At 66.7% G+C, this 230,686-nt stretch carries 194 protein-coding genes, 4 tRNA genes, 1 other RNA gene and 2 pseudogenes (2 of these 201 running past the window's edge); 71 read left to right on the top strand and 130 right to left on the bottom strand.

Going from position 1 to position 230,686, the window contains the following annotated elements; all coding sequences use genetic code 11:
• The 5 genes from LRK53_RS09605 to LRK53_RS09585 all read right to left on the bottom strand — a co-directional run.
• Positions 1–333: the 5' portion of a hypothetical protein gene (locus LRK53_RS09605; RefSeq protein ID WP_235642022.1), read on the bottom strand. Its footprint begins 69 nt before the window's first position; the window shows 333 of its 402 coding nt (coding positions 1–333); it begins with the start codon at positions 331–333; the stop codon falls past the left edge of the window.
• A gap of 32 nt (positions 334–365) precedes the next feature.
• Positions 366–1,304: a sensor domain-containing diguanylate cyclase gene (locus LRK53_RS09600; protein WP_027492662.1), complete on the bottom strand. Its 939-nt coding sequence runs from the start codon at positions 1,302–1,304 to the stop codon at positions 366–368.
• Positions 1,305–1,461: 157 nt separating this feature from the next.
• Positions 1,462–1,734 (bottom strand): hypothetical protein, encoded by a 273-nt coding sequence (locus tag LRK53_RS09595; RefSeq protein WP_027492663.1) that lies wholly within the window; start codon positions 1,732–1,734, stop codon positions 1,462–1,464.
• Positions 1,735–1,913: 179 nt separating this feature from the next.
• Positions 1,914–2,672: an anti-sigma factor family protein gene (locus LRK53_RS09590; RefSeq protein WP_027492664.1), complete on the bottom strand. Its 759-nt coding sequence runs from the start codon at positions 2,670–2,672 to the stop codon at positions 1,914–1,916.
• A complete protein-coding gene (locus LRK53_RS09585; RefSeq protein WP_027492665.1) occupies positions 2,669–3,160 on the bottom strand; it encodes an RNA polymerase sigma factor in 492 nt (163 codons plus the stop codon). The genes LRK53_RS09590 and LRK53_RS09585 overlap by 4 nt, the downstream gene beginning before the upstream one ends.
• A gap of 121 nt (positions 3,161–3,281) precedes the next feature.
• On the opposite strand from LRK53_RS09585, the gene LRK53_RS09580 reads away from it, so the two are divergent.
• On the top strand, positions 3,282–4,529 hold the full coding sequence (locus tag LRK53_RS09580; RefSeq protein WP_027492666.1) for a S8 family serine peptidase: 1,248 nt from the start codon (positions 3,282–3,284) through the stop codon (positions 4,527–4,529).
• A gap of 106 nt (positions 4,530–4,635) precedes the next feature.
• Entirely contained in the window at positions 4,636–5,685 is a 1,050-nt protein-coding gene (locus LRK53_RS09575; RefSeq protein ID WP_027492667.1) for a hypothetical protein, read from the top strand.
• Between the two features lie 87 nt (positions 5,686–5,772).
• Here the strand turns inward: LRK53_RS09575 and LRK53_RS09570 are convergent, their stop codons facing one another.
• From LRK53_RS09570 to LRK53_RS09560, 3 genes are all read right to left on the bottom strand, one after another.
• Entirely contained in the window at positions 5,773–6,414 is a 642-nt protein-coding gene (locus LRK53_RS09570; RefSeq protein WP_027492668.1) for an HD domain-containing protein, read from the bottom strand.
• Between the two features lie 158 nt (positions 6,415–6,572).
• On the bottom strand, positions 6,573–7,646 hold the full coding sequence (alr, locus tag LRK53_RS09565; RefSeq protein WP_027492669.1) for an alanine racemase: 1,074 nt from the start codon (positions 7,644–7,646) through the stop codon (positions 6,573–6,575).
• Positions 7,646–8,926, bottom strand: a complete 1,281-nt coding sequence (locus LRK53_RS09560; protein ID WP_027492670.1) for a D-amino acid dehydrogenase — start codon at positions 8,924–8,926, stop codon at positions 7,646–7,648. Before LRK53_RS09560 ends, alr begins: the two co-directional genes overlap by 1 nt.
• Positions 8,927–9,071: 145 nt before the next feature.
• On the opposite strand from LRK53_RS09560, the gene LRK53_RS09555 reads away from it, so the two are divergent.
• On the top strand, positions 9,072–9,584 hold the full coding sequence (locus LRK53_RS09555; protein ID WP_027492671.1) for a winged helix-turn-helix transcriptional regulator: 513 nt from the start codon (positions 9,072–9,074) through the stop codon (positions 9,582–9,584).
• Between the two features lie 73 nt (positions 9,585–9,657).
• Here the strand turns inward: LRK53_RS09555 and LRK53_RS09550 are convergent, their stop codons facing one another.
• The 10 genes from LRK53_RS09550 to LRK53_RS09505 all read right to left on the bottom strand — a co-directional run bounded on the left by LRK53_RS09550 (position 9,658) and on the right by LRK53_RS09505 (position 22,877).
• The gene (locus LRK53_RS09550) at positions 9,658–10,950 is read right to left on the bottom strand and encodes an adenylosuccinate synthase (RefSeq protein ID WP_027492672.1); all 1,293 of its coding nucleotides are present in this window, start codon (positions 10,948–10,950) and stop codon (positions 9,658–9,660) included.
• Positions 10,951–10,997: 47 nt separating this feature from the next.
• Positions 10,998–11,180 (bottom strand): DUF2065 domain-containing protein, encoded by a 183-nt coding sequence (locus tag LRK53_RS09545; RefSeq protein ID WP_027492673.1) that lies wholly within the window; start codon positions 11,178–11,180, stop codon positions 10,998–11,000.
• Between the two features lie 10 nt (positions 11,181–11,190).
• Positions 11,191–12,057: a protease modulator HflC gene (gene hflC, locus LRK53_RS09540; RefSeq protein ID WP_037089651.1), complete on the bottom strand. Its 867-nt coding sequence runs from the start codon at positions 12,055–12,057 to the stop codon at positions 11,191–11,193.
• Complete coding sequence (gene hflK / locus LRK53_RS09535) at positions 12,057–13,127, bottom strand: FtsH protease activity modulator HflK (RefSeq protein WP_027492675.1); 1,071 nt, start codon at positions 13,125–13,127, stop codon at positions 12,057–12,059. The genes hflC and hflK overlap by 1 nt, the downstream gene beginning before the upstream one ends.
• A gap of 168 nt (positions 13,128–13,295) precedes the next feature.
• Entirely contained in the window at positions 13,296–14,597 is a 1,302-nt protein-coding gene (gene hflX, locus LRK53_RS09530) for a ribosome rescue GTPase HflX (RefSeq protein ID WP_027492676.1), read from the bottom strand.
• Between the two features lie 57 nt (positions 14,598–14,654).
• On the bottom strand, positions 14,655–14,951 hold the full coding sequence (gene hfq, locus LRK53_RS09525) for an RNA chaperone Hfq (protein ID WP_027492677.1): 297 nt from the start codon (positions 14,949–14,951) through the stop codon (positions 14,655–14,657).
• 132 nt (positions 14,952–15,083) lie between these two features.
• Entirely contained in the window at positions 15,084–16,052 is a 969-nt protein-coding gene (miaA, locus tag LRK53_RS09520) for a tRNA (adenosine(37)-N6)-dimethylallyltransferase MiaA (RefSeq protein ID WP_027492678.1), read from the bottom strand.
• A 167-nt stretch (positions 16,053–16,219) separates the two neighbouring features.
• A complete protein-coding gene (locus LRK53_RS09515; RefSeq protein WP_235642021.1) occupies positions 16,220–18,382 on the bottom strand; it encodes a S46 family peptidase in 2,163 nt (720 codons plus the stop codon).
• A gap of 115 nt (positions 18,383–18,497) precedes the next feature.
• Positions 18,498–20,651, bottom strand: coding sequence for a S46 family peptidase (locus tag LRK53_RS09510; protein ID WP_235642020.1), 2,154 nt, complete (start codon positions 20,649–20,651; stop codon positions 18,498–18,500).
• Positions 20,652–20,759: 108 nt separating this feature from the next.
• The gene (locus LRK53_RS09505; RefSeq protein WP_235642019.1) at positions 20,760–22,877 is read right to left on the bottom strand and encodes a hypothetical protein; all 2,118 of its coding nucleotides are present in this window, start codon (positions 22,875–22,877) and stop codon (positions 20,760–20,762) included.
• Between the two features lie 139 nt (positions 22,878–23,016).
• Between LRK53_RS09505 and tdh the strand changes: the two genes are divergently transcribed.
• The 3 genes from tdh (at position 23,017) to kbl (ending at position 29,138) form a co-directional block, all read left to right on the top strand.
• Positions 23,017–24,051 carry an L-threonine 3-dehydrogenase gene (tdh, locus tag LRK53_RS09500; RefSeq protein WP_027492680.1) on the top strand — a complete coding sequence of 345 codons (1,035 nt, stop codon included), beginning with the start codon at positions 23,017–23,019 and terminating at the stop codon, positions 24,049–24,051.
• Positions 24,052–24,187: 136 nt separating this feature from the next.
• Positions 24,188–27,853 carry a DUF748 domain-containing protein gene (locus tag LRK53_RS09495; protein WP_235642018.1) on the top strand — a complete coding sequence of 1,222 codons (3,666 nt, stop codon included), beginning with the start codon at positions 24,188–24,190 and terminating at the stop codon, positions 27,851–27,853.
• Between the two features lie 85 nt (positions 27,854–27,938).
• Entirely contained in the window at positions 27,939–29,138 is a 1,200-nt protein-coding gene (kbl, locus tag LRK53_RS09490) for a glycine C-acetyltransferase (RefSeq protein ID WP_235642017.1), read from the top strand.
• 6 nt (positions 29,139–29,144) lie between these two features.
• On the opposite strand, the gene LRK53_RS09485 is transcribed toward kbl, so the two are convergent.
• The 3 genes from LRK53_RS09485 to LRK53_RS09475 form a co-directional block, all read right to left on the bottom strand.
• Complete coding sequence (locus LRK53_RS09485) at positions 29,145–29,918, bottom strand: pseudouridine synthase (RefSeq protein WP_051257566.1); 774 nt, start codon at positions 29,916–29,918, stop codon at positions 29,145–29,147.
• 117 nt (positions 29,919–30,035) lie between these two features.
• Positions 30,036–31,154: an OmpA family protein gene (locus LRK53_RS09480; protein ID WP_027492684.1), complete on the bottom strand. Its 1,119-nt coding sequence runs from the start codon at positions 31,152–31,154 to the stop codon at positions 30,036–30,038.
• Between the two features lie 246 nt (positions 31,155–31,400).
• Entirely contained in the window at positions 31,401–32,852 is a 1,452-nt protein-coding gene (locus tag LRK53_RS09475; RefSeq protein WP_027492685.1) for a bifunctional 2-methylcitrate dehydratase/aconitate hydratase, read from the bottom strand.
• 284 nt (positions 32,853–33,136) lie between these two features.
• Between LRK53_RS09475 and LRK53_RS09470 the strand changes: the two genes are divergently transcribed.
• On the top strand, positions 33,137–33,826 hold the full coding sequence (locus tag LRK53_RS09470) for a TerC family protein (protein ID WP_235642016.1): 690 nt from the start codon (positions 33,137–33,139) through the stop codon (positions 33,824–33,826).
• 141 nt (positions 33,827–33,967) lie between these two features.
• On the opposite strand, the gene prpC is transcribed toward LRK53_RS09470, so the two are convergent.
• Together prpC and prpB are read right to left on the bottom strand one after the other, a co-directional pair.
• Positions 33,968–35,113 carry a bifunctional 2-methylcitrate synthase/citrate synthase gene (gene prpC, locus LRK53_RS09465; RefSeq protein ID WP_027492687.1) on the bottom strand — a complete coding sequence of 382 codons (1,146 nt, stop codon included), beginning with the start codon at positions 35,111–35,113 and terminating at the stop codon, positions 33,968–33,970.
• 162 nt (positions 35,114–35,275) lie between these two features.
• A complete protein-coding gene (prpB, locus tag LRK53_RS09460; RefSeq protein ID WP_235642015.1) occupies positions 35,276–36,160 on the bottom strand; it encodes a methylisocitrate lyase in 885 nt (294 codons plus the stop codon).
• A 163-nt stretch (positions 36,161–36,323) separates the two neighbouring features.
• Here prpB and LRK53_RS09455 point away from each other — a divergent pair, with 163 nt between their 5' ends.
• The 3 genes from LRK53_RS09455 to ahpF all read left to right on the top strand — a co-directional run bounded on the left by LRK53_RS09455 (position 36,324) and on the right by ahpF (position 40,103).
• Positions 36,324–37,640, top strand: coding sequence for a dicarboxylate/amino acid:cation symporter (locus tag LRK53_RS09455; protein ID WP_027492688.1), 1,317 nt, complete (start codon positions 36,324–36,326; stop codon positions 37,638–37,640).
• Positions 37,641–37,822: 182 nt separating this feature from the next.
• Positions 37,823–38,386 carry an alkyl hydroperoxide reductase subunit C gene (gene ahpC / locus LRK53_RS09450; RefSeq protein ID WP_027492689.1) on the top strand — a complete coding sequence of 188 codons (564 nt, stop codon included), beginning with the start codon at positions 37,823–37,825 and terminating at the stop codon, positions 38,384–38,386.
• A gap of 130 nt (positions 38,387–38,516) precedes the next feature.
• Positions 38,517–40,103, top strand: coding sequence for an alkyl hydroperoxide reductase subunit F (gene ahpF, locus LRK53_RS09445; RefSeq protein ID WP_027492690.1), 1,587 nt, complete (start codon positions 38,517–38,519; stop codon positions 40,101–40,103).
• A 122-nt stretch (positions 40,104–40,225) separates the two neighbouring features.
• Here ahpF and prpE read toward each other — a convergent pair whose 3' ends face one another.
• The 3 genes from prpE to LRK53_RS09430 form a co-directional block, all read right to left on the bottom strand.
• A complete protein-coding gene (prpE, locus tag LRK53_RS09440) occupies positions 40,226–42,118 on the bottom strand; it encodes a propionate--CoA ligase (RefSeq protein WP_235642014.1) in 1,893 nt (630 codons plus the stop codon).
• 156 nt (positions 42,119–42,274) lie between these two features.
• A complete protein-coding gene (locus LRK53_RS09435; RefSeq protein WP_027492691.1) occupies positions 42,275–43,261 on the bottom strand; it encodes a malate dehydrogenase in 987 nt (328 codons plus the stop codon).
• Between the two features lie 78 nt (positions 43,262–43,339).
• Positions 43,340–44,539 (bottom strand): aminotransferase class I/II-fold pyridoxal phosphate-dependent enzyme, encoded by a 1,200-nt coding sequence (locus LRK53_RS09430; protein WP_027492692.1) that lies wholly within the window; start codon positions 44,537–44,539, stop codon positions 43,340–43,342.
• 162 nt (positions 44,540–44,701) lie between these two features.
• On the opposite strand from LRK53_RS09430, the gene LRK53_RS09425 reads away from it, so the two are divergent.
• Positions 44,702–44,956, top strand: a complete 255-nt coding sequence (locus LRK53_RS09425) for a GlsB/YeaQ/YmgE family stress response membrane protein (RefSeq protein ID WP_027492693.1) — start codon at positions 44,702–44,704, stop codon at positions 44,954–44,956.
• 39 nt (positions 44,957–44,995) lie between these two features.
• On the opposite strand, the gene LRK53_RS09420 is transcribed toward LRK53_RS09425, so the two are convergent.
• From LRK53_RS09420 to LRK53_RS09410, 3 genes are all read right to left on the bottom strand, one after another.
• Complete coding sequence (locus LRK53_RS09420; RefSeq protein WP_027492694.1) at positions 44,996–45,418, bottom strand: YidB family protein; 423 nt, start codon at positions 45,416–45,418, stop codon at positions 44,996–44,998.
• 164 nt (positions 45,419–45,582) lie between these two features.
• Complete coding sequence (locus LRK53_RS09415; RefSeq protein ID WP_027492695.1) at positions 45,583–46,092, bottom strand: peptidylprolyl isomerase; 510 nt, start codon at positions 46,090–46,092, stop codon at positions 45,583–45,585.
• A 76-nt stretch (positions 46,093–46,168) separates the two neighbouring features.
• A complete protein-coding gene (locus LRK53_RS09410; RefSeq protein WP_081666610.1) occupies positions 46,169–47,959 on the bottom strand; it encodes a 3-hydroxybutyrate oligomer hydrolase family protein in 1,791 nt (596 codons plus the stop codon).
• Between the two features lie 151 nt (positions 47,960–48,110).
• Here LRK53_RS09410 and LRK53_RS09405 point away from each other — a divergent pair, with 151 nt between their 5' ends.
• Positions 48,111–48,770 (top strand): response regulator transcription factor, encoded by a 660-nt coding sequence (locus tag LRK53_RS09405; RefSeq protein ID WP_027492697.1) that lies wholly within the window; start codon positions 48,111–48,113, stop codon positions 48,768–48,770.
• A 50-nt stretch (positions 48,771–48,820) separates the two neighbouring features.
• On the opposite strand, the gene LRK53_RS09400 is transcribed toward LRK53_RS09405, so the two are convergent.
• Together LRK53_RS09400 and LRK53_RS09395 are read right to left on the bottom strand one after the other, a co-directional pair.
• Positions 48,821–50,434, bottom strand: a complete 1,614-nt coding sequence (locus LRK53_RS09400; protein ID WP_027492698.1) for a glucosyltransferase domain-containing protein — start codon at positions 50,432–50,434, stop codon at positions 48,821–48,823.
• 191 nt (positions 50,435–50,625) lie between these two features.
• Positions 50,626–53,934, bottom strand: a complete 3,309-nt coding sequence (locus LRK53_RS09395) for a PAS-domain containing protein (protein ID WP_027492699.1) — start codon at positions 53,932–53,934, stop codon at positions 50,626–50,628.
• A gap of 1,108 nt (positions 53,935–55,042) precedes the next feature.
• Here LRK53_RS09395 and LRK53_RS09390 point away from each other — a divergent pair.
• Positions 55,043–56,065 (top strand): IS110 family RNA-guided transposase, encoded by a 1,023-nt coding sequence (locus LRK53_RS09390; protein ID WP_081666535.1) that lies wholly within the window; start codon positions 55,043–55,045, stop codon positions 56,063–56,065.
• A gap of 57 nt (positions 56,066–56,122) precedes the next feature.
• Here the strand turns inward: LRK53_RS09390 and LRK53_RS09385 are convergent, their stop codons facing one another.
• The 4 genes from LRK53_RS09385 to LRK53_RS09370 all read right to left on the bottom strand — a co-directional run bounded on the left by LRK53_RS09385 (position 56,123) and on the right by LRK53_RS09370 (position 63,472).
• The gene (locus tag LRK53_RS09385) at positions 56,123–57,157 is read right to left on the bottom strand and encodes an extracellular catalytic domain type 2 short-chain-length polyhydroxyalkanoate depolymerase (protein WP_027492246.1); all 1,035 of its coding nucleotides are present in this window, start codon (positions 57,155–57,157) and stop codon (positions 56,123–56,125) included.
• 74 nt (positions 57,158–57,231) lie between these two features.
• Positions 57,232–59,517 (bottom strand): TonB-dependent receptor, encoded by a 2,286-nt coding sequence (locus tag LRK53_RS09380; RefSeq protein ID WP_027492245.1) that lies wholly within the window; start codon positions 59,515–59,517, stop codon positions 57,232–57,234.
• A gap of 135 nt (positions 59,518–59,652) precedes the next feature.
• A complete protein-coding gene (locus LRK53_RS09375; RefSeq protein ID WP_081666587.1) occupies positions 59,653–60,924 on the bottom strand; it encodes an esterase/lipase family protein in 1,272 nt (423 codons plus the stop codon).
• A gap of 244 nt (positions 60,925–61,168) precedes the next feature.
• A complete protein-coding gene (locus tag LRK53_RS09370) occupies positions 61,169–63,472 on the bottom strand; it encodes a TonB-dependent receptor (RefSeq protein WP_027492244.1) in 2,304 nt (767 codons plus the stop codon).
• A gap of 155 nt (positions 63,473–63,627) precedes the next feature.
• Here LRK53_RS09370 and LRK53_RS09365 point away from each other — a divergent pair, with 155 nt between their 5' ends.
• From LRK53_RS09365 to LRK53_RS09355, 3 genes are all read left to right on the top strand, one after another.
• Positions 63,628–65,025 (top strand): GntP family permease, encoded by a 1,398-nt coding sequence (locus tag LRK53_RS09365; RefSeq protein ID WP_027492243.1) that lies wholly within the window; start codon positions 63,628–63,630, stop codon positions 65,023–65,025.
• A gap of 139 nt (positions 65,026–65,164) precedes the next feature.
• Complete coding sequence (gene typA / locus LRK53_RS09360) at positions 65,165–66,994, top strand: translational GTPase TypA (RefSeq protein WP_027492242.1); 1,830 nt, start codon at positions 65,165–65,167, stop codon at positions 66,992–66,994.
• 246 nt (positions 66,995–67,240) lie between these two features.
• Positions 67,241–68,566, top strand: a complete 1,326-nt coding sequence (locus tag LRK53_RS09355) for a carbohydrate porin (protein WP_235642013.1) — start codon at positions 67,241–67,243, stop codon at positions 68,564–68,566.
• A 41-nt stretch (positions 68,567–68,607) separates the two neighbouring features.
• Here LRK53_RS09355 and LRK53_RS09350 read toward each other — a convergent pair whose 3' ends face one another.
• Positions 68,608–69,558, bottom strand: coding sequence for a LysR family transcriptional regulator (locus LRK53_RS09350; protein WP_027492241.1), 951 nt, complete (start codon positions 69,556–69,558; stop codon positions 68,608–68,610).
• Between the two features lie 264 nt (positions 69,559–69,822).
• On the opposite strand from LRK53_RS09350, the gene acnA reads away from it, so the two are divergent.
• The gene (acnA, locus tag LRK53_RS09345; protein ID WP_027492240.1) at positions 69,823–72,573 is read left to right on the top strand and encodes an aconitate hydratase AcnA; all 2,751 of its coding nucleotides are present in this window, start codon (positions 69,823–69,825) and stop codon (positions 72,571–72,573) included.
• A gap of 167 nt (positions 72,574–72,740) precedes the next feature.
• Here the strand turns inward: acnA and LRK53_RS09340 are convergent, their stop codons facing one another.
• Entirely contained in the window at positions 72,741–73,184 is a 444-nt protein-coding gene (locus LRK53_RS09340; protein ID WP_027492239.1) for a hypothetical protein, read from the bottom strand.
• 141 nt (positions 73,185–73,325) lie between these two features.
• Here LRK53_RS09340 and LRK53_RS09335 point away from each other — a divergent pair, with 141 nt between their 5' ends.
• A complete protein-coding gene (locus LRK53_RS09335; RefSeq protein ID WP_027492238.1) occupies positions 73,326–75,011 on the top strand; it encodes a long-chain-fatty-acid--CoA ligase in 1,686 nt (561 codons plus the stop codon).
• Positions 75,012–75,080: 69 nt separating this feature from the next.
• On the opposite strand, the gene LRK53_RS09330 is transcribed toward LRK53_RS09335, so the two are convergent.
• A complete protein-coding gene (locus LRK53_RS09330; protein ID WP_027492237.1) occupies positions 75,081–75,449 on the bottom strand; it encodes a PilZ domain-containing protein in 369 nt (122 codons plus the stop codon).
• A gap of 900 nt (positions 75,450–76,349) precedes the next feature.
• Between LRK53_RS09330 and LRK53_RS09325 the strand changes: the two genes are divergently transcribed.
• From LRK53_RS09325 to arsC, 4 genes are read left to right on the top strand one after another with little or no spacing between them, the layout of a single operon-like run.
• Entirely contained in the window at positions 76,350–77,282 is a 933-nt protein-coding gene (locus LRK53_RS09325; RefSeq protein WP_027492236.1) for a segregation/condensation protein A, read from the top strand.
• A 50-nt stretch (positions 77,283–77,332) separates the two neighbouring features.
• A complete protein-coding gene (scpB, locus tag LRK53_RS09320; RefSeq protein ID WP_027492235.1) occupies positions 77,333–78,154 on the top strand; it encodes an SMC-Scp complex subunit ScpB in 822 nt (273 codons plus the stop codon).
• Entirely contained in the window at positions 78,151–79,608 is a 1,458-nt protein-coding gene (locus LRK53_RS09315) for a pseudouridine synthase (protein ID WP_235642012.1), read from the top strand. The genes scpB and LRK53_RS09315 overlap by 4 nt, the downstream gene beginning before the upstream one ends.
• A gap of 11 nt (positions 79,609–79,619) precedes the next feature.
• Positions 79,620–79,964 carry an arsenate reductase (glutaredoxin) gene (arsC, locus tag LRK53_RS09310; RefSeq protein ID WP_027492234.1) on the top strand — a complete coding sequence of 115 codons (345 nt, stop codon included), beginning with the start codon at positions 79,620–79,622 and terminating at the stop codon, positions 79,962–79,964.
• Between the two features lie 166 nt (positions 79,965–80,130).
• Here arsC and LRK53_RS09305 read toward each other — a convergent pair whose 3' ends face one another.
• From LRK53_RS09305 to LRK53_RS09295, 3 genes are all read right to left on the bottom strand, one after another.
• Positions 80,131–80,952: an amidohydrolase gene (locus LRK53_RS09305; RefSeq protein ID WP_027492233.1), complete on the bottom strand. Its 822-nt coding sequence runs from the start codon at positions 80,950–80,952 to the stop codon at positions 80,131–80,133.
• Positions 80,949–82,091 carry a pyridoxal phosphate-dependent aminotransferase gene (locus LRK53_RS09300; RefSeq protein ID WP_027492232.1) on the bottom strand — a complete coding sequence of 381 codons (1,143 nt, stop codon included), beginning with the start codon at positions 82,089–82,091 and terminating at the stop codon, positions 80,949–80,951. Before LRK53_RS09300 ends, LRK53_RS09305 begins: the two co-directional genes overlap by 4 nt.
• A gap of 61 nt (positions 82,092–82,152) precedes the next feature.
• Positions 82,153–83,127, bottom strand: a complete 975-nt coding sequence (locus LRK53_RS09295; RefSeq protein WP_037089317.1) for a LysR substrate-binding domain-containing protein — start codon at positions 83,125–83,127, stop codon at positions 82,153–82,155.
• Between the two features lie 113 nt (positions 83,128–83,240).
• On the opposite strand from LRK53_RS09295, the pseudogene LRK53_RS09285 reads away from it, so the two are divergent.
• Both LRK53_RS09285 and LRK53_RS09280 read left to right on the top strand, forming a co-directional pair.
• Positions 83,241–83,688, top strand: a pseudogene (locus LRK53_RS09285) (FMN-dependent NADH-azoreductase); the annotation flags it as partial.
• A gap of 100 nt (positions 83,689–83,788) precedes the next feature.
• Positions 83,789–85,456, top strand: a complete 1,668-nt coding sequence (locus LRK53_RS09280; RefSeq protein WP_027492229.1) for an amidohydrolase — start codon at positions 83,789–83,791, stop codon at positions 85,454–85,456.
• Between the two features lie 55 nt (positions 85,457–85,511).
• On the opposite strand, the gene LRK53_RS09275 is transcribed toward LRK53_RS09280, so the two are convergent.
• Positions 85,512–86,297, bottom strand: a complete 786-nt coding sequence (locus tag LRK53_RS09275) for an SDR family NAD(P)-dependent oxidoreductase (protein ID WP_027492228.1) — start codon at positions 86,295–86,297, stop codon at positions 85,512–85,514.
• 251 nt (positions 86,298–86,548) lie between these two features.
• Here LRK53_RS09275 and LRK53_RS09270 point away from each other — a divergent pair, with 251 nt between their 5' ends.
• From LRK53_RS09270 to LRK53_RS09235, 8 genes are all read left to right on the top strand, one after another.
• On the top strand, positions 86,549–86,890 hold the full coding sequence (locus tag LRK53_RS09270) for a hypothetical protein (protein ID WP_027492227.1): 342 nt from the start codon (positions 86,549–86,551) through the stop codon (positions 86,888–86,890).
• Positions 86,891–86,893: 3 nt separating this feature from the next.
• On the top strand, positions 86,894–87,268 hold the full coding sequence (locus LRK53_RS09265; protein WP_027492226.1) for a GntR family transcriptional regulator: 375 nt from the start codon (positions 86,894–86,896) through the stop codon (positions 87,266–87,268).
• Positions 87,265–88,122: an ABC transporter ATP-binding protein gene (locus tag LRK53_RS09260; protein WP_027492225.1), complete on the top strand. Its 858-nt coding sequence runs from the start codon at positions 87,265–87,267 to the stop codon at positions 88,120–88,122. Before LRK53_RS09265 ends, LRK53_RS09260 begins: the two co-directional genes overlap by 4 nt.
• Complete coding sequence (locus tag LRK53_RS09255; protein WP_027492224.1) at positions 88,119–89,102, top strand: ABC-2 transporter permease; 984 nt, start codon at positions 88,119–88,121, stop codon at positions 89,100–89,102. The genes LRK53_RS09260 and LRK53_RS09255 overlap by 4 nt, the downstream gene beginning before the upstream one ends.
• Positions 89,103–89,136: 34 nt before the next feature.
• Positions 89,137–89,841, top strand: coding sequence for a YggN family protein (locus LRK53_RS09250; RefSeq protein WP_027492223.1), 705 nt, complete (start codon positions 89,137–89,139; stop codon positions 89,839–89,841).
• Positions 89,842–90,030: 189 nt separating this feature from the next.
• Complete coding sequence (locus LRK53_RS09245) at positions 90,031–90,426, top strand: PDZ domain-containing protein (RefSeq protein ID WP_185754611.1); 396 nt, start codon at positions 90,031–90,033, stop codon at positions 90,424–90,426.
• Between the two features lie 50 nt (positions 90,427–90,476).
• Complete coding sequence (locus LRK53_RS09240) at positions 90,477–91,172, top strand: DUF4386 domain-containing protein (RefSeq protein ID WP_235642010.1); 696 nt, start codon at positions 90,477–90,479, stop codon at positions 91,170–91,172.
• A gap of 33 nt (positions 91,173–91,205) precedes the next feature.
• A complete protein-coding gene (locus LRK53_RS09235; RefSeq protein ID WP_027492220.1) occupies positions 91,206–91,640 on the top strand; it encodes a DUF6326 family protein in 435 nt (144 codons plus the stop codon).
• A gap of 12 nt (positions 91,641–91,652) precedes the next feature.
• Here the strand turns inward: LRK53_RS09235 and LRK53_RS09230 are convergent, their stop codons facing one another.
• Positions 91,653–93,038, bottom strand: coding sequence for a class II fumarate hydratase (locus tag LRK53_RS09230; protein ID WP_027492219.1), 1,386 nt, complete (start codon positions 93,036–93,038; stop codon positions 91,653–91,655).
• 229 nt (positions 93,039–93,267) lie between these two features.
• On the opposite strand from LRK53_RS09230, the gene purB reads away from it, so the two are divergent.
• Positions 93,268–94,635, top strand: a complete 1,368-nt coding sequence (gene purB / locus LRK53_RS09225) for an adenylosuccinate lyase (RefSeq protein ID WP_027492218.1) — start codon at positions 93,268–93,270, stop codon at positions 94,633–94,635.
• A gap of 132 nt (positions 94,636–94,767) precedes the next feature.
• Here the strand turns inward: purB and gstA are convergent, their stop codons facing one another.
• Entirely contained in the window at positions 94,768–95,388 is a 621-nt protein-coding gene (gene gstA / locus LRK53_RS09220; RefSeq protein WP_027492217.1) for a glutathione transferase GstA, read from the bottom strand.
• Positions 95,389–95,544: 156 nt separating this feature from the next.
• Here gstA and LRK53_RS09215 point away from each other — a divergent pair, with 156 nt between their 5' ends.
• Positions 95,545–95,928: a winged helix-turn-helix transcriptional regulator gene (locus tag LRK53_RS09215; RefSeq protein ID WP_027492216.1), complete on the top strand. Its 384-nt coding sequence runs from the start codon at positions 95,545–95,547 to the stop codon at positions 95,926–95,928.
• 215 nt (positions 95,929–96,143) lie between these two features.
• Complete coding sequence (locus LRK53_RS09210; RefSeq protein ID WP_027492215.1) at positions 96,144–96,644, top strand: hypothetical protein; 501 nt, start codon at positions 96,144–96,146, stop codon at positions 96,642–96,644.
• A 113-nt stretch (positions 96,645–96,757) separates the two neighbouring features.
• On the opposite strand, the gene cysK is transcribed toward LRK53_RS09210, so the two are convergent.
• Positions 96,758–97,699 carry a cysteine synthase A gene (cysK, locus tag LRK53_RS09205; RefSeq protein WP_027492214.1) on the bottom strand — a complete coding sequence of 314 codons (942 nt, stop codon included), beginning with the start codon at positions 97,697–97,699 and terminating at the stop codon, positions 96,758–96,760.
• Between the two features lie 40 nt (positions 97,700–97,739).
• A complete protein-coding gene (gene cysG, locus LRK53_RS09200; RefSeq protein ID WP_081666584.1) occupies positions 97,740–99,224 on the bottom strand; it encodes a siroheme synthase CysG in 1,485 nt (494 codons plus the stop codon).
• A gap of 255 nt (positions 99,225–99,479) precedes the next feature.
• Here cysG and LRK53_RS09195 point away from each other — a divergent pair, with 255 nt between their 5' ends.
• Positions 99,480–100,475, top strand: coding sequence for a LysR substrate-binding domain-containing protein (locus LRK53_RS09195; RefSeq protein ID WP_235642658.1), 996 nt, complete (start codon positions 99,480–99,482; stop codon positions 100,473–100,475).
• A 132-nt stretch (positions 100,476–100,607) separates the two neighbouring features.
• Here the strand turns inward: LRK53_RS09195 and LRK53_RS09190 are convergent, their stop codons facing one another.
• Genes LRK53_RS09190 through LRK53_RS09180 form a run of 3 tightly spaced genes read right to left on the bottom strand, consistent with a single transcriptional unit; the run spans position 100,608 to position 104,882 of the window.
• Positions 100,608–101,330 carry a phosphoadenylyl-sulfate reductase gene (locus tag LRK53_RS09190; RefSeq protein ID WP_051257537.1) on the bottom strand — a complete coding sequence of 241 codons (723 nt, stop codon included), beginning with the start codon at positions 101,328–101,330 and terminating at the stop codon, positions 100,608–100,610.
• Positions 101,327–103,027: an assimilatory sulfite reductase (NADPH) hemoprotein subunit gene (gene cysI, locus LRK53_RS09185; RefSeq protein WP_027492212.1), complete on the bottom strand. Its 1,701-nt coding sequence runs from the start codon at positions 103,025–103,027 to the stop codon at positions 101,327–101,329. Before cysI ends, LRK53_RS09190 begins: the two co-directional genes overlap by 4 nt.
• A gap of 1 nt (position 103,028) precedes the next feature.
• Positions 103,029–104,882, bottom strand: a complete 1,854-nt coding sequence (locus LRK53_RS09180; protein WP_235642009.1) for an assimilatory sulfite reductase (NADPH) flavoprotein subunit — start codon at positions 104,880–104,882, stop codon at positions 103,029–103,031.
• 170 nt (positions 104,883–105,052) lie between these two features.
• Here LRK53_RS09180 and LRK53_RS09175 point away from each other — a divergent pair, with 170 nt between their 5' ends.
• The 9 genes from LRK53_RS09175 to pilH all read left to right on the top strand — a co-directional run bounded on the left by LRK53_RS09175 (position 105,053) and on the right by pilH (position 116,267).
• Positions 105,053–105,805 (top strand): sulfite exporter TauE/SafE family protein, encoded by a 753-nt coding sequence (locus tag LRK53_RS09175; protein ID WP_027492211.1) that lies wholly within the window; start codon positions 105,053–105,055, stop codon positions 105,803–105,805.
• Positions 105,806–105,839: 34 nt separating this feature from the next.
• Positions 105,840–107,033 carry a cupin domain-containing protein gene (locus LRK53_RS09170; RefSeq protein ID WP_027492210.1) on the top strand — a complete coding sequence of 398 codons (1,194 nt, stop codon included), beginning with the start codon at positions 105,840–105,842 and terminating at the stop codon, positions 107,031–107,033.
• Positions 107,030–107,980, top strand: coding sequence for a GNAT family N-acetyltransferase (locus LRK53_RS09165; RefSeq protein WP_027492209.1), 951 nt, complete (start codon positions 107,030–107,032; stop codon positions 107,978–107,980). The genes LRK53_RS09170 and LRK53_RS09165 overlap by 4 nt, the downstream gene beginning before the upstream one ends.
• Before the next feature lie 292 nt (positions 107,981–108,272).
• Positions 108,273–111,113 (top strand): 2-oxoglutarate dehydrogenase E1 component, encoded by a 2,841-nt coding sequence (locus tag LRK53_RS09160; RefSeq protein ID WP_235642008.1) that lies wholly within the window; start codon positions 108,273–108,275, stop codon positions 111,111–111,113.
• 84 nt (positions 111,114–111,197) lie between these two features.
• A complete protein-coding gene (gene odhB / locus LRK53_RS09155) occupies positions 111,198–112,403 on the top strand; it encodes a 2-oxoglutarate dehydrogenase complex dihydrolipoyllysine-residue succinyltransferase (protein WP_027492207.1) in 1,206 nt (401 codons plus the stop codon).
• 185 nt (positions 112,404–112,588) lie between these two features.
• On the top strand, positions 112,589–114,013 hold the full coding sequence (gene lpdA, locus LRK53_RS09150) for a dihydrolipoyl dehydrogenase (protein ID WP_027492206.1): 1,425 nt from the start codon (positions 112,589–112,591) through the stop codon (positions 114,011–114,013).
• A gap of 206 nt (positions 114,014–114,219) precedes the next feature.
• Positions 114,220–114,816 (top strand): LOG family protein, encoded by a 597-nt coding sequence (locus LRK53_RS09145; RefSeq protein WP_027492205.1) that lies wholly within the window; start codon positions 114,220–114,222, stop codon positions 114,814–114,816.
• A gap of 17 nt (positions 114,817–114,833) precedes the next feature.
• A complete protein-coding gene (locus tag LRK53_RS09140) occupies positions 114,834–115,832 on the top strand; it encodes a YhdH/YhfP family quinone oxidoreductase (protein WP_027492204.1) in 999 nt (332 codons plus the stop codon).
• 69 nt (positions 115,833–115,901) lie between these two features.
• Positions 115,902–116,267, top strand: a complete 366-nt coding sequence (pilH, locus tag LRK53_RS09135) for a twitching motility response regulator PilH (RefSeq protein ID WP_008435575.1) — start codon at positions 115,902–115,904, stop codon at positions 116,265–116,267.
• Between the two features lie 64 nt (positions 116,268–116,331).
• Here the strand turns inward: pilH and LRK53_RS09130 are convergent, their stop codons facing one another.
• The gene (locus LRK53_RS09130) at positions 116,332–117,225 is read right to left on the bottom strand and encodes a DnaJ C-terminal domain-containing protein (RefSeq protein WP_027492203.1); all 894 of its coding nucleotides are present in this window, start codon (positions 117,223–117,225) and stop codon (positions 116,332–116,334) included.
• Between the two features lie 96 nt (positions 117,226–117,321).
• On the bottom strand, positions 117,322–117,780 hold the full coding sequence (locus LRK53_RS09125) for an Hsp20/alpha crystallin family protein (RefSeq protein WP_027492202.1): 459 nt from the start codon (positions 117,778–117,780) through the stop codon (positions 117,322–117,324).
• 142 nt (positions 117,781–117,922) lie between these two features.
• On the opposite strand from LRK53_RS09125, the gene LRK53_RS09120 reads away from it, so the two are divergent.
• A complete protein-coding gene (locus tag LRK53_RS09120; protein ID WP_027492201.1) occupies positions 117,923–118,405 on the top strand; it encodes a peroxiredoxin in 483 nt (160 codons plus the stop codon).
• 46 nt (positions 118,406–118,451) lie between these two features.
• Here LRK53_RS09120 and gyrA read toward each other — a convergent pair whose 3' ends face one another.
• The 13 genes from gyrA to LRK53_RS09055 all read right to left on the bottom strand — a co-directional run bounded on the left by gyrA (position 118,452) and on the right by LRK53_RS09055 (position 135,030).
• Complete coding sequence (gyrA, locus tag LRK53_RS09115; protein ID WP_027492200.1) at positions 118,452–121,055, bottom strand: DNA gyrase subunit A; 2,604 nt, start codon at positions 121,053–121,055, stop codon at positions 118,452–118,454.
• Positions 121,056–121,193: 138 nt separating this feature from the next.
• Entirely contained in the window at positions 121,194–121,607 is a 414-nt protein-coding gene (locus tag LRK53_RS09110) for a GtrA family protein (RefSeq protein WP_235642007.1), read from the bottom strand.
• Positions 121,604–122,620 carry an S-methyl-5-thioribose-1-phosphate isomerase gene (mtnA, locus tag LRK53_RS09105; RefSeq protein WP_027492198.1) on the bottom strand — a complete coding sequence of 339 codons (1,017 nt, stop codon included), beginning with the start codon at positions 122,618–122,620 and terminating at the stop codon, positions 121,604–121,606. The genes LRK53_RS09110 and mtnA overlap by 4 nt, the downstream gene beginning before the upstream one ends.
• A 54-nt stretch (positions 122,621–122,674) precedes the next feature.
• Positions 122,675–123,742: a class III poly(R)-hydroxyalkanoic acid synthase subunit PhaC gene (locus tag LRK53_RS09100; protein WP_235642006.1), complete on the bottom strand. Its 1,068-nt coding sequence runs from the start codon at positions 123,740–123,742 to the stop codon at positions 122,675–122,677.
• Positions 123,743–123,754: 12 nt separating this feature from the next.
• Entirely contained in the window at positions 123,755–124,786 is a 1,032-nt protein-coding gene (locus LRK53_RS09095; RefSeq protein WP_027492196.1) for a poly(R)-hydroxyalkanoic acid synthase subunit PhaE, read from the bottom strand.
• 121 nt (positions 124,787–124,907) lie between these two features.
• Positions 124,908–127,013, bottom strand: a complete 2,106-nt coding sequence (gene pnp / locus LRK53_RS09090) for a polyribonucleotide nucleotidyltransferase (protein WP_235642005.1) — start codon at positions 127,011–127,013, stop codon at positions 124,908–124,910.
• An 82-nt stretch (positions 127,014–127,095) separates the two neighbouring features.
• Entirely contained in the window at positions 127,096–127,365 is a 270-nt protein-coding gene (gene rpsO, locus LRK53_RS09085; protein WP_008435593.1) for a 30S ribosomal protein S15, read from the bottom strand.
• A 166-nt stretch (positions 127,366–127,531) separates the two neighbouring features.
• Complete coding sequence (truB, locus tag LRK53_RS09080; protein ID WP_027492195.1) at positions 127,532–128,458, bottom strand: tRNA pseudouridine(55) synthase TruB; 927 nt, start codon at positions 128,456–128,458, stop codon at positions 127,532–127,534.
• A 28-nt stretch (positions 128,459–128,486) separates the two neighbouring features.
• The gene (gene rbfA / locus LRK53_RS09075; protein WP_027492194.1) at positions 128,487–128,870 is read right to left on the bottom strand and encodes a 30S ribosome-binding factor RbfA; all 384 of its coding nucleotides are present in this window, start codon (positions 128,868–128,870) and stop codon (positions 128,487–128,489) included.
• A 153-nt stretch (positions 128,871–129,023) separates the two neighbouring features.
• On the bottom strand, positions 129,024–131,819 hold the full coding sequence (gene infB, locus LRK53_RS09070; RefSeq protein WP_235642004.1) for a translation initiation factor IF-2: 2,796 nt from the start codon (positions 131,817–131,819) through the stop codon (positions 129,024–129,026).
• 131 nt (positions 131,820–131,950) lie between these two features.
• Positions 131,951–133,456 (bottom strand): transcription termination factor NusA, encoded by a 1,506-nt coding sequence (gene nusA / locus LRK53_RS09065; RefSeq protein WP_027492192.1) that lies wholly within the window; start codon positions 133,454–133,456, stop codon positions 131,951–131,953.
• A 102-nt stretch (positions 133,457–133,558) separates the two neighbouring features.
• Positions 133,559–134,092 (bottom strand): ribosome maturation factor RimP, encoded by a 534-nt coding sequence (locus tag LRK53_RS09060; RefSeq protein WP_027492191.1) that lies wholly within the window; start codon positions 134,090–134,092, stop codon positions 133,559–133,561.
• Positions 134,093–134,772: 680 nt separating this feature from the next.
• Complete coding sequence (locus tag LRK53_RS09055; protein ID WP_027492190.1) at positions 134,773–135,030, bottom strand: hypothetical protein; 258 nt, start codon at positions 135,028–135,030, stop codon at positions 134,773–134,775.
• A 120-nt stretch (positions 135,031–135,150) separates the two neighbouring features.
• On the opposite strand from LRK53_RS09055, the gene LRK53_RS09050 reads away from it, so the two are divergent.
• Positions 135,151–135,741 (top strand): CDP-alcohol phosphatidyltransferase family protein, encoded by a 591-nt coding sequence (locus tag LRK53_RS09050; protein ID WP_027492189.1) that lies wholly within the window; start codon positions 135,151–135,153, stop codon positions 135,739–135,741.
• 19 nt (positions 135,742–135,760) lie between these two features.
• Here the strand turns inward: LRK53_RS09050 and LRK53_RS09045 are convergent, their stop codons facing one another.
• From LRK53_RS09045 to LRK53_RS09015, 7 genes are all read right to left on the bottom strand, one after another.
• Positions 135,761–136,543: an ABC transporter ATP-binding protein gene (locus tag LRK53_RS09045; protein WP_235642003.1), complete on the bottom strand. Its 783-nt coding sequence runs from the start codon at positions 136,541–136,543 to the stop codon at positions 135,761–135,763.
• Positions 136,536–137,333, bottom strand: a complete 798-nt coding sequence (locus LRK53_RS09040) for an ABC transporter permease (RefSeq protein WP_081666583.1) — start codon at positions 137,331–137,333, stop codon at positions 136,536–136,538. The genes LRK53_RS09045 and LRK53_RS09040 overlap by 8 nt, the downstream gene beginning before the upstream one ends.
• On the bottom strand, positions 137,330–138,166 hold the full coding sequence (locus LRK53_RS09035; RefSeq protein ID WP_027492188.1) for an ABC transporter permease subunit: 837 nt from the start codon (positions 138,164–138,166) through the stop codon (positions 137,330–137,332). The genes LRK53_RS09040 and LRK53_RS09035 overlap by 4 nt, the downstream gene beginning before the upstream one ends.
• 22 nt (positions 138,167–138,188) lie before the next feature.
• Positions 138,189–139,376, bottom strand: coding sequence for an ABC transporter substrate-binding protein (locus LRK53_RS09030; protein WP_185754609.1), 1,188 nt, complete (start codon positions 139,374–139,376; stop codon positions 138,189–138,191).
• A gap of 310 nt (positions 139,377–139,686) precedes the next feature.
• The gene (locus LRK53_RS09025; RefSeq protein ID WP_027492186.1) at positions 139,687–142,035 is read right to left on the bottom strand and encodes a TonB-dependent receptor; all 2,349 of its coding nucleotides are present in this window, start codon (positions 142,033–142,035) and stop codon (positions 139,687–139,689) included.
• Positions 142,036–142,392: 357 nt separating this feature from the next.
• The gene (locus LRK53_RS09020; protein ID WP_027492185.1) at positions 142,393–142,587 is read right to left on the bottom strand and encodes a hypothetical protein; all 195 of its coding nucleotides are present in this window, start codon (positions 142,585–142,587) and stop codon (positions 142,393–142,395) included.
• Between the two features lie 9 nt (positions 142,588–142,596).
• Complete coding sequence (locus LRK53_RS09015) at positions 142,597–142,893, bottom strand: BufA1 family periplasmic bufferin-type metallophore (RefSeq protein ID WP_027492184.1); 297 nt, start codon at positions 142,891–142,893, stop codon at positions 142,597–142,599.
• Positions 142,894–142,911: 18 nt separating this feature from the next.
• Here LRK53_RS09015 and LRK53_RS19425 point away from each other — a divergent pair, with 18 nt between their 5' ends.
• Positions 142,912–143,646 carry a transposase gene (locus LRK53_RS19425; RefSeq protein ID WP_369491339.1) on the top strand — a complete coding sequence of 245 codons (735 nt, stop codon included), beginning with the start codon at positions 142,912–142,914 and terminating at the stop codon, positions 143,644–143,646.
• Here the strand turns inward: LRK53_RS19425 and LRK53_RS09005 are convergent.
• The 29 genes from LRK53_RS09005 to LRK53_RS08865 form a co-directional block, all read right to left on the bottom strand.
• Positions 143,603–143,679 (bottom strand) — tRNA-Met (locus LRK53_RS09005). The genes LRK53_RS19425 and LRK53_RS09005 overlap by 44 nt on opposite strands.
• A gap of 93 nt (positions 143,680–143,772) precedes the next feature.
• Positions 143,773–145,227: an NADH-quinone oxidoreductase subunit NuoN gene (gene nuoN / locus LRK53_RS09000; RefSeq protein ID WP_027492182.1), complete on the bottom strand. Its 1,455-nt coding sequence runs from the start codon at positions 145,225–145,227 to the stop codon at positions 143,773–143,775.
• A gap of 12 nt (positions 145,228–145,239) precedes the next feature.
• A complete protein-coding gene (locus tag LRK53_RS08995) occupies positions 145,240–146,745 on the bottom strand; it encodes a complex I subunit 4 family protein (protein WP_027492181.1) in 1,506 nt (501 codons plus the stop codon).
• Positions 146,746–146,759: 14 nt separating this feature from the next.
• Positions 146,760–148,847 (bottom strand): NADH-quinone oxidoreductase subunit L, encoded by a 2,088-nt coding sequence (nuoL, locus tag LRK53_RS08990; RefSeq protein WP_027492180.1) that lies wholly within the window; start codon positions 148,845–148,847, stop codon positions 146,760–146,762.
• A 4-nt stretch (positions 148,848–148,851) separates the two neighbouring features.
• A complete protein-coding gene (gene nuoK / locus LRK53_RS08985; RefSeq protein ID WP_008435603.1) occupies positions 148,852–149,157 on the bottom strand; it encodes an NADH-quinone oxidoreductase subunit NuoK in 306 nt (101 codons plus the stop codon).
• Positions 149,154–149,807, bottom strand: coding sequence for an NADH-quinone oxidoreductase subunit J (locus tag LRK53_RS08980; protein ID WP_027492179.1), 654 nt, complete (start codon positions 149,805–149,807; stop codon positions 149,154–149,156). The genes nuoK and LRK53_RS08980 overlap by 4 nt, the downstream gene beginning before the upstream one ends.
• 9 nt (positions 149,808–149,816) lie before the next feature.
• The gene (gene nuoI / locus LRK53_RS08975) at positions 149,817–150,308 is read right to left on the bottom strand and encodes an NADH-quinone oxidoreductase subunit NuoI (RefSeq protein ID WP_027492178.1); all 492 of its coding nucleotides are present in this window, start codon (positions 150,306–150,308) and stop codon (positions 149,817–149,819) included.
• Between the two features lie 3 nt (positions 150,309–150,311).
• Positions 150,312–151,364 (bottom strand): NADH-quinone oxidoreductase subunit NuoH, encoded by a 1,053-nt coding sequence (gene nuoH / locus LRK53_RS08970; RefSeq protein ID WP_027492177.1) that lies wholly within the window; start codon positions 151,362–151,364, stop codon positions 150,312–150,314.
• Between the two features lie 5 nt (positions 151,365–151,369).
• Positions 151,370–153,697 carry an NADH-quinone oxidoreductase subunit NuoG gene (nuoG, locus tag LRK53_RS08965; RefSeq protein WP_027492176.1) on the bottom strand — a complete coding sequence of 776 codons (2,328 nt, stop codon included), beginning with the start codon at positions 153,695–153,697 and terminating at the stop codon, positions 151,370–151,372.
• Entirely contained in the window at positions 153,694–155,004 is a 1,311-nt protein-coding gene (nuoF, locus tag LRK53_RS08960; RefSeq protein ID WP_027492175.1) for an NADH-quinone oxidoreductase subunit NuoF, read from the bottom strand. Before nuoF ends, nuoG begins: the two co-directional genes overlap by 4 nt.
• On the bottom strand, positions 155,004–155,573 hold the full coding sequence (gene nuoE / locus LRK53_RS08955; RefSeq protein ID WP_027492174.1) for an NADH-quinone oxidoreductase subunit NuoE: 570 nt from the start codon (positions 155,571–155,573) through the stop codon (positions 155,004–155,006). Before nuoE ends, nuoF begins: the two co-directional genes overlap by 1 nt.
• Positions 155,574–155,757: 184 nt before the next feature.
• Entirely contained in the window at positions 155,758–157,011 is a 1,254-nt protein-coding gene (locus LRK53_RS08950) for an NADH-quinone oxidoreductase subunit D (protein WP_027492173.1), read from the bottom strand.
• A gap of 2 nt (positions 157,012–157,013) precedes the next feature.
• Positions 157,014–157,742: an NADH-quinone oxidoreductase subunit C gene (locus tag LRK53_RS08945; protein ID WP_235642002.1), complete on the bottom strand. Its 729-nt coding sequence runs from the start codon at positions 157,740–157,742 to the stop codon at positions 157,014–157,016.
• Between the two features lie 26 nt (positions 157,743–157,768).
• The gene (locus LRK53_RS08940; protein WP_027492172.1) at positions 157,769–158,326 is read right to left on the bottom strand and encodes a NuoB/complex I 20 kDa subunit family protein; all 558 of its coding nucleotides are present in this window, start codon (positions 158,324–158,326) and stop codon (positions 157,769–157,771) included.
• A complete protein-coding gene (locus LRK53_RS08935; RefSeq protein WP_008435614.1) occupies positions 158,317–158,673 on the bottom strand; it encodes an NADH-quinone oxidoreductase subunit A in 357 nt (118 codons plus the stop codon). The genes LRK53_RS08940 and LRK53_RS08935 overlap by 10 nt, the downstream gene beginning before the upstream one ends.
• 277 nt (positions 158,674–158,950) lie before the next feature.
• Positions 158,951–159,304, bottom strand: coding sequence for a PilZ domain-containing protein (locus LRK53_RS08930; RefSeq protein ID WP_008435615.1), 354 nt, complete (start codon positions 159,302–159,304; stop codon positions 158,951–158,953).
• Positions 159,305–159,545: 241 nt separating this feature from the next.
• Complete coding sequence (locus LRK53_RS08925; protein ID WP_185754607.1) at positions 159,546–160,538, bottom strand: PIG-L deacetylase family protein; 993 nt, start codon at positions 160,536–160,538, stop codon at positions 159,546–159,548.
• Positions 160,535–161,470: a DNA polymerase III subunit delta' gene (gene holB / locus LRK53_RS08920; RefSeq protein WP_027492171.1), complete on the bottom strand. Its 936-nt coding sequence runs from the start codon at positions 161,468–161,470 to the stop codon at positions 160,535–160,537. The genes LRK53_RS08925 and holB overlap by 4 nt, the downstream gene beginning before the upstream one ends.
• Positions 161,467–162,108 carry a dTMP kinase gene (tmk, locus tag LRK53_RS08915; protein ID WP_235642001.1) on the bottom strand — a complete coding sequence of 214 codons (642 nt, stop codon included), beginning with the start codon at positions 162,106–162,108 and terminating at the stop codon, positions 161,467–161,469. Before tmk ends, holB begins: the two co-directional genes overlap by 4 nt.
• Complete coding sequence (mltG, locus tag LRK53_RS08910; RefSeq protein WP_027492170.1) at positions 162,105–163,142, bottom strand: endolytic transglycosylase MltG; 1,038 nt, start codon at positions 163,140–163,142, stop codon at positions 162,105–162,107. The genes tmk and mltG overlap by 4 nt, the downstream gene beginning before the upstream one ends.
• Positions 163,139–163,966: an aminodeoxychorismate lyase gene (gene pabC / locus LRK53_RS08905; RefSeq protein ID WP_027492169.1), complete on the bottom strand. Its 828-nt coding sequence runs from the start codon at positions 163,964–163,966 to the stop codon at positions 163,139–163,141. Before pabC ends, mltG begins: the two co-directional genes overlap by 4 nt.
• Positions 163,966–165,312 (bottom strand): aminodeoxychorismate synthase component I, encoded by a 1,347-nt coding sequence (locus LRK53_RS08900; protein ID WP_051257538.1) that lies wholly within the window; start codon positions 165,310–165,312, stop codon positions 163,966–163,968. The genes pabC and LRK53_RS08900 overlap by 1 nt, the downstream gene beginning before the upstream one ends.
• Positions 165,313–165,326: 14 nt before the next feature.
• Positions 165,327–166,565: a beta-ketoacyl-ACP synthase II gene (fabF, locus tag LRK53_RS08895; protein WP_027492167.1), complete on the bottom strand. Its 1,239-nt coding sequence runs from the start codon at positions 166,563–166,565 to the stop codon at positions 165,327–165,329.
• 239 nt (positions 166,566–166,804) lie between these two features.
• A complete protein-coding gene (gene acpP / locus LRK53_RS08890) occupies positions 166,805–167,044 on the bottom strand; it encodes an acyl carrier protein (protein WP_007513179.1) in 240 nt (79 codons plus the stop codon).
• Positions 167,045–167,241: 197 nt separating this feature from the next.
• Positions 167,242–167,985: a 3-oxoacyl-ACP reductase FabG gene (fabG, locus tag LRK53_RS08885; RefSeq protein WP_027492166.1), complete on the bottom strand. Its 744-nt coding sequence runs from the start codon at positions 167,983–167,985 to the stop codon at positions 167,242–167,244.
• A 30-nt stretch (positions 167,986–168,015) separates the two neighbouring features.
• Positions 168,016–168,960 (bottom strand): ACP S-malonyltransferase, encoded by a 945-nt coding sequence (gene fabD / locus LRK53_RS08880; protein ID WP_027492165.1) that lies wholly within the window; start codon positions 168,958–168,960, stop codon positions 168,016–168,018.
• Between the two features lie 144 nt (positions 168,961–169,104).
• Positions 169,105–170,079 carry a beta-ketoacyl-ACP synthase III gene (locus tag LRK53_RS08875; protein WP_027492164.1) on the bottom strand — a complete coding sequence of 325 codons (975 nt, stop codon included), beginning with the start codon at positions 170,077–170,079 and terminating at the stop codon, positions 169,105–169,107.
• A 161-nt stretch (positions 170,080–170,240) separates the two neighbouring features.
• Entirely contained in the window at positions 170,241–170,435 is a 195-nt protein-coding gene (gene rpmF, locus LRK53_RS08870; protein WP_007513171.1) for a 50S ribosomal protein L32, read from the bottom strand.
• An 84-nt stretch (positions 170,436–170,519) separates the two neighbouring features.
• Entirely contained in the window at positions 170,520–170,993 is a 474-nt protein-coding gene (locus tag LRK53_RS08865) for a YceD family protein (protein ID WP_027492163.1), read from the bottom strand.
• A 182-nt stretch (positions 170,994–171,175) separates the two neighbouring features.
• Between LRK53_RS08865 and LRK53_RS08860 the strand changes: the two genes are divergently transcribed.
• The 6 genes and pseudogenes from LRK53_RS08860 to LRK53_RS08835 all read left to right on the top strand — a co-directional run bounded on the left by LRK53_RS08860 (position 171,176) and on the right by LRK53_RS08835 (position 176,203).
• On the top strand, positions 171,176–171,631 hold the full coding sequence (locus LRK53_RS08860) for a hypothetical protein (protein ID WP_027492162.1): 456 nt from the start codon (positions 171,176–171,178) through the stop codon (positions 171,629–171,631).
• On the top strand, positions 171,628–172,221 hold the full coding sequence (locus LRK53_RS08855; RefSeq protein ID WP_027492161.1) for a Maf family protein: 594 nt from the start codon (positions 171,628–171,630) through the stop codon (positions 172,219–172,221). Before LRK53_RS08860 ends, LRK53_RS08855 begins: the two co-directional genes overlap by 4 nt.
• 54 nt (positions 172,222–172,275) lie before the next feature.
• Positions 172,276–172,617, top strand: a pseudogene (locus LRK53_RS08850) (AAA family ATPase); the annotation flags it as partial.
• 14 nt (positions 172,618–172,631) lie between these two features.
• Positions 172,632–173,585, top strand: coding sequence for a DUF58 domain-containing protein (locus LRK53_RS08845; protein WP_027492160.1), 954 nt, complete (start codon positions 172,632–172,634; stop codon positions 173,583–173,585).
• Positions 173,582–175,564 carry a transglutaminase TgpA family protein gene (locus tag LRK53_RS08840; protein WP_027492159.1) on the top strand — a complete coding sequence of 661 codons (1,983 nt, stop codon included), beginning with the start codon at positions 173,582–173,584 and terminating at the stop codon, positions 175,562–175,564. The genes LRK53_RS08845 and LRK53_RS08840 overlap by 4 nt, the downstream gene beginning before the upstream one ends.
• A 48-nt stretch (positions 175,565–175,612) precedes the next feature.
• Entirely contained in the window at positions 175,613–176,203 is a 591-nt protein-coding gene (locus tag LRK53_RS08835; protein ID WP_027492158.1) for a Slp family lipoprotein, read from the top strand.
• 63 nt (positions 176,204–176,266) lie between these two features.
• Here the strand turns inward: LRK53_RS08835 and LRK53_RS08830 are convergent, their stop codons facing one another.
• From LRK53_RS08830 to LRK53_RS08790, 9 genes are all read right to left on the bottom strand, one after another.
• Entirely contained in the window at positions 176,267–176,611 is a 345-nt protein-coding gene (locus tag LRK53_RS08830; RefSeq protein WP_027492157.1) for a histidine triad nucleotide-binding protein, read from the bottom strand.
• Between the two features lie 19 nt (positions 176,612–176,630).
• Entirely contained in the window at positions 176,631–177,230 is a 600-nt protein-coding gene (recR, locus tag LRK53_RS08825; RefSeq protein ID WP_027492156.1) for a recombination mediator RecR, read from the bottom strand.
• 108 nt (positions 177,231–177,338) lie between these two features.
• Positions 177,339–177,662 (bottom strand): YbaB/EbfC family nucleoid-associated protein, encoded by a 324-nt coding sequence (locus LRK53_RS08820; RefSeq protein WP_027492155.1) that lies wholly within the window; start codon positions 177,660–177,662, stop codon positions 177,339–177,341.
• On the bottom strand, positions 177,662–179,341 hold the full coding sequence (gene dnaX, locus LRK53_RS08815) for a DNA polymerase III subunit gamma/tau (protein ID WP_027492154.1): 1,680 nt from the start codon (positions 179,339–179,341) through the stop codon (positions 177,662–177,664). The genes LRK53_RS08820 and dnaX overlap by 1 nt, the downstream gene beginning before the upstream one ends.
• Positions 179,342–179,423: 82 nt before the next feature.
• Positions 179,424–179,520: signal recognition particle sRNA small type (gene ffs / locus LRK53_RS08810), an RNA gene on the bottom strand.
• A gap of 82 nt (positions 179,521–179,602) precedes the next feature.
• Positions 179,603–179,695: transfer RNA gene (locus tag LRK53_RS08805), tRNA-Ser, on the bottom strand.
• An 83-nt stretch (positions 179,696–179,778) separates the two neighbouring features.
• Positions 179,779–179,890, bottom strand: a tRNA-Ser gene (locus LRK53_RS08800).
• A gap of 95 nt (positions 179,891–179,985) precedes the next feature.
• A complete protein-coding gene (locus LRK53_RS08795; RefSeq protein WP_027492153.1) occupies positions 179,986–180,744 on the bottom strand; it encodes an MBL fold metallo-hydrolase in 759 nt (252 codons plus the stop codon).
• A complete protein-coding gene (locus LRK53_RS08790; protein ID WP_027492152.1) occupies positions 180,741–181,472 on the bottom strand; it encodes a 3-deoxy-D-manno-octulosonic acid kinase in 732 nt (243 codons plus the stop codon). The genes LRK53_RS08795 and LRK53_RS08790 overlap by 4 nt, the downstream gene beginning before the upstream one ends.
• Positions 181,473–181,506: 34 nt before the next feature.
• On the opposite strand from LRK53_RS08790, the gene LRK53_RS08785 reads away from it, so the two are divergent.
• Positions 181,507–182,550 carry a glycosyltransferase family 9 protein gene (locus LRK53_RS08785; RefSeq protein ID WP_027492151.1) on the top strand — a complete coding sequence of 348 codons (1,044 nt, stop codon included), beginning with the start codon at positions 181,507–181,509 and terminating at the stop codon, positions 182,548–182,550.
• Between the two features lie 105 nt (positions 182,551–182,655).
• On the opposite strand, the gene LRK53_RS08780 is transcribed toward LRK53_RS08785, so the two are convergent.
• The 4 genes from LRK53_RS08780 to hisS form a co-directional block, all read right to left on the bottom strand.
• Complete coding sequence (locus LRK53_RS08780) at positions 182,656–183,054, bottom strand: DUF6165 family protein (protein ID WP_027492150.1); 399 nt, start codon at positions 183,052–183,054, stop codon at positions 182,656–182,658.
• A 28-nt stretch (positions 183,055–183,082) separates the two neighbouring features.
• Positions 183,083–184,972 carry an HAL/PAL/TAL family ammonia-lyase gene (locus tag LRK53_RS08775; protein ID WP_235642638.1) on the bottom strand — a complete coding sequence of 630 codons (1,890 nt, stop codon included), beginning with the start codon at positions 184,970–184,972 and terminating at the stop codon, positions 183,083–183,085.
• Positions 184,973–185,106: 134 nt separating this feature from the next.
• Positions 185,107–185,400: a GIY-YIG nuclease family protein gene (locus LRK53_RS08770; RefSeq protein WP_027492149.1), complete on the bottom strand. Its 294-nt coding sequence runs from the start codon at positions 185,398–185,400 to the stop codon at positions 185,107–185,109.
• A 115-nt stretch (positions 185,401–185,515) separates the two neighbouring features.
• Entirely contained in the window at positions 185,516–186,889 is a 1,374-nt protein-coding gene (gene hisS / locus LRK53_RS08765; RefSeq protein ID WP_027492148.1) for a histidine--tRNA ligase, read from the bottom strand.
• Positions 186,890–187,054: 165 nt separating this feature from the next.
• Between hisS and LRK53_RS08760 the strand changes: the two genes are divergently transcribed.
• Positions 187,055–187,131: transfer RNA gene (locus LRK53_RS08760), tRNA-Pro, on the top strand.
• 203 nt (positions 187,132–187,334) lie between these two features.
• Here LRK53_RS08760 and lhpI read toward each other — a convergent pair.
• Entirely contained in the window at positions 187,335–188,309 is a 975-nt protein-coding gene (gene lhpI / locus LRK53_RS08755) for a bifunctional Delta(1)-pyrroline-2-carboxylate/Delta(1)-piperideine-2-carboxylate reductase (RefSeq protein ID WP_027492147.1), read from the bottom strand.
• A 46-nt stretch (positions 188,310–188,355) separates the two neighbouring features.
• On the bottom strand, positions 188,356–189,657 hold the full coding sequence (locus LRK53_RS08750; RefSeq protein WP_081666579.1) for a purine-cytosine permease family protein: 1,302 nt from the start codon (positions 189,655–189,657) through the stop codon (positions 188,356–188,358).
• Between the two features lie 176 nt (positions 189,658–189,833).
• Between LRK53_RS08750 and LRK53_RS08745 the strand changes: the two genes are divergently transcribed.
• The gene (locus LRK53_RS08745; RefSeq protein WP_037089296.1) at positions 189,834–192,533 is read left to right on the top strand and encodes a winged helix-turn-helix domain-containing protein; all 2,700 of its coding nucleotides are present in this window, start codon (positions 189,834–189,836) and stop codon (positions 192,531–192,533) included.
• A 71-nt stretch (positions 192,534–192,604) separates the two neighbouring features.
• Here the strand turns inward: LRK53_RS08745 and LRK53_RS08740 are convergent, their stop codons facing one another.
• From LRK53_RS08740 to LRK53_RS08730, 3 genes are all read right to left on the bottom strand, one after another.
• A complete protein-coding gene (locus tag LRK53_RS08740; protein ID WP_185754606.1) occupies positions 192,605–193,027 on the bottom strand; it encodes an MDR/zinc-dependent alcohol dehydrogenase-like family protein in 423 nt (140 codons plus the stop codon).
• Positions 193,028–193,053: 26 nt separating this feature from the next.
• Positions 193,054–194,247 carry a M24 family metallopeptidase gene (locus tag LRK53_RS08735; RefSeq protein WP_027492144.1) on the bottom strand — a complete coding sequence of 398 codons (1,194 nt, stop codon included), beginning with the start codon at positions 194,245–194,247 and terminating at the stop codon, positions 193,054–193,056.
• Between the two features lie 260 nt (positions 194,248–194,507).
• Positions 194,508–194,852, bottom strand: coding sequence for a hypothetical protein (locus LRK53_RS08730; RefSeq protein WP_185754605.1), 345 nt, complete (start codon positions 194,850–194,852; stop codon positions 194,508–194,510).
• On the opposite strand from LRK53_RS08730, the gene LRK53_RS08725 reads away from it, so the two are divergent.
• From LRK53_RS08725 to LRK53_RS08710, 4 genes are read left to right on the top strand one after another with little or no spacing between them, the layout of a single operon-like run.
• A complete protein-coding gene (locus LRK53_RS08725; RefSeq protein ID WP_051257531.1) occupies positions 194,845–197,079 on the top strand; it encodes a TonB-dependent receptor in 2,235 nt (744 codons plus the stop codon). The genes LRK53_RS08730 and LRK53_RS08725 overlap by 8 nt on opposite strands.
• A 48-nt stretch (positions 197,080–197,127) precedes the next feature.
• Positions 197,128–199,224, top strand: coding sequence for a hydantoinase/oxoprolinase family protein (locus tag LRK53_RS08720; protein WP_027492142.1), 2,097 nt, complete (start codon positions 197,128–197,130; stop codon positions 199,222–199,224).
• Complete coding sequence (locus LRK53_RS08715; protein WP_037089295.1) at positions 199,217–200,887, top strand: hydantoinase B/oxoprolinase family protein; 1,671 nt, start codon at positions 199,217–199,219, stop codon at positions 200,885–200,887. Before LRK53_RS08720 ends, LRK53_RS08715 begins: the two co-directional genes overlap by 8 nt.
• A complete protein-coding gene (locus LRK53_RS08710) occupies positions 200,880–201,743 on the top strand; it encodes a hypothetical protein (protein WP_027492140.1) in 864 nt (287 codons plus the stop codon). Before LRK53_RS08715 ends, LRK53_RS08710 begins: the two co-directional genes overlap by 8 nt.
• Positions 201,744–202,109: 366 nt before the next feature.
• Here the strand turns inward: LRK53_RS08710 and LRK53_RS08705 are convergent, their stop codons facing one another.
• The 8 genes from LRK53_RS08705 to LRK53_RS08670 form a co-directional block, all read right to left on the bottom strand.
• On the bottom strand, positions 202,110–202,961 hold the full coding sequence (locus LRK53_RS08705) for a ferritin-like domain-containing protein (protein ID WP_051257530.1): 852 nt from the start codon (positions 202,959–202,961) through the stop codon (positions 202,110–202,112).
• 32 nt (positions 202,962–202,993) lie between these two features.
• The gene (locus LRK53_RS08700; RefSeq protein ID WP_081666535.1) at positions 202,994–204,016 is read right to left on the bottom strand and encodes an IS110 family RNA-guided transposase; all 1,023 of its coding nucleotides are present in this window, start codon (positions 204,014–204,016) and stop codon (positions 202,994–202,996) included.
• Positions 204,017–204,367: 351 nt separating this feature from the next.
• Positions 204,368–205,843 (bottom strand): amidophosphoribosyltransferase, encoded by a 1,476-nt coding sequence (gene purF / locus LRK53_RS08695; protein ID WP_027492360.1) that lies wholly within the window; start codon positions 205,841–205,843, stop codon positions 204,368–204,370.
• A 27-nt stretch (positions 205,844–205,870) separates the two neighbouring features.
• Positions 205,871–206,500 (bottom strand): CvpA family protein, encoded by a 630-nt coding sequence (locus LRK53_RS08690; protein WP_235642637.1) that lies wholly within the window; start codon positions 206,498–206,500, stop codon positions 205,871–205,873.
• Between the two features lie 39 nt (positions 206,501–206,539).
• On the bottom strand, positions 206,540–207,565 hold the full coding sequence (locus tag LRK53_RS08685) for an SPOR domain-containing protein (RefSeq protein ID WP_027492361.1): 1,026 nt from the start codon (positions 207,563–207,565) through the stop codon (positions 206,540–206,542).
• 77 nt (positions 207,566–207,642) lie between these two features.
• Positions 207,643–208,917 carry a bifunctional tetrahydrofolate synthase/dihydrofolate synthase gene (folC, locus tag LRK53_RS08680; RefSeq protein WP_235642636.1) on the bottom strand — a complete coding sequence of 425 codons (1,275 nt, stop codon included), beginning with the start codon at positions 208,915–208,917 and terminating at the stop codon, positions 207,643–207,645.
• 98 nt (positions 208,918–209,015) lie between these two features.
• Positions 209,016–211,694, bottom strand: coding sequence for a heavy metal translocating P-type ATPase (locus LRK53_RS08675; RefSeq protein ID WP_027493864.1), 2,679 nt, complete (start codon positions 211,692–211,694; stop codon positions 209,016–209,018).
• On the bottom strand, positions 211,691–212,116 hold the full coding sequence (locus LRK53_RS08670; RefSeq protein WP_027493865.1) for a heavy metal-responsive transcriptional regulator: 426 nt from the start codon (positions 212,114–212,116) through the stop codon (positions 211,691–211,693). Before LRK53_RS08670 ends, LRK53_RS08675 begins: the two co-directional genes overlap by 4 nt.
• Before the next feature lie 128 nt (positions 212,117–212,244).
• Between LRK53_RS08670 and LRK53_RS08665 the strand changes: the two genes are divergently transcribed.
• From LRK53_RS08665 to LRK53_RS08635, 7 genes are all read left to right on the top strand, one after another.
• Positions 212,245–212,448 (top strand): hypothetical protein, encoded by a 204-nt coding sequence (locus LRK53_RS08665; protein WP_027493866.1) that lies wholly within the window; start codon positions 212,245–212,247, stop codon positions 212,446–212,448.
• Positions 212,445–212,906, top strand: a complete 462-nt coding sequence (locus LRK53_RS08660; RefSeq protein ID WP_235642635.1) for a YajG family lipoprotein — start codon at positions 212,445–212,447, stop codon at positions 212,904–212,906. The genes LRK53_RS08665 and LRK53_RS08660 overlap by 4 nt, the downstream gene beginning before the upstream one ends.
• Before the next feature lie 132 nt (positions 212,907–213,038).
• Positions 213,039–214,850, top strand: a complete 1,812-nt coding sequence (locus tag LRK53_RS08655; protein WP_027493867.1) for an N-6 DNA methylase — start codon at positions 213,039–213,041, stop codon at positions 214,848–214,850.
• Complete coding sequence (locus LRK53_RS08650) at positions 214,847–216,289, top strand: restriction endonuclease subunit S (protein ID WP_081666676.1); 1,443 nt, start codon at positions 214,847–214,849, stop codon at positions 216,287–216,289. The genes LRK53_RS08655 and LRK53_RS08650 overlap by 4 nt, the downstream gene beginning before the upstream one ends.
• 88 nt (positions 216,290–216,377) lie before the next feature.
• Entirely contained in the window at positions 216,378–217,040 is a 663-nt protein-coding gene (locus LRK53_RS08645) for a DUF3800 domain-containing protein (protein ID WP_027493868.1), read from the top strand.
• Between the two features lie 284 nt (positions 217,041–217,324).
• Positions 217,325–220,321 carry a type I restriction endonuclease subunit R gene (locus tag LRK53_RS08640; RefSeq protein ID WP_051257649.1) on the top strand — a complete coding sequence of 999 codons (2,997 nt, stop codon included), beginning with the start codon at positions 217,325–217,327 and terminating at the stop codon, positions 220,319–220,321.
• A 7-nt stretch (positions 220,322–220,328) separates the two neighbouring features.
• Positions 220,329–220,610 (top strand): M48 metallopeptidase family protein, encoded by a 282-nt coding sequence (locus LRK53_RS08635; protein ID WP_235642634.1) that lies wholly within the window; start codon positions 220,329–220,331, stop codon positions 220,608–220,610.
• A 114-nt stretch (positions 220,611–220,724) separates the two neighbouring features.
• Here LRK53_RS08635 and LRK53_RS08630 read toward each other — a convergent pair whose 3' ends face one another.
• Positions 220,725–222,566, bottom strand: a complete 1,842-nt coding sequence (locus LRK53_RS08630; protein ID WP_027493870.1) for an ABC transporter ATP-binding protein — start codon at positions 222,564–222,566, stop codon at positions 220,725–220,727.
• A gap of 235 nt (positions 222,567–222,801) precedes the next feature.
• Between LRK53_RS08630 and LRK53_RS08625 the strand changes: the two genes are divergently transcribed.
• The gene (locus tag LRK53_RS08625; RefSeq protein ID WP_235642633.1) at positions 222,802–225,213 is read left to right on the top strand and encodes a DUF3772 domain-containing protein; all 2,412 of its coding nucleotides are present in this window, start codon (positions 222,802–222,804) and stop codon (positions 225,211–225,213) included.
• A gap of 101 nt (positions 225,214–225,314) precedes the next feature.
• Entirely contained in the window at positions 225,315–225,710 is a 396-nt protein-coding gene (locus LRK53_RS08620) for a VOC family protein (RefSeq protein WP_051257650.1), read from the top strand.
• Positions 225,711–225,768: 58 nt separating this feature from the next.
• Here the strand turns inward: LRK53_RS08620 and LRK53_RS08615 are convergent, their stop codons facing one another.
• From LRK53_RS08615 to LRK53_RS08605, 3 genes are all read right to left on the bottom strand, one after another.
• Positions 225,769–226,266, bottom strand: a complete 498-nt coding sequence (locus tag LRK53_RS08615; RefSeq protein WP_027493872.1) for a DUF3761 domain-containing protein — start codon at positions 226,264–226,266, stop codon at positions 225,769–225,771.
• Positions 226,267–226,504: 238 nt separating this feature from the next.
• A complete protein-coding gene (locus tag LRK53_RS08610; RefSeq protein WP_027493873.1) occupies positions 226,505–228,136 on the bottom strand; it encodes an alpha/beta hydrolase-fold protein in 1,632 nt (543 codons plus the stop codon).
• Positions 228,137–228,206: 70 nt separating this feature from the next.
• Positions 228,207–229,880, bottom strand: coding sequence for a serine hydrolase (locus LRK53_RS08605; RefSeq protein ID WP_027493874.1), 1,674 nt, complete (start codon positions 229,878–229,880; stop codon positions 228,207–228,209).
• A 141-nt stretch (positions 229,881–230,021) separates the two neighbouring features.
• On the opposite strand from LRK53_RS08605, the gene LRK53_RS08600 reads away from it, so the two are divergent.
• Positions 230,022–230,686: the 5' portion of a phosphatase PAP2 family protein gene (locus tag LRK53_RS08600; RefSeq protein WP_027493875.1), read on the top strand. The gene runs 130 nt beyond the window's last position; 665 of the gene's 795 nt are visible here — the first part of the coding sequence; it begins with the start codon at positions 230,022–230,024; the stop codon falls past the right edge of the window.

The following is a 230,686-nucleotide window of genomic DNA, read 5'->3' as shown; positions in this document are numbered from 1 at the left end:
GAGCGTGCCCAGCTGCTTCTGGAAGCAGACGGCAAAGTCGGAGCTGCCCTCGCGCCACGTCGCGGCCACCTTGCCGGCCGCGTCCAGTTCCACCACGACGACAAACGGCGGCATGCCCGCCGGCCCCATGCCCCCTGCGCAGGCCGTGACGATCCGCTCGATCGCCGCCTTCTGCGAGGCGAGTAGCGCAGCCGACTGCGCTTTCGACACGGAGGCCTCGTCGCGATCGGCCAGCGCCTTGGCATCGGCGTAGGACTGGGTTGCGGCAAAAACCGGCAGCGCGAAAATGGCCAGCGCCGCGAAAAGAATGATCCTGCCCATGCTGTTCTCCATCGGAATGCGTTCGCCGGATGCGAACGCCAGGGCTACCCCGCCACGATGCGGTTGCGGCCGTGTTGCTTGGCCTGGTACAGCCGCTTGTCCACCGTGTCGATGAATGCCCGCCCTTCATCGTCGTAGCCCGGGATCATGCTGCCCACGCCGAGGCTGATCGTCAGCACGGGACCGATCGGCGACGACGCGTGCGGAATCTGCTCGGCCAGGATCAGTTCGCGGCAGCGGTCGGCGAGCTTGGCGGCAGCCGCCGCGTCGGTTTCCGGCAATACCAGCACGAACTCTTCGCCGCCGAAACGCGCCAGCAGGTCGCGTGCACGCGTGGCCGCCGAACTCAGCAGCCGTGCCACCCGCTTGAGGCAGGCATCGCCCTCCAGGTGGCCGTAGCAGTCGTTGTACTGCTTGAAATAGTCGATATCGATCATCAGCAGCGACAATGGCTGCCGGTTGTGCCGCGCGTTGCTCCACTCGAGCTCGATGATCGCGTCGAAACGCCGCCGGTTGGCCACGCCGGTCAGGCCGTCGCGGAAGGAAAGCTCCTCCATCTCCCTCTGCAGGCTGACCAGCTGCTGCTCGGTGCGCTTGCGCTCGCTGATGTCGAACATGAAGCCGATCAGCGAATCGACCGTGCCGTCGGGCCGGCGCACCACGTGCACCACGTCGCGGATCCAGACGTAATGGCCGTCGCGGGTCAGCGCGCGGTAGTCGGCCTCGTGGTCCACTCCTGCCTGCGATTGCGCCACGCAGAAATCCACCACCCAGTCGCGGTCTTCCGGATGCATGCGGCTGGCCCAGTCGCCCACGCTTTCCCAGCTCGACGGCGCCCAGCCCAGCAGTGCCTCGATCTGCGGCCCGATGTAGGCAAACTGCTTGCTGTCCCAGTCGATCTTCCACGGGATCGCCCGGGTCGATTCCAGCAGCGTCCGGTAGACAGCGCCATCGGCCTCCACCCTGCTTTCAACATCCACCATCTCGCCGCCCCCGGAAGTTCGTGCCCGCCTCTGGCCTGAGGCGCATATATATCAGGCCAGCGACGCGCCAGCACGCCGCGCTACCGTCCATCGCGCCGCGGCCCGACCGGCTCGCGCCACGCAGTCCGTGCCGGTGCCAGCGACGCTCCGCGGTCGCCTATGCCCCAGGCTCGGGTTCGGGCTGCATCTTCGCCAGTTGCTCGTCCAGATCGTTGATCACCGTCTCCAGCGCCTCGTGCAGTTGCCCCTGGCGGTCCATCAGGTCGGCCAGCTTGTCCGCCTGCTTCAGCCTGGACAATTCGCCGTCGAACAGCAGCCACGCGGCGGTCAGCGTTTCCACGTTGTTCTTCGAGTAGTGCCGCATCTCCTTGAGCTGCGCCACCGTGTCGGCAAGCTGATCGATCGGCTTCTTCGCATTTTCATCGGACACGGATGGTTCCTCCCGGCAGGTGGAAACGGCCATGCAATGTCCCGACGCGCCGGCTGTCGCAGCACAGCGCACCGGCCCAGGCCGTTGCCCCCATGGTAGCGACGCGCCTGCGAAGCGCAGGTCAACTTCCCGCTCAGGGTCCGTTGCCCCCGGCGGCGGTAATGGCCGCTGCCGCACAGCTAGCGCCAGCCGGCGTCGCGCGCGGCGTGCTCCTGCCGTGCGTCGAACACGTTGCCGCGCAGGCGGGCATCGACCGCGGCCTGCACCGCAGGCGGCAGGGCGCTCGCCGCCTGGCGCAATTCGCCGCCTTCCGGCGCGGCCGCCGTACCGAGCACCGGCAGCTCCCAGCCCGTGTCGCCATGGCAGGCAAGGCCGGCTCGGGCTGGCGCAGGGTGCAGCACGAAGGTGCGGCAGATACGCCCGTCGTTGCTGCGGAAACTCAGGCCAATCGACACCAGGGCCTTCGCATCCGGTTCGCTCGCCAGTGCATGATCGAGCGCGCGCTCCAGCGCGCCGGCGGCGAACGACTGGTCGCCCTGCATGCGCACCAGCTCGCCGCCGGGTCGCCACCACCACAGGGCCACGGCGAGCAGCGCCACCGACGCGGCCAGCGCGGCGCCCGGCACGAACCAGCGGTGCGGCGCGCGGCTGCGCTTGGCGCCCGTGCGGTGCCCGCCCGCAGACGCGACGCGTGGCGCGGCAGGTATCGCCGCCTGCGCAGCCGGCGGCTGCAGCAAGGCGGACAGCCGCTCCGGCACCGGTTCGTCGAGCACCGGATCGAACGCGGCGCGCAGCTGTGCGCGCACGGCACGCGCCTGCCGCACGCGGCGGGCGAGCACGTCGTCGTGCGTCAGTGCGGCATCGACGCGCGCGGCGTCGGAGGCGTCGAGTTCGCCATCCACATAAGCCTGCAAGGTGTCGTCGTCGATCGGGTTCATGCGTCTTTCCCAAGATGGGCCTGCAAGCTAGCGCGGGCGCGAGCCAGGCGACTGGTGACGGTGCCCACCGGCACCTCGAGCAGCTCGGCGGCCTCGCCGTACGACATGCCCTCGACCAGCACCAGGGCCACCACTTCGCGGTGGTCGGGCGGCAACGCCGCCAACGCCATCGCCAGTTCCAGCTGCTGCGCGGGTTGTGCGCTGGCGCGGTCGGCAGCCATCTCACCGGCTTCCTCGGGCGCGAACAAATGTTGTGTCCGGCCACGCGCACGCAGTTCGTCCCGCCAGGCGTTGCGCGCGATCGCAAACACCCACTTGTCCAACGCAGCGTCCGGCCGCCACTGCGCGGCACGAGCCAGCGCGCGTTCCAGCACGATCTGCACCAGGTCGTCGGCGTCGGCGACCTGGCCCGCCAGCGCCCGCGCCAGACGGCGCAGGCGCGGCAGCAGCGGGATCAGTCCTTCGCGCACGGCGTCGCTCGCATTCACGCATCACCTTCCACTACGTCCGAACGGGAGGATTCCTTCCCTCGCCCGCATCGGCGCAGTTCGAGGGCGTAAAGCGGGCCCATGCTAGCATCCGGCCCCGTTGCTCCCGAGGCCCACGGCCATGCCATTGCACCGCCCGCCCGCCATGCTCGTCCCGTTGCTGGCCATCGCGCTGGCCGTGGCCGGCGCGACGCCGGCGCGAGCGCAGATACTCGGACCGGTGCAAGGTCTGCCCAACCTGCAGGTGCCCGGCACGAACCTGCCCGCCGTCGTTCCGACGTCGCCCTTGCGCAGCGTCGACGACCTGCTGCGCGGACCGCTGGCCATCACGCGCAAGTTGCAGATTGAGACGCTGTTGCGCAGGGAACCCCGGCGCGTCGACGTCGACCCTCACGGCGCCCCGGTCCTGCGTGGCGAGTTCCTCGCCATGGGCTTGTCGGCGGCGCAACGCGATGCGGTGCAGGCGCTGGGTTTCGTAGTGGATCGGGAAGCGTCGGCGGACGCAACGCTGGGGCTGGATTTCGTGGTCCTGCACGACACCCGCGGACGCAGTACGGCCAGGGCCCTGCGCGCCCTGCAGCAGGCCGTGCCGGGCGCGGCATTCACTTACCAGCATCTCTACCTGCCCGCCGGCCAGGGCGACGTGGCCGGCGCGACGAGCACAGCGACACCCTCGTCCGGTGCACCGGCACAACGCGTAGGGCTGATCGATGGCGGGGTCGACCCGACCGACCCCGCGCTGGCACGCGCACGCATCGAGCGGCACGGCTGCAAGACGGCAAACCCGTCGCGGCACGGCACCGCGGTCGCCGCACGCCTCGTCGCCGGCGACCCGGACACGCTGTATGCCGCCGACCTATGGTGCGGCGACGCGGTCGGCGGCGCCACCTCGAATCTCGTTGACGCGCTCGCCTGGATGGCGCGCGAGCGCGTGGCGGTGGTCAACATCAGTCTGGTCGGCCCGGACAACCCGGTGCTAGCGCGCGCGGTGCAGGCGATGATCGCGCGCGGCCATGTGCTGGTCAGCGCAGTCGGCAACGATGGACCGGCAGCGCCGCCGCTGTTTCCGGCTGCGTACCCGGGCGTGATCGGCGTCAGCGGCGTCGATGCGCACGACCGCGTGCTGCCCGAAGCCGGCAGCGGCGACCAGGTGGATTTCTGCGCGTCCGGCGTGGTCGGCAACGGCCGCAACGCGCTGCGCGGCACCTCGTTCGCGGCGCCGATCGTCGCGCGAAAGGCCGCGCAGCTGCTGGGCGCGCCCGATGCGGATGCCGCAGCGCAAACGCAGCAGCAACTGGCCGGCGAGGCCCGCCATCTGGGCGCATCGAACCGCGACCCGCGCTGCGGCTATGGCTTGCTGTCGCCCTGAAGCTGAACACCAACCAACTATTGCCAACCGGCACGGAAGGATCTTCCGCGCGCAAACGTAAAGGATCCTGGAAGCCGCGGATCGGCCGCAGGCAGGAGGTCCACCCATGCGCAATACAACTCTCCGTAACAAGACCCTCAACATCGCCCTGCTCGCCAGCGCCCTCGCCCTGGCCTCGATGACTCCGCTGCACGCCCAGATCCTGGGTGGCGGCGGACTCGGTGGCGGCATTACCGGCGGCCTGCAAGGCCCTGTCAACGCGACCATGGGTCAGGTCGGTGGCCAGATCGGCGGCCAGCTCGACGGTTCGGCCCGCGGCATGGGCCGTCTCTCTCCCGACATCAACACGCGGGCAGCCGAGCGGCGCGCGGAGCGTCTGCGCCAGCGTGCCGCCCGCACCGCCGCCACCGCGACGGACACCGCCACCCAGGCCACCCGTCAGATGAACGGCCACGCCGCCGCTGACGCCGCCGGCAACCTGGCCGGTGCGGCTGGCGCCAATGCCGGCAACGGTGCGCTCGATGGCACGCTGAACGGCGCGACGCAACTGGATTCGTCCGCAACCGGCGCCCTCGATACCGCCGCCACGCGCGATGCCCTGGCCGGCACCGCGGACCAGGCGGCGAATCGGGCCCGTTCAGCCGTCTCGACGGCCGAAAGCAGCAGCCGCAACGCGGTGAACCGCGCGCAGAACGCCGCAGGCCAGGCGACGGCGAGCGCTGAAGGCGAAGCCGCTGGTTCGGCCCACACCGCCATGAGTACGGCGCAGCAGGCGTCGGCCTCCGGCGCGCAGTCCACCCAGGGCGCCGGTTCGCTCGGCACGGCTGTCGCCGGCAACGCCGGCAACGCGTCGCAGGCTACCTCGGCTGATTCGGGCACTTCATCGGGCAGCGAAACCGCTTCGAAGCCGGGGCTGCTGTCGGACGCTTCCGGCGCCGCGCGCAGCGCCGGGGACAAGTCGGTCGACGTGTCCGGTTCGGGCGCAACCCAGGGCAGCACCACCGCCAATGCCGATTCGACCCATGGCAACGGCTCCGCCAACGCCAGCGGCCAAGCCAGCGGTCAGGCCAGTGCCCACGGTTCGGCGCGCAGCGGCGTTTCCACCTCGGCACAGGCCGACGGCAACGCCAGCGCCAGCGCGAACGCGCAGCACTGAGCTGGCAACTGCGTAAAAACGAAGGAGCCCCGCTTGCGGGGCTCTTTTCGTCAAGCCGGCAGTGGCGTCACGGCGGCAGCGGTCACTTCATCCGGCAGGCGTGCTGAAGGGCAACGCCGCACGCCGCTCCGCCCCAGCCAATTCGTGCATCCAGTCCACCGTGGTGTCGAGCACCCTGGCCGCCTTGACTCCACGTGCCGAAAAGATTTCCGCCAGCGCCTGGTAGTAGCCGAGCGTGCCGTCGCGGCCGCCGGTGAAGCGGTCGAACACGCGGGTGCCGATCTCGGGATCTTCGAGGTCCTGCACGATGGCGCGAGCGTTGTGCAGCTTGTCGCAGGCACTGACCAGCAGGGTGGCGTCCGGTGACTGCCGCAGGTGCGCGAGGTAGGCGAGCTTGCGCTCGAGCCAGTCGCGGCGTTTGGCCTCGGGATCGGTGTGGCTGGCCTTGCCTTCAGCGGTGCCGTCGGTGCAGTCCCTGACGATGTTGGCGACGGCAGCGCCGAATTGCGCGCGAATTGCCGCCTCGTGCACGGTACCGCCATCCTCGATGGTGTCGTGCAGCAGGCCGGCGATAGCCTGATCCTCGCTGCCGCCGAACTCGATCACCAAGCTGGCGACGCCAAGCAGGTGGTAGAGGTACGGGATGTTCGAGCCCTTGCGCAGCTGGGTAGCGTGGGCGATGCGGGCGTAGTCGACGGCGCGGCTGAAGCGCTCGGTGAGTGCGGTCATGGCGTTCCCCCTTGGCTGGTCCATGCCGCGATGGTGGCAGCGATGGGTCGCAGGGAGCGAGATCGATGTGTTCTGGAGATCAAGAGCTTGACCCCCGCACCTAAAGGACTCCCTGCGGCGCCAGCCTCCCCCTGCACGCAGGGGGAGGAGCAGAGCATTCACGCGTCGACGTAGCTGCGCGGCACGCGCTTCAGCCCGCACAGCAGCTGGTACGCGCTGCTTTCGCTGTGCAGCGCCAGTTCGCTGACCGGGACCTGTTTGCCCCACAGCTCGATGCGGCTGCCGAGGCCGGCGGCAGGATGGTCGGTGAGGTCGACGGTGAGCATGTCCATCGACACGCGGCCGACCAGTTCGCCGGGGCGGCCGTCGATGGTGGCCGGGGTACCGTTGGGGGCGAACTGGGGGTAGCCGTCGGCGTAACCCATCGCGACGACGCCGATGCGGCTGGGGCGCTGGGTGACGAAGCGGGCGCCGTAGCCGATCGGTTCGCCGGGCGGCAGTTCGCGCACGCCGATCACCTTCGACTCCACCGTCATCACCGGGCGCAGGCGATCGGCGACCGGGTGCGCGCCGGCGAACGGCGTGGCGCCGTACAGCATCAGGCCCGGTCGCGCCCACTCGCCCTGCGTCTCGGGCCAGCCGAGCAGCGCGGGGGAATTGCTGAGGCTGCTGGGCAGGTGCAGCTCGTCGCACACCTGGTGGAACAGCGCCTGCTGCTCGGTAGTGCGTTCGCAGTCCAGCTCGTCGGCGCGGGCAAAGTGGGTCATCGCCACCACCTCGCGCACCTGCGGCATGGCCTGCAGACGCTGCAGGCTGGCGCGGTAGTCCGCTGCGGCCAGGCCGAGCCGGTGCATGCCCGAATCGAGCTTCAGCCAGATCGTGAACGGCTTGGCCGGGCGCGCGCGCGCGATCGCGTCGACCTGCCACCCGGCCTGCACCACAAACCACAGGTCATGGGCGTCGATCAGCGCCAGCTCGTCGGCCTCGAAGAAACCTTCCAGCAGCAGGATCGGCGCGCGGATGCCGGCTTCGCGCAGTTCCAGCGCCTCCTCGATGCAGGCCACGCCGAACCCGTCGGCCTCCGCTTCCAGCGCCTGCGCGCAGCGCACGGCGCCGTGACCGTAGGCGTCGGCCTTGACCACGGCCAGCGCCTTGCGCCCGCCCAGCTCGCGCGCGAGGCGGTAGTTGTGGCGCAAGGCGGCCAGGTCGATCAGGGCGCGGGCCGGGCGCATCAGGCATGGGCTCCCGCAGCGGAGCGGCTACTGTAGCGCGAGATGTCCAGGCCCTCGCTGCTGATCTGCGGCTTGCGCCCAGCGATCAGGTCGGCCAGGTAGCGCCCGGAACCGCAGGCCATGGTCCAGCCCAGGGTACCGTGGCCGGTGTTGAGGTAGAGGTTGTCCAGCCGGGTCGCGCCGACCACCGGCGTGCCGTCGGGAGTGGCCGGGCGCAGGCCGGTCCAGAAGGTGGAGTGGCTCAGGTCGCCGCCATGCGGGTACAGGTCGCCGACCACTTTTTCCAGGGTGGCGCGGCGGCGCGGCGACAGCGACAGGTCGAAGCCGGACACCTCGGCCATGCCGCCGACGCGGATGCGCTGGTCGAAACGGGTCACCGCCACCTTGTAGGTTTCGTCGAGGATGGTCGAGGTGGGCGCCAGCGCCGGGTCGGTGATCGGCAGGGTCAGCGAGTAACCCTTCAGCGGGTACACCGGTAGGCGGATGCCCAGCGGCGCCAGCAACTGCGTGGAGTAGCTGCCCAGCGCCAGCACGTAGCGGTCGGCGCGTTCGAGCTTGCCATCGATGCGCACGCCGCTGAGGCGGCCGCCGTCGTGCTCGAGCTTTTCCACGGTGGCGCCGAAGCGGAACTCGACGCCCATCTCCTGCGCCCGCGCGGCGAGCAGGCGGGTGAACAGTTCACAGTCGCCGGTCTGGTCGTTCGGCAGGCGCAGCGCGCCGCTGAGCTGGTCGACCACCCCGGCCAGCGCCGGTTCCACCCGCACGATGCCGGCGCGGTCGAGCAGCTCGTACGGCACACCGTACTGCTTGAGCACGGCGATGTCCTTGGCCGCGTCATCCAGTTGCGCCTGGGTGCGGAACAACTGCACGGTGCCGAGCTGGCGGCCTTCGTAATCCAGCCCGGTCTCGGCGCGCAGTTCGTCCATGCAGTCACGGCTGTATTCGGACAGGCGCACCATGCGCGCCTTGTTGATGGCGTAGCGACTCGCGGTGCAGTTGCGCAGCATCTGCAGCAACCACAGGTACTGCTGCGGATCGAGGCCGGGCCGGATCGCCAGCGGCGCGTGGCGCATGAACAGCCACTTCAGCGCCTTCAGCGGCACGCCGGGGGCGGCCCACGGCGAGGCATAACCGGGCGAGATCTGGCCCGCGTTGGCGAAGCTGGTTTCGCGCGCCGGCGCGCTTTCGCGGTCCACCACGGTCACCTCGAAACCGGCGCGCGCCAGGTACCACGCGCTGCACGTTCCGATCACGCCGCTGCCCAGAATCAGTACCCGCATTACGCTCCCCTTCCGACGATGGCCTGCGGGCCGACCGCAGGAATGACAGCCAGCGAGTATAGAAACGATCCATCAGGCTTGTTCTCTGTCTTTTGCCTATATCGCAGGTAATATCGCTGCCAAATCGGCAATCCATGGTGGGCATATGGTAGCGAAGCGGCAGGAATTCGACAAAATCGACCGGAAGATCCTCCGCGTGCTGCAGGACGAAGGGCGCATCTCGTTCACCGAACTGGGCGAGCGGGTCGGCCTGTCCACCACGCCGTGCACCGAGCGTGTGCGCCGGCTGGAACGCGACGGCGTGATCACCGGCTACCACGCGCGGCTCGACCCGCACCTGGTCGGCGCCGGCCTGCTGGTGTTCGTGGAGATCAGCCTGGCCTACAAGTCGGGCGACATCTTCGAGGAGTTCCGCAACGCCGCGCTGCGCCTGCCCAACGTGCTGGAATGCCACCTCGTCTCGGGCGCGTTCGACTACCTGATCAAGGCGCGCATCTCGGGCATGGCCTCGTACCGCAAGCTGCTCGGCAACACCTTGCTGACCTTGCCGAACGTGCGCGACTCGAAAAGCTACATCGTGATGGAAGAGATCAAGGAAACGCTGAGTCTGCCGGTGGGTGAGCGCGTCGGGCGCAACGAAGGTGACTCCGGAGGATGAATCGTGCCGATGGCGGAAACGAAGAGGCCCCGCGTGGCGGGGCCTCTCGCGTGGTGTCGTGGAGCGGTGGCGATCAGGCGAACGGATCGTCCAGGCTGATGGTGTCGTCGCGGTCGGCACCGGTGGCGACCAGAGCCAGTTTGCAGCCGGAGAGTTCCTCGACCGCACGCAGGTAGGCGCGCGCGGCGGGCGGCAACTGGTTCCAGTCGCGGATGCCCGCGGTGGATTCCTGCCAGCCGGGGAATTCCAGATAGACCGGCTTGCACTCGTCCCAGCCGTCCGCGTCGAGCGGCGCCAGTTCGCGGCGCTTGCCGCGGTATTCGTAGGCGATGCAGACCTTGACCGTGGCCAGGCCGTCGAGCACGTCGAGCTTGGTGACGGCCAGGCCGTTGATGCCGTTGATCTGGGTGGCGCGCTTGAGCGCCACCAGGTCGATCCAGCCGCAGCGGCGCGGGCGACCGGTGCTGGCGCCGAACTCGTTGCCCTTCTCGCGCAGCAGTTCGCCCATGTCGTCGTTGAGCTCGGTGGGAAACGGGCCGCTGCCGACGCGAGTGGCGTAGGCCTTGCAGATGCCCAGCACGTAGTCGATGTCGCCCACGCCCACACCGGTGCCAGCCAGAGCGCCGCCGATGGTGGTGTTGGACGAGGTGACGTAGGGATAGGTGCCATGGTCGATGTCGAGCAGCGCACCCTGCGCGCCTTCGTACAGGATGTTGCCGCCGTCGCGACGCACGTCGTGCAGGATGGTGGCGACGTCGTCGACCAGCGGGCGGATGTACTCGCCCCAGGCCAGCGCGTCCTTCAGCACGGCGTCGTAATCGACCGGCTCGGCCTTCAGCCACTGGGTGAGGATGAAGTTGTGGTATTCGACGGCGGTCTTCAGCAGCGCCGGCAGCTCGTGCGGGTACATCAGGTCGGCCACGCGCACGCTGCGACGGGCGACTTTGTCCTCGTAGGCCGGGCCGATGCCGCGGCCGGTGGTGCCGATGGCCTTGCCGCCGGCGGCGATCTCGCGCGCTTTGTCCACCGCGATGTGATACGGCATGATCAGCGGCGTGGCCGGGCTGATCTTCACCCGCGAACGCACCTCGACGCCGTTCGCTTCAAGCTCCGCGATTTCGGTCATCAGCGCGGCCGGCGACAGCACCACGCCGTTGCCGATCAGGCACAGCGCGTCTTCGCGCAGGATGCCCGAGGGAATCAGGTGCAGCACGGTCTTCTTGCCCTTGATCACCAGCGTGTGGCCGGCATTGTGGCCGCCCTGGAAGCGCGCCACCGCACTGACCCGCTCGGTCAGCAGGTCGACGATCTTGCCCTTGCCCTCGTCGCCCCACTGCGCACCCAGAATGACTACTGACTTGCCCATAATCTTCTCGCTCAGGTTGGTGGCCCCGTCGACGGGAGCACACGTAATCAATGGAAAAACTGCAACAGCACCAGGCCGGCCGCCATCGCGCCGGCGCCGAACAGCCGCAAGGTGTGTGGCGGCAGCTTCAGCGCCTCGCGCACCATCGCCTGCCAGCCTTGCGGCGCCGCGAACAGCAACAAGCCCTCGATCACCAGCATCAGGCACAACGCGGCAGCCAGCTGGTGCATCGGGGTCGACTCAGCGTTTCTGCACGGGCTGTTCGAAGTAGCGCAGGAACTCGTCGTCGGGCTTCAGGATCAACACGCCCTTGCCGTCCTCGAACGAGGTACGGTATGCGGCGAGGCTGCGGTAGAACGTGAAGAACTCCGGATCCTGGGTGTACGCCTGCGCGTAGATGGCGGCCGCTTCCGCGTCACCCTCGCCCTTCACCTTGGCCGCGTCGCGCTGGGCATCGGCGCGCAGCACCTGGCCCTGGCGGTCGGCGTCGGCCTGGATCTTCTCGGCCGCTTCCTGGCCGGTGAAGCGCAGTTCGTTGGCCAGTTGCAGGCGCTCGGCGCGCATGCGCTTGTACACCGACTCGCTGACCTCGTTCGGCAGGTCGATGCGCTTGATGCGCACGTCGACCACGGCGATGCCGAGGTTCTTGCGCGCCGAGGCGTCGGTCTGCGCGCGCACGCGTTCGGTGATGTCCTTGCGCCCGCCGGAGATCAGGTCGGGCAAGGTGCGCGCGTTGAACTCGAAGCGCAGCGCGTCCTTCACGATCGGGGTCAGCCGCTGCGCCGCCTGCAGCTGGTCGCCGCCGGTGGCACGGTAGTAGGCGGCGTTGTCGGCCACCCGCCACTTCACGTAGAAATCGACGTTCACGCTCTTCTTCTCGGAGGTGAAGTAGCGCTCCGGCGGCGCGTCCAGCGACAGGATGCGCTTGTCGAAATGCATCACCTGCTGCATCACCGGCAGCTTGAAGTGCAGCCCCGGCTGGTAGTCGGTGCGCACGATGCGGCCGAACTGCAGCAGCAGTGCGCTGTGGCCCTCGCCGACCACGAACATGCTGTTCAGGCCAAGCAGGACCACCAGGAAGGCGATGATGGCTGAACTGACCTTCATCATGGCTGCGTCCCCTTGCCGGCCGCGCTGCCGGTCGGCGGCGATACCACGGTGCCGGTCGTGCCCGCGTCGAGCTGCGTTGCCGCCGGCGAGCCCTGCGACGCCGGCAGGTTGATGATGTTGCGGCCGCTGGAGCCGTCGATCACCTTGGGGTTCTTCGCCATTACCTGTTCCATCGTTTCCAGCCACAGCCGCTTGCGGGTCACTTCCGGCGCGGTCTTGTACTGCTTCAGCAACAGTTCGAAACGGGCGGCGTCACCGGTAGCCCGGGCCACGCGCTCGGCCTTGTAGCCGGCGGCCTCGGCGGCGATGCGCGCGGCGTCGCCGCGCGCCACCGGCACCACCTTGCTGGAATAGGCCAGGGCGGCGTTCTCGATACTCTGCTTGTCCTCGCGGGCGTTGTTGACGTCGTCGAAGGCGTCCTTCACCTCGTTCGGCGGCGCCACGTTCTGGAAGCTGACCTCGGTGACGCGCAGTCCGGAATCGTAGGTGTCCAGCGTCTTCTGAAGGGTTTCCTGCGCCTGGGTGACCAGGCTGGCGCCGGCGGCGGACAGGATCTGGTCCATGTCGCTGCTGCCGATCACTGAGCGCACCGCGGCTTCGGCGGCGGCGCCGATGGTGCCATCCGGGTCGTTCAGCGAGAACAGGTACTTGCGCGAATCGTCCACCTGGTACTGCACGGTGAAGTCGATCGTGATGATGTTCTCGTCCTTGGTCAGCATCGCCACCTTGTCGGTGACCGAGCGGATCCGCGTGGCCTCGACCTTGGTGACGGACTCGATCGGCTGCGGCAGCTTCAGGTGGAAGCCCGGCGGCAGCGTCCGCGAGTACTCGCCGAAGCGCAGCACCACACCAGCCTGACGCGCGCCGATGATGGTGTAGCTGCTGAACAGCAGGCCGACGACGAGCAGCACCACCACGCCGGTGAGCAGGCTGCCAGGGCCCTGCCCCAGCTTGCCTAGACGCTTCCTGGCGTTGTTGAGCAGATCGTCCAGCGGCGACTTGCCGCCCTGGCGATTCCTGTTCCACGGATCACGTTGCCCGTTGTTGCCGGGTTCATTCCATGCCACGAGTCAGTCTCCTAGGGGCCGTCGGGAGGCCGGCAACCACGGCCGGAACACGCGTTGCACCGGGTTGTACACGAGATTCAGCCAAGGCTGCAGGGACGTTGCGCCAACCACCTTCCGGCGCCGCGCAAACAGCGGGGATTCTAGCAGAGCGCGGCTCGCGCCGGGGCGTCATTCCGCCACGGCCAGTAGTTGGCGCAGCAGGCGGGTTTCGGTGGGGTCGCCACCGCTGAGCGGGGCGATCACACTGCGCGGCGCGTCGATGCGCAACTGCCAGCCGTGCTCGTCCACCGTCTCGCCGGTGATCGCGCCGGCCGCCTTCAGCCGCGCATGCAGGCGTCCGGCCGACAACGGCAACTGCAACGCCGACTGCACCCGCTCGCCGCCGAGCAGTTCGCCCAGCGCCTGGCGCAACAGGTCCAGCCCGGCGCCGGTGGCAGCGGACAGCCAGACCCGCACCGGTTTGCCCGAGCCGTCGCGCTCGATGCGCGGCTCGGCGCCGGCCAGGTCGATCTTGTTCATCACGTGCAATTGCGGCACGTCGCCGGCGTCGATCTCCTCCAGCACGTTGTCGACCACGCGATGCAGGCGCTCGCGCTCATCGTCGGCGGCGTCGCTGACGTGCAGCAGCAAATCGGCATCGCGCGCTTCGGCCAGGGTGGCGCGGAACGCGGCGACCAGGTCGTGCGGCAGCTCGCGGATGAAACCGACGGTATCGGCCAGCACGGCCGGGCCGCAGCTGAGGTCCTCCAGCTTGCGCACGGTGGGATCCAGCGTGGCGAACAGCTGGTCGGCGGCGTAGACGTCGCCGGTGGTCAACGCGTTGAACAGGGTCGACTTGCCGGCGTTGGTGTAGCCGACCAGGGCGACGCGCGGCACCGTGTTGCGCAGCCGCGCACGGCGTTGCTGGCCGCGCTGGGTCTGTACCTTCTCCAGCCGCTTGGTGAGCATCTTGACCCGCTCGCCGAGCAGGCGGCGGTCGGTTTCCAGCTGGGTCTCGCCGGGACCGCGGTTGCCGATGGCGCCGCCGCGCTGGGTGTCCAGATGGGTCCAGCCGCGTACCAGCCGGGTGGCCAGGTGCTTCAGCTGGGCCAGTTCCACTTCCAGCTTGCCTTCGTGCGAGCGGGCTCGCTGGGCGAAGATGTCCAGGATCAGGCCGGCGCGGTCGACCACACGGATACCCAGGTGTTTCTCCAGGTTGCGTTCCTGCACCGGAGTCAGCACGTGGTCGACCAGCACCAGGTCCGCCTCCAGCGCACGCGCCGCCTCGGCCACCTCGTCCGCCTTGCCGGTACCGATGTAGTAGCGCGGGTTGGGATCCTCGACGCGGGCGCTGATCAAGCCCAGTACCTCGGCACCGGCGGATTTCACCAGCTCGGTGAACTCCGCCACGCGCCGCGCCGTATCACCTTCGCCACGGGTATGCGGCAGCACCAGCACGGCGCGGTCGCCTTTCTTTTGTCGGTCAAACACGAGTGGGCGTGATCCTTCAGGAGCAGACCCACTTCATGCGGGCGGCCCGCCCCTCTATCAAGCGTCCGCGTCGGCGGACGTGGCCGACGCGTCGGACTGATGGTCGTGGCCTTCATGGCCTTCATGGCCCTCGTGGCCATTGCCGATGCGTACGTTGCGGCTCGGTACCACGGTGGAGATGGCGTGCTTGTACACCATCTGACTCACCTGGTTGCGCAGCAACACCACGAACTGATCGAACGATTCGACCGTACCCTGCAGCTTGATGCCATTGACCAGGTAGATGGCCACCGGCACGCGCTCGCGCCGCAACGCATTCAAAAACGGATCCTGCAACGACTGCCCTTTGGACATTTCTTGTTCTCCCCTTGCCACGGACAGACCGGAGAAAAAACGCCGATGGCGCCCCGGTCCAACATGACCGGATGTTAGCTGCTTTCAAATACTTGATGAAAGAAGATTTTTGCGCAGCGCAAGTGCACTGGGTCACGCTGGCGACGCTGACCCGCCCGCGCCGCCCAGAAACAGCTGTACGGCCGCCGCGGCGCAGGCGGCCAAGCCGGGCTGATCGGGGTCGAACAGGCGGGTGCCATAGTCGCTGCGCAGCCAGGTGATCTGCCGCTTGGCCAGCTGGCGGGTGGCGAAGATGGCGCGGTCGCGGAACCCGACCGCGTCGGTCTGGCCGTCCAGGCGCTCCCACGCCTGCCGGTAGCCGACCGCACGGATCGCCGGCAGGTCGGCATGCAGGTCGCCGCGGGCGCGCAGCGCGCGCACCTCGTCCAGGAACCCTTCCGCCAGCATCGCGTCGAAACGCCGGGCGATGCGCTCGTGCAGCACGCGCCGGTCAGCCGGCAGCAGCGCCAGCTTCAGCACACGCCACGGGAAGCGTGTCGCCGCACCGCTGCGCTGCAGTTCGGACAGCGGCCTGCCGGTCAGTTCGATCACCTCCAGCGCGCGCTGCAGGCGCTGCACGTCGTTGCAGCCGATGCGGTTGGCGGAGACCGGATCGAGGGTTGCCAGCCGCATATGCATGGCCGGCCAGCCGAGTTGCCGCGCCTCGGCGGCCAGTCGCGCGCGGGTCGCTGGATCGGCTTCCGGCAAGTCGGACAGCCCCTGCTGCAGCGCACGGAAGTACAGCCCGGTACCGCCGACCAGCAGCGGCACCCTGCCCCGCGCGCTGATCCGCTGCATCGCCGCCAGCGCATCGGCGCGGAAATCCGCCGCCGAATACGGCTGGGCAGGATCGCGGATGTCGACCAGCGCATGCGGATGGCGCGCCAACGTCGCCGTATCGGGCTTGGCCGTGCCGATGTCCATGCCGCGGTAGACCAGCGCCGAATCGACGCTGACCAGCTCCAGCGGAAACCGCTCGCCCAGCTCGCACGCCAGCGCGGTCTTGCCGGAGGCGGTGGGGCCCATCAGGAAAATGGCGAGGGGGCGGGTGTCGAGCGGCATCAAGGCCAGTGTAAACGGTGCGACAACCGCCCGTAGCGCACCCCCGGATCGAGTCCGGGGCAGGCTCTGTGTGCGATGCTCTGATGTCGGGCAGAGCCAAGAGCATCGCGCACAGAGCCTGCCCCGGACTCGATCCGGGGGTGCGCTCCTACGCCGTCAGGTGCGGCTTATCTCCCCGGCACGCCCATTTCCTTCAGCAGGTTGTCGGCGTGGTCGAGGTGGTGCATCACCCACAGCATGTAGCGCACGTCGACCTGGATCGAGCGGTTGAGCTGCGGGTTGAACAGCCAGTCGCCGCTGACCGATTCCCAGTTGCCGTCGAAGGCGAGGCCGACCAGCTGGCCGTTCGCGTCCATCGCTGGCGAGCCGGAGTTGCCGCCGGTGATGTCCAGGTCGGCAAGGAAGTTGACCGGCAGCGTGCCCAGCTTCGGCGAGGCGTAGCCGTCGAACGCCTTGGCCTTGATCGCGGCCAGCTCGGCCTTCGGCGAGTTGAACGGCTCCACCCCGGTGTCCTTCTCGACGATGCCCTGCGCGGTGGTGAACGGCGCGTAGCTGACGCCGTCGCGCGGCGCCACACCCTGCACGTTGCCGAAGGTGACGCGCAGCGAGCTGTTCGCATCGGGGTAGACCGGCAGCTTCTGCGAATCCTTCCACGCGATCATCGCCTGCATGTAGCGCGGGCGCAGCTTGGAAAGCTCGCCGTCGCGAGCGTCGCCTTCGTCTTCCAGCTTCTTCAGCTGCGGTTGCACCGCACGGGCCAGCTTGAGCATGCTGTCGCCACTGGCGTCGATCGCCTTGCTGTCGGCTTCGAACCACTTCATGCGCTCATCGACGCTGCCGAGCTTGCTGCCGGCATACACCGCGGCAACCTTCGCCTTGAGTTCGGCCTCGCTCTTCGCACCACCCAGCCACGCGTCCAGTGCAGGCAGACGCTGCCCCTGCGGCAGCGCCACGTAGCGCTTGAGGCCATAGGCCATGAACTGCTGGTCCACGCCGGCGTCGTAGCGGCGGTCCAGCTGCTTCAGGCCGCCTTCGATGCGCACCCAGTCACGCTGCTGGTAGCCGGCGTCACGATCGAGGTCGGCCTTGGGCCGCTCTTTCACCAGGTGGGTCAATCGCACCGCGGTGCTGAACAGCTGGGCGCGGTTGACCAGGCCGATGGCCAGGTTGCGCTCGCGATTGCCCTGGTCGGTGGCGATCTGCTGGCGCAGCTTGCCGATGTCGGCCGCCAACTCGGCATTCTCCGCGCCGCCCTGCTGTTTCAACCACGCTTCGAGTGCCGCTTCCTGCGCACGCTTCACGTTCACCGCATCGGCACGATGCAGGCCTTCGAGCTGGCCGCCGAAGTTCTTCAGGTAATTGTTGAGGCCGGCGACCATGCTGGCGTACTTCACCGCCACCTTCGGGTCGGCCTTGCCGGCGCTGTTGATGATGTTGAGTGTGTCCTCATACACCTTGATCTGGGTTGGGTACGTCCAATCGATCGAGCTCTGCACCTCGTCGGCAAGGCGGTAGCGGTTGGTGCGGCCCGGGTAGCCGACCACCATCACATAGTCGCCCTGTTCCACGCCCTGCGGGTTCACCTTGAGCACGTGCTTCGGCTGGTACGGCACGTTGTCCTTCGAGTAGGTGGCCGACTTGCCGTCCTTCGAGACGTAGGCGCGCAGATAGCCGAAGTCGCCGGTGTGGCGCGGCCACATCCAGTTGTCGACGTCGCCGCCGAACTTGCCGATCGACTCCGGCGGTGCGTAAACCAGGCGCACGTCCTTGATTTCCAGCTGGCGGATCAGCTGATAGTTGTAACCACCATGGAAGGTGTAGACATCGCAACGGTAGCCGTCGCTCTCGCAGGCCTTGACCTGCTGCTTGATCGCCTGCTCGATCGCCTTGTAGCGCTCGGCGCCGCTCATCGCATCAGTGAGCTTGGCGGTGATCTCCTTGGTGACGTCGCGGATTTCCTCGGTGACGAAGACGCGTGCGGACGGACCGGCGGAAAGTTCGTCCGCCTTCGTCTTAGCCAGGAAGCCTTTCTCGATCAGGTTGTTCTCCGGCGTGGAGTTCAGCTGCAGCGCGCCGTACACGCAGTGGTGGTTGCTCACCACCAGGCCCTCGGGCGAGACGAACGAGGCGGTGCAGCCGCCCAGGCTGACGATCGCACCCATCGGGTAGACGGTGAGGTCGGTCAGCGTCTTCGGGTCCAGCTTCAGGCCGTGCTGCTTGAGCGTGGCGGCGATGGATGGCAACTGGGCGGGCTGCCACATGCCTTCGACGGCATGGGCGGACGAGATCAGGCCGATGGACACGGCTGCGGCAAGCAATAGACGACGCAAGGAAAATCTCCTGGTGAAAGCCGGCCCCGGAAGACCAGAAAAATGACGTAATAACTTTCGACTTATGCCCGAGCCGGGTGGTCGCGGCATCTGCCGCAAGTCATGCCTGCGACATTCAGCGCGCAGGCACGCCCAGCTCCTGCAGCAGCCACGGTGCCGGGTAGACCTTGTCCATCAGCCAGCGCATGTAGCGCAGGTCGACGTGGATGGCGCGCTTGTAGCGCGGGTCGAACATCCAGCTGGCGCTGACCGCCTCCCAGTTGCTGTCGAAGTTGAGGCCGACCAGCTCGCCTTTGGCGTTCAGCACCGGCGAGCCGGAATTGCCGCCAGTGGTGTCGAGGTTGCTGAGGAAGTTCACCGGCATCGTGCCGGACTTCGGGTCGAGGTAGCCGGCGTAGTCGCCCTTGGCGATCGCCTTGAGCAGCGGCGTGGGCGCGTCGAACGGCGCCTCGCCAGTGTTCTTCTCGACGATGCCCGCGGTGCTGGTCAGCGGCGCGTAGGCGACTGCGTCGCGCGCCGCGAGTGGGGTGACCTTGCCGTAGCTCACGCGCAGGGTGGAGTTCGCGTCCGGGTACACCGCCCGCCCCTGCTGCTCGCGGTAGGCGATCAGCGCCTGCATGTAGGCCGGGCGCAGGCGCAGCAGCTCGCCCTCGCGCGCCTTGCGTTCGTCATCCAGGCACAGCAGCGCCGGTTGCAGCTTCGCGGCGAGCGCCAGCAGCGCGTCGTCGCTCCTGGCCAGTTCGGTCGGCGTGGCCTCGAGCCAGTGCAGGCGCTGCGCTTCGTCGCCCAGTCTGGTGACGGCGTAGACGCGATCCAGCGCGGTCGCCAGTTCGGCCGGCGTGCGGCCGAAGGCGGTATCGAACTCGGCCAGACGCTGCGCCTCGGGGAGCTGCTGGTAGCGGCCCAGCAGCACGGCAAGCAGGCGCTTCTCCACTACCGGGTCGTAGCGGCGCTGCACCTGGCGCAGACCGCCGGCGATCAGTTCCTCGTCGCGCTGCTGGTAGCCGTTTTCCCGCTCGGCGTCGGGCTTGCCGCGCTCGTGCGCCAGACGCTGCAGACGCAGCGCCGAACGCAGCAGCTGGGTCTGCGACTGCGCGAGGCCGAGCAGCAGGTCGCGTTCGCGGCCCGCGTTGCCGGCGGCGATTTCGGCCATCGCGGCGTCGATCTGCGGGCGCAGCGTACGGGCATCGGCCTGCTTGCCCAGCCATGCCAGCATCGCCGCCTCGTCCCGCTGGCGCACCGCCACCGCATTGCTGCGCTTCAGGCCGTCCAGCTCGCCGCTGAAACGCTTGATGCCGTTCTTCAGCGACTGCAGCTGCGAGGCGTAGCGAATCTTCGCCTGCGCATCCGCCTTGCCGGCCTCCTCGATCACGTCCTGCAGTGCCTTCATCGCCGCCACCGAGGCCGGCAGGCGCCATTGCACCTGGTCGGCGAACTCGGCGGCGCTGCGGTGGCGGTAGGTGATGCCGGGATAGCCGGCGAGCATCACGTAGTCGCCTTCGCTCACGCCGTCACGAGCGATCTGCAGGTGCGCCGGCGGTGTGTACGGCCGGTTGTCTTTCGAATAATCCGCCGGCTTGCCGTCGGGACCGACGTAGGCACGCAGCACGGTGAAGTCGCCGCTGTGGCGCGGCCACATGAAGTTGTCCACCTCGTCGCCGTAGTTGCCGATCGCGCGCGGCGGCGCGTAGACCAGCCGCACGTCGCGCAGCTCCAGTTGCTTCACCAGGTAGAAGTCGCGGCCGTAGAACATGTTCGCCACGCTGCAGCGCATGCCGTCCTCGCGCTCGCACGCGGCGACCAGCGCCTTGCTCGCCGCGTCCACCGCGTCGTAGTAGGCGCGGCCAGTCTTGCCGCGGGCGTTGGCCAGCACCTGCTCGGTGACCTGGTCGAAGCCGACCGTGACGCGCAGGCGGAAATCCGGGTTGGCCGGCAGCTCCTCGCCGCGACTGGCCGCCACGTAGCCCTGCTCGATCAGGTTGCGCTGCGCGTTGCTGTTGTACTGGATCACCCCGAACGCGACGTGGTGATTGGTCAGCACCAGGCCCTCGTCGCTGACGAAGGCACCAGTCGCGCCACCGACCTTGACCACCGCATTGAGCGGCGCCCTGGTGAGATCGGCGAGGTCGGCGGGATTGCCCTGGAAGCCCGCCGCGTGCAGCGGTCCGCCGATGCCCGGCAGCTGCGATGGCATCCACATGCCTTCGTCGGCCTGTGCAGTCGGTGCCAGCATCACGGCCATGACCAAACCCATCTTCCTCAAACGCATTCATGTATCCCCAAGCATTTCGCAACAACTTGCGAACATAGGACGGAACGCCCGTGGGGGTAACGCTGCATTGCACACTGCCGTCCATGGCGATCGGCAGCGGGAAGCTCAGCGGCAGGACTGCCCTGCCGGCGGCGGCAAGGCGAGAAATACCGTGCTCCACAGCTGCGCGGCGTTGGATTCGTCCTCGTCCGTACTTCCCGCACCGAACGGCTCGATGCGGTAATGGCCATCGGCGTATGACCAGGACCACAACTCCGAGGTACGCACCGCGCCAGCCGCGCAGATTGCCCGCCACAGCTCGGACTGTGCCGCCTCCAGGTGCTGACGGGTCGGGGCGGACAGGTCGGCGCGGGCCAGCTGGCGCTGCAGGCCGGCAGCCATGATGGCCTGCTGCCAGGCCCAGACCACGGTGCCGTGGTACGCGTTGTTGCCGAAGCGCCGCCACACCTCGCGATCGGCGTAGGCGGGATCGGCGACCAGCATGCCCACGTCAGTCATCAGGCCCGCCGGGAACGGCCGCATCAGGCTGGCGACGTTGCGATCCAGCACGGCGGCGTCAGGCTTGCCGAACAACAACCGGAAACCCTCGTCCGAATGCAGCACCGGAATCGGCTTGCCCTGCGCATCCAGCGCGATGGCGGGGAATTCCAGGCTAGCGTCGCCTATGGCCTTCAATGCGGAGGCATCGGACACACCGATCTGCCTGGCGTAATCGCGCACCTGCCGGGTAGCGCGCTCGTTGGACAGACGCACGGTGAACAGGGCGCTGGCGTGCTGTTCCCAGTCGCCGGCGCTGGCGGCGGCCGCGCGCAAGCGCTCGCGTTGCGCCGGCGTGGTGTAGTCGTCCAGCAGGCCGGCATCGAGGAACTCGCCGATCGCGCGCAGCGCGGCCGGCATCCAGACCGCGTTGACGTCGTAGGGATAGCGGCCGCGGCCGATGCCCTCGTTGCTGTCGCGCCACTGACCCACCTTGGCGCCGGGCTTGAGCGCGATCAGGTTCGCGTACACCGGCTTGCGCGCGAAGGCTTCGCTGCTGGCGGTGACGAACAACAAGTTGCGCACCAGCGCATCGCCCTGCCGCCCGGCCCCGAGCTTGCCGGCCAGGAAGGCGCGGGCGCCGTCGCGCCCGCGCGGATCCTCCAGCAGCCATGCGGCCGCGACCGGCGGCAACATGAAGTTGCCGTCGATCATCGTGTAGTCGTAGATCGGCGCCGCCGACGGCTTGCCCTGCTCCTTGAGATGCTGCAGTACCGCGAACTCGCCGATGCCCTCCTCGTGCGCGACCTGGCCATCCGGCGAAAGACGCGCCAGCACCGAGGCGATCCCGGCGTCGACCGCCACCGGTTGCAGCACCGGCATCAGCAGGCGCAGCGACATCAGCGTGTCGCGGCCGAAATAGGTATCGAAACGCCAGGAGCCGGCGAGGAATTTCTCGCGGTAGCTGAGGAACCGCAGTGCCTCGCGGCTGCGTAGATCGGCTTGCGCACGGTCGTTGAGCAGGTCAGTGAACGGGGTCAGCGGGGGCTCGCCGGTGCTGGCTTCGATGCGCAGGTGCAACGCCTCGCCCGCGCGATCCGGGCGCAGCACGATGTGCCCGTCCTCGCGGGCGAAGCGGCCGTTGTCCGTGCTCAGCGCGATGGCGTAGCCCGGCGCACCGTCCAGCCGCTGGCGCTGCCAGCGGATCGAGCGCCCGGTGAGCTGCGGCGTGGCGACGATCTGCGGCGTGGCCGCTACCTGCGCGGCGTAGCCCTGGCCGAGCTGGTAGTCGCGCAACACGCGGATGCTGCCGAGCACGGCATCCTTCAGCACCAGCCGGTCGGCCGTGACACTGGCATCGGCGGCGATGCCGTTCCAGGCGTGCCCCTCCACGGTGCGCTGCTGGCCCGTTACCCGCCCCAGCGACCAGTGCACCGGTTTGCTGGTCGGCTCGAACCAGACGCCTGCACCGCTGTTGCCGGCCGGAAACGCCACCAGCACGCGCGGCTTCTCGCCGGAGCTGAGCAGCAGATGGGCCGCGACGGGGCCATCCTGGAAAAATGCGTTCTCGATGTTCCCTTCTGTGATGCGGAACTGCAGCGGGCTCCCGGTCCCCTGATCCGGTGCCGCCCACGCCGCCGGCATGGCTGCCAGACACGCCACCAGTGCCAGCGACGAAACGACGGAGCGCCACCGCTGCTTCGGCACCGCCGCCCCGACCAAACTCCCCATCGTGCTCAAACGCATTCGCCTGCTCCGTTCAGTGACACACAGTCTTGCGACAGTAAAAGCACGGGTTCGGGACCACAACGCTGCACTGCACGAAGCCGGCCTCCCGCGCGCCTCCTATAATGCCTGGTTACCTACTCTCCCCACGGAAATTCCCATGCCTCAGATGATGAAAGCCTTGGTCAAGCGCAAGCCCGAGCAGGGCATCTGGATGGAAGAAGTGCCGCTGCCCGAGGTCGGCCCCAACGAGGTGCTGATCAAGATCGAGAAGACCGCGATCTGCGGCACCGACCTGCACATCTACAAGTGGGACGAGTGGAGCCAGCGCACCATCAAGCCGGGCCTGACCATCGGCCACGAGTTCGTCGGCCGGATCGTGGAGGTCGGCCCGGGCGTGACCGGCTACAAGGTCGGCGACCGCGTCTCGGCCGAAGGCCACATCGTCTGCGGCCACTGCCGCAACTGCCGCGCCGGCCGCCAGCACCTGTGCCCGAACACGATCGGCATCGGCGTGAACCGCAACGGTGCGTTCGCCGAGTACATGACCATGCCGGCCTCGAACCTGTGGCCGATCCCGGACCAGATCCCGTCCGAGCTGGCCGCGTTCTTCGACCCCTACGGCAACGCCGCGCACTGCGCGCTGGAGTTCGACCTGATCGGCGAGGACGTGCTGATCACCGGCGCCGGCCCGATCGGCATCATCGCCGCCGGCATCGCCAAGCACGTGGGCGCGCGCAACGTGGTGGTCACCGACGTCAACGACTACCGCCTGAAGCTGGCGGCGGACATGGGCGCCACCCGCGTGGTCAACGTGGCCAACCAGTCGCTGAAGGACGTGATGAAGGACCTGCACATGGAAGGCTTCGACGTGGGCCTGGAGATGAGCGGCAACCCGCGCGCGTTCAACGACATGCTCGACTGCATGTACCACGGCGGCAGGATCGCCCTGCTCGGCATCCAGCCCAAGGGCGCCGGCATCGACTGGGACAAGGTGATCTTCAAGGGCCTCACCCTGCAGGGCATCTACGGCCGGCGCATGTACGAGACCTGGTACAAGATGACCCAGATGGTGCTGACCGGCTTCCCGCTGCAGAAAGTGCTGACCCACCAGATCCGCATCGACGACTTCCAGAAGGGCTTCGACCTGATGGACGCCGGCAGCTGCGGCAAGGTGGTCTGCTCCTGGAGCTGAACGAGCGCGGACGACGGTCGCCGTCTGTCATCGCCGGTTTCACCGCATCTGCGTAAACTTCCTGCGGCCGGTCGCTGCCGGCTGCAGGAAGTGCCCGGCGGGTGCCGCCGGTCCATGACGCCACCGGAAAGTCCGCATGAACGCCCTTCGCTCCATGGCAGGTGCCCGCCTGGCGGCGGCCCGCGACAAGGCCCGGCAGCTGTACCGCTCGCACCGCGCGCGCAAGGCCACACTGATCGCCGCCATCGTGCTGGTGGTGTTCGGCCTGCTCGGCTTCTTCGCCGCCCCGCCGATCATCCGCGGCCAGATCGAGAAGCGCGCCAGCGCGGCCCTGTCGCGGTCGGTGACGGTGGCTGCGGTGCATTTCAACCCGTATACCCTGCGCCTGCAGCTGGATCGCCTGCACATCGCCGACCGCGACGGCCGCTCGCCGTTCGTGGACATCGACCAGGCGGTGATCAACGCCTCGTGGACTTCGCTGTTCCGCCAGGCGCCGGTGCTGGACGAACTGCGCCTGCAGCAACCCCGGATCCGCATCGTGCGCACGGCGGACGGGCGCTTCAATTTCACCGACCTGCTGGAGCGCTACGCCGCGAAGCCTGCCGCCCCCAAGACGCCGCCGGCGCGCTTCGCGCTGTCCAACATCGCCGTGCATGCCGGCGACATCCAGTTCGACGACCAGCTGGCCAAGGCCAACCACCACGTCGAGCAGCTGGAACTGGGCATCCCCTTCATCGCCAACCTGCCCAGCGACACCGACGTGTTCGTGCAGCCGCTGCTGTCGCTGCGGGTGGATGGCAGCCCGCTGCGCATCGACGGCCACACCAAACCCTTCGCGGACACCCGCGAGGCCGTGGTGCACTTCCAGCTCGACCAGCTGGATCTGCCGCGCTACCTGGCCTACGTTCCCGTGCCGCTGCCGGTGGCCGTGCCCAAGGGGCGGCTCAGCGGGAATCTCGACCTGCACTTCGTGCAGACCAAACCCACGCCGCAATTGCAACTGACCGGTCACCTGCAACTGGATGACTTCGCGCTCGCCAGCAACCATGGCGAGCCGATCCTCGAACTCGGCCACGGCAGCGCCGAGCTGGCCGACGTGCAGCCGCTGCTCTCGCGCTATCGGCTGGCCGCGCTGCAGCTGGACCAGGCCCGGCTGCACTACACCCAGGGTGCCGGTGGCCACAGCAACTTCGATAGCCTCACCGCCAGCCCGGCACCGCCCGCCTCCACCGCCAAGGCAACGCCGACCGACCTGCGCATCGCCTCGCTGGCACTCACGAACAGCGCCATCCGCTATACCGACGCCACGCAGCACGAGCTGGCCATCGACAACCTGCACGGCAGCCTGCAAGGCCTGAGCCTGCAACCGGCACCAGCCGGCCGGATCGACCTGGCCGCCCGGCTCGGCGGCGGCGAGCTGTCGGCCAAGGGCACGCTGGACCTGGCCGCCGGCCGACTGGCGGCCCAGCTCGGCCTCAACCAGGTGGACGTGGCCCCGCTGCAGGCGATGGCCCCGCCGATGGCCGCGCGGGTAACCAGGGGCAAACTCGACGCCGACGGCCAGCTGCAGCTCGACTGGGGCAAGGCCGTCAACGTACATCTCGCCGACGCACACGCCGCGGTGAGCGACTTCGCGCTCGAAGCGCCTTCGAAAGAACACGGTACCCCGCTGACCTGGGGCAAGCTGCAGGCGGAGATCCGCCTGCTCGACCTGGCCAATCGCCAGGCGCAGCTGGGCACGGTCACCGCCAGCGGCCTCAGCCTGGATGTGCAGCGCCAGCACAACGGCGCGATCAGCCTGCTGGAACTGCTCGCACCGCCGGGTGCCCCGCGGAAGGCCGCGGCGGATCCGGGTCCACCCTGGCACTGGAGCATCGCCCACCTGGGCCTGGACGGCGGCGCGGTCGACTTCACCGACCAGGCCGTCGGCTCCAAGCCCGCCACCGTGCAGCTGAAATCACTCAAGGGCAGCCTCGACGATCTGGACGACAAGCTGGGCGTCGCGCGGCCGTTCAAGCTGGAAGGCGCCATCGACGGCGGCAGCTTCACCGCCTCCGGCAAGCTGCGGCCCTCGCCGCTGGGCGCCGACCTGCAACTGTCCACCAGGCAACTGGACATCGCCCGCTTCGAGCCGTACATCAGCGTGCCGCTGAACGTCACCGTGTCGGGCGCCCGACTCACCAGCAACGGCAAGCTGTACTACGACGGCCGCGGCAGCACGCCGAAGCTGCATTACCGCGGCAACGCCGCACTCGAGCGCGTGCGCGTGCAGGACAAGCTCACCGGCGACGACTTCCTGCGCTGGCGCACGCTGAGCGCATCCAACCTCGACGCCGACATCGGCCAGGGCGCGCCGCGCGTGCGCATCGGTGCCCTGGCGCTGACCTCGTTCTATGCCCGCATGATCATCAATGCGGACGGCAAGCTGAACCTGTCCGACGTGGTCGCCTCGCCCGAGGCCGCGCCGGTATCGGTAACCCGCGCGACCGGCACGCCGGCCACGCCGCCCCCGCCACCACCGAAGCCAGCGACGCCCGCACCGGCGGCAACTACCAGCGCGGCGGTCGCGGCAGCCACGACACCGGCCGCGCCCCCGGCCGACATCCACATCGGCGGCATCACCCTGGTCAACGGCCAGCTCAACTACACCGACAACTTCATCAAGCCCAACTACACCGCCAACCTCACCAAGCTCACCGGCCGGATCGGCGCGTTCGGCACCACCCCGGGCGATCCGCCGGCCGCGCTGTCGGTGCAGGCGGCGCTGGACGACGACTCGCCGGTGGACATCGACGGCAGCATCAACCCGCTGCAGCCGGTGGCGTTCCTGGACATCAAGGGCAAGGCCAACGAGGTGGAGCTCACCCGGCTTGCCGCCTACTCCACCAAATACACCGGCTACCCGATCACCGCCGGCAAGCTCAGCGTGGATGTCCACTACATGCTGGACCAGCGCAAGCTCGATGCGGACAACCACATCTTCATCACCCAGCTCAGCTTCGGCGAGCGCAACGAGAGCCCCGGCATCAGGCACCTGCCGGTGAAGCTGGCGGTGGCGCTGCTCAAGGACACCCAGGGCAACATCGACGTGAACGTGCCGGTGTCCGGTTCGCTGGACGATCCGCAGTTCAGCCTGGGCGGAATGATCTGGCGCGCCTTCGGCAACCTGATCGCCAAGGCTGTCACCGCGCCGTTCCGCCTGCTGGCCGGCGCCTTCGGCGGCAGCCACGAGGATCTGGGCTACGTCGAGTTCGCGGCGGGTTCGGCGGTGCTCGACGCGAAGGCGCAGGAGCGCCTGGGCAAGATCGTGGCCATGTTGCAGCAGAAGCCGTCGCTGAAGCTCGGCATCATCGGCCGGGTCGACCCGGGCAAGGACCAGGATGGCTTGCGCAAGGTCACGGTGGACAACCTGGTACGCCGCGAGAAGGCGCTGGATACCGAAGGCAAGAACGCCGACACCTCGGATGCCGCGCTGGCCGCGGTCAACGTCACCCCGGACGAATACGAGAAGTACCTCAAGCGCGCCTATCGCCACGACGAACTGCAGGACAAGCCGCGCAACTTTCTCGGCCTGAAGAAGTCGCTCGAACCCGACGAGATGCGCAGCCTGATGGAAACCGGCGTGCCAGTGGACGCCAAGGCCATGCGCGCGCTGGCCGAGCGCCGCGCCGCCGCGGTGCAGGCGTGGCTGAAGGGCAAGCTGGACGACGCGCGCGTGTCGCTGCAGGAACCGAAGCTCGATGCCCAGGGCGTCGACGACCAGGGCAAGACCACGCGCGTGGATTTCGGCCTGAAGCAGTAGCGCTCGCAGGCTCGGCGCCGTGGCTTCCTTCCCAGCACGGCGCCAAGCGGTCAAAATAGCGTTTTGCCACCGGCGGGAATTCCCCATGAGCTACTCAGCCAAGGCGCGCTACGCCAGCGAACTCGACGCCATTCGCGAACAGGGCCTGTTCAAGGCCGAGCGCATCATCACCTCGCCGCAGTCCGCCGAGATCGAGCTGCAAGGCGGCCGCAGGGTGCTGAACTTCTGCGCCAACAACTATCTTGGGCTGGCCGACCATCCCGCGGTGATCCAGGCCGCCAAGGACGCGCTGGACAGCCATGGCTTCGGCATGGCCAGCGTGCGCTTCATCTGCGGCACGCAGGATCTGCACAAGCAGTTGGAAGCGAAGATCGCCGAGTTCTTCGGCACCGAGGACACCATCCTCTACGCCGCCTGCTTCGACGCCAACGGCGGCCTGTTCGAACCGCTGCTGGGCGAGCAGGACGCGGTGATCTCCGACGCGTTGAACCACGCCTCGATCATCGACGGCATCCGCCTGTGCAAGGCCAAACGGTTCCGCTACGCCAACAGCGACATGGCCGACCTGGAGCAGCAGCTGCAGGCCGCCGATGCGGCCGGCGTTCGCACCAAGCTGATCTCGACCGATGGCGCGTTCTCGATGGACGGCTTCATCGCCAGGCTCGACCAGATCACCGCGCTGGCGGCGAAATACGACGCCATGGTGCACATCGACGAATGCCACTGCACCGGCTTCCTCGGCGACAGCGGCCGCGGCTCGGCCGAGGTCAACGGCGTGATGGACAAGATCGACATCTTCACCGGCACGCTGGGCAAGGCGCTCGGCGGCGCACTGGGCGGCTTCACTACCGGCCGCAGGGAAGTGATCGAGCTGCTGCGCCAGCGCTCGCGCCCGTACCTGTTCTCCAACTCGTTGCCGCCGCACGTGGTCGCCGCGGCGATCAAGGTGTTCGACATGCTCTCCAGCGCCGGCGAGCTGCGCGAGAAGCTCAAGGAAAACACCCGCTACTTCCGCGAGCGGATGACCGCCGCCGGCTTCGACATCAAGCCGGGCGTGCACCCGATCGTGCCAGTGATGATCTACGACGCGCCGAAGGCGCAGGCGATGGCCGCTGCCCTGCTGGAGGAAGGCATCTACGTCACCGGTTTCTTCTACCCCGTGGTGCCGCAGGGCCAGGCGCGCATCCGCACCCAGATGAGCGCGGCGCATACCCGCGAACATCTTGACCGGGCCATTGCCGCCTTCACCAAGGTGGGCCGGAAGCTGGGCGTGATCGGCGGCTGACGGCACTCAGCCTTTGCGGGTGTCGAGCGCTCCCACTTCATCCGCACTCAGCTGTCGCCACTGCCCTTTCGCGAGTTCGCCCAGCGCAAGCGGTCCGATGGATACCCGGATCAGGCGCAGCACGTCGAAACCCAGAGCGGCCAGCAGCCGGCGGATATGCCGGTTGCGGCCCTCGTCCAGCACCATTTCAAGCCAGGCATTCTTCTCGCCCGTGCGCAACAACGCGACCCGCCGCGCTTTCAGCAAGTCGCCGGCATCGTCGATGCCCGCCAGCATCGCGGCCAGCACTGCGGTATCCGGCAGGCCGGATACCTGTACATGGTAGGTCTTGTCCAGATGCGTGGCCGGGTTGGTGATGCCGGCGGCCCAGACGGTGTCGTTGCTGAGCAGCAGCAGGCCTTCGCTTGCCTTGTCCAGCCGCCCAACCGGACCCAGCCACGGCAAGCCGGCGGCCGCCAGCGTGGTGTAGACCGTCGCGCGGCCATGCTCGTCGGCTGCACTGACCACAAGCCCTCGCGGCTTGTTGAAGGCGACATAGACGCACTTGGCCGACTTCACCGGCTGGCCATCGACGGCAACCTGCTGCCGATCGATCAAGGTCGGGTGATACGGGTCGCGCACCACACGGCCGTCCAGGCTGACCCGACCAGCGCGGACCCACTGCTCGGCCTGGCTGCGCGAACAGGCACCCAGTTTGGACAACACGCGGGCCAACCCATGGCGTGGCTGTTGCGCGGATGCCGCGGGACGGACGGAGCGAGGAGAAGGTGGGCGAGGCATTGCACCAGCGTATAGGTCGGGACCGCAGTGCGACAAGAAGACGCACCCTGCATTGGCGCTCGACAGAAAAAACCCGGCCGAAGCCGGGTTTTTCATTACTGCGTTGTCGCGGTTCGATTACTGCTGAACCTGCAGCTCCGTGCGACGGTTCTGCGCGCGACCGGAGTCGGTGGCGTTGTCGCCGATCGGGTTGCTCTTGCCATGGCCGATCGGCCCTTCCAGACGGCTGGCACTGATGCCGTGGCTGGTCAGGTAGTTGTAGACGATCGAGGCACGACGCTCGGACAGGGACTGGTTGTAGGCGTCGGTGCCCTTCGAGTCGGTGTAGCCGGCAACCGTCACCTTCACCTGCGGGTAGCGCTGCAGGGTGTCGATGGCCTGGTTCAGCACGGCGATCGAGTCGGCGCTCGGCTCGGCCAGCGACTTCGAGATGTCGGTCTCACCCTTCTTCGGGCGATCGTACTTGAAGTTCACGCCGCGCAGGTCGATCACGACCTTCTGCGGGCAGCCATCCGGACCGACGATGGTGCCGGCAGCCGTACCCGGGCACTTGTCGTCACAGTCGTTGACGCCGTCATGGTCGCTGTCCATTGTCGAGCAATCAGCCGGCGGCGGGGTTGCTGCAACCGGAGCCGGAGCGGCCGCCGGAGCGCCGAGGCGCGACACGATGCTGAAACCCAGGAACCAGTCGCCGTAACCGCTTTTTGTCTGCTGGCTCTTGTCGTCCCAGTCGTAACGGTAGCCGGCTTCGATGCGCATGTCGGAGCTGTCGGTGAGCGTCTTGGACAGGCCACCGCCCAGTTCGGCCGCCGGCGACCAGCCGCTGTCACCGCGCGAATGGTGGTTGCTGCCCATCACGCCGGCCAGCAGGTACGGGCGCCAGGCGTTCCAGTCGCCCGCATAGAAACGCGCCGCGGCGCCAACCGTATTGTTGGACCAACTGCCACCGCCGACCTGGGAATCGCGATCGCGCTTGGTGCGGTCCACGAAAAGATCAATCGACGCATTCGGCGAAATGAACCGACCCACGCCCAAGCCGTAATAGAACTGGCGGCTGTTGGTATGGCGATCGGTGTCGTTGTAATAACCGCCCACGGTGGGCGCGATATACCAGCGCCCATCATACGACGAGGTGGTCGATTCGGTGGCGGTGGGAGCAGTCGTGTCCTGCGCATGAACGGCACCTACGCCGCCCAGGGCCAGCGCGATCAGAAAATACAAGCCCTTACGTTTCATCAGGTGTCTCCTCATTTATTAGATTTCGCGTCCGTTCAACCCTAACCGGAAGTCGCACGTCAGAACTGAACTACGTCACTCAGAGCTTTTCACTGCCCCTGCTTGGCGGTTAGGCGGCAAGCGGCGGGGATTGTAGCAAAATCGTTAAGCAGGAAATACTTCGACCGCCGACTCCCAATTGGCCGGTGAAACTTCGTTCAGGAAAGTTCGCATCGTCCCGTTCTTAATCTTCCACTCACACCGTCTTTACAATGTGAAGAGTCCCAGGAAGTGATGCAATGACATCGCATCCAGCCGTGCGGGGTCTTCTACGGCAGCCATGATCGCCTTGACCTGATGCGCCGGCAAATGGCCGCGCATGGCCGCCTCGAACTTCTGCAGCAGCACCGGAATACCTTCGGCGCGGCGTTTGCGGTGGCCGATCGGATAATCGATCGAGACCTTTTCCGTGCTGCTGCCGTCCTTGAAGAACACCTGCACCGAATTGCCGATGTAGCGCTTGGCCGGGTCGAAGTAGTCGCGCGTGAATTGCGGATTCTCGACCACCGTCATCCTGTCGCGCAGTGCGTCGATGCGGGGATCGGCGGCCACGTCGTCGTTGTAGTCACTGGCCACCAGCCGGCCGAAGATCAGCGGCACCGCCACCATGTACTGGATGCAGTGGTCGCGATCGGCGTAGTTCGCCAGCGGGCCGGTCTTGTCGATGATGCGGCAGCCGGCTTCCTGCGTCTCGATGACGATCTTCTCGACCTGGTCAAGCCGGCCCGCCACTTCGCCATGCAGCTTCATCGCGCATTCCACCGCGGTCTGCGCATGGAACTCGGCCGGGTAGCTGATCTTGAACAGCACGTTCTCCATCACGTAGCTGCCGAACGGGCGCTCGAACTCGAACGGCTTGCCCTTGAACGCCACGTCGTAGAAACCCCAGGTCTTCGCCGACAGCGCCGACGGATAACCGACCACGCCGCGGTGGACCGCATTGATCGCGTGGGTCACCGCGCGGCGGCAGGCGTCACCGGCGGCCCAGCTCTTGCGCGGGCCGGTGTTCGGCGCATGGCGATAGGTGCGCAATGCGCCGTTGTCGATCCAGCTGTGTGACACGGCAGTGGTGATCTGCTCCTTGTCGCCGCCGAGCATCGCGGTGGCCACCGCGGTGGAGGCCAAGCGCACCAGGATCACGTGGTCCTGGCCGACCCGGTTGAAGCTGTTCAGCAGCGCGTAGCAGCCCTGGATCTCGTGCGCCTTGATCGCGTAGCCCAGCGCGTCGCGCACGGTCAGCGGCTGGCCGCCCTCGCGCTCCGCCTTGCGGCCCAGGTAATCGCCCACCGCCAGGATGCTGCCCAGGTTGTCCGACGGATGCCCCCACTCGGCCGCCAGCCAGGTGTCGTTGAAGTCGAGCCAGCGGATCTGCGTGCCGATCGCGAATGCAGCCTGCACCGGATCCAGCTCGTGGCTGGTGCCCGGCACGCGGGCGCCGCCCGGCAAGGTGGCGCCTGGCACCAGCGGGCCCAGGTGCTTCACGCACTCGGGAAACTTCATCGCCATCATCGCGGTGGCCAGCGAGTCGAGCAGCATGTAGCGCGCGGTGTCATAGGCCTCCTTCGAGTCGATCCGGTAATCGGCCACGTAGTTGGCGATGTCGACCATCGGCTGGTCGGGATCGGGGCGGACGGCGGAACGGATGTCGTGCGCACTCATGCTGGAATCTCGCGGCAGGGGAAAGCGCTATTTTAGCCGACTGCGGGAGGAAGGGCGCCCCGTGCGTCGCTTGACCGCGACCATGCCGCGCCCCGACAATTCCCGCTCGCCCAAAAGGGAGTAGTTCCCGCGACAGGCCCATCTGTAGCGGTGAAGTGATCGTCAACACGAGCGAATCCTCGCTCCGGTCACCCGGCAGTCGTCCTGCGAACGAGACTTTTGCGGTGGCCACGGGCCGCGCGTGCCCGTGTCCGCTGCATCGTCCGACGCGCACGGAACCATCCATGCATTTCACTGCTCCCGACTTCTTCTCCGGCCTGCTGGCCATCGTTTTGCTCGACCTCGTACTGGCCGGTGACAACGCCATCGTCATCGCCATGGCCGCGAGCCGCCTGCCCCGCGAACTGCAGAAGAAAGCGGTGTTCTGGGGCACCTTCGGTGCCGTCGCAGTCCGTTTTGCGCTCACCGCCATCGTGGTCTATCTACTCAAGCTGCCCGGGCTGATGCTGGCCGGCGGCGTACTGCTGCTGCCGATCGCCTGGAAGCTGCTGAACCACGGCGACGAGCACGGACCCGACATCAAGGCCGGTAACACGTTCTGGAGCGCGCTGCGCACGATCATCGGCGCCGACACCCTGATGGGCCTGGACAACGTGCTGGCGATCGCCGGCGCCTCGAAGGGACATCTGCTGCTGGTCATCCTGGGCCTGCTGATCAGCGTACCGCTGGTGGTCTGGGGCTCGACCCTGATCCTGAAACTGATCGATCGCTTCCCCGTCATCATGTACATCGGCGCTGCCGCGATCGCGATCACGGCCGGACGCATGATTGCCCACGACGATCTGCTCAGCGGCTGGTTCGACGCGCACGTCTGGGCGAAGTACACCCTGGATGCGCTGGCGGTGATCGCCATCTGCGGCGGCGGCTGGCTGGCGCAGCGGCGACGGCAGCGCCTGAAGCTGTCCGCTGACTGAGAGCATCCAGACCACCACACGGCGAGCCTGGCCAAGCTCGTCGAAAGCCCCGGACATGGTTTCGGCCCAACCGGTTTTCACTTCGCCGATACAGAAAAGGGAGCCTCGCGGCTCCCCTTTCCATATCGGAAAAATGTCTGCCTAGCGCTTGTCGATCGGCACGTAGGCCTGGTCTTCCGGACCGGTGTAGTTCGCGCTGGGGCGGATGATCTTGCCGTCCTCACGCTGTTCGATCACATGCGCGCTCCAGCCGGAAGTGCGCGAGATCACGAACAGCGGCGTGAACATCGCGGTGGGCACGCCCATCATGTGGTACGCGCTGGCCGAGTACCAGTCGAGGTTCGGGAACATCTTCTTGACCTCGCCCATCACCCTCTCGATCCGCTCGGAAACGTCGAACAGGGTCGGGTTGCCGCCGTCGGTGCACAGCTTGCGCGAGACTTCCTTGATGATCTCGTTGCGCGGGTCGGACACCGTGTAGACCGGGTGGCCGAAGCCGATGATGATTTCCTTGCGCTCGACGCGGGCACGGATATCGGCTTCCGCATCGTTCGCGCTGCGGTAGCGCGCGATGATCTCCATTGCCACCTCGTTCGCGCCGCCGTGCTTCGGGCCGCGCAGCGCACCGATCGCGCCGGTGATCGCCGAGTAGATGTCCGAACCGGTGCCGGCGATGACGCGGGCGGCGAAGGTCGAGGCGTTGAACTCATGCTCGGCGTACAGCACCAGCGACTTGTCCAGCGCCTGCGCATGCAGCTCACTGGGCTTCCTGCCATGCAGCAGATGCAGGAAGTGGGCGGCGATCGAGTCATCGTCGGTCTCGGTCTCAATGCGCTTGCCGTTGTGGCTGAAGTGGTACCAGTACAGCAGCATCGAGCCGAAGCTGGCCATCAGGCGGTCGGCGATGTCGCGCGCGCCGGTGACGTTGTGGTCGTCCTTCTCCGGCAGCACGGTGCCGAGCACCGAGCAGCCGGTGCGCAGCACGTCCATCGGGTGGGTGGCCGCCGGCAGCAGTTCCATCGCGGCCTTGACCGGCGCCGGCAGGCCGCGCAGGCGTTTCAGCCGCGCACGGTAGTTGTTCAGCTCGGTCCAGTTCGGCAGCACGCCGTGCACCAGCAGGTAGGCCACTTCCTCGAAGCAGCCCTTGGCAGCCAGGTCGTGGATGTCGTAGCCACGGTAGTGCAGGTCGTTGCCGCTGCGACCGACCGTGCACAGCGCGGTGTTGCCTGCGGCCACGCCGGACAGGGCGACCGACTTCTTGGCCTTGGGTAGGACTTGCTCGCTCATCGGAAATCTCCAGGGTGCAGGTTGGTGCTTTCTTGTCGTGCGTATCTGTCTGTAGGAGCCCGCTCGCGGGCGATACCTTGGCTTTTGCGAATCCCGAATCCCTAATGCCGAATCCCGGCTCCAAAAGCATCGCCCGCGAGCGGGCTCCTACCGGGGTGACGGTCAGCCCTGCTTCGAAAACAGCGCGTCGAGTTTGTCTTCGTAGGCGTGGTAACCGAGGAAGTCGTACAACTCCTCGCGCGTCTGCAAGGTGTCGATGATGTTCTTCTGCGTACCTTCGCGGCGCACGGTCTCGTAGAAATTGAGCGCGGCCTTGTTCATCGCGCGGTAGGCGCCGCAGCAGTACAGCGCGATGTCCACGTTCGCGCTCTTGAGTTCATCAGTGGTGAAGAACGGGGTGGAGCCGAACTCGGTGAGGTTGGCCAGGATCGGCACCTTCACCGCCGCCTTGAACTTGCGGTAGTCGTCCAGCATCCTCATCGCCTCGGGGAAGATCATGTCGGCGCCGGCTTCGACGTAGGCCACCGCGCGTTCGATCGCCGAGTCGATGCCCTCGACGGCAGCCGCATCGGTGCGCGCCATGATCACGAAGCCCGGGTCGGTACGCGCATCCACCGCCGCCTTCACGCGGTCGACCATCTCCTCCTTCGGCACGACTTCCTTGCCGGGACGATGGCCGCAGCGCTTCTGGCCGACCTGGTCCTCGATGTGCACCGCGGCCACGCCGACGTTGATGAAGGAGCGGATGGTGCGCGCGATGTTGAACGCCCCGCCCCAGCCGGTGTCGATGTCGACCAGCAACGGCAGCTGGGTGGCGTCCACGATGCGGCGGGCGTCGGTGAGCACGTCCTCCATCGTCGAGATGCCGAGGTCCGGAATGCCCAGCGAATTGGCGGCCACACCGCCGCCGGAAAGGTATAGCGCCTGGTAGCCGACCCGTTTGGCCATCCGGCCGGCATAGGCGGTGATCGCGCCCATGACCTGCAGGGGCTGTTCGGCGGTGAGTGCGGCGCGAAAACGTGCGCCCGGGGATGCTGGCTGCGTCATATGGCCTCCGTCAAAGCAGCCATTTTAGCCCATGCCCGTCCGCAGTCGGGATTGGACTTTCCGGCATGCCTGCCGGGCCGCCACGGCATCGGCGTGACCGGGGCCGTGGCGCAGCGCAAATTCCTGCGTGACGAATCCGCCGTGGCCCCATACATTCAACCGGATGAGTACATCGATTCCTCTCGCAAAACGCATCCTCTGGGGCCTGGTGATCGGCGTGGTTGCCGCCGTGGTCACGCTGGGCATCGGCCAGTGGCACCCTGCCTCGCTGGCGCTGATGCAGAAGATTTCCAGCGCGGTGTTCGACCCGTTCGGGCAGATCTTCCTGCGCATGCTGTTCTTCGTGGTGATCCCGCTGGTGTTCACCTCGCTGGCCTCCGGCGTGGCCCAGCTCGGTCGGCTGGACCGGCTCGGTCCGCTGGCCGGCCGGACCTTCCTGCTGTTCTTCCTCAACATGGGCATCGCCGTGGCGATCGGCCTGGTGATGATGAACACGGTGCAGCCGGGCCATCGCCTGAGCGAGGAGGCGCGCAGCCAGCTGATGCAGGAATACGGCAGCAGCGCGCAGCAGACGATCAACAAGAAGGCGGCGCAACCTGGCGTGAGTTTCGGCACGCTGGTGGAGATGTTCATGCCGCGCAACCTGCTCGGCGCAGTGGCAGGCCCCAGCCGCGACGCGCTGGGCGACGTGCTGCCGCTGATCGTGTTCGCGATCCTGGTCGGCGCCGCCGCCACCCAGTTGCGCGAGATAGAGCGCAAGCGGGTGCAGATGGCGCTGGACACCCTCACCGACCTGATGACGAAGATCGTCGGCTTCGCGCTGGAGCTGGCGCCGTACGCGGTGCCGGCGATGATCTACAGCGTGATCGTCAAGGTCGGCGTGGACGTGCTGCTGGCGCTGTCGGTGTTCGTGGTCGGCTGCACCGTGGCGCTGGCGTTGCACCTGTTCGGCACGATGTCGTTGTGGTTGCGCTTCCTGGCACGGCGCTCGCCGCTGGCCTATTTCCGGCAGATCCGGCCGCTGCTGATCACCGCGTTCTCGACCAGCTCCAGCAACGCCTGCCTGCCCGCCTCGCTGGCGGTGGCGCATGACGAGTTGAAGCTTGCGCCCAGCACGGCCGGCTTCGTGCTGCCGCTGGGCGCAACCATGAACATGAGCGGCACCGCATTGTTCGAGGGATGCGTGGTGCTGTTCGTGGCGCAGGCATTCGGCGTGGAGCTCACCCTGAGCCACCAGGCCATCCTGATGCTGCTGTCGGTCCTCAGCGCGGTGGCCGTGGCCGGCATCCCCGGCGGCTCGCTGCCAATGATCGCCGGCCTGCTGGCGACGTTCGGCATTCCGCCTGAGGGCATCGGCATCATCATCGGCGTCGACCGCATCCTCGACATGATGCGCACCACGGTGAACGTGGGCAGCGACATCGTCACCGCCACCGTGGTCGATTACCAACTGCGCGACCGCCTCGCTGCGGCGCCGTAACCCCATTCGCGCACAACATGACTGGACGGGCGGGGCTTGAGGTCGCCCCGTCCGGCCTCAGATGCGTATGGTTCACTCGATAGTTATAGCCAATCGAACCAATGCCGATAATCAATTAGATTTATCCAATCACGGGCCGTAACATCCCCTCATCCTCCAACCACCATGGGAAGCAAGCAACGATGTCCCTGATCAACACCGAAGTGAAACCGTTCAAGGCCCAGGCCCTCAAGGCTGGCAAGTTCATCGAAGTCACCGACGCCAACCTGAAGGGCAAGTGGTCGGTCGTGTTCTTCTACCCCGCCGACTTCACCTTCGTCTGCCCGACCGAACTCGAGGACCTGGCCGACAACTATGCCGAGTTCCAGAAGCTGGGCGTGGAGATCTACTCGGTATCCACCGACACCCACTTCGCGCACAAGGCCTGGCACGACACCTCCGACGCGGTAAAGAAGATCCAGTACACCATGGTCGGCGACCCGACCCACCAGCTCTCGCGCAATTTCGACGTGCTGATCGAAGCCGACGGCATCGCCGATCGCGGCGCCTTCGTGATCGACCCGGCAGGCAAGATCCAGATCGTCGAGATCACCGCCGGCGGCATCGGTCGCGACGCCAAGGAACTGCTGCGCAAGGTCAAGGCCGCGCAGTACGTCGCCAGCCACCCGGGCGAAGTGTGCCCGGCCAAGTGGAAGGAAGGCGAGAAGACCCTGGCGCCGTCGCTGGACCTGGTCGGCAAGATCTAAGCGTCACCGCGCCATGCGCCGCGGGCCCGGAGTCCGTCCGGGCCCGCCCCACCGGAACACGACTGCTAAGCAACGCCCGGCCCGCCCGGGTGCTGGCCGTACTCACCCTGAAGAAACCCACGGAGTTGCCATGTTGGATGCCAATCTCTCTACCCAGTTGAAGGCCTATCTGGAAAAGGTCACGCAGCCGATCGAGATCGTTGCGTCCCTGGACGACAGCGCCAAGTCCGCCGAACTGAACGAGCTGCTTGAGCAGATCGCCTCGCTGTCCGACCGCATCAGCCTGGTGCGTCGCGACGACGATGCACGCAAGCCCTCGTTCGCGATCAACCGCGTCGGCAGCGACATCGGCGTGCGCTTCGCCGGCATTCCGCTGGGCCATGAATTCACCTCGCTCGTGCTCGCTCTGCTGCAGGTCGGCGGACATCCGTCCAAGGCCGCAGCGGAGGTGATCGAGCAGGTACGCAATCTCGATGGCGATTACCAGTTCGAGACCTATTTCTCGCTGTCCTGCCAGAACTGCCCCGACGTGGTGCAGGCGCTGAACCTGATGAGCGTGCTCAACCCGAAGATCCAGCACGTAGCCATCGACGGCGCCCTGTACCAGGGCGAGGTCGAGGCGCGCCAAGTGATGTCCGTTCCCACCGTCTATCTCAACGGCGAACTGTTCGACCAGGGCCGCATGAGCCTGGAGCAGATCCTGGCCAAGCTCGACACCGGCGCCAGCGTCCGCGAGGCCGAGAAGATCAAGGCCAAGGGCGCGTTCGACGTGCTCGTCGTCGGCGGCGGGCCCGCCGGCGCCGCGGCGGCAATCTATGCCGCGCGCAAGGGCATCCGCACCGGCGTGGCGGCCGAGCGTTTCGGCGGCCAGGTACTGGACACCATGGCGATCGAGAACTTCATCTCCGTGCCGTACACCGAAGGCCCAAAACTGGGCGCGGCGCTGGAGCAGCACGTGCGCGACTACGACGTGGACGTGATGAACCTGCAGCGTGCCGAAAAGCTGGTTCCGGCCAGCGACGCCACCGGTGGCCTGGTCGAGATCCGGCTGGCCAACGGCGCCACGCTGAGGTCGAAGACCGTGATCCTTTCCACCGGCGCGCGCTGGCGGCAGATGGGCGTGCCTGGCGAAGAGGAGTACCGCAACAAGGGCGTGGCCTACTGCCCGCACTGCGACGGCCCGCTGTTCAAGGGCAAGCGCGTGGCGGTGATCGGCGGCGGCAACTCCGGCGTGGAGGCGGCGATCGATCTGGCCGGCCTGGTGGCCCACGTCACCCTGGTCGAGTTCGACGGCAGGCTGCGTGCGGACGAAGTGCTGCAGCGCAAGCTGCGCAGCCTGTCCAATGTCGACATCGTGGTCAGCGCGCAGAGCACCGAAGTGCTCGGCGACGGGCAGAGGGTCACCGGCCTGGTCTACAAGGACCGTACCGACGGCATGATGCACAGCCTCGCACTGGAAGGCATCTTCGTGCAGATCGGCCTGCTGCCGAACACCGAGTGGCTGAAGGGCACGCTGGAACTCAGCCCGCGCGGCGAGATCGTGATCGACGCGCGCGGCCGGACCTCGCTGCCCGGCGTGTTCGCCGCCGGCGACGCCACCACCGTGCCGTACAAGCAGATCGTGATCGCGATGGGCGCCGGTTCCACCGCCGCGCTGAGCGCATTCGACCACCTGATTCGCAGCCCGGCGCCGGTGGCCAAGACGGTCGCAGCCTGATTTGCTTGAAGCCCTCTCCCGGAGGGAGAGGGCGCTTTGTAGGGCGGGCACCGCCCGCCGCTCCTGATCCACTGCCAATCACGGCGCAAAGCAAACCGGCGGGCAGCGCCCGCCCTACGTCATCAACCCTGGTCGGGGCCACGTTCCAATGCACGGCGAATGTCGTCGAGCGCACTCGGGTCGTCCAGCGTAGACAAATCGCCCGGGTCACGCTGCTCCGCCAGCGCCTGCAGCGAGCGGCGCAGCAGCTTGCCGGAGCGGGTCTTCGGCAGCGCGCTCACCACGTAGACACGTGACGGCTTCGCCACGCCGCCGAGCTGGTCGACCACGCGCTGCTGCATTGCCTTCGCCACCGCGCCAGCGCCGTTACCGGTATCCTGCTTCAGGGTGGCGAACACGATCGGCACCTGCCCTTTCAGCTCGTCCTTCACGCCGACCACCGCCGCTTCGGCCACCGCCGGGTGGCTGGCCACCGACTCCTCGATCTCGCGCGTGCCCAGGCGGTGCCCGGCCACATTGATCACGTCGTCGGTGCGGCCGAGCACGAACGTGTAGCCGTCCTCGTCGCGAACCGCCCAGTCCAGCGAGCTGTACAACAGCTCGCGGAAGTGGCTGAAGTAGCTGTGCACGTAGCGGTCGTCGTCGCGCCACACGGTGGTCAGGCAGCCCGGCGGCAGCGGCAGCTGGAACACCAGCACGCCTTTGGTGCCGGCGGCGACTTCCTTGCCGCTGTTCTCGTCGATCACCTTCATCCGGTAGCCCGGCGCCGGCAGGCCGGGCGAGCCGAATTTCACCGTCTTCAGTTCCAGCCCCGGCATCAGGGTGATCGCCGGCCAGCCGGTCTCGGTCTGCCAGTAGTTGTCGATCACCGGCACGCCGAGCGCGTCGGTGATCCACTGCGCGGTCGGCTCGTCCAGCGGCTCGCCGGCGAGGAACAGCCACTTCAGCTTCGACAGGTCGTACTTCTTCAGCCAGCTCTCGTCCTGCTTCTTCAGCACGCGGATCGCGGTAGGCGAGGAGAACAGGGTGCGCACGTTGTAGCGCTCGCACAGCTGCCACCAGATGCCTGCATCCGGTCGCGTGGGCAGGCCCTCGTACAGCAGCGAGGTGGCGCCGCCGATCAGCGGACCATAGACGTTGTAGGAATGCCCCACCGCCCAACCCACGTCCGAGGTGGCGAATATCACCTGCCCCGGCGCGATGTCGAACACGGTGCGGATCGACAGCGCCATCGCCACCGCGTAGCCGCCCACGTCGCGCTGCACGCCCTTCGGTTTGCCGGTGGTGCCGGAGGTGTACAGGAGGTAGCTGGGTTCGTTCGATTCCAGCCACGCCACCGGCACTTCGGCGCCCTCGTGGTGCGCACGCAGCTCGGCATAGTCGAGGTCGCGCCCGGCCACCCGGGTCATCTGCGGGTCCAGCTTGCGGTCGACGATCAGCACGTGCGGCGGCGGTGCGGAGGACTCGTTCAGCGCCGCGTCGACCAGCGGCTTGTACGGGATCACGTTGCCCGCGCGCATGCCGGCGTCGGCGCAGACCAGCAGCTTCGGCTGCGCGTCGTCGATGCGCAGCGCCAGGTTGTGTGCGGCGAAGCCGCCGAACACCACCGAATGGATCGCGCCGATGCGCGCGCAGGCCAGCATGGCGAACACCGCCTCGGCGATGTTCGGCAGGTAGATCACCACGCGGTCGCCCTTGCCCACGTCCAGCGACTGCAGCACCGCAGCGAACACGTTCACCTCGCGATGCAGCTGGCGGTAGGTGAACTCGCGGGTGATGCCGGTCTCGCTGGAAATCGCCACCAGCGCCAGTTGCTCCGCGCGTTCGGCCAGGTGCCGGTCGATCGCGTTGTAGCAGAGGTTGGTGGTGCCGCCGACGAACCAGCGGCGGAACGGCGGATTCGACTGGTCGAGGATTTGCCGCGGCGGCGTATCCCAGTGGATCAGCCGCGCCTGCTCGGCCCAGAACTGCTCCGGCTCGTCGATCGACTGCCGATAGAAATTCTCGTAACGCATGGGCGGACTCCGGAGCTTGGTTGCCGCAAGCCTAGAACACGCCGGCGGCTGCATCATCGCGACGATGGTCGTAGTCGCCGGTGGCCGGAGCAGCCCAGGCAGAAAACACGAGGGCGGCCATGGCCGCCCTCGTTCGCCTGCGATGAACTGGGGCGCTTACTTTTTCGCGAACAGATGCTCGACGCCGGCGCGCTCTTCGCGCAGTTCCTTGTCGGTGGCGTCCATGCGGGCACGCGAGAACGCGCTGATCTCCAGGCCTTGCACGATGGCGTACTTGCCGTTCTTCACCGTCACCGGGTAGCCGTAGATCACGCCAGGGGCGATGCCGTAGGAGCCGTCCGACGGAATGCCCATCGAGACCCAGTCGCCCTCTTCCGTGCCCAGCGCCCAGGTGCGCATGTGGTCGATCGCGGCCGACGCGGCCGAGGCGGCGGAGGAAGCGCCGCGCGCCTTGATGATCGCCGCGCCGCGCTGCTGCACGGTGGGAATGAAGTCGCTCTCGTACCAGGCCTGGTCGACCAGCGACAGCGCCGGCTTGCCGTTGACGGTGGCGTGATGCAGGTCAGGATACTGGGTAGAGCTGTGGTTGCCCCAGATCGTCATCTTCCTCACGTCGGTGTTGTGCTTGCTGGTCTTCTCGGCGAGCTGGCTCTTGGCGCGGTTGTGGTCGAGTCGGACCATCGCGGTGAAGCACTTCGGATCCAGGTCCGGTGCGTTCTGCTGGGCGATCAGCGCATTGGTGTTGGCCGGGTTGCCAACCACCAGCACCCGCACGTCACGCTTGGCGTGCGCGTTCAGCGCCTTGCCCTGCGGGCCGAAGATCGCACCGTTCGCCTCCAGCAGGTCCTTGCGCTCCATGCCCGGGCCGCGCGGACGGGCGCCGACCAGCAGCGCGTAATCGACGTCCTTGAACGCGACGTTGGCATCGTCGGTGGCGACCACGCCGGCCAGGGTCGGGAAGGCACAGTCGTTCAGCTCCATCACCACGCCCTGCAGCGCGGGCAGCGCCGGGGTAATTTCCAGTAGATGCAGGATCACCGGCTGGTCGGAACCCAGCATGTCGCCGGCGGCGATGCGGAACAGCAGGGCGTAGCCGATCTGGCCGGCTGCGCCGGTAACGGCAACTCGAACGGGGGCTTTCATCGTGATTCTCCGGGATTGGGGATACGGGATACGGGATACGGGATACGGGATTCGGGATTCGGTTGAAGAACCCGGGCTTCAAGCGAGTTCGGCGAAGAACTGCTGGATGCGGTGCAGGCCGGGCTGCAACTGTGCGGCCGGGCAGGTGTAGGAAATGCGCATCGCGCGCGGCTCGCCGAAGGCGGAGCCCGGCACGCAGGCGACGCCTGTGGCTTCCAGCAGCGCAGCGCAGAACTCCACGTCGTTGCCGATCTTCGTGCCGCCGTGGCTCTTGCCGAACGCCACCGAGATGTCCGGGAACGCGTAGAACGCGCCCTGCGGCCGCGGGCAGACCACGCCGGGGATGGCGGTAAGCGCAGCGAACACGGAGTCGCGCCGGTCGGCGAAATCCTTGCACTTGGCCTGTGGGATGTCCTGCGGGCCCGACAGGGCCGCGACGGCGGCGGCGGTGACCACTTCCGGCAGGCTGGTGATGTGGTTGGAATTGAGCGTGGTGATCGCCTTGGCCACCGACTCCGGCCCGGCCAGCAGGCCCACGCGCCAGCCCGGCATGCCGTAGGTCTTGGACACCGAGTCGACGAAGATCACCCGCTCGCGCAGCTCCGGCTTCGTGTGCACGAAGTTGTGGTAGCCCAGCCCGTCGAACACCATCGCATTGTAGATGTCGTCGGTGATCACCCAGGTGTCCGGGTACTTCGCCAGCACCTCGGCCAGCGCGGCGATCTCCTCGCGCGTGTAGACCATGCCGGTCGGGTTGGACGGGTTGTTGAACAGGAACACCTTCGGCTTGCGCGCCAGCGCGGCGTCGAGCTGGGCCGGGGTCAGCTTGTAGTTCTGCTCCGGCCCGCAATACATCACGTTGGTCTTCGCGCCCACGATGTCGGCGATGTCGCGGTAGGTGGTCCAGTACGGCGCGGCGAAGGCGATCTCGTCGCCCTCGTCCAGCAGCGCCTCGGCCAGGTTGTACAGCACCTGCTTGGCGCCGATGCCGATCGACAGGTTCACCCGCGTATAGCCAGTGAAACCCAGCGCCTCGATGTGCTTCAGGAACGCATCCAGCAATGCGTCGGCGCCGCGGTTGCTGCCGTACTGGCCGGAATCGTGCGACAGCGACTCGCGCGCGGCGGCATACACGTGCTCGCCCGGCAGGAAATTCGGCACGCCGATGGAGAAGCTGATGATGTCGCGGCCGGCAGCCTTGAGCTGCTTCGCCTTCTCGGCGATGACCATGATCGCGCTGGGTTTGGCACGGCCGACACGCTGGGCGAGCTGGGGCATGGAGTTCTCACGCAGGGAAGGAAGCAAAGGTGCACATTTTATCACGCCGCCCGAAGCGGGCGCTGGCTGCAGGGCTCTACACGCCGCGGCGACACGATCCGGGCATGATGGGCGCGCCCGCGGAACGGGTGCCGTGAGACCTCACCAGCGAAGGAGATCCGCATGCACTGGCTTTGGGTATTCGTGATTGGACTGGTCGTCGGCCTGGTGGCCAAGTTGCTGACGCCGGGCAAGGACCCGGGCGGCTTCATCATTACTGCCATCATCGGCATCGCCGGTTCGCTGCTGGCGACCTGGGCCGGCCAGAACCTGTTCGGCTGGTACCAGCAAGGGCAATCCGCCGGTTTCATCGCCTCGGTGATCGGCGCGATCGTGTTGCTGCTGCTGTACCACCTGGTCAGGCGCAAGTCGACCTGACCGCCGTCCCGGTGGAGTGCTGCTCCATCGGGACGATCTTCAGCCAAGCAGCTTGCCGGCCAGCCCTTCGAGCATACCGAGGTTGAAACCGCTGCCCTGCGCCTGCCCCGGCACCTGGCCATCCGGCGTCAGATGATCGACCGCATGCGGCAGCACTTTCGACAACCCGCCCAACAGGGCATTCGGCTCCATACCCAGCTTGCCTGCCGCCTCCTGCACCAGCGAACCCAAACCACCGTTCTGCAGCGCCTGGCCCAACTGGTCGCCCGACACCGGCTGGTTCGCACCCGTGCCAACCCACGACTGCACCGCGCCGCCCAGCCCGTGCTGCTGCAGCATGCCGACCAGGCCCTGTACGCCGCCGGCCTTCTCGATCAGCTGCCCCGCGACGGCGATCAGTGAACCGGTACCCGGCTGTTGTCCCTGCTCCTGGCCACCGAGCAGATCGTTGAGAATTGACATGGTCGTTCTCCTTGGATGGTGATGAATCGAGCGCGAGGCCAGCCGATCATAAGCCGTCACGAAATTCGCCACGACAACATTTCGTGAAGACCTTGTCGGGGAAAAGCCGCAAAAAAAACCGCCGGCTGACGGCCGGCGGTTTCCGGTGACCCTGATCGCAAAACTCAACCGCGCCGGTCGAGCACCGCATTCCACTCCGCCACGCGGTCGGCCTGTGCCGCCAGTAGCGCATCGACGTCGCCGTCCACAGTAACCTTTTCGATCGTGTCGCCTTGGCGGATCGCGTTGACCACGTCCATGTCGGCCGCGCCGACCACCTCGCCGAACACGCTGTGCTTGCCGTCCAGCCACGGCGTCGGACCGTGGGTGATGAAGAACTGGCTGCCATTGGTCCGCGGGCCGGCATTCGCCATCGACAGCACGCCCGGCTTGTCGTGGCGCAGCGACGGGTTGAACTCATCCTCGAACTTGTAGCCCGGACCGCCACGACCGCTGCCCTCGGGGCAACCGCCCTGGATCATGAAGTCGGCGATCACACGATGAAACGACAGGCCGTCGTAGTAACCGCGCCGGGCCAGGTTGACGAAGCTGGCAACGGTGACCGGCGCCTTGTCTTCGTGCAGGCGCAGGTGGATCGGGCCACGGTTGGTGGTGAAGGTGACGTTGATGGTCATCGCAAATCCTTGGGTCTGAAGGCGGCTGCGTGCCGGCGCGCCGGCACGTGGACGGTCAAGGATAACCCAGCAATATCTATAGACCCAGCGCGGCCCGCTCCAACGGGCCGGCTCCACGCGGCCGGGCGGCCGGCACTGGCGCGTCGAGCGGCCACGTCGCGCCTTCGTACAGATAGGCCCACAGCCGATCCAGCGCGGCGTAGCCATACGGCAGCAGCGGCACGTAGTGCTCGCCGAAACCGGGCAGCGCCAGGAACGCGTCGAAGTGTTGCGCGTGCGGCACCTTCCAGTAGATCGGCCGGCGCCCTTCGTCGCGCAGCCACGCCACGTACGGTTCGGAGCTGAACGCGGTGGGCAGCAGGCCGTCGCCGGCGCCGTGCAGCACCCACAGCGGCAGATCCTTGCGCGGCAGCCGCGCCGCGGTGGTCGCGACCGCGGCGTGCAGCATCTGCGTTTCGGGATCATCGCCGGTCCACAGCGCGCGCAGGCATTCGCTGCCGATGAGGGTGGGGTCGGCCGAGACGTTCATGCCGCCGAACAGGCCGATGCCATTGCCCGGCGGAATGCCCGAGCCATCCGCCCACCAGCTGGCCCGCGTCACCGGATCGGCCACGCCGGGCAGCCCGCCCGCACCGATCGCCGCGTAATGAAAGCCGCACGGCATGTCCGTGGCGCCGCGACGCAGGTAGGCGGAGGCGTAGCCCGCGGCGATCACCCGCCACAGGTCGAAGGCGGTCGTGCTGGCCGCCGTCTGCATCGCCTCGTCGGTCCAGCCGCGCGCGTGCAGGTATTGCCGCGCCTGTTCCGTCTGCACGGCCACGGTGTTGCCGCCGAGCTTGCCCTGCACGCGCAGGCTGGCGCAGCGGATCGGCCAGGCCGGCAACGGCACGCCGCGCGGTCCGCGCGCCAGCGGCACCGGCGCAAAAAGCTCCGCGCTCAACGCGCACGGCAACCAGATCGCCGCCTCGGTGGCGTAGTCGTACAGCGCGCGGCCGCGGTCCTTCACGTGCACGTTCGGCTCCAGCGCCACCACGCCGGCGAAGAAGTGTTCCTGGTCCAGTCCCGCCGCCTGCAGCACGGCGCCGCCGCCGTTGGAGATGCCGACGGCGATGATCTTCGTGTTCTGCGGCGTGAACGGCGCTTCGCCGGGAAACGCGCGGTCGAGCATGGCCAGCCCGAACTGCGCCGCCTGGATCACGTGGCGGCCCCAGTCCCCCTCGGGGTTGTCTCCCGAATGCGCATGCTTGATCGCGACACCCGCAGCGGGCGACGCCGGCGGCGGCTGGAATTCCAGTTCCGCCTCGCCGCGTTTCGCGCGACGGCCGTCCAGCGCCACGCCGCTGTCGTCGGCGTAATCGAAGTAACCCGCCCCGGTGCCCTTGTCGGTGTACGCCACCGCGCAGCCGTGCGGCAGGCCCCAGGCGCCAGCCAGCGCGATCGCGCCATAGATGCCGCGCGAACCGGACGAGGCGGTCACCACCAGGCAGCGTTTCTGCCGATCGAAGCGGTCCGGCACCTGCAGCAGCACGCGATGCGGCGAACGGGCGCCGGGGATGCGCGCGAACGCCTGGTATTCGCGCCCCGGCACGTCCGGCACGCCGCCATACACGCGGCCGTAGCCGCCCAGCGGGCCAAGATCGGCGATGCCCTTCCAGCTGGTCTGGATCGCGCGCCGGCGCAGCTCTTCCGCGCCGGGATCCAGCGGGTTGGTGAATGGCGACAGCGGCCCGGCCAGCCCGGCCAGGCCCAGGCCCGCGCTCAACAGGTCGTCGTGGCCGCGGTGCTCGGTCACCCGCACCTGGCCGTAATCGACTTCATGCATGGTGGATACCTTCCTCGTCCCGTGGCTGGCGCAAGCCGACAGCATGACCGATGCCAGCGTGAACAAGAACAGCAGGGGCGAACGACGGGCGAGGGTCTGCATGCGGCCACCATAGCAAGCACGGCAGCGGTGGCCATCGTACGAAAGTCCATGCAGCGAACTCGACGCGGCGCGCGCCGCCCGCTAACTTCGCCCCATGACCAGCCTGCTGATTGCCGACGACCACCCGTTGTTCCGCGCCGCGCTGCGTCTGGCGGCTGGCGAGAACCTCGACGACTGCAGCGTGCGCGAAGCGGCCGACCTGCCCGGGGTACTCGCCGCGCTGGCCGCCGAACCGGATACCGACCTGGTCCTGCTCGACCTGCACATGCCCGGCAGCCGGGGCCTGTCCGGGCTCGCCGCGTTGCGCGGGCAGCATCCCGGCGTGGCCGTGCTGGTGGTGTCCGCCCACGACGACCCGCGCATCGTGCGCCGCGTACTCGACCATGGCGCCGCCGGCTTCATTCCCAAGAGCGCCAGCCCGGCCGAGATCGGCGTGGCGATCCGCAGCGTGCTCGACTGCGGCAGCTGGCTGCCGCCCGGCCTCGCCGACGCCGTCGCCGCGCTGCCGGCCGACCCCGCCGACACCGATCTCGCCCGCCGCCTCGCCCGCCTCACCGAGCAACAGTCGCGCGTGCTGGCACTGCTCGCCGAAGGCCTGCTCAACAAGCAGATCGCCGACCGCCTGGGTATCCAGGAGCGCACGGTCAAGGCGCACGTCACAGCCATCTTCGAGAAACTGAAGGTGCGCAACCGGACGCAGGCCGGGATGGCGCTGCGCTCGCTGGACCTGGAAACCCCAACGCGGGAAGCCTGAGCGCGGCACGGTGCCGATCGCCGTGCATCGCGCCACGCATCCGCCGCCCGCTACATCCGGGGCAGGCTCGCGTCGGCGCCCGTGCCGTCGGCGCAACACTGCGCAAGCACGGAGCCGAACGTCACCACCACGGTATCGTCCACCAGGCGCAGGGTGTAGGCGCGGGTGCGCCGAGCCACCGGTGCCGTGCAGGCCTCCGCCAGGATAGCGGTCATCCGCTGCGTCGCCACCGGGTCGGTCCGGTAGCGCATGTCCACCAGCTCGGGGACGTAGTAGTTGAGGAAATTGTGGCTGGCGAACATGTCGTCCACGGAAAGATAGATCGGCACCAGCGCGCGGACCAGCGGGAACTGCTCCACGACGTGCGCCACGGGGGGCGCGTACCCCACCGTGCCGTCGAGCAGGTAGCCGCGCAGCGGCCCGGCGGCCCCCAGCTCGGCAAGGTCGTCGGCCAGTCGCGCGGCAATCCGCTCCTCGTAGTTTTTCTGCTCGCCCATGGCATTGCCGTAGACGCTGGCGATGGCGCACATGCCAAGGGCGAGCATGCCGGCGACGGCCACCACCCACCGCACCGAGCGATGCCATTGCCGCAGGGCCGCCTGCATGACGATCAGTGCCGCCGCCAGCAGGGCGCCCACGCCCACCAGCACGCGCGGCTCGATCTCCGGCTTGAGCAGCACCAGCATGGGCCCCGCCACGCAGAGCAGCGCCGCCAGCGGCAGCGCGAAGGCGGTCACGAACAGCATCGCGCCAACCCAGGCCGGATGCGCGTGGCGAACCCGCCGCGCATAACGCAGACCGATCGCCACGGGAAACAGCGCCAGCAACACCAGGACCGGGGCGAAATACATCCACCAGTGGCGGTTGAAGCTGCTGCCGATGAACCCGTAGAAATCGACGATGTTGTCCTTGATCAGCGGCAGGTCGTGCAAGCCGTGGATCCGCTCCGCCTTCTGCTTCACCCAGCCGTGGATGTGGATACCGACGAGCACCTGATAGACCAGCATGGCGAGGCCGACCTGCCCTACCCGTGCCAGGAGCTGCCTGGTCCAGCGCCGCAATTCCTCCCCATGCAACTGGGCAAGCACCACCTCCAGCAGCACGAAGATCAGATAGGCATTGATGGCAGCCTGGTAGAAGCAGAGGCTGGCGAAAATCGCCAGCACGCCCCACCACCATCCGTTGCGGTTATCCCTCAGCGCGATGAGCGGCAGCAGGGCGAGCAGCATCGCCATGCTCATGCTCAGGGCATCGAACTTGTAGGAAAGATTCTCCAGGTAGAACGGCTGTGCACCCAGCGGAAACGCCACCAGGGCGGCCACCCACGGCGAACGGATGGCGTAGCGGCGCGCGATCATCGCGCCAGCCCACGCGAGCACTACGACGGCGCCGATCTGGGTCAGCGGGGAGAGGTCGACCAGTGCCGAGTCGTAGCACTGCAGCAGTTTCATCAGCAGGGTCGTCAGCGGCCTGCCATTGGAATCCCAGCCGGTATGGCCGATCAGCGCGCGCTTGAGGTCGTCCATGTAATAGCGGTTGGCGCGCAGGATCGGGTAAAGGATCAGGACGTACAGCGCGAGCAGGATGACGAAGACGTCGCGGCCGACGCGCCGTGAAGCGGCGCCGCCAGCGCCGGGTATGTCCTGCGGCATCGGCTGGCTCATGGTGCAGGACTCGCTGCTGCGGCGCCCACGGCACCGCATGGGTCTCGGGGAGTATCAGCCCACGTCGTCAGGCATGTCTGCCACATCGGAAATTCCACCGGAAAATGGGCGCCGCCGCTTGGATCGCCCTGCCGGAATGATGAGGGATCGACACGGGCGACCGGAAGTACCCATGGTCGCCGCCATGCCGGTCAGGCCCGCTCCGCGCCCGCGATCACCCGCTGCAGCACCTGCCGCAACGCCAGCGGTTTCAGCGGCTTGTACAGCACCCCCACTCCGGCTTCGAGCAGGCGCTGGCGCAATTCGCCGTCGCGGTCGGCGGTGAGCATCACGGTGGGCACGTCGGCGTAGCGGGCGCGCAGCAGATGCCACACGTCCAGCCCGGTCTGCCCGCCGTCGAGATGGAAATCGAGGATGTGCAGGTCGGGCCGCCACGGTGCGGCCAGCGCCTGCTCGGCGTTGCGGGCGACGTGGACGTGCCAGCCCCAGCCGGCGAGCAGACTGCCAAGCGCGGCCAGCGCCGCCGGTTCGTTGTCGAGCAGCAAGGCGCGACCGGCAGGCAGCGGCTGCTGCGCATGCGCGGGCGGCGCGGATCGCGCCACGGCCTGCGCCACCGGCGCGTCGACATGGAACACGCTGCCGCGTCCGGGCCAAGAACGCAGCCCGAGCGGATGGCCAAGCAGGTCGGCCATCCGCTGGGCGATCGACAGGCCCAGGCCCAGACCCTGCCCGCCCGCGGCGCTGCCGCGGCGGAACTCCTGGAAGATCAGCCGCTGCTCCTCCGGCGCGATGCCGGGGCCGGTGTCCCACACCTCGATGCGCAGCTGCCCACCGCGCCGGCGCGTGCCGAGCAGCACGCGGCCGCGTTCGCCATAGCGCAGCGCGTTGGACAGGAAATTCTGCAGTACCCGGCGCAGCAGTTGCGGATCGGAGCGCACCCAGGCGCGCGTGCCGACCACGTCCAGCCGCACGCCGCGGTCGATCGCGATGGCACGGAATTCGGCGGCCAGCGGATCCAGCACCTCGGCCAGCGCGAACGCGCGCGGCTGCGGGTGCAGCCGCCCGCCTTCGAGCCGGGCCACGTCGAGCAGCCCGGTGAGCAGGCCTTCGGTGGCGGCCAACGCGCCGTTGAGATGCCGCGCGTTGGCCGCGTCGCCGCCGCGCTCGGTCAGCGCATGGGCGAACAGCTGCGCCGCGTGCAGCGGCTGCATCAGGTCGTGTGTCACCGCGGCGAGGAAGCGGCTCTTGGCCTCGTTCGCCGCCTGCGCCTCGGCCGAGGCCGCGGCCAGTTCGCGCGTGCGCGCTTCCACGCGCAGTTCCAGCGTCTCGTTGATGCGCTTCAGCGCCGCCTCGGCCTGGCGGAACGCGGTGACGTCGGTGAAGGTGGCCACGAAGCCGCCGCCGGGCATCGGGTTGCCGCGGATCTCGACGATGGTGCCGTCGGGGAAGCGCCGCTCGGAGAGATGCCGGGTACCCTCGCGCATGTGCGCCAGCCGGCGCTGCACGCGCTGCTCCACCTCGCCCGGGCCGAGCATGCCGATATCGATGTTGTGGCGGGTCAGCTCGGCCACCGGCCGGCCCACCTGCAACATCTCCGGCGGATAGTCGAACAGTCGCGCGTACGGCGTATTCCAGGCCACCAGGCGCAGCTCGGCATCGACCACGCAGATGCCCTGGCTCATGTTCTCCAGCGCCGCCTCCAGCACGCGCTGGTTGAAGCGCAGGTCCTGCGCCGCCTCGCCGACGATGGCGACCACCGTATCGAGGTCGTCGCGGCCCTGCCGGTGCACCACCTCCAGCAACAGGCGCGCGGAGGCGGCGCCGATCACCGCAGCCAGCTCGTGCTCGACCTCGGCGACCCGCGCGCTGCCGGCCGGCCCCGCGGCGGGCGCGCTGGCGAACAGGTATTCGACCCGTTCCGGCGGCAGGAAGCGCGCCGCCAGTGCGCGCAGTTCGACCAGACCGACATCGCCCACGCTGACCGTGCGCGCCACCCTGCCGTAGCGCGAACCGGCCATCGCCAGCATCACCGCGACGTTGAGCAGCAGGCTCACCACCACGGCCCGACCGAGCCGGTTCCAGTTGCCCAGCCCGAGCAGGCCGTCCGGCGCCAGCCAGTGCAGGCCGAACGGGCCGTCGTGCAGCCACGCGGGCATGGACGACAGCAATGCCGGCAGCACCGCATACAGCCACACCAGGGTGCCGGCGGCCAGCCCGGCCATGACCGCGCGCGAGCCCAGTTGCGGCCGGTACACCGCGGCCAGCAGCGCCGGGGTCAAGCCGGCCAGCGCGGAAAACGAAATCGCGCCGATGTCGGCCAGCGCCTCGTTGCCCGCCAGCAGCCTGCTGTAGGCCCAGGCCAGCAGGATCACCACCAGGATCGCCACGCGCCGGTAATTCAGCAGTTCGCCGCGCAGATCGCCGTGCTCGTCGCGACCCCAGCCCGCCCGCACCCGCAGCGGCGCGACGAAGTGGTTCACCACCATCAGGCTCAGGGTCAGCGTGGCGATCACCACCATGCTGGTGGCGGCGCTCAGGCCACCGAGGAAAGCGACCAGCGCCAACCCGTGTTCGCCGCGCGCCAGCGGCAGCGCCAGCACGTACATGTCCGACGACACGCCGCTCGCGCCCAGCCACGCGTCACCCAGCCGCGCCAGCGGCAGGATCGGCAGCGAGATCAGCAGCAGGTACAGCGGAAACAGCCAGCGCGCGGTGCGCAGCTGGCCGTCCTCGCGGCATTCCACGATGCCGGCGTAGAACTGGTGTGGCATGGTGAACATCGCCAGTGCGCCGAGCAGGATCAGCGCCGGGAAGCCGCTGCTGTCCGGCGGCGCCGGTACGTTCGCCGGCAGATCCGCCGGCAACGCGGCGAACAACAGTGTGCCCAGCGCCAGCATCGCGCCCAGCTTGAACAGCGATTCGAACGCCATCGCCAGCACCAGCCCGCGGTTGTGCGCCATGGTCGAGGCGCGCCGGGTGCCGAACAGCATCGCGAACAGCGCCATCAGCAATGCCACGTACAGCGCGCTGTCCTGCCACGGGCTGGATTCGGCCAGCTGGCCGTGACTGAGGATGCCGTAGCTCATCGCCACCGCCTTCAGCTGCAGCGCGATGTACGGCACGATGCCGATCACCACCACCACCGTGACCAGCGCCGCCAGTCCCGGGTGCCGCCCCAGCCGCACCGCGATCAGGTCGGCCAGCGAACCGGCGTTGTACTCGCGCACCAGTTGCACCATCCGGCGCAGGAAACCCAGCGCGAACAGGTACATCAGGATCGCCCCGACGAAGGTCGGCGGCAGCCACCAGCCCGAGCGGCTGGCCTGGGTCACGGTGCCGTAGAACGTCCACGAGGTGCAGTGGATCGCCAGCGACAGCGCGTACACGATCGCCCAGCGCTTCTCGAAAATGTGGGGGCGGCGCTCGCCGAGCAGCGCCACGCCAAACAGCAGGCCGAGCCAGCACAGCGCGGCGATGGCGATGACGCTGGCGCTCAGCATGTGGGGCGCACCCGTGGAAACCACTGCAGGAGCGACTTCAGTTGCGATGCTGTTGTTTGCTGTTTCTGGTGAGACGAAAGCTTCAAAGCAAAGAGCTTTCGTCCTCCTTCGGAGGGCGAGTTACTTCTCTTTTGCTTGTCCAAAAGAGAAGTAACCAAGAGAAAACGACACCCCGCTTGGCGCTTGCCGCCCATCCATGGGCGGCAAGTCCGTGAGCCGGGGCCGGGCTTTTCGAGCGGGCTCCTGCCCGCGCGAAAAGGAGCCGACATCCCTGTCGGCTCCCGCTGCGCGGCCTGTCGACCCCGTCTCACCGCCGCGCAGGGGACCCCGGGTAGAGCAGCGGGCCATCCTGGCCCGCACTCGGTGATAGAGCTGAAAAGCCAAAGCCACGGCAAAGCGGCGCTTCGCCGTGGCTTTGCTCCCGCTCTTGATCTGGCTCCTCTGAAGAGTGCGCGCTGGGAGCGCGCTGCCCTACCCGGGGCCCCTCTGCAGCGGCGGACGGGCGAAGGAAAGCCCGCAGGGTGGCCGGCAAGGATGCCGGCCAGTTTTTCGCCAGCACAGGCGACGGCATGGATGCCGGAGTGGAGGCAACGCAGGGAGCGGTTGCCCGATGTGCTGTCGAAAAACCCCGTAGCCCGTCCGCGAACTTTCCGGGCATGGCGAGGGCATGGATGCCCGAGTGGAGGCAACGCAGGAGCAGTTGCCCGATGCCCGGAAAGCGCGCAAGCGGGGTGGCCTTTCTCTTTGGTTACTTTCTCTTTGGCCACGCAAAGAGAAAGTAACTCGGGCGCCAGAGGCGCACGAAAGCTCTTGCCTCTGATGCTTCTCGCTCTGAACGAAGCAAGAGCATCGCGCACGAAGTGCGCTCCTTAGGTCTTGATGTCCGACCTGTCAGGGTCGAGCATTCCCGACTGATCATCGGGGGAACCGGGTGATGCCGATGCGCTCCTTTGGCTTCGAGCCCGTGACGTAGATGCACACCCCGGTTCCGATTTCGCTCATCCAGAAGTTTGAACGGTACCCTCGGCCCGCCACTGGCGTGAGCCTGCACACCTAAGGATCAGCCGGATGAGCATGGTGATCGGAACAAACCATGCGAGGTAAGGCGATGACAAACGTTGTGGGAGTGGATGTGGCCAAGGCCACGTTTGATGTGGCCGTTGGTCTGGCCAAGCCGGGCAAATTCCAGACACGCGCCAAGGTGGCCAATCGTGAAGAAGGCTTCCAGGAGTTGATGACCTGGTTGGACAAGCACGCGCCGGAAGCGGCGGTGTGCATGGAAGCGACGGGGATCTATCACGAGGCACTGGCCATCTTCCTGGTACAGCAAGGCAAGACGGTCTACGTGGCCAATCCGGCGCAAGTAAAGTACTTCGGCAAGAGCCAGCTGACGCGAACCAAGACCGACCGCACAGACGCCAAGCTCATTGCGCAGTTCGCCACCAGTCAGCAGGCCGGCACCCATCCGATGGCGCCGTGGATGCCGCCGACAGCGGCCCAGCGCACCTTGCGCGCGCTGGTCGAACGGCTGGACGATCTCAAGGGCATGGAGCGGATGGAAGCGAACCGACTCGACGTCGCCAATGACGCCGTACGCGACTCGGTGGAAGCGTCGCTCAAGGAACTGCGCAAGCAGATCAAGGCGCTGGAGCAGCGCATCAACAATCACATCGACAAGGATCCCCAGCTGCGCTACGACGCGGCGTTGATGACGTCCATCCCCGGCATCGCCAAGACCACGTCGGCCTCCCTGCTCGCCGCACTGGGCGACCTGCGACGCTTCGACGCGCCGGGCAAGCTGGTCGCCTTCGCCGGCCTCAACCCGGCACGGCGCGAGTCGGGCACGCTCAAGGGACAGGTCCGGATCTCCAAAACCGGTGCCCCCGGCTTGCGCGCCAAACTCTACTTTCCCGCCATCTGCGCCAAGAACCACAACCCCGTGGTTCGTGCCTTCTGCGAACGGTTGCTCGCACGCGGGAAGCTCCCCATCGTGACCGTGTGTGCCGCCATGCGGAAGCTCCTGCACCTAGTCTGGGGCGTCATCCATACCAACTCGCTGTTTGATCCTGACTACCCCAGACACCGCCTCGTTGCCTCTGCGCACGCATCACCTGGATGCTCGCTTGCATAACGCGGAACGAGACGGTATCTACAGACAGCCGGCGGAGGAAGCGGAGGCGCCCCGCCATCAATGCCCCGCCGGCATCCCCAGCGCCCGCACCGCATTCACCACCCAGCGCAGCTGTACGCCCTGGCGTGTGTCGTAGTCGGCTCCGGAATATCCCCACCAGTCCCAGCATGCTTGCGGATTCAAGGGCGCGAAACTTGCGCGGATCTGAGGATATAGCACCGCCACGGCGTAGACGTCAGCCCAGCGGTTGAAGCCGGCGTCCTCGACGAAGGCCTTGCCCACCGCATCGGCGTTCTGCTTGCAGCCGTGGAACGCCACCACCAGGCCGCAGGGCTTGCCAGCGAGGCAAGCTGGCGGCAGGTAGACGTAGCCGGTGCCGGCCAGGAACGCATCGGCGCCCTCCGGGCGCAGCGCGTCCTGGTCAAACGTGCGCAGCTCGCCTTGCGCCTTGTCTGCCGAGCGTGCCGGCTTGCCGAACATCTGCGCGAAGATCTCGCCGGCCGCGTCGAAGCCGCAGTGGCCCAGATATGGCGCCACCGACTTGTCGCAATTGTCGCCGCGGGCGGCTATCGGCAGGTTGTGTGCGAACGCGCGTGCGCCATCGTCGTGCACCTGCATGCCCTTCAGCGCCGGTGTGGCGTCGCGCAGTTGCCGGTAGAACTGCACCCCCGCCTCTGCCACCGCAGGGGCCACCAGTGCATCGTCCTTGCCGTGCAGCAGATAGACGTGCGCATGGGCGAGATCCTTCAGCGCACCGATCTCGCCCGCCGCCGAGCGCTTCGCGGCATGGGCCACCAGCGCGGCCACGTCCGGTGCCGGCGTGCCTTTCATGCAGCTGCCCAGTGCCACGTCCAGCTTGCCACCAGCGCAGCCGTACGGGCCGCCCGCGACCAGGGCCGCGTTCGGGAACAGCTCCGGGTAGGCCATCTGCGCCTGGCCGGCCATGTAGGCGCCGGAAGAGAGACCGACCACGGCGGTGCGCGCCGGGTCCAGCTTCAATCCGGGCAGGCCCGAACCGGTGTCTTTCGCACAAACGCCGCCGCTGGCCAGCAGGGCCAGCCACAGCAGGCGGGCTACCCATCGGGTATTCATCGGCTCGCTCCGTCTTGCAGGTTCACAAAGTATCCGCAGGAACCCGCCAGCGGGCTCCTGCGGCTCGGCGTGGATCAGAAGTTGTAGCGCACGTTGGCGTACCAGTTGCGCGGCATACCGTAGTACGCGGTGCGGATATTGCCAACGCTGGAGAACTCCTGGCCATCGGTCTTGTAGACCTTGTCTCCGAGGTTGCGCACGCCAGTGCGGAACTGCCAGTGGCCGTCGGCGGAGTCGTAGATGCCGAACAGGCCGGTCACCGAGTAGGCCTTCTGGCTCAAGGCGTCGTAGTTGTCCACGCTCAGCCAGGTTTCGCTGCGGTACGACCAGTCGGCGCCGATGGTGATGGCGCTGCCGTCGCCCAGGGTGAAGGCCTGCGTGGCCGCAACCCGCGAGGTCCAGGTCGGCGAGAACGGCACGTGGTCGTGCAGGCGCGGGTTGTACAACGGGTCGCTGGGATTCAGGCGATGGTCGACGAACTTGGCGTAGCGCGCGTCCATGTAGCCGACCTGGGCCGACAATCGGGTGCCCTGGCCGAACACGGCGGCGCCTTCGAACTCGATGCCGTCCATCTTCAGCTTGGCCGCGTTGATCACCGGGAAGGCGAAGGTCGGGGTGATCGAGCCCGGGTTCTGCACTTCCGACACGCGGGCCTGGAAGTCGGTGTAGTTGCTGTGGAACGCGGCCAGGTTCGCCTGCAGCTTGTTGTCGGCCGAACGCCATTTCAGGCCCAGCTCGTAGGTCCACACGTACTCGGGGTTGTACTCGGCACTCTTCGTTTCGGCCTTGGTGTTGGCGCGGCCGTTGAAGCCACCGGACTTGAAGCCGCGGCTGGCCGAGGCATAGACCATGGTCTGCGGATCGAGCTGCTTCTGCAGGCTGAGCGTGGGCGTCCAAGCATTCCAGCGCTTGCTCGCGTTGAAGGCCACGGTCTCGTTCAACCTGCCGAACGGCACGCCCCAGAACGTGCTGGTGCTGCGGTCGTAATCCTTGTGGTCGCTGCTGTAGCGCACGCCCGCGGCCAGCGTCCAGCTCGGCACGAACTCCCAGTTGATGTGGGCAAAGCCGGCGTAGGTGGTGGTGGTGAGATCGTCGTCGATGGTGCGCAGGAAATTGATCCGTCTACCGGCCAGCGCGAACAGGTCGCTGGCGTACGCTTCCTGGTGCGACGGCACGGTCTCGCGCAACCAGTACAGGCCATACACCGCCTGCAGGTTGCTGCCGTTGTCGTACTGCAGCTGCAGCTCCTGGCTGGCCTGTTTCTGGCGGAAGTCGACCAGCACGTCGCCCAACTGGAACTGCGAGGCGTCGATGTCGACGTAGGAATCGCTGTCGAGCTTGCGGAATGCGCTGATGCTCTTGAGGTTCCAGCGGTCGGACAGTTTCCAGTTGAGGTTCAGCGCGGCGCCTTCGTGCTTGAGCTGCTGGCCCTTGTCCGGACTGAATGAGGTGCGCGTCCTGAAATCGTACTTCTGGTCCGGATTCGGGGTGTACAGCTTCACCGAGCCAAACACCAGGTCGGTGCGCTTCAGCACCGAGACCGGCTGACCCAGCGTGAGGCCGGTGTCCTGCTTGGTGTAGTCGAGGCTGAGTACCGCATCGAAATGCTCCGACGGGTGGTAGCGCAGCTTGCCGCGCACGGACTTGTTGTCCTCGTCGTTGTACTTGTGGCCGGTGGACGGATCGGTGACGTAACCGTCGGTCTGGGCCAACCCGCCGGCGATCGAGGCCGACCATGCGTCGCCCAGCGGACCGCCGAGATAGAACTTGCCCTCACGCCGGCCAAACTTGCCGAAACCGGCTTCGACCGAGCCCTCGGTACTGTCGCCCGGGTTCCTCGTCACCACCTTGACCGCGCCGCCGGTGGAGTTCTTGCCGTACAACGTGCCTTGCGGACCGCGCAGCACTTCGACGCGCTCGACGTCGAACAGACTGATCAACCCGCCCTGGATGCGCGAGTAGTAGACGTCATCGACGTACATGCCCACGCCCGGATCGAAGGTCTGCAGCGCGTCGGGCTGACCGATGCCGCGGATGAAGATGTTCACCGCCGAGGACGAACCGCGGCCCTGCACGATGTTCATGTTCGGCACCGCGCCCTGCAGGCCATCGACGCTGTTCGCCTGCAGGTCCTTCATGTCCTCGCCGCTGAACGCGGTGACCGCGACCGGCACCTTTTCCAGCGACTCGTCGCGGCGACGCGCGCTGACCGTCACTTCCTGCAGCTGCTTCGCCTCGGCCTGCTTCGCCGCCGTCGGCTTGGCACTGGCATCCTCGTTCGTCTGCTGTGCCTGCAGTGGCGCCACCAGGGCCAGACCCAGAACTAGGCCGATTGCCGAACTCAGATGCGTGCGTTTCATGACGTCCCCTTTGCAGTGAATGCATCGCTCACGCGAATGCCGATGAAGGGAGCTTAGGCATGCACGCGAAGCTGGGCACTTGTACCTTGGTACAGTGCCGCCGCTGCGTTCGCGACGGATTCAAATTCTGTCCAGTCAGGGTGCATCCAGCCAGGCCTTGACCTGGGCGATCGCAAGCGGCTCCCATCCCAGCTCCAGGTGGTTGACCGCAATGGTGGCACCACCACCATCATTAGCAATACCTACTACATCCCGGCAGCTCTGGATAAAAACAACGCCATCCGATGGCCCTGTGTGTTCGTTATGCAAGAGCGCTATGTCGTTCTGATTGCCGCACAAGTTGTACACGCGAACACCTGGCGCCGATGGTGAGTTGCGAATCACGTCGACCAGTGATTTACCCATATAGGCGTCGATACCTGGGCCTTTGCTATAATATCCCTGGCCACCAAAATAAGTCGTGTACCAGTCCTGTTCATAGGTTGGCAGCGGATAAACCGAGTCCCATCGCTTCAGCAATTGTGCCGAGCCAGGAAAATAAGCGGAGTCATAGGTCCACTCCGCTCCGTCATGGAAAAAACCGTAGCACATCAGTTGATTGTGCGGGGTTGGGCCATTGATGACGCCGCCGCACGCGGGATAAACGACAAGGCTGAAACTCCAGCCATGACGGAAAGACAAGTCGATTCCGTTGTTGGCCGAACCGAGCAGCAGCAGACGACGAACATCTCCTCGATAGGCTGTACCCCAGGTCTTCTTCACGTTTGAAATGTACATCCGCGCATTGGAAGCCGCCTTGGACCAGGCAACCACGTCAACCTGTGTAGCGCCGGTGCGACTTCTGATTATGGCAACAGCATCCGCGATCTGCTCTGACCAGAAATAGCCATCGCCATTCTTGTGGGCCAGGCCCAGCGCGAATACCTTGTAGCCATCGGCTGAAAGCGACTGCATCATGCCAGTCGTGGGACAGCTCGCACGGCCGCAGCCATAGCCACCAGCTTCGTTCGGATTGGCCCACGCGAGATCAGCATCCTGATTCGCTCCGTGCACGAGCAATATTGGCACCGGTTTGGTATTGCTGCTCCAGCCGGGTGCGTAATACATGAGGAATCGTGATGAATTCGGTTTGCTGCTGCCGAAGAACGTCACACGTTGACCCGACTGATCACCCCGTCCGTCAGTGGGGAAAGACTCCTGAGTAAATGCAGGCTCGGTATCGCGCCAACGTTCGACACGTTCCCAGCCATTCTGGATATTGGAACTGTAACTGGCCTCAAGCGTCGTGGAGCCAGCGGCTGCCGAACTGCCAAACGCGATGGCGAATATCCCGGCTCCGACAATCACTGCTCTCTTGATGCCAAAAGATACCGGACGAAAGAATCGGGTGACTCGTAGCTTGCGCATGAGATGCTCCTGTGATTCTTACGGATTTTATTGACTTGCGGAAGCGCAATAACCTTCAAGTGAGATTAGGTCGTCTAAGGAAGGCCTGAACAAGACGTCATCCCAGCGAGGTGCCTTTCAACAGCCGAAGGCTGGTCAAACGGGGATCCCGTGCCTCGGCTACGGTTTGAGGACACTGGATTCCAGCTTTTGCTGGAATGACGAGCAGAGACTCGATCAGCGCATCCCTAACTTCAGCTTCCCCTCAATAACGGTAAATTACGCGAAGGTCGTAGGTGCGCGGCGCGGTGTAGAAAGCCAATTGCACGCCGGGAAATTCCGCCAGATTAAAGCCTTGGACGTGCACCTTTTCGTTACCGATATTTTGTACCCCGGCACGCACCTCCCACTTGTCTTTGGCCGAACGCAACCCGACGAATGCGTTCAGCAAGGTGTAGGCACGCTGACGCAGAACCGGGGAATCGGTGATTTCGGTAGCCAACGAGCTGCGATGGTTGGCGTCACCATGCAACACGACATCCAGACCATTGGCGACCGGATGTGTCCAGGTGACGCCGATGCTTGCGTTGAGCTTGGGGCTGTTGACGAGGTCGCGTTTGCTGACATCGGTCACCACCCCGCCGACCAAGGTGCTGAACTTGTCATAATTGGCATCGAGCAGGCCCAGCGTCGCGTTGATCGACAGGTTCGGGTTCGGCTGTGCAGCCAGTTCGAATTCCAAGCCCTGGATGGTGGCAGCCGCAGCGTTGGAGAACAGGCTGACGAAGACGCCGCTGACCGGATCCGCACCAAAGCTGGTCACCTGCATATCCGTGTAATCGCTGTAGAAATAGGCTGCGTTGAGGACCAACGCACCGTCCATCCAGCCGGTCTTGGCGCCGGCCTCGTAAGTCCACACGAACTCCGGCTTGAACGGCTGGAAGCTGAAATCGGTCGTGCCCCGGCCATCGAAGCCGCCGCTCTTGAAACCACGCGCCGCCGAGGCATACAGCAACACCTCGCTGTTCGGTTTGTAGGACAACGAGAATTTTGGCGTCAACGCATCGAAGTCAGCTTTGCCATGGATTGGCTTCCCGACCACCCCTGCACCGGCAAGAAACGGCGGCGTCTTCCTGATCATCGAAACGGCCGGATCGAAGAAATTCTCGAATTCCCGCCCCGAAGTCTTTTCTTCGTAGGTGTATCGCAAGCCCGCGCTGAGGGCGAGCTTATCGTTGATATTGTAGGACGCGTCGGCGAATGCGGCGTACGACTTGGTGACCTGCTTCGTGTCGGCCAGACTCGAGCTGGGAAAGCCGAAGATGGTGACCGGGAAGCCGAAGATGGTGGCCGACCCGTCATCCACACCAGAGAAGGAGGTGTCGTCGTCGTGGAAGTAATACATACCCGCAGTACCGGTGAGCGGGCCACCCGCATCGTAATTGGCGCGGAGCTCCTGGCTGAACTGGTTTTCCTTTTCCTTGAGCAAAATGTCCAGGATCGGCAACGGCGAACCGTCGGTGTCCAGATTCAGTTTGAAGTCCATGTCGCGATACGCCGTGATTGATTCGAGCATCACCGCATCCGACGCCTGATAGCGCGCCGTCACCGATGCGCCATAGGCGGTAAGATCCGACAACCCGTTCGCGTTGACGTCAACGACATACGGATCGGTAGCCCTCGGGTAGGTCACCAACTGGCCTGACGACGTGGCACCGGTGATCGACGTTTCCCGTACCGGACTGCGCGAGGTATCAGGTCGATCGCGCTTGCCATCCATGCTGAACAGCACCTGCAGGCGATCGCTCGGCTTCCAGTCAAGTGCGGCGCGCCCGGACAGCGTGTTCTGGTCACCATCGCTTTTGCCGTCCACCGTGTTCCTGGCATAGCCGTTACGCTCGGAATAAGCGATGGCTACCTTGCCATTCAGCGTGTCTTTGACCAACGGGCCGCCGAAGCTGGCCTTGAGCACACGCTGGTCGTAGTTTCCGGCCCCCATCTCCAGGTAGCCCTTGGGCGTGCGCGGTGGCGGCGACGAAACGAACTTGATGGCGCCACCGATGGTATTGCGCCCGTACAACGTGCCTTGCGGACCGCGCAGTACTTCGACCCGGTCGACATCGAACAACTCCAGGAAGGCAGCCTGCGAGCGCGCGACGAACACGTCATCGACATAGATGCCCACACCCGGATCGGCGAAGGCCAGCGAGTCGTTCTGACCGACGCCGCGGATGTAGACGACGGCGTTCGCGCCATCGCCCTTGTCGAGATACAGATTCGGCACCGCATGCTGGATACCGGAAATATCGTCCGCATGCAGATCCGACAGCTGCTGTTGGCTGAAGGCCGAAATGGCGACCGGTACATCCTGCAACCACTCGTCGCGGCGGCGCGCGGTGACCTTGACGGCTTCCAGCTTGGTAGCTTCGCTCTTCCTGGCCAGGCCTGGAGATGTCGCAGCCTGCTGGGTCATATTGTCATCGACAGGGACCTGTTGGGCCTGCAATGGCGCGCCGAACGCAAAACCCAGCACCAGGCCAATCGCCGAACTCAGATGCGTACGCTTCATGACATCCCCCCCTGCAGTGAATGCATCGCTCGCGCGAATGCTGATGAGGGGAGAGTAGGCGGCGGCGCACGCTGGCGGCACTTGTACCTTCGTACAGTGCCGCCGGCATGGGGCGTCCGGGATACTCGTGGCCTGTCGTGGTGGGAGATTCACGGATGGCTTTTCTGATCGTGCTGGTCGCACTGTGCTTTCTGATGTTCGCGGCCTATCGTGGCTACAGCGTCATCCTGTTTGCGCCGATCGCCGCGCTGGGTGCGGTGCTGCTGACCGAGCCGTCGCTGGTGGCGCCGATGTTCACCGGCCTGTTCATGGACAGGATGGTCGGCTTCCTCAAGCTGTACTTCCCGGTATTCATGCTGGGCGCGGTATTCGGCAAGCTGATCGAACTGTCGGGTTTTTCCAAGGCGATCGTGGCGGCCACCATCGGCCTGGTCGGGCGCAGCCGGGCGATTCTCTCCATCGTGCTGGTGTGCGCGCTGCTGACCTACGGTGGAGTCTCGCTGTTCGTGGTGGTGTTCGCGGTGTATCCGTTTGCGGCGGAACTGTTCCGCCAGTCCGACATACCGAAACGGCTGATCCCGGGCACCATCGCGCTGGGCGCGTTCACCTTCACCATGGATTCGCTGCCGGGTACGCCGCAGATCCAGAACATCATCCCCACTTCGTTCTTCGGCACCAACACCTGGGCGGCGCCGTGGCTGGGCACGATCGGCGCGGTGTTCATCCTGGCCATCGGGCTGAGCTACCTCGACTGGCGTCGGCGCAAGGCCGCCGCGGCTGGCGAGGGCTACGGCGACAACCTGCGCAACGAGCCGGCTCCGTTCGAGGGCGACAAGCTGGCCCATCCGCTGGTCGCGCTGCTGCCGCTGGTGCTGGTCGGCGTGTGCAACAAGCTGTTCACCGACCTGATCCCGCGCCTCTACGGCGAGACGCAGTCGTTCCTGCCCAGCGTAGTGGGCAGCGCGAAGCCGGTGGTGCAGGAAGTGTCGAAGGTGGCCGCGATCTGGGCGGTCGAGGGCGCGCTGCTGGTCGGCATCCTGTGCGTGCTGGCGTTCGCCTGGCGCGCAGTGACCGCGCACCTCGCCGCCGGCAGCCAGGCCGCGGTCGGCGGCGCGCTGCTGGCCTCGATGAACACCGCCTCCGAGTACGGCTTCGGCGCGGTGATCGCCGCCCTACCCGGCTTCAAGCTGGTCGCCGACGCGCTGCACACGATCCCCAACCCGCTGCTCAACGAGGCGGTCACCGTGACCGCGCTGGCCGGCATCACCGGTTCGGCCTCCGGCGGCATGAGCATCGCGCTGGGCGCGATGGCCGAGACCTTCATCGCCAACGCGCACGCCGCCGGCATCCCGATGGAGGTGCTGCACCGGGTGGCCGCGATGGCCTCCGGCGGCATGGACACGCTGCCGCACAACGGCGCGGTGATCACCCTGCTGGCGGTGACCGGGCTCACCCACCGGCAGTCCTACCGTGACATCTTCGCGATCACCGTGATCAAGACCCTGGCAGTGCTGGTGGTGATCGCCGCGTACTATCTCCTCGGGGTGGTGTAGCGCACCCGCGGCTCGGGGCTGCAGGCTGGATGAACGGACCGAAGAAATGACGGGCAAGTTGTCACACAAGTCCGTATAATCGGTTAATTCGCCCTTCAAAAACCTGCGCGACGGCCTCCGCGCCGCCCGAGCCGATCCCATGTCCATCGAAAAACTGCGCAATATCGCCATCGTCGCCCACGTCGATCACGGCAAGACCACCCTCGTCGATTGCCTGCTCAAACAGTCCGGCACGCTCAACGAGCGTACCGTGCTGGCCGAGCGCGTGATGGACTCGAACGATCAGGAAAAGGAACGCGGCATCACCATCCTGGCCAAGAACACCGCCATCACCTGGCAGGGCAACCGCATCAACATCGTCGACACCCCCGGCCACGCCGACTTCGGCGGTGAGGTGGAGCGCGTGCTGTCGATGGTGGACTCGGTGCTGATCCTGGTCGACGCGATGGACGGCCCGATGCCGCAGACCCGCTTCGTGACGCAGAAGGCGTTCGCGATGGGCTTCAAGCCGATCGTGGTGGTGAACAAGGTCGACCGTCCCGGCGCCCGCCCCGAGTGGGTCGTCGAGCAGGTCTGGGATCTGTTCGACCGCCTCGGCGCCACCCCCGAGCAGATGGATTTTCCGATCGTCTACGCCTCGGCGCTGAACGGCTACGCCAGCCTCGACGACAGCGTGCGCGAAGGCGACATGACCCCGCTGTACGAAGCGATCATGCAGCACGTCAGCAAGCCCGACGTCGATCCGGACGGCCCGTTCCAGATGCGCATCAGCCAGCTGGACTACAACAACTTCGTCGGCGTGATCGGCATCGGCCGCATCCAGCGCGGCACGCTGAAGAAGAACATGCCGGTGGCGGTGATCGACCGCCATGGCAAGAAGCGCCAGGGCAAGGTGCTGCAGGTGCTCGGCTTCATGGGCCTGGAGCGCATCGAGCAGGAAACCGCGGAGGCCGGCGACATCGTGGCCATCTCCGGCATCGCCGACCTGACCATCTCCGATACCATCACCGCGCTGGATGCACCCGAGGCGTTGCCCGCGCTGACCGTCGACGAGCCGACCATCAGCATGACTTTCCAGGTGAACAATTCGCCGTTCGCCGGCAACAAGGACCTCAGCGGCGGCAAGTTCCTCACCAGCCGCCAGCTCAAGGACCGCCTGGAGCGCGAGCAGGTGCACAACGTGGCGCTGAAGGTCGAGCAGGGTTCGGACGCCGACAAGTTCCTGGTCTCCGGCCGCGGCGAGCTGCACCTGTCGGTACTGATCGAGAACATGCGCCGCGAAGGCTACGAGCTGGCCGTGTCGCGCCCGGAAGTGATCATCAAGGAAATCGACGGCCAGAAGATGGAGCCGATCGAGCAGCTGGTGGTCGACGTCGAGGAGACCCACCAGGGTCCGGTGATGGAACGCCTGGGCATGCGCAAGGGCCAGCTGAAAAACATGGAGCCCGACGGCAAGGGCCGCGTACGTCTGGAATACATGATCCCGGCGCGTGGTCTGATCGGCTTCCAGAACCAGTTCAAGACCCTCACCCAGGGCTCGGGCCTGCTGTTCCACGTGTTCGACCACTACGGCCCGAAGGAGGAAGGCCAGATCGCCAAGCGCCTCAACGGCGTGATGATCGCCAACGCCGGCGGCACCACCCCGGCCTACTCGCTGGGGCCGCTGCAGGATCGCGGCAAGCTGTTCGCGGCCGAGGGCGACAACGTGTACGAAGGCCAGCTGGTCGGCATCCACGCCAAGGACAACGACCTCACGGTGAACGTGATCAAGCCCAAGCCGCTGACCAACATGCGCGCCTCGGGCAAGGACGATGCGATCCAGCTGACCCCGGCGATCAAGTTCACGCTGGAACAGGCGCTGGACTTCATCGACGACGACGAGCTGGTCGAGGTCACCCCGAAGGAAATCCGCCTGCGCAAGAAACACCTCACCGAGAACGACCGCAAGCGCGCCTCGCGCGGCTCGTGACGAAACCGTGTAGCGCACGCGACCGGCATTGACACGCCGGTCGCGCGCGCCGATCATGCGCGCGCCCCGCCGGGGCCCATTGGATAATTGCAACCCAGATGAACGACGATCCCGCCAGTAGTCGCGGCGGCAGCGCGACGCGCCAGCGTCGCCATGCCCACCACAGCCATACCATCACGGCACGGCCGTGAGCGGGACCGTACCGGTCTGACCCGCTCGCTCCGTGCCCCTGCACGGAACGAGAACATGCGCTTCGCCCGTTTCCTCCTCGCCGCGCCGCTGGCGCTGGTCGCCCCGCTCTCCCACGCCGGCGACGCGCCCCTGTTCGTGCCCCAGTGGCTGGGCGCGCAGTACACCTTCGTCGACCAGCACCAGTCCCCGCTGCACTCGCCCTACGCCGGCCCGCTGAGCCTGCACGCCCGCAGCGACACCAGGCGCTCGGACACTTTCGGCGCCTACTTCGGCGTGGCCCTGCCTGCACGCCTGCAGTTCTACCTCGACGTGGAAATGTTCAAGGGCGGCGGCGTCAGCGACGCCACCGGGCTGGGCGGCCTGACCAACGGCGACGTGATCCGCTCCGGCACCACCGGGCTCGGCAAGGGCCCCTACGTGGCCCGCCGCTTCCTGCGCTGGACGCTGCCCCTCGGCGACGCCACCTCGACAGGGGAGCGTGCCCAGGATCAGCTGCCGGGCGCGGAAGCCGTGCGGCGGGTCGAGGTCAAGATCGGCAAGATGGCCGCCAGCGACGACTTCGACAAGAACCGCTACGCCGGCAGCACGCGCACCCAGTTCATGAACTGGACGCTGTTCAACGACACCGCCTGGGATTTCGCCGCCGATACCCGCGGCTACACCGACGGCGTGATGCTGGCCTGGGTGGATGCGGGCTGGAGCCTGCGCTACGGCATCTACCGGATGCCCGTGCACGCCAACGGCCAGCGCCTGGTGCCGTCGTTGCGCCAGGCCCGCGGCGAGCAGGTCGAGCTGACCGTGCAGCCCGAGCCGGATGGCTGGGCGTTGCGCCTGCTGGCCTTCCGCAACATCGCCTCGATGGGCGTGTACCGGCAGGCCATCGCCACCGCGCAGGCCAGCGGCAGCGTGCCCGACATCACCGCCGACGAGCGCCCCGGCCGGCGCAGGTATGGCTTCGGCCTCAACGGCGAGCTGCCGCTGGCCGACCACGGCGACACCGGCCTGTTCCTGCGCGCCGGCTGGAACGACGGCCGCACCGAATCGTTCGCCTTCACCGAGGTCGACCGCACCCTCAGCGGCGGCTTCCAGTTGTCGGGCGCGCACTGGAACCGTCCCGGCGATCGTCTCGGCGTCGGCGTCGCGCTCAATGCACTTTCGCCGGGGCATCGCGAATACCTCGCGCTGGGCGGCAGCGGCTTCGTGCTGGGCGATGGCGCGCTGCGCTACGGCCGGGAACAATTGCTCGAGGTCTACTACAGCTGCGCGGTCGGCCCGTACCTGACCCTGAGCCCCGACCTGCAACTGGTGCGCAACCCTGGCTACAACCGCGATCGCGGGCCGGCGCGCTTCGTGGCGCTGCGTATGCATCTGGAGCTCTGATCGGCGCAAGGCGCAGCAGCGGCGGGTGGCCCACCACAAGCTCAGGGTGCAGCCGCCTTCGCCTTGGCCGCGACCACGCGCAGCCCCGGCCGCTGCCTGGCCAGCTTGCGCAGCAGCTCGGCGAAGGCTTGCAGGTCATCGTGCCAAGGCGAGGCGTCGCGCCAGTACAGCGCGATCTCGCGGCCGCTCGTCTGCCCCTTGAGCTTTGCCAGCGCGATGTTCGGCATCGAGGCCAACCGCTCGTGCGCCAGCGCCGGCACCAACGCATAGCCGCCGCGCAGGCTGACCAGGGCGGCCAGGCTTTCCAGGCTGACGTCCTGCACGTGACCGTGCTCGCTGCCGTCACCATCGAGGCCGTCAGCGTGGCTTTCGGCCATCAGCATGGCCTCGGCCGGATCGAGCTGGGCCAGCGCGATGCTGTCGTGGCCGGCCAGTGGATGGTCGGCGCGCAGCATCAGTTCCCACGGCTCGAAGAACAGCGGGCGCGAGGCGATCCCGCTCACCGCCATCGCCGGCGGCGCCAGCACCGCGTCGAGTTCGCCCTCGCCCAGGCGGCGCAGCAGCCCGCGCGGCTTGCCTTCGGAGATGCCCAGCCGCGCGCCGGGGAAATGCTGCGGAAACGGTGCGATCAGGTGCGGCAGCAGATACGGCCCCAGCGAGGCCGGCACGCCCAGACGCAGCTCGCCGCCGAAGGCGACCGCGCCGGCGCGGGCGACCTGCTGCAGGTGCTCGGCGGCGGCCAGCAGCGCATCGATCTGCTGCAGCAAACGCTGGCCGCCGGCGGTAGGCACGATCTTCCGGCCGCCGCGCTCGAACAGCGGCGCGCCCAGCGCCTGCTCCACCTTCTGCACCTGGTGCGACAACCCGGAGGGGCTGATGTGCATCGCCCGCGCGGCACTGTTGAAACTGCCATGGCGGTGCACCGCCTGCACCAGCGCGAGATCGCGCAGCGAAACCGCGGCCAGGCCCATCGAAATCATCGCATGCTGCATGTCATCAAAGGCGTTTGCGTGTGCCGGGCATCGGATCCATCCTGTGCGGCGAAGTCGCCACAAAACTGCGCGCAGTGTACCCCGTCGATGCGGCCTGCCGGCGATTGGCATGGCCGCATTGCAGCCTTCGCCGGGCGCCGCCGAGTCGCGGCCCTGCGGGGTTTGCGCGATAATCGCGTTTTTGCCGGAAAGGCCATCCCTGTGCCGTTCCGGCAGCGTCGTCGAGTCATCCCAGCCGCAGGATCCAGCCAGGAGCACGTCCCCATGAAAGACACCTTTTCCGTACGCGACACCCTCGAGGTCAACGGCAAGAAGTACGCCTTCGCCAGCCTGACCAAGCTGGGCCGGCGCTTCGACCTGAAGCGGCTGCCGTACTCGATGAAGATCCTGCTGGAAAACCTGCTGCGCCACGAGGACGGTGTCGACGTCACCGCGAAGGAGGTCGAGGCCGTCGCAACGTGGGACGCCAAGGCCGAGCCGTCCACCGAGATCGCCTTCATGCCGGCGCGCGTGATCCTGCAGGACTTCACCGGCGTGCCTTGCGTGGTGGATCTGGCCGCCATGCGCGACGCGGTGGTGAAACTGGGCGGTGACGCCACCCAGATCAACCCGCTGACGCCGGTCGAGCTGGTCATCGACCACTCGGTGCAGGTGGACGTGTTCGGCTCCGAGGACGCGCTGGAACAGAACGTCGGGATCGAGTTCCAGCGCAATCAGGAACGCTACAGCTTCCTGCGCTGGGGCCAGAAGGCATTCAACAGCTTCAAGGTGGTGCCGCCGCGCACCGGCATCGTGCACCAGGTGAACCTGGAACATCTGGCCCGTGTGGTCATGGGCAGTGAAATCGATGGCCAGCTGTGGGCGTATCCGGACACCGTGTTCGGCACCGACTCGCACACCACCATGATCAACGGCCTGGGCGTGCTGGGCTGGGGCGTGGGCGGCATCGAGGCCGAGGCGGCGATGCTGGGCCAGCCCTCCTCCATGCTGATTCCGCAGGTGGTCGGCGTCAAACTCTCCGGCAAGCTGGGCGAAGGCGTCACCGCCACCGACCTGGTGCTCACCGTCACCCAGATGCTGCGCAAGCTGGGCGTGGTGGGCAAGTTCGTGGAGTTCTTCGGCCCGGGCCTGAAGCACCTGGCGTTGGCCGACCGCGCCACCATCGGCAACATGGCGCCCGAGTACGGCGCCACCTGCGGCATCTTCCCGATCGACCAGGAGGCGCTGAACTACCTGCGCCTGTCCGGCCGCAGCGCGGAACAGATCGCACTGGTCGAGTCTTACGCCAAGGCGCAGGGCCTGTGGCATGACGAGAACACCCCGGTTCCGGATTTCTCCGCGGTGCTGGAGCTCAACCTGGCCGATGTGAAACCGTCGATGGCCGGCCCGAAGCGTCCGCAGGATCGCGTGCTGCTGGCCGATGCGCAGCGAAACTTCCGCGAGGTGGTCGGCCCGCTCACCGCCAACCGCAAGAGGGGCAACGGCGACGTCCAGCGCTATGTCAACGAAGGCGGCTCCGGTGCGATCGGCAATCCCGCCAACGCCATCAACGAAGCCGGCGTGCTGGTGGAGAAGAACGGCGAGAGCTTCCGCCTCGGCGACGGCGCGGTGGTGATCGCCGCGATCACCTCCTGTACCAACACCTCCAACCCGGCGGTGATGCTGGGCGCCGGCATCCTGGCCAAGAAGGCCGCGGCGAAGGGACTGAAGGCCAAGCCGTGGGTGAAGACCTCGCTCGCGCCAGGCTCGAAGGTGGTCACCGACTACCTGGAAAAGACCGGCCTGCTGCAGGAACTGGAGAAGATCAACTTCTACCTGGTGGGCTACGGCTGCACCACCTGCATCGGCAACTCCGGCCCGCTGCCGGCGGAGATCAGCAAGGGCATTGCTGACGGCGACCTGGCGGTCTCGGCGGTGCTCTCCGGCAACCGCAACTTCGAGGGCCGTGTCCACGCCGAGGTCAAGCTGAACTATCTGGCCTCGCCGCCGCTGGTGGCCGCCTATGCGCTGGCCGGCACGCTGAACATCGACCTGACCCGCGACGCCATCGGCACCGGCATCGACGGCAAGCCGGTCTATCTGAAGGACATCTGGCCGAGCAACCAGGAAATCTCCGACGCCATCGCCGGCGCGATCAACCCGGAGATGTTCGCCAAGAACTACGCCGACGTGTTCAAGGGCGACAGCCGCTGGAACGCGATCGCCTCGCCGGATGGCGCGGTGTACCGCTGGGACGATTCCACCTACATCAAGAACCCGCCCTACTTCGACGGCATGACCATGGCGCTGGGCAAGGTCGAGGACATCCACGGCGCCCGCGTGCTGGGCGTGTTCGGCGACTCGATCACCACCGACCACATCTCGCCGGCTGGCGCGATCAAGAAGGACAGCCCGGCGGGCCGCTTCCTGATCGGGAAGGGCGTCGAGCCGAAGGACTTCAACTCCTACGGCTCGCGCCGCGGCAACGACGACGTGATGGTGCGCGGCACCTTCGCCAACATCCGCATCAAGAACCTGATGCTCGACAACGTCGAAGGCGGCTACACCTTGCACGTACCGAGCGGCGAGCAGCTGGCGATCTACGACGCGGCGATGAAGTACAAGGCGGAGAAGACACCGCTGGTGGTGCTGGCCGGCAAGGAATACGGCACCGGCTCCTCGCGCGACTGGGCGGCCAAGGGCACCTTGCTGCTGGGTGTGAAGGCGGTGATCGCCGAGAGCTTCGAGCGCATCCACCGGTCCAACCTGGTCGGCATGGGCGTGCTGCCGTGCACCTTCAAGGACGGCCAGAATGCGCAGTCGCTGGGTCTGACCGGCAAGGAGACCTTCGACATCACCGGACTGAATGACGGCAACTCACGGGAAGCCACGGTCACCGCCACCGCCGCCGATGGCAGCAAGAAACAGTTCGTCGTGAACGTGATGCTGCTGACGCCGAAGGAGCGCGAGTTCTTCCGCCACGGCGGCATCCTGCAGTACGTGCTGCGCCAGTTGGCGGGCAAAAAGGCCGCCTGAACCCCAGCGCGAGCCTTGTGTCGAACGAAAACCGCCCTGGTCTCGGGGCGGTTTTCTTGCACGCAAAGAAATCGCAGGAACCCGCTCGCGGCGGGCTCTTGCTTTTGCGAATCCCGAATCCCGAATCCCGAATCCCGGCTTTCAAAGCATCGCCCGCAGGCGGGCTCCTACAATGAATGCTTCCAGCTCGCTGTGTAGCAACGCCACGAGCCGTCTTCCTTGCGCCACGCGGACTCGACTTGATAGACCCCCAACTGGTTGGGCAGCAGCTTGCCGCCGCTGGTCAGCGTGACGGTGAAGCTCGCCACCATCCGTTCGCCACGGGGTTCGACCGACACCGGCCCCATGGTCACCCCGATGTGTTCGCCGCGCAGCGCCAGCAGCCTGATCATGCCGGTCAATCCGCGCCGGTCCAGTTGCCCCGCATTGCCGTCGAAGTCATCGCTCAGCGGAGCGCCCACATCGCTGGCCGAACCCGCTTCGGCCGCCCGTGCGATCGACGTGATGGCGGCGCGCACCTGCGCCTCGTCCGGCGTGCGTCGACAGGCCGGCAACGCCAGCGCGAGCAGCAGGACGATCGGCAAAAAAACGGTTTTCCCCAGTGCTCTCATCGACGCAACTCGCTGCAGTGCGGCTTGCCGCTGTACGCGGGCGTATGCTCCAATCAACCGGCGCATGGGCCATGATGGAGGCTGGCGCCATTCGATTCCATCAGTCGCTCCATCGTCATCGACAAAACAGGGAACCAAAGCATGAGCAACGAACGTCCGTGGCTGGAGAACTATCCAGCCGGCGTGCCTGAACAGATCGACGTCAGTCAATATGCTTCGGTACCGGCGGTGCTGGAAGAGGCGTTCACCCGCTTCCGCGACCGCCCGGCGTTCGCCAGCTTCGGCCGTCAGCTCAGCTACGGCCAGATCGACGAGATGAGCCGCCAGTTCGCCGGCTACCTCACCGGCGTGCTCAAGCTCGGCAAGGGCGATCGTGTCGCGATCATGATGCCGAACGTGCTGCAGTATCCGATCGCGTTGTTCGGCACGCTGCGCGCCGGCCTGGTGGTGGTCAACACCAACCCGATGTATACCGCGCGCGAGCTCAAGCACCAGCTGGAGGATTCCGGCGCCAAGGCGATCGTGGTGCTGGACAACTTCGCCGGCACCCTGCAGCACGTGGTGGCCGAGACCCACGTGCAGCACATCATCACCACCGGCATCGGCGACCTGCTCGGCTTCCCCAAGGGCGCGCTGATCAACTTCGTGCTGAAGCACGTGAAGAAGATGGTGCCTGCGTTCGACCTGCCGCAGGCCGTGCGCTTTCGCGACGCGCTGGCGCGCGGCGCCGCGCATCCGCTGCAGCCGGTGACGCTGGGCCACGACGACATCGCCTTCCTGCAATACACCGGCGGCACCACCGGCGTAGCCAAGGGTGCGATGCTGACCCACGGCAACATGGTGGCGAACACGCTGCAGGCCGCCGCGTGGATCGGCACCGACCTGGTCACGCCCGGCGAAGAGGTGATCATCACCGCGCTGCCGCTGTACCACATCTTCTCGCTGACTGCGAACGGCCTGGTGTTCATGCGCCTGGGCGGTCTCAACTGGCTGATCACCAACCCGCGCGACATGCCCGGCTTCGTCAAGGAACTGCGCAAGTCCGGCTTCACCGCGCTGACCGGTGTCAACACGCTGTTCAACGGCCTGCTCAACACGCCCGGTTTCTCCGAGCTGGACTTCTCGAAACTGCACCTGACCCTGGGCGGCGGCATGGCGGTGCAGCGCGCCGTGGCCGAACGCTGGAAGAAGGTCACCGGCTGCACCCTGGCCGAGGCCTACGGGTTGACCGAAACCTCGCCGGCGGTCTGCATCAACCCGCTCGACCTCAAGGAATACAACGGTTCGATCGGCCTGCCGGTGCCGTCCACCAACGTGGCGATCTGGTCGGAGGAAGGCAAACCGCTGCCGCTCGGCGAAGTCGGCGAGCTGATGGTGCAGGGCCCGCAAGTCATGAAGGGCTACTGGAACCGTCCGGACGAGACCGCCAAGGTGCTCGATGCCGATGGCTGGCTGCACACCGGCGACATCGCGAAGATGGACGCGAATGGCTACTTCTATATCGTCGACCGCAAGAAGGACATGATCCTGGTATCCGGCTTCAACGTGTACCCGAACGAGGTCGAGGACACCGTCATGCAGCATCCCGGCGTGCTCGAGGTGGCTGCGGTCGGCGTGCCGGACGAACATTCCGGCGAAGTGGTGAAGCTGTTCGTGGTGCGCAAGGACCCGAACCTCACCGAGGAGGCGCTCAAGCAGTTCTGCCGCGAGAACCTCACCGGCTACAAGCGGCCCAAGCTGATCGAGTTCCGCGACAGCCTGCCCAAGAGCAACGTGGGCAAGATCCTGCGCCGCGAACTGCGCGACGAGAAAAAAGTCCCGGCCTGAGTTCCGCGCGGCACCCGCAACCGAAAACGCCCGCGCATGCGGGCGTTTTCATGGGCTGGCCGCGTTCGCTCAGCCGTCCTTCCAGTGCTCCAGAATATCGGCGTAACCGCCCAGCAGGTTCCACAGCGGCACCTGCTTGTCCTCGGGGATGCGGCTGTAGGAAAACCCGATGTGGTGGTCGGAGATACGCGCCACCACGGCTTCGAGGTGGATGTGCAGGTTGTTGCCGAAGATCATGTCGAGCACCCAGCTTTGCCCGACGTGACCGGACCAGCCCAGCGGGCGACGCAACAGCGCACCGGTCGCCGAAATATCGACCAGCTCGGTCGGGCGCGACTCGCCATTGCTGCTCATCAGCACCGTCGTCTCGATCTGCATGCGCGCCGGACGCAGCTGCTCCGGTGCGCCGCCACCTTGCCCGTTCTTGTCGATCGCCATCAGTTCCACCGCCCGTTTGCACTTGCGCCCCGATGAGGGCATTGCGTCCAACATCGTCCTGAAATCTTGCTGCCGCATCATTCGCCGGCGATACGCTGCGCCATGGCCGGTCAGAATGGTCTGCTATTGCCGAAGCAATCACCATGCCATCCCATATGCCACACCCTGCCGAACGCCGCTCCGGACCTGCATGCGTCTCGCCCACCGGGCCACCCGGACCCGGAACCTGCATCGTGGCAGCACCGCCATCGCGACGCGTGTCACTGCCTGCCCGGCGTCGCCCAATACGATGCTGACGCGAGCCTGACCCAATTCGACGCATTAGGTCACATGCGGCCCCTGCCGCACTCACGGCGCATCGGTTCCCTCTGGCGCAGTCCGCCTATTGTGCCTGTCGACGGCGTCGGTGCGAAACCGGCAAACACCCGCCGCCGGCGCCTTGCGGGCGGCCACGGCCACTGGTGGCCTGCGCTGGACTTGGCGCCAACTAACCGCTACTCTTGCCCCACGCGTGGCTCCATGGAATTGTTTGCCGAGCACTTCCGGCGCCCCTTGGCATCCATTCGATTGCTCTCGAACCGACCAGTGAACAGCCGGTGGCGTCGTTTCCGCCCTCCCTGGCTTGACGTCCCTGCCGTGGCTGACAACCCGCAGTCGACGCGCGATGGTCGCTGACGACCTGCCTGACCGAACCGCCATCGAGTGGCTTCGTCATGCCCGTCGTGACGATGGCGTCCGCCGCGCCTCGACCGAACAAGTGTGAAGAACGCAGTACCCCGGGAATACCGCCTCACCGCTGTGTTCCGAGTACGGACATCCGATGCCGTGCCGGCATGGGAATGGATCCGATCATGTTGAACGCACTGCACAGCCGCTGAAGACGGCCCATGACACGCATTGATGAGCACTGAGCCCGTCGAGCCACAGAGCCAGGTCGTCGCACCGCAGGACGCATTTGCGCCGGTACCGCAACAGCAGGAAATGCCGCTGGCCATCGTGCACGGTCAGCCGCTGCTGCAGATGCCGCAGGACCTGTACATTCCGCCGGATGCGCTCGAGGTCATCCTGGAGGCGTTCGAGGGGCCGCTGGACCTGCTGCTGTACCTGATCCGCCGGCAGAACCTCGACATCCTGGACATCCCGGTTGCCGAGATCACCCGGCAGTACATGGCCTACATCGAGCTGATGCGGGACGTGATACGGCTGGAGCTGGCCGCCGAGTACCTGCTGATGGCCGCGATCCTGGCCGAGATCAAGTCGCGACTGCTGCTGCCGCGACCGCCGGCCGAGGAAGGGCTGGAAGAGGACCCCCGTGCCGAACTGGTACGGCGCTTGCAGGAGTACGAACGGTACAAGCGCGCCGCCGAGGACATCGAGGCGATGCCCCGGCTGGAGCGCGACACGGCGGTGGTGCACGCCGACGTGGGCGAACGCAACGTGATCAGGTTGCCGCCGCCGCTGGAGCTGACCGAGCTGCTGCTGGCCCTGAAGGACGTGATGCACCGGGCCGAGCTGTTCGGACACCACGCGATCAAGCGCGAGACGCTCAGCGTGCGCCAGCGCATGGGCGAATTGCTGAGCCGGCTGGACGACGCCAGCTTCCGTCGCTTCGAGAGCCTGTTCGATGTCAGCGAAGGGCGGCTGGGCATCGTGGTGACCTTCCTGGCCATGCTGGAGCTGGCCAAGGAAATGCTGATCGAGATCGTCCAGGAAGAGCCGCTGGCGCCGATCTACGTGAAGGCCAAGGCGAGCCACGCCGAGGAGCCCGCTGACGCGCCGGCGGACGACGACCAGGCGGGCGAATCGGCACTGGTCGAATCGTCCGGCGAATGAACGACATCCACTGAGCAGTACCGATCAAACCGGCATCCGAACCCAAGGTCATGCAGATCGAGCAACTCAAACCCATCGTCGAGGCCGCCCTGCTGGCCTCCACCCAGCCAATGACCGTGCAGCAGCTGGGCGAGCTGTTCAACGAGGCCGACGAGGTCAGCCGCGAACAGGTCGCCAGGGCGATCGAGGCACTGGCCGAAGACTGCGCCGGCCGCGGCATCGAGCTGAAGGAAGTGGCCTCCGGCTTCCGCTACCAGGTGCGCCAGGACGTGCACCCGTGGATCTCGCGCATGTGGACCGAGCGGCCCAGCCGCTACTCGCGCGCACTGCTGGAAACGCTGGCGCTGATCGCCTATCGCCAGCCGATCACCCGCCCGGAGATCGAGCAGATCCGCGGCGTGGTGGTGTCCTCCAACATCATCAAGACGATGGAGGAGCGCGAGTGGATCCGCGTGGTCGGCTACCGCGACGTGCCCGGCAAGCCGGCGCTGTTCGGCACAACCCGCGCGTTCCTCGACTACTTCAACCTGAAATCGCTGGACCAGCTGCCGCCGCTGTCGGAGATCCGCGACCTGGAAGACCCGCAGCTGCGCTTCGAGCCCGAGCCCCTACCCGCCCGCGTCGTGCGCGACCTGCCGATCGACCCGGACGAGGAACTCCTGCACGAGCAGGATTCCGTCGATGCGGCAGCCGACGAGCACGACAACGCGACCGCCGCCGAAACGACGGTCGCCTCCGAATCCGGCGATGCCGGCTCCGACCCGAGCCTGCCCGCCGAGCCCCCGACAACCACTGCCGACGAGGCAGCGAACCCCGCTGCGGACGCCGAACCCGACGCCGCCGAGCAAGATCCCGAGGAGTACCGCGCATGAATGCGCCGCAAAAATCCGTTTTGTCCCTGAAGCGCGAACCGCGCGCCGACAGCGACGCCCCCGCCCTGGAAGAACGCCTGCACAAGGTGCTGGCCAACGCCGGCCTCGGCTCGCGCCGCATGCTCGAACAGCGCATCCAGTCCGGCGAAGTCGAGCTGAATGGCGCTCCCGCCAGCATCGGCATGAGTGTGAAGTCGGGTGACCGCGTGATCATGGACGGCAAGCAATTCGTGGTGGCCACCGACAGCCGCGACGATACCGAGGTGCTGATCTACCACAAGCCCGAAGGCGAGCTGACCACCCGCGAGGATCCCGAAGGCCGCCCCACCGTGTTCGAGCAGCTGCCACGCCTGAAGGGCGCGCGCTGGGTCGCCGTGGGCCGCCTCGACATCAACACCACCGGCCTGCTGTTGCTGACCACCGACGGCGAGCTGGCCAACGCGCTGATGCATCCCAAGAGCGGCCTCGAGCGCGAATACCTGTGCCGCGTGCACGGCGAAGTACCCGACGAGGTCATCGAGAAACTCAAGGCCGGCGTGGAGCTGGATGACGGCCCGGCCCGCTTCGACGAGATCGCCGTGATCAGCCGCGGCGGCAGCCACAGCTGGTTCCGCGTGGTGATCCGCGAGGGCCGCAACCGCGAAGTACGCCGCCTGTGGGATTCACAGGGTTTCCTGGTCAGCCGGCTCAAGCGCATCCGCTACGGCGGCATCGAGCTGCCGCGCCACCTGCGCCGTGGCGAATGCGAAGCGCTCGACGCCGAGGGCGTCAAGCAGCTGCGCCAGACCAGCGGCCTCGGTCCCGCGCAACCGGTACTGACCCTGAGCCCGGTGCTGCACCAGCGCCGCACCAGTCGCAACGTCACCGAATACCGCCCCGAGCGTGGCGCCGGCACCGCCTGGACCGGCGGCCAGGACGAGGCGCGCGAGCTGCGCGCGTACGACCGCATCCGCGAGGAACCCGTACGCGGCCGCAAGCCGCCGCGGCGCGACGGCAAGGAAGTCAACGGCAACCTGGCGCGCCCTGAACGTGGCGCGGCGGGAGGCAAGCGTGGCGGCAAGAAGAGCCGGCGCGTGGCGCCGGGCCAGGAGTTGCCATCGGTGCGCAGCTGGTTTGCCGGCGAGAGCCGCGACGGCGGCCCCCGTGCCGCTGCTTCGCGTGGCAACCCCGGTGGTGTCGCCGGCAACCGCCGCCAGGCCGGCGGCAACCAGGGCCGCGCGGCGGGCAGCCCCTACGGCAGTTTCGGCACCGAATCGCGTGGTCCGGGCCTTGGCGGCAATCGTGCCCCGGGCAACCGCGGTTCGCGCCCGCACGGACAAGGCCAGGGCCAGGACAACCGCACGCCCGGCAATCCGGCACGCCCGCAAGGTCATGGCGGCAATCGCCCGCAAGGCGGTCGGCACGGCGGCGGTCGGCCGTCGGGTCGCGGCGGCAACCGTTCGGGCAACCGCTGAGGCGGCCGGCGATGCTGCGCATCTATCACAACAGCCGCTGCTCCAAATCGCGCGCCACGCTGGCGTTGCTGGAGCAGCACGGCGGGGAGATCGAGGTGGTCAACTACCTCGACACGCCGCCGAGCGCCGCCGAACTGGCCGTGCTGCTGCGGCAACTGGGCATGAGCGCGCGCGAACTGCTGCGCACCGGCGAGGAGGAGTACCGCGTGCTGGGGCTGGACGATCCCGCGCTCGATGACGATACCCTGGTCGCCGCGATGGTGGCGCACCCGAAGCTGATTGAACGCCCGATCGTGGTCGCCAACGGCAAGGCCGCCATCGGGCGCCCGCCGGAAGCGGTGCTGGCGATACTCTGAGTCTCTTCACAGAAAGCCGTCCTCAAGGCGGCTTTCTGTTCTGAACCGGATGGTCGCAGGAGCCCGCTTGCGGGCGATGCTTCTGTCGGGATTCGCGAAAGCAAGAGCATCGCCCGCAAGCGAGCTCCTACAAACGGAGCGGCCAAAAATGGTATCGGCCGGAGGTTCAACCCGGATCGAGCGAAAACGCGTCGGCGTCCATCCACGCCGGGAAACGCTTGCGGTGCGCCAGCAGCGGAGCCAGGTCCAGCGTGACCGTCACCACCTGCTCCTGCGCGCCCAGTTCCACCAGCGGCTCGCCGACCGGATCGATTACCGCGCTGTCGCCAGCGTAAGGCAGTTCGTTGCCGTCCACGCCGACCCGGTTCACACCGGCCACGTAGCACAGGTTTTCGATCGCGCGTGCGCGCAGCAGCGTACGCCAGGGCTGGCGGCGCGGTGCCGGCCAGTTCGCCACGAAGATGGCGAGGTCGTAATCCATGCCGCCGCCAGCGGAGGCCAGCCGGCGGTTGCGCAGCCACACCGGAAAGCGCAGGTCGTAGCAGACCTGCGGCAGGATGCGCCAGCCCTTCAGCTCAACCACCAGGCGCTCGCTGCCGCCGCCGTAGCGGGTGTGCTCGCCGGCCATGCGGAACAGGTGGCGCTTGTCGTACTGCGCGAAGCTGCCGTCCGGTCGCATCCACAGCAGGCGGTTGTAGACCACGCCATCCTCGCGGATTGCCAGGCTGCCGCAGACCACGGCGTCCACTTCGGCCGCCAGGGCGCGCAGCCATGCCACGCCCTCGCCGTCCATGGTATCGGCGCTGGCGTGGGTGTCGTTGCTGAAGCCGGACAGGAACGTCTCGGGCAACACGACCAGGTCGCTGCCCCTGACCTGGTGCACCAGCGTGCCGTAGTAGTCGCGGTTCGCCGGCGCATCGTGCCAGCGGGTGGCGCCCTGCACCAGCGATACGCGCAGCGGTTCGAGGCTCACGCCGTCGCTGCTCATAGCCGGCACAGCCGCTCGGCGGCCGCCTCCATGGTGGCGTCGCTCTTGGCGAAGCACAGCCGCAGCAATCGCGTACCCGGTGCGCGCTCGTAGAATGGCGTCAGCGGAATCGCCGCCACGCCGCCGTGCTCGACCAGCCACCTGCTGAAAGCGAGGTCGTCCTCGTCGCGGATCGCCGAATAGTCGACCAGCTGGAAATAGCCGCCCGGCACGTCGAGCAGCTTGAAGCGCGACGGCGCCAGCAGCGCGCGGAAGCGGTCGCGCTTGGCCTGGTAGAACGCCGGCAATTCCAGGTAATGCTGCGGGTCGCTGGCCATGAACTCGGCGAACGCCGCCTGCGCCGGGTGGAAGGTGCAGAAGGTGAGGTACTGGTGCACCTTGCGGAACTCGGCCGACAGCGCGGCCGGCGCCACCGCGTAGCCGACTTTCCAGCCGGTGCAGTGGTAGGTCTTGCCGAACGAGGAGACCACGATGCTGCGCCCGGCCAGCTCCGGATGGCGCAGCACGCTTTCGTGCTGCGCGCCGTCGTAGACGATGTGCTCGTAGACCTCGTCGGACAACACCACGATGCCGGTGTCGCGCACGATCGCCGCCAGCTCTTCCAGATCATCCGCCGACAGCACCGCGCCCGACGGGTTGTGCGGCGTGTTGATCATGATCATGCGGGTCTTCGGCGTCACCGCGTCGCGCACGCGCTGCCAGTCGATCGCGAACGCCGGCACGGTCAGCGGGATGTGCACCGCGCGCGCACCCTGCAGCTCGATCGCCGGCTCGTAGCAGTCGTAGGCCGGGTCGAACACAATCACCTCCTCGCCCGCGCGCACCGTCGCGGCAATCGCCGCGAAGATCGCCTCGGTGGCGCCGGAGGTGAGCGTGATGTCGGTATCGACATCGAGACGGCGGCCGTACAGACGCTCGGTCTTCAGCACGATCTGCTCGCGAAGGGCCGCCGTGCCGTGCATCGGCGCGTACTGGTTGCGGCCTTCGTTCATGGCGCGCGTCAGCGCATCGCGCAGCCCCTGCGGCGGCTCGAAGTCGGGAAAGCCCTGGCCCAGGTTGACCGCCTTGTGTTGCAGCGCAAGCTGGCTCATCACACTGAAGATGGTGGTGCCGACTTTGGGAAGCTTGGTCGCGATCATCGTTTGGCCGTATAAATGTCCGTGAGCCCAACAGGGTACCGCATCGGATCCGCCCTGCGCATCACGCTGCGGGAAGTTCGTCCCTTGCGCCGCGCTTGCTCTGCTCGTGCTTCAGCGGGGTGGTGGCCGGCAGCCGCTCGGCCAGGAAATCCACCAGCGCGCGTACGCCCGGCAGCATGCCGCGGCGGCTGGGGTAGACGAAGTGCATGGTGCCCTCGGGCACGCTCCACTCCGGCAGCACCACTTCCAGTTCACCCGCGGCGATCGCCGGCGCGCAGACGAACTCCGGCAGCAACGCCACGCCCATGCCGCGACGGGCGGCTTCCAGCAGCACGGCGAAATCACCGGTGATCAGCCGCGCCTGCACTTCCACGCTGGTCTGCGCGCCGTTGGCGCCGATCAGTTCCCACAGCTGGGCGCCCTCGTGCTCGCTCATCGACAGCGCCGGCAGCCGGGCCAGGTCGTCCGGCTGAACCGGGCGCCCCAGCGCCTTCAGCAGCGCCGGGCTGGCCACCAGCTTGGTGCGCGACAGGCCGAACGTGCGGATCACCAGGTTTGCGTCAGTGTCCAGCTTGGTGCGCACGCGGATCGCCAGGTCATAACCTTCGCCGATCACGTCGACCCGGCGATTGCCGGACAGCAGCCGCACCTGCATCTTCGGGTACTGCGCGAGAAAATCCGGCAGCACGTGCGCCAGCACGGTCTGCGCCAGCGACACGGGGCAGCTCAGCCTCACCACGCCACGCGGTTCGGCGCGCAGCTCGTCTACCGCATCCTGCGCCGCCTGCGCTTCTTCCAGCACCGCGCGACAGTGGGCATAGAAGCGCTCGCCGACTTCGGTCACCACGAAGCGCCGGGTGGTCCGCTGCAGCAGGCGCACGCCGAGACGTTCCTCCAGTTGCGCCACGCGTTTGCTCAGGCGCGACTTCGGCACGCCCAGCGCGCGACCGGCCGCGGAAAAGCCGCCGTGCTCGACCACCGCGGCGAAGAAATACAGGTCGTTGAGGTCCTGCAGGGCACCGCTCAGCATCGTCATGGTCGTTTCCATTCAAGAACGACAAGTTCGATAACCGCCGTCTCATCGCGACATTGTTCCGAATATATCCTGATTTCCATCGCCAATCACTTGGTTCGATCAGGAACCTGCTCATGAAACTCTTGCATATCGACTCCAGCGCGCCGGGTGGCTACCCGGTGTCGCGTCAACTGACCGCCGACATCGTAGCCGAGCTGAAGCGCAGCACGCTCGAAGCCAATGTCCGCTGCCACGACTGGCCGCACAGCCTCCGTGCTCGGCACCGAAATACCGGAAGAATCCCTCACCGCCGACGTGGTGGTGATCGGCGCGCCGATGTACAACTTCGCCATCTCCAGTTCGCTCAAGGCCTGGCTCGACCGCATCCTGGTTGCCGGCAAGACCTTCCGCTACGCCGCGAACGGCCCCGAAGGCCGGGCCGGCGGCAAGCGGGTGATCATCGCCTCCCGCCGCGGCGGCATCTGCGGCAAGAACGCACTGGCTGCGGCGACGGACTTCCAGGAACCCTGCCTGCGTGCCGTCTTCGCCTTCATCGGCATCAACGAGGTCGAGTTCGTGCGGGAGGCGTTTGCCGTGGTGCGCGCCACGGCACGGGTTGCGCAGTGGAAAAACCGCACGCACGCCGACACACTGCCGGTTCCATCGCCATGGGGAACTGCGCATGAACCGCTTGCTCCATTTGCCGCTGCTGGCCCTGCTGGCACTCGCGCCGGCCGCGCAAGCCGCCGACCTGCTGGTCGACAACGTCAACGGCTACACGCTGGACAGCCACGGCAAGCTGCAGCGCTTCCAGGCGCTGCTGGTCGACCAGGGCAAGGTGGTGGCCACTGGCAGCCATGCCGAACTGGCCAGCCGCGCCGGCGACGCCAAGGTGGTCGACGGCCGCGGCCACACCCTGCTGCCCGGGCTGATCGACGCCCACGGCCACGTACTGGAACTCGGCTACGCGCGCAACAGCGTCGACCTCGCCGGCACGAAGTCGCTGGACGAGGCGCTGGCGAAGGTGAAGGCGTACGCCGCGGCGTACCCCGAGGCGAAGTGGATCCTCGGCAGCGGCTGGAACCAGGAAATCTGGAAGCTCGGTCGCTTCCCCACCGCGAAGGAACTCGACACCGCGGTCGCCGACCGTCCGGTCTGGCTGAGCCGCGTCGACGGCCACGCCGGCTGGGCCAACAGCGCCGCCATCAAGCTGGCTGGGATCGGCCAGGCCAGCCAGGATCCCAGCGGCGGGCGCATCGAGCGCGACGCCAGCGGCAACCCCGCCGGCGTCTTGGTCGACGGCGCCAGCGCGCTGATCGATGCGAAAGTCCCGCCGCCGACTCCGCAGCAGAAAGCCGCCGCGCTGGATACCGCACTGGCCGAAATGGCCAGCGTGGGCCTCACCGGCGTCGCCGATGCCGGCATCGACCTGGCCAATTACCGGCTCTACCGCCGCTATGCCGACGAGCACAAGCTCACCGCGCGTATCTACGCGATGATCCGCGGCACCGACGGCGATTTCGACACGATCAGCAAGGACGGCCCGCTGGTCGGCTACGGCAACGACTTCCTCACCGTGCGCGCGGTCAAGCTGTTCGCCGACGGCGCACTGGGCAGCCGCGGCGCGGCGATGCTCGCGCCCTACTCCGACGATCCGCACAACCGCGGCCTGCTGTTCCTGCAGCCGGCGGAGCTGACCGCGGAGATCGGCAAGGCGCTGGGCAGGGGCTACCAGGTCGCGGTCCACGCGATCGGCGACCACGCCAACCGCGAGGTGCTCGACAGCTACGCGGCAGCCTACAAAGCCCACCCCAACGGCATCGCGCTGCGCAACCGCATCGAGCATGCGCAGATCGTCTCGCTCGGGGACATCCCGCGCTTCGTGCCGCTCAAGCTGATCGCCTCGATGCAACCGACCCACGCCACCTCCGACATGAACATGGCCGAAGACCGCATCGGCCACCAGCGGATCAAGGGCGCCTACGCCTGGCAGCGCTTCCTCCAGCAGGGCACGATCGTCGCCGGCGGCTCGGATTTCCCGGTGGAATCGCCGAACCCGTTCTACGGCCTGTACTCGGCGATCACCCGCGAAGACCACCAGGGCCAGCCGCCGGGCGGCTGGTACCCGGACCAGGACATGACGCCGACCGAGGCATTGCGCGTGTTCACCCTCGATGCGGCGTACGCGGAACACGCGGAAAAGACCCTGGGCACCTTGGAGCCGGGCAAGTGGGCCGACTTCATCCTGATCGACCACGACATCTTCAAGGATCCGGCCAGCAGGATCTGGAGCACCAAGGTGTTGCAGACCTGGGTCGGCGGCAGGCAGGTCTACGCTGCGCAGGACTGATCGGGTAAACCGCACGCGCAAAGGCCGACCTCGCAGCCGGCCTTTGCGCTGGTGATCAGATCGTCGACGTCTTGCCGCCGTCCATCGGGATGATCGCGCCGGTGACATAGCTGGCGCGCGCCGAAGCCAGGAACACCGCGACGTCGGCGATCTCCGCCGGTTCGGCCATGCGGCCCAGCGGGATGCCAGCAAGCTGTGCGGTCAGCACTTCCTCGCGCGGCCTCCCGCTGGCGCGGACCGCGGCATCCAGGCCCTCGTCGACCCGACCGGTACGGGTGATGCCGGGGTTGATCGCATTCACCCGCACGCCCTTGCCGGCATAGGCATTTGCATAGCCCACCGTGGCCAGCATCAGGGCGGCGTTTGCTGCGCCGCCGCCGATGTGCTGTGGATTGGCCTGGCGTCCGCCCTGCCCGATCACGTTGACGATGCTGCCGCCACCGCGCGCGCCCATGCGGCGGATCACCGGGTCGATCGCGTGCATGTAGTTGAAGTACTTCGCCTGCATCGCCGCCTGCATTGCGGCGGCATCCAGCTCATCCGGCGGCGCACGGCGCGCGGCTCCGGCACAGTTGACCAGCACGTCGACCGGGCCACGGTCGTGTTCGATGCGCTCCATGACCAGTTGTGCCGCCACGCTGTCCTTCAGGTCGGCCGAGTGCACCGTCACCGCCAGGCCGAGCGACTCGAGCCGCTGTTGCGCGGCGCGCAGGTTCGCCGGATCGCGCGAAACACCGACCACCTTCGCCCCTTCGCGCGCGAACGCGATCGCACAGGCCAGGCCGATGCCCTTGCTGGCGCCGGTGACCACCACGACCCGGTCGAGCAATTCGAGATCCATGCCTGCCTCCGCGTGACGGATATCGGCACATTGAATCATGTTCGCCGAAGGCCGCGGATCGCGGCCGGCGGTGACGGCCGAGCGGCCGCCCCCGCCAGATGCGGACGATGGCGGCCAGGCCATTGGGCCATCGTCCAGCCACATAGGCCATCAGTCATGTTGCGAAATCGCATCCTGCCTATTGACTGCTTAAAGTTTAGTGTTATAGTTCACTACAACACTACTTAACGAGGTCACTAAGGAGGCCTGTCATGAAAGCGCAAAACCTGATCGCCAGCGCCGCCGCCGTCCTGTTCACCCTCGCCAGCCTGAGCGCCGTCAACTACAACGTCGCGCCCCTGGCAGCCCCGGCCAGCAGGACCAACGCCACCCATGTCATCAACCTGATGCCGGTGCAGGTGCGCCCCAACGCCGCCGAGCTGCGCGCCGCCGCCTTGCTGAGCGATGCCGGCACCGCCGGTATCGCCACCATCCCGGCTATCAGCCACCTGCACGGAGCCAGCGGCACGGAGCAGCTCAGCCTGCTCGGGCCGCAGTTGGTCATGCCCTACTATTCGTTTGGCAACAAGTTCGGCCGCATCAGCAAGGAATAACCCATGACCATGACCTGGAACGACAGCGTCCCGATCTATCGCCAGCTGCAGCAACGCGTGGTGGCGATGATTCTGGACGGCGCCTTGAACGAGGGCGACCCGCTGCCGTCGGTACGCCAGGTGGCCGCGGATTTTCAGATCAATCCGCTGACCGTGTCGAAGGCGTATCAGGAACTGGTCGACGAACAACTGGTTGAGAAAAGGAGAGGTCTGGGCATGTTCGTCATCGAAGGCGCCCGCGAGGCGCTGCTGAAATCGGAACGCGAGCGCTTCCTGCGCGAGGAGTGGCCGCAGCTGTTCGCCCGGCTGCAGCGGCTGGGGCTGGACCTGAAGACGCTGCTGCGCGAAGCCGGCGCCAACAAGGGAGAGACGCCATGAGCGCGGTAATCACGGCCAGCGGCCTGAGCAAGCGGTACAAGTCCGCGCTGGCGCTGGACAACGTCAGCTTCCAGATCGAGCCCGGCCGCATCGTGGGCCTGATCGGCCCCAACGGCGCCGGCAAGACCACCGCGCTGAAGGCGATCCTCGGCCTCACCGACTTCGCCGGCGAATTGAGCGTGCTGGGCTACGACCCGCGCAAGCAGCGCGACAAGCTGATGGGCGAGGTCTGCTTCATCGCCGACGTGGCCGTGCTGCCGCGCTGGATCAAGGTGCGCCAGGCGGTGGACTTCGTCGCCAACGTGCACCCGCGCTTCGACCGCGCCAAGTGCGAGGCGTTCCTGGCGCGCACCAAGCTGCAGCCCGAGCAGCGCGTGCGGCAGATGTCCAAGGGCATGATCGTGCAGCTGCACCTGGCGCTGGTGATGGCGATCGACGCCAAGCTGCTGATCCTGGACGAGCCCACCCTGGGCCTGGACATCCTCTACCGCAAGCAGTTCTACCAGAACCTACTGGAGGACTACTTCGACGAGAACAAGACCATCATCGTCACCACGCATCAAGTGGAGGAAGTCGAGCACATTCTCACCGACCTGATGTTCATCCGCGACGGCAGGATCGTGCTGGACGCCGACATGGATGCGGTGGGCGAGCGCTTCATCGAGGTGATGGTGGGCGCCGACCGGGCCGCCGCCGCCCGCGCGCTGAAACCGCTGGACGAGCGCCAGGTATTCGGCAAGAGCATCTTCCTGTTCGACGGCGCCGACCGCACGCAGCTGCAGGCGCTGGGCGAAACCCGCCGCCCCTCCGTCAGCGATCTGTTCGTCGCCACCATGAAAGGGACCTACACATGAAGACCTTCTACTGGCTGATCAAGCGCGAGTTCTGGGAACATCGCGGAAGCTTCGTATGGGCACCGATCATCACCGGCGGTGTCGTCCTCCTGCTGACCTTGATGAGCATCATCACCGGTGAGGTGTTCCGTGTGCGCGGCGGAGTGCATGTCAACGGCATCGACTTCAACACGATCACCGCGCACATGGGTGCCGATGCCCTGGATACGATCGGCAAGGCGCTCGACATCAGCATCCTGACGCCAGCAGTGCTGATCGGCATCGTGCTGTTCGTGGTGGTTTTCTTCTACAGCCTGAATTCGCTTTACGACGACCGCCGTGATCGCAGCATCCTGTTCTGGAAATCGCTGCCGATCTCCGACCGCGACACCGTGCTGTCCAAGGTGGCCTGCGCCACGGTGCTGGCCCCGGCGATCGCGATCGTCACCAGTGTCGCGACCGGACTGCTGGTCCTGGTCATGCTGGCGATCACCGCCTCATTCCACGGCGCCCATCTTTGGCAGATGTTGTGGACATTGCCGCATCCGTTCCGCATCGCCACCGTCATGCTAAGCAACATCCCGCTGTATGTGGTGTGGGCGCTGCCCACGGTAGGCTGGCTGATGCTGTGCTCGGCCTGGGCACGCGGCAAGCCGTTCCTGTGGGCACTGATCATTCCTGTGGGCACCGGCATCGTGGTCAGCTGGTTCAACCTGATGGGCTTGTTCAACCTCAGCGACAAGTGGTTCTGGGGCAATGTGGTGGGGCGTGCCCTGCTCAGCGTATTTCCCGGTGGCTGGATCCCGGGTCAGCTGTCCGACGACGTCGCCTCGAAATTCGGTCAGACCGCCAGCGACAATCATCAGATTTTCGCGAACATGCTCGACCTGACCCATAACTACGCCGTGCTGGTCACCCCGCAGTTCCTGATCGGCGCCGTGGCAGGTGTGGCCATGCTCGCCGGCGCCATCTGGTTCCGCCGCTGGCGCGACGACAGCTGACTTCCGGTCGAACTCGAGATCAAGGAGAACATCCATGAAGCGCATCACGCTCAATACGCTCGCACTGGTCCTGCTGCTGCCGCTGGCTGCCTGCAGCCAATCCGGGCAGGACACCAGCCCATCGGGCGCCGCCAGCGACACCACGCAGGCCGCGAAGGAAGTCCGCGAACAGACTTCTTCCTCGATGATTGCCACCGAGGTCCGCAAAGGCATCGAGCAGGCCAAGAAAGAGCTGGTCAGCAAGGACATCAGCCTGGGCAACATCCACATCGGCGACGGTCCGCACCCGCACGACGGCTCCCTGCCCAAGGCGGTGATCACCCCGCAAGGCGAGCTGGTGATTGCCGGCAAGCCGGTACCGGCCACGCCGGAGCAGCACACCCTGCTGGTGGATCATCGCCAGCAGATCATCGGCATCGCCGAAGCCGGCATGGACATCGGCGCGCAGGGCGCGGACATCGGCATCAGCGCAGCAAAGCAGGCGCTCTGGGGCACGTTCACCGGCAAGACCGACAAGGAGATCGAGGCCAGCATCAAGCCGCAGACCGATCAGATCCAGGCCGCCGCCCTGCAACTGTGCAAGCGCCTGCCCGACCTGATGGCCTCGCAGCAGAAGCTGGCCGCGACGATGCCCGCGTTTAAGCCCTACGCCACGATGACGCAGAAGGACATCGACGACTGCGGCAAGGACATGAAGGACAAGGACGGCAAGAAGGGCTTTGCGGTGTTCTCTGATTGACCGCCCTTCTCTTCTCGAAACTAAGGCCATCACAGCTGCACAGAATCAACTCGCCGCGCAGCTCGCGGCGTCCAACCCCTACGTCCCCATCGTCTACGCCAAGGACGTGGCGGATTGCACGTAGGACGCCATGAACTGAAACACCCAGCGGTCCGCACTCGGCCGCCCATCAATCAAGGAGTCATGCCCATGCGCCACCTTTCACTGTTGGGAGCCATCGCCATTGCATCCATGTTCACGCTGCCGACGCACGCCAGCTGGCAACACTGGAGCCTCGACGAGCACAGCACCGACAACAGCCTGACGTGGAAAAACTCCGAAGGCCATTCGCTCGACCTGGACTCGGCTGCCGGCAAGGGCGTGACCATCGTCAAGATCGAAGGCAACGGCATGCACGGCTTGCAGCCAGGTGACGTCATCCTCGCCGTCAACGGCCACGCCGTGAAGCGCGTGGCCGACCTGATCAGCCAGGCGAACGCCAACGAACACGGCACCACAACTGTCGCGTTGCGGCGCGGTCACGAGAACAAGCGGATCACCATCGCCGGCTCCGATCTCTATGCGCTGATCCACCCGCATCCCTGAGCTCTCCACCGCAAGGACGACGCATAAACCCACTGAACCGGGACGCACGATTGGCCGGCCTGTTGTATCTGCTGGTGGTGCTGATCGCGCCGTATCGCCTGATCTACGTACCGAACGCCTTGTTCGTGAGCGGTGACGCCGCCGCGACCATCGCCCGCATCACCATGCACGAGACACTGTTCCGAATCGGCCTGGCCACCGACCTCGTCTGCGGCGCGCTGATGGCCTTCGTCGCGCTGGCGCTCTACCGCCTGCTGGGCGACGTGGGTCGACGGCACGGCATCGCCATGCTGTTGCTTGGCGGCGCGCTGGTGCCGGCGCTGTACTTCTTCAACGTGATCAACGATGCCGCTGCCCTGCTGCTGGCACACGGCGGGAATGCACTCGCCGCCTTCGATCCGCCGCAGCGTGCGGCGCTTGCCATGCTGTTCCTGCGCCTGCACGGCGAGGCTGTCGGCGCCGCCGAACTGCTGTGGGGGCTGTGGCTGTTCCCGCTGGCGATGCTGGTGCTGCGTTCGGGCTTCCTGCCGCGCCTGTTCGGCTATGGATTGATCCTCAATGGCCTGGCCTACCTGATCCAGAGCATCGCCTGGGCCGTTCTGCCGGGTTGGCGGGACATGCTTTCCAGCATGCTCGGCCCGCTGCAATTCGTGGAAGTGCTGTTCATGCTCTGGCTGTTGCTGCTGGGCGCGCGCCCCGGCTTCCGGCAAGCGCAAGCCGCATCCGTCACGCCCACGCGTGCGTGACTGCCCTTTCCCATCGCCTACAGGGAGTTTGCCTTGAACACGACCGCCAACCAGCCACTCGAACACTGGCGCGTGCCCGTGCAGCTGAAGCTGGCCGCGCTGTGGACGTCGGTGATGTTCTGCTACATCTACTGCGACTACTTCGAGCTCTACACGCCGGGCAAGCTGCAGGAGATGCTGCAGGCCAGGCTGGGGCCGCTCGGTCCTGCGACCCAGGGCGCATTGCTGGGCACCTCGTTGATGATGGCCGTACCCAGCTTGATGATCTTCCTCTCCGTCACTCTCGCGCCGCACCTGAACCGCTGGCTCAACCTTGTGTTCGGTACGCTCTACACCTTGTTGATGGCCATGCTGGCGGTCCAGGCCGACTGGCACTTCTACCAGGGGTTCGCAACGCTGGAGGCCGCGCTGACCATGCTCGCCGTGTGGTACGCATGGACGTGGCCGCGGGTGCCTAGCATGGCATGAGTGCCGGCGCGCTCAGCCGCCGTCGTGGATGCCGCCCTTAGTGAGCATCATCGGATCGAGCAGTTTCCTCAGTTCGTCCTTAGACAGCCCGGTGGTTTCCAGCGCCACTTCCATGATCGGCCGGTGCTGCTTGTACGCCAGCTTGGCGGTGGCCGCGCCCTTCTCGTAGCCGATCACCGGGTTCAGCGCGGTAACCAGGATCGGATTCATCGCCAGCGCCTGGTTCACCCGCGCCCTGTTGACCTTGAAGCCGGCGATGGACTTGTCGGCCAGCAGCACACTGACGTTGGCCAGGATGCCGATCGACTGCAGCAGGTTGTGCGCGATCAGCGGCAGCATCACGTTGAGCTGGAAGTTGCCGCTCTGCCCAGCGATGGTGATGGAAGCGTCGTTGCCGATCACCTGCGCGGCGACCATCGCGGTGGCCTCGGGGATCACCGGATTGACCTTGCCCGGCATGATCGACGAACCCGGCTGCAGCGCCGGCAGCTCGATCTCGCCCAGGCCGGCCAGCGGGCCGGAGTTCATCCAGCGCAGGTCGTTAGCGATCTTCATCAGTGCGACGGCCAGTGTCTTCAATGCACCGGACAGCTCCACCGCGGCGTCCTGCGCGGCCATGCCCTCGAAGTAGTTTTGCGCCGACTCGAAGCGCACCCCGGTCAGCTTCTTCAGCTGCACGGCCATCGCCGGGCCGAACTTCGGGTCGGCGTTGATGCCGGTGCCCACCGCGGTGCCGCCCTGCGGCAGCCGCCGCATGCGTTTCAGCGCATCCCCGATGCGCTCGATGGCGGAACCGACCTGCGCCGACCAGCCCGACAGTTCCTGGCCGAAGGTGATCGGCATCGCGTCCATCAGGTGGGTGCGGCCGGTCTTGGGTGTGTTGCGCAATTCACGCGCACGCCTGTCGATGGTCTGCTTCAGGTGCTTCAGCGCCGGCAGCAGCTGCTCGCTGGTGGTGAGCGTGGCGCTGACGTGGATCGCGGTGGGGATCACGTCGTTCGAGCTCTGCCCGTAGTTGACGTGGTCGTTCGGATGCACCTTGGCGCCGGCGGCCACCGCCAGGTGCGCGATCACCTCGTTCGCATTCATGTTGGTGCTGGTGCCCGAACCGGTCTGGAAGATGTCGATCGGAAACTGCGCGTCATGCTGGCCATCGGCCACCGCCAGCGCCGCCTTGCGGATCGCCGCGGCCTGGTTCTTCTTGAGATGTCCCATCGCCAGGTTGACCTCGGCCGCCGCGGCCTTGATCAAGCCCAGCGCGCGGATGAACGGGCGCGGCAGGTGCAGCCCGGAGATCGGGAAGTTGTCGATCGCGCGCTGGGTCTGCGCGCCGTACAACGCGTCGGCGGGCACCTTTAGTTCGCCCATACTGTCGTGTTCGATGCGGAAGTTGCTCATGGTCTGTTCCTTCGGTGGGAGGAGAAAACCGAATCCTGAAAAACTCCCGTCGCCCCAGCGCAAGCTGGGGCCCAGTGACTCAGGGCCCTTGAAGACCAAAGGCACTGGATTCCTGCTTGCGCAGGAATGACGAGCGGAAAAGTCGCGATTCGCTGTCTCCACTATAGGCCGGCGGGCATCGCGCCGCCGTCAATGTAAAATGGCCGTTTCCCCGTGCCGGAATGCCCCGATGTCCAACCACGCCCTCACCGCCCTGTCGCCGCTGGATGGCCGCTACGCCGACAAGGTCGAGCCGCTTCGCCCGATCTTCAGCGAATTCGGCCTGATGCACCGCCGCGTGCAGGTGGAGATCGAATGGCTGCTGGCGCTGGCCGCCGAGCCGGGCATCGAGGAACTGCCGCCGTTTACGCCCACCCAGGTGAAGCAGCTGCACACCATCGCCGACAGCTTCGCGATCGAGGAAGGCGCACGCATCAAGGCCATCGAGGCCACCACCAACCACGACGTGAAAGCGGTGGAGTACTTCATCAAGGAGCGCATCGGCGCCGATCCTGCCCTGGCCCAGGCCAGGGAGTTCGTGCACTTCGCCTGCACCAGCGAGGACATCAACAACCTCTCCTACGCACTGATGCTGCGCGATGCGCGCGAGCAGGTGCTGCTGCCGGCGTTCGATCGCATCATCGCCAGGCTGCGCGAGCTGGCACACGCGAACGCCGCATTGCCGATGCTTTCGCGCACGCACGGCCAGACCGCCTCGCCCAGCACGCTGGGCAAGGAACTGGCGAACGTGGTGGCGCGGCTGGAGCGCCAGCGCAAGCAGCTCGCCGCCGTGGAAATTCCCGGCAAGATCAACGGCGCGGTGGGCAACTACAACGCCCACGTCATCAGCTACCCGGAGATCGACTGGCGCGCGTTCTCGCAGCGCTTCGTGGAAAGCCTGGGCCTGGACTGGAATCCGTACACCACGCAGATCGAGCCGCACGACGGCGTGGCCGAGTACTGCGACGCGGTGCGCCGCGCCAACACCATCCTGATCGACCTGGCGCGCGACATCTGGGGCTACATCTCGCTGGGCTACTTCAAGCAGACGCTGAAGGCCGGCGAGGTGGGCTCGTCCACCATGCCGCACAAGGTCAACCCGATCGACTTCGAGAACGCCGAAGGCAACTTCGGCCTTGCCAACGCGCTGCTCGGCCACTTCGCCGAAAAGCTGCCAATCAGCCGCTGGCAGCGCGACCTCACCGACTCCACCGTGCTGCGCGCGCTGGGCACCGCCTTCGGCCACACCCTGGTGGCGCTGGAATCGCTGCAGAAGGGCCTGGGCAAGCTCACCGTGAACGCCGAGCGCCTCGCCGCCGACCTCGGCGCCAGCTGGGAAGTGCTGGCCGAAGCCGTGCAGACGGTGATGCGCCGCTACGGCCTGCCGCAGCCGTACGAACAGCTCAAGGCGCTGACCCGCGGCCAGGGCATCACCAAGGAGTCGATGCGCGAATTCATCGGCAAGCTAGAGTTGCCCGCTGAGGCGAAGCAGCGGCTGCTCGACCTCACGCCGGGCGGCTACATCGGCCTGGCCGAGGGGCTGGCGCGGGACATCTGACCTCGCCGTCACCCCGGTGCGAGCCGGGGTCCAGTGCCTTGGGCCGGCCAAAACAGAGACACCAGGTTCCCGCCTGCGCAGGAACGACCAGCCATGACGGGCCGCGCGTCAACACGCGCGGCCCGATGCGTCTCAGGCCAAGGCCTTCTTCACCAGCCCTTCCGCTTCCAGCGCCGCGCGCACTGCGGGACGCTCGCCCACGCGCTTCTGGAACGCCAGCAGCGACGGGAACGCCGACAGGTCCAGCTGCACGTGCTTGGCCCAGTTGGTCACCGTGAACAGGTAGGCGTCGGCCGCGGTGAACTTGTCGCCCAGCAGGAACGGCTGCTTCGCCAGCACGCTCTCGATGAACTGGTAGCGCCGCGTCAGGTATTCCTTGCGCTCGGCGCGGGTGGCCTCGGGCGTGTCCGGCTTGAACAGCGGGCTGTAGCTCTTGTGGATCTCCGAGTTGATGTAGCCCAGCATCTCCTGCAGCCGGTAGCGCGCCGGCGTGCCGTTGGCGGGCGCCAGACCGCTGGCCGGCTTCTGGTCGGCCAGGTACTGCACGATCGTCGGGCCTTCGGTCAGCAATTCGCCGTTGTCCAGCGCCAGCACTGGCACGTAGCCCTTGGGGTTGATCTGCCAGAAATCCGCGCCGTGCTCGGTGCGCTTGGCGCTGCCGTCGACCTTCTCCAGCGTGAGCGGAATACCGGCCTCGAGCGCCACGATGTGCGGGGAAAGCGAGCAGGCGCCGGGGGAGTAGTAGAGCTTCATGCGATGACTCCTGGTAGGGACGGGGGAACGGACACGCGCCAGTCGAAGCCGCGCATCCATCCATCACATGCTACGACGTCGTGGTTACCATTGGATACCACCTAACCGCCGGTTAGTCCTAGAATGCGGTAACTCCCCGGTTACCGAGCCACCCGCATGGGCCTCCCCGTCCGCAAGAGCAAGGTCGCACCACCACCCGCCTGCCCGCTCACCGAAAGCCTGGCGCTGCTGCGCGGCGCCTGGGCACCCAACGTGATCTGGTTCCTCAGCGCCGAACCCCGCCGCTTCGGCGAACTGCGCCACGACATCCCGCGCATCTCCGCCCGCGTGCTCAGCGCCCGCCTGCGCGAACTGGAATCGCGCGGCCTGGTCAGCCGCCGCCTGCGCGACACCTCCCCGCCCTCCGCCGAATACGCACTCACCGAACTCGGCCGCGAACTGCTGCCGGCGATCAGCGCGCTGGCGCGGGTGGGACAGAAGCTGATTGCGGAGTGGGATTCGCGGGCTTCGCTGGGGAAGAAGGCGCGTGTGGTGGGGTAAGGCGCGCTTGCTTGCCACCGGGGCGGGCTCGTGGAACGATGCCACGGTCACTTCCAGCGTCGCCAAATGCTGCTGGGTTAGATTGCAGAGTCAGGCTGCAACCGGGGGATTCAAGTCGTTGATATTTGCAGGCTTGCACTACACCAGCTGCACCAACGGCACGAATTAAGCTGCGGGATTACACTGCAATCTGAAACCTACTTCAAGTTAGGCCGATGGAAAGCACGCTGCTTGACGTCTCGCTCAAGCTACTTGCCGGGCTCGGAGTTACATCCGTCGCCGGCTTCCTGAGTCTGTATGCGGCTTGGATATCTTTTCCGCCAGAGCTGGTAGTTGATGCTGTCATCGACAAGAGCAAGAAGTTCAACTCAGAATCGCGCATCAAGATCAAGAACAGCGGAAAGTTGCCGGCGCTTGCAGTCCAAGCCGATGCTGAGAATGTATGCGCGCGAATTGGCGGGCTCACGATGAGGAATTGCGGGTTCTTCAATGGACCTCATGTCTTCCCTCGCTTGTCTGGAGGGGAGGCTGCAGAGATTTCTGTCAGTCCCGGCATTGGCTTCGGTCAAGCTATGCAGATATCAGAGTTCTCGTATCGCCTGACGCTCATATACCGAACCAAGCTGCTCTTCCTCGGAAAGAGCTTCAAGAAGTCATGGGGTGTGGAACTGAGGAACTTCGAAGATGGATACGCGTGGAATGTCACCCCGGCCTAACAGGTCGTTCGACGCGGACACGCAGCGGCATTGCGCCGGGGGGCGTACGTTCACCAGCACGCCTCGCGGCGCAATGCCGCTGCGTGCCGGTCAACTCCGACGTTAGACACCCCTCACCCTACCTCATCCGTCCCTTCATTCACCCCCTCGAACAGGAACGTCGACAGATAGCGCTCGCCGGTATCCGGCAACATCGCCAGCAGCACCGAACCTTGCGGTGCCTCGGCCGCCAGCTGCAATGCAGCGGCCAGCGTGGCGCCGGAGGAGATGCCGGTGAAGATGCCTTCCTGCTGCGCCAGCGCGCGCGAGGTGTCGCGGGCCACCACGTCGTCGACCGGCACGATGCGGTCGACTACCTTGGGGTTGAGCACGGCCGGCACGAAGTCCGGCGTCCAGCCCTGGATCTTGTGCGGCTGCCATTCCTTGCCGGACAGCAACGCCGCGCCGGTCGGCTCGGTGGCGATCACCTTCACTTCCGGGCGCGCCACCTTGAGCACCTCGCCGACGCCGGTGAGCGTGCCGCCGGTGCCCCAGCCGCTGACGAAGTAGTCCAGCCGGCGGCCGGCGAAGTCGCGCAGGATTTCCGCTGCGGTGGTCTGCCGGTGGTACGCCGGGTTGGCCGGATTCTCGAACTGGCTGGCGAGGAACCAGCCGTGCTTGCGCGCCAGTTCTTCCGCCACCTTCACCATGCCGGTACCGCGCGTGGCGCCGGGCGTGAGCACCACCTTGCCGCCGTAGGCGCGGATCAACTTGCGCCGCTCGACCGAGAACGTATCGGACATCACCGCCACGAACGGGTAGCCGCGCGCCGCGCAGATCGCGGCCAGCGCCACGCCGGTGTTGCCCGAGGTGGCCTCGATCACGGTCTGGCCGGGTTTCAGCACGCCGCGCTGTTCGGCGTCGAGGATGATCGCGAGGGCGAGGCGGTCCTTCACCGAACCGGCGGGGTTGAACGCCTCCACCTTCACATAGAGTTCGGCGTGTTTCGGGCCAAGGCGGTTGAGCCGTACCACAGGCGTGTTGCCAATGGTGTCGAGGATACTGTCGTAGATCATGAACGTACTCCTGTCGGAAGGCGAGAGAAGCGCGGCGCGATCATGCGCCGGTTCCCGTAAAGATTTCAGTCGGGCGCATCGCGGCTGCCGCCGGGATCTGCCGGCGCGCGGCAGCGGGCGCCACGCCGCCCAGCGGAGGCGCACCGAACCAGGCCAGCGAGTCGGCCAGCGCCGCCACTTCGCCCACGATCAGCAGCGCCGGCGAACGCACCGCATGCAGCGCCGCCCGCGCAGCCAGCTGGGCCAGCGTGCCGGTGACCACCCGCTGCCGTGGCAGCGAGCCGTTCTCGACCAGCGCGAACGGCGTGGCCGGCGCACGGCCATGCGCGATCAGCTGCGCCTGCAGGCGCTCCAGCCCGGTCACGCCCATGTAGATTGCCAGGGTCTGCCGCTCCTGCGCCAGCGCGCGCCAGTCCAGCGTGTCCAGCGAATCGCGGCAGTGCGCGGTGACGAAGCGCACCGACTGCGCATGCCCGCGGTGGGTCAGCGGCACGCCGGCATGGGCGGCGCAGGCCAGCGCGGCGGTGATGCCCGGCACCACTTCGTAGGGAATGCCGTGGGCGCGCAGGAACTCCAGCTCCTCGCCGCCGCGGCCGAACACGAACGGATCGCCGCCCTTCAGCCGCACCACCCGCCGCCCTGCCCGTGCGTGCTCAAGCAGCAGCGTGTGGATCTCGTCCTGGGTGGTGTGATGGTTGCCGGCCTGCTTGCCTACCTCGATGCGCTCGGCGTCGCGCCGGGCCAGCGCCAGCACTTCGGCACTGACCAGCCGGTCGTGCAGGATCACGTCGGCCTCGTTCAGCGCGCGCAGTCCGCGCAGGGTCAGCAGGCCCGGATCGCCGGGGCCGGCGCCGACCAGCACCACCGAGCCGGCGGGTACGGCCGAGGGCACCGCCAGCGACTGCTCCGCCGCCCGCCGCGCCTCATCCGGTCGCCCCTGGCGCAGCAAAGCGGCGACCGGACCGGCGAACAGCGCCTCGTAGAAACGGCGTCGCGCCGCCGGCTGCGGGTGGCGCAGGCGAATGCGCCGACGCAGGCGCGCCGCCAGCGTGGCCAGCGCGCCCAGCGACGGGTCGAGCGCGGCCTCCAGCCGTTCGCGCAACAGGCGCGAGAGCATCGGCGCGGCGCCGCCGCTGGAGATCGCCACGGTCAGCGGCGCGCGTTCCACCACCGCCGGCACATGGAAGCTGGACAGCGCCGCGTCGTCCACCACGTTGACGAAGATCCGCCGCAGTTCACCGAGGGTGGCGATCAGCCGGTTCAATTCGCCATCGGAAGTCGCCGCCACCACCAGCCACACCCGCTCCAGCCATTCCTCACGGAACGGCTCCGCGCGGTGGGCGATGCGCCCCGCCGTTGCCCAGCGCTGCAGCTGCGGGGTGAGCGCGGGCGCGTTCACCGTGACCTGCGCCTGGGCGCCGAGCAGCGCCGCCACCTTGCGCTCGGCCACTACGCCGCCGCCCACCACCAGCACGGCGCGGCGGGACAGGTCGGCGAACAACGGATAGAGCCTGGTGGCGGGCATGGCGGCATCGACAGGAGGGACGGGCCACGCTACGCAGCCGCCGATCCGGCCGCAAATGATCCATGTGAACGCGCATATGCCTTGACGGCATGAGCCATGCCGCGCTTGACGCGGAGCACAAATGGCCGTATAGACGTCCGACCATGTTCCGTTCAACGACTACCCACGCAGCCGCTCCCGACCCGACGACGCTCTGCGCCGCGCGATGTATCCGTGCCCGACCGCACGATCCCGACCGCCCACGAGAGCATCGCCATGACGCTGACCCAACTGCGCTACCTGGTAGCCATCGCCGATTCCGGCCTCAACATCACCCTGGCCGCCGCGCGCGTCCATGCCACCCAGCCCGGCCTGAGCAAACGGCTCAAGCAGCTTGAGGACGAGCTGGGTTTCCAGCTGTTCGTGCGCAAGGGCAAGAGCCTGGACGCGGTGACCCACGCCGGCCAGCACGTGCTGGAGCGCGCCCGCATCATCCTCGCCGAAACGGCCAACATCCGCGCGATCGCCGCCAATCTGCGCAACGAGGCGCGCGGCGAGCTGCGCATCGCCACCACCCACACCCAGGCCCGCTTCGCCCTGCCCGCCGCGATCGGCGCGCTGAGCCGGAGCTACCCGCAGGTCAGCGTGCACCTGCAGCCTGGCCGCGACGGCGAAGTGCTGGCGCAGCTGGAGGCCGGCCGCGTCGACCTGGCGGTGATCAGCACCGCCGGTGCACCGCCGCCCGCCGGCATCGCGCTGCCGGCCTACCGCTGGCAGCGGGTGATCGTGGCGCCGCAGGGGCATCCGCTGGCAACCCGTCGTCAGCCGCCCACGCTCGACGAACTGGCCGCGCTGCCGCTGGTCAGCTACGACTCCTCGTTGAAGCCCGACTCCTCGCTGCGCCGCGCGTTCGAAGCCGTCGACCTGCATCCGCAGATCGTGATGACCGCCGGCGACGCCGACCTGATCAAGACCTATGTGCGCGCCGGCCTGGGCATCGGCGTGCTGGCCGAGATGGCGATGCTGGACAGCGACACCGACCTGTGCGCGCTGCCGGCCGACCACCTGTTTCCCCAGTGCACGACCTGGATCGTGCTGCGCCGGGAAAGCGTGCTGCGCGAATACGTGCTGGAATTCATCGCGCAGTTCGCGCCGCACCTGGATCGCCGCGACGTGGTGCGCGCCCTCGCTGCCGACGCTGCGGCGACCGAATGGCCGGCGGTGCCGCACTGGCGGGAGCGCCCGCCCTCCACGCCGCCAGATGCCGCCTGAACCGGCGCGTGTCACGTAGGGCGGGCACCGCCCGCCGCCCTTTCGGCAGCTTGCGACGAAGTGTGGGGAGAGCGGCGGGCGGTGCCCGCCCTACGGCTGAAGCCGGCCTTGGCGGACCGGCGCGCAGAGAACCTACGCGATGCTATGCAGTCCGCATTCGCGCTTGAGCCCGAAGAAGCGGGTGTCCTCCGCGTCCATGCCCGGCTCCCAGCGGCGAGTGGTGTGGCTGTCGCCGATCGAGACATAGCCCTGCTGCCATAGCGGGTGGTACGGCAGGCCGTGGCGTGCGAGGTACTGGCCGATGTCGCGATCGCTCCAGTCGGCCAGCGGGTAAAATTTCCAGTGGTCCTGGCGGTGCTCGGCGAAAGCGATCGCCGCGCGGCTGCGCGACTGCCCGCGGCGCAGGCCGGCGAACCATCCGACGGCATGCAGTTCGGCCAGCGCGCGCTGCATCGGCTCGACCTTGCGCAGCCGGTTGTACTGGTCCAGCCCGGCCACGCCCTGCTCCCACAGCCGCCCATGGCGCGCTTCCATCCAGGCGGGGCTGAACGCTGCGCTGTAGACCTTGAGGTTCAGCGCGAGCCGTTCGGTCAGTTCGTCGACGAAGCGGTACGTCTCGGGGAACAGGTAGCCGGTGTCGATCAGCACCACCGGAATGTCCGGCCGCTGGCGGGTCACGAGGTGCAGCGACACCGCCGACTGCGCGCCGAAGCTGGACGACAGCACGTGCTCGCCGGCGACATGTTCCAGCGCCCACGCCACCCGGCGCTCGGCACTGAACCGGGACAGCATGGCGTTCAACTCGGCCAGCGCCCGCGGCTCGTGCGGCGCCTGTTCGAACAGTGCGGCGCTCACGCTACCAGCTCCGACGGAATGCGCCGCGACGGCAGCGGCGCCAGGATGCCGGCGCGCAGCAGGAAATCGCCGAAGCCTTCCCCGGCCGCGCGTTCCGCGGCGTAGCGGGCGAACAACGGATCGAGCGCGGCGAGGATCGCCGCTTCGTCCACGTTCTCGCGATAGACCTGGTTCAGCCGCTGGCCGCTGAAATCGGCGCCCAGGCGCAGGTCGTAGCGGCCCGGCCCGCGACCGACCAGGGCGATCTCGCCCAGGTACGGCCGCGAGCAGCCATTCGGGCAACCGGACAAACGCAGCAGGATCGGGGCATCGGCCAGGCCGTGATGTTCGAGCAGGGCCTCCAGCTTCGGCAGCAGCGCCGGCAGGTAGCGCTCGCTTTCGGCCATCGCCAGGCCGCAGGTGGGCAGCGCCACGCAGGCGATCGCGTGGCGGCGGATCGCACTCTGCTTGCGGTAGCCGTCAAGCCCATGCTCGCGCACGATCGCGTCGATGCGCTCGCGCTCGGCCGCGGCGACGTTCGCCACGATCACGTTCTGGTTGCAGGTCAGGCGGAAATCGCCGGCATGCACCTTCGCCAGCTCGCGCAGGCCGCTGAGCCAGCGCCGCTCGCCCGTGTCCGCGAGCCGGCCTGATTCGATGTGCAGGGTGAGATGCCAGCGGCCGTCGTGGCCCTCGACCCAGCCGTAGCGGTCGCCGTTGTGTTCGAAGCGGTACGCGCGCGGCGCGGCCAGCGCGTAGCCCAGGCGCGCCTCCAGCTCGGCCTTGAATGCGTCCAGGCCGTGCCGGTCGAGCGTGTATTTCAGTCGCGCATGCTGGCGTTCGGCGCGGTCGCCCCAGTCGCGCTGGATGCCGATCACCGCCTCGGCCACGCCGAACAATTGTTCCGGCGTGGCGAAGCCGATCACGTTGGCCAGCCGCGGGTAGGTGCTGGCGTCGCCATGGGTGGCGCCCATGCCGCCGCCGACGGCAATGTTGAAGCCGCGCAGCGTGCCCTGCTCGACGATCGCGATCAGGCCCAGATCCTGCGCGAACACGTCGATGTCGTTGAGCGGCGGGATCGCCAGGCCGATCTTGAACTTGCGCGGCAGGTAGGTGGCGCCGTACAGCGGCTCGCTCTCTGCCACGGGATCGCCGTGCAGCTTCTCGCCGTCCAGCCAGATCTCGTGATAGGCGCGCGTCTTCGGCGCCAGTTCGGTCGAGAGCCGCGTGGCCCAGGCATACGCCTCGGCATGCGCGGCGGACTCTACCGGGTTCGCCGTGCTCACCACGTTGCGCACCACGTCGCCGCAGGCGGCGATGGTGGTGGCCAGCGCCTCGTGGATCGCTGCGATGGTCGGCTTCAGCTTGTGCTTGATGATGCCGTGCCACTGGAAGGTCTGCCGTGTGGTGATGCGCAGCGTGCCGCTGGCATGCTCGCGGGCGATGCGGTCGAACACCAGCCACTGCGCCGGCGTCACCACACCACTGGGCAGGCGCGCGCGCAGCATGAAGGCGTAGGCCGGTTCCAGTTTCTGCTTGCGGCGCTCCTCGCGCAGGTCGCGGTCGTCCTGCTGGTAGCTGCCGTGGAATTTCAGCAGCTTGTTGTCGTCGTCACCGATCGCGCCGGTGACCGGGTCGGCCAGGCCTTCGGCGATGGTGCCGCGCAGGTAGCGGCTGGCTGACTTGATGTGTTCGAGATGAGAGAGTTTCGTGCTCATATTAATAAACATCGCGGGCGTAGCGGCCCTGTTGCAGAAGTTCGCCGAGCCAGGCGTTCGCCTCCTCGGGCGACTGGTTGCCGTGGGCCACGATCACGTCGACCAGTGCGGCGTGCACGTCGCGGGCCATGTGCTTCGCATCGCCGCAGACATAGAGGTGCGCGCCGTTCTTCAGCCATGCATGCAGCTCGGCGCCGTGCTCGCGCAGGCGATCCTGGACATACGTTTTATGCGATTCCACCGCAACACCCCGCACTTCCTTGTGCGGACTTTCAGAAAAAGCGGGATCCCGCGAGAACGCCAGGTCGAGCCGGTGCAGCGAGCCGTCCTTCAACGCCTGTTGCCACTCCAGCTGGTAGAGGAAGTCGCTGGCGAAGTGGCGGTTGCCGAAGAACAGCCAGTTGCGGCCGGTGGCACCGCTTTCGCGCCGCTCCTGCACGAACGCGCGGAACGGCGCCACGCCGGTACCCGGCCCGATCATGATGATGTCGCGCGAGCCGTCGGTCGGCAGGCGGAAGCGCTCGTTCGACTCGATGAATACCGGCAGGGTGCCGTCCTCGCCGGTCGCGGCGAGTAGTGAGGAGGCGGCGCCCCAGTGCGTGCTGCCGTGCGCTTCGTAATCCACCACGGCCACGGTCAGGTGCACCTCCTCGCCCACCGCCTTGGTGCTGGAGGCGATCGAGTACAGCCGCGGCGCCAGTGGCCGCAGCGTTGCCAGCAGCGCCTCGGCTTGCCATGGCGCCGGGTAGCGGCGCAGCAGGTCGATCGGCTGCTCGTCGGCCAGCACCGCCGCGAACTGCGCCGACTGCTCCGGCTGCAGCAGCCTGGCCAGTTCGTCGTGGCCGCCGGCGGTCGCCAGCGCACTGATGAAGCCGCGGTGCAGCCGGGTGATCTCGCGCTCGCGGCCCAGCCACTGCCGCAGCGGCAACGTGCGCTGCTGGTGGGTCACCGGCTGCGCGCCGTCCAGCTGCAGGACTTCCAGCCATTGCTCGACCAGCGCCGGCGGATTGTGCGGCCACACGCCCAGCGCATCGCCCGGCTGGTAGTGCAGGCCGGAGCCTTCCAGCGACAGCTCGACATGGCGCACGTCACGCGCGCTGTCGCGCGCCACGATGCGCTGGTTGGCCAGCACGGTGGCGGCGAACGGCTGTTCGCGCGACCAGGTGCTGCGGCTCGGCACCACGTGCAGCGGGGTCGCCCGCGCCGGCGCGCCTGCCTGCCGCAGCTGCTCCCGTGCCTGCTCCAGCGCCTGCTCCACCCACGGCGCGGCGACCGCCTCGATCTCCACGTCCGCTTCGCCGAAGGAAGCGAGACGGCTGCCGCCCAGCTCAGCCAGGCGAGCGTCGAGCTGGCGGCCGATCGTGCAGAACTGCGGGTAGCTCGAATCGCCCAGGCCCAGCACGGCGAACTGCAGCGCCGGCAGCTTCGGCGCGCGCTTGCCGCTGATGAACTCGAACAGGCCGCGCGCGTCGTCCGGCGGTTCGCCGTCGCCCTGGGTGCTGATCACCAGCAGCAGGTGGCGTTCCTGCGCCAGCTCGCGCTGCGGGTAGGCATCGGCGCGCAGCAGCCGCACCGGCAGGCCGGCCGCTTCGCCACGGCTGGCCAGCTGCTCGGCGATGCGCTTCGCATTGCCGGTCTGGCTGCCGTAGACGATCGTCAGCCGACTGGCCGGCTGCCCCGCCGGCGCGGGAGTCACCCCGCCACCGCGCTGCACCTGCTCGGCCTGCGCCGCGCTCCACGCGGCGATCCAGTACAGCTGGGCGGCAGTCAGGCTTTCCAGTTCCCGGGTCAGCCGGGCAAGCTTGTCCGCATCGAGGCTTGGCGCTGGAAGGTTTGGCACGGCGACGGTATTCACACTGACTCCATCTGGACATCTATACTTCTCGACGTCCAAATTATTTTTTAACCGCTGGCTCGGGAAAGGATATGTCGGCATGTACTTATGCCGAGGCCTTATTTCCGCGCAACGAGCCCGTTCCCGATACTTGCTACACTTCCGTATCGCGCACGGATGCCCCTCCGCCCATGCCCCCGTTGTCCGAATTCCTCACCTTTGCCGCCGTGGGCGCACTCGCCCAGCTGGTCGACGGTGCGTTGGGCATGGCTTACGGCGTCGTCTCCGCGGCGATGCTGCTGGGGCTGGGCCTGCCGCCGGCGGTGGCCAGCGCCAGCGTGCATTACGCGGAAACCTTCACCTGCGGCGCCTCCGGCCTCAGCCATCTCGTGGCCGGCAACGTGCGGCGGCAGCTGTTCTGGACGCTGGCCATTCCCGGCGCCATCGGTGCCGTGATCGGCGCCTATGTGGTCACCCATGTCCCGGCCAGCGGGATGCGGCTGGCGCTCACCATCTACATGCTGGGCATGGGCGCATTCCTGCTGTGGCGGGCAACCCGGCCCGACCGTGGCCACGATGACGCAGTGCCGCGCGCCACTCGCCCGTTGGGACTGGTCGCCGGCTTCGCCGATGCCGTGGCCGGCGGCGGCTGGAGCGCGCTGACCGTGACCACCCTGGTCGCCCGCGGCGCCACGCCGCGCACGGTGATCGGCACCGTGCACCTGGCCAAGTCCGTGGTCAGCGCCGCCGCCAGCGTCAGCTTCCTGCTGCATCTTGGCGCGGCGCATGGCACGGCCGTGCTGGGCCTGATCGTTGGCGGCATGGCCGCCGCCCCGCTGGGTGCCCTGCTGGTCCGGCGCATGCCGGCACGGGCCGCGACCCTGCTGGCCGCCACCGCCGTGCTGGGGCTGGGGCTCAGCAACGTGGTGAAGGCGTTGCACTGACGTCGCCAGCAGCGGTCACCGCTACAATGCGCGCATGACCAAGCCGGCCCCCTTTCCGATCGAAGTCCGCGGCTCCGCGAAGCAGCCGCTGGGCATGCCGCCCGCCCGTTTCCTGCGCGACTACTGGCAGAAGCGCCCGCTGCTGGTCCGCCACGCCCTCCCCGGCTTCCAGCCGCCGCTGCAGCCGGACGACCTGGCCGGCCTGGCCTGCGAGCCGACCGCGCTGGCGCGGCTGATCGTGCACGACGCGAAGCGCGACCGCTGGCAGGTCAAGTCCGGCCCGCTCGACGAAGCCGATTTCGCCAGGACTCCCGACAGCGACTGGACCCTGCTGGTGCAGGACGTCGACAAGTGGGACGCGGACGTGGCGCAGCTGCTGGAGTACTTCCGCTTTCTGCCGAGCTGGCGGGTGGACGACGTGATGGTGTCCTACGCCGAGCCCGGCGGCGGGGTCGGCGCCCACGTCGACCAGTACGACGTGTTCCTGATCCAGGGCCTGGGCCAGCGCCATTGGGCGATCAGCGACGATCCGCTGGCGCCGAAGGCGTTTCGCCCCGACGTGGAGCTGAAGCAGCTGGTGCAGTTCGAGCCGACCCACGAATGGCTGCTGGACCCGGGCGACATGCTGTACCTGCCACCTGGCGTGCCGCATGACGGCGTGGCGTTCGGCGGCCCGTGCATGACCTTCTCCGTCGGCATGCGCGCGCCATCGCAGGCCGAGCTGACCGGCGACCTCGCCGACTACATCGCCGAACACCTGCCGGAGCAACTGCGCTACGCCGACCCGGACCTGAAACCGGCCACCGCGGGCGGCGAAATCGACCGCGCCGCGATCGAACGCCTGAAGGATGCGCTGCCGTTTGCCGCCGCCCTGCGCGACGACCTGCTGCGCGACTGGTTCGGCCGCTTCATCACCCGCTACCGCAGCGCACAGGCACCCGCTGCACCGGACAAGCCGCTGAGCGAGGCCGCGCTGGCCAGGCAGCTCGATGCCGGCGCGCAGCTGCTGCGCCATCCGTGGTCGCGGCTGGCATGGAGTCGCGGCAAGTCCGGCTGCACGCTGTACGCCAACGGCCAGGCCTATCCGGCCACGCCGGCGCTGGCGCAGCAGCTGTGCGAACAGCGCACGCTCCGCATCGAGCGCAAGCCCGAGGCCGTCGAATGCGCCCTGCTGCTGGCCCTGGTCAACGATGGCCAGCTGCTGCCGCGCAAACACCGCCGGCGATGAAACTGCAGGACTTCCACGTCGAGATCGCCGACTGGTCGCGCGCCGAGCAGCGCAGCGCCCTGCTCGACCTGCGCGAGGTGGTGTTCATCCGCGAACAGGGTGTGTCCGAACAGCGCGAGCGCGACGGGCTGGACGCGGATTGCTGGCACGTGCTGGCCCGCGACGAGGCCGGCCAGCCGATCGGCTGTGGCCGGCTCACCCCGGCGCACAAGATCGGCCGCATGGCCGTGCTGCGGGAATGGCGCGGGCGCGGCGTCGGCGTGGTGCTGCTGCGTGAGCTGGTGGCCCGCGCCCGCGCGCAGGGCTGGCCGGAAGTGGCGCTGGACGCCCAGGTCAGCGCGCTCGGTTTCTACCAGCGCGAGGGTTTCGTCGCGTACGGCGAGGAGTTCGAGGACGCCGGGCTGATACACCGGGCGATGCGCCTGTCGCTGTCCGCAGCGGCGGAGGAAGCCGCGCCGCCACGCGACATCGACGCGCTGCCGGCCGGCACGCGCAGCGAGACCGCCGCCGCCCGCCTGCAGCTGCTGGCCGACGCACGCCACCAGCTGTCCATCCACCTGCCGCTGCTCGGCAACGACAGCTATGCCTGCGCGGAAGAACTGGCCGAGCTGCGCCGCATCGCGACTTCCGGCCGTGGCGCGCGGATCCGTATCCTGCTGCACGATCCGGCCGTCGCCCTGCGCAACGACCACCGGCTGGTCGCGCTGGCGCAGCGCCTGCCCAGCGCGATCCAGGTCCGCACACCGGTGGAGGAAGCCGACCTCGCCTGCATCTCGGCCTGCCTGCTCAACGACGCCGGCGGCTACCTGTTCCTGCCCGAGGCAGACCGCGCGCAAGGCCGCGCCGCCCGCCGCGACCGCGCCAGCCAGGCGCCGCTGCAGCAGCACTTCGACGAGCTGTGGGAGCGCGCCGAACGGGCCAGCGAGTTGCAGGCGCTGGGCCTTTAGCCGGGCCGGTCGAGCGGTCGTTCAGCCGGGTGTCACGGTGCCGGACGCTGCAAATCGCGGGAAACCGCCGGGTGCGACAAAACACGCCTTAGACCATCGTCGGAGATACCCGCCGAAAAGGCGTTCCGGGCAGCCCGCAGCTTGCCGCGTCGCAGCAGCCAGAGGCTATAATCGTCAGGATTCTCCCCAGCCATCCGTATGGGCGACCGGTCGGGCTTGAAAACCGGACGGAAGCCGTGACCTCAAAGGTCACACGGATGGCCGCAAGCCTCCCTTCCCTGCCGGTGGTGACGTGACTACAAACCTGATTCGCGAGTTCTTCGAATCCTCCCAACTCGCTGGCGGCAACGCCGATTACGTCGAATCCCTCTATGACGCCTGGCTGGCCGACACCTCGTCGGTACCGGCCGAATGGGCCGATTACTTTGCCTCCTTCAAGGGCCGCGAAGCGGGAGACGTCTCCCACGCCGCGGCCATCGCGCGCATCGAGGCGGCGCAGAAGCGGCGCCACAACGGCGTCGCCGCCGCGCCGGTGAGCGACGAGCACGCACGCAAGCAGGCCGGCGTGCTGCGCCTGCTCACCGCCTACCGCTCGCGCGGCCACCTCGCCGCCGACCTCGACCCGCTCGGCCTGACCGAGAAGATGCCCGCGCCGGACCTCGGCCTCGCCTTCCACGGCCTCGCCGACGCCGACCTCGACACCGAATTCGATACCGGCAACTACGCCGGCGGCGGCCAGCGCCTGAAACTGCGCGAGCTGCTGGATCGGCTGAAGAAGACCTACGCCAGCACGATCGGCGCCGAGTTCATGCACATCAGCAACCACGAGCAGCGCAACTGGATCTACAGCCGGCTCGAACAGGCCACCGGCCGCAGCGGCCTGGACAACGCCGGCAAGCAGCGCGTGCTGGACGGCCTCACCGCCGCCGAGGGCCTGGAGCGCTACCTGCACACCAAGTACGTCGGCCAGAAGCGCTTCTCGCTGGAAGGCGGCGACAGCCTGATCCCGATGCTCGACGACGTGGTGCGCGCCGCCGGCGACAACGGCATCAAGGAGCTGGTGATCGGCATGGCCCACCGCGGCCGCCTCAACGTGCTGGTCAACATCCTGGGCAAGCCGCCGAAGACCCTGTTCGACGAGTTCGAAGGCCGCTTCGACCACCCCGACGACCCGGCCCACTCCGGCGACGTGAAGTACCACATGGGCTTCTCCGCCGACGTCAAGACGCCCAAGGGCGGCGTGCACGTGGCGCTGGCGTTCAATCCCTCGCACCTGGAAATCGTCAACCCGGTGGTGACCGGCTCGGTGCACGCGCGCCAGACCCGCCGCCGCGATACCGCGCACACGCAGTCGATGGCCGTGCTGATCCACGGCGACGCCGCGCTGTCCGGCCAGGGCGTGAACATGGAACTGTTCAACATGTCGCAGGCGCGCGGCTTCAAGATCGGCGGCAGCCTGCACATCGTGATCAACAACCAGGTCGGCTTCACCATCTCCAACCCGCAGGACGCGCGCTCCACCATGTACTGCACCGACCTGGCCAAGATGGTCAATGCGCCGGTGCTGCACGTGAACGGCGACGATCCGGAAGCGGTGATCCTGGTGACCCGGCTTGCCTACGCGTTCCGCAAGCAGTTCCGCAAGGACGTGGTGATCGACCTGGTCTGCTACCGCCGCCATGGCCACAACGAGGCCGATGAGCCGGCCGCCACCCAGCCAGTGATGTACCAGATCATCAAGAAGCGCCCAACTGCGCGCGCCCTGTACCAGCAGCAGCTGGTGAAGGAAGGCGTGCTGGCCGAAGGCGAGGCCGCCAAGCAGTTCGACGCCTATCGCGCGCGGCTGGAAGCCGGCGCGCCGATGACCGAGCTGGACACCGCGCCGGTGCGCGACGGCCACGTCGACTGGGCCCGCTTCCTCGGTGGCAAGCTGTCGATGCCGGCCGACACCACGGTGCCGAAGCCGAAGCTGCTGGAGCTGGCCGGCAAGATCCTCGCCGTGCCGGCGGACCTCACCCTGCAGGCCCGCGTGGCGAAGATCTACGACGACCGCCGCAAGATGGCCGCGGGCGAGCTGCCGGCCGACTGGGGCTTCGCCGAGAACCTGGCCTATGCCACCCTGGTCGATGCCGGCCACGACATGCGCCTAGTCGGCCAGGACTCCAGCCGCGGCACCTTCTTCCACCGCCATGCGGTGCTGCACGACCAGAAGGACGGACACACCTGGATGCCGCTGGCCACCGTGCGCGGGGGCGCCGATGTCGAGGTGATCGACTCGCTGCTCAGCGAGGAAGCGGTGATGGCGTTCGAGTACGGCCACTCCACCACCGACCCCGACACGCTCAACATCTGGGAAGCCCAGTACGGCGACTTCGCCAACGGCGCGCAGGTGGTGATCGACCAGTTCATCAGCTCCGGCGAGGCGAAGTGGAACCGCCTGTGCGGCCTGGTGCTGCTGCTGCCGCACGGCTACGAAGGCCAGGGCCCGGAGCATTCCTCCGCGCGTCTGGAGCGCTTCCTGCAGCTGTGCGCGATGGACAACATGCAGGTCTGCGTGCCGACCACGCCGGCGCAGAATTTCCACATGATCCGCCGGCAGATGCTGCGTGCCGCGCGCAAGCCGCTGATCGTGATGACGCCGAAGTCGCTGCTGCGCTACAAGCTGGCGGTGTCCACGCTGGACGAGCTGGCCAACGGCAACTTCCAGCTGGTGATCGGCGAGCATCGCGAGCTGGCTGCGAAGAAGGTCAAGCGCGTGGTGCTGTGTTCCGGCAGGGTCTACTACGACCTGCTGGAGGAAGCGGAGAAGCGCGGGCTGGCCGACGTGGCGATCGCGCGCGTCGAGCAGCTGTACCCGTTCCCGCGCGAGGAAGTGACGGCAGAACTGGACAAATATCCTTCCGCCAAGGAAGTGATCTGGTGCCAGGAGGAACCGATGAACCAGGGCGCCTGGTTCCAGATCCGCCACCACCTGCAGGCCTGCATCGGCAGCAAGCACAGTCTCTCCTATGCGGGGCGTGCGCGCTCGCCGGCACCTGCCGCCGGCCACCACAACACCCACGTTGCGGAACAGGCGGCGCTCGTCGAGCAGGCGCTGGCCGCCTCGGTGGGTACCGACCACGCCGCGGAATAAAGCAGCTTCCCTGAACAGTGCGGCCAGGATAGCCGCTTCTTGATCTCCGCAATCATGGATGAGCGCACCAACTCAAGGATTCCCATGTCCATCGAACTCAAAGTCCCCGTCCTGCCCGAGTCCGTCTCCGACGCCACCATCGCCAGCTGGCACAAGCAGGCCGGCGACGCGGTGAAGCGCGACGAGAACCTGATCGACCTCGAAACCGACAAGGTGGTGCTGGAGGTGCCTTCGCCGGTCGACGGCGTGCTGAAGGAAATCCGCCACCAGGTCGGCGACACGGTGAACAGCGGGCAGATCATCGCGATCATCGAGGAAGGCGCCGTGGCCGCCGTGCCGGCACCGGCACCGGCACCGGCTGCCGCCGCTCCCGCCCCGGCCGCGGCGGCTCCTGCCCCGGTCGTGCCGAAGGCCGCCGCCGCGCTTTCGCCTGCCGCGCAACGCGTCGCCAGCGAGAACAAGGTCGACACCTCCGCCATCGCCGGCACCGGCCGCGACGGCCGCATCATCAAGGAAGACGTGGTCAACGCCGGTTCACGCCCTGCCGCGGCTCCCGCCGCCGCACCGGCCGCGAAGCCGACCCCCGGCGCACGCCCGGAAGAGCGCGTGCCGATGACCCGCATGCGCGCGCGCATCGCCGAGCGCCTGATGCAGTCGAAGAACTCGATCGCCATGCTCACCTCGTTCAACGAGGTGAACCTGGCCGAAGTGATGAAGATGCGCAAAGCCCTCGGCGACGCGTTCCAGAAGGAACACGGCATCAAGCTCGGCTTCATGAGCTTCTTCGTCAAGGCCGCCGCCGAGGCGCTGAAGCGCTACCCCTACGTCAACGCCTCGGTCGACGGCAACGACGTGATCTACCACGGCTACCAGGACATCTCGATCGCCGTGTCCACCGACAAGGGCCTGGTCACGCCGGTGCTGCGCGACGTGCAGGACATGAGCTTCGCCGACGTCGAGCAGGCCATTGCCGACTACGCCACCAAGGCGCGCAACAACAAGCTCACCCTGGACGACCTGCAGGGCGGCACGTTCACCATCACCAACGGCGGCACGTTCGGCTCGCTGTTCTCCACCCCGATCGTCAACCCGCCGCAGAGCGCCATCCTCGGCATGCACACGATCAAGGAACGCGCCATCGTCGAGAACGGCCAGATCATCGCCGCGCCGATGATGTACATCGCGATCAGCTACGACCACCGCATCATCGACGGCAAGGACGCGGTGCTGTTCCTGGTCGACATCAAGAACCAGCTGGAGAATCCGCAAAGGATGTTGCTGGGCCTCTGACGAGGCCCGGGATTCGGGATTGGGGATCCGGGATTCGGAAAAGCGCGCGCATTTGACGCCCTTTCGAATCTCTTCCCCACCGAATCCCGGATGACATTCGGGATTTACCGCAGCGCCGCACGCCTTTGCCCTTGCGAATCCCGAATCCCGAATCCCCAATCCCGAATCTCGTGTGAGCGAATGAAATGAGCGAAAAATACGATGTCATCGTCATCGGCGCCGGTCCGGCCGGCTATGTGGCGGCGATCCGCGCCGCGCAGCTGGGCCTGAAGACGGCTTGCATCGACGCGTTCACCGGCAAGGACGGCAAGGCGGCGCTGGGGGGCACCTGCCTCAACGTGGGCTGCATCCCGTCCAAGGCGCTGCTGGATTCCTCGCGCCAGTACTGGAACATCGCGCACAATCTGCCGGCGCACGGCATCAGCGTCGACAATCCGAAGGTCGACATGGCCACCTTCATCGGCCGCAAGGACAAGATCGTCAAGCAGTTCACCGGCGGCATCGGCCAGCTGTTCAAGGCGAACAAGGTCACGCCGTTCTTCGGCACCGGCAAGCTGCTGAAGGGCAACTCGGTCGAGGTCACCGCCGCCGACGGCAGCAAGCAGACGATCAGCGCCACCAACGTGATCCTCGCTTCGGGCTCCATCCCGATCGAACTGCCGTTCGCCAAGTTCGACGGCAAGGCGATCGTCGACAACGCCGGCGCGCTGGACTTCACCGAGGTACCGAAGCGCCTGGGCGTGATCGGCGCCGGCGTGATCGGCCTGGAGCTGGGCAGCGTGTGGCGCCGCATGGGCGCGGAAGTGACGATCATCGAAGCACTGCCCGACTTCCTCTCGGTGGCCGATGCCGACATCGCCAAGATTGCCGCGAAGGAGTTCGCCAAGCAGGGCCTGGACATCAAGCTCGACGCCAAGCTCAACAAGGCCGAGGTGAAGAAGGACGGCGTGCACATCACCTACACCGACAAGAACGGCGAGCAGAAGCTCGTGGTCGACAAGCTGCTGGTGGCCGTGGGCCGCCGCGCCTACACCAAGGACCTGCTGGCCGACGACACCGGCGTGAAGGTGGACGAGCGCGGCCGCATCCTGGTCGACGAGCACTGCCATACCGGCGTGGATGGCGTGTGGGCGATCGGCGACGCCGTGCGCGGCCCGATGCTGGCGCACAAGGGTTCCGAGGAAGGCGTGGCGGTGGCCGAGTGGATCGCCGGCAAGGCGGGCCACGTCAACTACGACACCATCCCGTCCGTGATCTACACCGAGCCGGAAGTGGCCTGGGCCGGCAAGACCGAGAAGGAGCTGAAGGACGCCGGCGTGCCGTACAAGGTCGGCACCTTCCCGTTCGCCGCCATCGGCCGCGCCGTGGCGATGAACGAGGCGGTGGGCCAGGTGAAGATGCTCGCCCACGCGGAGACCGACCGCATCCTCGGCGTGCACATGGTCGGCCCGGGCGTATCCGAGCTGATCGCCGAGTGCGTGGTGGCGATGGAGTTCAAGGGTTCGTCCGAAGATCTGGCCCGCATCGTCCACGCGCATCCGACCCTGTCCGAGGCCGTGCACGAGGCCGCGCTGTCGGTCGACAAGCGCGCCATCCACAAGGGCAACTGAGGCCAGGATGGGCTCATCCCGGACAGCCCATGGATGGGCGTCGATCCGGGATCCAGAGCCTCGGCCCGCTCCTGGCAACCTGAGCGGGCCGTTTCGTCTCCCGTAGGAGCCCGCTTGCGGGCGATGCTTTTGCCATCCCGAATCCCGGCTTTCAAAGCATCGTCCGCAAGCGGGCTCCTACGAAAACGCGTTTCAACGGAACACGCATGCCCCAACCCACCGCCATCTGTGTCTACTGCGGCTCCAACAGCGGCCGGCATCCCGAATACGCCGAACAGGCCCACGCCTTTGGCACCGAGATGGCCCGGCGCGGCATCGCGCTGGTCTACGGTGGCGGCAACGTCGGCCTGATGGGCGTGGTGGCCGACGCGGTGCTGGCCGGTGGCGGCAGGGTGGTTGGCGTGATTCCGCGCCAGCTGGTGGAACTGGAAGTGGCCCACCCTGGCCTGACCGAACTGGTGGTGGTCGAAACCATGCACCAGCGCAAGACGCGCATGTACGAACTGTCCGACGCCTTCGTCGCCCTGCCCGGCGGCTTCGGCACCATGGACGAGATGTTCGAAATGCTGACCTGGGCCCAGCTCGGCCTGCACCGCTACCCCTGCGCCTTCCTCGACGTGCGCGGCTACTACCGCGACCTGCGCACGCTGATGGCGCACATGGTCGACGAATCCTTCGTGAAGGCGGCGCAGCGCGACAGCATATGGTTCGGCGACGACATCGCCGCGTTGTTCGACTGGATGCGGGACTACGAAGGCAGCTACACGCCCAAGTGGATTTCCTCCCGCAGCGTCCACGCCTGATTCTGCAGGAGGTCGAGATGCCCCGTTTCCGTGCTTTCCGCATCCACAACGACGATGCCGGCTACCGCGCCGACATCGACACCATGGACACCAGCGCGCTGTCGTCCGGCGAAGTGCTGGTCAAGGTCGCGTATTCTTCGGTCAACTACAAGGATGCGCTGGCCGGCACCGGCAAGGGCCGCATCCTGCGCCAGTACCCGCTCAACGGCGGCATCGACGTGGCGGGCCACGTGGTCGCCTCGACCGATCCGGCGTTCAGGGAAGGCGACGCCGTGCTGTGCACCGGCAGCGGGCTGTCCGAGACGCGCGACGGCGGCTACGGCGAATACGCGCGCCTCGACGCACGCTGGACGATCCCGCTGCCGGTCGGCTTGAGCCTGCGCGAAAGCATGATCATCGGCACCGCCGGCTTCACCGCGGCACTGGCCCTGCTGCGCATGCAGGACAACCGGCAATCGCCGACGCTGGGTCCGATCGCGGTGACCGGCGCCAGCGGTGGCGTCGGCATGCTGGCGATCGACATCTTCAGCCGCGCCGGTTACGAGGTGCACGCGATCAGCGGCAAGGCCGACCACTTCGACTTCCTGCGCGGCCTCGGCGCCAGCGAATGCATCGACCGCCACCAGCTCGCCTTCAGCGGCAAGCCGATGGACTCCGCCCGCTTCGGCGGCGCGCTGGACAACGTCGGCGGCAGCATGCTCGGTGGACTGTTGCCGCTGATCGCGCCGTACGGCAACGTGGCGATCTGCGGCAACGCCGGCGGCATCGCCATCGACAGCACGGTGATGCCGTTCATCATCCGCGGCGTGAGCCTGCTCGGGATCGCCTCGGCCGGCACCGCCCGCCATCTGCGCGACCGGATCTGGCAGCACCTTGCCGGCGACTGGAAGCCGCGGCACCTGGATCGCATCGTCACCCGTGAGACCAGCCTCGAGGAGCTGCCCAAGGTGTTTGCGCACATGCTCGCGGGCGAGTCGTTTGGACGCACCCTGGTGCGCGTCGACGGCGCGGTGTGACGAAACCGCGCTTGGAAGTCGCACCACCACGGCTTAGAATCAACGAAACTCGCAGGGAATTATCACCTTATGGCACGCATCCTGATCGTCGACGACTCCCCGTCGCAGCTGCTTGGCATCAAGCGGATCGTCGAAAAACTCGGGCATGAGACCCTCTCGGCCGAAGACGGCGCCGCGGGCGTGGAAGTGGCCAAGGCGGAGAAGCCCGACCTGATCCTGATGGACGTGGTCATGCCCAATCTCAACGGCTTCCAGGCCACCCGCACGATCAGCAAGAACGCCGAGACCGCGCACATTCCGATCATCCTGGTGACCACCAAGGACCAGGAGACCGACCGCGTCTGGGGTATGCGCCAAGGCGCCAAGGCCTACGTGACCAAGCCGATCAAGGAAGAGGAGCTGCTCAAGGCGCTGCAGGAATTCCTGCCGGGCTGATCCCCACCACGCTTCGTGAAAAACGGCGCCCGCAGGCGCCGTTTTCGTTTATGCCGCCCGCAGCTCAGTGGCGCGGATCGAAGTTCGCGAATGCCTCGTGCAGCGCTTCGTACGCCGCGCGCTGTTTATCGCTCTCCGCCGCTGGCGCACGGATCGACAGCTCCACCAGTTGATCGCCCGGATTCGCGCCCGGCATGCCACGCCCCTTCAGGCGCAGTTTGCGCCCCGATTGCGAGCCCGCCGGGATGCGCAGGTCGACCGTACCGGCCAGCGTCGGTACCGGCACGGTGGCACCCAGCGCGGCTTCCCACGGTGCGATCGGCAACACGTGCACCACATTGCGGCCGTCCAGCCGGAAACGCGCATCGTCGCGGATACCCACCTCCAGCAGCAGGTCGCCATTCGGCCCGCCGGCCGTGCCGGGATGCCCCTGGCCGGACAGGCGGATCACCTGGCCCGGCTGGATACCCGCCGAAATCTTCACCTCCAGCACGCGCTCGCCACCTGCCTGATCCTGCATGGCCAGCCGCGTGCGGCCACCGTCGAACGCGGTCTGCAGGTCGATCTGCACCGATGCCTGCACGTCGCGGCCGCGACGGGACCGCGGCTGGCCATGATGGCTGCCGGCGGCGCCGCGACCGAACAGGCTCTCGAAGAAATCGCTGAAGTCGCTGTCGCCGCCACCGAAACCCTGCTGCCCCTGCCAGCCCGGCGGCGGCCGGAACTGCTCGCCCTGCCGGTAGCCGCCGGCACGCAGCTGGTCATAGGAACGCCGCTTCTCGGTGTCCTTGAGCACTTCGTTGGCCTCATTGACCGCCTTGAATTTCTCCTCGGCGCCGGCCTCCTTGTTCTTGTCCGGATGGTATTTGCGCGCCAGCTTGCGATACGCGGCCTTGATCTCGGCCTCGCTCGCCTCGGGCTTCACGCCCAGAATGTCGTAATAGTCTTTGAATTCCACGCACCGCTCCCGCCGGTTCGACCTCTTCCACACGCAACGACCTGCCGCGGATCATGGTCTGCGGCAGGTCGTCCGCGCAATACTCGCGGAAATGTTTCAGCTGCCGGTATTGATGGTGATGCGGCGTGGCGTGGTCTCCGCCTTCTTCGGAATGACGATTTCCAGCACGCCATGCTTGCCATGCGCAGTGACGCCGTCGGCATCGGCACTGTCGGGCAGCGCGAAGCGCCGATAGAACACGCCGTGCGAACGCTCCAGCCGGGTGAACTTGCCGTTCTGCTCGCGGTTCTCCACGGTGCGTTCGCCCTTGATGGTGAGGATGCCCTTCTCCATGCTCACCTCGATCTTCTCCGGGTCCACGCCAGGAATGTCAGCGTAGATCACGAAACGCTTGTCCTCTTCCTTGATGTCCACGCGCGGCGCCCATTGGCTGGTCACCACGTTGGACTGGTCCGCCTCGGCCGGGTTGCCCAGCAGACGATCGAACGCCTCGCGGATGTCGCCGATGTTGGCCGTGCCGGCCGGATTCCACGAAAAATTGCGACTCAGATTCATGTTCGTATCTCCTCGTCGATAAAGGTCTGCGGCTCGATGCCGCCTGCTCAGGAAGTGGGTTTGCAGGGTTCCCGATTCAAGGCGACAAGCTTCGTCCCGCGGCGCTAGCATGGCGTGGTTGCCAACGAAGGAAGCCCGCACCATGACCATCCAGATCGGCCAGTCGCTGCCGGATATCGAGCTGTCGGTGGTCGGCGAGGAGATCCGCCCCTGCCGCACCGGCGAACTGTTTGCCGGAAGCCGCGTGGTGCTGTTCGCCGTCCCTGGCGCCTTCACGCCGACCTGTTCCAGCCGGCACCTCCCCGGCTACGCACAACGCTACGCCGACTTCCAGGAAACCGGGGTGAAGGTGATGTGCCTGGCAGTCAACGACGCCTACGTGATGCAGGCTTGGGCCCGCGCCCAGCAGGTTCCCCCGGGCCTGCTGATGCTCGCCGACGGCAACGCCAACTTCACCCGCGCGTTGGGCCTGGAACTGGACGGCAGCGCCTTCGGCATGGGCCTGCGCGCACGCCGCTTCGCACTGTATGCGGAGGACGGCGTAGTGCGCCTGTTGCAGGTGGAGGCGCCGGGCGAACTGCGCGTTTCCAGTGCCGAGGCGATGCTGGCCGCTATCAGCCACTGAAAGAAAAACCCCGGCATGGCCGGGGTTTTTCGATTCGTCGCCAGCCTTACTCGGCGGATTCCGTCGGAGAGCCGTCGTCGTCGGCCGGTTCCGGTGCCGCGGCGGATGCAGCATCCTCGCCGTTGTCCTCGTCCGCTTCCAGCCGCATCACGCTGACCAGCGTTTCGTCTGCCGGCAGGCGGATCAGGGTGACGCCCTGGGTATTGCGGCCCAGCTGCGAGACTTCCGCCACGCGGGTACGCACCAGCGTGCCCTGGTCGGAAATCAGCATCAGCTCGTGCGCCTCGCTGACCTGTACCGCGGCGACCAGCGCGCCGTTGCGCTCGGAACACTGGATGCCGATCACGCCCTGGGTACCGCGGCCCTTCTTCGGGAACTCATCGAGCCGGGTACGCTTGCCGTAACCCCGCGCCGTCGCGGTCAGGATGTCGCCCTGCGCCGCCACGATCAGCGAGACCACCTCGGCTCCGTCCGCCAGCCGCATGCCACGCACGCCGGTGGCGGTGCGGCCCATCGAACGCACGGTGTTCTCGTCGAAGCGGTTGACCTTGCCGTTGGAGGCGAACAGCAGGATGTCGCTGTTGCCGTCGGTGAGTTCCACGTTGACCAGCGCGTCGCCCTCGTCGAGCTTGATCGCCTGCTTGCCCTTCTGCAGCTGGTAGGCAAACTCGGTCAGCGGAGTCTTCTTGACCGTGCCGTGCTTGGTCGCGAAGAACACGTAGCGGTCGTCGCCGTATTCGCGCACCGGCAGCACCGCCTGCACCTTCTCGCCCTCGCCCAGCGGCAACAGGTTGATGATCGGCTTGCCGCGCGCGCCGGAACCGGCCTCCGGCATCTGGTAGACCTTGAGCCAGTAGACGCGACCGGTGCTGGTGAAGGTGAGCAGGGTGTCGTGCGTGTTGACCACCCACAGCTGTTCGACGACATCCTCGTCCTTTAACGCGGAAGCCGAACGGCCCCTGCCGCCGCGCCGCTGCGCGCGGTACGCGCTGGCCGGCTGGCGCTTGACGTAGCCGGTATGCGATAGCGTGACCACGACGTCTTCCGGCGTGATCAGATCGAGGACGTTGAGGTCCTCCTGCGAGTGCTGGATCTCGGTACGGCGCGCATCGCCGAACTCGGCCTTGATCGCCTCCAGTTCCTCGCGGATCACCTGCAGCAGGCGGTCCGGATTCTCCAGGATCTCGATCAGGCCGCGAATGGTTTCCAGGATCTGGCGGTATTCGTCGGAAAGCTTTTCCTGCTCCAGCCCGGTGAGGCGGTGCAGGCGCATCGCCAGGATTTCCAGTGCCTGCGCCTCGGACAGCTGGTAGCCATCGGCCTTCAGGCCATCGCGCGGGTCCATGTCCTCCGGTCGCGAGGCACCAGCGCCGCTGGCGGACAACAGGGTCCGCACCAGGCCGGCTTCCCAGCGCCGCACCACCATGCGCTCGCGCGCTTCGGCCGGCGATGACGAGGTCTTGATCAGCTCGATCATCTCGTCGATGTTGGCCAGCGCGACGGTGAGGCCTTCGAGGATGTGCGCGCGGGCACGCGCCTTGCGCAGGTCGAAGATGGTGCGACGGGTGACCACCTCGCGCCGGTGGCGGATGAACGCCTCGAGGATGTCCTTGATATTGAGCAGCTTCGGCTGGCCGTCCAGCAAGGCCACCATGTTGATGCCGAAGGTGACCTGCAGCTGGGTCTGCTGGAACAGGTTGTTCAGCACCACGTCGCCCATCGCATCCTTGCGGATTTCGATGACGACACGCATGCCGTCCTTGTCGGACTCGTCACGCAGCTCGCTGATGCCTTCGAGCTTCTTCTCCTTGACCAGCTCGGCGATCTTCTCGATCAGCCGGGCCTTGTTCACCTGATACGGCAGCTCGTGGACGATGATCGTCTCGCGGCCGTTCGGCTCGGTCTCGATTTCGGCCTTGGCGCGCACCAGGATGCGGCCGCGACCGGTGCGATACGCCTCGATGATGCCGGACGAACCGTTGATGATGCCGTGGGTCGGGAAATCCGGGCCGGGGATGTAGTGCATCAGGTCATCGATCGACAGCGCAGGTTCGTCGATCAGCGCGATCGTCGCGGCGATCACCTCGTTGAGGTTGTGCGGCGGGATGTTGGTGGCCATGCCCACCGCGATGCCGGCCGAACCGTTCACCAGCAGGTTCGGCACACGGGTGGGCAACACCAGTGGCTCCTGCTCGCTCTCGTCGTAGTTCGGGCCGAAGTCGACGGTTTCCTTGTCGATGTCGGCCAGCAGCTCGTGGCTGAGCCGCGACATGCGCACCTCGGTGTAGCGCATCGCCGCGGCGCTGTCGCCGTCGACCGAGCCGAAGTTGCCCTGGCCGTCGACCAGCATGTAGCGCAGCGAGAACGGCTGCGCCAGGCGTACGATCGCGTCATACACCGACTGGTCGCCGTGCGGATGGTACTTACCGATGACGTCACCGACCACGCGGGCCGACTTCTTGTACGGTTTGTTGTATACGTTGCCCAGCTCGTTCATCGCGAACAGCACGCGGCGATGCACGGGTTTCAGACCGTCGCGGACATCCGGAAGTGCGCGGCCCACGATCACGCTCATGGCGTAGTCGAGATAGCTCTGGCGCATCTCGTCTTCAATGTTGACGCGTATCACTTCTTTGGCGAGCTCTGCCATCAATCGGCTTCCCTGATAACGAAAAAAGGACGCTGGCACCGCGCCTCAAGCGCATGCGCAAGCGACCCGAAATCAACCTATGGAGTGTAGCACGAATGGTATCAAAACTACAGTATTTAACCAATATGAATCAATGACTTAAGACAATGTTTCGGTGGACTTGAAAAGCATCCCGCGCGCTGTCGAAAAATTGATCAGTGCGGCCACGGCGGAACCGGCGGCGGCGGCCGGTGCCGGCCAGCGCTGCAGCAGCGGGAAGCCCACCAGTAGCAGGGCGTAAACCCCGTAATTGACCACTGCGCCGAGGCTCATCAGCCCCAGCCAGTGCAACCATTCGGCATGTGCCGCGCGGTTGCTGCTGCGTGCGGCAAAGGTGTAACGGCGGTTCCACCACCAGGTCACCGTTGCCGCGACCAGGAACGACAGCACGCGGGCCAGGTAGGGATTCCAGGCGGCCCAGCCAACCAGCGCCTGCACGATCCCGGCGTCGACCAGCAAGCCCAGCACACCGCCGACGGCGAACAGCGCGATCTCGCGCGGGAGTTTCATCATCCGAACATGGCCTGCATCGCCAGGCTGTTCGGCCGCTCGATCACGCCGCGCTCGGTCACGATCGCGTCGATCAGCTCCGCCGGCGTCACGTCGAACACCGGGTTCCAGGCCTGCGCACCCTCGACCACGACGCGACGACCGGCGATACCGAGCAGCTCGGCCGGGTCGCGCAACTCGATCTCGATTTCCTCGCCGCTGCCGGTGGCCATGTCGACGGTGGAGGACGGTGCCACCACCATGAATTTCACGCCGTGGTACTTCGCCGCGATCGCCAGCTGATAGGTGCCGATCTTGTTCGCGGTATCGCCGTTCGCGGCGATCCGGTCGGCGCCCACGATCACCCACTGCACCGCGCCGGATTTCATCAGGTGCGCGGCGGCGGAATCGGCGATCAGCCGTGCCGGGATACCGTCGCGCACCAGCTCCCACATGGTCAGCCGCGCACCCTGCTGCCACGGCCGCGTTTCGCCGGCGTAGACCCGCGCGATCCGGCCCGCCGCCACGCCGGCGCGGATCACGCCCAGCGCGGTGCCGTAGCCGGCGGTGGCCAGCGAGCCGGTATTGCAGTGGGTCAGCACGCCCGAGCCGGCGGCAATCAGGCTGGCGCCCGACTCTCCCATCCGCCGGTTCGCGGCCAGGTCTTCATCCTGGATCGCCTGCGCCTCGCGCCGCAGCACGTCGGCGTCAGCGCCGGTCGCGATGCGCCGCTTCATCCGGTCCAGCGCCCACATCAGGTTCACCGCGGTGGGTCGCGCGGCGCGCAGCGTGGCCAGCACCGGTTCCAGCGGCACGCCCTGCTGCGCCGCCATCGCCACGCCCCAGGCGGCGGCAATGCCGATCGCCGGTGCGCCGCGCACCGCCAGGTCGCGGATCGCCTGGGTGACCTGCGCGGCGTCGCGGCAGTCGATCCAGCGCTCCTCGCCGGGCAGCAGGCGCTGGTCGAGCAGGCGCAGATGATCGCCCCGCCACTGCACGGCGCGGATGGAATCGTGGGTGTCGGTGGATGCGCTCATCCGTCCATTATCGCCTGCCGCGTGCGTATTTCACACGGCAGGCGCGGCGACGCTTCAGTCGCGCTGGCGCAACCACTGGTGGATTGCCGGCGGCACTTCGCGCTGGGCGCGACCGGACACGTAGATGCCGATGTGGCCGCCCTTGAACGCGAGCTGGGTGTAGTCGGTGGTGCCGACGTGCTTGCCCAGCGCACGCGAGGCGTCCGGCGGCACCAGGTGGTCCTGCTCGGCGAAGATGTTCAATACTGGCTGGGTGATTATGCCCAGATCCACGTTCTGACCACCGATCTGAAGCGTGCCCTCGACCAGCTTGTTGCCCTGGTAGAAATCCTTGATGAACTCGCGGAACGCCTCGCCGGCCTGGTCCGGCGAATCGAAGATCCAGCGCTCCATGCGCAGGAAGTTCTCCAGCTCGGCAGGTTTGTCGAGGATATCGACCATGTCGATGTACTTCTGCTGGTTCAGCCGCAGCGGCTTCAGCGTGAGGTAGACATAGTTCATCAACCCGGCCGGGATGTTGCCCATGGTGTCGACGAACAGGTCCACGTCCATGCGGCGGCACCAGCCCGACAGCATGTTGTCCGGGGTGTGGAAATCCACTGGGGTGACCATGGTGATCAGGTTCTTCACCTTGTCCGGGTGCAGCGCGGTGTAGCACAGTGAGAACGCGCCGCCCTGGCAGATGCCGAGCAGGCTGATCGCATCCAGGTCGTGCCGCGCGCGCACCGCGTCGACGCAGCGGTCGAGGTAGCCGTTGATGTAGTCGTCCAGGGTCAGCCAGCGGTCGGCGCCGTCCGGATAGCCCCAGTCGATCAGGTAGACGTCCTCGCCCTGCTCCAGCAGGTTGCGCACCATCGAACGGTCAGCCTGCAGGTCGGTCATCCACACCGTGTTGACCAGCGCGTAGACGATCAGCAGCGGGGTCTTCGCGGTGGGCTTACCGTGGCCGGTGAAATGCCAGACCTTCAGCTTGTCCTCGCTGTAGACCAGTTCGCGCGGCGTGTTGGCGTATTCGGGCTCGCGCACGTTGCGCAGGTTGCCCATGCCGGCGGCCAGCTTGCGCTGGAAGGTAGCGATGTCGGCCAGCGCCCTGGCCGGGTCGATGCGCAATGGCGTTTGCATGGCGAGTCTCCTTTACTTGCGCTTGCGCGGGCTGGGAACGGGCGCGGCGGTCGGTTTGCGTGTCGCTTTTGCCGGCGCCTTCTTCGCTGCCGCCGCGGATTTCGTGGGCGCGCTCTTCTTCGGTGCCGACGCCGCGGTTCGGCCATTGGCCAACTGGCGTTTCAGCGCCGCCAGCTCACGGTGCAGGGCCATGATCTCGTCGGCATGGTCGGCGGATGCACCGGACTGGCGGCTGGCGCGAAACTCGCGGCGCAGGGCCTGCAGCCGTTCGCCGAGGCTGGACACCTCGCTGCGCGTCGGCATGCCGAGCTGCTGGCACATCTGCTCGGTCTGCTGCTGCTGCAGCTGGCGCACGCGCATCTGCGTGTCGGCCATCTCGCCGTAAACATCGCAGAACTCGTCGGACAACGCGATCTCGGCGTAGGCCTCTTCGGAGGCATCCACCCACAGGTCGTACAGCGCTTTCAGCGAATCGACCTGGCGACCCGGCTCGGCCAGCTTGTCTTGCAGACGCTGCATGCCTTGCGTGTTGGCGCGCTGGATCAGCTCCTGGTAACGCGCGATGGCCTGTATCGAGGTCGTCAAGGCGATGGCCAGTGCCTGCTGCTGCATCTGCTGCTCACGGTTCAGGCCGAAAGCCGGCGTCGGCCCTTGTGCCCCCGCCACGTCAGCAAAACCGCTGTGTCGAGCCGCCTGCATCCACGCCTGCCATTGCCGCGCAAAACCTTCGGCAGCAGCGCTGTCGATGCCACCGAACGCCTGCGTGAATGGTTGGCTGGCACCGCCGAACATCTGCTGCAGTTGCTGATGCCAGTCCGTGGCCGGCTGGGCCGCGCCGCCGCTGGCGGCCGCCTGCATCCAGTCGAAATACCCCTTCAACCCGGCCAGCGTGCGCTCCAGCGTGTCGTTGCCAGCGGCTGGCGCTGGTGACGGCGCAAACGGATTGGCTGCGGGTGACGGCTGCAACTGGCGCGTCCAGGCATCCCAGGATTGCTGCGCCAGCGCCTGATAGTCCTTGATGAAATCGTTCGCCGGGTCGGCCATCGGTGCATCCTCTTGCAGGGTTCATCCATCCTAGCAAAAGCAGGTTGCACAAAATGATCCGTGCCCAAACGCGCGAGGCCCGGCATCAGCCAGGCCTCGCGGAATTGCCTTGCCCGGAAACTCAGACGCCGGCGCGCTCTTCCTCGGTCACGGCCTTCATCGACAGGCGGATGCGACCCTGCTTGTCCACTTCGAGCACCTTGACCTTGACGATGTCGCCTTCCTTCAGCTTGTCGGACACCTTCTCGACGCGCTCGTCGGAGATCTGCGAGACGTGCACCAGACCATCCTTGCCCGGCATGATCGTGACGAAGGCGCCGAAGTCCATCAGCTTGGCCACCCTGCCCTCATAGATGCGGCCCGGCTCGACGTCCGAGACGATCTGCTCGATGCGCTTCCTGGCCGTTTCGCCCGCCTCGCGGTTGACCGAGCCGATGACGATGGTGCCGTCGTCGCTGATGTCGATGGTGGTGCCGGTCTCCTCGGTGATCGAGCGGATGGTGGCACCGCCCTTGCCGATCACTTCGCGGATCTTGTCCGGGTGGATCTTGATGGTGATCAGACGCGGGGCGTACTCGCTCATCTCGGCGCGCGCGGTGCTGATCGCCTTGGCCATCTCGCCGAGGATGTGCAGGCGGCCGCGCTTGGCCTGGGCCAGCGCCACCTTCATGATCTCCTCGGTGATGCCGTCGATCTTGATGTCCATCTGCAGCGCGGAGATGCCGTCGGCACTGCCGGCCACCTTGAAGTCCATGTCGCCGAGGTGATCCTCGTCGCCCAGGATGTCGGACAGCACGACGAAGTCGCTGCCCTCCTTGACCAGGCCCATCGCGATGCCGGCCACCGGTGCCTTCAGCGGCACGCCGGCATCCATCATCGCCAGCGAGGAGCCGCATACCGAGGCCATCGACGAGGAGCCGTTGGACTCGGTGATTTCCGAGACTACGCGCACCACATACGGGAACTCCTCGATGCCCGGCTTGACTGCCTGCACGCCGCGCTTGGCGAGACGGCCGTGGCCGATCTCGCGGCGCTTCGGCGCACCGAAGCGACCGGCCTCGCCCACCGAGAACGGCGGGAAGTTGTAGTGGAACAGGAACGGATCCTTCGACTCGCCGCCGGGTGCGTCGATGATCTGCGCGTCACGCGTGGTGCCCAGCGTGACCACCACCAGGGCCTGCGTCTCGCCGCGGGTGAACAGCGCGGAACCATGCGTACGCGGCAGTACCCCGACGCGGGCGGTGATCGCGCGCACGTCGTCGAGCTGGCGGCCGTCGATGCGTACCTTGGTCTTCAGCACGCTGTCGCGCATGGTGTGGTATTCGAGTTCCTCGAATTCCGTGGCCATCGCGGCGGTGGACCAGCCGTTCTCTTCGGCCTGCGCCTTGAGACCAGCCAGCACATCGGCCTTGATCGCGGAGATCGCGTCGCGACGCTCCAGCTTGTCGCGCACCTGGAACGCTGCGGCCAGCTGATTGCCGACTGCGCCCTTGACGGCGGCGACCAGCGACTCGTTGCGCGCCGGTGCCCGCCAGTCCCACGACGGCTTGCCGGCTTCGGTGGCCAGCTCGGCGATCGCGCGGATCGCGATCTGCATCTGCTGGTGGCCGAACATCACCGCGCCGAGCATCACGTCCTCGGACAGCAGCTGCGCCTCGGATTCCACCATCAACACGGCACCGGCGGTACCGGCAACGACCAGGTCCAGCTGGGAAGTCTTCAGCTCGGTGGCCGACGGGTTCAGCAGGTACTTGCCACCCGCGTAGCCGACGCGGGCGGCGCCGATCGGACCCTTGAACGGGATGCCGGCCAGGCTCAGCGCGGCGGATGCACCGATCAGCGCCGGAATGTCGCCGTCGATCTCGGGGTTGAGCGAGACGACCTGCGCGATGACCTGCACCTCATTCTTGAAATCGTCCGGGAACAGCGGGCGCACCGGGCGATCGATCAGACGCGAGGTCAGCGTCTCCTTCTCGGTCGGGCGGCCTTCGCGCTTGAAGAAGCCGCCGGGAATGCGGCCGGCGGAGTAGAACTTCTCCACGTAGTCGACGGTGAGCGGGAAGAAGTCCTGCCCTTCCTTCTGCTTGGCCGCGGCGACGGCGGTGACCAGCACCACCGTACCGCCCATGCTGACCATGACCGCACCGGATGCCTGGCGGGCAATTTCGCCCGTCTCCAGCGTGACTTCGTGATTACCGTACTGGAATGACTTGGTTACTTTTGCCACGTGCTTAATTCCTGATCTGATTGAGAAGTGCGCTCACGGGTGAGCGCCTCTTGATCTTTGCGTCCACGGATGAACGCACGGATTACCGCCGCAGGCCGAGGCGTTCGATCAGGGTCTGGTAGCGTGCAAGATCGCGATCCTTCAGATAGCTGAGCAGGCGCTTGCGCTGGTTGACCAGCTTCAGCAGGCCACGGCGGGAGTGATGATCCTGCTTGTGGTCCTTGAAGTGGCCGGTGAGATGGTCGATGCGGGCGGACAGCAGGGCCACCTGGACCTCGGTCGAGCCGGTGTCGTTGGGCACGCGGCCGAAATCAGCGATGATCTTGCCGGTCTGTTCTGCGGTAAGAGACATGGTTGTACGTTTCCTTGAAAGGCGATGCGAAGCTTGCGCTTGCGTCATCGCGATGACGCAAGCGCAAGCTTCGCCTAGGTGAGTGAAAGCGTTGAAATAACTTGTCTATTCTACTGATGGGAGTGGTGCTTCAACAAGAGCGCCGCCTGCCGTCGGAGCAAATCGGTCAGCCCGGCGGCAGATTGAAGCCGCGCACGATGCGCGCACGCCCTTCGGCATCGGCTTCCAGCAACGCCAACAGCGCGCCGTCGCTGGCGTATGCCGCGCAATGCCCGACTTCCGGCAGGCCCGGCAGCGCAATCTGCTGGCCGCGCGAGATGGCCATGCTCTGCGTCTCATCGAGTCGCAATACCGGCAGATCGGACAGGCCGGCCGATACCGGCAGCAGCCATGCCAGCAAAGCCTCGTCGCCTTGCTCCGCCGCCTGCTCCAGCTGCGTCAGGGTCACCATCCGCGGCTCTCGGAACGGCTCGACCCAGATCCGGCGCAGCGCGGTCAGGTGCGCGCCGCAGCCCAGGTCCTCGCCCAGATCCACCGCCAGCGAACGGACATAGGTACCCGAACCGCACTCCACCAGCAACTGCAGCGTGTCGCCTTCGCGCGCCAGCAACTCCAGCCGGTGCACCGCCACCTCGCGCGGCGCCAGCTCGACGGTTTCGCCGCGGCGCGCCTTGGCATACAGCCGTTCGCCGCCCTGCTTCAGCGCGGAATACATCGGCGGCACCTGCTGGATGCGCCCGCGCAACCTGGCCAGCGCCGCCTCGACCCTGGCGTCATCGAGTTCCGGTACCGGGCGCTGCTGAACGACCTCACCCTCACTGTCGGCGGTATCCGTGGTGACGCCAAGCCGGCACTCGGCCAGATAGGCCTTGCGCGCACCCAGCAGGCTGCCGGCCAGCTTGGTCGCCTCGCCGAAGCACAGCGGCAGCAGGCCGGTGGCCAGTGGATCGAGCGCACCGGTATGGCCGCCCTTGGACGCACGCAGCAGTCGGCGCACGGCCTGCAGCGCCTGGTTGGAACTCAGGCCCGGCGGCTTGTCGAGCAGCACGATGCCGTGCAGGTCGCGGAACGGGATGCGCGGCGAACGATTCATCGACTCGGCGGAATTCCGTACTGGCGATTCAATCGCGCTCGCCGCCATCCGGCGGCGTCAGATCGCGCGCCTGCTGGCGCAGCAGCGACTCGATGCGCTCGCCCTTGTCGACCGAATCGTCGTACTTGAACTTCAGCTCCGGCACCCGGCGCATGCGCATGCCGCTGTGCGCCAGTGCGTGGCGGATCTCATGGCTCATCTCGTTGAGCGCCTTCACCGCCGGCAAGCCCTGCTCGGGCAGCATGGTGGTCACCCACACCGTGGCCCAGTCGAGGTCACGGGTGATCTCCACGTCGCTTACGCTGGTCGACGGCAGCCCGTGGTCGCGCACCGCCGCGTGCACCAGCAAGCCCAGCTCACGGCGCAGTTCGGCGCCAATGCGGTCGGTACGTTTGAAATCGCGGGAGGGCATGGTTGGAGGCCGGGATTCGGGATTCGGGATTCGGGATTCGTTAGAGCAAAAGCGGGTTACGGCAAGAACGGGGCAAACGGGATTCATCTTTTGCTTTTGCCGAATCCCGAATCCCGTCTCCCGAATCCCGCGTACCTTGCGATGCCGCAGGCATCACAAGGTACGTGCCACCTCGGTGCGCTCGAAGCACTCGATCTGGTCGCCCGGCTTGACGTCGTTGTACTGCTTCACGGCGATGCCGCATTCCATGCCCGCACGGACTTCGTCGACCAGGTCCTTGAAACGGCGCAGCGATTCCAGCTCGCCCTCGAAGATCACCACGTGGTCGCGCAGCACGCGGATCGGCTTGTTCCGCTTGACCGAACCTTCGGTGACCATGCAGCCGGCAACCGCACCGAACTTGGAGCTGCGGAACACGTCGCGGACCTCGGCGGTGCCGATGATGTCCTCGCGCACTTCCATGCCGAGCAGGCCGGTGGCCGCCTGGGTCACCTGGTCGATCACGTCGTAGATGATCGAGAAATAGCGCACGTCCACGGCGTTCGTCTCGATCACCTTGCGCGCCGAAGCATCGGCACGCACGTTGAAGCCGATCAACAGCGCCTTCGAGGCGGTGGCCAGCGTGGCATCGGATTCGGTGATGCCGCCGACGCCGGAGGCGACCACGTTGACGCGAACCCGATCGTTGCCGATCTGGGTCAGCGACTCGCGCAACGCCTCGACCGAGCCCTGCACGTCGCCCTTGACCAGGATGTTGAGCGTCTGCTGCTCCTCGCCCTGGCCCATCTTCGCGATGATGTCCTCGAGCCGGTTGCTCTTGCTGACCATCCGCGTCTCGCGCCGCTTGAGCTGGCGCTCCTCGGCCACTTCGCGAGCCAGGCGCTCGTCCTCGACGGCGACGAAATCGTCGCCGGTTTCCGGCACGCCGGAAAGACCCAGCACCTGCACCGGGATCGACGGGCCGGCTTCGGCCACCTGCTTGCCGGTCTCGTCGATCAGCGCGCGCATGCGGCCGTACTCGACGCCGCAGACCACGAAGTCGCCCTTGCGCAGCGTACCCTGCTGCACCAGCACCGTGGCCACCGGACCGCGACCGCGGTCCAGGCTGGATTCGATCACCACGCCGGAGGCGCGGCCGTCGACGACCGCCCTCAATTCCATCACCTCGGCCTGCACCGAGATCGCGTCGAGCAGGTTCTCGATGCCCATGCCGGTCTTCGCCGACACCGGCACGAACTGCACGTCGCCGCCCCAGTCCTCCGGCACTACTTCCTGCGCCACCAGGCCCTGCTTGACGTTGTCCGGGTTCGCGCCGTCCTTGTCCATCTTGTTGACGGCCACGATCAGCGGCACCTTGGCGGCACGCGCGTGCTTGACCGCCTCGATCGTCTGCGGTTTCACGCCGTCGTCGGCGGCCACCACCAGGATCACGATATCGGTCGACTGCGCACCACGGGCGCGCATCGAGGTGAACGCGGCGTGGCCGGGGGTATCCAGGAACGTGATCACGCCTCTGGAAGTCTCCACATGGTAGGCACCGATGTGCTGGGTGATGCCGCCGGCTTCGCCGGAGGCGACCTTGGTACGGCGGATGTAGTCGAGCAGCGAGGTTTTGCCGTGGTCGACGTGGCCCATGATCGTCACCACCGGCGGGCGCGTGACCTTCTCGCCCTCCAGTTCGATGTTCTGGGTATGCGCCGCCAGCGTCTCCTCGGCGTTGTTCTGGGTGTCCGCCACCGGTGTGTGGCCCAGCTCCTCGACCACCAGCACCGCGGTGTCGTGGTCGACCGTCTGGTTGATGGTCGCCATCACGCCCATCTTGAACAGCGCCTTGACCACTTCCGATCCCTTCACCGCCATCTTCTGGGCGAGGTCGGCCACCACGTTGGTATCGCTGACCACCACCTCGCGCACCACCGGCGCGGTGGGTCGTGAAAAGCCGTGCGGACCGGCCGCCGCCGCACCGCCGCCGCGCAATGCTTCGCGGCCGCCGCTGCGGCCGGGCTTGGCGCGCTTGCTGCTGGAAGAGCGACGGGCACGGTCGGCCTCGCTCAGATGCATCTGGCCGCCGGCAAAGCGCTTGCCGGCCTCGCGGTCTTCCTTGCCGAGATTCTCGCTGCGCTCACGCGGATGCTTGGGCTTGCCGCGAGCGGCCTCGCCGGCCGCGGCCGGTGCCGCCGCACCGGCCACCGCACCACGCGCCGCAGGAGCGGCCGGCGCCGCGGGCGCCGCCACCGGCTTGACCAGCTTTTCGCGTTTGCGCGGCTCGTGGATGCGCGGCAGGATCATGCCCAGGTCGCGCTGGTCGATGCGCTGGACGGTCCCGGTGGCGTCGTCGTGGGCGGCCGCAGGCGCCACTTCGGCCGCCGGTTCCGGCGTCGCCTCGACGTGTTCGACCGCCACCGGCTCGGCCGCGCGAGCCAGTTCCGCCTCACGCTGCTCCTTTTCGGCCTTGCGGCGCTGTTCGTCCAGGGCGTGCTGCGCCTCCGCCTGGCGGCGCTGCTCGGCCTCGACCCGCTCGCGCTCTTCCTGCTCACGCTGCTGCTGCGATTCCTGCAGCTTGCGCACGGCCTCCTCGCGCTCGGGTTCGGCGCTGGCTTCCTCGGCGATCACGCTGCGCTTGACGTAGGTGCGCTTGGCGCGCACCTCGACATTGACCGTCTTGGCCGTGCCTGCGGCGCCGCGGCCGCCGGGCGTCGCCACCTTCAGCTCGCCGACCGTGCGGCGCTTCAAGGTGATCTGGCGCGGCGCGCTGTCGTCGGCCTCGCTGGCGGCTTCGCCCTTGCCATGCGTGCGGCGCAGGAAACCGAGCAGCTTCACCTTCTCGGTGCTGCTGATGACCTGCTCCTGGTCGGAGAATTTCATGCCTGCCTCGCCCAGCTGCGTCAGCAGCCGGTCGACCGGCATGCCCAGTACCTGGGCGAGTTGTTTGATCGTAACATCCGACATCGTGTTGTTTGCTCCGCCGTTCCCGCGCCTATCGTCCGTGCGGCATCATCTGCGCCGCCACCTCCATCCGTGGTGAAAGGCTTCGCCGAAGCCTTTCCCGGCAACCCCTCCGGGGCTGCCGCCGCCTGTGGTCAGCCACCCTTCTCCAGCCGCGCGATCATCGGCGCACGTGCAGCCATGATCAGCGCCGCGGCACGCTCCTCATCCATACCTTCGATGTCGATCAGGTCGTCCACCGCCAGGTCGGCCAGGTCGTCGACCGTGGTCACCGCACGCGCGGCCAGCGCAAAGGCCGTCTCCTCGTCCATGCCGTCCAGCGCCAGCAGCTCCTCGGAAGGCTGATGTTCACCGACGCCCTCCTCCACCGCCAGTGCCTCGGTCAGCAGCGCGTCACGGGCGCGGGCGCGCAGTTCCTCGACGATGTCCTCGTCGAAGCCCTCCACCGCCAGCAGCTCGGCGCTGGGCACGTAGGCGATCTCCTCGATGCTGGAGAAGCCCTCCTGCACGAGGATCACGGCGATCTCCTGGTCCACCTCGAGCTTGTCCATGAACAGCTGGCGCGCGGCCTCCTGCTCGGACTCGCTCTTGGCGGTGACCTGGTCCTGGGTCATCACGTTGAGCTGCCAGCCGGTCAGCTTGCTGGCCAGGCGCACGTTCTGGCCGCCGCGGCCGATCGCCTGGGACAGCTTGTCCTCAGCCACCGCAATGTCCATCGAGTGCTTTTCCTCATCCATGATGATGGACTGCACTTCCGCCGGCGCCATCGCGTTGATGACGTACTGCGCCTGGTTCTCGTGCCACAGGATGATGTCGACGCGCTCGCCGTTGAGGTCGTTGGACACCGCCTGCACGCGCGAGCCGCGCATGCCGATGCAGGCGCCGATCGGATCGGTGCGACTGTCGTGGGCCAGCACGGCGATCTTGGCGCGGTCGCCCGGATCACGGGCGCAGCCCTTGATCTCGACCAGGCCCTGGCCGACTTCCGGCACCTCCAGCTTGAACAGCTCGATCATGAACTCCGGCGCGGCACGCGACACGAACAGCTGCGGGCCGCGCGCCTCGGAGCGCACCTCGTACAGATAGCCGCGCACGCGATCGCCGACACGGGCCGATTCGCGCGGAATGGTCTTGTCGCGCGGAATGAACGCCTCGGCGTTGCTGCCCAGGTCGAGATAGATGTTGCCGCGCTCGACGCGCTTGACGATGCCGGTGACCAGCTCGCCCACGCGGTCGGCAAACGCGTCGACCACCTGCTGGCGCTCGGCCTCGCGCACGCGCTGCACGATCACCTGCTTGGCGGCCTGCGCGGCGATGCGGCCGAACTCGGCGTTCTCGATCTGCTGCTCGATGTACTCGCCCACCTTGGCGTCGGCGCGCTCGTCCAGCGCATCCATCAGGCGCAGCTGGTACGACGGCGATTCCATCTCGCCGTCGTCGGCGATGATTTCCCAGCGGCGGAACGTCTCGTACTCGCCGGTGTTGTGGTCGATCGACACGCGGATATCGGGCTCCTCGTCCGGATAGCGCTTCTTCGCGGCCGAGGCCAGCGCGGCCTCCATCGCCTCGAAAATCACTTCCAGCGGCACGCCCTTTTCATTGGCGACCGCGTCGACGACCAGCAAAAGTTCTTTGCTCATTACTGCAACTCCGTAGACACCCCGTCCGGATGCCGATGGTTGAATTGTTACGCCCATCCAGGAACACAAAACCTTGAACGCGGCCCCGGATGGCCGCAGCGATTATTTCTTGCCGGGCATCTTGCCGCCGGGCTTGGGTTGCGGCGCATAACCGAGCGCCACCCAGTCCGGCACCACACGCGCACTTTCCACCAGCGCGTGCTCGAATTCGAATGTCTTGCCTTCGGCGTCCAGCACGACGTGCCCGCCTTCCGCCGAAACCAGCTTGCCGCGCAGGCGACGGCGGCCTTCCAGCGGCGCCCGCAGCAGCACCTTCACTTCCTGCCCGCTGGCCCGCGCAAACTGCGCAGCGGTGAACAGCGGCCGATCCAGACCCGGCGAGGAAACTTCCAGCACGTAGTGGCCGGGAATCGGATCCTCGACGTCCAGCAAGGCGGACAGCTCACGGCTGGCGGTCTCGCAATCCTCGATGCCGACCTCGCGACGTTCGCCGTCGCCCGCCTCCCGGTCCAGCAAGTCCAGGTAGACGCGCAGGGTACTCTGCCCTTGCGACGGGGTGAACTCCACACCAAGGCATTCCAGGCCCAGATCGGCCAGAACCCCGCTGAAACGTTGCGCCAGTGCCTGTGTATCCATGGGTCGCCTTCCCACTGTGAGAACCGCAGAAACAAAAAATGGGCTCCAACGGCCCATTTCCCTATCTCGCCGATGTCCCACTCCATGCAGCTCTTTCCGCTGCGGGCGCTGCCTGAGCCGGCCCCGCGCAGCGCATCCCTTGCGCCCAACAAAAAAGCCTCACGAGGAGGCTTTCTTACATCAAGAAAGATCTGGTAGCGGGGGCAGGATTCAGGCTCTATCCTACTGAGACCATCAGGCTGCCGCTTGGCCGCATCAGAGTTTGTTGATCATAGCCGACAACATCTCGCGGTGCAAACGGATTCTACCCCTCCTCCATGGACCGTACGGTGAGGATCTACGAGGGTAACGGGCGCGAGCGTTGACTCCGCTGGCCGCTTGGGGCAGAAGCCCTAACCTACCCGGATAACCCCTCGCTAATCGACCTCCGTGCTATTGAACTTGAGCTCGGTCGGCATCTAAAGGTTCTACGAATCGGGCATGTCGGTCTCTAGGTGATGAGGCGAGTGTCGTGTCACGACAGGGCCTCGCCCCTGCCGTCCCCGCTGCGGGTACGGGCGTCATGGTAACGGCAGCGCCGGGCCGAGGCGCATCGGGCTGCCGGTGACGGGCAGGTCGCCGCATTGGCTGTTGCGTGACGCCATGAATCCTTTGGCCAGGTGAGCGCCTCTCTTTAATCTTTACGGGAGGTCATCGGAGCCCTTGGCCCCTGCATGCACCGTCGCCGCCTGTGGCGCGGCCGTGTCGCCCCTTGCCAGCGCTGGCGTGAGTTGGGCAAGGGCGTCCCTGGCGTGGAGCGGTTCCAGGTAGTCCAGCGTCAGCTGGATCGGCTGGATGTATCCATTGTCCGCGAGCCGCGCTTTGATGAGCAGGCGCTGGCCATGATCGAGCACGAAACGCGGCGCGTGCTGGGGGTGCAGATCGAGCTGCACAGCCATTTTGTCGATGACATCCCCCTCGCCCCAGTGGCAAGCTCCGCGTCACGGTGTCGGACCTATTCTAGGGCGCCTTGCCCTTTTTCTTTCTGGCCTGTGGGCTGCTTGCTTCGTTGAGGAACCATGCTCGATACCCGTGCACGTCATCTGGTGGAACCGTTCATTGCCCGGGTCGCCCGCGGCCTGAAGGCGCTGGGCCTCTCCGCGAATGCGGTCACGGCACTGGCCATGCTGGTAGGTGTGGTCGCAGCGCTGAGCATCGCGTTGGATCAACCGTGGCTGGGGATTGGCCTGCTGTGGCTGTCGGGGTTGCTGGATGCGTCGGACGGCGCCCTCGCCCGCATGACCCATACCAGCCCCCTGGGCGCCATCATGGACATCACCTTCGATCGTGTGGTCGAGGTGGCCATGATCGTCGCCTTGGCGTGGCGTCATCCCGAGGCGCGCTTCATGCTGGTGATCCTGGCGGGCGAAATCGCTGTGGCGATGTCCTTGTTTCTGTCGATCGCGGCGGCGATTCGCAATACATCGGTGAAATCCTTTCACTACTCCCCGGGCCTGGGGGAGCGCACCGAGGCGTTCATCTGCCTCACGCTGATGGTGGCGGACCGTAGCCATCTCCTGATCTGGACCGGCGTCTTCATCGCCGTGATCGGCTACACCATGGTCCAGCGGTTGCGCCATGCCGCGCGATGGCTGTCCCTGCCGTCGTAACGCGCGCGCCCGCGAGGCGTCAGGTACGCCGGTGCGACACGCCGGAGGGGAACGCGACCGGGGCATCGATCACGAGGCTCCAGAAGGCCGCTTCCCGTGCCACGCCGGTGTCCGGGTCGCCGCAAAAGGCAGCGCGATCGTGGTAGAGGCGCAGCTGCCCGCGTCGCATCAGGGCGAAGGTATCGCCCATGCGCAGCGACTCTTTGAGATCGTGCGTCACGAACATTGAGGTGATGCCACGCGTGCGCGCCACTTGCTTAAAGAGCGTCTGGGCGCTGACCCGGGTATCGGGATCGAGGTTGCTGAAGGGCTCATCCAGCAGAAGCAAGGCGGGCTCCACGATCAGGGCGCGGGCAAACGCGGCGCGTTGGCGCTGGCCACCGGACAACGCGTGGGGTGCACGGCGCTCCAGCCCGTCGAGTTCGAGCAGGACCATCAACTCGCTGACCCGCGCCCGAATCTCGGCCTCGGGTCGATGCCGCAACCGCAGACCAAAGGCGACGTTGTCGAACAGGTTCAGGTGCGGAAACAACAAGGGCTCCTGATTGAGGTACACCATGCCGCGCTGGTGAGGCGGCAGCCCGTCGACGGGCTGGCTTCCGAGGGTGATGCGGCCAGCCGCGATCGGCACGAGCCCGGCAATCGCGCGCAGCAAGGTGGTCTTGCCGCAACCGGAGGCACCGATCACCGCCAACGTGGTACCGGCAGCCAGATGCAGCGAGGCGCCGTCCAGCACGGCGCTGTCCCCGAGCGTCACCCGTAGGTTCTCGATCGTCAGGGCAACAGGTGAGCGATTACTCATGGGACGAGCCTGCCTGGGGTGCCAGGAGCGACGGGGGCACCGCGCGATGGACCAGTAGCGTGACCAGGGGCGGCGTCATCAAGATCAGGGCACACGTCGCGGCCAGCCGAAGGTCGCCGGACGTAAAGTACTCGAACAGGCGGATGGTGAGCGTCTGCACCTCGCCTTGCCCGATCAACCGTACCAACGCGTAGTCGAACCAGGAAATCAGAAACGTCTGGAACAGGCAGACGGCGAGCATCGGGCGCGCCACCGGCACCAGGACGCGCCACCAAACCTGAAGGCGACGCGCGCCCAAGGTGCTCGCCAGGTCTTCCAGCGCGGCGACGCGTGGTGTCCACAACGCGCTCAGCAGGATGACCGCGTAGGCATAGGCGAAGACCAGCTGGGCGAGCAGCACGCCGAGGAGATGTCCGGCCAGGTGCAGATGCAGAAACGCAAACAGCAGGCCAACAGCCAGCACCACCGGTGAGAGCGCGTACGGCAGATGCAGCGCCGTCAGCCACGCACCGCGCCGCGGGAGGCCCGCGACCCGTCGACTGGTCGGTAAGCCGAGCGCCGTCGCGACCACAGCCACCGTCAGTGCCAGGGCGAGCGAGCGAGCCAGCGCGCCCATCATGCCGGCGCCAGTGAGGTCCCCGGCTACCTCGTGCCATTGCTGGACCTGCCACGCGGTCGGCCACAGCGCGGGCCACCGCCACTGGCGGGCGACGGAAAGCATGCCCAATAGCAGCGGCGGAGCCACAAGCGCCAGGGCCAGGAGGCTGGCCAGCACGCGTCGAACGCTCATGCGTCGCCCTCCCCGCCCACCCGGTGTCGGTGCCAGCGAAACAACGCCAGCAAAGCGGTCACGGCGATCACAGCGTACAGCGCGGCGATCGCATAGGCCTCCGGCTTGCTGGTGAGGTCAAAGCGATCGAACTTGCGCTGGATCAGGAGCGACACGACCTGCGGGTACTGCGCGCCCACCATGAGCGGCACCTCAAAGGCGCCGGCCAGTACGATGAAGTACACGCTGAACGTGGGTGCTCCGGCGCGCAGCACGACGGGAAACGTCACGCGACGCCAGACTTGCCACGAACTGGCTCCAAGCGTGCGGGCCACCTGCCCCAAGTCGGCGACGCGCGCGTGCCGCATCAGTCGATCGACCAACAGCCACAAAAACGGCGCGACGAGGCACACCTGGGTCAGCACGATGCCGCTGCCCGAGCGCGTGAACAGCAGCGCTGGAAACTGGTCGGGTCGGTCGATCAGCCCCGCGGCGTGACTGAGACGGGCCAACCAGCCGGTGTTGCCGAACAGCTCGATGCTCAGCAGGGCCGCCACCAGCGGTGGCACGGCCAGTGGCACAAAAAGGAGGCTGCCCAGGGCACCGCGACGCGCGTGTGCGCCCAGCACGGCCTGGCCGATCATGGCCAGCCCCAAGGCCACGATCATGGTGACGGCAGCCAGGGCGAAGCTGTAACCGATGGACGCCCAGGTCTCGCCGCTCGCCAGCGCGGCACGCCAATGCGCGAGCGTCCAACCCGTCGAGAGCAGGCCGATACCGCCTGAGGCATAGGCCACCATGAAGATCCAGGCCACCACCATCGGCCCCACTGTCAGCAACAGCAGGAGCGTCAACCACGGGTCCGGGGTGCGCCACCTAGTCATGCATCACCTGGCGACGAAAGTCTTCGGACAGGCGGATCATCCACTCAGGTGAGGGCTCCGGTCGGGCGAAGGGCTGGAGGGCGTGTCGCCCCGGGGCGTGCTGACGCGCTTGGACCCGCGCAAAGCGTGCACGCCAATCACCCGGCAACGCGTCCAGGGACAGCACCGTGCCGTCCCCCCATACCTTGGGATCGAGCTTGCGCAGCTGCGCGTCCGGGGATTCCAGGAAGTTGATCGTCACCATCGCGGCGGCTTTGTGCGCCGAGCGCTGGACGATCCCCAGGTAGTGGCTGTTCTGCAGGGTGCCGGTGGTCAAGGCGTAGGCCGTGGCGGTCGGCGGAAAGAGGCCATCATCGACTTTGTTGTCGACCTCGCCGTCGTTGAAGCTCATGGTGAAGTCCACTTCGCCGTTGGCGAAGAGCGTATGCAGCTGCGCCACATCCGTGGGAAAGGTCTCGCCGTGACGCCACAAGTCGCCCCGCACGGACTGTACCCAGGCGAACACGCGATCGCGCAGGCGCGCATAGACCACCGGATCGAACGGCCCTTGCAGCTGCGCCGGCGCATCGGCGAAGGCGTACAGGAGCGATTTGAGAAAACTGGTGCCGGTAAAACCGGTGTCGAAAGTAAAGCGGCCCGGGTGTGCGTGAATCCATTGCGCGAGCGCCGCCGGCGTGCGCGGCGGATTGCTGACGCGGGCGCGGTCCGTGATCAGCAGCAACTGGACGTTGCCCCAGGGCGCCTCCTGGCCGTCGACGGGCTGCTGGAAGTCCAGTGCGATGAACGGATTCTGCCAATCGACGTACCGGTTGTTCGGCAGCTGAGCGGTAAAGGGACCAAACAGCGCGTGGATCTGGCGCAACTGGTAGAACGTTTCGCCATTGATCCAGACGATATCGAAGGCACTGGAGGCAGGGCCGGCCTCCGCCTCGGTCATCAAGGCGGTCACCACGGTATTGCCCTGCCCCGGCACGAGCCGCAGCGTGATGCCGAAGTCGTGAGCGAGATGGGGCGCCACGTAGGTGCGCATGTAGGCATTGATGGCCGGATCGCCCTGCCACATCGCCATCGTCACGGTTTGGCCGCGCGCCTGGGTGAGTACGGTGCCCCACGACGCCGTGCGGGGGTCGGCCGCAGGCGCCGGCGTCGGGCTCTGGCAGGCCGCCAGGACGACGGCCAATCCGATGCCCGACAGGCCTCGCACCAACCGATGCAGAGCCACCCCAGCCGCAGGCGGTGCGGAATTCCCAACGTGCACGTGCAACATTCCTTGCGAAGTCAGCATGATCTGACGGGGGCTTTCGCGCGTCCACGCCCAAACGCCAAACGCCCCTTCATGAGAGAGCCAAGGGCTGGAAAAGCATTCATCGCGTTGCGTGAACGTCGCGCCTTCGGCGATCGGATCGAAGGCCCCATCGCGATGGGACGGCGCCCGTCACGACACAGGCCGATGCCAGCACAGACGCCGGACGACGATCGGAACCCAACGGTCAGTAGTTGTAGCGATACTCCAATAGCACCGTCCGCGGCGGCAGGGTGGCGACCTGGGGGATGATCGTGCCATTTTGCGTATATTGCGCATAACCCACGTAACCGATGTCACCCAGGTTCGGTTTCGCGTTACCGGCATTGTGGACATTCAAGGAAACATCCGATGGCCCATGCCGCACGCCGACACGAACGTTGGTGAGCACATAAGCATCGCGCGTCCCGAACAGACCGTTGCCACCGTTCAGCAACGTCCGGCTGCTGCCCGTATAGCCCGCGTCCGCTTCCAGGTAACCGTCCCAGCCCCGCGAAATAGGATGGGTATAGACACCCGCTAGCGTCGCCGTCCAGGTAGGCACACCCAGGACCGACGAGCCGGGCGTGATGCCCACGATCGACAGCGCGCCAGGGTCGTTGATGCGGCTGCGTTCGTAACCCACGCCGGCGCGTAGCTCGAGGTGCTCGGTGGCGCGTCCGTTGAACTCGACTTCACCCCCGTCGATGTGCGCGTGGCGGCCGTTGATGGAAAAGTACGCGCCACAAGGCAAGGCGACTTGCTGTTGGAGATTGCGCCAGTCGATGTGGTAGGCGGACGCCGAGATGAAAATGCCTGCATCGGGAATCGACGTTTTGGCACCAACTTCATAGCTCCAGAGCGTGTCTGACTTCAGATGCGTAATGTCATCGGCGGGTAACGACGGCAACGCGCAGAACGGCAGATACTGCTGCGCCGCGCCGGCTCGAAACCCCTTCGACGCCGACGCATAGAACAGGGTGTTTGGCGTAGCTTGATAACGGATCGCGAGCCTGGGGTCGAGACCCGATTGATGGCTCGACTGCGGATCGCTGGTCGTGGCTCCGAAGTTGTTGAAGCCATACGCTGTGAAGTCGGACGTTTGATGCAGCCAATACTGTCGGGCGCCCAGGGTGGCCGTCCAACGCTCGGCGAGCGGTACGTCGATCTCGCCGAAGATCGCCTTCTCTTCCTGCATGCCCGGGTTGCGGTCGATCCAAAGAAGGTTGTCCGGCCAAGGACCCACCACGGTGTTGTCCGCCGTGGCTGCCACAAGCCCCTGCGCGTACTCTGGCGGCACACTGAGCGTGGTGTGGGTCTTCGAATAGAACGCGCCCAACGTGCCCTTGGCGCCAAAGACGTCCGTGAATTCCCATCGAAGCTCCTGGCTAAACTGATCCTGGTGGTGTTCCTGGTCCCAGAGGAAAGGCTGTGGCGGAAGCGATGGCACGCCGTAGTAGCCGCTCATGACTTGCTGGGTGCCATAGGTGGAGTCCTCGATGTCGCGGCTGTGGCGATCAAAGTAGCTGGTGACCGACACTAACGTGTAGTGATCCCCGTGGTAGCGAAGATCGAGGGACGGCAAATACCACTTGTCCAACGCGCTGGGCTGGATATCGAAGGCCCGGTCAAGCTGATACGCCGGCTTGAAGGATGGCAGGGGAGCAAAGGTCGCGGGAAAGCCGTGGAAATAGGTGTTCTGCATCAAGAAGCGCAAGGTCGCATCGAACGACGGAGTGACGCGAAGAAGCGTTGTGATCGATCCGCCGTACGTCGTTTGCGCACCCTGGTCATCCACACGGGTACGCGGGGCAGCGATAAAGGGATCGCCGACGGCTGGACTGTCGGGTGAGGGATAGGTGCGCGTCAGGTAGCCGGCGTCGTGGTTGGCGAAGAGCACGGCGCGGATGGCCATTTCGTCGGGAATGACCACGAGATTGCCGGTCACGCTACCGCCCTTATCCGGGCTCCCGCCACCGGACGTGAATCCTGCTTGCGTCATGAAGCCGACGTCGTTGTGCGACAGGTCGGGCTTTTGGGTAATGATGCGGACGGTGCCGCCCAATGAGCTTTGCCCAAATAGCGTGCCCTGCGGCCCTTTCAGAACCTCGATGCGCTCCATGTCGACAATGCGCGGATCGATCGATTCGGGTAGCGGCGTATCGTCAATATAAAAGCCGGTGGAACCCGCCGCGCCAAAGAGGTTCTGTCCGCCGATCCCTCGGATCGCAATGGTTCGCGCCGCTGAAATGCCGGTAGTGCCCGATCCGTAGTTGAACGACAGGTTCGGTGTCTTGGTGGCGTAATCGTTGAACGAGCGGATATCCAGCGCATTGAGGGACGACGCTGAGAAGGTCGTGATGCTCTCGGGAACGGTAATCAACGGCTCCTGCTGATCACGGGCGGTCACGATGATGGCCTGTAAGTCCTTTGGCGTCTGGTCAGGCGCGGTGCTTTGGGCAAAGACGGTGGGGCTCGCCGTGACCAGCGAGACAGCGAGGCATTGGGCAAGCATCTTGAGGCGAGGCCGCTTGGACCCGCGCACGCGCCGTGTCATGAACAACCAAGGGCCACGGACGGGGGCGGCATCCACGTGATGTGTGGCGTTAACAGCCCGATGGTTTCGCGGCCGGCTCATAACACTTACGTTCACAGAACTGCTCCCGTCTGATTTGAGTGATAACACGATCCGTACGACGCCGTGGGCGCGCGGGAAGGAATGCGGGCGATAGCCCCTTCCGTTGGGAAGGACGGGCGGCACGCGGGTGAAAGGCATGCGTCGGCACCCGGCCAGCAGACTTAGCCCCTGCGAGCCTCGTGCGCACGGCATTCATGAACCACCTAACTGAGCAGTCCTCTGTGCCGGTTGCCGCGGGAATACCTACGGTACGATCGACGCGTCACGGTTTGGTCCTCAGAGCGAGCCACGAACACAGTAGGCACCGTTCTCAGGCAATGTGGCACCGGCCTCCCTCCATAAGAGGCTGTGCACTTCGAACCACGGCACCCGCGGCTGCTCCTGCAGCACCCGGGCGATGTGCGGCGCGCGCAAGCCGATCCCGACGGCTGCCGGGATCGGGCGCTGCACCTGTGGCAGCAGGCAGCTCATGGCCCTGACTCAGGCCTTGTCGACCGGGGTGGTAGAACCGCCGTCGATCTTCTCGCACAGGCCGGCCGGCACGGCCACGAACGCATTGGCATCACGTGCCTTGCTGTCCTGGCCGGCGCATGAATGCCCCGGCGACTTGCAGTCGTTCTTGTGCGCCGCATTGATGCCGTAGCACTTGGTCATGGCCATGTTGGCCGACTTCATGTCGTTCGCGCCGTTCGGCGCCGGGCTGGCGGTGGCAACCGATACCACGCCGAAGGTCAGCGCGCCGGCCAGGGCGACCTTGAGCAGATTGTCGTAGTTCATGATGGGTATCTCCGTAAGGTGGGCCGGGGCGTCCGGCACCTCATAGAGCCGCCCGGGAGGCCGAAGGATTCACGCGATTCGTGTGTGCCCCACGCGGCCATCAAGCGGCTGCCACGCGAAGTCGCTGCTCAACCACCCGCAGGCCGCCCCAGAAAGCGGGACGGACCCGAGCCTTTCAAGCGCGCGCAGAAGGACGTGGATGCGCGCTGGACGAAGAAGCACGGCAAGAGCCACTACGGTTACAAGCTGCACGCCAACACGGATCGGCGCTGGGGCTTCATCCGCAAGGTCGACGTCACCAGCGCCTCGGTCAACGACACCGAGGTGTTCGAGTCGATACTGGACGAGGCCAATACCCACAAAGATGTCTACGCCGACCGCGGCTATGCCAAGCACGCGCGGGAAACCGAGCTGTACGTGCAGGGCTATCGGGCCAACATTCAGCGCAAGGGCACGCGGGCTGAGCTGGAACGCGCAGAAAGCGAATTGCAGGATGCGCAGGACGCCATGCGCCCTGCCCCGGCCGTGACCATGCTGCCGCGGCTGCGCGAGCGCTGGGATGCGATGGTGAAAGTGCTGGCGCAGCGTGCGCAAAACTTGCCGGCAGCACGCGAAGCGATCCGCGAATTGCTCGGGGAGCGAATCACCGTCCGAAATGAAAACGGCGACCTCTTCGCAGAGATCGCCGCATCGGATTGTCAGCTAAAGCTGGTAGCGGGGGCAGGATTCGAACCTGCGACCTTCGGGTTATGAGCCCGACGAGCTGCCAGACTGCTCCACCCCGCATCAGAGTCCGCGAAGTTTACCGGGATGGCGGGTTTCTTGCAAGCACGAAGATCGCCGCAGCCGCTGGAAAACCATCCACCACCGGCGCCGAGGTCAGACGCCGAACGCGCGCTGGCACCACGCCAGCAAGGGTCCCCAGTACAGACCGAGCGCAAGCAGGGCCAGTGCGTTCACCGACAGCACCACGCGCAGCGACGTGTCGGCCTTGACCTCCACCACCGCGCCCTCCTCCGCCGTATCGAAGTACATCACCTTGATGACATACAGGTAGTAGTAGAGCCCGATGAACGCCGCGACGATACCGACGATGGCCAGCCACAGCATGTCGGCGTGGATCGCCGCCTCGAGCACCAGCACCTTCGCCCAGAACCCGAACAGAGGCGGCACGCCGGCCAGCGAGAACATCGCCAGCAACATCAGGAACGCCATCCACGGCGCTTTCTGGTTCAGGCCCTTGAAGTCGCTGATCTCTTCACACTCGAACCCGGCGCGGGTGAGCACCAGCATCACGCCGAACGCCGCCGCGCTCATCAACGCGTAGCAGATCACGTAGAACAGCGCGGCCGAATAGCCCTCCGGGGTCGCCGCCGAAAGCCCCAGCAGCACGTAGCCCATGTGCGAGATGGTCGAGTACGCCATCATGCGCTTGAAGTTGGTCTGCACGATGGCGACCAGGTTGCCGAGCACCAGCGATGCGGTGGCCAGCGCGGCCAGCATCGGCTGCCAGTACCGGCTGAGGTCGCCCATGCCGACCTCGAGCAGGCGCCAGGCCAGGCCGAAGGCCGCCAGTTTCGACACCGCACCGATGAAGGTGGTCACCGGCGTCGGCGCGCCGTGGTAGACATCCGGCAGCCACATGTGGAACGGTGCGACGCCCAGCTCGAAACCGATGCCCACCAGCATGAATATCAGGCCCAGCAGCAGCAGCTTCGGCGCGGTGGTGTAGGCCATCACGCCATGCAACTGCGCCAGATCCAGCGTCGGTGTACCACCCATGCCAGACGCACCATAGACCATCGACATGCCGTACAGCAGCATGCCGCTGGCGAGCGCACTCAGCACGAAGTACTTGATCGCCGCCTCCGGCGGCAAGAGCGCATCGCGATTCAGTGCGACCAGTGCATAGGACGACAACGACAGCAGCGCCAGGCCGAGGTAGATCGTCACCAGGTTGCCGGCCGACACCAGCACCATCACGCCGAGCACGGCGAAGATCATCAACGAGTAGAACTCGCCGCCGAACAGCTTGCGGTCGATCATGTATGGCCGCGCGTACACGAACACCACGGCGGTGAGACCCAGCGCAAAGACCTTGAGGATCTCCGCCATGTGGTCGCGCACGAACATGCCGTTGAACGCCGTCGCGGTCTGCTCGGGCTGGCCGGCGACCACCAGGTAGATCGCCACCAGCAGCACGGCGATGGAGATCCAGTGCAGCTGCGGTCGCTGCGCCGGTTTCATGAATGCGTCCAGCAGCAGGATCAGGCACACCGCCGCCACCAGGTAAAGCTCCGGCAGCAGGGTCAGGATGTCATGGAGAGTGGGCATGTTCGCTTCTGCTCAGATCTTGTGGACGGCAAGTTGCTGCACCAGGTGCGCCACCGAGCTGTCCATCAGGTGGACCAGCGGCTGCGGCCACACGCCGATGATCAGGACCGCAACGGCAAAGCCGATCAGCACCCAGGTTTCCCGCGCGGTCATCGGCGTCATGTGTCTGACGTGTTCGGTGGTCACCGGTCCCCACAGCACGCGCTTGACCAACCACAAGGTGTAGCCGGCGCCGATGATCAGGGTGAAGGTGGCAAACAACGCGATCCACGGACTGGCGCTGAAGCTGGCCAGGATCACCATGAACTCGCCGACGAAACCACTGGTGCCAGGCAGGCCGCAGTTCGCCATCGCGAACAACACGTAGAAGAAGCCGAACCACGGCATCATGTTGATGACACCGCCGTAATCCTTGATCTGGCGCGTGTGGGTACGGTCGTACATCACGCCGATGCAGGTGAACATGGCGCCGGAGACGAAACCGTGCGAGATCATCTGCACCATCGCACCCTGCATGCCCAGACTGGCCATCTCGGTGTTGCCGCCTTCGCGCACCAGCATGAACGCCATGAAGATGCCCAGGGTGACGAAGCCCATGTGCGCCACGGACGAATAGGCCACCAGCTTCTTCATGTCCTCCTGCACCAGCGCGACATAGCCGATGTAGATGATGGCGACCAAGCTGAGCACGATCACGATCCACGCGAAGTGCGCACCGGCATCGGGGGTGATCGGCAGGATGAAGCGCACCATGCCGTAGGTGCCGATCTTCAGCATCACCGCGGCCAGCCACACCGAGCCGCCGGTGGGGGCCTCGACGTGGGCGTCGGGCAGCCAGGTGTGCACCGGCACCATTGGCACCTTGATCGCGAAGGCGATCAGGAACCCGAAGAACAGCCACGCCTGCTCCTTCATGGTCAGCGGCAGGGCGGCCAGCGTCGCCAGGTCGAACGTATGCGCCTTCTGATACAGGTACAGCAGCGCAATCAGCATGAACACCGAACCGGTGAACGTGTAGATGAACAGCTTCAGCGTCGCGTATACGCGCCTCGGGCCACCCCACATGCCGATCAGGATATACATCGGGATCAGCACCGCCTCGAAGAAGGCGTAGAACACCAGCGCGTCGGTGGCGCAGAACACACCGATCAGCAGGCCCTCCAGCAGCAGCATGCAGGCCATGTACTGGTGCGGCCGGTTCTGGATGACCTTCCACGCCCCGCCGATGACCAGGATGCCGACGAAGGTCGTCATCAGGATCAATGCGACAGAGATGCCGTCCACCGCCAAGGTGAAATGCACGCCCCAGGTAGCAATCCAGACATGGGTTTCCTGCATCTGCATCACCGACCCGTTCGGGTCGTAGCGCAGCAGCCACAGGCTGATCACGAAGGTCGCGATGGTAATCAGCAACGCCAGCCAGCGCGCCAGCATCGGCCGGGCCGAGCCGGCCAGCAGCACCGGCACCGCGCCGACGATGGGCAGCCAGATCAGCAGACTGAGAAGATGAGTGAACATGGAGCCTGCTTCCCCTAGTTGCCGAACAGTCGATAGCCGCCAAACAGCACGATCACGCCGATGATCATGGCGAACGCGTAGTGGTACAGGTAGCCGGTCTGGAGTCGCCGCATCAGCGCCGCGCCGCGATGGATCAGCCGCACCGACCCGTTCACCGCCACGCCATCGATCACGCCGGCGTCACTGAACTTCCAGAACAGGCGCCCCATTTTCTGCCCACCGCTAGCGAACAGCGCGTACTCCACTTCATCCACCCAGTACTTGCGGTCGAGCACCGTCCACAACGGCATGAGCGCCCGCTTGATCCGATCGGCCAGCGCGGGATTGAACACGTAGATGTAAGTGCAGATCACGAAGGCCACCAGCACCAGCAGGAACGGCAGCTGGGTGAAGCCATGCAAGGCCATCGTCGCCGCGCCGTGGAACTCCTGGCCGAGCTCGGCCAGTACGTCGTTGGCCTCGTTCACGTGGATCGCAGTGCCGAACCAGTTGCCGAACAGCATCGGCCCCACGGTGACGTAACCAATCAGCAGCGACGGGATCGCCAGCAGGATCAGCGGCAGCGTGACCACCCACGGCGATTCCTTGGGCGGGTGATGCAGCACGCCGGGCTGGCCACCGCTGTGGTGCTCGTCCTCGTGCGAGTCGGCCGAGACGTGCACGTCGTAGACGATGTCGCTGGAAGCCAGCTCATGATCGTTGCCGTGGGCGGCGACGACGGTGAAGCGCTCCTTGCCATGGAAGGTCAGGTACATCTGGCGGAATGTGTACAGCCCCGTCACCAGCACGCCGGCCATCACGCAGAAGTAGGCGTAGTTCGCACCCCAGCGATGCGACAGGCCGACCGCCTCGATGATCGCGTCCTTCGAGTAGAAGCCCGAGGTGAACGGCACCGCCACCAGCGCCAGCGAACCGATCCACATGGTGATCCAGGTGACCGGCATGTACTTGCGCAGGCCGCCCATGTAGCGCATGTCCTGCTCGTGGTGCATCGCGATGATCACCGAGCCGGCACCGAGGAATAGCAGCGCCTTGAAGAACGCGTGGGTCATCAGGTGGAACACCGCGCCGGAGTACATCGACACGCCCAGTGCCACCGTCATGTAGCCCAGCTGCGACAGCGTGGAATACGCGATCACCCGCTTGATGTCGTTCTGCACGATGCCGATCAAGCCGGTGAACAACGCGGTGGTCGCACCGATCACCAGCACGAAGCTCAGCGCGGTCGAGGACATCTCGAACAGCGGCGACATGCGCGCCACCATGAAGATGCCGGCGGTGACCATCGTCGCGGCGTGGATCAGCGCGGAGATCGGCGTCGGGCCCTCCATCGAGTCGGGCAGCCACACGTGCAGCGGCACCTGCGCCGACTTGCCCATCGCGCCGACGAACAGCAGGATGCAGATCACGGTCGCCGCATCCCATTGCGTGTTCGCGGTGATCTGTAGGGTCTGGCCGGCCAGACCCGGCGCCGCGCTGAACGCACTGGCATAGTCCAGCGTGTGCAGGAAGGTCAGCACCGCCGCGATGCCCAACAGGAATCCGAAGTCGCCCACACGGTTGACCAGGAACGCCTTCAGGTTGGCGAAGATCGCGGTCGGCCGCTTGTACCAGAAGCCGATCAGCAGATACGACACCAGGCCCACCGCTTCCCAGCCGAAGAACAGCTGCAGGAAGTTGTTGCTCATGACCAGCATGAACATCGAGAAGGTGAACAGCGAGATGTAGCTGAAGAAGCGCGTGTAGCCCGGGTCGTCGCGCATGTAGCCGATGGTGTACAGGTGCACCACCAGCGAGACGAAGCCCACCACCACCAGCATCATCGCGGTGAGGCGGTCCACCATGAAGCCGACGCTGGCGTTGACCTGCCCGATCTGGAACCAGGTGTAGATGTTCTGGTTGTAGTTGCCCGCACCGCCCAGGGTGAGTTGGTACAGCACCTGGAAGGACAGCGCGACCGATACGATCATGCACGCGATGGTGACGCTGTGGGCGACCGCGCGGCCCGCGCGGCCAAGGAACGGGCTGACGAAACCGGCCACCAGCGAACCAAGCAGCGGCGCCAGTGCGATGGTCAACAGGACGCTCGTGGAAAGACCCATGGGTTCAGCCCTTCATGCTGTTGATGTCGGCGATGTTGATCGTGTTGCGCGTACGGAACAGCAAGACCAGGATCGCCAGGCCCACGGCAGCTTCCGCCGCGGCCACAGTGAGGATGAAAAACACGAACACCTGCCCCGACACGTCGCCCAGGAAGCGCGAGAACGCGACAAAATTCATGTTGACCGCAAGCAGCATCAGCTCGATCGACATCAGCAGCACGATCACGTTCTTGCGGTTGATGAACAGCCCGGCCACGGCGATGCAAAACAGCACAGCGCCGAGCACGATGTAGTGTGCGAGCGAGATCATGGCTTGGATTCTCCTGCGCTGCCTTCGTCGGCGGCTGGCGGTTGGCGCACGGCGTCCATCTTGACGATGCGTACGCGGTCGCGCGGATCGACCCTGACTTGCCGGCTGGCGGATTCGTAACGCGCGTCACGGCGCTCGCGCAGAGTCAGCGCCACCGCCGCCACCAGCCCTACGGTGAGCACCAGCGCAGCCACTTCGAACGGCAGCAGGAACTTCGTGTACAACGCCTGGCCCAGCCACGCGGTGTTGGACACACCGGCCACCGCGGCCGGGTCGGCACCCAGATCGCGCGCATGCATGGCCCGCACGCCGATCAGGCCGAGCATCTCGGCCAGCATGACGACGGCCACGATCACACCGACCGGCAGGAACTTCACGAAACCCTCGTGCATTTTCTCCAGGTCGATGTCGAGCATCATCACCACGAACAGGAACAACACCATCACCGCGCCGACGTAGACCACCACCAGCGCCAGCGCAAGAAACTCGGCATCCAGCAATATCCACAGGCAGGCGGCGCTGAAGAAGGTGAGCACCAGCGCGAGCACGGCATGCACGGTGTTCTTCAGCGTGATCACGGAAAGCGCGGCCGCCACGGCGACCAGGCTGAAGACGTAGAAGCAGATGATTTGCAGCGTTTGGGGATTCATCGAAGGGCCTCAGCGGTACGGCGCATCTTGGGCACGATCCGCAGCGATCTGCTGTTCGAAGCGATCGCCGATGGCAAGCAGCTTCTGCTTGTCCACCACGTTCTCGCCGCGATTCTCGAAGTGGTATTCGTGGATCGAGGTTTCGACGATCGAGTCGACCGGGCAGCTCTCCTCGCAGAAACCGCAGTAGATGCACTTGAACAGGTCGATCTCGTAGCGCGTGGTGCGGCGCTGGCCGTCGGATTCGCGCGGAGCCGAATCGATGGTGATCGCCAGCGCCGGGCAGACCGCCTCGCACAGCTTGCAGGCGATGCAACGCTCCTCGCCGTTCGCATAGCGGCGCAGCGCATGCAGCCCGCGGAAACGGTTCGACTTCGGAATGTGCTCCATCGGGTAGCGCATGGTGTACTTGGGCTTGAACATGTAGCGGATCGTCACGCCCATGCCGGCAACCAGCTCGGCCAGCATCAGACTCTTGAGATAACGGGTTATCACGTTCATGGCTTACGCTCCCACCCCGGTGCTGACCAGGCCGTAGTACTTCAACAGGCCGGCGACGAACACCCAGGCGATGCCAATGGGAATGAATACCTTCCAGCCCAGGCGCATGATCTGGTCGTAGCGGTAGCGCGGGAACGTGGCGCGGAACCACAGGAAGAAGAACGACATCACGAACGCCTTGATAAACAGCCAGGCGAAGCTGCCGGCTCCCAGCCAGCTGATCCAGCCGGGCGCGTCGGCGGAAATCCAGCCCTGCAGCGGGCTGAGCCAGCCGCCGAGGAAGAAGGTCGCCGACAGGAAGCTGACCAGGATCATGTTGGCGTATTCGGCCAGGAAGAACAGCGCGAAGGCCGAACCGGAATACTCCACATGGAAGCCGGCGACAATCTCCGACTCACCTTCGGCCATGTCGAACGGCAGGCGGTTGGTCTCGGCCACGCCGGAGACAAAATAGATTACGAAGACCGGCAGCAACGGCAACCAGAACCAGTCGAACAGACCCTTGCCGCCGGCCTGCGCGTTGACGATCTCGCTGAGGTTGAGGCTGCCGGCCAGCACCATCACGCAGACCAGGCACAGACCCATGGCCAGTTCGTACGAGATCACCTGGGCCGCCGAACGCATGGCACCCAGCAATGCATAGCGCGAGTTGGACGCCCAGCCGGCGATGATGATGCCGTAGACGCCCATCGAGGTCATCGCCAGCAGGTAGAGGATGCCCGCGTTGGCGTTGGACAACACCATCTTGCCGCTGAACGGGATCACCGCCCAGGCCGCCAGCGCGGGGACCAACCCGATCAACGGCGCCAGGAAATACAGGAAGCGGCTGGCCTTGGTCGGCAGGATCACTTCCTTGATCAGCAGCTTCACCACGTCGGCGAAGGCCTGCAGCACGCCGCCGGGGCCGATCTTGTTCGGCCCCAGGCGCACGTGCATCCAGCCGATGACCTTGCGCTCCCAGTACACGAACATCGCCACCGCGATCACCAGCGGCAGCACGATGCACAGGATGTAGATCAGCGGCCACACGACCTGGTTGATGAGTTGATCAGCCATGATGCCTATGCCTTGCTCAAGGTGATGGCTGCGCCGTGCGGCGGCAGCGTGGCGGTAAGGTCGTGGGCTGCCTCGATCCACACGGCGCCGTCGGGCACGGCCGCGTCGACCAGCACCGGCAACTGCACCGCGCCGATGGTCGCCTGGGCGCCGGCGACCAGGCCTTGCCGCCGGGCCTCGGCCTCGTTGAGGCGGATCGCCGGCGCGCGATTGAGCGGGTGGGCGTTGAGTGCCGTGGCTCGGCGCAGCACCGCATCGAGGCGGTAGATCGGCCAGGTGGCCAGCCGGGTGAGCGCGGCGGGCGCGGCGCGCGTCGACAGGCCCTGGCGCGGCACCTGTGCGCGCGCGCTGATGCCTTCGCGCAAACCGGCGATGTCATCGAACTCGAAACCCGCCAACTGCATCGCCCCGCCCAGGGCACGCATGACCTTCCAGCCCGGTCGCGCCTCGCCTGGCGCCTTCGCCCCAGCCGCCACACCCTGGGCCAGCCCGTCGACGTTGACCAGGGTCGCGTCGATCTCCGGCAGCAGCGCAATCGGCAGGATCACGTCGGCCACCTCGCGCAGCGAAGGGCTGGCATAGGCGCTGAACGCCACCACCTGGTCCGCGCCATGCAGCGCCCGCAAGGCCGCACCGCCATCGGCGAAATCGTGCGGCGGCTCGACGCCGTACAGCAGGTAGCTCTTGCGCGGTTGCGCCAGCATCGCCTGCGCATCCAGCCCGCCGTTGCCCGGCACCACGCCGAGCTGTGCCAGGCCGACGGCATTCGCGCCGACCGGCAGTTCGTCGTAACCGGCATCGGTGGCGTCGGCGATGAAACGGGCGATCGCGCGCAGCCAGGATGCCTGCGGATGGGTCACTGCGGCTTCGCCGAGGATCACCACGGCCTTGTCCGACTTCAGTGCGGCGATCGCGTCGCTGTCGCCCTGATCGCTCTGCGCCGACGCGATCGCCTCGGCCAGTGCTGCCGGCGCATTCGCACCGGCAGCCACGGCAGCCTTGGCCAGCGCCAGCAGCGCATCGACCATGGCCTGAGGCGCCACCACTGCCTCGCCGGCCAGCGTGTAGTTGAAATCGAAGTGTGCCGGATTGACCGCGTAGACCTTGGCGCCCTTCTTGGTCGCCTGGTGCAGGCGGTGGTTCAGCAGCGGCACCTCATAGCGCAGGTCGGAACCGATCAGCAGCGCCGCCCGGACCTGTTCTACCTCGGCCACCGGCAACGCGAACGACTGCGCCACGGCGTTGTCGGCGAAGTCGAGCTGGCGCAGGCGATGGTCGACGTGCGCGCTGCCCAGGCCGCGGGCCAGCCGCATCAGCAGGTCGCCTTCCTCGTTCGAGGTGGCCGGGTGCAGCAGGATACCGAGCTCGCTGCCAGGCACCCTCTTCAATGCCTCGCCGGCGAACTGCAGCGCGTCTTCCCAGGTGGTCGCCTGCCACTGGCCGTTGCGCTTCACTTCCGGAGCGCTGACACGGTCGGCGGCATACATGCCCTGATGGCTGTAGCGGTCGCGGTCGGACAGCCAGCACTCGTTGACCGCCTCGTTGTCGCGCGGCACCGTGCGCAGCACTTCGCCGCGGCGGGTGTGCAGCCACAGGTTGGAGCCCAGCGCGTCGTGGTAGCCGATCGACGGCTTGGCGACCATCTCCCAGGCGCGCGCCTTGAACTGAAACGGCTTGTTGGTGAGCGCACCCACCGGGCACACGTCGATGATGTTGCCGGACAGCTCACTCTCGACGTTCTTGCCGATGTAGGTGCCGATCACGTGGCGGTCGCCGCGATCCATGCTGCCGAACTCGTAGGTGCCGGCGATCTCGCTGATGAAGCGCACGCAGCGCGTGCAGTGGATGCAGCGCGTCATCTCGGTGGCGACCAGCGGGCCGATGTCCTCGTCGGCGATGGTGCGTTTGCGCTCGGTGAAGCGCGACACGCTGCGACCGTAACCCAGCGCCATGTCCTGCAGCTCGCACTCGCCGCCCTGATCGCAGATCGGGCAGTCCATCGGGTGGTTGATGAGCAGGAACTCCATCACGTTGCGCTGCGCGTGCAGCGCCTTGTCCGAACGGGTGAGCACCTTCATGCCTTCGGCCACCGGCGTGGCGCAGGCCGGCTGCGGCTTGGGCATGGGGCGCCCGCCCATCTCCACCTCGACCAGGCACTGCCGGCAGCTCGCCGCGACCGGCAGCTTGCGGTGGTAGCAGAAACGCGGGATCGGAATGCCGGCCTTGTCGGTGGCCTCGATGATCATCGAGCCCTTGGGCACCTGGATCGGCTTGCCGTCGACCTCGATGTTGACCAGGTTCGGCGCGGTGTTCTGGGTTGGCTGCGCGCTCATGCGGCGGCTCCAAGCTTGTCGTCGACCATGGAGCGACCGTGCTCGACGTAGTATTCGAATTCGTGCCAGTAGTGGTGCAGGAAGGCCTGCACCGGCCATGCCGCCGCCTCGCCGAACGCGCAGATGGTGTGACCCTCGATCTGACCGGCCACCGCCTTCAGGCGATGCAGGTCGTCCGGCACGCCCTTGCCGGCGACGATGCGGGTGAGCACGCGATGCATCCAGCCAGTGCCCTCGCGGCACGGCGTGCACTGACCGCAGGATTCCATGTGGTAGAACTGGCTGATGCGCTCGCAGGCCCGCACCATGCAGGTGGTCTCGTCCATCACGATCACCGCACCCGAGCCCAGGCCCGAACCAGCCTTCTGGATCGAGTCGTAGTCCATCGTGCAGGCCATCATCACCTCGGCCGGCAGCACCTTCATCGAAGTACCGCCCGGGATCACCGCCTTGAGCTTGTGCCCGTTGCGCACGCCGCCGGCCATCTCCAGCAGGTCCGCGAACGGCGTGCCCAGGCGGATCTCGAAATTGCCCGGGCGGTTGACGTGGCCGGATACCGAGAAGATCTTCGGGCCGCCGTTGTTCGGCTTGCCCAGGTTGAGGAACCAGTCGGCGCCGTTGCGCAGGATCGCCGGCACCGAGGCGTAGGTCTCGGTGTTGTTGATCGTGGTGGGCTTGCCGTACAGGCCGAAGTTGGCCGGGAACGGCGGCTTGAAGCGCGGCCAGCCCTTCTTGCCTTCCAGCGATTCCATCAGCGCGGTTTCCTCGCCGCAGATGTAGGCACCGGCGCCCAGCGCGGCGTAGATGTCCACGTTGATGCCGCTGCCGCCGATGTTCTTGCCCAGCAAGCCGGCCGCGTAGGCCTCCTTCAGCGCCGCCTCGAAGTGCTCGAACGGCTCGTGGTGGAATTCACCGCGCAGGTAGTTGTAGGCCACCGTGGAACCGGTGCAATAGCAGGCGATGGCCAGACCTTCGACCACCGCGTGCGGGTTGTAGCGCAGGATGTCGCGATCCTTGGCCGTGCCCGGCTCGGACTCGTCCGAGTTGCACAGGATGTATTTTTGCATGTCGCCCTTCGGCATGAAGGACCACTTCAGGCCGGTCGGGAAACCCGCGCCGCCGCGACCGCGCAGGCTGGATTTCTTGATCTCCTCGACCAGCGAGGCCGGATCGGGCTTCTCGGCGAGGATCTTCCGCCACGCCTTGTAGCCATCGACCTTCTCGTAGCTTTCCATCGACCACGGCGTGTCGAAATGCAGCGTGGTGTAGACAACCTGGTGTTCCTGCGGAGCGGGTCCGACGGCCATCAGTGCTTCCCCTCGGCGTCGTGGGCGTGTGCGGGGCCTTCGATGCTCAGGCCATCGAGGATCGCATCGAGCTTCTCGATGGTGAGGTGCTCGTGGTAATGCCCGTTCACCGTCATCGCCGGCGCGTAGACGCAGGCCGCGATGCATTCCTCTTCCTGCTTCAGGTAGACGCGACCATCCGGCGTGCTTTCGCCCAGCTTGATACCCAGCTTCTCCTCGCAATGGCGCACCAGGTCATCGGCGCCGTTGAGCCAACACGAGATGTTGGTGCAGATCGCCACGTTGTTGCGGGCCACCGGCTTGGTCTCCAGCATCGAGTAGAAGCTGGCCACCTCGTACGCCCAGATCGCCGGCAGGTCGAGGTACTTCGCCACCGCGGCGATCAGCTCGTCGGTGAGGAAGCCCTTGTTCTGCTCCTGCGCGCCGAACAGCGCCTGGATCAGCGCCGAGCGCTTGCGGTCGGGCGGAAACTTGGCCACCCAGTGGTCGATGTGCTGGCGGGTGTGCTCGGTGAGTACGACGAGGGGATCGACGTTCCTGACCTGCTCGTAATGTCCGGTGGCTTTCATGCGTTGAACTCCGGGATTCGGGTTACGGGATTCGGGATTCGTAAAGAAACCGTCCCGCCGTTCGCGAACCTCGATTCGGTGTGAGTCTGGCGGCTGTAACGAATGATGGAATTCGAAGCTCGAAGCACCGGGCCGCCGCACGCTGCTCTATCGAATCCCGATTCCCGTATCCCGAATCCCGTGTTCATCGATCCACTTCGCCGAACACGAGGTCGTAGGTACCGATCATGGCCACCACGTCGGCGAGCATGTGGCCGTGCACGACGGTGTCCATGGATGACAGGTGGGCGAAGCCCGGGGCGCGCAGATGCACGCGGAACGGCTTGTTGGCGCCGTCGGAAACCAGGTAACAGCCGAACTCGCCCTTGGGCGCCTCGACCGCGCAGTAGGTTTCCCCGGCCGGCACGCAGTAGCCTTCGGTGAACAGCTTGAAGTGGTGGATGAGCGCTTCCATGTCCTGCTTCATCTCGACCCGCGACGGCGGCGCCACCTTGAAGTTCTTCACCATCACCGGACCCGGGTTGGCGCGCAGCCACTCCACGCACTGCCGGATGATGCGGTTGGACTGGCGCATCTCTTCCACGCGCACCAGATAGCGGTCGTAGCAGTCGCCGTTGACGCCGACCGGGATGTCGAAATCCATCTCGGCGTACTTCGCGTAGGGCTGCTTCTTGCGCAGATCCCACTCGACGCCCGAGCCACGCAGCATCGCGCCGGTCATGCCCCACTGCTGGGCCAGTTCCGGGCTGACCACGCCGATGCCGACGGTGCGCTGCTTCCAGATACGGTTGGTGGTGAGCAGCACCTCGTATTCATCCACCTTCGATGGGAAGTCAGCGGTGAATGCGTCGAGGAAGTCGAGCATCGAGCCTTCGCGCCAGCTGTTGATGCGCTTGAGGTCGGCGCCCTTGTGCCACGGCGACTCGCGGTACTGCGACATCTGCGCCGGCAGGTCGCGGTAGACGCCGCCCGGGCGGTAGTACGTGGCGTGCATGCGCGCACCCGACACCGCCTCGTAGACGTCCATCAGCTCCTCGCGCTCGCGGAACGCGTACAGCATCACCGCCATCGCGCCCAGGTCGAGCGCATTCGAGCCGATCCACATCAGGTGGTTCAGGATGCGGGTGATCTCGTCGAACATGGTGCGGATGTACTGCGCGCGTTCCGGCGCCTCGATGCCCAGCAGGGTTTCGATCGCGCGCACGTAGGCGTGCTCGTTGCACATCATCGACACGTAGTCGAGCCGGTCCATGTAGCCGATCGACTGGTTGAACGGCTTGGACTCGGCCAGCTTCTCGGTACCGCGATGGAGCAGGCCCACGTGCGGATCGATGCGCACGATGGTTTCGCCGTCCATCTCCATGATCAGGCGCAGCACGCCATGCGCGGCCGGATGCTGCGGGCCGAAGTTCATCGTGTAGTTGCGGATTTCCTGCATGCTCAGTTCTCCCGCCAGTGGTCGGCGGCTTCGGCCTTGGCCTGCATCAGGTCGGCATCGTCGCGGATGGTGCGCGGCACCAGCACGCGCGGCTCGATCGACACCGGCTCGTAGATCACCCGCTTCTGCTCGGGGTCGTAGCGCACCTCGACGTTGCCGATCAGCGGGAAGTCCTTGCGGAACGGATGGCCGACGAAACCGTAGTCGGTGAGGATACGGCGCAGGTCGGGATGGCCGTCGAAGATGATGCCGTACAGGTCGAACACCTCGCGCTCGAACCAGTTCACGCCCGGCCACACCGCGGTCAGCGACGGCACCAGCGGCAGGCTGTCGTCCTCGCAGAACACGCGCAGGCGCAGCCGGCGGTTGTGCTCGATCGACAGCAGCTGGATTACCGCCGCGAAGCGGCGCGGCTGACGCTCACCGCGCGGGCGGCCGGCCCAGTCGAAACGCCCCTGCGCCTGACCTTTCACGCCACGCGAAAAACCGGTGCTGGAGACGGTCCTGGTGTCCCACTCGGTCTGGCCGTAGCCGAGGTAGTCGATGCCACACAGGTCGATCAGTTCGCTGAAGCGGAACGCCGGCTCGTCGCGCAGCGCGGTGGCTACCGCAATTAGGTCGTCAGCGGCCAGCTCGGCGACAGTCTCGTTGCGCACGGTGCTGATGGCCAGCGTGTCGCCGAAACGCGCGGTGAGCTGCCCAGCCAGCGAAGTCTTTGGGGTGTCGGTCATGGACTGCGCCTTCAGGGATGTGCCGCTCAAGAGCGCGCGATGGTGTTGGTGCGGCGGATCTTCTTCTGCAACTGCAGGATGCCGTGGATCAGCGCTTCGGCCGTGGGCGGGCAGCCCGGCACGTAGATGTCCACCGGCACGATGCGGTCGCAGCCGCGCACCACGGAATAGGAATAGTGGTAATAGCCGCCGCCGTTGGCGCAGCTGCCCATCGAGATGACCCACTTCGGCTCGGGCATCTGGTCGTAGACCTTGCGCAGCGCCGGCGCCATCTTGTTGACCAGGGTGCCGGCCACGATCATCACGTCGGACTGGCGCGGGCTGGGGCGGAATATCACGCCGTAACGGTCGAGGTCGAGCCGCGCCACGCCGGCGTGCATCATCTCCACCGCGCAGCAGGCCAGGCCGAAGGTCACCGGCCACATCGAGCCGGTGCGCGCCCAGTTCATCAGCGCATCGACGCTGGTGGTGGCGAAGCCGCGTTGCACGACGGGATTGTCACCGGCCGGCCGCAGGATGTCGTCGACCAGGTTCAGCGGCTCCGGGTTGTGCATCACCCGGCTGATGGAATCGATCACTCCCATTCGAGCGCTCCCTTCTTCCACACGTAGGCGAAACCGACGACCAGCAGCAGCAGGAACAGGCCCATTTCGATCAACGCGACGAGGCCGATCTGCTTGAACACCACCGCCCACGGAAACAGGAAGGCAATTTCCAGGTCGAAGATGATGAACAGGATGGCGAGCAGGTAATAGCGCACGTCGAAGCGCATGCGGGCGTCTTCGAATGCCTCGAAGCCGCACTCGTAAGGCGCAAGCTTTTCCGCCTCGGGGCGGCGTGGACCGGCCAGCAGGCCGATGACCAGCAATGCCACGCCAAGGCCGACGGCAACGCCGATGAACAACAGGACAGGCCAGTATTCGGCAAGCACGATGCAACTTACCTCCGCGCCAGCGGCGCATCAGCGACCGCGGGGATTTGCATCCAGCAACGCACGGTCAGGCGACTTCGATTCGGCAGGCCAAGACAGCCATGGGCTTTCCAGCCATGCCTGCGGGCTCTGCCGCCGCGCGCAGGCATCCGATGTCTCGCGAAATGGATCCGCGAATCTCGCCATTGTATCAGTGCGCATGGGCACAACAAGCCTTGACGACCGATGTGATACGCATTAACACCCGACTGCCTACACAAATGGAGTGACGACGGCATCACATGGTGTGGGTGGGGCGCTCGGAGTTGAGCGTACCGGCAAGGATGTTCTCGATCCGGCTGCGGGCAGCCTCGGCATCGCCCGATTCGTTGAAGTGGATGCCGATGCCGGCGGTGCGGTTGCCCTGCGCGCCGACCGGGCTGATCCACACCACTTTGCCGACCACCGACAGGCGCTCGGTTTCCTCGGCCAGGGTCACCAGCAGCACGACCTCGTCGCCCAGCGAATACGACTGCGCCGTCGCCGCGAACAGGCCGCCATGCTTGAGGAACGGCATGTAAGCGTTGTACAGCGAGGCCGCATCCTTGATTTTCAGCGAGATGATGCCCTGGCGGGCTGCGACGACTTTCATGGGAGGCTCCTGCCGGACGTTCGAACGCCCCGGTCGATTGCCGATCTTAGAGCCTGCGCGATGCCTCCGCATAGCTCGCACCTGCGCGCATCCATGGCCGCAGCGGTCGGCACTCGCCGGTCGGGTCCGCGACGATGCCGGTCATGTCGGTTTCCGGTCGCGAAATATTACGCAGCGTCCAGCGCCATGGAGGCCGCGCACGAAGCGCTGGTCGGGCCCGCTGCGGCCGATGCCGGAGCGGTCAAGCCGCCGGCGTGGGCGCCGAACCGGCGCCGGCAGACAGCTCGCACCAGCCCCAGTGGTCGAAGATCCAGGGCGAGCGCAAGGTCAATGCCAGGCGCACGAAACACGGCAGACCCTTCGCCGCCGCTGGCGTCGAAAGATGGAAGCCGCCGGCCCGGTCGCGCCACAGTGGCGCCTCACGCCAACGCCAGCTGCGCGCTCCCGCCTGGTCCACCACGCTGAGTCGCAGCCATGGCCGCAGCCAGAACGGTGGTCGCCATGGCAACGCGCCCAGCGGCGTCGACAGCCCGGCCTGGCGCTCGGGGCGGCCAGCCAGGCGCAGCATGCGTTTACCGCTCAACGCCATCTGGCTGCGATGCTCGGCCAGTGCGACGCGCTTGCATGCCAACTGCGGCGCCGTGCCGTGCACCTCGAAGCCTTCGCCGTCACCGCCGCGACCATGCACGAGATAGTTCAGCAACAGCGGCGGCTCGGCCTGTTCCGCCAGCGCCAGGCGCACCAGCACATGCGCCGCGGCGTGATCGGGGTGACGGTCGGCCAGTGCCGGCGCCACCACCAGGCTGGGGCCGAACTGGCTGATCGCCGCCGCCAGCGCCGACACCGACAGACCGGGCGACTGCAGCAACGTATCGGTGAGACCAAGATCCGCCCAGCCCAGCGATTGCAGCGCCGGCGCCGGCACGCCCAGGCAGGCCAGTGCCTGCAATACCTCCATATGGCGGCGGCGCCCCCAGCGCTGGCGGTCGGCGGCGCGGATGCGCACGCGCCGCTCCAGCCAGCGTTGCGGCCAGGGGTTGTTGTCGCCTTCGGTCAGCAGCACGATCCGCACCTCGCCGCCGGCCGCACGCACTTGCTGGATCAGCAACCCGGTCGCGATGGTCTCGTCATCCGGGTGCGGCGCCACCACCAGCAGGCGGGTCTGCGCCGAAAATACCGGTACCCCGCTCGCTGGCGCCAGCGCCGGCGACGAGCGGGCGCCGCTGCCGCTCATCGCCACTGCGCCAGCAGTTCCAGCAGCAGCAGGTCGGCACGCAGCGGGCCGCGCAAGCCCTCGCGGGTGCGATTGGCCGCGTCGTACCAGTGGCCCAGTGCCTCGACGTCCAGCGTGCTGGCCAGCGGCCCCGCGCGTTGTGCCGAGCGCGCCTTGGTCTCGTCGGCACTGGCCTGCGCGGCAAACCACAGCCGCTGCGCCGGCTCGCTGTCCAGCCAGCGCTTGACCACCTCGGTCGGCTGGCCGCGGCCGGCCGCCAGCGCGGCCAGGTCCTTGCGCACTTCCTGCCGGCGCTCCAGCGCACCCTCCGCGGCCCAGATCCTGGCCAAGCCGGGATTGCCGCCGGCAGCGACGAGTGCGTTCGGAGCATCGCGCACACCTTCGGCCTGCAGCCAGGTCAGCGCGTCGGCGCTGGCGGGCAGCTGGAATTCGATCCGCTGGCAGCGGCTGCGGATGGTCTGCGGCAGCCGCCACGGCGCATCGGCCAGCAGGATCAGCATGGTCTGCGCGGCCGGTTCCTCCAGCGTCTTCAGCAGCGCATTGGCAGCCGCGGCGTTCATCGCGTCGGCCGGGTCGATGAGCGCCACCTGCCAGCCGCCGAACTGGCTGCTCATGGCCAGCCGTGCCGACAGTTCGCGGATCTGGTCGACCACGATTTCGCTGCGCTGGACGCCGTCCTTGCGCAAACCGAAGCTCAGCGTGACCACGTCCGGATGCGAACCGGCGGCAAGCAGCAGGCAGCTGCGGCAATGCCCGCAGGCGTCGCCGTCCACCGGCTCGGCACACAGCAGGCCCTGCACGAAGCGCTGCGCGAACGCGCGCTTGCCCAGGCCGGCGGCGCCGCACAGCAGCAGGGCGTGCGGCAGCGCGTCGCGCTGGCGGCGCGCCTGCAGGCGCGCCCAGTGTTCGGCATGCCAGGGCAGTCCGTTCATGCCTGCGATTCTCCAAGCAATGCCGCCAGCGCCTGCGTCGCGGCCTGCAGGACGGCCGCGGGCGACTGGCTGGCGTCGATCACCCGAAAACGCTCCGGTTCGGCCGCGGCGCGTTCGCGATAAGTCGCGCGCACACGTTCGAAGAAGGCATCCGCCTCGGTCTCGATGCGGTCGGCGTGGCCGCGACCGGCGACGCGGGCGCGGCCGGTCGCCACCGGCAGGTCGAGCAGCAGGGTCAGGTCGGGTTTCACGCCGGCGCAGGCCCAGCGCTCCAGTTCCGCGATGCGCTCCGCCGGCTGGCCGCGGCCGCCACCCTGGTAGGCGTAGCTGGCGTCGGTGTAGCGGTCGCACAGCACCCATTGTCCGGCCGCCAAGGCCGGTTCGATCACTTCGCGCACCAGCTGTGCGCGCGAGGCGAACATCAGCAGCAGTTCGGTCTCGGCGGCCAGCCCTCGCTGGGCCGGATCAAGTACGATCGCACGTACCGCCTCGCCCACCGCGGTGCCGCCGGGTTCGCGCGCCTGCACCAGCGCAATGCCGCGCCGTTCGATGTACTCGCGCAGGCCGGCCAGCAAGGTGCTCTTGCCGGCGCCCTCGCCGCCTTCGAGGCTGATGAATCTTCCGCGCGGGCTGGTCATCGGCAGCGCTTCCGCTGATAGCAGTCGACGTTGCGATTGTGTTCCTCCAGCGTGCGCGAGAACACGTGCCCGCCGTCGCCGCTGGCCACGAAATACAGCGTGTCGCCGTCGGCCGGATGCAGCGCCGCCACCAGCGCCGGCTTGCCCGGCAGCGCGATCGGCGTCGGCGGCAGGCCGGCACGCGTATAGGTGTTGTACGGCGTATCGGCGGCGAGGTCGCTCTTGCGGATGTTGCCGGCGTAGTTCACGCCCATGCCGTAGATCACGCTGGGGTCGGTCTGCAGCAGCATGTGGTTTTCGAGCCGTCGCACGAACACGCCGGCGATCTGCGCGCGCTCCACCGGAATGCCGGTTTCCTTCTCCACGATCGAGGCCAGGATCAGCGCCTCGTACGGCGTGGTCAGCGGCAGGTCCGGCGCACGCGCCGCCCACAGTTCGTCGAGCGTCTTCACCATCGCCGTATGCGCACGGCGGAGGATGTCCAGGTCGCTGTCGCCCTTCACGTAGGCGTAGGTCTCGGGCAGGAAGCGGCCTTCCGGCGCTTCGCCGCCGGCGCCGATCCTCTGCATGATCGCCGCATCGTCCAGCGCGGCGCTGTCGTGGTTCAGCTTCTCGGCCCGGGCCAGCGCCTGGCGCAACTCGCCGAAGGTCCAGCCGTCGACGATGGTGAAATTGCGCTGCAGCACCCGGCCAGCGGCCATGTTCGCCAGCAGCTGGCGTGGCGTAACGCCGGGCTCGAGCGCGTACTCGCCGGCATGCAGCTTGCCGGCCACGTGCATCTGCTCGGCCAGCAGCCGCCAGTACCACGGGTTGGCCGTGCTGAATCCGCGCTGGCGCAATTCGCCCACGATGCCCTTGAAGCTGCTGCCGCGGCCGATGTCGATGCTGTCGCCCTGCGCCGCCACATTCAGCGGCGCGGAACCGAAGCGGGCGTAGTCGACCCAGCCATAGACCAGCGCGCCGGCCGCCAGCAGCAGCGCGATCAGCAACAGTTGCCGTGGCCATGCGCGCCTGCGCACCGGTTTGTCGCTCATCCGCCCTGCTCCATCGAAAATCCCAGATCACGCCAATGCTGCTGCAAGCGGCGCGTCGTTGCACCCGGCGCATAGCTGCCATCATCCAGCGAACGCACCGGCAGGATGCCGCGCACGCTCGAACTCAGGAACACCTCGCCGGCGCCGCGCAAGGCTGCCAGCGTCAGCTCGCCGACCCGCACCTGCGGGCACGCCGCCAGCACTTCGGCGCGGGCCACCCCGGCCACGCCGCAGCGATCCAGCACCGGCGTCAGCAACTCGCCGTCGATCACCGCGAACAGATTGGCCATGGTCGCCGAAATCACCCGCCCGTGGCTATCGAGCAGCACGCCCTCGGCAATTGCCGGGTCGTCCCACTCGGCGCGCGCCAGCACCTGCTCCAGCCGGTTGAGGTGCTTGAGGCCGGCCAGCAGCGGCTGCTGCGCCAGGCGGATGTCGCACACGCGCATGCGCACGCCTTGCACATAAGCCTCGGCGGCGACCGGCGGCGGCGTGAAGGCAGCCACCACCCGGGTCGGTCGCGGTGCCGCCGGCAGACCGTAGCCACGCTCGCCGGCACCGCGGGTAATCGTGATGCGCAGCACCGATGCCGCCATGCCGCGGCTGACCTCCAGCGCCTCGCGCCATAGCTGCGCCGGATCGGGCGCCGGGATATACAGTCGCTCGCAGCCTTCGGCCAGCCGCTGCATGTGCCGCGACCACAGCGGCGCATTCGCGCCGACGAAACGGATGCTCTCGAACAGGCCGTCGCCATAGGCCAGGCCGCGATCCAGCGCCGACACCTGTGTCGATGCCACGCCGTCGACCAGCATGCGCGCCGTCATCAGTCCGGCACTCCCAGCGCACGCAGCAGGCCGCGCGCCTTGGCGCGGGTCTCGTCCAGTTCGCTGGCGGCGACCGAGTCGGCCACGATGCCGGCGCCCGCGCGCAGGCTGACTTCGTCGCCGGCCAGGGTCAGGGTGCGGATCAGGATGTTCAAGTCGAGCTCGCCGTTGCGATCGAGATAGCCCAGCGCACCGGTGTAGGCGCCGCGCGGCGCGTCTTCCAGCGCAGCGATGATTTCCATGCAGCGCACCTTGGGACAGCCGGTGATGGTGCCGCCGGGAAACGTGGCGGCGATCACCTCGCCGGGCGTCACCTCGGCGCGCAGGCGTCCGCGTACATTGGAGACGATGTGGTGAACGTGGGCGTAACTCTCCACCGTCATCAGCTCGTCGACCTCGACCGTGCCCGGCACGCAGACGCGGCCGAGGTCGTTGCGTTCCAGGTCGATCAGCATCACGTGCTCGGCACGCTCCTTCGGGTGCGCGCTCAGCTCACGGATGCGCGCCGGCTCGTCGTCGCCGGGCAGCCGCGGGCGCGTACCGGCGATCGGCCGGGTCTGCGCCACGCCGCCGCGCACCTCGACCAGCCGCTCCGGCGAAGAGCTGACCACCGCCCAGCCCTGCTGCTGCAGCAGGCCGGCGAACGGCGCCGGGTTGGCCTGGCGCAGCATCGCGTACAGCGACGCCGGCACGGGCGGCTGCGCATAGCGCGCGCGCCAGGCGCGCGACAGATTCACCTGGAAGATGTCGCCGGCATGCAGGTGCTCGTGGATGCGCGCCACGCCGTCGAGGAACCGTCGCGGCGCATCCTCTTCCCAGGCAACCGGCGCCGGCAGCGGCGGCATCGCCGGTACGGCCGCGAGATCGGCTTCCAGCGTATCGAGCAGATATTCGCAGCCGGCCTCGGCGACCAGGATCGTGCAGTCGCGCAGGTGGTCGACGATCGCCGCGGCGGGACAGCGCACGGCCAGCGCCAGCGGCAGCGTCGATGGCGGTAGCAGTTCCAGTGTCGGCTCGATTTCGCCGGCCAGTTCGTACGTCAGCAGCAGCACCCAGCCGCCGTGGAACGGCAGGCCATCGTGCTCCGGCGGCCGCCGTTCGGCCCGCCAGGCGGCATCCAGCGCATCGAGGAAACGCCCTTCGCGCAAGTTACCGTCGCCATCGCGCAGGCCGACGGCGGCGTGCAGGCTCAGCCGCTCGCGGGGGAATGCGAACAGGATGTCGTAGCGCGACTGCGCGGTGCCGTGTACCACGCTTTCCAGCAGGCAGGGATAGCGCGCGGGGAACGAAGCGGCCGGCGCGAGCAAGTCGCGCCGGCCGTCCAGGGTGCGGCGATGGCAGGTCACGCCCAAGCGATCAGTCAGACGCGGCGGAAGGCCAGCGTGCCGTTGGTGCCGCCGAAACCAAACGAGTTGGAGAGCGCCACCTCGACCTTCGCCTCGCGTGCGGTATTCGCCACGAAATCGAGGTCGCAGCCCTCGCCCGGCTCGTCCAGGTTGATCGTCGGCGGCAGCACCTGGTCGCGCAGCGCCAGGATGCTGAAGATCGCCTCGACGCCGCCGGCCGCACCGAGCAGGTGGCCGGTGGTGGACTTGGTCGAGCTCATCGCCAGCTTGTACGCATGGTCGCCGAACACCTTCTTCGCCGCCATCACCTCGCCCAGGTCGCCCAGCGGCGTGGAGGTACCGTGCGCGTTGATGTACTGCACCTCGGCCGGATTGAGGCCGGCGTCGTCCAGTGCGGTCTGGATGCAGCGCGCTGCGCCTTCGCCGCCCTCGCTCGGCGCGGTCATGTGGAACGCGTCGCCACTCATGCCGAAGCCGACCAGCTCGGCGTAGATGCGCGCGCCGCGGGCCTTGGCGTGTTCGTACTCCTCCAGCATCAGCACGCCGGCGCCGTCGGACAGCACGAAACCGTCGCGATCCTTGTCCCACGGACGGCTGGCCTTGGCCGGCTCGTCGTTGCGGGTGGACATCGCCTTGGCCGAGCAGAAGCCGGCCATCGCGGTGCCGGTGGTGGCGAACTCGGCGCCGCCGGCGATCATCGCGTCGGCATCGCCGTACTGGATCATCCGCGCGGCCAGGCCGATGTTGTGCGCGCCGGTGGTGCAGGCGGTGACGCAGGCGATGTTCGGGCCCTTCAGGCCGAACATGATCGACAGCTGGCCCGAGACCATGTTGATGATCGAGCTGGGCACGTAGAACGGCGAGACCCGGCGCGGACCCTTCGCCGCCAGCTCCAGCGTGGTCGCCTCGATCGTGTACAGGCCGCCGATGCCGGCGCCCACCGCCACGCCGATGCGCGGCGCGTTCGCTTCGGTCACTTCCAGCCCGGAATCGCGCAGGGCCTGGGTGCCCGCCGCCACGCCGTAGTGGATGAACGGGTCCATCTTCTTGACGTCCTTGAGCGGCATCCACTCGGCCGGATCGAAGCCGCTGACCTGGCCGGCGATGCGCGTGGAATAAGCGGAAGTGTCGAAGTGGGTGACCGGGCCGATGCCGCTGACGCCCTTGAGCACACGATCCCAGGCGCTGGCGATGTCGTTGCCGACCGGCGAGATGATGCCCATGCCGGTCACTACTACACGTCGCTTGCTCATGCTGATGTTCCTTGGGTGATTGCGTGGATCTGCCGCTGCCGGCAGCCGTCCCGCGCAGCTCGCAGGGACGTCGCCCGATCGTGCCTGGCGGGCGTCCTGCCCACCATACGGGGTTGGACGTTACAAATTGCAGAAACGAAAACTGCGCCAAGAAGGCGCAGCGTTCGGTGCCGCCGCGTGAATGGGTCGACCCGCGCGAAGCAGGCCGGCCCGGTCGGCGGCGATCAATTCCGTGGCGATCAATCCTTGGAGTGGGCCTTGATGTAGTCGACGGCCTGCTGCACGGTGGTGATCTTCTCGGCGTCCTCGTCGGGAATCTCGGTCTCGAACTCTTCCTCGAGCGCCATCACCAGCTCCACCGTGTCCAGCGAATCTGCGCCCAGATCGTCCACGAACGAAGCGTTCGCCGTGACTTCATCTTCCTTCACGCCGAGCTGCTCGACGACGATTTTCTTGACGCGCTCTTCGATGGTGCTCATGTTGCCCATACCTCTCAAGGGAGTAATTGATTGTCTGTGCCGGCGCGAGGCCCGCGAAAGGCCGGCGCATTGTAGTGGCTAAACCGCGAGGCCGCCACGCCTGGCCGATGACGAAGGCACGCTGTCCCCCATGACCGGCGCGAAAGCGCAATTGTCGCCCAAAACGGGTTCGCTGGCGACAACTGCGTCCATCCGAGCTACGGCATGTACATGCCGCCGTTGACGTGCAGGGTTTCCCCGGTGATGTAGGCTGCCGCCGGCGAAGCCAGGAAACCCACTGCCTTGGCGATGTCCGTCACCTCACCCAGCCGCCCCAACGCGATCTGGCCGAGCAGCGCCTGCTTCGACTCCTCGGGGAGTGCGCGCGTCATGTCGGTGTCGATGAAGCCCGGCGCCACCACGTTGACGGTGATGCCGCGGCCGCCGATCTCGCGCGCCAGCGACTTGGAGAACGCGATGATCCCCGCCTTGGCCGCCGCGTAGTTGGCCTGGCCCGGGTTGCCGGTGAGTCCGATCACCGAGGCAATCGAGATGATGCGGCCTTTGCGCGCCTTCATCATGCCGCGCAGCACTGCCTTGGAGGTGCGGTAGACCGAGGTGAGATTGGTGTCGATGATCGCCTGCCAGTCCTCGTCCTTCATGCGCAGCAGCAACTGGTCGCGGGTGATGCCGGCGTTGTTGACCAGGATCGAGACCGCGCCGAATTCCTTCGCGATCGCTTCGACCAGGCCCTCGACCGCAGCGCCGTCGGTGACGTTCAGCACGCGGCCGTGGCCGCCATGCGCGGCGAGCCGATCGCCGATCGCGGCCGCGCCGCCTTCGCTGGTGGCGGTGCCGATCACGGTGGCGCCCATCGCCGCCAGCTCGTCCGCGATCGCCGCGCCGATGCCGCGGCTGGCGCCGGTGACCAGCACGATTTCACCCTGCAGTGGTTTGCTCATGGATCGTTCCTTCGGAATCGGAATCTGTGTTCACGCCCATTCGGCGCGGGCGGCATCGAGTTCGGCCGGAGTGCCGATCGCACGCGCCTCGATGCTCTTGTCGATGCGCTTGATCAGGCCAGTCAGCACCTTGCCCGGACCGCATTCGGCGACGCGGGTGGCACCGCCGGCGGCCAGTGCCTGCACGCATTCGGTCCAGCGCACCGGCAGGTACAGCTGGCGCTGCAGCGCGCCGCGGATCCCGTCGAGCGTGGCGTAGCTCCTCGCCTCGGCGTTCTGGATCACCGGGGTCGACGGCAGCTGCCAGTCGATCGCGGCCATGCGCTCGCCCAGGCGGTCGGCAGCCTCGCGCATCAGCATGCAGTGCGAAGGCACCGACACGGCCAGCTTGATCGCCTTCTTCACGCCCAGCTCGGCGAGCCGGGCCAGCGCGCGGTCCACCGCCTCGACGTTGCCGGCGATCACCAGCTGTCCCGGCGAATTGTAGTTGGCCGGGGCCACCACCTGGCCCTGTGCCACTTCCGCGCATACCTGCGCGATCTGCGCGTCGTCGCCGCCGAGAATCGCCGCCATCGCGCCCACCCCCGCCGGTACCGCCGCCTGCATCAGCCGGCCACGCTCGGCCACCAGCGCCGCCGCGTCATGCAGCGACAGCGCGCCGGCGCAGACCAGCGCGCTGTACTCGCCCAGGCTGTGGCCGGACAGCTGCGCCGGCTGTGCGCCGCCGAGCTTTTGCCACACGCGCCACACCGCCACGCTGGCGGCCAGCAGTGCCGGCTGGGTGTTCTCGGTGCGGTTGAGCTGTTCTTCCTGCCCCTGGCTCAGCGCCCACAGGTCGACGCCGGCGCCCTGCGAGGCTTCCTCGAACGCAGCCTGCACTTCAGCGTGCGCTGCCGCCAGCTCGGCCAGCATGCCGACCGATTGCGAACCCTGGCCGGGGAAAACGAAAGCGAGCGTAGCGGCAATGGAACTCATGGGATGGGCGAACCCCGTCGACGAAAACCACCATGGTGCCAGCATTGCCGGCCGTACGCAGCTGTATTCAACGTTTTCCGGGACACAAAACACGACGACGCCCAAGTGCGCAGCATCGTGGAGAGCGCCCCGGGACCGTGGGGCTCAATAGCGCAGCAGTGCCGACGCCCAGGTGAAGCCGCCGCCGAACGCCTCCAGCAGCAGGTTCTGGCCGCGCTGCACCTTGCCCGAGCGTACCGCGTAGTCCAGCGCCAGCGGTACCGAACCGGACGAGGTGTTGGCATGCTTGTCGACTGTCACGATGACGCGCTCCATCGACATGTTCAGCCGCTTCGCGGTCGCCTCGATGATGCGCAGGTTGGCCTGGTGCGGAATCAGCCAATCCACCTGCGACTCGTCCATGCCGGCGGCATGCAGGGTCTCGCCGACCAGCGAGTCGAGCGTCTTCACCGCGACCTTGAACACCTCGCGACCGGCCATGCGGATACGCACGCCGTGGTTCGGCTCGTCCTTGAAGCCGGCCGACACGCCGACCGGGTTCCACAGCAGTTCCTTGTAGCCGCCGTCGGCGTGCAGGCAGGTGGCGTAGACGCCCGGTTCGCTGGCAGCTTCCAGCACCACGGCGCCGGCGCCGTCGCCGAACAGCACGCAGGTCTCGCGCTCGCCCCAGTCGACCATCCGGGTCAGCGTCTCGGCGCCGATCACCAGCGCCTTCTTCGACTGGCCGCTCCTGATGAATTTGTCGGCGATGCCAAGTGCGTACATGAAGCCCGAGCAGGCCGCGTTGACGTCGAACGCGGCGCAGCCGTTCGCACCGAGGCGATCCTGCACCAGGCAGGCGGTGGACGGGAAGATGATGTCCGGCGTGGTCGTGCCCAGCACGATCAGGTCGAGTTCGGATGCCCTGACGCCTGCCGCTTCCAGCGCATTCTGCGCGGCGCGGAAAGCCAGGTCGCCGGTGGTCTCGCCGTCGGCGGCGATATGGCGCTGGCGGATGCCGGTGCGGGTGCGGATCCACTCGTCACTGGTGTCGACGATCTTTTCCAGATCGGCGTTGGTTACCACGCGCTCGGGCAACGCACTGCCGGTGGCGATGATGCGGGAATAGATCTGGGCCATTCGGCTGTCCATCAACGTAAACGAAGGATTGAACGCCTTGAACGGCGCCAGCGCAACCGTCCCCTGCGTCATTCGTGGTGTCCGTCAACGCAAAACGGCGCGTTGCCGCGCCGTCTCGCCTGACCGGAATCCGGGAACCCCGCGGGGCTCCGCGAAGCCGATCAATCCTCGACCGACACCGCGCCCTTGGTCTCGATCACTTTCTTGCCGCGGTAGTAGCCGTCCTTGGTGACGTGGTGGCGCTGATGCACCTCGCCGCTGGTCGGGTCGGTGGACAGCTGCACGGTCTTCAGCGCGTCGTGCGCACGACGCATGCCGCGGGTGGACGGGGTACGGCGGCTCTTGGCAACGGCCATGATGGTTCTCCAGCTGAAACTCGATGGTTGAAACTAAGGTGATCTGTTGCGTCATGGCCCGGATCGGGTGATCCGGACCAGCGGTTACTTCTTCAGTTCGCGCAACACCGCGAACGGACTTTCGGAATGCCCCTCGCCGGAACGGTCCGGTTCATGGCCTGTCACTTCGTCGGGCAGGCTGCTGTCCGGGTTGACCGGAACCAGCGGCAGCGCCAACAGCAATTCGTCTTCAATCACATCCGCCGGGTTCAAGCGGCCATCCTCGGCCACCAGCAGCGGCTCGCAATCCGGCGGCAAACCAGCCTCGTCGCGCTCCTGCCGGATCAGGCCAAGCCGGGTATCCACCGCCACCGGCAGCTTGAACGGCTCCAGCGTGCGCTGGCATACGAGCGCCAGCGAAGCCCGCACGCGAACGTCGACATAGCTAATGCCCAGCTCGTCACGGCCGAAATCCAGCCCGTACTGCAGCTGTCCATCGGTGTCCGCCAATACTCCACACAGGCGGGACAGGGCCGCGATGGGTAGCGTTCCCTCGAACGAACGCCGCGCCGAGACCATGCGCCAAGCGTCCACGGACTCTGGCAGTGTCACGGACATAGTCGCGGAATGTTAGGTTCGACACGGCGCGAAGTCAACCGACGCGGCGGCGGAACGGCACCGCCCCACCCGCCGGCCGCCCATTTTGCCTGATCCGGCTCCGATGGGGCAGACTGAACATCCCGTTGCCCGAGCCCCCGCCCTTGAATTCCTATCTGACGCTCGGTGCCGTCGTGCTGCTGGCGCTGCTGATTGTCCTGGTGGCCGCCGCCATGCTGCTGCGCCGGCGCCAGACAAGGCGCGGCAGCAGCCTCAAGACCCTGCTCGACCTGGCCGACCGGCTGGAAACCGACCTGAAAACCTGTCGCAGCGGCCTGCAGCAGGCGCATGCGGTGATGTCGCTCAATCCCGACCTGCCGGCCGCCAGCGAACAGGACGCGCAGCACGCGATCGACGCCGGCCTGCGCGCGCTGCTGCAGCAGCGCCTGTGGATCCGCGACCGCTCGCCGCGCGCCAGCCAGCATGAACTGGACGAAGCCGCCGCCTCGATGCGCGGTACTCGCGACCGCCTGCAGCCATTGCTGAAGGCCCTCGATCAGGCCCAGACCGATCTCAACAGCGCGATGCGCGAACACATCCGGCGCGAATCGGACACATGAGCGCGCTGCAGATACCATGCATCGTGCTGGGTTCGACCTCGCGCTACCGCGCCGAACTGCTGCGCCGGCTGCTCCCGGATTTTGAGCAGGCCGCGCCCGGCACCGACGAAACCCCGCAGCCGGACGAGCCTCCCGCCGCACGCGCCCTGCGCCTGGCGATCGCCAAGGCCGAAGCGGTGGCGCGGGAACATCCCGGCGCGCTGGTGATCGGCTCCGACCAGGTCGCCGAACTCGACGGGCTGATCCTCGACAAGCCCGGCAACGCCGAACGCGCCCGCGCCCAGCTCGCTGCCAGCTCCGGCCGCGAAGTGCATTTCCACACCGCGCTGTGCCTGCTCGACACCCGCAATGGCCGCCGGCATACCCACGTCGACCATACCCGCGTGCGTTTCCGCGAACTGGACGCGGCGGAGATCGCCCGCTACGTCGAACGCGAACAGCCGCTGGACTGCGCCGGCAGCTTCAAATGCGAAGGCCTCGGCATCAGCCTGTTCGAGGCGATCGACAACTGCGACCCCAGCGCACTGATCGGCCTGCCGCTGATCGCGTTGGCGCGGCTGCTGCGCGAGGCTGGCGTCGAGCTGCCCTGAAGCGGCGGCTACACTGCCTCCAGCCACCTGCCCATGCTTGAGGAACGGAGCTTCATGTCCGCACTGACCCAGCCCCACGACGAACCGCTGCAGCAGCGACTGGACGCCGCAATGGCCCAGGTCAACCGCGTGCTGCTGGGTAAGCCGCGCCAGGTGAAACTCGCCTTCACCTGCCTGATTGCCGGCGGCCACCTGCTGCTGGAGGACGTGCCCGGCGTGGGCAAGACCACCCTGGCGCACGCGCTGGCGGCCACCTTCGCGCTGGAATTCCAGCGTGTGCAGTTCACCAGCGACCTGCTGCCGTCGGACATCATCGGGGTCAGTGTGTACGAACGCGAAACCGGCCAGTTCCGCTTCCACCCCGGCCCGATCTTCACCGGCCTGCTGCTGGCCGAGGTGGCGGTGGATTGATGCGCGACCTGCTGCAGCAGCTGCAGCGACGGGCCGAGCGCCGGCTGCCCGCGCTCACCCGCTACCGTCGCCCCGAGAGCCTGCCGATCGAACTGCACCGGCGGCGTATCTATATCGTGCCGACCGGCTTCGGTCTCGGCTTTTCCGTGCTGCTGCTGGTGATGCTGGTCGGTGCGCTGAACTACTCGAACAACGCCGGCCTGCTGCTCACCTGCCTGCTCGGCGCGGCCAGCGCCGCCAGCATGCTGGTGGCGTTCCGCAGCCTCGACGGCCTGCGCCTGGGCCACATCCGCGCCGGCCACGCGGCCGCCGGCCAGCCACTCGAGCTCACCCTCGCGTTCGACTCCCGCCGACCACGCAACGCCATCCGCGTCGATCTCGGTGCCAGCACCATCGCCTTTGCGCTCGACGGCCATGCCAGCGCCCTGGTGAAACTGGCCCTGCCCACCGAACGGCGCGGCTGGCAGCCGCTGCCGCGGCTGCGCGTGTGGAGCAGCTGGCCGCTGGGCCTGTTCCGCGCCTGGAGTTGGTTGCACCCCGAGCAATCCGTGCTGGTCTGGCCGTGCGCGGAAGCGGCCGGGCCGCCGCCACAGGCCCGCGCCGACGACGCCCGTCATATGCGCCTGCATCGCGGCGACGAACTGGCCGCGCTACGCGACTACCGCGCCGGCGACCCGCAGCGGCACATCGCCTGGAAGGCCAGCGCCCGCCACGAAAACCTGCTGGTGAAGGACTTCGAGCAGCCGCAAAGCCACCCGCAATGGCAGCTGGACTGGCGCCAGCTGGGCGGGCTGGACAATGAGGCGCGCATCGCCCGGCTGGCGCGCTGGCTGAACGAGGCCCAGGCCCAGCGTCGCCACTACAGCCTGTGGCTGCCCGGCAACGAGATCCCCGGCGGCAGCGGCCCGCTGCACTACGCGCGCTGCATGAACGCGCTGGCGCAGTTGCCATGACGCCGCGCCGGCCCCGACCGCCAAGCGAGCGGCCGATCGACACCCGTGCGTTCGACCTGCTCAGCCTGACCATGGCACTGGTGCTCGGGCTGCACGCGCCGCACCTGCCGTGGTGGCTCGCCATCGCGCTGGCGCTGATTCTCGGTTGGCGCTGGTGGCAGCGGCGGCGCCACGCCGGCCGGGTACCGCGCTGGCTCAAGCTGCCCCTGCTGGCCCTGCTGACGCTGGCGGTGATCGTGCAGTACGGCAACATTTTCGGCCGCGCGCCGGGCGCGGCGCTGGCGGTCGGCCTGCTGATCCTCAAGCTGCTGGAAACCGAGGTCGCACGCGACGTGCGCGTGGGCATCAGCTTCGCCTGCTTCGCCCTGATGGTCGCGCTGCTGTTCGACCAGGGTCTGGTCACCACCGTGGTGGTCGCGCTGAGTCTGCTGCCGGCACTGGCCACCCTGGGCGCGCTGGAACCCGGGCAACTGCCGGCGCCCAGCCTGCCGCGGGCACTGCTGCCGGCGCTGGCGCTGACTGCGGCGGCGCTACCGCTGGCCCTGCTGGCCTTCCTGCTGGTGCCGCGGCTGAGCTCGCCGCTGTGGGGCGCGCCCGCGCAGGACCAGGCGCGCACCGGCCTCAGCGACAGCATGACGCCGGGCAACTTCACCGACCTGCTCACCGACGACCACCCCGCGATGCGGGTCAGCTTCGATGGCGCGCCGCCCGCACCGGACCAGCGCTACTTCCGCGCCTACGTGATGTGGCATTTCGACGGCCGCAGCTGGCGCCGCCTCGACCCGCGCTACGCGCCGCCGCGGCAACCGGCGCCGCTCGAGGTCGCCAGTTCGGTCCCCTACCGGATCAGCCTGCAGCCGACCTGGCGCCGCATGCTGCCGATGCTCGACGTGCCGCTGCAGGCGCCGGCGCAGGCCACCCTGCAGGCCGACCGCGAAGTGATGGCCGACAAGCCTGTCAACGACCCGCTCGACTACGTCGGACGGTCGGCACTGCGCTACCGGCTGCAGCCTGAGCTGGACGAGCGCTCGCGCCGCCTCGGCCTGAGCCTGCCGGCGGATTTCAACCCGCGCACGCACGCGCTGGCCGCGCAGTGGCGGCAGCGCTACGGCAGCGACGATGCGGCCATCGTGCAGGCCGCGCTGGCGCTGTTCCACGATGGCGGCTTCCGCTACACGCTGGCCCCGGCGCCGCTGGGACGCGACTCGGTGGACGACTTTCTGTTCGACACCCACGAGGGTTTCTGCGAACACTACTCGTCGGCGTTCACCGTGCTGATGCGCGCCGCCGGCATCCCGGCGCGGGTGGTCACCGGCTACCAGGGCGGCTACTGGAACAAGCTCGGCGACTACCTGCTGGTGCGCTATTCCGACGCACACGCCTGGAGCGAGGTATGGCTGGCCGGGCGCGGCTGGGTGCGCGTGGATCCCACCGGCGCGGTGCGCCCGGAGCGGGTCTCGCTGGGCGCGGCGGCCGCCGCCGGCGGCCAGTTGGCCTGGTATCGCCACGACTGGCTGCAGGGCCTGCGCAATCGCTGGGACATCGTCAACCGCTGGTGGGACCAGGGCGTTATCGGTTTTGACGCGCTGCGCCAGCGCGGCCTGCTGACGCCGTTCGGCATCCGCGACGCCGACACGGCGACGCTGGGCGTATTGCTGGCGATCGGCGGGGTGCTGTTCATCGCGATCGGGCTGGCGTGGGCCTTGCTGCGGCGGCAGCCGCGCGACCCATTGCGCGACGCGCTGCGCGAGCTGGAGCGGAAGCTCGCGCGCCATGGTATCGCGCGTCGCCCGGCCGAAGGCCCGCAGCATTACCTGAGCCGCGCCGCCCGGGCGCTGCCCGGCCAGCGCGAGGAACTGGCAAGCCTGATGAGGAGTTACCTGGAACTGCGTTATGCCCACGACGAACCACCGACTGAACCATTGCGCGCGTTCCAGCACGCCGTGCGGGATTTCCGTATCGTCGACGTGGTCAAATAGGAGCCGACACGACGGCGCAGGCCGTCGCCCCTGGATGGAGAGATCCCCATGTCCCTGTACCGCCCGTTGACCCTCGCCGCTGCGCTCGCCCTGCTGGCCGGCTGCGCGACGATTCCGAAGCCGCTGGAAGGCACTTATACCGACATTTCCACCGCCAGCGCCCAGCAGGGTGGCGCCGGCGGCACGCGCGTGCGCTGGGGCGGCGAGATCATCAAGACCGAACCGGGCCCGCAGCAGACCTGCTTCTACCTGCTGTCGCGTCCGCTGGACAGCGAAGCGCGTCCGAAAACCGGCAACAGCGGCGAGAACCAGGGCCGCTTCGTCGCCTGCCGCGACGGCTTCTACGACCCGGAAGTGTTCGTCCGCGGGCGCGAGCTGACCGTCACCGGCACGCTGCACGGCACGGTGTCGCAGAAGGTGGGCGAGTTCGACTACGCCTACCCGCGCGTCGAGGCCGACGTGGTCTACCTGTGGCCGAAGCGCCCGGTCGTGGTGAACTATCCGGCGAGCTTCTACGACCCGTTCTGGGGTCCAGGCTTCGGCCCGTACTGGGGCGGTTATCCCTACTACGGCGGTTACTATCCCCGCCAGATCATCGTGGTGCGGCCGCCACCCCCGCCGCCCGCACCGAAACCGTAAGCGCACATGAGAACGCCGGCTTCGAGCCGGCGTTCTCATGTGCAGGATGCGGCGCCGCCATGCTCAGCCCGGCGGCCAGTGCATGCGGCGCCCCGCCAGCAGGTGCACGTGCAGGTGATACACGGTCTGCCCGCCATCCTCGTTGGCGTTGATCACCGTGCGGTAGCCCTGCTCGGCAAAACCCTCCTGCTTCGCGTACGCCGCCGTGGCCAGCAGCAACTTGCCGAGCAACTCGGCGTCGCCCGCTGTCGCATCGTTGAGCGTGGCCAACGGCCGCTTCGGAATGAACAGTACATGCACCGGCGCCTGCGGATTCAGGTCGCGGAATGCGAGCACCTCGTCGTCCTCGTAGACGATGTCGGCCGGAATCTCGCGGCGGACAATCTTGCTGAAAATCGTGTCGGTCATAATCATTCCCCTGCGGTAATCAGTCGAGCAGTTGCCGGCCGCCGAACGCATGCGCCAGCGTGTTGCGGTCGACGTATTCCAGTTCGCCGCCCAGCGGCACGCCGTGCGCCAGCCGGGTCGGCCGCACGCCGCCGGCGCGGGCCAGCTGGGCCAGGTAGTGCGCGGTGGCTTCGCCCTCGACGGTGGGGTTGGTGGCGATGATCAGTTCCTCGATCTCGCCCTCGCCCAGGCGCTGGACCAGTTGCGCCAGCCCCAGTTCTTCCGGCCCCAGCCCGTCCAGCGGCGACAGCCGTCCCATCAGCACGAAATACTGGCCGCGGTAACCGGTGGCCTGTTCGATCGCCGCCAGATCGGTGGGCGACTCCACCACGCACAGCACCTGGCGGTCGCGGGTGCTGCTGGCGCACAGCGCGCACAACGGTTCCTCACTGAAGTTGCGGCAGCGCTCGCAATGGCCGATGCGCCGCATCGCCTGCTCCATCACCGCCGCCAGCTTCAGGCCGCGTTCGCGCTCGCGCTCCAGCAGATGGAAGGCCATCCGCTGCGCACTCTTGCCGCCCACACCGGGCAGGCAGCGCAGTGCTTCGATCAGGTCAGCGAGGAGGGGGGAGCCGCTCATTGAACGTCCGGGATTCGGAATTCGGGATTCAGGATTCGAAAAATCAAATGCATGTGCCGCCTCGTACCGCTTCTACCAATCCCGAATCCCGAATCTCGAATCCCGGCCTCAAAACGGCATCTTGAAACCGGCCGGCAGGTTCATCCCGGCGGTGACGCCGCCGAGCTTGTCCTTGCTGGCCTGGGCGACCTTGTTCACCGCGTCGTTGATCGCGGCGGCAACCAGATCCTCGGCCATCTCCGGGTCGTCCGCGAACGCCTGCCGGTCGATCTGTACGCGGCGCACTTCGTGCGCACCGGTCATCACCACGCTGACCAGCCCACCGCCGGCGCTGCCGGTGACTTCGAGTTTCGCGATTTCTTCCTGCGCGCGCTTCATGTCTTCCTGCATGCGCTGCGCCTGCTGCATCAGCTGGCCGATCTGTCCTCTCATCACCTGGCTCCGAATTCGTTGTCATAGGGTTTGATGGATTGCGGCACCACGCGCGCGCCGAACTCGCGCTTCAGCGACTGCACCAGCGGATCGCCCTCGATCGCCTGCTCGGCGGCGGCCTGGGCGCTGTCGCGTGCCTGCGCGGCGCGAGCGGCCGGAGTCTGCGCACCCGTTGCCTGGTTCTGGCTGACAAAGCGCAGCTTGATGCGCTCGCCAAGCGCGTTGCCGATGCGCTCCTCCATCTGGCTGACCATCGGCTCGACCGCCATGCTCATGTGCGCCGGTCGCAAGGCCAGCACCAGGGTCTGGCCATCGCGTTCGCGCAGGATGGCGTTCTGCGCCAGCACGCTGAACGGGCCGCGCAGGCCGGCACGCTCGATCAGGGACTCCCAATCCGGCAAACCATCGGCGTCACGCGCTACCGGAGCAGCCACGGCTGGCGCGGGAGTTGGCGCAGGCGTCCGCGGCATCGGCGCTTCCGCCGCACGCGTCGGTATGGGTGGCGTCCGTGCCGGCGCGGCCGAAGCTGGCCGTGGCGCGGCGGGCTGACCGCTCGCTGCCGCCCGCTCGGCGCGTGCGACCGGTGCGCCATCGCCGGGGCGGAACGCCAGCATGCGCAACATCGCCATCTCGAAACCGGTGCGCGCATCCGGCGCCAGTGCCAGGTCGCGCCGGCCCGAGGTGGCGATCTGGTAATACAACTGCACGTCTTCCGGCGTCATGCGTTCGGCCAGCGCCATCAGCACGCCGTCGTCGTCGCTGTCGTCCTCCGGCCGGTAACCGGGGATCAGCTGGATCAGCTGCAGTCGGTGCAGCACGCTGGCGATGTCGTCCAGCACGCCACCGAAATCCGGCGAGTACGAGGCGATCCGCGTGCATTCGGCCAGCAGCCGCTCGCCGTCGCCAGCGGCCAGCGCATCGAGCACGCCGATCACCTGCCCGCGCGCCACGCTGCCGAGCATGTTGCGCACGTCCTCGGCATGCAGCGCGCCGCCGCCGTAGGCGATCGCCTGGTCCAGCAGCGACAGGCCGTCGCGCAGCGAACCGTCCGCGGCGCGGGCCAGCTCGCCGATCGCGCCATCTTCGTAACTGATGTTCTCGGCGCCCAGGATGTGCCGCATCTGGCCGGAGATCTGCTCCGGCAGCAGCCGCTTCAGGTTGAACTTCAGGCAGCGCGACAGCACCGTCACCGGCAGCTTCTGCGGGTCGGTGGTGGCGAGCAGGAATTTCACGTGCGGCGGCGGCTCCTCCAGCGTCTTCAGCAACGCGTTGAACGCGTTCTTCGACAGCATGTGCACCTCGTCGACCAGGTACACCTTGAAGCGGCCGCGCGACGGCGCGTACTGCGCGTTCTCGATCACCTCGCGTACGTCGTCCACGCCGGTGTTGCTGGCCGCGTCGATCTCCAGCAGGTCGACGAAGCGCCCCTCGTCCACCGCCGTGCACACCGCGCACTCGCCGCAGGGATCGGCCGACTGACCGCGCTCGCAGTTCAGCGACTTGGCGAAGATGCGCGCGATGGTGGTCTTGCCCACGCCGCGGGTGCCGGTGAACAGGTAGGCATGGTGCATGCGCCCGGTGTCCAGCGCATTGGTCAGCGCGCGCACCACGTGTTCCTGCCCCACCAGTTCGGCGAACTTGCGCGGGCGCCACTTGCGGGCGAGTACCTGATAGGACATGCCTGACTACCTTGGGGCGAAGGTCAATTGTGCCAAGTCGCGGCAGGTAAGTCAGTAAAGCATGTCTTCAAAATGGCGGCGGCCCCGCCAGCCACACCCCGGCACCCGAATCATTCGCTACCGTTGCTTCCTTCCGGACCTGGCGGAGTTTACGAACTATCGTCGCGGGGGGACCGACGGGGCCACCATGGACGTCAAACGATTACGCTTGCTGCTCTTGCTCTTGCGCCAGCTTCACGCTGTCGCACCTTGTTCAGAAACTGGCGGAGAGGGCGGGATTCGAACCCGCGATACGGGGTTAAGCCGTATACACACTTTCCAGGCGTGCTCCTTCAACCACTCGGACACCTCTCCGCAACACAAACCTTTCAACACTACCCCGCACCGGGCGGGATTGTTCGGCCATTCCTGGGCCTCACCCCTCGCTGCGCGAGGGGCCAGCCTGACGGCTGTCCAAATTCGTTCCAGACGAATTTGTCGAACCCGCGATACGGGGTTAAGCCGTATACACACTTTCCAGGCGTGCTCCTTCAACCACTCGGACACCTCTCCGCAGGGAACGCTCTTTGCCGTCGATCCAGCGCTGCAAAGAGTCAGTAAGAATAGCGGTAGGACCCCATCCAGGCAAGCAAGCCCGCGCCGATTCAGCCGGCGTCGCCCCTGGGTTCCATCGGGGCGGGCAAGGCAATGCGTTCACCGGGACTGGCGACGCGATAGCCGAATGCAGCCAGCGCGGTGCCGTCGGCTGCGCTGCCGTAGTGGTAGAGCAGCAGCCGGGTGCGCAATGCTTCGGGATACTCGCGCTCGATGTCGTCGACGCCGGTGTGCGAGGGGTTGCCGACCAAGCCGCAGTCGTGGGCGATGATTTCGCCGGCACCGGCACGGCTGGCCAGCACTTCGGGGATCGGTCGGGTGTCGCCGGTGTAGACGAAGCTGCCGTCCAGCGCCAAGCCGTACGAAGTGCCCGGCACGTGGTGGCGGGTGGCGAACACGTCGAACCACAGGCCGTCCAGCCAGAAACCACGGGTGCACGGCACCAGCCGGAACGCCTCCCAGAAGTTGGCGCCGCCCTCAGCCAGCGCGCCGGGATAGTCGCCCACGCGCGCCTGCAGCCACGGGACCAGCGTAGCGTGGGCGAATACCCGGGTGGTGCCGCGCAGGTGCGGGTCGAACCACAGGCGGATGAACAACTGCTCCAGCCCGGCCACGTGATCCATGTGGGTATGCGTGATGAACACGGCCGGCGGCAGCGCGTCGTACACCGCCAGGTAACGATCGAGCGTGTCGGGCCCGCAGTCGACCAGCAGCAGCGGCACCCCGGCACGCTCCAGCACCACGGCCGACGACCCCAGCGCCACCGCGTGCGCAGCACCCACGCCCAGAAAATGCAAATGCCAGTTCATGGCTTCAGCGTCCGCCCATAGCGGTACAGCAGCGGTTGCCAGATCGCCTTCTCGAACGTCGCTTCACTGCCGGCGGCCGCGCCGAGCTTGAGCAACGACCGGCGCAGGCGCCGCAGGTTCGCCTCTTGCCAGGCGACCGACGGGATGCGCATGCGGCCGCGGTCGAAATCGATCAGGTGCAACCCATCCGGTGTCACCAGCACGTTGTGCGCGTTCAGGTCGGCATGCCAGACGCCGGCACGATGGAAACGCGCCACCAGCGCGCCAACCTCCTCTGCCAGCTCGCCATCCAGCCGCCCCGCTGCCAGGCATTCGGCCAGCGTCCGCGCGTCGGCGATGCGGCGGGTGATCAGGTCGGCGCTGTAGAACATGCCGTGCCGGCAATATCGGGCGGCCACCACCGCCGGACCGGGCAGTTCCAGCCGCGCGATCTCGGCAAGCAGGCGGAATTCCGCGAACGGGCGCGTGCGGTCAGCCCCGGTCCACAGATACCGATCGCCCATCAGCGCGGCGACCAGGCCGCCACGACGATAATGCCGCAGCACGCATTCGCCCACCAGCGTGGCCACGATCGCCACGCCGCCGCGACCGCCGGGCTGCGTGCGCAGCGCACCACGCCCGCGCCAGTAATCCGGTGCGAACCAGTCGTGCCCGACTTGTGGCGACGCATCGGCGTCGAACAGAATCGCGCCTTCGGCATCGGTGTGGGTTCGTTCCTGCATCATCATGCCCGGTGACTGTCCCGGATTCTAACCCAGCCCCATGACAAGCCCTTCCTCGATCTGCCTGCTGCGCACCTCCGCCATCGGTGACGTCACCCATGTGGTGCCGCTGTTGCGTACCCTGCAGCAGGCCTGGCCGCAAACCGCGCTGACCTGGATCGTCGGCAAGCTGGAACGCAAGCTGGTCGGCGACCTGCCCGGGGTGGAGTTCGTCACCTTCGACAAGGCCGCCGGCTGGGCCGGCATGCGTGCGGTACACGCAGCGGTGCGCGGCCGGCGTTTCGACGCCCTGCTGCAGATGCAGGTGGCGCTGCGCTCGAACCTGCTGAGCCTTGGCATCAAGGCCGACCGGCGCATCGGCTACGACCGCGCCCGTGCGAAGGACCTGCATGGCCTGGTGATCAACGAGCGCATCCCCGCGCGCACTGGCGAGCACGTGCTGGACGCGATCGGCAGCTTCTGCGAGCCGTTGGGGCTGAAGCAGACCCAGGTGCGCTGGGGCATCCCGATCCCCGACGAGGCGCACGCCTGGGCCGCCGCCCAACTGCCCGGCGACACGCCGACCCTGCTGGTCAGCCCCACCTCCAGTCATGCGCTGCGCAACTGGCGGCCGGAGCGCTATGCCGCCGTGATGGATCACGCCGCCGCGCGCGGCTGGCGCGTGGCGCTGGTCGGCGGCCCTTCCGCCTTCGAGCGCGAGATGGCGGACGCCGTGCTGGCGGCATGTAAGTCGGCGCCACTCGACCTCACCGGCAAGGACACGCTGAAAAAACTGCTGGCCCTGCTCGCCCGCGCGCAGCTGCTGCTGAGCCCCGACTCCGGCCCGATGCACATGGCCAACGCGGTCGGCACCCGTGTGCTCGGCCTGCATGCGGCGAGCAACCCCAACCGTTCCGGCCCCTATTCCGACCGCCGCTGGTGCGTGGACAAATACGACGGGGCCGCGCGCAGGTACCTGGGCAAGCCGGCCAGCGAGATTCCCTGGGGCACGAAGATCGAGAAGCCCGGCGTGATGGATCTGATCGCGGTGGCCGCCGTGGTCGAACGCTACGAGGCCGCCGCACACGACATGCGGCTGCTGTAGGAGCCCGCTGGCGGGCGATGCTTTTGGAGCCGGGATTCGGGATTCGGGATTCGGGATTCGCAACGGCAAGAGCATCGCCCGCGAGCGGGCTCCTACCCGCATTCGTCAGACTGCGCGGTAATCCTGGTACGACTTTTCCTCGACCAGCTGCGAGCCGAGCTTCAGGTTGATCTCGCGCTTGAACGCGGCGCGTTCGTCGTTGCGGAAATACACCGAACGCGCCAGCTCGATGAACTCGGCGTCGAATGCCTGCGCCTGCTCCTTCAGGCGGATGCGGTCCTCGATGTCCCACAGCAACTCGTTCACCGCCAGTAGGTGGGCGCGCTCGACGGAGATGTCGGTGTGCGAGGCAGCGTCGTTGGCCCAGGTCGCGTTGAGCAGGTCCAGCTCGTTGCGCACGTTGGCCAGCTTGGACGCGTCGCTGATGCGGCGCGACTTGATCTCCAGGATCGTGATCTTGTCGATCAGCTCGCCGTACGACACCGGGGTCTGGATCAGGCTCATGGTCTTGGCTTCCGTCAAAAAGGATGAGTCATGCTGCCGGGCGAAGCGCGCCCTGCTGCACCAGCGCGCAGACCGTGCGCACGTCGCCGTCCATTGCGCGGTCGCGGTGCATGAAGCCGATGTCCCGGCGCAGGATCGCATGCGCCTCGCGCACGCTGGCACCGGCATGGAAATCGCCGGCGCCGGTCAGCGCCGCGGCGAGCTGCTGCACTTCGGCGACGAACTGCGTGTAGTGTGGCTGGCCTTCGCGCGGCGCGTTGGCGACCTTCGCCGCCAGCGCCTGCCAGCCGCCGCGGGTCGCCAGCCGGCGCGCCGCATTCAGCATCTCCTGGCGGTAGTCCAGCGCCTGCGCGGCGGTATACAGCTCCAGCGCCAGCACGTGGCCGAGGTCTTCCATCATGTCCAGCACGTGGCGCGCCTCGTTGGCGCCCATCGAGACGTGGTCCTCGGCATTCGCGCTGGTCGGCACCGAGTACACACTGGCCGGATGCGCGCGGGTGGCCAGGTCGTTGACCAGCGCCGCGGCGGTGTACTGCACGATCATGAAGCCGGAATCGGTGCCGTCCTCGTTGCCGGTGAGGAAGGCCGGCAGGCCGTCGTTGGTGGCCGGGTCGACCAGCTTGTTGAGCCGGCGCTCGGAAATCGAGGCAAGCACCGGGATGGCCGCCTTCACGTAACTCATCGCCAGCGCCAGCGGCATGCCGTGGAAGTGGCCAGCCGAGATCACCTGCTCCTCGATGAATTCCGCGCCGTCGTTGTCCGGGAAGATCAACGGGTTGTCGGTGACCGAGTTCAGCTCGATGTCGATCACCCGGCATGCCTGCGCCCAGGCGTCGCGCACCGCGCCGTGCACTTGCGGCATGCAGCGCAGGCTGTAGGCATCCTGCGGCTGGTGCTTCTTGCCACCCCTGAACGGCAGGAAGCGGCGATAGAACGCCTCGCGACCGTGGCGCTGGTTGGCCGGCACCCAGTCCCAGCCGATGTCGAAGCTGAGCGTCTGGTCGTCCGGCTCGCTCCACGCCTCGGCACTCCATGGCTTGAAACGCGGCACCAGGTGGTAGGGAATGTCGAGCAGGGTGGAATCGACCAGCAGCCCGCGTACGTGCGCGGCGGTTTCCACCTGGCCGGGGTGCGGGCGCAGCGCGTGGACGTCTGCACGCAGGGCGCCGCTGCGGCCGGCGAAGGCGTCCAGCGTCATCGCCGCGGCGAGGTCGGCGGTATCCAGCAGTTGCTCCAGCGCATCCAGCGCCAGCGCCGCGGTGGCCAGCATCTGCGCGGTACCGTTGTTGAGCGCCAGGCCTTCCTTGAACGACAACCGGATCGGCGCAAGTCCGGCGTGCTTCAGCGCCTCGGCGCCGCTCATCCGCTCGCCTTGGTAGAACGCTTCGCCGCCGCCGAGCAGCACGATCGCCAGGTGCGACAGCGGCGCCAGGTCGCCACTGGCACCCACCGAGCCCTTCTCCGGCACCACCGGCACCACGCCAGCGTTGAGCATCGCGGCCAGCGCTTCGAGCGTACCCACCCGGATGCCGGAGTGCCCGCGCATCAGCGTGTTGATGCGGATCAGCAGCATCGCTCGCACCACATCCTCGGCGAACGGTTTGCCCACGCATACCGCGTGGGTGATGATCAGGTTGTGCTGCAGCTCCTCCATCAGCGTGCCTTCGGCGGGTTGGCTCCCCGGCAGCTCGTCGCGCACGCGGTGCGCGCCCAGCAGCTTGTCGGCATTGCTGCCGAAGCCGGTGGTGACGCCATAGGTCGGCTCGCCGCAGTTGACCTTGTCGGCGAGGAAATCGGCCGCGCGCTGCACGCGCCCCAGCTGCTTCGCGTCCAGCGCCACGCTCGCACCGCCACGGGCCACCGCCACCAGCTGCGCCCGCGTCAGGCTGTTGCCGTCGAGAAGAATGGTTTCGCTCACTTAACGAATGCTCCGCATCTTGTTGCCGTCATTCCCGCGCAAGCGGGAATCCACTTTGACCTTGCAGCGCCGCCAATGGATTCCCGCTTGCGCGGGAATGACGGCATGGGGAGAGTCGGGGGTTTCCCTGCTGATTACTCCAACTCGTGCCAGAGATCCCGCCATTGCGGGTTCCCGCCCTCAATCAACTCCAGCTTCCATGCCCGGTTCCACTTCTTCAGCTGCTTCTCGCGTGCGATGGCCGACGGGAAGTCCAGGTGGAACTCGAACCACACCAGGTGCTTCACGCCGTAGCGCTTTGTAAAGCCTTCAACCACTCCATCGCGGTGTTCCCATGCACGCAGCTTGAGATTTCCAGTCACACCGACATACAGCGTGCCGCGTTCACCGCTGGCCATGATGTAGACGGCCGGCTGTTTCGAAGTCATCCATGTCTCCGTGTTTTTTCAGGCCGTCATTCCCGCGAGGCGCTTTTCAACAGCCGAAAGGCTGGTCAAGCGGGAATGACGGAGGTGGGACGGCTTTGGGGAGTAAAGCCTCGTCTCACCCCATCGCCGCAGCCTGCTCCAGCTCCACCCGCAGCGTCTTGACCAGCTCGCCGCGCGCCACCTCGAACTGGTCCTCGCGGCGCAGGTCCTTCACCGTCACCACACCACGGGCCAGTTCATCCTCGCCCAGCACCACCACGAAGCGGATGCCGGCGCGGTCGGCGTACTTGAACTGCTTGCCCAGCTTGCTGCCTTCGAGCACCACTTCGGTGGCGATGCCGGCGCCGCGCAGCTCGCCGGCCAGCGCCAGGTAGGCGGGCAGCTGCGACTCGTCCATCTGGGTCACCAGCACGTCGACGGTGCTCTTGGCCGTGTCGATCAAGCCGGCATCGCGCAGCTGCCAGTACAGCCGGGTCAGGCCGATCGAGATGCCGACACCGGGCAGGTGCGACTTGGTGTACTGGCCGGCCAGGTTCTCGTAGCGGCCGCCGGAGCAGATCGAGCCGATCTGCGGGTGGTCGTTCAGCGTGGTCTCGTACACGGTGCCGGTGTAGTAGTCGAGGCCGCGCGCGATCGACAGGTTCAGCACGTAATGCGTCTGCGGCACACCGAACGCGTGGATCAGGCCCAGCACTTCCTTTAGTTCGTTGCGGCCCTGCTCCAGCGCTTCCGGGCCGGGGCCCAGCGCATCGAGCTTGTCCAGCGCGTCCTGCAGCGAGGTCGAGCGCACCTGCACGAAGGCGAGGATCTTCTGCGCCACCTCGGTGCTCAGTCCGAACGCCTCGCCGGTCAGCGTGTCGCGCACGTAGTCGGCGCCTCGCTTGTCCAGCTTGTCCACCTCGCGCAGCACCAGCATCTGCTGCTCGCCGTCGACGATTCCCAAGCTCTCGAAATAGCCGCGCATCAGCTTGCGGTTGTTGAGCTGGATGGTGAAGGAGCCGATGTCAAGTTCACGGAACACGCTGTAGATCACCGCCGGGATCTCGGCGTCGTAGCGCACCGACAGCGCGTCCTTGCCGATCACGTCGATGTCGCACTGGTAGAACTCGCGGAAGCGCCCGCGCTGGGCGCGCTCGCCGCGGTACACCTTCTGCATCTGGTAACGGCGGAACGGGAAGTTGAGGTCACGCTCGTGCTCGGCCACGTAGCGCGCCAGCGGCACGGTGAGGTCGAAGCGCAGCGCCAGGTCCGGCTTCTCGCCCTGCTCCAGCGCGCCGGTGGACTGCACGAAGTACACCTGCCGCTCGGTCTCGCCGCCGGTCTTGGTCAGCAGCACGTCGGCGTACTCGATCACCGGCGTCTCCACCGCGAGGAAGCCGAAGCGCTCGTAGTTGCGGCGGATCACGTCGAGCATGCGCTGGAACGCGATCTGGTCGAGCGGCAGCAGCTCGAGCACGCCGGGCATGGTGCGGGCCGGGGTAAGCGCCATGGAATCCTCTACTGACGATGGGAATATTCCGTCCGGCGCAGGGCGCGCGGCGGCAGCCGTCAAGATTAACAGAACGGCGCCGGCCTTCCCCAGCGCGATCGCCGGGCGGATGCGTCGAACCTGTTGCCAAGCCTCCGATCCGCGACTAAGATGCACGGCTTCCCACGGGGTGTAGCTCAGCCTGGTAGAGCGCTACGTTCGGGACGTAGAAGTCGCAGGTTCGAATCCTGTCACCCCGACCAAAATTCAAGCAGTTACAAAGCTTGTGAACAAAAGGCCTGCCCCCAAAAGCAGGCCTTTTTCGTACTCAGCTGTCCCGGAAGTATCCCACCGCCTTTGGCGTTCTCCCTACGTTCCGCCGGGAGTCACGTCCACGCATCTCATAACCGCCCATGTCAGAACCGGCAAGGTGTTGCACGTGGAGTTTGAGACGGTCCTTGTTCCGTCACAACGGCTTCGAAGCTGGTCGTCCAGCCGCCCCCAAGAGGTAGCCGTAGACTAGTTCCGCGGCAGCCAAGTCCTCGAGTGCCGTGCCGACCGCCTTGAACAAGGTAATTTCCTCGTCATTGCGGCGGCCAATGCAGCGGGCGGCGCACATGTCGGCCAGCGTTCCCTGCAAATCGTTCGACGTGAATACACCTTGGGCGATTGCACCTAGCAGGTCGCCCGACTTGACCAGTGCCTCCGCCGTGTCGACGAACACGCGGGCGCGCTTGAAACACATCGCATCGGCCTCCCGCATGGCCGGCGTGAAGCTGCCGATCAAATCCAGGTGCGTACCGTTTGTCAGCCAGCGGCCTTCGATCAGCGCAACATTCGACAGCGTCGCGCAACTCACGATATCCGCTTCGGCGACACACGCGGCAAGGTCGTCGCCTACGCGCGCAGGAATCCCCATCTCACCCAAAGCGGCGGTCAGCTGCTCGGCCCCGGCACGCGTGCGGTTCCAGACCACGACCTCGTCGATCGGACGCACCGCGCACATCGCCTCGGGAATCAGCGTCGCGATGCGGCCGGCACCAACGACGAGCAAACGCCGTGCATCGCGGCGGGCGAGATAGTCCGCCGCAAGCGCGGACGCCGCGGCCGTGCGCCGGGACGTGATTTCATCGCCGTCGAGTTGCGCAAGCGGCTGTCCCGTCGCAGCGTCGTAGAGCAGATAGGTCGAATGCAGACCCGGCAAACCCCGCGCGCCATTGCCGGGAAAAATCATTACCGTCTTCAGCCCGAAGTAGTGGCCGGCACGCCAGGCCGGCATGATCAGCACTGTGCCGCTCGGCACACCGTCATCGCCGCTGGCGATAGCATGCATGTGGCGCTGCGGCACCTCGCATCCAGCGACGAACATCGCGCGCAAGGCACCGATCAGTGCGGGGAAACCGAGATGGTGGCGAGTAGCGGCGGCGTCGAGGATTTGCATTGGGTGCTAGGCGATCTGCTTCGACGGACGCGTACAGTCACACCGCTCAGGGCTTGCCAGCATCCGCGGCAACGCGCGAGGACGCAGCAAACGTCGCGAACCCGTGCAGCACGATGGTCGCCGCCAGCGCGCCGATGATCGAATCGAGCGTAGCGATGCCGGTGATTGAAATTCCCGCGTGCGCGCTCGCCAACCCGAACACGGTACCGACGATCCATGCAGCAATGGCCGACCAGCGGAATGCGGGATCATCGGTGGTACTCTGCACCGGATGCGTCGGCCGGATCGCCTCGCTGCATTGCACGGCGGCGACGGGCGGCAGCGCAATACTGAGCAATTCGAGGAACGGCATGAAGTGGTCCTCGACATGCAACAGCGCGAGTACCGCGCCGAAGATGCCGACGCCGACGACGATGCGGTTCAACGGCCAGCGCGGAAACAGGTTCGCCAGCGACAAACTGCCAGAGTACATGCAGGCCGAAGAATCTATCCAAGCGCCCGTCAGCAGCAAGCCGAGTGCCGGCAGACCAATGCCGAGTGCAGTCAACGCGGCGATGAGATCGGGCTGACCGAGCGCCGTGCTCGGGATCGCCGACATGAACAGCACGAGCGGATAGGCCACCCCGAGCGCCATGAGGCAGGCCAAACCCGCGCCGAGTGGTCGGCGCACGAAGCGGCCGTAGTCGGGCTGGATGGTGATGCCGACGATGTAGGAACCGACGATCGCCGACACCGCGGCGCCGAAGCCGAGCGCGCCGCTGCCCGACCCGCTTACGTTGGCGTCTAGCTTGCCGACCGTCAGCACTGCCGCGATCGCGAGCAGGATGGCGGTAAGCGGCACGATCACCTGGCCGAGCCGCTCCAGTCCGGTGACGCCTTTGAGCACGACGAAGGTAACCAGAGCGCTCAGCGGAATCGAAATCGCCGCCGGCGGCACGGTGACGGCGAAGACGCGCTGCACCGTGGTGCTCATGGTCGCGCCGAGTACGCTGACGATGACGCCGAACCAGCCGATCAGCGACAGCGCGATCGCGAGCTTGACCACCTGCGCGCCCCAATGGCCGAACGTGCGCTGGGCGAGCAGCGGCAACGACATGCGCGTGCGCGCGCCGGCATACGCGCTCAGGCCGCCGAGCACGCCGCTGATGATCGAGCCGACGATGAACGCTGTAAGCGCGCGGCGGAAGCCGAGTCCCGCAGTCACGTTGGAGGAAAGAATGAAGACCGGCAGACCGCAGCAGCTGCCGGCAACGATGAAGAAGACTGTCCGCGCAGGGCCAGTCGCCTCTTCCGGAACGGCACTATGGGCAAATCCCTGAGCCGATTCGTCGCTTGCACTGTTCGTCATTTATCCGAATATAGTTAGCGCAAATGCCCATGCCAAGTGCGCACAGGGGTGGGTCGCAGATAACCCCGTTCCTGTCACCTACCCGATCGAGTGATACATAAAACAAGGCTTCCCTGTTTGCCGCACTCCATGCAAGATGCAGCTTGGCGCAAGATCACCCTCAGGTTGGTTTCCGCATGCCGTCCGAGCCCGCCAAAGTGCCCGCATCGAGCATTCTCCTCGTCGGCAAGCTAGAGCCGCCGAGCCAGCGCGTAGCGCTGGCCACCCGATCGGCGTTGTCGGCGCGCCTGAAGTCCTGGCGCGAGCATGCGCTGACCTTGCTGGTCTCGCCGCCCGGCTTCGGCAAGACCACCCTGCTCGCGCAATGGTGGCTCGAGTTGCAGTCCGAATCCGACGTCACCGCTGCATGGCTGACCCTCGACGAGGACGATGCCGAACCGGCGCGATTGATCTCGAACATCATCCTCTCGCTGCATCGCGCCGGGCTCGATGTCGGCGCGCTCGAAACGATCGCAGAGAACGGCCTGCTCGAATCCTCTACCAAGGCCACCCTGCTCTCCCTGCTCAGCCGCATCGCCGCCAACCGCGGAGCCGTCGTGCTGATCCTCGACGACTACCAGCTCGCGCAATGCCCCTCCGCAGCGGAGATCGTGGAAATCCTCCTGCGTCGCGGCGGCCGCAATCTGCATCTGGCGATCAGCTCGCGCGACCGGCCGTCGATCCACCTCTCCGCACTGATCGCGCGCGGTCTCGTGCAGACGATAGGCGCAGCCGACCTGATGTTCACGTTGCAGGAATCGGCGACTCTGTTCGACGGCATGCTTGAACCCGAAGAACACGCGCTGCTCTATGCGCGCAGCGAAGGCTGGGCAGTGGTATCGCAGCTCGCGCGCATCTGGATGCGACGTGGCCGCGAACACGCGCTGCCCGAATTCGCCGAGCGAAGTGGTGAGATCGCCGACTACCTGAGCGAACAGGTGCTGCGCGACCTGCCGCATGATTTGCAGGAATTCCTCATGGACGCGGCGGTATTCGACCGCTTCAATGCGCCGATGTTGGACTCTGTTCGCGAACGCTATGACGGCGCCGAACTGCTCGAACGACTAACCCACCTGGACGCCCTGCTGATTCCGCTCGATCGCGGCCGCGACTGGTTTCGCTTCCATTCGCTGTTCGGCGACTTCCTGCGCGACCGTCTCGCACTTGCCCATCCCGAGCGCACCGCGGTTCTACAAATGCGCGCATCCGTCTGGCTGCACCGACACGGTGACTTGCTCGAAGCCGTACGCCAAGCGCTGCGGGCAGCCGAGACGGCTCGTGCCATCGCGTTCGTCGAAGATGCGCGCAGCTGGCAACTCATCCTGACCCACGGCCTGGGCTTCGTCAGCAATCTGCTCAAGTTGTTCCCGCGCGAGACGCTGGAGAGCGATCCGCTGTTACTCGTGCTGCAGGCCTACCTCGACATCAAGCGTGGCGAATGGTCGAACGCGCGTCGCTGTCTGGAGAGCATCGGTCCACGCCTGGCCACGCTGAACACCGAACAACGCAACAGCTACACGATCGTGCATGCGCTGTGGGTCGGCTACCTCGACGAGTCGGGTAAACCCGAACGGCATGCGGAGATCGACCGTTTCATCGCCTCGCTCGCCGAGGACGATTACGTCACCCGTGCCACCGCTCAGGCGATCAGCACAGTCGATTCCCTCGCCCTCGCAGAGTTCGACCGCGCCGAGCGCTACAGCCGCGACGGCATAGCCAACATGCAGGCGGGCAATTGCGTCGTCGGCACGACCTATTGCCTGTTTCATCTCGGCGAAAGCCTCTATTACCGCGGCGAATGGGACACAGCCGAAGACATCTACCACCGCGCGCTGGAACTGGCCGAGGCGAATTTCGGCACGGACAGCATGCTCAAGGCAGCCGCGGGCAGCCTGCTCGCGCCGCTGCTCTACCATCGCAATCGCCTCGACGAAGCGGCCGCGCTGATCGACTCCTCGCTGGCCACGATCGAACGCCAGGATGGTTGGTTCGACATCTACGCACTCGCCTACGAAACTGCCACGCGCCTCGCCTTCGCGCGCAACGGAGGCGAGGCTGGGCGCGCCATGCTGCAGCGCGTCCGGGCCAATGCCCGCGTGCGCGGCTTTCGCGAACTCGAACGCCTGGCCAATGCCTGGCAGCTCGAGCTCGACACCGGCAAGGCGTCGCCGGCTGCCGCACTGGGCCAGGCCGCAGCCGCACTCGAGGAACCGCGCCTGCGCGCTGATGCCAGCCAATGTTGGCGCGAACGCTACGCCTGGACAGTGACCGCGGTGAAACTCGCGCTCACCTGCAGCCAATACGCGCGTGCACTGCAATGGGCCGATCGCGAAATCGCCGTCTGCGTGACACAGGGCCGGCGCGCCGCGGCAGCGAACCTCGGCATGCTCGCCGCGCTGGCGCGCAAGGGGCAAGGCGACGTTGCCGACGCGATCGGACGATTCTCCGCCGCGCTCGACTTCGCCTGTGGCACAGACGCCGTGGGCTTGTTCTTCAACCTGCCACCTTCGGCGGAAGCGCTGATTCGCGAAGCGCTCAACGACGGCCGCGCCCTGCCGCCGCTGGGCGCCGCACGCGCCTTTCTCCTGCGCGTGCAGCGCGAATTGCGAACGCAACACGCCGACGACGCGAGCGTGCTCAGCGGCCGCGAACTCGACGTGCTGCGCGAACTCCACCACGGCCGCTCGAACAAGGCGATCGGATGCCTGCTCGGCCTGTCCGAGAACACGGTGAAATTCCATCTGAAGCAGATCTACCGCAAGCTCGGCGTCGACTCGCGCACCGCCGCGCTGTCTGCGGCGCATCGGCTCGCTTTGCCGCTGGACGCACTCGACTGATCCTGTCGCGCGAGGACCTCACCCCCGCAGCACCCACGGAATACGGCCCGCCCTGCACCGCAGCCATATTTTCAAGCCACCATATCGAGGGCCAGACCGGTCGCCCCCGTTGGACCCGGATCATGCGGCACCGACCGCCGCGTCGGTCCGAGGAAATCCAGGCCCGCCCAATGGCGATCACCGGAAAAATGCCGCGGGAACTCGGCAGCCGTCGACGTGGCCCCGCCCGGCATGTCCCCGCTCCGGTCGGTGCGGCTGCCCATCGCCATGACCGTTCCCGAGCAAATAGGAGCCAATGCGGAACGGGAGCTGCGGCGGGAAATAACGGTCTCTGCGGAAGAACGGCCAGTCGGCGCGACTGAAGGGGAAAACGCCATCACGTGGATGCGGACTTCATCTGTCTTCAATTCCCGAAACGGCAAATAGTCTACCACCAGCACTTCCGGTGGATTGCCCATGCGGTGGAACCGGACCGCGCGAAAGGTCTCAGGCATTTCCGTTCTTCCAGTCAATCCATCGCTCATTCGGCAAAAGGCCGGTCGATCGCGGGCGACGGCTCGGTGAACCAGGCCGCCCCGTTCTCGGTGACGTAGAAATGGTCCTCGAGGCGAACGCCGAACTTGCCGGCCACGACGATCGTCGGCTCGTTGGAGAAACACATGCCTGGCCGCAACGGCGTGCGGTCACCGCGCACCAGGTACGGCGCCTCGTGGATCGCAAGGCCGATGCCGTGGCCGGTCCGATGCGGCATTCCGGGCAATCGGTAGCCAGGGCCAAGGCCGTGCCGCTCCTGCAGCGCGCGCGCAACGCGATCGATCTCCTCGCAGGGGACGCCGGGACGGACGGCCTCGAAGGCCGCGATCTGCGCCTCCGCTTCGATCTCCCAGATCCTGCGCTTCTCGTCGTCGGCCCGGCCGAACACATAGCTGCGGGTGATGTCGGAGTTGTAGCCCTGCACTGCGCAGCCCGTGTCGATCAGCACCATGTCACCTTCACAGAGAACGTCGTCGCCCGGCAGGCCGTGCGGAAACGCGGTCGATCGGCCGAACTGGACGATGCAGAAGGTGCTGCCGGCACTCCCGATCGCCTTGTGTGCTTCGTCGATGAAGCGCCGTACCTCGCTGGTCCGCATACCTGGAGCGAGAATGCGCGCCGCGCGCCGCTGCACTTCCAGGGTCATGCGCTTGGCCTGTTGCAACAGCGCGAGTTCGGCGGGCGACTTGATTGCGCGGCAGCCGTCGATGATCGGTGCGGCATCGAAAATCCTGACGGACGGCGAAGCGTAGCGCAATTGCTCGGCCATGCCGAACGGCAATGTCGGGTCGATCGCGAGGTTCGCACTTCCGGTCTCACGTAGGATACCGGCGACCAGCGATGAAGGGCTTTCGTGCTCCTCCCACAGCCGCAGATCGACGTCTATCGTGAGGATCGCTTCGAGCGAACCCTGTTCGAACGCCGGACAAACGAGGTAAGGGCGTCCGCGCGGGGTCAGCACCATCGCCACGAGCCGCTCGATCATTCCCCAGCCGATTCCGCTGAAATAGGACAGGCTGTGGCCGGCGCCAATCAGCAACGCATCGGCGCCTGCATCCGCCATCAGCCGACGCGCGCGTTCGATGCGTTCCTGCCGCTCTTCGGCGTCGATGGCCGGTGCGCGCTCCGCCCAGGGCCGGATCGAGGCCAGTTCGGCTTGTATCGTCGAGCCGCCGATCATGACACCATCCCCTCGATGCCAGACTTGAGGCCATCATCGCGGTGGGGTCGCCTCGATGGGATACGGAAGAGTCGAGACTCCAAAATTGTCGGCTGTTCAGTCATCGCAATACTCCCGGATTCAAAAAAGTCGCACCGCATCCACAGTCGACCGATCAGCCGCGATGTAAATCTAGGCTCGGAAAGGAGACTTCCTCAATGGGCGCCAAGGGTGGGCATGTCAGGGCAAAGAGGATTCGCCTACCCGATCAGGCAGATTCTTCATCGCCCACGGATCAGCAGGGATTTCATGCGAAAGCGCGAAGATGGCAAGAAAAACTCTTCGCCGATTATTTTTCCGCCCCTTCGGGTTTTCACATTTTCGCGCAAATGCTGTTTCTTCATGTCGTGTGACCGGATAAACGGGAAAAGTTCTTTCCAAACCTCCGCCGCACCAGCCACCCGATCGGGTATGCCCTGTTCGCGCTCTGATCGCAGCCTACTCTCGACCGCCGTGGACAGACACGTCTTCTTGTCATCATTCTCGTGGGCGACGGAATTGTCCGTTTCGCCAACAGGTCTCCACATGAGAGCTAACCATCGTTTGACGCCTGCGCGGTTGAGCATAGCGATCGCCCTCGCCCTGGGCGCGGGCAGCGGCTTCGCCCAACAAGCTCCTTCCGACGGTGAGAAGAACAGCGCGAATAGCGCGGCAACCGACGCGGCAACTGCACCCTCCACCGCGAACGACGCCAATAAGAACAAGGTAACGCTCGAACAAGTCACCGTGACCGCGCGCCAGCGCAGCGAATCGCTGCAGGATGTGCCGATCGCGATCACCACCTTCACTGCGCAGGAAATCGAACGCGCAAGCATCAACACGCCGGCCGATTTCGTTCAGCTCACCTCGAACGTGAGCATGGTCCAGGCACAGAATTCGGGATCCAGCTTCCTCACAGTCCGCGGCATCACTCAGGTGCGCAACGGCGAGCCGCCGGTGGCGACGGTGGTCGATGGCGTGCAGCAGATCAGCCCGAACCAGTTCAACCAACAGTTGTACGATATCGATGCGATCGAGGTGCTCAAGGGGCCGCAGGGCGCGCTCTACGGGCGCAATGCGGAAGGCGGTGCAATCCTGATCACCACCACGCCGCCGGGCGATGACTTCGCCGCGACGTTCAAGGCTGGCGTCGGCAACGGCGGCCTGACGAATTCGATGTTCAGCGTCAGCGGACCGATCGGCGACGGCAGGGTGAAATACCTCCTCGCCGGCTCGGCGAGCAACTTCGATGGCCTGATCGATAACACCTACCTCGACAGGAAGGTGGACTACGAGCGCGACCACAACTTCCGCGCACGGATCATCGCCAACGTAAACGACGACCTCACCATCGACACCCAACTCAGCAGCTCGCGCACCTCGGGCGGCGCGCTCAATTATGTGTTCCAGCCGCTGTACGGCGTCGACGACCCGAACAACACTTCGATCCCGATTCGCGCGAACAACCTGGGTTTCGACAAGCGCGTGCTCGATCATTTCTCGGTCAAGGCCGACTACACGCTTCCGTTCGCGACGCTAACCGGCATCGTCGGCTACGACCATGTCAATGAGTTGTTTGCCGGCGATCAGTTCCCCTACTCGCCAGCCATCTCGGCGAATTCTCCCTACGGTCCCGGCACAGACGGCACGCAGACCCAGTACCTGTCGACGAATGCCACGCAATTCGAGTTGCGCCTGACCTCGCCGTCGGAACAGCGCCTGCGTTGGATCGTCGGTGCTTACTATCTGTACGGCCGCCGCTATCTGTCTTCTTCGGATGGACTCGATCTGGGCCTGGGCCTCCTGCCGATCAAGGAAGTTCCCGCCGGCCCCAACAGCAACAATCCAACCACCATATTTCTCGCCGACCATAACGAGCAGAAGGCGAGTGCCGTGTTCGGTCAGGTCGACTATGACCTCACCGAGCAACTCGAGCTCGCCGCAGCGCTGCGCTACGACCGCGAAGACCACTCCCAGAAAAACTCCGCCCCCCTGGCCTTCGATCCCGCTTCGGGGCAGGTACGCAACGCCGTCTTCGAGAAATGGCAGCCCAAGCTGACGCTGACGTGGAAGGCCAACGACAGTCTTCGCTTCTACGGGAGCTATGGCGAAGGCTTCCGCAGCGGCGGTTTCAACCAGGCCGGCACCGGCGCCGTTGCCGCTTCGGCTGGGCTGGTCGGCGTCACCGACCTGTACCAACCCGAATCTGCCAAGAGTCTGGAAGCGGGCTTCAAGAGCCGCCTGGACGATGGCCGCCTGCAAATCGACGGCAGCGTGTTCCACACCAACGTGAGCAACATGCTGTACTTCGTCTTCGTCGGTCAGCTAGGCACGCAAGTGTTGACCAATCTCAACAAGGTCGATCTCGATGGCTACGAAATCGACGCGAAATACCGCCTGCGCAAGGACCTCACCATCTACGGCGGCTACGGCTACACGCTCAGTGACGTCAAGCGCTTTGCCCTGGAACCGGGCGCCGCCGGCAAAAGCGCGCCGTACGTGCCGCGCTACACGTCCAATGTCGGCATCCAATACACACCGACATTGAACAGTGCGCTCAACGGCCTCATACGCATCGACTACGAGCGCATCGGCCAGCAGTACTGGGACCCGGGTGACACCCGCTCGCGCGATGCGTTCGGTCTGCTGAACCTGAGAATGGGTATCGAGTCGCACGACGGCAGTTGGAGCGTTGGGTTGTGGGCGAAGAACGCAACCAACACGAAGTACAACGCTGAATACGTGCTCGGCGGATTCGCCGACATCGGCGTTCCGCGCACGTTCGGCGTCGACTTCCGCTACAACTACTTCTGAACGCACGGTGGCGGCCCCAAGCGGGCCGCCGAACCGTCGAGGATTCCCATGTCCACACCCGTTACCATCCGTGTCGCCACCGACGTTGGCGGCACGTTCACCGACCTTGTCTATTTCCGTACTGACCCGCACAACGGGCATCAGGAAGTGATCACGGCGAAGACCGACACCACGCCGCCGAACTTCGAGCGCGGCGTGCTGAACGTTATCACCAAAGCCAAGGTGCCGGTGCGCGAAGTCGCATTCCTCGCCCACGGCACCACGGTCGTCATCAATGCGCTGACCGAACGCAAGGGCGTAAAGGTCGCGCTGATCACTACCGAAGGTTTCCGCGACACGCTTGAGATCGCGCGCGGCAACCGACCCGACTTCTTCAATCTAGGCTATCGCAAACCGGAAAGCTTCGTGCCGCGCCATCTGCGTCGCGAATTGCCCGGACGCATCGGGCCGAACGGTGCGGAGCGCACGCCGCTCGATCTCTCCGCACTGCCGGCGATCGTCGAGGACTTCCGCCGCGAAGGCGTCGTTGCAATCGCGGTCTGTCTGCTGCACTCCTACGCCAATCCCGCTCACGAAGTGCGCGTACTCGACGAAGTGCGACGCCTATGGCCCGAGGTCAGCACGGTCGCCTCGCATCAGATCACACGCGAATGGCGCGAATACGAGCGCACCAACACTGCCGTGCTCTCGGCCTACGTGCAGCCAATCGCCGGGCGTTATCTTGCCGACTTGAAGCGAGGCCTGAACGATGAAGGTCTGGCGGGTCAGCTCTATGTGATGCAGTCCAACTGCGGCGTCGATTCGATCGAGCGCGCCAGCCGCATTCCGATCACGATGGTCGAATCGGGCCCGGCGAGCGGTTTCTGGGGCGCCGCCGAACTCGGTCGCCTGATCGGCGAGCCGAACCTTCTCGCGCTCGACATCGGCGGCACCACCGCCAAGTGCAGCCTGATCGAGAACGGCCAGGTGCGCATCATGACCGACTACTGGATCGAGCGCGGCGCAACGAGCGCGGGCTACCCGATCATGGTGCCAGTGGTCGACCTCGTCGAGATCGGCAACGGCGGCGGCAGCATCGCCTGGCTCGACGAGTTCGGCAAACTGCGCGTTGGCCCGAAGTCGGCCGGCTCGACGCCGGGCCCGGCCGCGTACGGGCGCGGCGGCACGCAGGCGACGACGACCGACGCCAACCTCGCCCTGCGCCGAATCAATCCGGAGTATTTCTGCGGCGGCACGATCCAGGCCGATCTCGGCGCGGTCGACCGCGCGCTTGCACCGCTCGCTGCGGGCCTCGGCATGAGTCCCATCGAAGTCGCACGAGGCATCGTGCGCATCGCCAATCACAACATGGTCAACGCGCTCAAGCTCGTGTCGATGAACCGTGGCCACGACCCGCGTGACTTCACCCTCGTCGCTTTCGGCGGTGGCGGCCCGATGCACGCGGTCTCGCTCGCGACCGAACTGAACATGCGCCGCGTCGTCATCCCGCGTGCCGCCGACGTGTTCAGCGCCTGGGGCATGTTGATGAGCGAGCTGCGTCGCGACTTCTTCGTCAGCCGGCTCATTCCGCTCGACGGCACGAACGCCGGCGCGATTGAAGCCCTGTTCGGCGAGAGCACCGCAATGGCACTCGAACAGTTCGGTACCGAGGGCATCGCGCCCGAACGCGTGAAGTTCCTCCGCTATGCCAAGTTGCGCTACGAGAATCAGGAACATCATGTCGAAGTCATGATGCCCGATGGCGCGCTCGACGCAGACGCCATCGCTTCGATCACGATCGGATTTCATCAGGTTTACGAACGCGAATACACCTATCGCCTCAACGCCGCGGTCGAGTTCATCGGCCTACATCTGGTCGCACTCGCCGACGTCGGCAAACTGCAGCCAGCCAAGCTGCCGGTCAGCGGACGCAAGGTGAGCGAGGCACTCAAGAGCCGGCGCGATGTCGATTATGCGACGCAGGGCGAGCATACCGCCGATATCTACGATGGAGCCCTGCTCGAACCCGGCATGCAGTTCCGAGGCCCCGCGGTGATCGAAACCTCGGGCACGACAATACTTATCCACCCCGGCAACCGTGTCCGCATCGACGACTACGGCAACGTCATCGTTGACCTCGACACGGAGGAGTTTCGTCATGATTGATTCCAGCAAGATCCTGAGCGCGAGCGATGCGATCACGCTCGAAATCATCCAGAGCTCGCTTCAGGCAATCGCCGACGAGATGTTCGCCGCACTGCGCAAGACCGCGATGAGCGCGGTCATCTACGAGGTGCTCGATGCCGGTACCGGCATTACCGACGGCAAGGGCAACCTCGCTTCGAGCGGCGCGGGCATTCCAGGCTTCGTTGGTGTGCTCGACAAGTCCGTCAAGCGCGTGCTCGAACTGCATTCAAAATCTGGCGACATCCAGCCCGGCGACGTATTCATCACCAACGATCCGTACTACGGCGGCGTCACCCACCTCAACGACAACATCCTGCTGATGCCGGTGTTCGCCGATGGCGAGATTGTCGCCTGGACCGCGAACATCGCGCACTGGAACGACGTCGGCGGTGCGTTCCCCGGCTCGCTTTCGCCCGCAGCGAAGGAGATCTTCCAGGAAGGCCTGCGCCTGCCGGCAGTGAAGCTGATCGACCGCGGCCAGCCGATCCGTGCCGTACTCGACATCATCCGCGTCAACACACGCCTGCCGGCCTTCCTCGAAGGCGACCTCTGGGCCGGCGTAGCCTCCGCGCGCATCGGCGCCAAGCGCATCGAAGAGCTCGTTGCCAAGTACGGCAAGGGCATTTTCATAGCTGCGATGAAGCAATTCATGGACTACGGCGAGCAGGTGGCACGCAACGGTTTGCGCGCACTGCCGAAGGGCCGCTACTCGATCGAGGAAGAGCAGGATTCCGGCGTCGTCTACAAGGCGACGATCGAGATCACCGACGACGCCTTCATCGTCGACCTACGCGACAACCCCGACCAGGACACCGGCCCGAACAACTGCAGCCACGACGACAGCATCGTCTCCGCGCAGATGATCTTCAAGAACATCACCGGCTCCTATGGCGTGACCAACGGCGGCACGTTCCGCCCACTGCAGGTGCTGACCCGCCCGGGTAGCGTATTCAATGCGCAGGAGCCGGCCGCGGTCGGCATCTATTACGAAGTCGGCATGCGCCTGTACGACCTGCTCTGGCGATGCCTGGCCCCACATCTCGGAGATCGCCTGCCAAGCGGTCATTTCTCCAGCATCTGCGGCACATTCATTGGCGGCACGAATCCGGACACAGGGCGCTATTTCACCATAGTCGAACCACAAATCGGTGGCTGGGGCGGTTCCGCGCAGGGCGACGGTAACAACGCGATGTTCAGCTCGATGCACGGCGAGACGTTCAACTGCCCGGTCGAGATCGCTGAGACACGCTACGGCCTCTACGTCGACCGCCTATCCCTCAACGACGAACCTGGCGGCGAAGGCGAACATCGCGGTGGCAAAGGCATCGTGCTCGAATACCGCGTGCGCAGCGACAACTGCTTTCTCACCGCGTCGTACTCGCGCAATAAGCACCGCCCCTGGGCGATGCGCGGCGGCAAGGAAGGTTCGGCGAACTACATCCGCGTAATCCGTGCCAACGGCGAAGCGCAGAATCTGGCCATCGTCAATACGCTCACCGTCAATCGCGACGACGTGATTCGCATCGTCACCGCGAGCGGCGCCGGCTACGGCGACCCGAAGAAGCGCGCACGCGCCGCGGTCGAAGACGATATCAAGAACGGCTATATCAGTCGCGAACGGGTGGCGGAAATCTATGGCTGACGACAACACGACGTCCGTGATCGCCGGCCCGCTCTGGCGCAACGAATACGATTCGCTGATGCGTCTGCAGGCGGAGATCGACGGCAGCCTGCAAGGCATCTATAGCTCGGTTCACAGGGAACGCGCTGGCTTGCTGCCTGGCGCGACGTCCGGGAGCAATCTGCGCGGCGTCTACCGCTCGCATACCGGTGCGAGCGGGGAATACCGTGTACGCGGCTGCGTCGCCGCTGCGACTGATGAAACGAGAGGCCGAGGCATCGCGCTGTCGATCAGCTGGCGCCCGATCGGCAGCAGTAGCGACAATGGCAGGCATTGGGTATCGGGCATGGGAGGCCAGCTCCTGCAGACGCAACAAGGTCCGCGCCTGCTCCTGCTGCACAACCTCGTGGTCAGTACTGCGAGCGACCGCGGCCCAACGCCGGGATTCCACATCGACAAGCTTCACTTCGACGTTTCCGGCGACGGCGCACTCGAAATCACCGCCGCAGCCACCGATCGCGCCGAGCCGGACGCGTCAAGTCCGCTGAGCGGCACGTGGGTCTCCTCCATTGCGGGCGATCTGCGCCTGCAATTGAGCATCGACGTCCACGGCGACATCGACGGCAACTTCGTCGGCCGCGACGGCGCGACGGGTCGTCTCGTCGGTTTGACCGACAACGAAGCACCCACCACGGACTTGCCGCGGCAGGCTGTCACTATTGCCACGGCTGCAACCGCGCGGGCGACCAGTCTTTCCGGCTGGCTCGATCGCGAGCGCGACGAACTGGTCCTGCTCGAGCTGAACAGCGCCGGCACCTCGTATGCCGAGCGATGGCTGCAAACGCGCGCCGAGGGACTTCGTTTCAATCGGGTTTAGTCGGGTCGCCGTGCGCTGCAAAATTCGGATCCGACACCCGTTGACGCAACGTCCGATTTTTTGGGCGTGAATTCGGTCGCGTATGGCAGCAGCTCACTACCGCGGCGAAACCGAAACGATGAACGAGTTGCTGGGCCAGGCCGCAGCGCCTGCTGCAGAACGCGGTCTCGCTCTCGCGCGCAGCCGAGCTTGTGGCGCGCGTGCACGCGAAGGCGCGAGATGCCCGAGCTCAGCGAGGCGAACAGGGAATCATATTTCGGCAAGAGCGATTCGTTGTTCGTCAACGCCCGCATCTGGGGCTTGATGCTGACCGCCAAGTTCATCTCACTCGCCAGACGAAACCGGGCGCGGGTTCTATCCCCGTTTTCACGGACGGTTTGAGCAAGACTGAAAACTCCCGGTCGCGCCAGGCAACTCTGCGGCCAACGCCGCCAATCGATCCAGCTCGGCTTCGACAAAGCCCGCCTGCAGCCGCGCCGGCCGGTTGAACGGCCCACGCAGATTCACGCCCATGTAGTCGCGCAGCAGGGTGAAGAACGTCTCGATCGGGTAGAGGCCGTCGCGTTCGCAGCAGTGGCGGTACCAGCGGGTGCCGGCGGCGACGTGGGCCACTTCCTCGCGCAGGATCACTTCCAGGATCGCCACCGTGCGTTCGTCGCCGAGGCCGCGCAGCCGCTCGATCATGCCGGGGGTGACGTCCAGCCCGCGTGCCTCCAGCACGCGCGGCACCAGCGCCATCCGCGCGGTGTCGTGGCCGGCGGTCTTCTCGGCCATTTCCCACAGGCCGTTGTGCGCATCGAAGTCGCCGTAGGCATAGCCGAGCTCGGCCAGCCGGTCGGACAGCAGCGTAAAGTGGCGTGCCTCGTCGTGTGCGCAGCTGGCCCAGTCGCGGTAGTAGTCCGCCGGCATGCCGCGGTAGCGGTACACCGCATCCCAGGCCAGGTTGATCGCGTTGAACTCGATGTGGGCCACCGCATGCACCAGCGCGGCGCGGCCTTCCGCGCTGCCCAGGCCACGTTGCGGCAGCTGGCGGGCGTTGACCAGCTGCGGTTTCGCGGGACGGCCGGGCGGTCCGATCGGCGCTGGCGGCGGCGACGCGGGGTCAGCGCGCAATTCGCCGGCGAGGAACGCCTGCCAGGTTTCATGGGTGAGACGCAGCTTTTCGGCCGGATCGGTGGCGTCGAGGCAGCGCTTGGCGGCGACATGCAGGTCGGTCATGGCGTTTCCTGTAGATACCGTCTCGTTCCGCGTTATGCAAGCGAGCATCCAGGTGATGCGTGCGCAGAGGCAACGAGGCGGTGTCTGGGGTAGTCAGGATCAAACAGCGAGTTGGTATGGATGACGCCCCAGACTAGGTGCAGGAGCTTCCGCATGGCGGCACACACGGTCACGATGGGGAGCTTCCCGCGTGCGAGCAACCGTTCGCAGAAGGCACGAACCACGGGGTTGTGGTTCTTGGCGCAGATGGCGGGAAAGTAGAGTTTGGCGCGCAAGCCGGGGGCACCGGTTTTGGAGATCCGGACCTGTCCCTTGAGCGTGCCCGACTCGCGCCGTGCCGGGTTGAGGCCGGCGAAGGCGACCAGCTTGCCCGGCGCGTCGAAGCGTCGCAGGTCGCCCAGTGCGGCGAGCAGGGAGGCCGACGTGGTCTTGGCGATGCCGGGGATGGACGTCATCAACGCCGCGTCGTAGCGCAGCTGGGGATCCTTGTCGATGTGATTGTTGATGCGCTGCTCCAGCGCCTTGATCTGCTTGCGCAGTTCCTTGAGCGACGCTTCCACCGAGTCGCGTACGGCGTCATTGGCGACGTCGAGTCGGTTCGCTTCCATCCGCTCCATGCCCTTGAGATCGTCCAGCCGTTCGACCAGCGCGCGCAAGGTGCGCTGGGCCGCTGTCGGCGGCATCCACGGCGCCATCGGATGGGTGCCGGCCTGCTGACTGGTGGCGAACTGCGCAATGAGCTTGGCGTCTGTGCGGTCGGTCTTGGTTCGCGTCAGCTGGCTCTTGCCGAAGTACTTTACTTGCGCCGGATTGGCCACGTAGACCGTCTTGCCTTGCTGTACCAGGAAGATGGCCAGTGCCTCGTGATAGATCCCCGTCGCTTCCATGCACACCGCCGCTTCCGGCGCGTGCTTGTCCAACCAGGTCATCAACTCCTGGAAGCCTTCTTCACGATTGGCCACCTTGGCGCGTGTCTGGAATTTGCCCGGCTTGGCCAGACCAACGGCCACATCAAACGTGGCCTTGGCCACATCCACTCCCACAACGTTTGTCATCGCCTTACCTCGCATGGTTTGTTCCGATCACCATGCTCATCCGGCTGATCCTTAGGTGTGCAGGCTCACGCCAGTGGCGGGCCGAGGGTACCGTTCAAACTTCTGGATGAGCGAAATCGGAACCGGGGTGTGCATCTACGTCACGGGCTCGAAGCCAAAGGAGCGCATCGGCATCACCCGGTTCCCCCGATGATCAGTCGGGAATGCTCGACCCTGACAGGTCGGACATCAAGACCTAAGGAGCGCACCCTGTGCGCGATGCTCTTGGCTCCGTCCAACATCAGAGCATCGCGCACGACCGAAGGAAGTCCCTTGTGGACAGGGTGCGCTCCTACGCGTGCAGTACGGGGCTCAGCCTGCCCGCCGCGCGGCCTTGGCGTCGTCCGAGCGCAGCATTTCGATCTGCGCCAGGTAGCTCTGGTCGAGGCCGGTGACGTACTCGCCGGAGAAGCACGAAGCGTCGAACTGCTTCAGTTCCTCGTTGCCGTCCTGCACCGCCCAGATCAGGTCCTTCAGGTCCTGGTAGATCAACCAGTCGGCGCCGATCGCCTGCTCGACCTCCTTCTCGGTGCGCCCGGCGGCGACCAGTTCCGAAGCCGACGGCATGTCGATGCCGTACACGTTCGGGTAGCGCACCGGCGGCGCGGCGGAGGCGAAGTAGACGTTCTTCGCGCCGGCGTCGCGGGCCATCTGGATGATCTGTTTCGAGGTGGTGCCGCGCACGATCGAGTCGTCCACCAGCAGCACGTTCTTCTTGCGGAACTCCAGGTCGATCGCGTTGAGCTTGCGGCGCACCGATTTCACCCGCTCGCCCTGCCCCGGCATGATGAAGGTGCGGCCGATGTAGCGGTTCTTGACGAAGCCCTCGCGGAACGGCACGCCGAGCGCGCCGGCCAGCGCGCTGGCGGCGGTGCGCGCGGTGTCGGGGATCGGGATCACCGCGTCGATGCCGTGGTCGGGCCGTTCGCGCAGGATCTTCTCGGCCAGCTTCTCGCCCATGCGCAGGCGCGCCTTGTACACCGACACGTCCTCGATCATCGAGTCGGGCCGGGCCAGGTACACGTATTCGAAGATGCACGGCGTGTGCGGCGCGCCCTCGGCGCAGCGGCGGGTGTACAGCTGGCCGGCGTCGGTGATGATCACCGCCTCGCCCGGCGCCACGTCGCGGATGCGCTTGAAGCCGAGGATGTCCAGCGCCACCGACTCCGACGCCACCGCGTACTCGCGGCCCTCGCCGCTGATCCGCTCACCCAGCACCAGCGGGCGAATGCCGTTCGGATCGCGGAACGCGATCAGGCCGTAGCCCAGCAGCAGGGCGATGCAGGCGTAGCCGCCGCGGGCGCGCGCGTGCACGCCGGCCACTGCCTTGAAGATGTGGTCCGGGGTCAGCTCCATCCGGTCCTGGATCTGCAACTCGTGCGCCAGCACGTTCAGCAGCACCTCGGAATCGGAATCGGTGTTGATGTGGCGGCGGTCGTCCTGGAACATCTCGCGGCGCAGCGCGTCGGTGTTGACCAGGTTGCCGTTGTGCGCGAACGCGATGCCGTACGGCGAGTTGACGTAGAACGGCTGGGCCTCGGCCGAGCCTTCCGAGCCGGCGGTGGGGTAGCGGCAGTGGCCGATGCCGATGCGCCCGCGCAGGCCGCTCATCGCGCTCTGCCCGAACACGTCGCGCACCAGTCCGTTGCCCTTGTGCAGGCGCAGCCGCGCGCCATCCACCGTGGCGATGCCGGCCGCGTCCTGGCCGCGGTGCTGCAGCACCGTCAGGCCGTCATAGAGCGCCGATGCCACTTCGGTGGTACCGACAATGCCGATGATTCCGCACATGGTTTGTTGCCTGCTTCAAAGGATGGTTCAGAAAGTCCGGGGTGGACCGGCCGTGCCGGCCGCCGCCGGTGACGCCGGATACCGCACGCTCGCGGCCGGCGCGGGCGCCTTGCCCGATATGGGGTCCGGCCGCGCCGCCGGCAAGCCGGACCACCGGCCGAGCGTCGCCGGCGGGTGGAGATATTCGCGCACGCCCGGCGGCACCTGCTGGCCCAGCCAGGCCGCCATGTGCTGAAAGTGCGGCAACAGCACTGACTGCCGCCACCACGGATCGCGCGTGAACGCGGTGAAACCGACCAGGAACACCAGCAGGGTCACCAGCAACACGCCGCGCGCAAAGCCGAACAGCATGCCCAGCAGCCGATCGGTGCCGGACAGCCCGGTGCCCTCGATCAGCCTGCCGATCACGAAACGCAGCAGCGCACCGAGTATCAGCACGGCGACGAAGCAGAGCCCATAGCCCACGATGATCCGCGCCGACGACAGCTCGATCACATGCTCCAGCCGTGCCGCCGCGGCGGGGCCGAGCATCCACGCCACCCAGAACGCGGCAATCCAGATCGCCAGCGCCAGCACCTCGGAGACCAGGCCGCGCCATAGGCCGACGAAGACCGACAGGGCCAGCACGCCAAGGATGATGTCGTCGGTCCAGTTCATCCGTTCATCCGCGCGGGTTCCGTACCGACGCCAGCGCGCTCAGGGTACCGGCACGACGTTGCCGTCGATGCCCAGCTTCGCCTTGATCTGGTCGTGCACGCGCTGCGCATCGGCGCGCTGGGTCTGCGGGCCGGCCCGCACGCGCCACAACCGCCGGCCGCCGGATTGCACCGAATCGACGAAGCCGTCGAAACCGTTCGCACGCAGCTTGTCGCGCAGCGCGTTCGCATCGGCCTGGTCGCTCATCGCCGCCAGCTGCACCGCCCAGCCGCCGGCCTTGGCGGTGCCCGTGGCCGCAGTCGCGGGCGCCGCCGCGGCGCTTTCGCGGCTGGCGTCCTGTTCGAGCCGGGCCGGCACGCCGGGGATCGACTGGGTGATCTTCAAGCGCGCAGCCTCGGCCGCGGCGCGCGTCTCGAACGGCCCGGCGGTGACCAGGGTGCGCGGCTGGCCGGCCTGGGTGATGGCGTGGCCGCTGACCGGATAGCCCAGCGCCCGCACCCGACGTTCCAGGCTGGCGGCGCCGGCCGCACTGGCGTAGGCGCTGAGATTGAGCGTGTAGTTGCCGCGCGCCGCAGCCAGTGCGGGCGCAGCTGCCATCGGCGCCGCAGCCACCGGCCGGGACGGCGGCACGACCGCCACGGTCTGCGGCTTCTTCGCCGGCGCCGTGGCGGTGTTCGCCCTGGTCGGCGACGGGGTGGTCTGCTGCGGAATCACCGGCTGGCTGGGCGAAGTACCCGAACCGATGGTCACCGTGGTCGGTTGCGGCGGCTTGCCCGCCTCGGGGTCGGTTTCGACGTCGCGCGGGCGGCTGGAGCCGATGTTCACCGTGGCCAGCCGGTCGCTCGAGGCCGGCGGTGCCGACGGCGACGGCGCGCTGGCGGCGCTCGCGGCGCCCGCCGCCAGGCTCATGGTGCGCGTCTGCAGGTCACGGTCCGGCGCTGGCGGGATCGCCAGACTGACCGCCTGGTCGCCGCCCGGCGCCGGCGGGGTACTGGAAAAGAACATGGGCACGAACAGAACCGCCAGCGCAATCAGGACGGCGGCTCCCAGCAGGCGTGTTTTCAAGTTTTCGCTCCAGGGCGGCAAACGCGGTGCACAACAACGCAATTATACCTGCCCGCGCCGGACGCCATGGCTCACCCTCAGCCGATGCGTTCAGCGAGCACCGCGCTGGCCACGAAGAACGAGCCGAACGCGAGGATGCGTTCGTTCGGCTGTGCGACGGCGCGGGCCGCCGCCAGCGCGGCGGTCACGTCAGCATGCGCGTCGTACGGCGCCTGCGGCAGCACCTGCCGCAGCACCGCAGCCAGCGCGGCCACCGGCATGCCGCGCGGGGTGGCCTGGTCCAGCCCGGCCAGGTGCCAGTGGCCAATGTGCGGGCCGAGCGCACCGATCACCCCGGCCACGTCCTTGTCCGCCAACGCGCCGTACACCGCATGCACCCGCGTCGGCGCCTGCAGATCCAGCCATTCGGCCAGCGCGCGGGCGGCCTGCGGATTGTGGCCCACATCCACGATCACCGGCGGCTCGCCGCCGATCGACTGCAACCGCGCCGGCACCCGTACCTCGTGCAGGCCCGCGCTGACCGCCGCGAAAAAACTGCTCGGCGTGAACGCCTCCAGGTCAAGCGCGTGCAACGCGGCGATCGCCGCTGCCGCATTCGCGTACTGCACCGGCGCCGCCAATGCCGGGTCGGGCAGCTCCATCGCGCTGCCGTCGCGGTGGCGCCAGCGCCAGCCGTCCTGGTGCCGCTCGATGCTGAAATCGATGCCGGCCCGCTCGACCCGCGCGCCGCGCTCGGCCAGCGCGTCGAGCAGCCCAGCCGGCGGGTCCAGCTCGCCCACGATCGCCGGCCGTCCGGCACGCGCGATGCCGGCCTTCTCGTGTCCGATGCTGTCGCGGTCCGGGCCAAGCCATTCCATGTGGTCCAGGTCCACCGTGGTGATCACCGCCACGTCGGCGTCGATGATGTTGACCGCATCCAGCCGCCCGCCCAGGCCGACTTCCAGCACCGCCACGTCCAGCGCGGCACGGGCGAACAGGTCCAGCGCGGCCAGCGCGCCGAATTCGAAATAGGTCAACGGCATGCTGCCGCGTGACGCCTCGATCCGCTCGAAAGAGGCGATCAGCGCAGCGTCATCGGCATCGACGCCGCCAATGCGCACGCGCTCGTTGTATTCCAGCAGGTGCGGCGAGGTGAATGCGCCCACGCGCAGGTCGGCGGCACGCAGCATCGCCTCCAGCAATGCCACGGTAGAACCCTTGCCGTTGGTGCCGCCGACCGTGATCACCCGTTTCGCCGGCGCCGGCGCGCTCATCCGTCGCCAAACCTCGCGAACCCGGTCCAGTCCCAGCTCGATGCTGTGGACGTTGACGCGTTCCTGGTACGCCAGCCATTCGGCTAGAGTGCGACTCATGCAGTGACTTCATGCAAAAGGGAAGCACAAAGTTTAAAGCATCACCCGAACAAACGAACGAATGAACGCCCCTCGCACTGCCCATTGCGGGCACGGCGTCACAAACGCAGCCGACGCAGCCGCAGTGCATTGCTCACCACCGACACCGAGCTCAGGCTCATCGCCAGCGCGGCAATCACCGGCGACAGCGTGATGCCGAACCACGGGTACAGCACGCCGGCGGCCAGCGGCACGCCGACCGCGTTGTAGATGAAGGCGAAGAACAGGTTCTGGTGGATGTTGCGCACGGTACCCTGCGACAGCTTGCGCGCACGCACGATCGCGCCCAGCTCGCCCTTCACCAAGGTGACCTGCGCACTTTCCATCGCCACGTCGGTGCCACTGCCCATCGCGATGCCGATGTCTGCAGCGGCCAGCGCCGGCGCGTCGTTGATGCCGTCGCCAGCCATCGCCACGCGATGGCCTTCGCTGCGCAGCGCGCCCACCACTGCTGCCTTGTCGGCCGGCGAGACGTCCGCTTGCACCTCGTCGATGCCCAGCGTGCGCGCCACCGCCTGCGCGGTGGTGGCATTGTCGCCGGTGAGCATCACGATGCGCAGGCCGGCCGCATGCAACGCGGCGATCGCGGCAGGGGTGCCCGGCTTGATCCGGTCGGCTACCGCCAGCAAGGCGACGAGCGCACCGTCGACGGCCAGGAACATCACCGTGGCGCCCTGCCCGCGCAGCTGTTCGGCGCGGGCGTCGGCGTTCGCGCCGATCGCCACGCCCAACTCGGCCATCAGCTTCGCGTTGCCCAGCGCCACCCGGCTGCCATCCACGCTGGCGCCGACGCCACGGCCGGTGAGCGAGCGGAAATCCGTTGCCGCCAGCGTCGGCACGCCTTCGGCGTCTGCTGCGACGACGATCGCGCGCGCCAGCGGGTGTTCGCTCGGCCGCTCCAGCGCGGCGGCAAGCGCCAGCAGCCGTTCGCGCGGCTGGCCGCCCAGGATCACCAGTTCGGTCAGCGCCGGCTTGCCCTCGGTCAGCGTGCCGGTCTTGTCCACCACCAGGGTGTCGATGTTGCGCAGCGATTCGATTGCGCCGGCGTCCTTGAACAGCACGCCGTGCTGTGCGCCGCGGCCGCTGGCGACCATGATCGAGATCGGCGTGGCCAGGCCCAGCGCGCACGGACAGGCGATGATCAGCACCGATACCGCGGCGATCAGCGCGTGCGTCAGGCGCGGCTCCGGCCCCACCGTCGCCCACACGGCGAACGCCGCCACGGCCACCGCCACCACCGCCGGCACGAACCACGCCGCCACCTGGTCGGCCACGCGCTGCAACGGCGCGCGGCTGCGCTGCGCCTGCGCCACCAGCGCCACGATCTGCGCCAGCATGGTCTCGCCGCCGACCTTCTGCGCGCGCATGGTCAGCGCGCCATCCTGGTTCACCGTACCGCCAGTCACCGGATCATCTTTCGCCTTCGCCACCGGCATCGGCTCGCCGGTGAGCATCGACTCGTCGATGTGGCTCTCGCCTTCCAGCACCACGCCGTCCACTGGCACCTTCTCGCCGGGGCGCACGCGCAGCACGTCGCCGGCCTGCACTTCCTCCAGTGCCACGTCAGCCTCGCCGCCGTCGGCGGCAATGCGTCGGGCGGTCTTCGGCGCCAGTCCCAGCAGCGCCTTCAGCGCCGCGCCGGTACGGCGGCGCGCGCGCAGTTCCAGGAAATCGCCAAGCATGACCAGGGTGACGATCACCGCCGCCGACTCGAAGTACACCGCGACGCGGCCCTGCGCGTCGCGGAAGCCGTCCGGGAACACCCCCGGCAACAGGAACGCCACCGCGCTGTACAGCCACGCCACGCCGGTGCCCAGCGCGATCAGCGTGTACATGTTCGGACGCCAGGGTTTCAGCGAGCGCCAGCCGCGCACGAAAAACGGCGCGCCGCCCCACAACACCACCACGCTGGCCAGTAGCGCCTCGGTCCAGGCCGCCACGCCGTCCCACGGCGCAGGCAGGTGCCAGCCGAACAGGTGCGGCCCCATCGCCACCAGCAGGGTCGGCACGGTCAACACCACCAGCCACCAGAAGCGCCGCGTCATCGACGCCAGCTCGCCGCCGTCGTCTTCGTCCAGTGTCGGCATCAGCGGTTCCAGTGCCATGCCGCAGATCGGGCAATGGCCAGGGCCGACCTGCCGGATCTCGGGGTGCATCGGGCAGGTATAGATGGTGCCGGCCGGCACCGGCGGCGCAGGCTGGCGTTCGCCGAGGTAGGCCGGCGGATCAGCCACGAACTTCTCGTGGCAACGCGCGGAACAGAAGTGGTAGCTCCGGCCGTCATGGTCGGCGTGGTATTTCGCCGTTTGCGGATCCACCGTCATGCCGCAGACCGGGTCCTTCACGGCGTGCGCATGCCCGTGATCGGCATGATCGTGATGGGCATGATCGTGATGGGCATGATCGTGATGGGCATGATCTTGGTGGGCATGATCGTGATGGGCATGATCGTGATGGGCATGGTCGTGATGGACGTGATCGTGGTTCGCGTGGTCATCCGCCGCCGGCTTGCCACCGCAACAGCCCCCTGCAGGCTTCTGCCCGGCGGCGATGTAAGTCGCCGGCGACGCATCGAACTTCGCCTTGCAACCTGCGCTGCAGAAATGGAACGTCTGCCCGTCGTGCGTGCTGAGGTGCTTCGCCGTCGCCGGGTCCACCGTCATCCCGCATACCGGATCGATCGCCGCGCCGGCCGCCGGCTTGTCGCCGCTCGCGCAGCAGGAAGCTTGCCCGCTCATGACTTCACCTCCTCGTCGCCCAAGGCACGCAGGATCGGACATTGCTCCGGCTTGCCATGTCCCGGGCACGCTGTCACCAGCTGCGCCAGTCCGTCGCGCACGCGCTGCAGTTCGGCGATGCGCTGCTCGATCGCCACCAGCCGCTGCTGCGCGCGTTGTTTCACCGCCTTCACCCCGTGCTGGCGATCGGCCGACAAGGCCAGCAGCTCGCGGATCTCCTCCAGCGTGAAGCCCAGATCCTTGGCGCGACGGATGAAGCGCAACTGCACGACCGCGCCCTCGCCGTAGCTGCGATAACCGGACGCCCGCCGCTGCGGCTCCGGCAGCAGTCCCTCGCGCTCGTAGAAGCGGATGGTGTCGATCGCCACGCCGACGCGCTTGGCGACGGCACCGATGGTCAGTGGGGAGGTTTGCGTATTCATGGAGAGAGAGTCTACACCATTGATCAAGGTCCAGAGTCAAGCCCTGGCCTCCCTTTCGCCGCGGCATTTGCGACACCCCTCCCTGTTCCATTCAGATCCGCAACAGCATCGCTACAGGGGAAAACCGTATGAAGCACCTCGTCCACGGCCTCGTCGTCGTCTTTGTCCCTACGCTCATGTCAGGCTGCGCAACCACGCGCAGCCACATGTCACTTGACCTGCCAGCACCTGGTTCGGCCGTGGTCGGCTGTGGCAAATCGGTGGTCATCGATACCATCCACGACGTGCGCGTGTTTGAAACCGATCCGGACAACCCCAGCACCCCTCATTGAAGAAAGGCGCCAGCTACGCGCTCGACGCCACACAACGTAAGCAGGCCATCGCACGCAAGCGTGGCGGCTTCGGCAAAGCCTTCGGCGACATCCTGCTCACGCCCGGCGAGAACGTGGAAACGGTGACACGGAAAATGCTGACCAATGCGTTCGCCAGCCGTGGCTACAACGTCGTGGACGCCGCGAGTGCCCCGGCAGGTACTCCGCACGTCACCGTTGACATTCGACAGTTCCGGGCGTGGTTCACGCCCGGCTTCTGGAGCGCCAGTATCGAGGCAAAGCTCGACACCCGGCTCAAGATCGACAGTCCACACGGACATCGTCAGATCACCGTGACCGGATACGGCCACAACGCCATCCAGGTCGCCCGTGAAGCCAACTGGCAGCTGGCCTACCAGCGTGCATTCGAGGATTACCTGAAACAGTTCGCCGACGCCGCCAACAACAACGGGCTCTGAGTCGCATCTTCCTCGAAACCGGCATGACAACCGTAACTGGCCCGCGCCTCGGGCTAGTTGCTGCGTCTCATCGACACCAACGATACCGGCAGCGCGCTTGACGCAGCATTATTATGCTATAGCATTCATGGCATGAATAATGATCAAGCCGCCGAGCTCATCGCCCTGCTCCGCGCCCAGTTCAACCTGAGCCAAGAGCAGCTTGCCGCCCGCCTCAACGTAGCCTACGCCACCATCAACCGCTGGGAACTGGGCAAGTCCAAGCCGCAGAAGGCCCAGCAGCAGGCAATCCTGGAGCTGATGGAAGAAGCCGGCCTGGTTCCCGACGACATCGGCAACGCCCCTCCCCCGCCCAGCGAAGCCAAACCCAGCCGCCGTCGCCGCGGCGTTGCGCACAGCCCGGTATTGAGCACCAAACCGATGGAACAGATGCTGTGGGATGCGGCCTGTCAGATTCGCGGCGAAAAGGATGCGCCCAAGTTCAAGGATTATCTGCTGCCGCTGCTGTTCATCAAGCGCCTGTCCGACGTGTTCGACGATGAAGTGCAGCGCCTCGCCGAAACGTACGGCGACCGCGTCACCGCCCTTGCGGTGCTGGACGCCGACCCGACGCTGGTGCGCTTCTATCTGCCGCCGGAAACCCGCTGGCCGGTCATCAGCGGGCGCGAGACGTTTGCGTGGCCGCCGAAGCGGACGCCGAAAACGCTGGGCGAACAGCTCACCACCACCGTACGCGCGCTGGTCAAGGCCAACCCCGACCTGGCCGGCGTGATCGACACGGTGGATTTCAACGAATCGCGCAACGGCGAGCGCGAGATTTCCGACAAGGCGCTCAAGGGCGTCGTCGAAACCTTCAGCGACCCGCGCTACCGACTCGGCCTGCACGACGTGGAACCGGATTTCCTCGGTCGCTGCTACGAATACCTGCTGCGCAAATTCGCCGAAGGCCAGGGCCAGAGCGCCGGCGAATTCTTCACCCCGCGCGAAGTCGGCTTCCTGATGGCCGAAATCCTGCGCCCGCGCCCCGGCGAGCAGGCCTACGACTACGCCTGCGGCAGCTTCGGCCTGCTGATCAAGCTGCAGCTGGTGTGCCGCCGGCTCGACCCGCTCAGCAAGATTCCACTCAAGCTGTACGGTCAGGAGCTCACCGGCTCCAGCTACGCCATCGCCTGCATGAACCGGATCATCCACGACATGCAGGGCGAAGTGCTGCGCGGCGACTCCATGCGCAACCCGAAATACCGCGACGGCAACGCGCTCAAGCGCTTCGACCTGATCATCGCCAACCCGATGTGGAATCAGAGCTTCGACCCGGCCATCTACGAGAACGACCCGTTCGGCCGCTTCGAGGAAACCGGTGGCGTCACCACCGGCAAGGCCGACTGGGCCTGGCTGCAGCACACCATCGCCAGCCTCGGCGACAACGGCCGCGCTGCCGTGGTGCTGGACACCGGCGCGGTCACCCGCGGCTCCGGCAGCAAGAACGAGGACAAGGAGCGCAACATCCGCCGCTGGTTCGTCGAACACGACCTGATCGACGGCGTGATCCTGTTGCCCGACAACCTGTTCTACAACACCACCGCCGCCGGCATCATCGTGGTGTTGCGCAGGAACAAGCCGAAGGGCCGCAAGGGCAAGATCATGCTGGTCAACGCCAGCCGCGAGTTCAGGAAAGGCAACCCCAAAAACCACCTCACCGACGACGCCATCGGTCGCATCGCCAGCGCCTGGCTGAAAGGCGAAGCCGTGGACGGCCTGGTCGCCGTGATCGACAAGGCCAAGGCCGAGGAGAACGACTACAACCTGTCACCCTCGCGCTACCTGGCCAACGGCGATGCCAAGACGCTGCGCGAGATTCCCGCCATCGTGAAGGAGTTGGCCGCACTGAAGAAGGACGAGGCGAAGCTGGATGCGGAACTGGCGAAGGTGTTGGCGCAGCTATGAGCCGCAAACCACGCACAATCACCAACGCTCGTCATTCCCGCGAAAGCGGGAATGACGAGGATTCGTCAATCTCGCTGAACATCTTCCAGTGCACCCTCCCATCGGACTGGAAGCGCGCACCACTTGGCGTGAACTACCGAGTCACCAAGAAAGCACGCGGATTCAAGCTTGATCCGGATACACCCTTGCCATTCATACCAATGGAAAGCGTGCCGGCGGGAGGGCAGATAACCTGCGGCTTCGAATTGCGAAAGCCGTCAGCGATAGCGAGCGGCACCTACTTCGAAGCGGGCGATGTCCTGCTTTCGAAAATCACGCCGTCGTTCGAGAACGGCAAGCAAGGGCTCGCAAGCGGTATGCCTTGCAATTTTGGCTATGGCTCGACCGAGATCATTCCGTTGCAGTCGTACACGGATGATGCGATCAACCTTTATCTGTTCTACCTGCTGCTGCACCACGAAATTCGCGATGCGCTCGTATCGAAGATGGAAGGTTCCACCGGGCGCAAGCGCGTGCCGGAAGGAGCCGTGCGCGAACTCGAAATTCCCGTTCCTCCCAAACCCGAGCAGCAAAAAATCGCCGCCATCCTGTGGAAGCTACAACGTGCCATCGCCACCCAGGATCGCCTGATCGCCGTCACCCGCGATCTCAAGCAATCCGCCATGCAGCGCCTCTTCATCCATGGCCTGCGCAGCGAGTCGTTGAAGGAAACCGAAGTCGGCGCGATGCCGCAAAGTTGGACTCCGACAAGCATCGGTGAAATCGCGTCAGTGAGCTCTGGAGGAACACCTTCGCGATCCACCCCTGCGTACTGGCTGGGCGGCACGATTCCATGGGTCAAAACCGGGGAAGTCGACTACGGCGTCATCAACGACACCGAGGAAAAAATCACACCGGAAGCTTTGCGTGCCTCAGCCGCGAAAATCGTCCCGAAGGGCACCCTGTTGCTGGCGATGTACGGGCAAGGCATCACGCGGGGCAAGGTCGCGATGCTTGGCATCGACGCCGCGATGAACCAAGCATGCGCCGCCATCCGCCCGCACGACGACAGCACGTGGCCGGAGTTCTTGTACTACTCACTCACTCACAACTATGAGCGTCTGCGCGGACTGGCTCACGGTGGGCAGCAGCAAAATTTGAATGCCGACTTGATCCGTGGCTTTACGTTTGGTCTTCCAAGCGACATCGACGAACAACGCGCCATCGCCTCCGCCCTCGCCACCATCGACCGCAAGCTCGTCCACCACCAGCGCAAGCGCGCCGCCCTCAACGACCTGTTCCAAACCACCCTGCACCAGCTGATGACCGCGCAGATCCGCGTGGCCGATCTCGACATCGACACCGCGCAGATTGCCGACCATATTCCTGACGTCAGGAACATGGTCGGCAAGGCAGTGGCGCAAGCCGGTTCGATCATTTCGTCGGAGCCGACAAAATGACCGGGCGCAGCAGCATCATACGGCTTCAGAACCATTGTGCCGGCGTCGACAAAATGATCCCCCGCATCCCGTCGAGGTATCACTGCTGATGCCTCGCTGCCTCTACATCTTCCTGGACGAAGCGGGCGATTTCGCTTTCTCGCAAAAGGGGACACGCTATTTCATCGTTGGCAGCATCACTGCGGAGCGGCCATTTCCGGTCTACCCGAAACTGACCGAGCTCAAGTACCACTTGGCCGAGCAGGGCACCGATCTCGAGTACTTCCATGCTTCAGAAAACGCCCAAGCCGTTCGCAACCGGGTATTCGGGATCATCCAGGAACACCTCGACGGCATCCGGATCGACACGACCATCGTCGAAAAGCGCAAGACAGGCCCCGCGTTGCAGTCACCGGAAAAATTCTATCCGCGGATGCTTGGGTATCACCTGGAATTCATCCTGCGTCAGTACCGGCTCACGGACTACGCAAGTGTCATCGTCTACACCGACCAGATCCCGATCCAACGCAATCGTGAGGCGGTCAAGAAGGCGATCAAGCAGTCCCTGGCGAAGTTGCTGCCGGACGGGATCGCGTTCCAGATACTGCACCACGACTCAAAGTCGAACTTCCAGCTACAGGTGGCCGACTATTGCACGTGGGCCGTCTACCGGAAATGGGCACGGCATGACGAACGATCCTATCGGCTGATTGCACCGGCAATACGCAGCGAGTTCGATATCTTCCAAACCGGAACGCGGTTGTACTACTGATTGCGCGGGAGACAAAAAAATGACCACCCCGGCTACTCCTTTCGGAGAGAACCCAATGGGTTCTTGTCACCGGGGTGGGACCTTTTTCTTGAATTCTGAAGTCAGGCTGGGCGAGCCATATCGAGCCGCAAGCAGCACCCGACTGAAACGAATGATGACTGCTGGCCATCCGGATTTCAATAGCACTACTAATGAACGGGAGCAGGCATCCATGCCGTCTCATCCACAGTAGGACACTTCAGTAATTCATTGATTCTTAAATATATTTAAGACAAAAACACCCCATGAAGAAGAAACCAGAGCCCTTCAAAGCGACCAAACTGGCGGTCGAAGCCACCACCGTACAGTTCCCGCTGGTCGACCACGCTGCCGCGGCCGGCTGGGCGCGCGTGAACGAGGCGGATGCCCTGCGCAAGCGTCGCGGCGAAGGCGGCCTGTTCTTCTACGACGAGCTGGAAGCGGCGCTGCTGCGCCTGAATCCCGGCGTGGTGACGCCGGCCGACGTGCCCGGCATCGTGCAGCGGCTGGAAAGCCTGCCCAACACCATCGTCGGCAATCGCGAAGTGCTGGACTGGCTGCGCGGCAAGAAGACGATTTACGTGGACAGCGAAAAGCGCCAGCGCAATGTGCGGTTGGTCGATTACGACAACGCGACCGGCAGCAACATCTTCCAGGTCACCTGGGAATGGGCGTACCGCAACGGCACGCGCAAGGGCAATCGCGCCGACGTGGTGTTCGTGATCAACGGCATGCCAGTGGCGATCGTCGAGAACAAGAATCCCAAATCGAAGGACGCGATGAGCAAGGCACTGGTGCAGTTGCGCCGCTACGAGCTGGAAACGCCGGAAATGCTCACGTCGCCGCAGGTGTTCAACATCACCCACCTGATCGAATATTTCTACGGCGTCACCTGGAATACCCAGCGCAAGTTCGTCTTCAACTGGAAGGAAGAGCAACCGATGGGCAGGATGCCCAAGTGCCGCGGGCGCATGGATGCGCAGGAGCGGCCGGGCAACTACGAAGACCGGGTCAAGCATTTCTTCGAACACGCCCGCTTCCTGCGCATGCTGCGCGACTGGATTCTGTTTTTCGAGCAGGACGACGAGCTGCGCAAGACCATCCTGCGCCAGCACCAGACCCGCGCGGCGATCAAGGTGGCCGAGCGCTGCGCCGACCCGGCCAAGCGCAGCGGCCTGGTGTGGCACACGCAAGGCTCGGGCAAGACCTTCACCATGGTGACCGCTGCGCGGCTGATGCTGGAAAACCCGCAGCGGTTCGCCGGCGCCACCGTGCTGCTGGTGGTGGATCGCAACGAGCTGGAAGGCCAGTTGTCCGGCTGGGTGGATGCCCTGCTCGGCGACCTGCAGGGCAGCGGCATTGCGGTGGAGCTGGCCACCAGCAAGAAACGGCTGAAGTCGCTGCTGAAGCAGGAGTTCAGCGGCCTGATCGTCACCATGATCCACAAGTTCGACAAGCTGGACGCCAACTTGTCCACGCGCAGCAACGTGTACGTGCTGATCGACGAGGCGCATCGCTCCACCGGCGGCGACCTGGGCAATTACCTGATGGGCGCCCTGCCCCACGCCACCCTGATCGGCTTTACCGGCACGCCGGTGGACAAGACCGCCTACGGCAAGGGCACGTTCAAGACCTTTGGCCGCGAGGACACGTCGGGCTACCTGGACAAGTATTCGATTGCCGAGTCCGTGGCCGACGGCACCACGGTGCGCCTGCGCCACACGCTGGCGCCGGCGAGGGTGCTGCTGCCGGTGGAGAAGCTGGAGCAGGAGTTCTATGCGCTGGCCGAGAGCGAGGGCATCAGCGACATCAACGACCTGAACCGGATTCTCGATCGGGCGGTGAACCTGCGTGCCTTCCTCAAGTCCGACCAGCGCGTGGACGAGGTGGCGCGCTTCGTGGCTCAGCACTTCCGCGAGAACGTCGAACCACTGGGTTACAAGGCGTTCCTGGTGGGCGTGGATCGTGAAGCGTGCGCGCTGTACAAGCAAGCGCTGGACAAGTACCTGCCAGCCGACTACTCGGTGCCGGTGTACACGTCGAGCGCCGCCGACGCGATCGACTACCCGCTGGTGGCCAGCCACCAGATCGATGCGGCCTGCGAGAAACGCGTGCGCAAGCTGTTCCGCAAGCCGGGACAGCAACCGAAGATCCTGATCGTCACCGACAAGCTGCTGACCGGTTACGACGCGCCGATCCTGTATGCGATGTACCTGGACAAGCCGATGCGCGACCACGTACTGCTGCAGGCCATCTCGCGCGTCAATCGCCCCTACGAAGATGCGGAAGGACGGCAGAAGCCCGGAGGGCTGATCGTCGACTTCATTGGCATGCTGCGCGATCTGAACAAGGCGCTGGCGTTCGATTCGCAGGATGTCTCCGGCGTGATCGAGGATCTGGACCTGTTGCTGGCGGAGTTCCGTCGGCTGCTGGCGGAAGCGAAGGCGCACTACCTGGCACCCCTGGATGGCGGCAAGGACAAGCAGCTCGAAACGATGCTTTACGACGTATTCCTCGCACCGGAGGCACGCCAGGAATTCATCGACAGCTATCGGCAGATCGAAAGCCTGTACGAAATCCTCTCGCCCTCGCCGGAGTTGCGCGAACACGTCGAGGACTTCCGCCAACTGGCCGACCTGTACCTGATGATGCGCAACGCCTACAGCAGCCCGAGCCGCTTCTACGAAGACGTTGCGCACAAGACCGAGCAGATGGTGCGCGAGATGGCCAGCAGCTACGCACCGGTGGCCACCGGCAAAACCGTCGAATTCGACCTCAAGACCCTGCAGGCCCTGCGCTCGGAGGGCGACGACAACGCCACCGTGATCAACCTGGTGCGAGCCATCGAAACCGAGGCCGAGGAACAGACGGAGCAGCAACCCGTGCTGGTCGACATTGCCCAGCGCGCTACCGCCATCCTCGATGCGCTGGAGCAGCGCACGATACACACGCAGCAGGCCATCGAGCAGCTTTCGCAACTGGTCGGCGAACGTGAGCAGGCTGACGTGGAACGGGAGAAACTGGGACTGGATCCATCCACGTTCGCCATTTACTGGTACCTGCACGGCGATGGCATCAAGGACGCGCTGCCCGTGGCGCACGAGATCATGGCGGCGGCCGGCAAATACCCCAACCACCGCGAGAACGACGACGAGCGACGCCAGCTCAAGTCCGAGATTTACCGCAGCCTGGTGACCCGCGGCGTCGATGGCGCGCAAATGGTGCGCCTCGGCGAGGCCGTGCTGCGCATACTGCGTGACTGAGACCGTCATGCCCGTCGATGCCTTGCGCCAGCGCGTCAAACAATGGGCCGTCACGCTCAAGGTGAGACCCATGCAGATCAGGGTTCAGCGCATGACCCGCAAATGGGCTTCGTGCTCACCGGCGGGTCGCGTCACCTTCAGCCGCGACCTGTGCGGCAAGCCGGCGGCGTTTCAGGATTGCGTGATCGTCCACGAGTTGCTGCACCTGCGCATCCGCAACCACGGCAAGCTGTTTACCGCAACGCTCAGGGCCTACCTGCCCGGCAATCCATGGACCGAACGGATCTAGCCGATGGATTTCAACGCCCAGTGCCGATGGCGGCCGCTTGATGGCCATGCGGGGCGCCTGGAGACTTTGAGTAGACTCTCGGCGGCGAATAAACCCACCTACCGCGCCAACTGACTAAAACGACCCATCCTCCGCGGCCACGAAGCCGCCGGTCTGGCGCTGCCACAGCCGCGCGTACAGGCCACCGTGCGCGATCAGCTCGGCGTGCGTGCCGGTTTCCACGATGCGGCCCTTGTCCAGCACCACCAGGCGATCCATCCGCGCGATGGTGGACAGGCGATGCGCGATGGCGATCACCGTCTTGCCCTGCATTAGCAGGTCGAGGCTTTCCTGGATCGCCGCCTCGGCTTCGGAATCGAGCGCGCTGGTGGCTTCGTCCAGCACCAGGATCGGCGCGTCCTTGAGCAGCACACGGGCGATCGCGATGCGCTGGCGCTGGCCGCCGCTGAGTTTTACACCGCGTTCGCCGACCAGCGCGTCGTAGCCACGACGGCCCTCGCCGTCGCTGAGGTTCGGGATGAATTCGTCGGCGCGCGCCTTGCGCACGGCCTCGATCACCTGCGCCCCGTTGGCATCCGGACGTCCATACAGAATGTTGTCGCGGATCGAACGGTGCAGCAGCGAGGTGTCCTGGGTGACCACGCCGATCTGCGAGCGCAGGCTTTCCTGGGTGACGCCGGCGATGTCCTGGCCGTCGATGGTGATGCGTCCGCCCTCGAGGTCGTACAGCCGCAGCAGCACGTTGACCAGGGTGGACTTGCCCGCACCGGACGGGCCGACCAGGCCGATCTTCTCCCCCGCGCGCACCGCCAGTTCCAGACCCGCGATCACCCCACCCTGCTTGCCGTAGTGGAAGTGGATGTCGTGGAAGTGCACCACGCCGTTGGTGACCTCCAGCGGCATCGCGCCCTTGCGGTCCTGCACCGCACGCGGCCGCGAGATGGTGGTGATGCCGTCCTGCACCGTGCCCACGTTCTCGAAGATGCCGTTGACCACCCACATGATCCAGCCGGACATGTTGTTGATGCGGATCACCAGCCCAGTCGACAGCGCAATCGCGCCCACCGTCACCCGGCCCTCGCTCCACAGCCACAGCGCCAGCGCCGAGGTGCCGACGATCAGGAAGCCGTTGAGCGTGGTGATGCTGGCGTCCAGTGCGGTGGTGACGCGGGTCATGCGGCGCAGCTTGTCGGTCTGCTCGGCCATCGCGTCGGCCACATACGCTTCCTCGCGCCGGGTGTGCGCGAACAGCTTCAGCGTGAGCACGTTGCTGTAGCCGTCGACGATGCGCCCCATCAATTTCGAGCGCGCCTCCGAGGCCAGCCACGAGCGCTGGTTGATGCGCGGAATGAAGAACGCCAGCAGGCCGACATAGGCGAACACCCAGGCGAACAGCGGCGCGGCCAGCCACAGGTCCGCCTGCGCGAACAGCACGATCGCGCTGCCGGTGTAGATGGTGACATACCAGATCGCGTCGACGATCTGCACCGCCGACTCGCGCAGCGCGCCGCCGGTCTGCATGATGCGGTTGGCGATGCGCCCGGCGTAGTCGTTCTGGAAGAAACCCAGGCTCTGGCGGACCACGTAGCGGTGGTTCTGCCAGCGGATGCGGTTGGTCAGGCTGGGCACGATCGCCTGGTTCACCAGCAGGTCGTGCGCGCCGATCGCCAGCGGCCGCACGATCAGCGCCACGAAACCCATCCACAACAGCTCATTGCCGTGCTGCCGGAAGAAATCCGCCGCCGGCGCGCCCTTGGCCATGTCCACGATGCGACCGATGAAGCCGAACAGCGAGACCTCGACGATCGCCACCACGAAGCCCACCGCGATCGCCACCGCGAACACCGGCCACACCTGGCGCAGGTAGAACGCGTAGAAGCGCCACACCGATGTCGGCGGCATGCCGTCGGCCGGTTCCTTGAACGCGTCGATCAGGGCTTCGAACCAGCGGAAGATCATGGGCATTCCGGGCCTGCGGGCTCTCCATTGTGCGTAAAGCCCGCACGATACGTGTGACGATGCGGCGCTTTCGTGATCGGCGCGAGACCTGCCACCGCCGAGGGCGGAGCCGCCGCTCCGGGCAGCCCGCCGCGAAGGGCACGACACCGAGCCTGAACGCCAGCCGCAGGTTCCGCTGTTCCTCCGTCCCGGCACGATTGACCGCCTGCGGTGGCGCTCCGATCATGGACGGATGCCCAACCTGCTCCGTTTCCTCCTGCTCCTGTTGTTGACGCTTGGCAGTGCCGCGTCGCCTGCCCAGGACAACGACCAGTCGCCGCCGACCACCGCGCCGGCAGCGACCCCTGCGCCGACACTGGACCAGCTTGGCAGCCAGCTCGACACGGTCAAAGCCGCGCTGAAGGACAACAAGTCCGACACGCCGCTGGCCGACCTGCGCAACATCGCACTCGGCGTGCAGGACCAGGCGCGCCAGCTGGCCACCAACCTGGCGCCGCAGATGACCGCGCTGCAGGCGCAGCTGGCCGTGCTGGGGCCCGTGCCGGCGAAGGGTGCGCCGGCCGAGGCGCCGGAAGTCGCCACGCAGCGCCGCAAGCTGGACAAGGCGCAGGCCGACCTGGACGCACAGATCAAGCAAGCGCAGTTGCTCGGCCAGAACGCGACGCAACTGGCGGCGCAGATCAACGGCCTGCGCAACGACGAGTTCCAGGCGCGGCTGGCCTCGCGCACGGCCACCCCGTTCAGCCGCACGTTCTGGGCCGATCCGGTGCGGGCGTTTCCGGACGATATGGTGCGGTTCAAACGCCTCGGCGCACGCTTCGCCGGCGCCATGGCGCAGGCATGGCAGCCGCCAAACCGGCAGCCGTTGATGTGGTGCCTGGTCACCGCCGCGCTACTGCTGGTCGGCGGCCGCCGACTGCTGGAATGGCTGTTGCTGCTGCTGGCCGCGCGCCACGTGCCGGACGGCCACCTGCGACGCAGCGCGATGGCCACCGCCGTGGCGCTGAGCGCCGTCCTGACCACCGGGCTGGCCGCGCAACTGGCCTACCAGGGGCTGAACTGGAACGGCATTCTCGACAACGACCTCGCCGCGCTGGCCACCAGTGTGGTCGGGCTGGTGTACTTCGCCGCCTACGTCACCGGGCTGGGCCGGGCGCTGTTGTCGGTGCGGCGGCCGTCGTGGCGTCTGCCGGCGTTGTCGGACCTGGCGGCGCAGCGGCTGCACCTGTTCCCCTGGCTGCTGGCCGCGGCGGCGCTGCTGTTCGGCCTGCTCGACCGCACCAGCCGCGCGATCGGCACCAGCCTGCCGGCCTCGGTGGCTACGCGCGGCCTGTTCGCGCTGGTCATCAGCGGCCTGATCGGCCTGGCCCTGCTGCGCCTGCGCCGCGCCCGCCGGGCAGCCGCCGCTGAAGGCGCCGAGCCGGAACACCGACCGCTATGGATCGGCCTGCTCGGCGCCGCCGCCGCGCTCGGTGTGGCCGTCAGCTGGCTGGGCGTGGCCACCGGTTTCATCGCGCTGGCGTTCTTCGTCGCCGTGCAGATGCTGTGGGTCGGCGTGATCGTGGCCACGGTCTACCTGCTGATCCAGCTGCTCACCGACCTGATCGACACCTTGCTGTTGCCGCACGGGCGCAGCGGCCGGCGGCTGCAGGCCACATTCGAACTGGCGCCGCACACGCTGGAGCAGACCGCCGTTCTGCTCACCGGCATCGGCCGCGTGGGGCTGGTGCTGCTGGCGCTGGCCACCGTGCTGACCCCGTTCGGCGCTGGCCCGAAAGACCTGCTGGCCAGCGCCGAGCAGACCCTGGGCAGCGTCAAGCTCGGCGAACTGGCGATCAACCCGGGCACCATCTTCGGCGGCGTGCTGGTGCTGGTCGTCGGGATGTTCGTGCTGCGCATGCTCAAGCGCTGGCTGGCCGAGCAGCTGCTGCCGAAGTCCACGATGGAAAAGGGCATGCAGGACTCCATCGTCACCCTGCTCGGCTACGTCGGCGGGCTGCTGGTGGCGGTGCTGACGCTGGCGGCGCTGCACGTGGACCTGAAGAGCATCACCTGGATCGTCAGCGCACTGTCGGTGGGTATCGGCTTCGGCCTGCAGGCGATCGTGCAGAACTTCATCTCCGGCCTGATCCTGCTGGTCGAACGGCCAGTGAAGGTGGGCGACTGGGTCAGCCTGTCGAGCGACGTCGAGGGCGACATCCGGCGCATCAACGTGCGCGCCACCGAGATCCAGATGGGTGACCGCTCCACTGTGATCGTACCGAACTCGCAGCTGATCACGCAGAACGTGCGCAACGTGACCCTGGCCAACGCGCAGGGCCGCGTGCAGATCAAGCTGCCGATGCCGCTGGACACCGACGCCGGCAAGGTGCGCGAGCTGGTGCTGGGCATCCTGCGTGCGCACCACGGCACGCTGGCTGCGCCGGCGCCGTACGTGCAGCTGGAAAGTGTCGCCACTGGCGTGATGACGTTCAACTGCGTCGCCTACGTCAGCGGTCCGCGCGAGGCCGGCAGCGTGAAGAGCGAGCTGCTGTTCGAAATCCTCGAACGCCTGCGTCGCGAGCGGCTGCCGATGACCAGCCCGCAGAGCATGCTGGTGCGCACGCTGCCGCCGCTGCCCGAGGACGACGAGCACACCGGCTGAGCCGCTGCACGGAACGGCGACAACCGGCACGCTAGCCTGCGCGAAATTTCCGCCCACGGAGTCCCGCCTTGCCGGCGTCCCATTCCCACGGCAGCACCATCATGCCCTGCCTGCGCTATCGCGACGCGCATGCCGCCATCGAGTGGCTGTGCAAGGCGTTCGGTTTCGAAAAACAGGCGGTTTACGAGAGCGAGGACGGCAGCGTGGCACACGCCCAGCTCACCTTCGGCAGCGGCATGGTCATGCTCGGCGAAGTGCGCGACAACGCGTTCGGCCGGCACATCGCACAGCCCGACGAGATCGGCGGCCGCGAGACGCAGTGCGCCCGCGTGACCGTGGCCGACTGCAAGGCGCATTACCAGCGGGCGAAGGCGGCCGGCGCGGTGATCGTCGATGACTACGCCGAGAAGGACTACGGCGGCGCCGGCTACAGCTGCCACGACCCGGAAGGCCACCTGTGGTACTTCGGCAGCTACGACCCGTGGCAGCCCGGGTAACCCGTAAAACAAGAGGCCGGCTTGCGCCGGCCCCTCGTCAAGCGTGCAGCTGGAAGCTTTACGGTGTACAGGCCTTGCCATGCTCGGCGTGGTTGCCCTTGGCCTTGGCGTCGGCTTCGCTCATGTACTGGCCATGCTTGGTCTTGCCGTACCACTTGTCACCGGAGCAGTGGTAGACCTTGCTGCTGTCGTTGACCCAGACCATGCCCGGGCCGCCGCCCGGCGCGGCGTTGGCTGCCGGGGCCGGCATCGCGTGGGGCTTCATGGCGGCATTCGCCGCCGGCGCCGCCGGAGCAGCGGCTGTTGGGGTTGGGGCCGGAGCCGGAGCCGGCGCAGCCGCCGGCGCGGGCTTGGCCGCCGGTGCGCTGGCCGCCGCATACCACTCCTTCACGCCCTTGTGCCCCTTGCAGGCGCCGCGCTTGGTGGCGGTGCTGGTGTAGCTGCCGTCCTTGCATTGACCGGTCGAACCGGACGGGGCGGATGCCTGTTGTGCATAGACAGCCGGCATCGCCAGCAGACAGGCCAGGGCGATGGCGGCAAGACTCGAAGATTTCATGCAGATTCCCTCCAGGGTGGGTACGCGACGACGCTCCCAAGCACCCGCTACCGCGGCACTTGCGGCATGACTATGCAGCGGAATCATGACGACGCAAACGTGATGGCGGCGTGGCATTCATCCGGCAGTCGGCTGCCTCGAACGAACTTGCGAAAACGCGCCATGCGCCCGGGAAAGGGAATGGCTGTGCGGTGGGGCCGGTCGGCAGGACCGCGCAGCGGCGCCGTGGCTAAAACCGCTAGGGTGCGGCCGCGGCGAGCTTCAGTTGCGTGCCCGGCCGGGCGACCGCGTACATCTCCCACGCCATCTGCTTGAGCAGCCCCTGACGATCCTTGCCCTGCACGTACAGGTCGGAGTGGGTGCGCTCCGGCAGGAAGCGGAAGTCCGACTGCGCACCCAGCGCGTCCAGCACCGCCTTGAGCCGGTGCGCGGCGCCGTCGAGGTAGAACGTGTCGGCGGTGCCCACCACCACGTGGATCTTGCCGTCCAGGTCCGCCTTCAGCCGCGGCCAGTTGGCCTGCACGAGATGGGCGATGTCGTAGTGCTCGCGCCAGTACGCCACCACCGCGGGATCGACCGCGCCGGTGTCGCGGTCGAACATCGGCAGCGGGCGGCCGTCCGCGCCGCGCGGCGAGAACACCCACTCGAACGAGGCCATCTGGCCGCCGTACGCACCCAGCACGCGCTCGAGCTTGGCGAATGCCTCGTAGTTGGCGATTACCTTGCCCTTGTCGCGTACCAGCGGGTAGGCCGAACCGTCCGGCTTGCGGTACACGTTCGCGTGCGGTGCGTACAGGTCGACGCCGGTGAAGTCGTGGAAGTCGCTGGGGTCGGGCGAGGTGGACCAGGTGCCGCCGAACACCGTCGGGTAGCGCGTCTGCAGCCACAGTGTGGCCCAGCCACCGGAGGAGTGGCCCTGCAGGAAGCGGCCGCTCGGCTTCGCGTCCATGCGCCAGGTTTTTTCCAGCTGCGGGATCAGCTCGGTGGTGAGCGCCGTGCCCCACGGGCCGTTGTTCACCGAGTCGGCGAACTCGTGCGTGCCGGTGGGGCTGGATTCGTCCAGGAACACCCAGATCATCGGCGGCATCTGCCGCTCGGCCATCGCGCCGTAGACCATGGCGGCGCTGCCGGCGAGCGATGCCGTGCTGCCGCCGTAGCCGTGGGTGGAATACACCACCGGCCAAGTCTGCTTCGCGTGCGGGTCGTAGCCCGGTGGCAGTACCACCCAGCCGCGCATGTGGATCGGGCGGCCCCAGAACGCGCTCAGCGCGGGGCTGACGAAGTCCAGCGGCTGCACGGCGCGGCGCGCCTCGTCGAGGTGCTTGCGGGTGGTCTCGCTGAAGTAGCGCACCGGCAGGTCCCACGGCTCGCGCGCAGGCAGCACGCGGTCCAGGCTCAGGGCGGGAACCGCCGCGGCCGGCAGGTGCACCTTCAGCACCGGGCTGACCAGGTCGCCGGCGCCGCGACCGCCGTAGTTGTAGTCGTGGTTGACGTCGAGCACCGCCTGCACGAAGTAGTCGCCGGGCGGCAGTTGCGACCAGCCGGCGGGAAACGCCTCCGCGTCCGCGTCGACCTCCACGCCTTGCCCAGGCGCCAGCCGGCGCACTTCACGCGCGGCCACCGACGCCTGCACGGCGCCGAACGGGTTGGCGTCCACTTCGTCAACCTTGCCGTCCTTCGCCGCGGCGCTGGCCGCCCTGGCGTCAACGGCGAACAGCAGCAGGCGACCGGAGACCGGCGCGTGCTGCGCGCCGCCCAGCCCGATCCGGAACGGGCTGTGCGCCAGCGGCGCGGCATCGCGCGCCAGCGCCGCGCCGGCGCACAGGCCGCACGCCAGCAGTACGACGACCATCCGATGCATTCCACGCATGATCCTTCCCCTTGACTGATGGCGGTAATGACCCGCCGCAGCCGCCAGCGGCCGCGGCGCGTGGACGATCTCAGTCGGCTTCCGATGGCAGCGCGACCGGCGCCAGGCGCAGGTCCTGGAAGTCGAAGCTGAAGTCGGCCAACGGCGAGATCGGCTGCATGCGCACCTCGGTGATGCGGCCGTCCATGTCGAGGCTGAAGCTGACGAAGGCATCGGCGTTGAGCGAGCGGTCGTCCCAGCGCACCACGAAGGTGTCGTGCTGCCACGGCGTCATCGTACCGACCAGTTGCGCGGTCTTCGAGAAGCGCAGGCGCAGCTTGCCGTTCTCCTGGCTGACGATGATGTCGCCGTACCACGGGTCGCGGTAGCTGCCGACGTACTTCGCCAGCGGCAGCGACGGCTTGCTGTGCTTGTCGCGCGCCGCCTCGTGCTTGGCGAAGCTGTCGTCGGCCTTCGCCTCGGCCTGCTTCACCGCCTTGGCGTAGGCGGCCACCCAGTCGGTCTTGTGCTCCGGGTTGAGGTAGGCATCGAGCACGCGGAAGGTGACCGCGTTGAACGCAGCGCCGGATTCGGCATTGGTCAGCACCACCACGCCAAGCTTCAGCTCCGGCACCATGGTCACCCGCGAGACCATGCCCGGCCAGCCGCCGGTGTGCCACACCAGCTTCTTGCCGCGGTAGTCGGTCAGAAACCAGCTTTCGCCGTAGCCGGAGAAGTTCGGCACCAGCGGCGCCAGTTCCGGAACCGGCGGCTTGCCGATGCGGATCGGCGTGAGCATGCTCCACATCTCGCGATGGCTGGCCTCGGAGAACAGCCGCGCCGGCTTGCCGTCGGCGCCCTTCGCCGGCAGCTCGCCGCCGGCCAGCTGCACGTTCATCCACTTCGCCAGATCATGCACGCTGGAGTAGATGCCGCCCGCGCCGGGGTCGTTGAGCCAGGCCATCGGCGGCACCGGCTTCAGGTCCTTGAAGTCGAACTTGGCGTGGCCGGTGGCCACGTCCATGCCGGGCTTCAGGCCCGTCATGTCGACCAGCGACTCGTCCATGCCGACCGGCTTGAACAGGTGCTCGCGCAGGTAGTCGGCGTAGCTCTGGCCGGAAGCCTGCTCGATCACCAGCGTGGCCACCGCGAACAGGATGTTGTCGTAGGCATAGCCGGCACGGAAGCCGTTCCTGATCGGCACGTTGGCGAGGCGCTCGACCACCTCCTTCGTGCTGTACGAGGTCGGCGGCCAGTACAACAGGTCGCCCGCGCCGAGGCTGAGGCCGCTGCGGTGCGCCAGCAGGTCGCGGATGCGCATCTCGTGGGTGACGTACGGGTCGGACATGCGGAACCACGACAGGTGGTCGACCACCCGGTCGTCCATCTTCAGCTTGCCCGCGCCCGCCAGCTGCTGCAGCGCGGCGGCGGTGAACGCCTTGGTGTTGGAGGCGATCGCGAACAGCGTGTTCGCGTCCACCGGCGCCGGCTTGCCGAGCTCGCGCAGGCCGAAGCCCTGTTCCATGACGACGTGGCCGTCCTTGACGATCGCCACCGCGATGCCCGGCACGTCGAACGCCTTGCGCGCGCCGTCCACGTAGGCGCCGAAGTCCTGCAGCTGCGCCGGCAGCAGCGGCCGCGCCGTGTCGCCGGTGGAGACCGGCGGCGGCGTGCGCGCGGCCGGGACCTGCGCCACGGCGGCGTTGGCGGACACGAGCAGCGCGCAGCACAACGCCAGGCGCAGGGAGAAGGGTCGCTGGGACATCAGGGGCTCCGCGGGTGACAGTCGCGCCACTATCGCGGCAAACCCCAGGCAAGGCCAGCGCTGGAAGTCACGGCTCGACGCCACGTGCGGCAACGCCGATCATGGCGCCCTCATGCCGGCCACGGCGAACCGAGGAACGCGATGGACCCGATGGTGGAATGGATCGCCGCCCATGCCCTGCGACTGTGGGCACTGCTGCTGTTGCTGGCCCTGCTGACCGGTGACCTCGTCTGGCGGTACAACGCACGCCGGCAGCGCCACGCGCTCGTCCGCGGCGATGAGCCGACCGTACTGCGCTGGCAGGTCGGGCTGGTCCTGCTGCTGGCGCTGACCCTGCTGTTCCTCGCCATCGCCTCCGCGGTCGCCGGACAGCCGGCCGGTGAACTGGTGCGCTTCGACAGCAGCCTGGCCGAGGACCTGCACGCGCAGTTGCCGCTGCCGGTGTTGCGCGGCATCGCCGCGGTCACCCATCTGGGCGACCTGTGGTGGGTGGCATCGGCTGCTGCCGTGGTGGCCCTGTTCCTGCTGCTGCGCCGGCATGGGCGGCTGGCGGGGATCTGGGCGCTGGCCCTGCTCGGCATCCAGCCGATCAACGGCAGCCTCAAGGCGCTGTTCCGAAGGGTGCGGCCGCTGCACGACCACGGCTTCGTGGTCGAACCCGGCTGGAGTTTCCCCAGCGGTCACGCGTTCGGCGCCATCGTGTTCTACGGCATGCTCGCCTATGTGCTGCTGCGCCTGCTGCCGCCGCGCTTCCATCGTGCGGTGGTCGCCGCCGCGGTGCTGCTGGTCGGCGTGGTCGGGATCAG

This window comes from Rhodanobacter thiooxydans (assembly GCF_021545845.1).
In the GTDB taxonomy this organism is placed as follows: Bacteria; Pseudomonadota; Gammaproteobacteria; order Xanthomonadales; family Rhodanobacteraceae; genus Rhodanobacter.
Note: the sequence above shows the minus strand (reverse complement) of the source record. Positions and strands in the feature narration are given on the sequence as shown.

Bases quoted from the DNA above. Each gene is read 5' to 3' on its own strand.
- LRK53_RS09600 (WP_027492662.1), bottom strand. From the start codon at position 1,304: ATGGTGGATGTTGAAAGCAGGGTGGAGGCCGATGGCGCTGTCTACCGG.
- LRK53_RS09590 (WP_027492664.1), bottom strand. From the start codon at position 2,672: ATGAACCCGATCGACGACGACACCTTGCAGGCTTATGTGGATGGCGAA.
- LRK53_RS09580 (WP_027492666.1), top strand. From the start codon at position 3,282: ATGCCATTGCACCGCCCGCCCGCCATGCTCGTCCCGTTGCTGGCCATC.
- LRK53_RS09575 (WP_027492667.1), top strand. From the start codon at position 4,636: ATGCGCAATACAACTCTCCGTAACAAGACCCTCAACATCGCCCTGCTC.
- LRK53_RS09570 (WP_027492668.1), bottom strand. From the start codon at position 6,414: ATGACCGCACTCACCGAGCGCTTCAGCCGCGCCGTCGACTACGCCCGC.
- alr (WP_027492669.1), bottom strand. From the start codon at position 7,646: ATGCGCCCGGCCCGCGCCCTGATCGACCTGGCCGCCTTGCGCCACAAC.
- LRK53_RS09560 (WP_027492670.1), bottom strand. From the start codon at position 8,926: ATGCGGGTACTGATTCTGGGCAGCGGCGTGATCGGAACGTGCAGCGCG.
- LRK53_RS09555 (WP_027492671.1), top strand. From the start codon at position 9,072: ATGGTAGCGAAGCGGCAGGAATTCGACAAAATCGACCGGAAGATCCTC.
- LRK53_RS09550 (WP_027492672.1), bottom strand. From the start codon at position 10,950: ATGGGCAAGTCAGTAGTCATTCTGGGTGCGCAGTGGGGCGACGAGGGC.
- LRK53_RS09545 (WP_027492673.1), bottom strand. From the start codon at position 11,180: ATGCACCAGCTGGCTGCCGCGTTGTGCCTGATGCTGGTGATCGAGGGC.
- hflC (WP_037089651.1), bottom strand. From the start codon at position 12,057: ATGAAGGTCAGTTCAGCCATCATCGCCTTCCTGGTGGTCCTGCTTGGC.
- hfq (WP_027492677.1), bottom strand. From the start codon at position 14,951: ATGTCCAAAGGGCAGTCGTTGCAGGATCCGTTTTTGAATGCGTTGCGG.
- miaA (WP_027492678.1), bottom strand. From the start codon at position 16,052: ATGCCGCTCGACACCCGCCCCCTCGCCATTTTCCTGATGGGCCCCACC.
- LRK53_RS09510 (WP_235642020.1), bottom strand. From the start codon at position 20,651: ATGCGTTTGAGGAAGATGGGTTTGGTCATGGCCGTGATGCTGGCACCG.
- LRK53_RS09505 (WP_235642019.1), bottom strand. From the start codon at position 22,877: ATGCGTTTGAGCACGATGGGGAGTTTGGTCGGGGCGGCGGTGCCGAAG.
- tdh (WP_027492680.1), top strand. From the start codon at position 23,017: ATGCCTCAGATGATGAAAGCCTTGGTCAAGCGCAAGCCCGAGCAGGGC.
- LRK53_RS09495 (WP_235642018.1), top strand. From the start codon at position 24,188: ATGAACGCCCTTCGCTCCATGGCAGGTGCCCGCCTGGCGGCGGCCCGC.
- kbl (WP_235642017.1), top strand. From the start codon at position 27,939: ATGAGCTACTCAGCCAAGGCGCGCTACGCCAGCGAACTCGACGCCATT.
- LRK53_RS09485 (WP_051257566.1), bottom strand. From the start codon at position 29,918: ATGCCTCGCCCACCTTCTCCTCGCTCCGTCCGTCCCGCGGCATCCGCG.
- LRK53_RS09480 (WP_027492684.1), bottom strand. From the start codon at position 31,154: ATGAAACGTAAGGGCTTGTATTTTCTGATCGCGCTGGCCCTGGGCGGC.
- LRK53_RS09475 (WP_027492685.1), bottom strand. From the start codon at position 32,852: ATGAGTGCGCACGACATCCGTTCCGCCGTCCGCCCCGATCCCGACCAG.
- LRK53_RS09470 (WP_235642016.1), top strand. From the start codon at position 33,137: ATGCATTTCACTGCTCCCGACTTCTTCTCCGGCCTGCTGGCCATCGTT.
- prpC (WP_027492687.1), bottom strand. From the start codon at position 35,113: ATGAGCGAGCAAGTCCTACCCAAGGCCAAGAAGTCGGTCGCCCTGTCC.
- prpB (WP_235642015.1), bottom strand. From the start codon at position 36,160: ATGACGCAGCCAGCATCCCCGGGCGCACGTTTTCGCGCCGCACTCACC.
- LRK53_RS09455 (WP_027492688.1), top strand. From the start codon at position 36,324: ATGAGTACATCGATTCCTCTCGCAAAACGCATCCTCTGGGGCCTGGTG.
- ahpC (WP_027492689.1), top strand. From the start codon at position 37,823: ATGTCCCTGATCAACACCGAAGTGAAACCGTTCAAGGCCCAGGCCCTC.
- ahpF (WP_027492690.1), top strand. From the start codon at position 38,517: ATGTTGGATGCCAATCTCTCTACCCAGTTGAAGGCCTATCTGGAAAAG.
- prpE (WP_235642014.1), bottom strand. From the start codon at position 42,118: ATGCGTTACGAGAATTTCTATCGGCAGTCGATCGACGAGCCGGAGCAG.
- LRK53_RS09435 (WP_027492691.1), bottom strand. From the start codon at position 43,261: ATGAAAGCCCCCGTTCGAGTTGCCGTTACCGGCGCAGCCGGCCAGATC.
- LRK53_RS09430 (WP_027492692.1), bottom strand. From the start codon at position 44,539: ATGCCCCAGCTCGCCCAGCGTGTCGGCCGTGCCAAACCCAGCGCGATC.
- LRK53_RS09425 (WP_027492693.1), top strand. From the start codon at position 44,702: ATGCACTGGCTTTGGGTATTCGTGATTGGACTGGTCGTCGGCCTGGTG.
- LRK53_RS09420 (WP_027492694.1), bottom strand. From the start codon at position 45,418: ATGTCAATTCTCAACGATCTGCTCGGTGGCCAGGAGCAGGGACAACAG.
- LRK53_RS09415 (WP_027492695.1), bottom strand. From the start codon at position 46,092: ATGACCATCAACGTCACCTTCACCACCAACCGTGGCCCGATCCACCTG.
- LRK53_RS09410 (WP_081666610.1), bottom strand. From the start codon at position 47,959: ATGCTGTCGGCTTGCGCCAGCCACGGGACGAGGAAGGTATCCACCATG.
- LRK53_RS09405 (WP_027492697.1), top strand. From the start codon at position 48,111: ATGACCAGCCTGCTGATTGCCGACGACCACCCGTTGTTCCGCGCCGCG.
- LRK53_RS09400 (WP_027492698.1), bottom strand. From the start codon at position 50,434: ATGAGCCAGCCGATGCCGCAGGACATACCCGGCGCTGGCGGCGCCGCT.
- LRK53_RS09395 (WP_027492699.1), bottom strand. From the start codon at position 53,934: ATGCTGAGCGCCAGCGTCATCGCCATCGCCGCGCTGTGCTGGCTCGGC.
- LRK53_RS09390 (WP_081666535.1), top strand. From the start codon at position 55,043: ATGACAAACGTTGTGGGAGTGGATGTGGCCAAGGCCACGTTTGATGTG.
- LRK53_RS09385 (WP_027492246.1), bottom strand. From the start codon at position 57,157: ATGAATACCCGATGGGTAGCCCGCCTGCTGTGGCTGGCCCTGCTGGCC.
- LRK53_RS09380 (WP_027492245.1), bottom strand. From the start codon at position 59,517: ATGAAACGCACGCATCTGAGTTCGGCAATCGGCCTAGTTCTGGGTCTG.
- LRK53_RS09375 (WP_081666587.1), bottom strand. From the start codon at position 60,924: ATGCGCAAGCTACGAGTCACCCGATTCTTTCGTCCGGTATCTTTTGGC.
- LRK53_RS09370 (WP_027492244.1), bottom strand. From the start codon at position 63,472: ATGAAGCGTACGCATCTGAGTTCGGCGATTGGCCTGGTGCTGGGTTTT.
- LRK53_RS09365 (WP_027492243.1), top strand. From the start codon at position 63,628: ATGGCTTTTCTGATCGTGCTGGTCGCACTGTGCTTTCTGATGTTCGCG.
- typA (WP_027492242.1), top strand. From the start codon at position 65,165: ATGTCCATCGAAAAACTGCGCAATATCGCCATCGTCGCCCACGTCGAT.
- LRK53_RS09355 (WP_235642013.1), top strand. From the start codon at position 67,241: ATGCGCTTCGCCCGTTTCCTCCTCGCCGCGCCGCTGGCGCTGGTCGCC.
- LRK53_RS09350 (WP_027492241.1), bottom strand. From the start codon at position 69,558: ATGCAGCATGCGATGATTTCGATGGGCCTGGCCGCGGTTTCGCTGCGC.
- acnA (WP_027492240.1), top strand. From the start codon at position 69,823: ATGAAAGACACCTTTTCCGTACGCGACACCCTCGAGGTCAACGGCAAG.
- LRK53_RS09340 (WP_027492239.1), bottom strand. From the start codon at position 73,184: ATGAGAGCACTGGGGAAAACCGTTTTTTTGCCGATCGTCCTGCTGCTC.
- LRK53_RS09335 (WP_027492238.1), top strand. From the start codon at position 73,326: ATGAGCAACGAACGTCCGTGGCTGGAGAACTATCCAGCCGGCGTGCCT.
- LRK53_RS09330 (WP_027492237.1), bottom strand. From the start codon at position 75,449: ATGGCGATCGACAAGAACGGGCAAGGTGGCGGCGCACCGGAGCAGCTG.
- LRK53_RS09325 (WP_027492236.1), top strand. From the start codon at position 76,350: ATGAGCACTGAGCCCGTCGAGCCACAGAGCCAGGTCGTCGCACCGCAG.
- scpB (WP_027492235.1), top strand. From the start codon at position 77,333: ATGCAGATCGAGCAACTCAAACCCATCGTCGAGGCCGCCCTGCTGGCC.
- LRK53_RS09315 (WP_235642012.1), top strand. From the start codon at position 78,151: ATGAATGCGCCGCAAAAATCCGTTTTGTCCCTGAAGCGCGAACCGCGC.
- arsC (WP_027492234.1), top strand. From the start codon at position 79,620: ATGCTGCGCATCTATCACAACAGCCGCTGCTCCAAATCGCGCGCCACG.
- LRK53_RS09305 (WP_027492233.1), bottom strand. From the start codon at position 80,952: ATGAGCAGCGACGGCGTGAGCCTCGAACCGCTGCGCGTATCGCTGGTG.
- LRK53_RS09300 (WP_027492232.1), bottom strand. From the start codon at position 82,091: ATGATCGCGACCAAGCTTCCCAAAGTCGGCACCACCATCTTCAGTGTG.
- LRK53_RS09295 (WP_037089317.1), bottom strand. From the start codon at position 83,127: ATGACGATGCTGAGCGGTGCCCTGCAGGACCTCAACGACCTGTATTTC.
- LRK53_RS09280 (WP_027492229.1), top strand. From the start codon at position 83,789: ATGAACCGCTTGCTCCATTTGCCGCTGCTGGCCCTGCTGGCACTCGCG.
- LRK53_RS09275 (WP_027492228.1), bottom strand. From the start codon at position 86,297: ATGGATCTCGAATTGCTCGACCGGGTCGTGGTGGTCACCGGCGCCAGC.
- LRK53_RS09270 (WP_027492227.1), top strand. From the start codon at position 86,549: ATGAAAGCGCAAAACCTGATCGCCAGCGCCGCCGCCGTCCTGTTCACC.
- LRK53_RS09265 (WP_027492226.1), top strand. From the start codon at position 86,894: ATGACCATGACCTGGAACGACAGCGTCCCGATCTATCGCCAGCTGCAG.
- LRK53_RS09260 (WP_027492225.1), top strand. From the start codon at position 87,265: ATGAGCGCGGTAATCACGGCCAGCGGCCTGAGCAAGCGGTACAAGTCC.
- LRK53_RS09255 (WP_027492224.1), top strand. From the start codon at position 88,119: ATGAAGACCTTCTACTGGCTGATCAAGCGCGAGTTCTGGGAACATCGC.
- LRK53_RS09250 (WP_027492223.1), top strand. From the start codon at position 89,137: ATGAAGCGCATCACGCTCAATACGCTCGCACTGGTCCTGCTGCTGCCG.
- LRK53_RS09245 (WP_185754611.1), top strand. From the start codon at position 90,031: ATGCGCCACCTTTCACTGTTGGGAGCCATCGCCATTGCATCCATGTTC.
- LRK53_RS09230 (WP_027492219.1), bottom strand. From the start codon at position 93,038: ATGAGCAACTTCCGCATCGAACACGACAGTATGGGCGAACTAAAGGTG.
- purB (WP_027492218.1), top strand. From the start codon at position 93,268: ATGTCCAACCACGCCCTCACCGCCCTGTCGCCGCTGGATGGCCGCTAC.
- gstA (WP_027492217.1), bottom strand. From the start codon at position 95,388: ATGAAGCTCTACTACTCCCCCGGCGCCTGCTCGCTTTCCCCGCACATC.
- LRK53_RS09215 (WP_027492216.1), top strand. From the start codon at position 95,545: ATGGGCCTCCCCGTCCGCAAGAGCAAGGTCGCACCACCACCCGCCTGC.
- LRK53_RS09210 (WP_027492215.1), top strand. From the start codon at position 96,144: ATGGAAAGCACGCTGCTTGACGTCTCGCTCAAGCTACTTGCCGGGCTC.
- cysK (WP_027492214.1), bottom strand. From the start codon at position 97,699: ATGATCTACGACAGTATCCTCGACACCATTGGCAACACGCCTGTGGTA.
- cysG (WP_081666584.1), bottom strand. From the start codon at position 99,224: ATGCCCGCCACCAGGCTCTATCCGTTGTTCGCCGACCTGTCCCGCCGC.
- LRK53_RS09195 (WP_235642658.1), top strand. From the start codon at position 99,480: ATGACGCTGACCCAACTGCGCTACCTGGTAGCCATCGCCGATTCCGGC.
- cysI (WP_027492212.1), bottom strand. From the start codon at position 103,027: ATGAGCACGAAACTCTCTCATCTCGAACACATCAAGTCAGCCAGCCGC.
- LRK53_RS09175 (WP_027492211.1), top strand. From the start codon at position 105,053: ATGCCCCCGTTGTCCGAATTCCTCACCTTTGCCGCCGTGGGCGCACTC.
- LRK53_RS09170 (WP_027492210.1), top strand. From the start codon at position 105,840: ATGACCAAGCCGGCCCCCTTTCCGATCGAAGTCCGCGGCTCCGCGAAG.
- LRK53_RS09165 (WP_027492209.1), top strand. From the start codon at position 107,030: ATGAAACTGCAGGACTTCCACGTCGAGATCGCCGACTGGTCGCGCGCC.
- odhB (WP_027492207.1), top strand. From the start codon at position 111,198: ATGTCCATCGAACTCAAAGTCCCCGTCCTGCCCGAGTCCGTCTCCGAC.
- lpdA (WP_027492206.1), top strand. From the start codon at position 112,589: ATGAGCGAAAAATACGATGTCATCGTCATCGGCGCCGGTCCGGCCGGC.
- LRK53_RS09145 (WP_027492205.1), top strand. From the start codon at position 114,220: ATGCCCCAACCCACCGCCATCTGTGTCTACTGCGGCTCCAACAGCGGC.
- LRK53_RS09140 (WP_027492204.1), top strand. From the start codon at position 114,834: ATGCCCCGTTTCCGTGCTTTCCGCATCCACAACGACGATGCCGGCTAC.
- pilH (WP_008435575.1), top strand. From the start codon at position 115,902: ATGGCACGCATCCTGATCGTCGACGACTCCCCGTCGCAGCTGCTTGGC.
- LRK53_RS09125 (WP_027492202.1), bottom strand. From the start codon at position 117,780: ATGAATCTGAGTCGCAATTTTTCGTGGAATCCGGCCGGCACGGCCAAC.
- LRK53_RS09120 (WP_027492201.1), top strand. From the start codon at position 117,923: ATGACCATCCAGATCGGCCAGTCGCTGCCGGATATCGAGCTGTCGGTG.
- gyrA (WP_027492200.1), bottom strand. From the start codon at position 121,055: ATGGCAGAGCTCGCCAAAGAAGTGATACGCGTCAACATTGAAGACGAG.
- LRK53_RS09110 (WP_235642007.1), bottom strand. From the start codon at position 121,607: ATGATGAAACTCCCGCGCGAGATCGCGCTGTTCGCCGTCGGCGGTGTG.
- mtnA (WP_027492198.1), bottom strand. From the start codon at position 122,620: ATGAGCGCATCCACCGACACCCACGATTCCATCCGCGCCGTGCAGTGG.
- LRK53_RS09100 (WP_235642006.1), bottom strand. From the start codon at position 123,742: ATGCAAACGCCATTGCGCATCGACCCGGCCAGGGCGCTGGCCGACATC.
- LRK53_RS09095 (WP_027492196.1), bottom strand. From the start codon at position 124,786: ATGGCCGACCCGGCGAACGATTTCATCAAGGACTATCAGGCGCTGGCG.
- rpsO (WP_008435593.1), bottom strand. From the start codon at position 127,365: ATGTCTCTTACCGCAGAACAGACCGGCAAGATCATCGCTGATTTCGGC.
- truB (WP_027492195.1), bottom strand. From the start codon at position 128,458: ATGAATCGTTCGCCGCGCATCCCGTTCCGCGACCTGCACGGCATCGTG.
- rbfA (WP_027492194.1), bottom strand. From the start codon at position 128,870: ATGCCCTCCCGCGATTTCAAACGTACCGACCGCATTGGCGCCGAACTG.
- infB (WP_235642004.1), bottom strand. From the start codon at position 131,819: ATGTCGGATGTTACGATCAAACAACTCGCCCAGGTACTGGGCATGCCG.
- nusA (WP_027492192.1), bottom strand. From the start codon at position 133,456: ATGAGCAAAGAACTTTTGCTGGTCGTCGACGCGGTCGCCAATGAAAAG.
- LRK53_RS09060 (WP_027492191.1), bottom strand. From the start codon at position 134,092: ATGGATACACAGGCACTGGCGCAACGTTTCAGCGGGGTTCTGGCCGAT.
- LRK53_RS09055 (WP_027492190.1), bottom strand. From the start codon at position 135,030: ATGGCTGTGCAGCTCGATCTGCACCCCCAGCACGCGCCGCGTTTCGTG.
- LRK53_RS09050 (WP_027492189.1), top strand. From the start codon at position 135,151: ATGCTCGATACCCGTGCACGTCATCTGGTGGAACCGTTCATTGCCCGG.
- LRK53_RS09045 (WP_235642003.1), bottom strand. From the start codon at position 136,543: ATGAGTAATCGCTCACCTGTTGCCCTGACGATCGAGAACCTACGGGTG.
- LRK53_RS09040 (WP_081666583.1), bottom strand. From the start codon at position 137,333: ATGAGCGTTCGACGCGTGCTGGCCAGCCTCCTGGCCCTGGCGCTTGTG.
- LRK53_RS09025 (WP_027492186.1), bottom strand. From the start codon at position 142,035: ATGACACGGCGCGTGCGCGGGTCCAAGCGGCCTCGCCTCAAGATGCTT.
- LRK53_RS09020 (WP_027492185.1), bottom strand. From the start codon at position 142,587: ATGAGCTGCCTGCTGCCACAGGTGCAGCGCCCGATCCCGGCAGCCGTC.
- LRK53_RS09015 (WP_027492184.1), bottom strand. From the start codon at position 142,893: ATGAACTACGACAATCTGCTCAAGGTCGCCCTGGCCGGCGCGCTGACC.
- nuoN (WP_027492182.1), bottom strand. From the start codon at position 145,227: ATGCCCACTCTCCATGACATCCTGACCCTGCTGCCGGAGCTTTACCTG.
- LRK53_RS08995 (WP_027492181.1), bottom strand. From the start codon at position 146,745: ATGTTCACTCATCTTCTCAGTCTGCTGATCTGGCTGCCCATCGTCGGC.
- nuoL (WP_027492180.1), bottom strand. From the start codon at position 148,847: ATGGGTCTTTCCACGAGCGTCCTGTTGACCATCGCACTGGCGCCGCTG.
- nuoK (WP_008435603.1), bottom strand. From the start codon at position 149,157: ATGATCTCGCTCGCACACTACATCGTGCTCGGCGCTGTGCTGTTTTGC.
- LRK53_RS08980 (WP_027492179.1), bottom strand. From the start codon at position 149,807: ATGAATCCCCAAACGCTGCAAATCATCTGCTTCTACGTCTTCAGCCTG.
- nuoI (WP_027492178.1), bottom strand. From the start codon at position 150,308: ATGAACGTGATAACCCGTTATCTCAAGAGTCTGATGCTGGCCGAGCTG.
- nuoH (WP_027492177.1), bottom strand. From the start codon at position 151,364: ATGGCTGATCAACTCATCAACCAGGTCGTGTGGCCGCTGATCTACATC.
- nuoG (WP_027492176.1), bottom strand. From the start codon at position 153,697: ATGAGCGCGCAGCCAACCCAGAACACCGCGCCGAACCTGGTCAACATC.
- nuoF (WP_027492175.1), bottom strand. From the start codon at position 155,004: ATGGCCGTCGGACCCGCTCCGCAGGAACACCAGGTTGTCTACACCACG.
- nuoE (WP_027492174.1), bottom strand. From the start codon at position 155,573: ATGAAAGCCACCGGACATTACGAGCAGGTCAGGAACGTCGATCCCCTC.
- LRK53_RS08950 (WP_027492173.1), bottom strand. From the start codon at position 157,011: ATGCAGGAAATCCGCAACTACACGATGAACTTCGGCCCGCAGCATCCG.
- LRK53_RS08945 (WP_235642002.1), bottom strand. From the start codon at position 157,742: ATGACCGACACCCCAAAGACTTCGCTGGCTGGGCAGCTCACCGCGCGT.
- LRK53_RS08940 (WP_027492172.1), bottom strand. From the start codon at position 158,326: ATGGGAGTGATCGATTCCATCAGCCGGGTGATGCACAACCCGGAGCCG.
- LRK53_RS08930 (WP_008435615.1), bottom strand. From the start codon at position 159,304: ATGAAAGTCGTCGCAGCCCGCCAGGGCATCATCTCGCTGAAAATCAAG.
- LRK53_RS08925 (WP_185754607.1), bottom strand. From the start codon at position 160,538: ATGAGCGGCAGCGGCGCCCGCTCGTCGCCGGCGCTGGCGCCAGCGAGC.
- holB (WP_027492171.1), bottom strand. From the start codon at position 161,470: ATGAACGGACTGCCCTGGCATGCCGAACACTGGGCGCGCCTGCAGGCG.
- tmk (WP_235642001.1), bottom strand. From the start codon at position 162,108: ATGACCAGCCCGCGCGGAAGATTCATCAGCCTCGAAGGCGGCGAGGGC.
- mltG (WP_027492170.1), bottom strand. From the start codon at position 163,142: ATGAGCGACAAACCGGTGCGCAGGCGCGCATGGCCACGGCAACTGTTG.
- pabC (WP_027492169.1), bottom strand. From the start codon at position 163,966: ATGACGGCGCGCATGCTGGTCGACGGCGTGGCATCGACACAGGTGTCG.
- fabF (WP_027492167.1), bottom strand. From the start codon at position 166,565: ATGAGCAAGCGACGTGTAGTAGTGACCGGCATGGGCATCATCTCGCCG.
- acpP (WP_007513179.1), bottom strand. From the start codon at position 167,044: ATGAGCACCATCGAAGAGCGCGTCAAGAAAATCGTCGTCGAGCAGCTC.
- fabG (WP_027492166.1), bottom strand. From the start codon at position 167,985: ATGAGCAAACCACTGCAGGGTGAAATCGTGCTGGTCACCGGCGCCAGC.
- fabD (WP_027492165.1), bottom strand. From the start codon at position 168,960: ATGAGTTCCATTGCCGCTACGCTCGCTTTCGTTTTCCCCGGCCAGGGT.
- LRK53_RS08875 (WP_027492164.1), bottom strand. From the start codon at position 170,079: ATGGCCCAGATCTATTCCCGCATCATCGCCACCGGCAGTGCGTTGCCC.
- rpmF (WP_007513171.1), bottom strand. From the start codon at position 170,435: ATGGCCGTTGCCAAGAGCCGCCGTACCCCGTCCACCCGCGGCATGCGT.
- LRK53_RS08865 (WP_027492163.1), bottom strand. From the start codon at position 170,993: ATGGTCTCGGCGCGGCGTTCGTTCGAGGGAACGCTACCCATCGCGGCC.
- LRK53_RS08855 (WP_027492161.1), top strand. From the start codon at position 171,628: ATGAGCGCGCTGCAGATACCATGCATCGTGCTGGGTTCGACCTCGCGC.
- LRK53_RS08845 (WP_027492160.1), top strand. From the start codon at position 172,632: ATGCGCGACCTGCTGCAGCAGCTGCAGCGACGGGCCGAGCGCCGGCTG.
- LRK53_RS08840 (WP_027492159.1), top strand. From the start codon at position 173,582: ATGACGCCGCGCCGGCCCCGACCGCCAAGCGAGCGGCCGATCGACACC.
- LRK53_RS08835 (WP_027492158.1), top strand. From the start codon at position 175,613: ATGTCCCTGTACCGCCCGTTGACCCTCGCCGCTGCGCTCGCCCTGCTG.
- LRK53_RS08830 (WP_027492157.1), bottom strand. From the start codon at position 176,611: ATGACCGACACGATTTTCAGCAAGATTGTCCGCCGCGAGATTCCGGCC.
- recR (WP_027492156.1), bottom strand. From the start codon at position 177,230: ATGAGCGGCTCCCCCCTCCTCGCTGACCTGATCGAAGCACTGCGCTGC.
- LRK53_RS08820 (WP_027492155.1), bottom strand. From the start codon at position 177,662: ATGAGAGGACAGATCGGCCAGCTGATGCAGCAGGCGCAGCGCATGCAG.
- dnaX (WP_027492154.1), bottom strand. From the start codon at position 179,341: ATGTCCTATCAGGTACTCGCCCGCAAGTGGCGCCCGCGCAAGTTCGCC.
- LRK53_RS08795 (WP_027492153.1), bottom strand. From the start codon at position 180,744: ATGAACTGGCATTTGCATTTTCTGGGCGTGGGTGCTGCGCACGCGGTG.
- LRK53_RS08790 (WP_027492152.1), bottom strand. From the start codon at position 181,472: ATGATGATGCAGGAACGAACCCACACCGATGCCGAAGGCGCGATTCTG.
- LRK53_RS08785 (WP_027492151.1), top strand. From the start codon at position 181,507: ATGACAAGCCCTTCCTCGATCTGCCTGCTGCGCACCTCCGCCATCGGT.
- LRK53_RS08780 (WP_027492150.1), bottom strand. From the start codon at position 183,054: ATGAGCCTGATCCAGACCCCGGTGTCGTACGGCGAGCTGATCGACAAG.
- LRK53_RS08770 (WP_027492149.1), bottom strand. From the start codon at position 185,400: ATGACTTCGAAACAGCCGGCCGTCTACATCATGGCCAGCGGTGAACGC.
- hisS (WP_027492148.1), bottom strand. From the start codon at position 186,889: ATGGCGCTTACCCCGGCCCGCACCATGCCCGGCGTGCTCGAGCTGCTG.
- lhpI (WP_027492147.1), bottom strand. From the start codon at position 188,309: ATGCAAATCCTCGACGCCGCCGCTACTCGCCACCATCTCGGTTTCCCC.
- LRK53_RS08750 (WP_081666579.1), bottom strand. From the start codon at position 189,657: ATGACGAACAGTGCAAGCGACGAATCGGCTCAGGGATTTGCCCATAGT.
- LRK53_RS08745 (WP_037089296.1), top strand. From the start codon at position 189,834: ATGCCGTCCGAGCCCGCCAAAGTGCCCGCATCGAGCATTCTCCTCGTC.
- LRK53_RS08740 (WP_185754606.1), bottom strand. From the start codon at position 193,027: ATGCCTGAGACCTTTCGCGCGGTCCGGTTCCACCGCATGGGCAATCCA.
- LRK53_RS08735 (WP_027492144.1), bottom strand. From the start codon at position 194,247: ATGATCGGCGGCTCGACGATACAAGCCGAACTGGCCTCGATCCGGCCC.
- LRK53_RS08730 (WP_185754605.1), bottom strand. From the start codon at position 194,852: ATGCTCAACCGCGCAGGCGTCAAACGATGGTTAGCTCTCATGTGGAGA.
- LRK53_RS08720 (WP_027492142.1), top strand. From the start codon at position 197,128: ATGTCCACACCCGTTACCATCCGTGTCGCCACCGACGTTGGCGGCACG.
- LRK53_RS08715 (WP_037089295.1), top strand. From the start codon at position 199,217: ATGATTGATTCCAGCAAGATCCTGAGCGCGAGCGATGCGATCACGCTC.
- LRK53_RS08710 (WP_027492140.1), top strand. From the start codon at position 200,880: ATGGCTGACGACAACACGACGTCCGTGATCGCCGGCCCGCTCTGGCGC.
- LRK53_RS08705 (WP_051257530.1), bottom strand. From the start codon at position 202,961: ATGACCGACCTGCATGTCGCCGCCAAGCGCTGCCTCGACGCCACCGAT.
- LRK53_RS08700 (WP_081666535.1), bottom strand. From the start codon at position 204,016: ATGACAAACGTTGTGGGAGTGGATGTGGCCAAGGCCACGTTTGATGTG.
- purF (WP_027492360.1), bottom strand. From the start codon at position 205,843: ATGTGCGGAATCATCGGCATTGTCGGTACCACCGAAGTGGCATCGGCG.
- LRK53_RS08690 (WP_235642637.1), bottom strand. From the start codon at position 206,500: ATGAACTGGACCGACGACATCATCCTTGGCGTGCTGGCCCTGTCGGTC.
- folC (WP_235642636.1), bottom strand. From the start codon at position 208,917: ATGAGTCGCACTCTAGCCGAATGGCTGGCGTACCAGGAACGCGTCAAC.
- LRK53_RS08675 (WP_027493864.1), bottom strand. From the start codon at position 211,694: ATGAGCGGGCAAGCTTCCTGCTGCGCGAGCGGCGACAAGCCGGCGGCC.
- LRK53_RS08670 (WP_027493865.1), bottom strand. From the start codon at position 212,116: ATGAATACGCAAACCTCCCCACTGACCATCGGTGCCGTCGCCAAGCGC.
- LRK53_RS08665 (WP_027493866.1), top strand. From the start codon at position 212,245: ATGAAGCACCTCGTCCACGGCCTCGTCGTCGTCTTTGTCCCTACGCTC.
- LRK53_RS08655 (WP_027493867.1), top strand. From the start codon at position 213,039: ATGAATAATGATCAAGCCGCCGAGCTCATCGCCCTGCTCCGCGCCCAG.
- LRK53_RS08650 (WP_081666676.1), top strand. From the start codon at position 214,847: ATGAGCCGCAAACCACGCACAATCACCAACGCTCGTCATTCCCGCGAA.
- LRK53_RS08645 (WP_027493868.1), top strand. From the start codon at position 216,378: ATGCCTCGCTGCCTCTACATCTTCCTGGACGAAGCGGGCGATTTCGCT.
- LRK53_RS08640 (WP_051257649.1), top strand. From the start codon at position 217,325: ATGAAGAAGAAACCAGAGCCCTTCAAAGCGACCAAACTGGCGGTCGAA.
- LRK53_RS08635 (WP_235642634.1), top strand. From the start codon at position 220,329: ATGCCCGTCGATGCCTTGCGCCAGCGCGTCAAACAATGGGCCGTCACG.
- LRK53_RS08625 (WP_235642633.1), top strand. From the start codon at position 222,802: ATGCCCAACCTGCTCCGTTTCCTCCTGCTCCTGTTGTTGACGCTTGGC.
- LRK53_RS08620 (WP_051257650.1), top strand. From the start codon at position 225,315: ATGCCCTGCCTGCGCTATCGCGACGCGCATGCCGCCATCGAGTGGCTG.
- LRK53_RS08615 (WP_027493872.1), bottom strand. From the start codon at position 226,266: ATGAAATCTTCGAGTCTTGCCGCCATCGCCCTGGCCTGTCTGCTGGCG.
- LRK53_RS08610 (WP_027493873.1), bottom strand. From the start codon at position 228,136: ATGCGTGGAATGCATCGGATGGTCGTCGTACTGCTGGCGTGCGGCCTG.
- LRK53_RS08605 (WP_027493874.1), bottom strand. From the start codon at position 229,880: ATGTCCCAGCGACCCTTCTCCCTGCGCCTGGCGTTGTGCTGCGCGCTG.